The organism is Cellulomonas sp. P24 (genome assembly GCF_024704385.1).
Lineage (GTDB): Bacteria > Actinomycetota > Actinomycetes > Actinomycetales > Cellulomonadaceae > JAJDFX01.
The window spans coordinates 1,205,510-1,434,602 of sequence record NZ_JAJDFX010000002.1; the positions used below are offsets into that span (position 1 = coordinate 1,205,510).

207 protein-coding genes, 1 tRNA gene, 8 pseudogenes and 1 riboswitch (2 of these 217 cut by a window edge) are annotated in these 229,093 nt (G+C 70.3%); of the genes and pseudogenes, 92 read left to right on the forward strand and 124 right to left on the reverse strand.

All coding sequences use genetic code 11. From position 1 onward, the window contains the following. Positions 1–48 carry the start of a ParA family protein gene (locus LJB74_RS05635; protein ID WP_259307609.1) on the reverse strand. 708 nt of this gene lie to the left of the window's left edge, so only the first 48 of its 756 coding nucleotides appear in the window; its start codon is at positions 46–48; its stop codon lies beyond the left edge, outside the window. A 125-nt stretch (positions 49–173) separates the two neighbouring features. Here LJB74_RS05635 and LJB74_RS05640 point away from each other — a divergent pair, with 125 nt between their 5' ends. The 3 genes from LJB74_RS05640 to LJB74_RS05650 are packed head-to-tail and all read left to right on the forward strand — an operon-like array spanning position 174 to position 3,744. Next, complete coding sequence (locus LJB74_RS05640; protein ID WP_259307610.1) at positions 174–1,691, forward strand: MmgE/PrpD family protein; 1,518 nt, start codon at positions 174–176, stop codon at positions 1,689–1,691. Next, positions 1,691–2,599 (forward strand): methylisocitrate lyase, encoded by a 909-nt coding sequence (gene prpB / locus LJB74_RS05645; protein WP_259307611.1) that lies wholly within the window; start codon positions 1,691–1,693, stop codon positions 2,597–2,599. The genes LJB74_RS05640 and prpB overlap by 1 nt, the downstream gene beginning before the upstream one ends. Then, complete coding sequence (locus LJB74_RS05650; RefSeq protein WP_259307612.1) at positions 2,596–3,744, forward strand: bifunctional 2-methylcitrate synthase/citrate synthase; 1,149 nt, start codon at positions 2,596–2,598, stop codon at positions 3,742–3,744. Before prpB ends, LJB74_RS05650 begins: the two co-directional genes overlap by 4 nt. A gap of 17 nt (positions 3,745–3,761) precedes the next feature. Here the strand turns inward: LJB74_RS05650 and LJB74_RS05655 are convergent, their stop codons facing one another. Further along, positions 3,762–4,193: an Lrp/AsnC family transcriptional regulator gene (locus LJB74_RS05655; RefSeq protein WP_259307613.1), complete on the reverse strand. Its 432-nt coding sequence runs from the start codon at positions 4,191–4,193 to the stop codon at positions 3,762–3,764. A gap of 125 nt (positions 4,194–4,318) precedes the next feature. Between LJB74_RS05655 and LJB74_RS05660 the strand changes: the two genes are divergently transcribed. Both LJB74_RS05660 and LJB74_RS05665 read left to right on the forward strand, forming a co-directional pair. Further along, entirely contained in the window at positions 4,319–5,371 is a 1,053-nt protein-coding gene (locus tag LJB74_RS05660; RefSeq protein ID WP_259307614.1) for an ornithine cyclodeaminase, read from the forward strand. Then, positions 5,368–6,618, forward strand: a complete 1,251-nt coding sequence (locus LJB74_RS05665) for an arginine deiminase (protein ID WP_259307615.1) — start codon at positions 5,368–5,370, stop codon at positions 6,616–6,618. Before LJB74_RS05660 ends, LJB74_RS05665 begins: the two co-directional genes overlap by 4 nt. A 41-nt stretch (positions 6,619–6,659) precedes the next feature. Here the strand turns inward: LJB74_RS05665 and gtfA are convergent, their stop codons facing one another. The 6 genes from gtfA to LJB74_RS05695 form a co-directional block, all read right to left on the reverse strand. Further along, positions 6,660–8,150, reverse strand: a complete 1,491-nt coding sequence (gtfA, locus tag LJB74_RS05670) for a sucrose phosphorylase (protein ID WP_259307616.1) — start codon at positions 8,148–8,150, stop codon at positions 6,660–6,662. A gap of 147 nt (positions 8,151–8,297) precedes the next feature. Continuing rightward, the gene (locus tag LJB74_RS05675) at positions 8,298–9,113 is read right to left on the reverse strand and encodes an alpha/beta hydrolase (RefSeq protein WP_259307617.1); all 816 of its coding nucleotides are present in this window, start codon (positions 9,111–9,113) and stop codon (positions 8,298–8,300) included. Continuing rightward, positions 9,110–9,322, reverse strand: a complete 213-nt coding sequence (locus LJB74_RS05680; RefSeq protein WP_259307618.1) for a hypothetical protein — start codon at positions 9,320–9,322, stop codon at positions 9,110–9,112. Before LJB74_RS05680 ends, LJB74_RS05675 begins: the two co-directional genes overlap by 4 nt. Beyond that, positions 9,319–10,143, reverse strand: a complete 825-nt coding sequence (locus tag LJB74_RS05685; protein ID WP_259307619.1) for a carbohydrate ABC transporter permease — start codon at positions 10,141–10,143, stop codon at positions 9,319–9,321. The genes LJB74_RS05680 and LJB74_RS05685 overlap by 4 nt, the downstream gene beginning before the upstream one ends. Next, positions 10,140–11,105 (reverse strand): carbohydrate ABC transporter permease, encoded by a 966-nt coding sequence (locus LJB74_RS05690; RefSeq protein ID WP_259307620.1) that lies wholly within the window; start codon positions 11,103–11,105, stop codon positions 10,140–10,142. The genes LJB74_RS05685 and LJB74_RS05690 overlap by 4 nt, the downstream gene beginning before the upstream one ends. A gap of 9 nt (positions 11,106–11,114) precedes the next feature. Further along, the gene (locus LJB74_RS05695) at positions 11,115–12,485 is read right to left on the reverse strand and encodes an ABC transporter substrate-binding protein (RefSeq protein WP_259307621.1); all 1,371 of its coding nucleotides are present in this window, start codon (positions 12,483–12,485) and stop codon (positions 11,115–11,117) included. A gap of 232 nt (positions 12,486–12,717) precedes the next feature. Here LJB74_RS05695 and LJB74_RS05700 point away from each other — a divergent pair, with 232 nt between their 5' ends. Next, entirely contained in the window at positions 12,718–13,776 is a 1,059-nt protein-coding gene (locus LJB74_RS05700) for a LacI family DNA-binding transcriptional regulator (protein ID WP_259307622.1), read from the forward strand. A gap of 483 nt (positions 13,777–14,259) precedes the next feature. Here the strand turns inward: LJB74_RS05700 and LJB74_RS05705 are convergent, their stop codons facing one another. The 12 genes and pseudogenes from LJB74_RS05705 to LJB74_RS05760 form a co-directional block, all read right to left on the reverse strand. Then, on the reverse strand, positions 14,260–14,793 hold the full coding sequence (locus LJB74_RS05705) for an oleate hydratase (protein ID WP_259307623.1): 534 nt from the start codon (positions 14,791–14,793) through the stop codon (positions 14,260–14,262). A gap of 51 nt (positions 14,794–14,844) precedes the next feature. Next, positions 14,845–15,519, reverse strand: a complete 675-nt coding sequence (locus LJB74_RS05710) for an SDR family oxidoreductase (protein WP_259307624.1) — start codon at positions 15,517–15,519, stop codon at positions 14,845–14,847. A gap of 145 nt (positions 15,520–15,664) precedes the next feature. Next, a complete protein-coding gene (locus LJB74_RS05715; protein WP_259307625.1) occupies positions 15,665–16,321 on the reverse strand; it encodes a response regulator transcription factor in 657 nt (218 codons plus the stop codon). 16 nt (positions 16,322–16,337) lie between these two features. Next, the gene (locus tag LJB74_RS05720) at positions 16,338–17,666 is read right to left on the reverse strand and encodes a sensor histidine kinase (RefSeq protein WP_259307626.1); all 1,329 of its coding nucleotides are present in this window, start codon (positions 17,664–17,666) and stop codon (positions 16,338–16,340) included. A gap of 380 nt (positions 17,667–18,046) precedes the next feature. Continuing rightward, on the reverse strand, positions 18,047–21,556 hold the full coding sequence (locus LJB74_RS05725) for a GH36-type glycosyl hydrolase domain-containing protein (RefSeq protein ID WP_259307627.1): 3,510 nt from the start codon (positions 21,554–21,556) through the stop codon (positions 18,047–18,049). Then, a complete protein-coding gene (locus LJB74_RS05730) occupies positions 21,553–22,737 on the reverse strand; it encodes a glycoside hydrolase family 1 protein (protein WP_259310291.1) in 1,185 nt (394 codons plus the stop codon). The genes LJB74_RS05725 and LJB74_RS05730 overlap by 4 nt, the downstream gene beginning before the upstream one ends. Beyond that, positions 22,737–24,423: pseudogene (locus LJB74_RS05735) on the reverse strand (ABC transporter ATP-binding protein). The gene LJB74_RS05730 and the pseudogene LJB74_RS05735 overlap by 1 nt, the downstream one beginning before the upstream one ends. Continuing rightward, positions 24,420–25,373, reverse strand: coding sequence for an ABC transporter permease (locus LJB74_RS05740; RefSeq protein ID WP_259307628.1), 954 nt, complete (start codon positions 25,371–25,373; stop codon positions 24,420–24,422). The pseudogene LJB74_RS05735 and the gene LJB74_RS05740 overlap by 4 nt, the downstream one beginning before the upstream one ends. Further along, a complete protein-coding gene (locus LJB74_RS05745) occupies positions 25,370–26,350 on the reverse strand; it encodes an ABC transporter permease (RefSeq protein WP_259307629.1) in 981 nt (326 codons plus the stop codon). Before LJB74_RS05745 ends, LJB74_RS05740 begins: the two co-directional genes overlap by 4 nt. 119 nt (positions 26,351–26,469) lie before the next feature. After that, the gene (locus LJB74_RS05750) at positions 26,470–28,104 is read right to left on the reverse strand and encodes an ABC transporter substrate-binding protein (RefSeq protein WP_259307630.1); all 1,635 of its coding nucleotides are present in this window, start codon (positions 28,102–28,104) and stop codon (positions 26,470–26,472) included. 216 nt (positions 28,105–28,320) lie between these two features. Continuing rightward, positions 28,321–29,421: a LacI family DNA-binding transcriptional regulator gene (locus LJB74_RS05755; RefSeq protein WP_259307631.1), complete on the reverse strand. Its 1,101-nt coding sequence runs from the start codon at positions 29,419–29,421 to the stop codon at positions 28,321–28,323. 160 nt (positions 29,422–29,581) lie between these two features. Beyond that, positions 29,582–31,114 carry a glucoamylase family protein gene (locus LJB74_RS05760; RefSeq protein ID WP_259307632.1) on the reverse strand — a complete coding sequence of 511 codons (1,533 nt, stop codon included), beginning with the start codon at positions 31,112–31,114 and terminating at the stop codon, positions 29,582–29,584. Positions 31,115–31,517: 403 nt separating this feature from the next. Between LJB74_RS05760 and LJB74_RS05765 the strand changes: the two genes are divergently transcribed. The 3 genes from LJB74_RS05765 (at position 31,518) to LJB74_RS05775 (ending at position 32,622) form a co-directional block, all read left to right on the forward strand. Then, the gene (locus LJB74_RS05765; RefSeq protein ID WP_259307633.1) at positions 31,518–31,763 is read left to right on the forward strand and encodes a hypothetical protein; all 246 of its coding nucleotides are present in this window, start codon (positions 31,518–31,520) and stop codon (positions 31,761–31,763) included. Positions 31,764–31,828: 65 nt separating this feature from the next. Then, positions 31,829–32,062 carry a hypothetical protein gene (locus LJB74_RS05770; protein WP_259307634.1) on the forward strand — a complete coding sequence of 78 codons (234 nt, stop codon included), beginning with the start codon at positions 31,829–31,831 and terminating at the stop codon, positions 32,060–32,062. A gap of 2 nt (positions 32,063–32,064) precedes the next feature. Beyond that, entirely contained in the window at positions 32,065–32,622 is a 558-nt protein-coding gene (locus LJB74_RS05775; protein ID WP_259307635.1) for a Clp protease N-terminal domain-containing protein, read from the forward strand. Between the two features lie 127 nt (positions 32,623–32,749). On the opposite strand, the gene LJB74_RS05780 is transcribed toward LJB74_RS05775, so the two are convergent. The 7 genes from LJB74_RS05780 to LJB74_RS05810 all read right to left on the reverse strand — a co-directional run bounded on the left by LJB74_RS05780 (position 32,750) and on the right by LJB74_RS05810 (position 40,448). Further along, positions 32,750–33,583, reverse strand: coding sequence for a class II fructose-bisphosphate aldolase (locus LJB74_RS05780; RefSeq protein WP_259307636.1), 834 nt, complete (start codon positions 33,581–33,583; stop codon positions 32,750–32,752). 76 nt (positions 33,584–33,659) lie between these two features. Next, a complete protein-coding gene (locus LJB74_RS05785; protein ID WP_259307637.1) occupies positions 33,660–34,700 on the reverse strand; it encodes an N-acetylglucosamine kinase in 1,041 nt (346 codons plus the stop codon). Positions 34,701–34,702: 2 nt separating this feature from the next. Further along, on the reverse strand, positions 34,703–35,896 hold the full coding sequence (locus LJB74_RS05790; RefSeq protein WP_259307638.1) for an SIS domain-containing protein: 1,194 nt from the start codon (positions 35,894–35,896) through the stop codon (positions 34,703–34,705). Next, positions 35,893–37,191: a D-tagatose-bisphosphate aldolase, class II, non-catalytic subunit gene (locus tag LJB74_RS05795; RefSeq protein ID WP_259307639.1), complete on the reverse strand. Its 1,299-nt coding sequence runs from the start codon at positions 37,189–37,191 to the stop codon at positions 35,893–35,895. Before LJB74_RS05795 ends, LJB74_RS05790 begins: the two co-directional genes overlap by 4 nt. 91 nt (positions 37,192–37,282) lie before the next feature. Continuing rightward, complete coding sequence (locus tag LJB74_RS05800) at positions 37,283–38,119, reverse strand: carbohydrate ABC transporter permease (RefSeq protein WP_259307640.1); 837 nt, start codon at positions 38,117–38,119, stop codon at positions 37,283–37,285. Then, the gene (locus LJB74_RS05805) at positions 38,116–39,012 is read right to left on the reverse strand and encodes a carbohydrate ABC transporter permease (RefSeq protein ID WP_259307641.1); all 897 of its coding nucleotides are present in this window, start codon (positions 39,010–39,012) and stop codon (positions 38,116–38,118) included. Before LJB74_RS05805 ends, LJB74_RS05800 begins: the two co-directional genes overlap by 4 nt. A gap of 86 nt (positions 39,013–39,098) precedes the next feature. Next, positions 39,099–40,448: an extracellular solute-binding protein gene (locus LJB74_RS05810; protein ID WP_259307642.1), complete on the reverse strand. Its 1,350-nt coding sequence runs from the start codon at positions 40,446–40,448 to the stop codon at positions 39,099–39,101. 245 nt (positions 40,449–40,693) lie between these two features. Between LJB74_RS05810 and LJB74_RS05815 the strand changes: the two genes are divergently transcribed. The 4 genes from LJB74_RS05815 (at position 40,694) to LJB74_RS05830 (ending at position 44,807) form a co-directional block, all read left to right on the forward strand. Further along, positions 40,694–41,431 (forward strand): DeoR/GlpR family DNA-binding transcription regulator, encoded by a 738-nt coding sequence (locus LJB74_RS05815; RefSeq protein ID WP_259307643.1) that lies wholly within the window; start codon positions 40,694–40,696, stop codon positions 41,429–41,431. A gap of 78 nt (positions 41,432–41,509) precedes the next feature. Beyond that, positions 41,510–42,820, forward strand: a complete 1,311-nt coding sequence (locus LJB74_RS05820) for an alpha-glucosidase/alpha-galactosidase (RefSeq protein ID WP_259307644.1) — start codon at positions 41,510–41,512, stop codon at positions 42,818–42,820. Between the two features lie 9 nt (positions 42,821–42,829). Beyond that, entirely contained in the window at positions 42,830–43,777 is a 948-nt protein-coding gene (locus LJB74_RS05825; protein ID WP_259307645.1) for a sugar kinase, read from the forward strand. Between the two features lie 196 nt (positions 43,778–43,973). Then, positions 43,974–44,807: a universal stress protein gene (locus LJB74_RS05830; protein ID WP_259307646.1), complete on the forward strand. Its 834-nt coding sequence runs from the start codon at positions 43,974–43,976 to the stop codon at positions 44,805–44,807. Between the two features lie 132 nt (positions 44,808–44,939). On the opposite strand, the gene LJB74_RS05835 is transcribed toward LJB74_RS05830, so the two are convergent. After that, positions 44,940–45,350 carry an Hsp20/alpha crystallin family protein gene (locus LJB74_RS05835; RefSeq protein WP_259307647.1) on the reverse strand — a complete coding sequence of 137 codons (411 nt, stop codon included), beginning with the start codon at positions 45,348–45,350 and terminating at the stop codon, positions 44,940–44,942. Between the two features lie 216 nt (positions 45,351–45,566). Between LJB74_RS05835 and heR the strand changes: the two genes are divergently transcribed. Then, entirely contained in the window at positions 45,567–46,364 is a 798-nt protein-coding gene (heR, locus tag LJB74_RS05840) for a heliorhodopsin HeR (protein WP_259307648.1), read from the forward strand. A gap of 196 nt (positions 46,365–46,560) precedes the next feature. Here heR and LJB74_RS05845 read toward each other — a convergent pair whose 3' ends face one another. Continuing rightward, positions 46,561–47,388, reverse strand: coding sequence for a hypothetical protein (locus tag LJB74_RS05845; RefSeq protein WP_259307649.1), 828 nt, complete (start codon positions 47,386–47,388; stop codon positions 46,561–46,563). Further along, entirely contained in the window at positions 47,385–47,912 is a 528-nt protein-coding gene (locus LJB74_RS05850) for an RNA polymerase sigma factor (protein ID WP_259307650.1), read from the reverse strand. The genes LJB74_RS05845 and LJB74_RS05850 overlap by 4 nt, the downstream gene beginning before the upstream one ends. A 273-nt stretch (positions 47,913–48,185) precedes the next feature. Between LJB74_RS05850 and LJB74_RS05855 the strand changes: the two genes are divergently transcribed. The 5 genes from LJB74_RS05855 (at position 48,186) to LJB74_RS05875 (ending at position 53,903) form a co-directional block, all read left to right on the forward strand. After that, entirely contained in the window at positions 48,186–49,364 is a 1,179-nt protein-coding gene (locus LJB74_RS05855; RefSeq protein WP_259307651.1) for a sensor histidine kinase, read from the forward strand. A gap of 17 nt (positions 49,365–49,381) precedes the next feature. Beyond that, positions 49,382–50,056: a response regulator transcription factor gene (locus LJB74_RS05860; protein WP_259307652.1), complete on the forward strand. Its 675-nt coding sequence runs from the start codon at positions 49,382–49,384 to the stop codon at positions 50,054–50,056. 224 nt (positions 50,057–50,280) lie between these two features. Continuing rightward, positions 50,281–51,765, forward strand: coding sequence for an FAD-dependent oxidoreductase (locus LJB74_RS05865; RefSeq protein WP_259307653.1), 1,485 nt, complete (start codon positions 50,281–50,283; stop codon positions 51,763–51,765). Between the two features lie 187 nt (positions 51,766–51,952). Further along, a complete protein-coding gene (locus LJB74_RS05870) occupies positions 51,953–53,260 on the forward strand; it encodes a NucA/NucB deoxyribonuclease domain-containing protein (protein ID WP_259307654.1) in 1,308 nt (435 codons plus the stop codon). Positions 53,261–53,273: 13 nt separating this feature from the next. Further along, a complete protein-coding gene (locus LJB74_RS05875) occupies positions 53,274–53,903 on the forward strand; it encodes a hypothetical protein (RefSeq protein ID WP_259307655.1) in 630 nt (209 codons plus the stop codon). Between the two features lie 181 nt (positions 53,904–54,084). Here LJB74_RS05875 and LJB74_RS05880 read toward each other — a convergent pair whose 3' ends face one another. From LJB74_RS05880 to LJB74_RS05915, 9 genes and pseudogenes are all read right to left on the reverse strand, one after another. Continuing rightward, complete coding sequence (locus LJB74_RS05880; protein ID WP_259307656.1) at positions 54,085–54,639, reverse strand: TetR/AcrR family transcriptional regulator; 555 nt, start codon at positions 54,637–54,639, stop codon at positions 54,085–54,087. Continuing rightward, on the reverse strand, positions 54,636–55,025 hold the full coding sequence (locus LJB74_RS05885) for a hypothetical protein (RefSeq protein ID WP_259307657.1): 390 nt from the start codon (positions 55,023–55,025) through the stop codon (positions 54,636–54,638). The genes LJB74_RS05880 and LJB74_RS05885 overlap by 4 nt, the downstream gene beginning before the upstream one ends. A gap of 171 nt (positions 55,026–55,196) precedes the next feature. After that, positions 55,197–55,586 (reverse strand): annotated as a pseudogene (locus LJB74_RS20815) (hypothetical protein); the annotation flags it as partial. A gap of 305 nt (positions 55,587–55,891) precedes the next feature. Next, the gene (locus LJB74_RS05890) at positions 55,892–56,284 is read right to left on the reverse strand and encodes a hypothetical protein (RefSeq protein WP_259307658.1); all 393 of its coding nucleotides are present in this window, start codon (positions 56,282–56,284) and stop codon (positions 55,892–55,894) included. A 170-nt stretch (positions 56,285–56,454) separates the two neighbouring features. Then, entirely contained in the window at positions 56,455–56,763 is a 309-nt protein-coding gene (locus LJB74_RS05895; protein ID WP_259307659.1) for a LysR family transcriptional regulator, read from the reverse strand. A gap of 43 nt (positions 56,764–56,806) precedes the next feature. Continuing rightward, positions 56,807–58,048 (reverse strand): ABC transporter permease, encoded by a 1,242-nt coding sequence (locus LJB74_RS05900; RefSeq protein WP_259307660.1) that lies wholly within the window; start codon positions 58,046–58,048, stop codon positions 56,807–56,809. Then, entirely contained in the window at positions 58,045–58,674 is a 630-nt protein-coding gene (locus LJB74_RS05905; RefSeq protein WP_259307661.1) for an ABC transporter ATP-binding protein, read from the reverse strand. Before LJB74_RS05905 ends, LJB74_RS05900 begins: the two co-directional genes overlap by 4 nt. 80 nt (positions 58,675–58,754) lie before the next feature. Then, the gene (locus tag LJB74_RS05910) at positions 58,755–59,687 is read right to left on the reverse strand and encodes a hypothetical protein (protein ID WP_259307662.1); all 933 of its coding nucleotides are present in this window, start codon (positions 59,685–59,687) and stop codon (positions 58,755–58,757) included. A 152-nt stretch (positions 59,688–59,839) separates the two neighbouring features. Next, positions 59,840–60,247: a hypothetical protein gene (locus tag LJB74_RS05915; RefSeq protein ID WP_259307663.1), complete on the reverse strand. Its 408-nt coding sequence runs from the start codon at positions 60,245–60,247 to the stop codon at positions 59,840–59,842. A 73-nt stretch (positions 60,248–60,320) separates the two neighbouring features. Here LJB74_RS05915 and LJB74_RS05920 point away from each other — a divergent pair, with 73 nt between their 5' ends. Continuing rightward, positions 60,321–60,659 (forward strand): PadR family transcriptional regulator, encoded by a 339-nt coding sequence (locus LJB74_RS05920; protein WP_259307664.1) that lies wholly within the window; start codon positions 60,321–60,323, stop codon positions 60,657–60,659. After that, on the forward strand, positions 60,656–61,237 hold the full coding sequence (locus tag LJB74_RS05925; RefSeq protein WP_259307665.1) for a hypothetical protein: 582 nt from the start codon (positions 60,656–60,658) through the stop codon (positions 61,235–61,237). The genes LJB74_RS05920 and LJB74_RS05925 overlap by 4 nt, the downstream gene beginning before the upstream one ends. Positions 61,238–61,460: 223 nt before the next feature. Here LJB74_RS05925 and LJB74_RS05930 read toward each other — a convergent pair whose 3' ends face one another. The 12 genes from LJB74_RS05930 to LJB74_RS05985 form a co-directional block, all read right to left on the reverse strand. After that, a complete protein-coding gene (locus LJB74_RS05930; protein WP_259307666.1) occupies positions 61,461–61,982 on the reverse strand; it encodes a hypothetical protein in 522 nt (173 codons plus the stop codon). A 556-nt stretch (positions 61,983–62,538) separates the two neighbouring features. Then, entirely contained in the window at positions 62,539–62,967 is a 429-nt protein-coding gene (locus tag LJB74_RS05935; protein WP_259307667.1) for a hypothetical protein, read from the reverse strand. Between the two features lie 407 nt (positions 62,968–63,374). Beyond that, positions 63,375–64,484 carry a DUF6544 family protein gene (locus LJB74_RS05940; protein ID WP_259307668.1) on the reverse strand — a complete coding sequence of 370 codons (1,110 nt, stop codon included), beginning with the start codon at positions 64,482–64,484 and terminating at the stop codon, positions 63,375–63,377. A gap of 29 nt (positions 64,485–64,513) precedes the next feature. Beyond that, a complete protein-coding gene (locus LJB74_RS05945; protein ID WP_259307669.1) occupies positions 64,514–64,738 on the reverse strand; it encodes a hypothetical protein in 225 nt (74 codons plus the stop codon). 321 nt (positions 64,739–65,059) lie between these two features. Further along, a complete protein-coding gene (locus LJB74_RS05950; protein ID WP_259307670.1) occupies positions 65,060–65,962 on the reverse strand; it encodes an NAD(P)-dependent oxidoreductase in 903 nt (300 codons plus the stop codon). Further along, positions 65,959–66,576: a DAK2 domain-containing protein gene (locus LJB74_RS05955; RefSeq protein ID WP_259307671.1), complete on the reverse strand. Its 618-nt coding sequence runs from the start codon at positions 66,574–66,576 to the stop codon at positions 65,959–65,961. Before LJB74_RS05955 ends, LJB74_RS05950 begins: the two co-directional genes overlap by 4 nt. A 12-nt stretch (positions 66,577–66,588) precedes the next feature. After that, positions 66,589–67,590 (reverse strand): dihydroxyacetone kinase subunit DhaK, encoded by a 1,002-nt coding sequence (locus LJB74_RS05960; protein WP_259307672.1) that lies wholly within the window; start codon positions 67,588–67,590, stop codon positions 66,589–66,591. A 113-nt stretch (positions 67,591–67,703) separates the two neighbouring features. Then, a complete protein-coding gene (locus LJB74_RS05965) occupies positions 67,704–68,387 on the reverse strand; it encodes a class II aldolase/adducin family protein (RefSeq protein ID WP_259307673.1) in 684 nt (227 codons plus the stop codon). 1 nt (position 68,388) lies between these two features. Next, on the reverse strand, positions 68,389–69,273 hold the full coding sequence (gene lsrF, locus LJB74_RS05970; protein ID WP_259307674.1) for a 3-hydroxy-5-phosphonooxypentane-2,4-dione thiolase: 885 nt from the start codon (positions 69,271–69,273) through the stop codon (positions 68,389–68,391). Between the two features lie 27 nt (positions 69,274–69,300). After that, a complete protein-coding gene (locus LJB74_RS05975) occupies positions 69,301–69,687 on the reverse strand; it encodes a cupin domain-containing protein (RefSeq protein WP_259307675.1) in 387 nt (128 codons plus the stop codon). Between the two features lie 14 nt (positions 69,688–69,701). Further along, on the reverse strand, positions 69,702–71,660 hold the full coding sequence (locus LJB74_RS05980) for a bifunctional aldolase/short-chain dehydrogenase (protein WP_259307676.1): 1,959 nt from the start codon (positions 71,658–71,660) through the stop codon (positions 69,702–69,704). A gap of 197 nt (positions 71,661–71,857) precedes the next feature. Beyond that, positions 71,858–72,574, reverse strand: coding sequence for a GntR family transcriptional regulator (locus LJB74_RS05985; protein ID WP_259307677.1), 717 nt, complete (start codon positions 72,572–72,574; stop codon positions 71,858–71,860). A 166-nt stretch (positions 72,575–72,740) separates the two neighbouring features. Between LJB74_RS05985 and mtnA the strand changes: the two genes are divergently transcribed. From mtnA to LJB74_RS06015, 6 genes are all read left to right on the forward strand, one after another. Beyond that, positions 72,741–73,778: an S-methyl-5-thioribose-1-phosphate isomerase gene (gene mtnA, locus LJB74_RS05990; protein WP_259307678.1), complete on the forward strand. Its 1,038-nt coding sequence runs from the start codon at positions 72,741–72,743 to the stop codon at positions 73,776–73,778. A gap of 46 nt (positions 73,779–73,824) precedes the next feature. After that, positions 73,825–74,934, forward strand: a complete 1,110-nt coding sequence (locus LJB74_RS05995; RefSeq protein WP_259307679.1) for a substrate-binding domain-containing protein — start codon at positions 73,825–73,827, stop codon at positions 74,932–74,934. Positions 74,935–75,014: 80 nt separating this feature from the next. Then, entirely contained in the window at positions 75,015–76,586 is a 1,572-nt protein-coding gene (locus LJB74_RS06000) for a sugar ABC transporter ATP-binding protein (protein WP_259307680.1), read from the forward strand. Beyond that, positions 76,587–77,615: an ABC transporter permease gene (locus LJB74_RS06005; protein ID WP_259307681.1), complete on the forward strand. Its 1,029-nt coding sequence runs from the start codon at positions 76,587–76,589 to the stop codon at positions 77,613–77,615. It begins immediately after the preceding gene. Positions 77,616–77,639: 24 nt separating this feature from the next. Continuing rightward, positions 77,640–78,869: an S-methyl-5-thioribose kinase gene (gene mtnK / locus LJB74_RS06010; RefSeq protein WP_259307682.1), complete on the forward strand. Its 1,230-nt coding sequence runs from the start codon at positions 77,640–77,642 to the stop codon at positions 78,867–78,869. Between the two features lie 15 nt (positions 78,870–78,884). Beyond that, the gene (locus LJB74_RS06015) at positions 78,885–79,307 is read left to right on the forward strand and encodes an RbsD/FucU family protein (protein WP_259307683.1); all 423 of its coding nucleotides are present in this window, start codon (positions 78,885–78,887) and stop codon (positions 79,305–79,307) included. A 752-nt stretch (positions 79,308–80,059) separates the two neighbouring features. On the opposite strand, the gene LJB74_RS06020 is transcribed toward LJB74_RS06015, so the two are convergent. Further along, positions 80,060–81,472, reverse strand: coding sequence for a bifunctional diguanylate cyclase/phosphodiesterase (locus LJB74_RS06020; RefSeq protein ID WP_259307684.1), 1,413 nt, complete (start codon positions 81,470–81,472; stop codon positions 80,060–80,062). Between the two features lie 536 nt (positions 81,473–82,008). On the opposite strand from LJB74_RS06020, the gene LJB74_RS06025 reads away from it, so the two are divergent. From LJB74_RS06025 to LJB74_RS06050, 6 genes and pseudogenes are all read left to right on the forward strand, one after another. Further along, positions 82,009–82,518, forward strand: coding sequence for a hypothetical protein (locus LJB74_RS06025; protein ID WP_259307685.1), 510 nt, complete (start codon positions 82,009–82,011; stop codon positions 82,516–82,518). After that, positions 82,502–82,576, reverse strand: a riboswitch (cyclic di-GMP riboswitch). It overlaps the preceding gene by 17 nt. Positions 82,577–82,850: 274 nt before the next feature. Beyond that, positions 82,851–84,278 carry a DUF3375 domain-containing protein gene (locus tag LJB74_RS06030; protein ID WP_259307686.1) on the forward strand — a complete coding sequence of 476 codons (1,428 nt, stop codon included), beginning with the start codon at positions 82,851–82,853 and terminating at the stop codon, positions 84,276–84,278. Positions 84,279–84,298: 20 nt separating this feature from the next. Then, positions 84,299–84,865, forward strand: coding sequence for a DUF4194 domain-containing protein (locus LJB74_RS06035; RefSeq protein WP_259307687.1), 567 nt, complete (start codon positions 84,299–84,301; stop codon positions 84,863–84,865). Further along, on the forward strand, positions 84,858–88,256 hold the full coding sequence (locus tag LJB74_RS06040) for an ATP-binding protein (protein ID WP_259307688.1): 3,399 nt from the start codon (positions 84,858–84,860) through the stop codon (positions 88,254–88,256). The genes LJB74_RS06035 and LJB74_RS06040 overlap by 8 nt, the downstream gene beginning before the upstream one ends. Further along, positions 88,253–89,467 (forward strand): Wadjet anti-phage system protein JetD domain-containing protein, encoded by a 1,215-nt coding sequence (locus LJB74_RS06045; protein WP_259307689.1) that lies wholly within the window; start codon positions 88,253–88,255, stop codon positions 89,465–89,467. The genes LJB74_RS06040 and LJB74_RS06045 overlap by 4 nt, the downstream gene beginning before the upstream one ends. 259 nt (positions 89,468–89,726) lie before the next feature. Next, positions 89,727–90,898, forward strand: a pseudogene (locus LJB74_RS06050) (IS3 family transposase). Here the strand turns inward: LJB74_RS06050 and LJB74_RS06055 are convergent. Together LJB74_RS06055 and LJB74_RS06060 are read right to left on the reverse strand one after the other, a co-directional pair. Next, on the reverse strand, positions 90,871–92,208 hold the full coding sequence (locus tag LJB74_RS06055; protein WP_259307690.1) for a hypothetical protein: 1,338 nt from the start codon (positions 92,206–92,208) through the stop codon (positions 90,871–90,873). The pseudogene LJB74_RS06050 and the gene LJB74_RS06055 overlap by 28 nt on opposite strands. 1 nt (position 92,209) lies before the next feature. Further along, positions 92,210–92,614 (reverse strand): hypothetical protein, encoded by a 405-nt coding sequence (locus LJB74_RS06060; protein WP_259307691.1) that lies wholly within the window; start codon positions 92,612–92,614, stop codon positions 92,210–92,212. 674 nt (positions 92,615–93,288) lie between these two features. Here LJB74_RS06060 and LJB74_RS06065 point away from each other — a divergent pair. Continuing rightward, positions 93,289–94,413 (forward strand): site-specific integrase, encoded by a 1,125-nt coding sequence (locus tag LJB74_RS06065; protein WP_259307692.1) that lies wholly within the window; start codon positions 93,289–93,291, stop codon positions 94,411–94,413. A 491-nt stretch (positions 94,414–94,904) separates the two neighbouring features. Here the strand turns inward: LJB74_RS06065 and LJB74_RS06070 are convergent, their stop codons facing one another. After that, the gene (locus LJB74_RS06070) at positions 94,905–95,411 is read right to left on the reverse strand and encodes a phosphatase PAP2 family protein (RefSeq protein WP_259307693.1); all 507 of its coding nucleotides are present in this window, start codon (positions 95,409–95,411) and stop codon (positions 94,905–94,907) included. A 253-nt stretch (positions 95,412–95,664) separates the two neighbouring features. Here LJB74_RS06070 and LJB74_RS06075 point away from each other — a divergent pair, with 253 nt between their 5' ends. The 6 genes from LJB74_RS06075 to LJB74_RS06100 all read left to right on the forward strand — a co-directional run bounded on the left by LJB74_RS06075 (position 95,665) and on the right by LJB74_RS06100 (position 101,083). Further along, positions 95,665–96,054 (forward strand): BlaI/MecI/CopY family transcriptional regulator, encoded by a 390-nt coding sequence (locus tag LJB74_RS06075; protein ID WP_259307694.1) that lies wholly within the window; start codon positions 95,665–95,667, stop codon positions 96,052–96,054. Then, entirely contained in the window at positions 96,051–96,992 is a 942-nt protein-coding gene (locus tag LJB74_RS06080) for a M56 family metallopeptidase (RefSeq protein ID WP_259307695.1), read from the forward strand. Before LJB74_RS06075 ends, LJB74_RS06080 begins: the two co-directional genes overlap by 4 nt. 338 nt (positions 96,993–97,330) lie before the next feature. Beyond that, positions 97,331–97,546: a heavy-metal-associated domain-containing protein gene (locus LJB74_RS06085; RefSeq protein WP_259307696.1), complete on the forward strand. Its 216-nt coding sequence runs from the start codon at positions 97,331–97,333 to the stop codon at positions 97,544–97,546. Between the two features lie 108 nt (positions 97,547–97,654). Next, a complete protein-coding gene (locus tag LJB74_RS06090; RefSeq protein WP_259307697.1) occupies positions 97,655–100,009 on the forward strand; it encodes a cation-translocating P-type ATPase in 2,355 nt (784 codons plus the stop codon). Between the two features lie 124 nt (positions 100,010–100,133). Continuing rightward, positions 100,134–100,787, forward strand: coding sequence for a C40 family peptidase (locus LJB74_RS20610; protein WP_310650818.1), 654 nt, complete (start codon positions 100,134–100,136; stop codon positions 100,785–100,787). A 125-nt stretch (positions 100,788–100,912) separates the two neighbouring features. Next, positions 100,913–101,083, forward strand: coding sequence for a hypothetical protein (locus LJB74_RS06100; RefSeq protein ID WP_310650819.1), 171 nt, complete (start codon positions 100,913–100,915; stop codon positions 101,081–101,083). Positions 101,084–101,209: 126 nt separating this feature from the next. Here the strand turns inward: LJB74_RS06100 and LJB74_RS06105 are convergent, their stop codons facing one another. Then, positions 101,210–103,435: a (Fe-S)-binding protein gene (locus tag LJB74_RS06105; RefSeq protein WP_259307698.1), complete on the reverse strand. Its 2,226-nt coding sequence runs from the start codon at positions 103,433–103,435 to the stop codon at positions 101,210–101,212. Positions 103,436–103,539: 104 nt separating this feature from the next. Further along, on the reverse strand, positions 103,540–105,108 hold the full coding sequence (locus LJB74_RS06110; RefSeq protein WP_259307699.1) for a multicopper oxidase family protein: 1,569 nt from the start codon (positions 105,106–105,108) through the stop codon (positions 103,540–103,542). A gap of 289 nt (positions 105,109–105,397) precedes the next feature. Here LJB74_RS06110 and LJB74_RS06115 point away from each other — a divergent pair, with 289 nt between their 5' ends. The 3 genes from LJB74_RS06115 (at position 105,398) to LJB74_RS06125 (ending at position 108,472) form a co-directional block, all read left to right on the forward strand. Further along, positions 105,398–106,843 (forward strand): hypothetical protein, encoded by a 1,446-nt coding sequence (locus tag LJB74_RS06115; protein ID WP_259307700.1) that lies wholly within the window; start codon positions 105,398–105,400, stop codon positions 106,841–106,843. Positions 106,844–106,916: 73 nt separating this feature from the next. Beyond that, positions 106,917–107,636, forward strand: a complete 720-nt coding sequence (locus tag LJB74_RS06120; RefSeq protein WP_259307701.1) for a PspA/IM30 family protein — start codon at positions 106,917–106,919, stop codon at positions 107,634–107,636. Positions 107,637–107,779: 143 nt separating this feature from the next. Next, entirely contained in the window at positions 107,780–108,472 is a 693-nt protein-coding gene (locus tag LJB74_RS06125; protein ID WP_310650820.1) for a response regulator transcription factor, read from the forward strand. Between the two features lie 30 nt (positions 108,473–108,502). On the opposite strand, the gene LJB74_RS06130 is transcribed toward LJB74_RS06125, so the two are convergent. Together LJB74_RS06130 and LJB74_RS06135 are read right to left on the reverse strand one after the other, a co-directional pair. Then, on the reverse strand, positions 108,503–109,582 hold the full coding sequence (locus tag LJB74_RS06130) for a cell wall metabolism sensor histidine kinase WalK (RefSeq protein ID WP_259307703.1): 1,080 nt from the start codon (positions 109,580–109,582) through the stop codon (positions 108,503–108,505). A 53-nt stretch (positions 109,583–109,635) separates the two neighbouring features. Beyond that, the gene (locus LJB74_RS06135) at positions 109,636–110,367 is read right to left on the reverse strand and encodes a response regulator transcription factor (RefSeq protein WP_259307704.1); all 732 of its coding nucleotides are present in this window, start codon (positions 110,365–110,367) and stop codon (positions 109,636–109,638) included. A 167-nt stretch (positions 110,368–110,534) separates the two neighbouring features. Here LJB74_RS06135 and LJB74_RS06140 point away from each other — a divergent pair, with 167 nt between their 5' ends. The 9 genes from LJB74_RS06140 (at position 110,535) to LJB74_RS06175 (ending at position 118,892) form a co-directional block, all read left to right on the forward strand. Next, entirely contained in the window at positions 110,535–110,879 is a 345-nt protein-coding gene (locus tag LJB74_RS06140) for a glutaredoxin (protein WP_259307705.1), read from the forward strand. 14 nt (positions 110,880–110,893) lie between these two features. Then, positions 110,894–111,853, forward strand: coding sequence for a cytochrome c biogenesis CcdA family protein (locus tag LJB74_RS06145; protein WP_259307706.1), 960 nt, complete (start codon positions 110,894–110,896; stop codon positions 111,851–111,853). Then, positions 111,850–113,091: a redoxin domain-containing protein gene (locus LJB74_RS06150; RefSeq protein ID WP_259307707.1), complete on the forward strand. Its 1,242-nt coding sequence runs from the start codon at positions 111,850–111,852 to the stop codon at positions 113,089–113,091. The genes LJB74_RS06145 and LJB74_RS06150 overlap by 4 nt, the downstream gene beginning before the upstream one ends. After that, positions 113,007–113,297, forward strand: coding sequence for a M15 family metallopeptidase (locus tag LJB74_RS20820; protein ID WP_396125124.1), 291 nt, complete (start codon positions 113,007–113,009; stop codon positions 113,295–113,297). Before LJB74_RS06150 ends, LJB74_RS20820 begins: the two co-directional genes overlap by 85 nt. Before the next feature lie 1,390 nt (positions 113,298–114,687). Then, positions 114,688–115,272, forward strand: a complete 585-nt coding sequence (locus LJB74_RS06155; RefSeq protein WP_259307708.1) for a DoxX family protein — start codon at positions 114,688–114,690, stop codon at positions 115,270–115,272. 34 nt (positions 115,273–115,306) lie between these two features. Beyond that, positions 115,307–115,525: a hypothetical protein gene (locus LJB74_RS06160; protein WP_259307709.1), complete on the forward strand. Its 219-nt coding sequence runs from the start codon at positions 115,307–115,309 to the stop codon at positions 115,523–115,525. Beyond that, a complete protein-coding gene (locus tag LJB74_RS06165) occupies positions 115,522–116,214 on the forward strand; it encodes an isoprenylcysteine carboxylmethyltransferase family protein (protein ID WP_259307710.1) in 693 nt (230 codons plus the stop codon). Before LJB74_RS06160 ends, LJB74_RS06165 begins: the two co-directional genes overlap by 4 nt. Before the next feature lie 462 nt (positions 116,215–116,676). After that, complete coding sequence (locus LJB74_RS06170; RefSeq protein WP_259307711.1) at positions 116,677–117,372, forward strand: ATP-binding cassette domain-containing protein; 696 nt, start codon at positions 116,677–116,679, stop codon at positions 117,370–117,372. Continuing rightward, positions 117,369–118,892 (forward strand): ABC transporter permease, encoded by a 1,524-nt coding sequence (locus tag LJB74_RS06175; RefSeq protein WP_259307712.1) that lies wholly within the window; start codon positions 117,369–117,371, stop codon positions 118,890–118,892. The genes LJB74_RS06170 and LJB74_RS06175 overlap by 4 nt, the downstream gene beginning before the upstream one ends. A 158-nt stretch (positions 118,893–119,050) precedes the next feature. On the opposite strand, the gene LJB74_RS06180 is transcribed toward LJB74_RS06175, so the two are convergent. The 10 genes from LJB74_RS06180 to LJB74_RS06220 all read right to left on the reverse strand — a co-directional run bounded on the left by LJB74_RS06180 (position 119,051) and on the right by LJB74_RS06220 (position 130,810). After that, positions 119,051–120,184 (reverse strand): prolipoprotein diacylglyceryl transferase, encoded by a 1,134-nt coding sequence (locus LJB74_RS06180; RefSeq protein WP_259307713.1) that lies wholly within the window; start codon positions 120,182–120,184, stop codon positions 119,051–119,053. A gap of 520 nt (positions 120,185–120,704) precedes the next feature. Continuing rightward, on the reverse strand, positions 120,705–121,634 hold the full coding sequence (locus tag LJB74_RS06185; RefSeq protein WP_259307714.1) for a DMT family transporter: 930 nt from the start codon (positions 121,632–121,634) through the stop codon (positions 120,705–120,707). A 13-nt stretch (positions 121,635–121,647) separates the two neighbouring features. Continuing rightward, positions 121,648–124,047 (reverse strand): cation-translocating P-type ATPase, encoded by a 2,400-nt coding sequence (locus LJB74_RS06190; RefSeq protein ID WP_259307715.1) that lies wholly within the window; start codon positions 124,045–124,047, stop codon positions 121,648–121,650. 85 nt (positions 124,048–124,132) lie between these two features. Further along, complete coding sequence (locus LJB74_RS06195; RefSeq protein ID WP_259307716.1) at positions 124,133–124,414, reverse strand: metal-sensitive transcriptional regulator; 282 nt, start codon at positions 124,412–124,414, stop codon at positions 124,133–124,135. An 89-nt stretch (positions 124,415–124,503) separates the two neighbouring features. After that, positions 124,504–127,329 (reverse strand): heavy metal translocating P-type ATPase, encoded by a 2,826-nt coding sequence (locus LJB74_RS06200; protein WP_259307717.1) that lies wholly within the window; start codon positions 127,327–127,329, stop codon positions 124,504–124,506. Next, positions 127,326–127,661, reverse strand: coding sequence for a heavy-metal-associated domain-containing protein (locus LJB74_RS20825; RefSeq protein WP_396125125.1), 336 nt, complete (start codon positions 127,659–127,661; stop codon positions 127,326–127,328). Before LJB74_RS20825 ends, LJB74_RS06200 begins: the two co-directional genes overlap by 4 nt. A gap of 182 nt (positions 127,662–127,843) precedes the next feature. Beyond that, positions 127,844–128,998 (reverse strand): cell wall metabolism sensor histidine kinase WalK, encoded by a 1,155-nt coding sequence (locus LJB74_RS06205; protein ID WP_259307718.1) that lies wholly within the window; start codon positions 128,996–128,998, stop codon positions 127,844–127,846. A gap of 76 nt (positions 128,999–129,074) precedes the next feature. After that, entirely contained in the window at positions 129,075–129,788 is a 714-nt protein-coding gene (locus tag LJB74_RS06210; RefSeq protein ID WP_310650821.1) for a response regulator transcription factor, read from the reverse strand. Positions 129,789–129,926: 138 nt separating this feature from the next. Continuing rightward, positions 129,927–130,538: a sulfocyanin-like copper-binding protein gene (locus LJB74_RS06215; protein WP_259307719.1), complete on the reverse strand. Its 612-nt coding sequence runs from the start codon at positions 130,536–130,538 to the stop codon at positions 129,927–129,929. Further along, the gene (locus LJB74_RS06220; protein ID WP_259307720.1) at positions 130,538–130,810 is read right to left on the reverse strand and encodes a hypothetical protein; all 273 of its coding nucleotides are present in this window, start codon (positions 130,808–130,810) and stop codon (positions 130,538–130,540) included. The genes LJB74_RS06215 and LJB74_RS06220 overlap by 1 nt, the downstream gene beginning before the upstream one ends. A 428-nt stretch (positions 130,811–131,238) precedes the next feature. On the opposite strand from LJB74_RS06220, the gene LJB74_RS06225 reads away from it, so the two are divergent. Beyond that, entirely contained in the window at positions 131,239–131,643 is a 405-nt protein-coding gene (locus LJB74_RS06225) for a DUF302 domain-containing protein (protein ID WP_259307721.1), read from the forward strand. A 71-nt stretch (positions 131,644–131,714) separates the two neighbouring features. Next, positions 131,715–131,978 carry a metal-sensitive transcriptional regulator gene (locus tag LJB74_RS06230; protein ID WP_259307722.1) on the forward strand — a complete coding sequence of 88 codons (264 nt, stop codon included), beginning with the start codon at positions 131,715–131,717 and terminating at the stop codon, positions 131,976–131,978. A 585-nt stretch (positions 131,979–132,563) separates the two neighbouring features. Here the strand turns inward: LJB74_RS06230 and LJB74_RS06235 are convergent. From LJB74_RS06235 to LJB74_RS06245, 3 genes are all read right to left on the reverse strand, one after another. Next, entirely contained in the window at positions 132,564–133,310 is a 747-nt protein-coding gene (locus LJB74_RS06235; protein ID WP_259307723.1) for an SGNH/GDSL hydrolase family protein, read from the reverse strand. A gap of 326 nt (positions 133,311–133,636) precedes the next feature. Continuing rightward, positions 133,637–133,765 (reverse strand): hypothetical protein, encoded by a 129-nt coding sequence (locus tag LJB74_RS06240; RefSeq protein WP_259307724.1) that lies wholly within the window; start codon positions 133,763–133,765, stop codon positions 133,637–133,639. Between the two features lie 179 nt (positions 133,766–133,944). Continuing rightward, positions 133,945–134,187 carry a DUF2892 domain-containing protein gene (locus LJB74_RS06245; protein WP_259307725.1) on the reverse strand — a complete coding sequence of 81 codons (243 nt, stop codon included), beginning with the start codon at positions 134,185–134,187 and terminating at the stop codon, positions 133,945–133,947. A 574-nt stretch (positions 134,188–134,761) separates the two neighbouring features. On the opposite strand from LJB74_RS06245, the gene LJB74_RS06250 reads away from it, so the two are divergent. The 4 genes from LJB74_RS06250 to LJB74_RS06265 all read left to right on the forward strand — a co-directional run bounded on the left by LJB74_RS06250 (position 134,762) and on the right by LJB74_RS06265 (position 137,696). After that, a complete protein-coding gene (locus LJB74_RS06250) occupies positions 134,762–135,592 on the forward strand; it encodes an amino acid ABC transporter substrate-binding protein (protein ID WP_259307726.1) in 831 nt (276 codons plus the stop codon). Between the two features lie 36 nt (positions 135,593–135,628). Beyond that, on the forward strand, positions 135,629–136,303 hold the full coding sequence (locus LJB74_RS06255; protein WP_259307727.1) for an amino acid ABC transporter permease: 675 nt from the start codon (positions 135,629–135,631) through the stop codon (positions 136,301–136,303). A gap of 13 nt (positions 136,304–136,316) precedes the next feature. After that, positions 136,317–137,075 carry an amino acid ABC transporter ATP-binding protein gene (locus tag LJB74_RS06260; protein WP_310650822.1) on the forward strand — a complete coding sequence of 253 codons (759 nt, stop codon included), beginning with the start codon at positions 136,317–136,319 and terminating at the stop codon, positions 137,073–137,075. Positions 137,076–137,279: 204 nt separating this feature from the next. Further along, on the forward strand, positions 137,280–137,696 hold the full coding sequence (locus LJB74_RS06265; protein WP_259307728.1) for a hypothetical protein: 417 nt from the start codon (positions 137,280–137,282) through the stop codon (positions 137,694–137,696). Positions 137,697–137,818: 122 nt separating this feature from the next. Here the strand turns inward: LJB74_RS06265 and LJB74_RS06270 are convergent, their stop codons facing one another. Both LJB74_RS06270 and LJB74_RS06275 read right to left on the reverse strand, forming a co-directional pair. Beyond that, the gene (locus LJB74_RS06270) at positions 137,819–138,043 is read right to left on the reverse strand and encodes a heavy-metal-associated domain-containing protein (protein WP_259307729.1); all 225 of its coding nucleotides are present in this window, start codon (positions 138,041–138,043) and stop codon (positions 137,819–137,821) included. A 131-nt stretch (positions 138,044–138,174) separates the two neighbouring features. Further along, positions 138,175–138,543 carry an antibiotic biosynthesis monooxygenase gene (locus LJB74_RS06275; RefSeq protein ID WP_259307730.1) on the reverse strand — a complete coding sequence of 123 codons (369 nt, stop codon included), beginning with the start codon at positions 138,541–138,543 and terminating at the stop codon, positions 138,175–138,177. 306 nt (positions 138,544–138,849) lie between these two features. Here LJB74_RS06275 and LJB74_RS06280 point away from each other — a divergent pair, with 306 nt between their 5' ends. The 3 genes from LJB74_RS06280 (at position 138,850) to LJB74_RS06290 (ending at position 140,235) form a co-directional block, all read left to right on the forward strand. Then, positions 138,850–139,644: a prolipoprotein diacylglyceryl transferase gene (locus tag LJB74_RS06280; protein ID WP_259307731.1), complete on the forward strand. Its 795-nt coding sequence runs from the start codon at positions 138,850–138,852 to the stop codon at positions 139,642–139,644. Positions 139,645–139,744: 100 nt separating this feature from the next. Continuing rightward, the gene (locus LJB74_RS06285) at positions 139,745–139,906 is read left to right on the forward strand and encodes a hypothetical protein (protein WP_259307732.1); all 162 of its coding nucleotides are present in this window, start codon (positions 139,745–139,747) and stop codon (positions 139,904–139,906) included. Beyond that, on the forward strand, positions 139,903–140,235 hold the full coding sequence (locus tag LJB74_RS06290) for a DUF2933 domain-containing protein (RefSeq protein WP_259307733.1): 333 nt from the start codon (positions 139,903–139,905) through the stop codon (positions 140,233–140,235). Before LJB74_RS06285 ends, LJB74_RS06290 begins: the two co-directional genes overlap by 4 nt. Before the next feature lie 604 nt (positions 140,236–140,839). On the opposite strand, the gene LJB74_RS06295 is transcribed toward LJB74_RS06290, so the two are convergent. Next, a protein-coding gene (locus LJB74_RS06295; protein ID WP_259306689.1) for an IS3 family transposase occupies positions 140,840–142,032 on the reverse strand; the annotation gives its coding sequence in 2 pieces (ribosomal slippage) (positions 140,840–141,751 and positions 141,754–142,032; 1,191 coding nt in all). Positions 142,033–142,158: 126 nt separating this feature from the next. On the opposite strand from LJB74_RS06295, the gene LJB74_RS06300 reads away from it, so the two are divergent. After that, positions 142,159–142,686: a BRCT domain-containing protein gene (locus LJB74_RS06300; protein ID WP_259307734.1), complete on the forward strand. Its 528-nt coding sequence runs from the start codon at positions 142,159–142,161 to the stop codon at positions 142,684–142,686. A 147-nt stretch (positions 142,687–142,833) separates the two neighbouring features. Here the strand turns inward: LJB74_RS06300 and LJB74_RS06305 are convergent, their stop codons facing one another. The 3 genes from LJB74_RS06305 to LJB74_RS06315 all read right to left on the reverse strand — a co-directional run bounded on the left by LJB74_RS06305 (position 142,834) and on the right by LJB74_RS06315 (position 144,778). Further along, positions 142,834–143,544: a hypothetical protein gene (locus LJB74_RS06305; RefSeq protein WP_259307735.1), complete on the reverse strand. Its 711-nt coding sequence runs from the start codon at positions 143,542–143,544 to the stop codon at positions 142,834–142,836. A gap of 219 nt (positions 143,545–143,763) precedes the next feature. Beyond that, the gene (locus LJB74_RS06310; protein ID WP_259307736.1) at positions 143,764–144,105 is read right to left on the reverse strand and encodes a hypothetical protein; all 342 of its coding nucleotides are present in this window, start codon (positions 144,103–144,105) and stop codon (positions 143,764–143,766) included. Then, positions 144,062–144,778: a hypothetical protein gene (locus LJB74_RS06315; protein ID WP_259307737.1), complete on the reverse strand. Its 717-nt coding sequence runs from the start codon at positions 144,776–144,778 to the stop codon at positions 144,062–144,064. The genes LJB74_RS06310 and LJB74_RS06315 overlap by 44 nt, the downstream gene beginning before the upstream one ends. A 298-nt stretch (positions 144,779–145,076) precedes the next feature. Between LJB74_RS06315 and LJB74_RS06320 the strand changes: the two are divergent. Next, positions 145,077–146,090, forward strand: a pseudogene (locus tag LJB74_RS06320) (IS256 family transposase); the annotation flags it as partial. A 106-nt stretch (positions 146,091–146,196) separates the two neighbouring features. Further along, complete coding sequence (locus LJB74_RS06325) at positions 146,197–147,255, forward strand: tyrosine-type recombinase/integrase (RefSeq protein WP_259307738.1); 1,059 nt, start codon at positions 146,197–146,199, stop codon at positions 147,253–147,255. Positions 147,256–148,172: 917 nt separating this feature from the next. On the opposite strand, the gene LJB74_RS06330 is transcribed toward LJB74_RS06325, so the two are convergent. Continuing rightward, positions 148,173–148,502 (reverse strand): hypothetical protein, encoded by a 330-nt coding sequence (locus LJB74_RS06330; protein WP_259307739.1) that lies wholly within the window; start codon positions 148,500–148,502, stop codon positions 148,173–148,175. 214 nt (positions 148,503–148,716) lie between these two features. On the opposite strand from LJB74_RS06330, the gene LJB74_RS06335 reads away from it, so the two are divergent. Continuing rightward, positions 148,717–149,247: a tyrosine-type recombinase/integrase gene (locus tag LJB74_RS06335; protein ID WP_259310294.1), complete on the forward strand. Its 531-nt coding sequence runs from the start codon at positions 148,717–148,719 to the stop codon at positions 149,245–149,247. After that, positions 149,247–149,480: pseudogene (locus LJB74_RS06340) on the forward strand (transposase); the annotation flags it as partial. The gene LJB74_RS06335 and the pseudogene LJB74_RS06340, both read left to right, overlap by 1 nt. Before the next feature lie 352 nt (positions 149,481–149,832). Here the strand turns inward: LJB74_RS06340 and LJB74_RS20830 are convergent. Beyond that, the gene (locus LJB74_RS20830) at positions 149,833–150,555 is read right to left on the reverse strand and encodes a hypothetical protein (protein WP_396125126.1); all 723 of its coding nucleotides are present in this window, start codon (positions 150,553–150,555) and stop codon (positions 149,833–149,835) included. On the opposite strand from LJB74_RS20830, the gene LJB74_RS20835 reads away from it, so the two are divergent. Genes LJB74_RS20835 through LJB74_RS06365 form a run of 4 tightly spaced genes read left to right on the forward strand, consistent with a single transcriptional unit; the run spans position 150,502 to position 154,443 of the window. After that, a complete protein-coding gene (locus tag LJB74_RS20835) occupies positions 150,502–151,704 on the forward strand; it encodes a tyrosine-type recombinase/integrase (RefSeq protein ID WP_396125127.1) in 1,203 nt (400 codons plus the stop codon). The two genes, LJB74_RS20830 and LJB74_RS20835, sit on opposite strands and share 54 nt — an antisense overlap. Next, a complete protein-coding gene (locus tag LJB74_RS06355; protein ID WP_259307740.1) occupies positions 151,701–152,210 on the forward strand; it encodes a hypothetical protein in 510 nt (169 codons plus the stop codon). The genes LJB74_RS20835 and LJB74_RS06355 overlap by 4 nt, the downstream gene beginning before the upstream one ends. Beyond that, positions 152,161–153,909 (forward strand): site-specific integrase, encoded by a 1,749-nt coding sequence (locus LJB74_RS06360; RefSeq protein WP_259307741.1) that lies wholly within the window; start codon positions 152,161–152,163, stop codon positions 153,907–153,909. Before LJB74_RS06355 ends, LJB74_RS06360 begins: the two co-directional genes overlap by 50 nt. A 12-nt stretch (positions 153,910–153,921) precedes the next feature. Further along, positions 153,922–154,443 (forward strand): plasmid pRiA4b ORF-3 family protein, encoded by a 522-nt coding sequence (locus LJB74_RS06365; protein ID WP_259307742.1) that lies wholly within the window; start codon positions 153,922–153,924, stop codon positions 154,441–154,443. Positions 154,444–154,653: 210 nt separating this feature from the next. On the opposite strand, the gene LJB74_RS06370 is transcribed toward LJB74_RS06365, so the two are convergent. The 22 genes from LJB74_RS06370 to LJB74_RS06475 all read right to left on the reverse strand — a co-directional run bounded on the left by LJB74_RS06370 (position 154,654) and on the right by LJB74_RS06475 (position 179,064). After that, positions 154,654–155,832: a S1 family peptidase gene (locus LJB74_RS06370; protein ID WP_259307743.1), complete on the reverse strand. Its 1,179-nt coding sequence runs from the start codon at positions 155,830–155,832 to the stop codon at positions 154,654–154,656. A 1,037-nt stretch (positions 155,833–156,869) separates the two neighbouring features. After that, a complete protein-coding gene (locus tag LJB74_RS06375) occupies positions 156,870–158,030 on the reverse strand; it encodes an ArdC family protein (protein WP_259307744.1) in 1,161 nt (386 codons plus the stop codon). A gap of 6 nt (positions 158,031–158,036) precedes the next feature. Continuing rightward, positions 158,037–159,281: a lytic transglycosylase domain-containing protein gene (locus tag LJB74_RS06380; protein ID WP_259307745.1), complete on the reverse strand. Its 1,245-nt coding sequence runs from the start codon at positions 159,279–159,281 to the stop codon at positions 158,037–158,039. Beyond that, complete coding sequence (locus tag LJB74_RS06385) at positions 159,281–161,137, reverse strand: type IV secretory system conjugative DNA transfer family protein (protein WP_259307746.1); 1,857 nt, start codon at positions 161,135–161,137, stop codon at positions 159,281–159,283. Before LJB74_RS06385 ends, LJB74_RS06380 begins: the two co-directional genes overlap by 1 nt. Beyond that, positions 161,134–162,276, reverse strand: a complete 1,143-nt coding sequence (locus tag LJB74_RS06390) for a DnaB-like helicase N-terminal domain-containing protein (RefSeq protein WP_259307747.1) — start codon at positions 162,274–162,276, stop codon at positions 161,134–161,136. Before LJB74_RS06390 ends, LJB74_RS06385 begins: the two co-directional genes overlap by 4 nt. Next, positions 162,273–163,517, reverse strand: coding sequence for an ATP-binding protein (locus tag LJB74_RS06395; RefSeq protein ID WP_259307748.1), 1,245 nt, complete (start codon positions 163,515–163,517; stop codon positions 162,273–162,275). The genes LJB74_RS06390 and LJB74_RS06395 overlap by 4 nt, the downstream gene beginning before the upstream one ends. A gap of 122 nt (positions 163,518–163,639) precedes the next feature. Continuing rightward, the gene (locus tag LJB74_RS06400; protein WP_259307749.1) at positions 163,640–165,067 is read right to left on the reverse strand and encodes an SCO6880 family protein; all 1,428 of its coding nucleotides are present in this window, start codon (positions 165,065–165,067) and stop codon (positions 163,640–163,642) included. Further along, the gene (locus tag LJB74_RS06405; protein WP_259307750.1) at positions 165,064–166,221 is read right to left on the reverse strand and encodes a hypothetical protein; all 1,158 of its coding nucleotides are present in this window, start codon (positions 166,219–166,221) and stop codon (positions 165,064–165,066) included. Before LJB74_RS06405 ends, LJB74_RS06400 begins: the two co-directional genes overlap by 4 nt. A 1-nt stretch (position 166,222) precedes the next feature. Next, positions 166,223–166,531, reverse strand: a complete 309-nt coding sequence (locus LJB74_RS06410) for a DUF6112 family protein (RefSeq protein ID WP_259307751.1) — start codon at positions 166,529–166,531, stop codon at positions 166,223–166,225. Between the two features lie 244 nt (positions 166,532–166,775). Next, positions 166,776–169,886 carry a LysM peptidoglycan-binding domain-containing protein gene (locus LJB74_RS06415; protein WP_259307752.1) on the reverse strand — a complete coding sequence of 1,037 codons (3,111 nt, stop codon included), beginning with the start codon at positions 169,884–169,886 and terminating at the stop codon, positions 166,776–166,778. Beyond that, complete coding sequence (locus LJB74_RS06420; RefSeq protein ID WP_259307753.1) at positions 169,883–170,338, reverse strand: pilus assembly protein TadG-related protein; 456 nt, start codon at positions 170,336–170,338, stop codon at positions 169,883–169,885. Before LJB74_RS06420 ends, LJB74_RS06415 begins: the two co-directional genes overlap by 4 nt. Then, positions 170,335–170,775 carry a TadE/TadG family type IV pilus assembly protein gene (locus LJB74_RS06425; RefSeq protein WP_259307754.1) on the reverse strand — a complete coding sequence of 147 codons (441 nt, stop codon included), beginning with the start codon at positions 170,773–170,775 and terminating at the stop codon, positions 170,335–170,337. Before LJB74_RS06425 ends, LJB74_RS06420 begins: the two co-directional genes overlap by 4 nt. Next, a complete protein-coding gene (locus tag LJB74_RS06430) occupies positions 170,772–171,131 on the reverse strand; it encodes a TadE/TadG family type IV pilus assembly protein (protein ID WP_259307755.1) in 360 nt (119 codons plus the stop codon). The genes LJB74_RS06425 and LJB74_RS06430 overlap by 4 nt, the downstream gene beginning before the upstream one ends. A gap of 105 nt (positions 171,132–171,236) precedes the next feature. Continuing rightward, a complete protein-coding gene (locus LJB74_RS06435; protein ID WP_259307756.1) occupies positions 171,237–171,452 on the reverse strand; it encodes a hypothetical protein in 216 nt (71 codons plus the stop codon). A 22-nt stretch (positions 171,453–171,474) separates the two neighbouring features. After that, complete coding sequence (locus LJB74_RS06440; RefSeq protein WP_259307757.1) at positions 171,475–172,383, reverse strand: type II secretion system F family protein; 909 nt, start codon at positions 172,381–172,383, stop codon at positions 171,475–171,477. After that, complete coding sequence (locus tag LJB74_RS06445; protein ID WP_259307758.1) at positions 172,380–173,294, reverse strand: type II secretion system F family protein; 915 nt, start codon at positions 173,292–173,294, stop codon at positions 172,380–172,382. Before LJB74_RS06445 ends, LJB74_RS06440 begins: the two co-directional genes overlap by 4 nt. Then, complete coding sequence (locus LJB74_RS06450) at positions 173,291–174,865, reverse strand: CpaF family protein (RefSeq protein WP_259307759.1); 1,575 nt, start codon at positions 174,863–174,865, stop codon at positions 173,291–173,293. Before LJB74_RS06450 ends, LJB74_RS06445 begins: the two co-directional genes overlap by 4 nt. Next, positions 174,862–175,635, reverse strand: a complete 774-nt coding sequence (locus LJB74_RS06455; protein WP_259307760.1) for a hypothetical protein — start codon at positions 175,633–175,635, stop codon at positions 174,862–174,864. The genes LJB74_RS06450 and LJB74_RS06455 overlap by 4 nt, the downstream gene beginning before the upstream one ends. Then, positions 175,632–176,318: an SAF domain-containing protein gene (locus LJB74_RS06460; RefSeq protein ID WP_259307761.1), complete on the reverse strand. Its 687-nt coding sequence runs from the start codon at positions 176,316–176,318 to the stop codon at positions 175,632–175,634. Before LJB74_RS06460 ends, LJB74_RS06455 begins: the two co-directional genes overlap by 4 nt. A gap of 29 nt (positions 176,319–176,347) precedes the next feature. Next, positions 176,348–176,785, reverse strand: coding sequence for a hypothetical protein (locus LJB74_RS06465; RefSeq protein WP_259307762.1), 438 nt, complete (start codon positions 176,783–176,785; stop codon positions 176,348–176,350). Positions 176,786–177,267: 482 nt separating this feature from the next. Then, complete coding sequence (locus tag LJB74_RS06470) at positions 177,268–177,861, reverse strand: hypothetical protein (protein ID WP_259307763.1); 594 nt, start codon at positions 177,859–177,861, stop codon at positions 177,268–177,270. A 342-nt stretch (positions 177,862–178,203) separates the two neighbouring features. Next, complete coding sequence (locus LJB74_RS06475; protein ID WP_259307764.1) at positions 178,204–179,064, reverse strand: hypothetical protein; 861 nt, start codon at positions 179,062–179,064, stop codon at positions 178,204–178,206. A 238-nt stretch (positions 179,065–179,302) separates the two neighbouring features. On the opposite strand from LJB74_RS06475, the gene LJB74_RS06480 reads away from it, so the two are divergent. The 3 genes from LJB74_RS06480 to LJB74_RS06490 all read left to right on the forward strand — a co-directional run bounded on the left by LJB74_RS06480 (position 179,303) and on the right by LJB74_RS06490 (position 180,459). Continuing rightward, positions 179,303–179,647: a helix-turn-helix domain-containing protein gene (locus LJB74_RS06480; RefSeq protein WP_259307765.1), complete on the forward strand. Its 345-nt coding sequence runs from the start codon at positions 179,303–179,305 to the stop codon at positions 179,645–179,647. Positions 179,648–179,836: 189 nt separating this feature from the next. Continuing rightward, positions 179,837–180,076 carry a type II toxin-antitoxin system Phd/YefM family antitoxin gene (locus LJB74_RS06485; protein ID WP_259307766.1) on the forward strand — a complete coding sequence of 80 codons (240 nt, stop codon included), beginning with the start codon at positions 179,837–179,839 and terminating at the stop codon, positions 180,074–180,076. 2 nt (positions 180,077–180,078) lie between these two features. Further along, positions 180,079–180,459 carry a PIN domain-containing protein gene (locus LJB74_RS06490; RefSeq protein WP_259307767.1) on the forward strand — a complete coding sequence of 127 codons (381 nt, stop codon included), beginning with the start codon at positions 180,079–180,081 and terminating at the stop codon, positions 180,457–180,459. On the opposite strand, the gene LJB74_RS06495 is transcribed toward LJB74_RS06490, so the two are convergent. Further along, complete coding sequence (locus LJB74_RS06495) at positions 180,398–180,865, reverse strand: helix-turn-helix domain-containing protein (protein ID WP_310650823.1); 468 nt, start codon at positions 180,863–180,865, stop codon at positions 180,398–180,400. The genes LJB74_RS06490 and LJB74_RS06495 overlap by 62 nt on opposite strands. Before the next feature lie 307 nt (positions 180,866–181,172). On the opposite strand from LJB74_RS06495, the gene LJB74_RS06500 reads away from it, so the two are divergent. From LJB74_RS06500 to LJB74_RS06510, 3 genes are read left to right on the forward strand one after another with little or no spacing between them, the layout of a single operon-like run. After that, positions 181,173–182,294 carry a three-Cys-motif partner protein TcmP gene (locus LJB74_RS06500; protein ID WP_259307768.1) on the forward strand — a complete coding sequence of 374 codons (1,122 nt, stop codon included), beginning with the start codon at positions 181,173–181,175 and terminating at the stop codon, positions 182,292–182,294. Beyond that, a complete protein-coding gene (locus tag LJB74_RS06505) occupies positions 182,291–184,807 on the forward strand; it encodes a helicase C-terminal domain-containing protein (protein ID WP_259307769.1) in 2,517 nt (838 codons plus the stop codon). Before LJB74_RS06500 ends, LJB74_RS06505 begins: the two co-directional genes overlap by 4 nt. Positions 184,808–184,850: 43 nt before the next feature. Beyond that, a complete protein-coding gene (locus LJB74_RS06510; protein ID WP_259307770.1) occupies positions 184,851–185,621 on the forward strand; it encodes a DUF5131 family protein in 771 nt (256 codons plus the stop codon). Positions 185,622–185,898: 277 nt separating this feature from the next. On the opposite strand, the gene LJB74_RS06515 is transcribed toward LJB74_RS06510, so the two are convergent. Further along, a tRNA-Met gene (locus tag LJB74_RS06515) sits at positions 185,899–185,972 on the reverse strand. A gap of 65 nt (positions 185,973–186,037) precedes the next feature. After that, entirely contained in the window at positions 186,038–189,016 is a 2,979-nt protein-coding gene (locus tag LJB74_RS06520; protein WP_259307771.1) for a UPF0182 family protein, read from the reverse strand. A gap of 102 nt (positions 189,017–189,118) precedes the next feature. Here LJB74_RS06520 and LJB74_RS06525 point away from each other — a divergent pair, with 102 nt between their 5' ends. After that, complete coding sequence (locus LJB74_RS06525; protein ID WP_259307772.1) at positions 189,119–189,703, forward strand: PPA1309 family protein; 585 nt, start codon at positions 189,119–189,121, stop codon at positions 189,701–189,703. Here LJB74_RS06525 and LJB74_RS06530 read toward each other — a convergent pair. Next, the gene (locus tag LJB74_RS06530) at positions 189,696–190,841 is read right to left on the reverse strand and encodes a PDZ domain-containing protein (RefSeq protein ID WP_259307773.1); all 1,146 of its coding nucleotides are present in this window, start codon (positions 190,839–190,841) and stop codon (positions 189,696–189,698) included. The genes LJB74_RS06525 and LJB74_RS06530 overlap by 8 nt on opposite strands. A gap of 69 nt (positions 190,842–190,910) precedes the next feature. Beyond that, a complete protein-coding gene (locus tag LJB74_RS06535; RefSeq protein ID WP_259307774.1) occupies positions 190,911–191,930 on the reverse strand; it encodes an NAD-dependent epimerase/dehydratase family protein in 1,020 nt (339 codons plus the stop codon). A gap of 250 nt (positions 191,931–192,180) precedes the next feature. On the opposite strand from LJB74_RS06535, the gene LJB74_RS06540 reads away from it, so the two are divergent. Further along, positions 192,181–193,575: a zinc-dependent metalloprotease gene (locus LJB74_RS06540; protein ID WP_259307775.1), complete on the forward strand. Its 1,395-nt coding sequence runs from the start codon at positions 192,181–192,183 to the stop codon at positions 193,573–193,575. A gap of 66 nt (positions 193,576–193,641) precedes the next feature. On the opposite strand, the gene LJB74_RS06545 is transcribed toward LJB74_RS06540, so the two are convergent. Next, positions 193,642–194,265, reverse strand: a complete 624-nt coding sequence (locus LJB74_RS06545; protein WP_259307776.1) for a YgjP-like metallopeptidase domain-containing protein — start codon at positions 194,263–194,265, stop codon at positions 193,642–193,644. Between the two features lie 237 nt (positions 194,266–194,502). Here LJB74_RS06545 and LJB74_RS06550 point away from each other — a divergent pair, with 237 nt between their 5' ends. Then, positions 194,503–195,576 (forward strand): ThiF family adenylyltransferase, encoded by a 1,074-nt coding sequence (locus LJB74_RS06550; protein WP_259307777.1) that lies wholly within the window; start codon positions 194,503–194,505, stop codon positions 195,574–195,576. On the opposite strand, the gene LJB74_RS06555 is transcribed toward LJB74_RS06550, so the two are convergent. The 3 genes from LJB74_RS06555 to LJB74_RS06565 all read right to left on the reverse strand — a co-directional run bounded on the left by LJB74_RS06555 (position 195,527) and on the right by LJB74_RS06565 (position 198,395). Beyond that, positions 195,527–195,886, reverse strand: coding sequence for a WhiB family transcriptional regulator (locus LJB74_RS06555; protein WP_310650824.1), 360 nt, complete (start codon positions 195,884–195,886; stop codon positions 195,527–195,529). The genes LJB74_RS06550 and LJB74_RS06555 overlap by 50 nt on opposite strands. Positions 195,887–196,121: 235 nt before the next feature. Next, entirely contained in the window at positions 196,122–196,250 is a 129-nt protein-coding gene (locus LJB74_RS06560) for a hypothetical protein (protein WP_259307778.1), read from the reverse strand. 96 nt (positions 196,251–196,346) lie between these two features. Further along, positions 196,347–198,395, reverse strand: a complete 2,049-nt coding sequence (locus LJB74_RS06565; RefSeq protein WP_259307779.1) for an ATP-dependent DNA helicase UvrD2 — start codon at positions 198,393–198,395, stop codon at positions 196,347–196,349. Positions 198,396–198,530: 135 nt separating this feature from the next. Here LJB74_RS06565 and LJB74_RS06570 point away from each other — a divergent pair, with 135 nt between their 5' ends. After that, positions 198,531–198,791, forward strand: coding sequence for a mycoredoxin (locus tag LJB74_RS06570; protein ID WP_259307780.1), 261 nt, complete (start codon positions 198,531–198,533; stop codon positions 198,789–198,791). 105 nt (positions 198,792–198,896) lie between these two features. Next, on the forward strand, positions 198,897–200,510 hold the full coding sequence (locus tag LJB74_RS06575) for a cation:proton antiporter family protein (protein ID WP_259307781.1): 1,614 nt from the start codon (positions 198,897–198,899) through the stop codon (positions 200,508–200,510). Positions 200,511–200,625: 115 nt separating this feature from the next. Here the strand turns inward: LJB74_RS06575 and nudC are convergent, their stop codons facing one another. Then, positions 200,626–201,621 (reverse strand): NAD(+) diphosphatase, encoded by a 996-nt coding sequence (nudC, locus tag LJB74_RS06580; protein ID WP_259307782.1) that lies wholly within the window; start codon positions 201,619–201,621, stop codon positions 200,626–200,628. Between the two features lie 156 nt (positions 201,622–201,777). Here nudC and LJB74_RS06585 point away from each other — a divergent pair, with 156 nt between their 5' ends. Beyond that, positions 201,778–202,794, forward strand: coding sequence for a phosphotransferase (locus LJB74_RS06585; protein ID WP_259307783.1), 1,017 nt, complete (start codon positions 201,778–201,780; stop codon positions 202,792–202,794). Positions 202,795–202,871: 77 nt separating this feature from the next. Here the strand turns inward: LJB74_RS06585 and LJB74_RS06590 are convergent, their stop codons facing one another. The 4 genes and pseudogenes from LJB74_RS06590 to LJB74_RS06605 all read right to left on the reverse strand — a co-directional run bounded on the left by LJB74_RS06590 (position 202,872) and on the right by LJB74_RS06605 (position 210,556). After that, a complete protein-coding gene (locus tag LJB74_RS06590; protein ID WP_259307784.1) occupies positions 202,872–206,249 on the reverse strand; it encodes an ATP-dependent DNA helicase in 3,378 nt (1,125 codons plus the stop codon). Then, positions 206,246–208,267, reverse strand: a complete 2,022-nt coding sequence (locus LJB74_RS20615; protein WP_310650887.1) for a PD-(D/E)XK nuclease family protein — start codon at positions 208,265–208,267, stop codon at positions 206,246–206,248. Before LJB74_RS20615 ends, LJB74_RS06590 begins: the two co-directional genes overlap by 4 nt. Before the next feature lie 341 nt (positions 208,268–208,608). After that, positions 208,609–209,652, reverse strand: a pseudogene (locus LJB74_RS06600) (UvrD-helicase domain-containing protein); the annotation flags it as partial. A 49-nt stretch (positions 209,653–209,701) separates the two neighbouring features. Continuing rightward, a complete protein-coding gene (locus tag LJB74_RS06605; RefSeq protein WP_259307786.1) occupies positions 209,702–210,556 on the reverse strand; it encodes a DUF3152 domain-containing protein in 855 nt (284 codons plus the stop codon). Between the two features lie 48 nt (positions 210,557–210,604). On the opposite strand from LJB74_RS06605, the gene LJB74_RS06610 reads away from it, so the two are divergent. Continuing rightward, positions 210,605–211,324 (forward strand): TetR/AcrR family transcriptional regulator, encoded by a 720-nt coding sequence (locus LJB74_RS06610; protein WP_259307787.1) that lies wholly within the window; start codon positions 210,605–210,607, stop codon positions 211,322–211,324. A 59-nt stretch (positions 211,325–211,383) separates the two neighbouring features. Then, a complete protein-coding gene (locus LJB74_RS06615; protein WP_396125130.1) occupies positions 211,384–211,614 on the forward strand; it encodes a DUF3107 domain-containing protein in 231 nt (76 codons plus the stop codon). Positions 211,615–211,683: 69 nt separating this feature from the next. Here the strand turns inward: LJB74_RS06615 and LJB74_RS20840 are convergent. Next, positions 211,684–212,381: pseudogene (locus LJB74_RS20840) on the reverse strand (ferritin-like fold-containing protein). A 318-nt stretch (positions 212,382–212,699) separates the two neighbouring features. On the opposite strand from LJB74_RS20840, the gene LJB74_RS06630 reads away from it, so the two are divergent. After that, positions 212,700–214,355: a DEAD/DEAH box helicase gene (locus LJB74_RS06630; protein WP_259307790.1), complete on the forward strand. Its 1,656-nt coding sequence runs from the start codon at positions 212,700–212,702 to the stop codon at positions 214,353–214,355. 152 nt (positions 214,356–214,507) lie between these two features. Here the strand turns inward: LJB74_RS06630 and LJB74_RS06635 are convergent, their stop codons facing one another. After that, positions 214,508–215,131: a MarC family protein gene (locus LJB74_RS06635; RefSeq protein ID WP_259307791.1), complete on the reverse strand. Its 624-nt coding sequence runs from the start codon at positions 215,129–215,131 to the stop codon at positions 214,508–214,510. Further along, entirely contained in the window at positions 215,128–215,970 is an 843-nt protein-coding gene (locus LJB74_RS06640; protein WP_259307792.1) for a PHP domain-containing protein, read from the reverse strand. Before LJB74_RS06640 ends, LJB74_RS06635 begins: the two co-directional genes overlap by 4 nt. A gap of 67 nt (positions 215,971–216,037) precedes the next feature. On the opposite strand from LJB74_RS06640, the gene LJB74_RS06645 reads away from it, so the two are divergent. After that, positions 216,038–217,585, forward strand: a complete 1,548-nt coding sequence (locus tag LJB74_RS06645; protein WP_259307793.1) for an aminopeptidase P family protein — start codon at positions 216,038–216,040, stop codon at positions 217,583–217,585. 125 nt (positions 217,586–217,710) lie between these two features. Here the strand turns inward: LJB74_RS06645 and LJB74_RS06650 are convergent, their stop codons facing one another. Continuing rightward, positions 217,711–218,409: a general stress protein gene (locus tag LJB74_RS06650; protein ID WP_259307794.1), complete on the reverse strand. Its 699-nt coding sequence runs from the start codon at positions 218,407–218,409 to the stop codon at positions 217,711–217,713. 114 nt (positions 218,410–218,523) lie between these two features. Here LJB74_RS06650 and LJB74_RS06655 point away from each other — a divergent pair. The 3 genes and pseudogenes from LJB74_RS06655 (at position 218,524) to LJB74_RS06665 (ending at position 221,537) form a co-directional block, all read left to right on the forward strand. Continuing rightward, positions 218,524–219,843: pseudogene (locus LJB74_RS06655) on the forward strand (magnesium transporter MgtE N-terminal domain-containing protein). Next, complete coding sequence (locus LJB74_RS06660; RefSeq protein ID WP_259307795.1) at positions 219,836–220,348, forward strand: DUF1003 domain-containing protein; 513 nt, start codon at positions 219,836–219,838, stop codon at positions 220,346–220,348. The pseudogene LJB74_RS06655 and the gene LJB74_RS06660 overlap by 8 nt, the downstream one beginning before the upstream one ends. A gap of 40 nt (positions 220,349–220,388) precedes the next feature. Then, positions 220,389–221,537, forward strand: coding sequence for an Mrp/NBP35 family ATP-binding protein (locus LJB74_RS06665; RefSeq protein WP_259307796.1), 1,149 nt, complete (start codon positions 220,389–220,391; stop codon positions 221,535–221,537). Between the two features lie 4 nt (positions 221,538–221,541). On the opposite strand, the gene LJB74_RS06670 is transcribed toward LJB74_RS06665, so the two are convergent. Together LJB74_RS06670 and LJB74_RS06675 are read right to left on the reverse strand one after the other, a co-directional pair. Further along, a complete protein-coding gene (locus LJB74_RS06670) occupies positions 221,542–221,859 on the reverse strand; it encodes a hypothetical protein (protein ID WP_259307797.1) in 318 nt (105 codons plus the stop codon). Between the two features lie 7 nt (positions 221,860–221,866). After that, positions 221,867–224,542 carry a phosphoenolpyruvate carboxylase gene (locus LJB74_RS06675; RefSeq protein ID WP_259307798.1) on the reverse strand — a complete coding sequence of 892 codons (2,676 nt, stop codon included), beginning with the start codon at positions 224,540–224,542 and terminating at the stop codon, positions 221,867–221,869. Positions 224,543–224,592: 50 nt separating this feature from the next. Between LJB74_RS06675 and LJB74_RS06680 the strand changes: the two genes are divergently transcribed. Genes LJB74_RS06680 through galK form a run of 3 tightly spaced genes read left to right on the forward strand, consistent with a single transcriptional unit; the run spans position 224,593 to position 228,058 of the window. Beyond that, a complete protein-coding gene (locus tag LJB74_RS06680) occupies positions 224,593–225,555 on the forward strand; it encodes a DeoR/GlpR family DNA-binding transcription regulator (RefSeq protein WP_310650825.1) in 963 nt (320 codons plus the stop codon). Beyond that, a complete protein-coding gene (gene galT, locus LJB74_RS06685) occupies positions 225,549–226,745 on the forward strand; it encodes a galactose-1-phosphate uridylyltransferase (RefSeq protein ID WP_396125218.1) in 1,197 nt (398 codons plus the stop codon). Before LJB74_RS06680 ends, galT begins: the two co-directional genes overlap by 7 nt. Then, positions 226,742–228,058, forward strand: a complete 1,317-nt coding sequence (galK, locus tag LJB74_RS06690) for a galactokinase (protein WP_259307800.1) — start codon at positions 226,742–226,744, stop codon at positions 228,056–228,058. Before galT ends, galK begins: the two co-directional genes overlap by 4 nt. 145 nt (positions 228,059–228,203) lie before the next feature. On the opposite strand, the gene LJB74_RS06695 is transcribed toward galK, so the two are convergent. Continuing rightward, positions 228,204–229,016: an exodeoxyribonuclease III gene (locus tag LJB74_RS06695; RefSeq protein ID WP_259307801.1), complete on the reverse strand. Its 813-nt coding sequence runs from the start codon at positions 229,014–229,016 to the stop codon at positions 228,204–228,206. A gap of 53 nt (positions 229,017–229,069) precedes the next feature. Next, positions 229,070–229,093 carry the 3' portion of a hypothetical protein gene (locus LJB74_RS06700; RefSeq protein ID WP_259307802.1) on the reverse strand. Its footprint extends 150 nt past the window's final position, so the window shows 24 of its 174 coding nt (coding positions 151–174); its start codon lies off the right edge, out of view; the stop codon is at positions 229,070–229,072.

Genomic DNA, 229,093 nt, shown 5'->3' on the forward strand with positions numbered 1-229,093 from the left:
CGTCTTTCCCACCCCGCCCTTGATGGTGTAGGTCGCGACGACCTTCATCGGACTCCTCCCCGCGCTGCCGGCTGCCGTCCCCCGCCATCATCCTCGGCATCGGCACCGATGCGTCGCCTGCCCGGCACCTGGATGCGTACTCTGCGATGAGCCAACCACGCTGGAGGCCGCCGATGATGTCGCACGCCGTACGCACCCGTCCGTCTGCCGACCGGCTCCCGCGCGAGGAGCAGCTTGCCTGGCTGCTCGCGACCGTCGCGGTCGACCCCGTCGAGGTCGAGCCGGCCGTCGCCGAGATGATCGGCAACCGGATCATCGACAACGCCGCCGTCGCGGCGGCGTCCGTCGCACGGCACCCGGCGGTCGTCGCCCGGGCGCAGGCCGTTGCCCACCCGCCGGCACCGGGAGCCGTCGGCGCTCCTGTCGTCGGTCTGGACCCCGGTCGCCGGTTCTCCCCCGAGTGGGCGGCGTGGGCGAACGGCGTCGCCGTCCGGGAGCTCGACTTCCACGACACGTTCCTGGCCGCGGAGTACTCCCACCCGGGCGACAACATCCCGCCGGTGCTCGCGGTCGCCCAGCACCTGCGGCGCAGCGGCCGCGACCTCGTCCGGGGCGTCGCCACGGCCTACGAGGTCCAGGTCGACCTCGCCACGGGCATGTGCCTGCACGAGCACAAGATCGACCACATCGCCCACCTCGGCGTGTCCGCAGCCGCGGGGATCGGCACGACGCTCGGCCTGGCGCCCGACGTGGTCTTCCACGCGATCGGCCAGGCCCTGCACACGACCACGACGACCCGGCAGTCCCGCAAGGGCGAGATCTCGTCGTGGAAGGCCTTCGCGCCGGCCTTCGCCGGGAAGGCGGCGATCGAGGCGGTCGACCGGGCCATGCGCGGTGAGACGTCGCCGACGCCGATCTACGAGGGCGAGGACGGCGTCATCGCCTGGCTGCTGTCCGGGCCGGACCACGTCTACCAGGTCCCGCTCCCCGAGCCGGGCGAGCCCAAGCGGGCGATCCTCCAGACGTACACCAAGGAGCACTCGGCCGAGTACCAGTCCCAGGCGCTGATCGACCTCGCCCGGCGGATGGCGCCCCGCGTCGGGGACACCGCACGGGTGGCGAGCATCGTCATCCACACGAGCCACCACACGCACACCGTCATCGGCACCGGCGCCAACGACCCGCAGAAGTCCGACCCGCGGGCGTCCCGGGAGACCCTCGACCACTCGATCACGTACGTCTTCGCGGTCGCGCTCCAGGACCGTACGTGGCACCACGTCCGGTCCTACGCCCCGGACCGCGCCTCCCGCCCCGACACCGTCGCGCTGTGGCACAGGATCACGACGGTCGAGGACCCGGAGTGGACGCGCCGCTACCACGCCACCGACCCGGCCGAGAGGGCGTTCGGGGGTCGCGTCGTCGTGACGCTCGACGACGGCACCGTGATCGAGGACGAGATCGCCGTGGCCGACGCGCACCCGCTCGGTGCGCGCCCGTTCGCCCGCCCGCAGTACGTCGAGAAGTTCCGCACCCTGGCCGCCGGGGTGATCGAGGACGACGAGCAGGACCGGTTCCTGCAGGCCGTCGACGAGCTGCCGGACCTTCCCGCCGGTGAGCTGCACCGGTTGACGTTCACCGTCCCCGCCGACCGGCTCGGGGACGGACCGCAGACGAGCAGGGGGATCTTCTGATGCTGGGCTCGACCGTCACCGCCGCGGCCAAGCGCGCGAGGTTCCGTGCCGACCTCGCCTCGGGCCGGCTGCTGCGCCTGCCGGGTGCGTTCTCCCCGCTGGTCGCCCGCCTGGTCCAGGAGACCGGCTTCGACGGCGTCTACGTCTCCGGCGCCGCACTGTCCGCCGACCTGGCGCTGCCCGACATCGGCCTGACGACCCTCACCGAGGTCGCCGAGCGAGGCGGGGCGATCGCGCAGGCGACCGACCTCCCTGCGCTCATCGACGCCGACACCGGGTTCGGGGAGCCGCTCAACGCGGCCCGCACGACCCGGGTCCTCGAGCAGGCCGGTCTCGCCGGTCTGCACCTCGAGGACCAGGTCAACCCGAAGCGGTGCGGGCACCTCGACCACAAGTCCGTCGTGAGCGTCGCGGAGATGACCGGTCGCCTCCGTGCGGCCGTCGACGCCCGCACGGATCCCGACTTCGTCATCTGCGCCCGCACGGACGCCCGCACCGTCGAGGGGCTGCGCGCGTCGATCGACCGGGCGAAGGCCTACGTCGACGCGGGCGCGGACATGATCTTCGCCGAGGCCCTCGCGGACGAGTCCGAGTTCGAGGCGTTCCGCGCCGGGGTCGACGTCCCGCTGCTCGCCAACATGACCGAGTTCGGCAAGAGCAGGCTGCTCGACGCCGCGACGCTCGAGCGGCTCGGCGTCAACGTGGTCATCTACCCGGTCACCACGCTGCGCCTCGCGATGGGCGCGGTCGAGGCTGGGCTGCGCACGATCGCCACCGAGGGGACGCAGGCCTCGCTCGTCCCGGCGATGCAGACCCGCGCCCGCCTGTACGAGCTGCTCGACTACGCCGCCTACACCCAGTTCGACGCGTCCGTCTTCAACTTCACCGTGGGAGGTGCTGAGCAATGACGCCGGCAGCAGACGTACCCGAGGTCCACCGCGGGCTCGCGGGGGTGGTCGCGGACTCGACGAGCATCTCGAACGTCGTGCCGGAGACGAACTCGCTGACCTACCGGGGCTACGCGGTCCAGGACCTCGCCGCCCACTGCAGCATCGAGCAGGTGGCGCACCTGCTGTGGCGGGGCGAGCTCCCGACACCGGCCGGGCTCACCGCGTTCGAGTCCGCCCTGCGGCCTCGCCGGGTGCTCTCGCCGGGGCTGGTCGAGGCGCTGTGGTCGCTCCCGACGACGTGCCACCCGATGGACACGATGCGCACCGCCGTGAGCTGGATGGGCGCGGAGGACCCCGACGCGTGGTCGACCGACCCGGCCACGAACCTCGTCCAGGCGGAGACCCTCTTCGCGCAGCTCGCGACCGTCGTGGCGATCGACTTCCGGCGGCGTCGCGACCTGCCCGTGATCGCCCCGGACCTGTCGCTCGGGTACGTGCAGAACTTCTTCCAGATGTGCTTCGGCGCCGTGCCCGAGCCGGAGATCGCGCGCGCGTTCGAGATCTCGCTGATCCTGTACGCCGAGCACTCCTTCAACGCGTCGACCTTCACCGCGCGCGTGGTCGCCTCGACGATGGCGGACCAGTACAGCGCCGTCACCGCCGCGATCGGCGCGCTCAAGGGGCCGTTGCACGGCGGTGCGAACGAGGCCGTCATGCAGGCGATGCTCGAGATCGGGGACCCGGCCGCGGCCGCCGACTGGGTGCGGGCGAGGCTCGCGGCCCACGAGAAGGTGATGGGGTTCGGTCACCGCGTCTACAAGAACCAGGACTCGCGCGTGCCGACCATGAAGGACGCGCTGTGGCGCACGGCCGCGAGCGTGGCCGGCGGCGAACGCTGGACGGCGATGTACGAGGAGATGGAGCGGACCATGCTCGCCGAGCGGGGGATCTGGCCGAACCTCGACTTCCCCGCCGGGCCGGCGTACTACCTCATGGGCTTCGACACCGCGATGTTCACCCCGATCTTCGTGATGGCCCGCGTCATCGGCTGGACGGCGCACATCGCGGAGCAGGCGGCGGACAACGCCCTGATCCGACCGCTGAGCCGGTACGTGGGAGTGCCGCAGCGCCCGGTCCCGACGGAGCTCGCGACCCGCGGGTGAGCCGAAGGTGAGCGGCGTCAGTCGATGACCGAGCTCAGCAGCAGGCTGGTCTCGCTGTTGACCACGCCGTCGATCGAACGGATCTGCGCGAGCAGCCGGTCGAAGTGGCTCAGCGTGTCGGTGCGGAGCTCGGCCACGAGGTCCCAGCCGCCGTTCGTCGTGTGCAGGGCCCTGACCTCGGGCAGTCCACGCAGCTGGCTGATGGCCTGGTCGGTCGAGCGACCTTCGACCTCGATGAGCGTGATCGCCCGGATCGAGTCGGGGTCCTGCTCCTCGTGGACCCGGACGGAGAACCCGAGGATCGTCCCGTCGACCTGGAGCCGGGCGAGGCGGGCGGTGACGGTGGCACGGGTCACCCCGAGCTGCCGCGCGAGCGCCGTCACGGGGGCGCGGCCGTCGGCCCGGAGCGCGGAGATCAGCCGGCGATCGAGGTCGTCCAGGGGCAGCATGCCTCACAGTGTCAATCGAACTCCTCCATGTTGTCCAGATCGTTAGGCAGATTGACGCCCCCTGACCATTGCATGTGCACATTGCTCATCCGTAGGGTCTCTCGTAACGAGAGAAGGAGCCGTCGATGGTGAGCTTCGTCAACGTCCGGAACGTCACCCGCTGGGTCGCCTCGCGGGGTGTGGAGTCGATCGTCTCCGGCATGATCGACTACCTGGAGCACGACTTCCGCCGCTGGCCGAGCTTCGAGACGTCGCCACGCGTGGCCAGCCACTCGCGGCTCGGCGTGATCGAGCTGATGCCCACGAGCGACGGTGAGACGTACGGCTTCAAGTACGTGAACGGCCACCCTGCGAACCCCCGCACCGGGCACCAGACGGTCACCGCCTTCGGCGTGCTCGCCGACGTCGACACCGGGTACCCGACGTTCTGGTCCGAGATGACCATCCTCACGGCGCTGCGGACGGCCGCGACCTCGGCCATGGCCGCCAAGGCGCTCGCACGCCCGGACTCGCGCACGATGGCGCTGATCGGCACCGGCAGCCAGTCGGAGTTCCAGGCACTGGGGTTCCGTGCTGCGCTGGGCATCGACCGGCTGCGCATCTGGGACACCGACCCCGCGGCGATGGACAAGTTCGTCCGCAACACGGCTCCGCTCGGGTTCGACGTCGTCGTCGCCACCGACGCCCACGACGCCGTGCGGGGTGCGGACATCGTCACGACCTGCACGGCCGACAAGACCAACGCGACGGTGCTCACGAGCCGCATGGTCGGACCCGGCGTGCACCTCAACGCCATCGGCGGCGACTGCCCCGGCAAGACCGAGCTCGAGGCGGAGATCCTGCGCCGTGGCAACGTGTTCGTCGAGCTCCCCGAGCAGACCAGGGTCGAGGGCGAGATCCAGCAGCTCGCGCCGGACTTCCCGGTCACCGAGCTCTGGCGGGTCCTGGCCGGCCTCGCCCCGGGGCGCACCTCGCCGGCACAGATCACGATCTTCGACTCGGTCGGCTTCGCGATCGAGGACTTCTCGGCGCTGCGCTACCTGCGTGACACGGTCGCCGGGACGGACTTCGTCGAGGACGTCGACCTGATCGCCGAGCCGGCCGATCCCAAGGACCTCTTCGGCCTCGTGAGCGACGCCGTCCCCGTCGCCGTCGGCAGCGTGCTCGGGACGCCGTGACCGCCGCGTCGGGCACCTCGCCGTTCCACGTCGACTCCGAGGTCGGCGCGCTGCGTCAGGTGATCGTCCACCGTCCCGGCCTCGAGCTGACCCGGCTCACCCCGGACAACGTCACCGACCTCCTGTTCGACGACGTGATGTGGGCGGACCGGGCACGCGAGGAGCACGACGCGTTCGTCGGACAGCTGCGCGAGCGCGACGTGACGGTCCACCACTTCCACGACCTGCTCACCACGGCGCTCGACGCACCCGGCGCCCGGCAGTTCCTGCAGGAACGGCTGACCACGACGACCCGGTTCGGGCCCGGTCTCGACGAGCCGCTCGAGCGGCTCGTCTCCCTGACCCCTGCCGAGACGCTCGCGTCGCTGCTGGTCGGCGGCGTGCTCAAGCGCGACGTCCTCCCGTGGATCCGCACCCCGAGCCTGCTGCTCGAGTCGCTCGCACCCGACGACTTCCTGCTGCCGCCGCTCCCGAACCACCTCTACCAGCGCGACAACTCGGCCTGGATCCACCGCGCCCTGAGCATCAACCCGATGGCCAAGCCGGCCCGCACGCGCGAGACGATCAACTCCCAGCTCGTCTACAACTTCCACCCCATGTTCCGCGACGCCGGGCTGGACATCGTCTACGGCAACGACGCGCTCGCGCACGAGCCCGCGACCGTCGAGGGCGGTGACGTGCTGGTGATCGGCAACGGCGTCGTCATGATCGGCATGGGCGAGCGCACCTCGCCGCAGGGCGTCGAGATGCTGACCCGGCTGCTCTTCTCGGGGGGTCACGCCCGGCAGGTGATCGTCGTCGAGCTGCCGAAGGCGCGCGCGTTCATGCACCTGGACACCGCCATGACGATGGTCGACCGCGACGCGTTCTCGGTGTACCCGTACCTGCCCGAGTCGCTGCGGTCGTTCACCCTTGACGCCACCGGGGACGACGGCAACTACTCCATCCGCGAGAACTCGGACCTGTTCGGCGTCGTGGCCGAGGGCCTCGGGGTGGACACGCTGCGGGTGCTGCGCGCACCGATCGACCGGATGGGTGCGCAGCGCGAGCAGTGGGACGACGGCAACAACTACCTCGCGGTCTCCCCCGGCGTGGTCCTCGGCTACGAGCGCAACACGATCGCCAACCAGTACCTGGCCGACCAGGGCATCGAGGTCGTGCCCGTCGTCGGCTCCGAGCTCGGACGCGGCCGGGGCGGGCCACGGTGCATGACCTGCCCGATCGAGAGGGGCGCGGTGACCCCGTGAACTCCCCGACGCCAGCTGCTGGCCGCCCCGGCCGCCAGCCGCTAGACGGAACGGTCGGTGAGGATGACGTCGGTGCCCGTCCGGTCGGTCGCAGTCAGCTCGAACGTCGCGTCGCGCACGTCGAGCACGAGGGCGACGTGGTTCTCGCCGTTGCTCCACCTCAGCTCGGCACAGGCGCCGTTGAGGCGTGACGTGAACTGCCCGCCGAACGCGGGGTGCTCGCGGCGAAGACGGCATGCCGCGAGCTGCGCGCGCACGACGGGCCGGGTGAGCTCACGGTCGACCTCGTCGGGCGTGTAGCGGTGGCGGTTCACGTCGCGTCCGACGCCCGTGTCCGCGAGCAGGTCCATGTCGTTGCCGCCCGCCAGCAGACCGACGTAGTACACCTGGGGCGTCCCGGGGAGGACGAGCTGGATCAGCCGCGCGAGGAGGTAGCGCCGGTCGTCCCGGGCCAGCGCGTCGTAGAACGTGCAGTTCACCTGGTAGAGGTCGAGGTTCGACGCGGCCGCGCCGGTCGCCTGACGGCTGGTGCCTCGGCTGCCGGCGTGGATCGCCTCGACCAGGGCGTCGATCTGCTCGGGCGCCATCAGCCCCGGCACGCCGGGGACGAGGTCGCTCGAGCCGACGTCGACCACGCCGATGCCGTCGTGCGTGTCGAGGACCGTGAGGCAGTTGCGCGGTCGCACCTCCAGCCAGCGCCCCAACGGCTCCAGGTCGGCAGCGGTCAGGGCGTGCAGGACCAGCGGGGGCAGCGCGAAGTCGTAGACGAGGTCGACGTGCTGGGCGATCTCGAGCTGCTGCCGGTAGTGCCCGTGGACCTCCACGAGCACCTGCGCCCCACGGGCGTGCGCGTACGCGCTGATCCGTTCGGTGAGGGCGTGCGCGGAGGCCGTCATGAAGCAGTCCGTGCCCGGCTCCTTGCCGGTGTACCCGACGGCGTCGAGCCGCAGCATCCGGACCCCCGCCGAGGTGAGCGCGTCGATGACGGACGTCAGGTACTCCCACCCGACCGCCGACCGGACGTCGAGGTCGACCTGGTCCGCGGTGAACGTCGTCCACACCAGGCGCCGCTGCCCGCCGAGCGTCATGGCGGTGAACGGCAGACCGGGTCGCGGCCGGTAGATGCGCGCGAGGTCGGCCTCGGTGGCGCCGTCGGGGAACACCGAGGACAGGGTGAGGAACATGCCCGCCCAGGGGGACTCCTCGCCGCGCGCCCGGACGTCGGCGAACCGTGCGGAGTCGACGGACACGTGGTTGACGATGACGTCGGCCATGACGGTCCGGCCCTCGCTCAGGGCGCGGACGTCGTCCCAGGTGCCCAGGCGCGGGTCGACCGCGGCGTGGTCGCGGGGGTCGAACCCGGCGTCGGCACCGTCGAACGGGTCGTAGAACGGCAGCACGTGCACGCCGTCGAACGCACCGGAGAGCGGTCCGTCGAGCAACGCCCCGAGGGCGGCGATGTCACCGCCGAGACGATCGGCGTAGGCGATCAGCTGGGGACCGGGAGACGACTCCGGTGCGGCCTGGGGCATGAGGGGACCTCCGATGCAGGTGGTGCGTGGGTACGGGTGGTGCGTGGGTACGGGTGGTGCGTGGGTGCAGGTGGTGCGTGGGTGCAGGCGGTGCGTGGGTGCAGGCGGTGCGTGGGCACAGCCCGGTGGCGTCCGGTCTGAGCGACGTCAGGGGCTCACGGTGGACGCGACCGCCGACGCGTCGTCGTCCCGAGGGCGCCCGGCCGTCCGGGCGAGCAACCGGGTCAACCAGTGCACCCGGGCGGCGCGCGCGTCCGTCGACACCCTTGCCTCGGGGGCCAGGAGGTCGAACGCGTGGCAGCCCCCGGGCCAGACGTGCAGCTCCGCGTCCGCGCCGCACTGCCACAGCCGCGAGGCGTAGGCGATGTCCTCGTCACGGAACGTCTCGGCCGACCCGACGTCGAGGAACGTCGGGGGCAGCCCGCTGAGGTCGTCGGCCCGCGCCGGCGCCGCGTACCCGGGGACGTCCGGGCCTCCGGCGCGGTCACCGAGGTAGGCGCTCCATCCGGTCGCGTTCGCCGTGCGGTCCCACGACCCCACGCCGGCCATCTGCACGGCCGACGCGGAGTCGTTGCGGTCGTCGAGCATCGGGTAGACGAGCAGCTGGCCCAGGAGGGCAGGTCCCCCGCGGTCACGCGCCAGGAGGGCCGTGGCGGCGGCGATCCCTCCGCCGGCGCTCACGCCGGAGATGACGACGCGCGCGGGGTCGACCCCGTGCTCCGCGCCGTGCTCGACGAGCCACCCGAGTCCGGCGAAGGCGTCCTCGACGGCGGCGGGGTACCGATGCTCGGGTGCGAGCCGGTACTCGACCGCCGCGACGGCGGCGCCGACCTGTGCCGCGATCTCGAGCAGCCAGGGGAGGTCGTCGAGCGCGGAGCCGGTCACCAGGCCGCCGCCGTGCAGGTGGTACAGCACCGGCACCGGGTCGCGGTGCGCGGACGGCCGGGCCAGGACGAGCGTCACCTCGGCCTGGTCCCACGGGACCGTGACACGGTGGACGGTGACGTCGTGCGTGCCGCCGAGGGTGAGCGCCGCCGGGTCCGGGGGTGGACCCGGCGACGCAGCTCATGGATGCCCTCCGGTGCGAGGCTCGTGACGACCTCGTCGCCCAGCGCCGTCAGCACCTCCTCGATCTCGGGGTCGAACGGGGGTCGCAGTGGTGTGGCCGTCATCCCTTGAGCGATCCCTGCAGGAGAGCCGAGACGAACCGGCGCTGGAAGACCAGGAAGATGATCAGCGTCGGGGTGAGGATCAGCAGCGACCCCGCGCACAGCAGCGGGATGTCCGTGCCCCACTGGCCCTGGAACGCGCCGAGCGCCCCGGCCATCGTGCGCTGCAGCGGGTCGGACACGAGGACGACGGCGAGCAGGAACTGGTTCCAGGTCCAGAGGAACAGCAGGATCGCCAGGGACGACAGCGCGGGCATCGACAGCGGCACGTGGATGCGCCAGAACAGCTGCCAGGTGGTCGCGCCGTCGATGCGCGCGGCCTCCGAGATGTCGTCCGGCATGTTGATGAAGTGCGCGCGCATCCAGAACACCGCGAAGGGCATGTACAGCCCGATGAGCGGAAGGATGATGGCCCAGCGGGTGTTGAGCAGCCCGAAGTCGCGCATCTGGTAGTAGAGCGGGATCACGATGCCCTCGAACGGCAGTGTCAGCCCGAGCAGGAAGCCGATGAACACCGCGCGCCCCCCGGGTGGCCGCAGGTGGCCGAGAGCGAACCCGGCCAGGGTGCTGATCAGCATCGAGACCGGCACCACGCCGATCTCGATCAGCACGCTGGACCACAGCAGATGCCCCATGTCGGCGGCCTTGAAGGCCTCGACGAAGTTTGACCAGTGGGGCGTCGCGGGCCACGACAGGCCCGACGGGTAGGTCCCGGACTGGTGCAGCGCGGTGACGAACAGGCTGACGAACGGCATGACCGTCACGAGCATGAGCAGGACGAGCAGGATGCGGCCGAGCCACTCCTCTCGGCGGGAGACGATCACGACGTACCTTCCCGGTTGATCCACTGCAGCGGCAGGACGACCGCCAGGACGAGCACCATCAGGGCCACGGCGAGCGCCGACGCCATGCCGACCTCCCGCTGGAAGAACGCGAGGTAGTAGATCTCCAGCCCGGGGACGAGCGTGCTGTTGCCCGGACCGCCCTGCGTCGCGATGTAGACGATGTCGAAGCTGGCCAGCGCCGAGATCACGGTCACGGTCAGGCACACGACGATCTCCTGCCGCAGGCTCGGCAGCGTGATGGCGAAGAACTCCCGGAACGGACCGGCCCCGTCGACGCGCGCCGCCTCGTAGAGCGACGGGTCGATCTTCGTCATCCCCGCCAGAAGGAGGAGCATGCACAGCCCGAACAGCACCCAGGCGCCGATCACCCCGACGGCGGGCAGAGCGGTGGAGAAGTCGCCGAGCCATGCGCGGGCGACCCCGCCGAGCCCGACGAGCCGCAACAGCTGGTTGACCATGCCGTCGGTGGACAGCTGCCAGCTCCACATGATGCCGGCCGCGACGAGCGGGATGATCTGCGGCAGGAACAGCACCGTGCGGGAGACCACGGCGAGCTTGCTCGTCGCGAAGCCCCGGATCGCGTTCGCGGTGAACAGGCCGAGCGCCACCGGGAAGAGGCTGAAGAAGACGATGAGCTCGAAGGCGTTGATGATCGAGCCGGAGAGCTCCGGGTTGTGGAAGATCTCCACGTAGTTGGACAGTCCCACCCAGGTGGACGGGGTGATGCCGTCCCACTTGTAGAACGAGTACTGCACCGTCATGGCGATGGGGCGGATCACGAAGATCACGTACGCCAGGACCGCCGGCGCCACGAGGGCCAGTGCCAGCCCGCCACGGCGCAGGCGCCGCGCGCTGAGTGCGCGGCGCCTGCTCTCCGTGGTGAATCGAGCAACGACGTCTTCCTCGCGGCGACCCCGGATCAGTGTCGACCGCTTCTGCATGAGGGTTCCTCAGCCACCGATCTCGCTCGTGTAGTCCGCCTGGACCGCTGACAGCAGCCCCTTGGCGTCGAGCTGGCCGGCGACCATCTTCTGCAGGTTGGGGGTCCAGCTCTTGGCGTAGATCGCGCCGGTGGCGTTGGCGATGAAGTCCATCGCCCCGTTGTCCGCGCCGATCTGGGCGCCGGCGGCGAGGGTCTGCGCCGTCACGGTGTTGGCGTCGACGCTCGGCATGAACGCGTCAGCCGGGCCCATCGGGTGCGAGCCGCCGATCTTGACGTCGATCGTCCGGGCCTTGTCGTTCGTCGCGACCCAGTTGAGGAAGAACGCCGCGCAGTCCGGGTGCTTGGCCTTGGCCGAGATCCCGTAGGTGAGCGGCGCCGACATCGCGCCGTACTTGCCACCGGCGGTGGCCGGTGGCATCAGGAAGAAGCCCACGTTGCCGGCCATCTTCGAGTCGAGGTTCCCCGACTCCCAGTCGCCGTCGAAGATGAACACGCTCTTGCCGTCGATGAACCGGCTCATCATCGTCGCGTAGTCGATCGAGTTGATGTCGTTCGCGAAGTAGCCCGCGTCGATCCACGACTTCAGGTGCTCGGCGGCCTGGAGGTTGGTCGGCGTGTCGATCGTGGCGCCCGGCTTCTGGTAGATCCAGGCGTTGATCGCCGCCGGGTCCCCGTAGGAGGCCATGAGGCCCTGCAGCGGGAACGCGAGCCCGCCGGTCGCGCCACCGTTGAACTGCGCGACGGGCGTGAGGCCGGCGGCCTTGGCCTTCTTGAGGTCGTCGTCGAGCTCGGCCAGCGTCGTCGGGGCGGTCGTCATGCCGAACTTCGCGGCGAGCGCCTTGTTGTAGAACACGCCGGTCATCGAGAAGTTGAGGCCCATCGCGTAGAGCGGGCCATCACCCCGACGGCCGCTCGAGTCGACCCGCATCTGCTCGAGCTGCGAGGCAGGCCACTTGTCCCAGCCGAACGCCTTCGCGTACGGGTCGAGGTTGAGCAGCAGGCCGTCCTTCACGAGTCCGGAGACCTGGGGAAGCCGCATGAGGTCCGGCGGGTCGTCCACGAGGACCCGCGGCGCGTTCTGGGTGATCACCGCGAACTGGTCCTCGCGGATGTTGAACGTGACGTTCGGGTACTGCTTGGTGAACTCGTCGGTGAGATCCTTCGGGAGCGGGAAGCCCGTCTCGATGTACGTGCTCAGGGTCACGGGTGCCGTGCCGCACGTCGGCGCGCCTCCTGCGAACGTCGCCGAGGTGGTCGAGGCGGGGGTCGAGGTGGCCGCGACGCCGCCGGGGCTGCTGCAGGCGGCGAGGGCCAGCACACTCCCCACGAGCACGGTCGCGGTGAGGGCCGTGCGTTGAGCGAATCCAGGTCGAGACACCGGTGTCTCCCTTCGTCGAGCGAGTCAAGGTCGTCGGGCGTCGCGCGCCGGACGGGTGCTAAATCGGCTTAGCACGGCTAAACTGCCGTACGGACGCACCGCTGTCAAGGTCCTGCACCGCCGAAGGGCACTCCGCCGACGGTGCGCTGCCGGCTGCGCTGCGAGCGACGAGCGCACGGCGAGCGACCGGATCGACCCGGCCACTACGATGCGCGTGACACGAGGAGCTGAGTTGGGTCGAACGAGAGTGACTCTCGCGGACGTCGCGCGAGCCGCCGGGGTCTCGCCGACCACGGCCTCGCTGGTGCTGTCCGGGCGCGGCGACGAGCTGCGCATCTCCTCGACGGTCCAGCAACGGGTCCGCGAGGCCTCCGACACCCTCGGCTACCGGCCCAACATCGTCTCGATCGGGCTGCGGAACGGGTCGAGCCGCACCCTGGGCTTCGTCTCCGACACGGTGGCCACGTCCCAGCTCGCCGGCGACATGATCCGCGGCGCCCTCGAGACCGCACGCGCCCATGGGTTCATGCTCTTCATCGGTGAGACCGAGGGAGACCCGAAGCTCGAACGGCGCCTCCTCGACGCGATGCTCGACCGTCAGGTGGACGGCATCATCCTGGCCTCGATGTTCACCCGGACCCGGCCCGTGCCGTCGGGCCTCGACCAGGTCCCTGCGATCCTGCTCAACGCCCTGCCGCAGCAGCGCAACGCGTCGATCTGCGCCGTCATCCCGGACGAGCTCGCCGCCGGGCGCGCAGCGGCGCAGCTCCTCCTCGACGCCGGGCACCGCTCGATCCACCTCGTCGGCGCCGGGCCGGGTGCCGACGACGTCCCGCCCGGGACCGTCGCGGGCGTCGAGCGCCTTGCCGGGATCCGCGAGACGCTCCACGGCGCCGGGCTCGAGCTGGCGAGCGGTCACCTGCTCACCGAGTGGTTGCCACCGGACGGCTGGCGCGCCACCCGGCGCATCATCGACGAGTGGGGGGCGGGCCACGCGATCATCACGCTCAACGACCGCCTCGCCTTCGGCGCCTACCAGGCGCTCCAGGAGGCGGGGCTCTCGGTGCCCGGCGACGCGTCGATCGTCTCGTTCGACGACAACACGCTCGCCGACTGGCTGCGCCCGGGTCTGACCACGTTCGCGATACCCCACCACGATCTCGGTCGGCGGGCCGTCGAGCTGCTCGTCGGGAGCATCACGGCCGATGACGCGTCGCCGGCGTGCGAGTCCGCCGTGCACCGCGTGAGCATGCCGCTGCGCCTGCGGGGGTCCGTCCTGGCGCGGTCGTAGCGGTTGCGGCGGACGGGCTGGCGGACCCGGGCATCGAACGGGATCCGTCGCCGTCACTGCCGCCGGAGCACAGTCCGTCAGGGGCGACCTCCACGATGCGCCGCGTCGCGCGTGAGCGCATGACCGGACACCATGACGTCGGCGGCGGGCACGAGACCTGCGAACCTCTCTCCCATCTCCTCGCCGATCGACCCGTCCGCGCGGAGGCCATCGGGCAGCGGCGATCGAGCAGCGCCATCCGGTCCGCAGAGCTCGGGCCCGGGATGTCCTCGTTGTCGGCCCTCAGGATGACCGAGGACCGCACGATCGGTGTGTCGAGGCGACCCGCACGAATGCGGTCGAGGAAGCCGTGCACAGATGGGGCGAACGTATGCCGATCCATCGCCCGGGCCCCGACGATGCTGAAGCCGACTCTGAGCGAGATGACGTCGGACTCGGCCGCGGCGGCGCGCCGTCGGCCCCCTCGACGACGCGCCGGTCCCGTCAGGACATCAGGCCGTACTCCGTGAGCAGCTCGCTGATCTCGGTGTCCGTGATCCGCTTCTTCAGGAGGTGGCGGACCAGGGCCGAACCACGCCGCTCGATCTCCGTGCCGTCATGCAGCCGGGCCAGGGCGGCCAGGATCGTGCGCACGTCGTAGGTGGAGCTGACGACCTCCGGCACGCCACGGTCGACGCCGAGCAGCTGGTAGGCGGCCTCCATCCCGGTGCTGACCGAGTGCTCGATGGTGAGGATCGTGTCCCGGGTGGACTCGGCGAACGGCCCGAGGAACGCGAGAATGACGGCACCGGCCGGGACGACGTCGGGCCGGTCGCCCACCTTCCGGGGCACGAAGAACGACGTGACGTGCGGCATCATCACGGGCACGCACCGGGCGCCGTTCGCAGCCAGCTCGGGGATGTCGGCCACGGGGACACCGAGGCGGTGGAGCCACTCCTGGGTGATCTCCTCGCCGGCGCGCTCCCGCATCGGCTTCTTCACGTAGTCGCCGGGGACGTCGACGAGCAGCGAGTTCACGCAGGCGACGATTCAGCACGCCGCTGAGGTAGCGCGGACGGCTCCCGAGCCTTACTCCCGGCCGTCCTCCAGCGGGATGAGCATCGTCCGGAACGGGCCCCGCGCACCGTGGAGCTCCCAGATGCGCTCAGCCACGTCGTCGATGCCGTTCTCGAGGCGGAGCTTCGGGATGCCGCCCGGGATGACGAGCTGGACGACGCGGATGCCCTCGCCCTCGAGTGCGTCGTGGAGCATCTCGCCGTACGCGCTCTCGGCAGGGAACGCGATCGACGTTCCCGCGAAGTCGCTCCGTGCCTTCACGGACGTGCCGCCGTTGACGAGGATGATGCTGCCGTCGCCCGCCGTGCGCATCGCCGGCAGCACCGAACGAACCGCGTGGACGAGACCCAGGGCCGAGAAGCGCAGCGCCTCCAGCGCCAGCTCGGGCGTCATCTCGAGCACCGGCCTGAGGTACTCCCGCGAGGGCAACGGGCTGTACTGCAGCACGGCGACGGGCCCGAGCTCGTCCGCGGCACGCGCGAGGGCGGCCTCGAGAGAGGCAGGGTCCAGGACGTCCGCCGCGTAGCCGCGGGCGAGCACACCACCCTCTCGGAGCTCGGCCGCCAGTCCGTCCAGCTTCACCTGGTCCCGAGAGATCAGTGCGATCGAGAAGCCCTCGGCGCCGAACCTGCGCGCGACGGCAGCCCCGAGGCCCGGTCCCGCTCCGACGATCGCGATGGTGGGCATGACCGGTTCCTTCCGTTCGGGGGTGACGGATCGACCATAGTCGGAGCCTCAGGGGGCAGGCCCGGTCGGCCGCACACCGGAGGGAGGAGCACGAGCTCGACCTTGCCGACGACGGACCTCGTGCAGCAGGTGGCCTCGCCGCCGCTCACGCGTCGAGCCAGGCGAGGACGGCCAGCACCCGGCGGTGGTCCTCCTCCGCCGGCGGCAGGTCGAGCTTCATCAGGACGCTCCGGATGTGCTTCTCGACCGCGCCGGCGCTCACCACGAGCTGGCGGGCGATCCCCGCGTTGGACCGACCCTCAGCCATGAGTGCGAGGACCGCCCGCTCGCGCGGGGTCAGCGACTCGATCGGATCGGCGGTGCGACGCCGCGCGAAGAGCTGCGCGACCACCTCCGGGTCGATCACGGAGCCGCCGCTCGCCACACGATCGAGGGCGTCCTCGAGCGCCTCGAGATCCTGGATCCGGTCCTTCAGCAGATACCCCACGCCGCCTCGGCCGTCCGCGAGAAGGTCGCGCGCGTAGGACTCCTCGACGTACTGGGAGAGGACGAGGACGCCCAGGCCACCCAGGACGCTGCGGGCCTCGACCGCAGCCCGGAGTCCGTCGTCGGTGAAGGTCGGCGGCATCCGCACGTCCACCACCGCGACGTCGGGCCGGTGCTCCAGGACGGCCGGCACCAGGGCGAGGGCGTCGTCGACCGCTGCGACGACGGAGTGTCCGGCCTCCTCCAGGAGACGGACCAGCCCTTCGCGCAGCAAGACGGAGTCTTCAGCCAGGACGATCCGCAGCGGGCGGCTCATCGTCGTCGCGCGCGTCTCAGCACGGAAGCTCCGCGACGACGCGCGTCGGGCCACCCACCGGGCTGTGGACCGTCAGGGTGCCGTCGAGACCGGACACCCGGTCGGACAGACCGGCGAGCCCGTGGCCTTTCGCGAGGTCCGCACCGCCCACGCCGTCGTCCTCGATCTCCACGCGCAGCATCCTCGCACCATCGCCGTCCGGGCGAGCGCTCAGCCGGATGACGATCGACGACGCGGCGGCGTGCTTCGCCGTGTTCGTCAGGGCCTCGCAGACCACGAAGTACGCGGCGTTCTCGACCGCGGCCGTCGGACGCCCACCCTCACCGAGGTCGATCTCCAGGATGGTCGGCGCCGAGGAACGGGCCGCGATCGCCGCCAGCGCGGCCTCGAGCCCGCGATCCGCCAGGATCGGCGGGGCGATGCCGCGGGACAACGCCCTGAGCTCGGCGAGGGCCTCCGCCGCCTGGGCACGCGCCTGGCCGAGGAGCTCGCGCGCCGCCGCAGGGTCGTCGTCCAGACGACGTTCGGCGACTGACAGGTCCATCCCCAACCTGACGAGCCGCTGCTGGGGTCCGTCATGGATGTCGCGCTCGAACCGGCGCAGCGACTGCGCCTCGGCGGACGCGGCCGCGTCCCGCCGCACGGTCAGGTCCTCGACGCGCTCCGCGAGCGCTCGGCGGGACGTCCCGGAGAGCAGGGTCCGGGCCCACGCCTCGTGCAGGTTCGCGCAACCACGCACCACCGGGACGAGCGTCGCGGCGAAGACGACGCCGACCAAGAGGTTGAACACCGAGTCGGAGACCGGCAGGTTCAGCAGCTCAGGGAGAGTCGTGTCGGCCGCGTTCGTCGAGACCGGGAGCAGCGGCGACCACGCCCAGTACGTCAGCCCCGCGAGCGCGCCGACCCACCAGACGACCACGACGGACCACGTCACGATCGCCAGCGGGAGCACCGAGATGCCGTGCAGGACCTCGGCCCACCGGTCCCGCTCGGCCAGCGGCGAGATCATCCCCCGCAACCCGCGCTCGCGCTCGGCGCGCCCGCGCCGCGACACCGGCGCCAGCGGCGTGCCACGGACCGCGAGGCGCCACCGCTCACCTGCGGCGAGTCCCCCGGCAGCCGCGAGCGTCGCCACCGCGACGGGAACGCCGATCAGCGTGATGAGCAGTCCCACGGCCAGTGACAACCCCGTGACCAGGACCGTGAACGAGACGATCGCCCAGGGCAGGGACACCAGCACGTAGGCCGTGTCGCGAAGGAGACGTGCCACCACGTCCGACGCCCGGCCCGCGATGGGCTGGTCCGCACCGACAAGCGAGGCAGGCATTGCCAGGTTCTCTCTCATGTCAGCAATCCTCGGGCCCCGGCCGACTCCGATCGATCCGGTCAGCGGGCCTTCTCAGGGTAGTGCCAGCCCCCCGCTCGTCGACTCGGTCGAGGTCGCCCGCCGCCTCCTCGACGCCTACCGCGAGAACACCCCGGAGCTCCTCCGCGTCGGTGCGACCGCGGCCCGATGACGGGGTCCCGCAGGGCAGCTGCCCCGGGGCCGTGTGGTCGCCCTCAGGATGCACCACGACCACGGCACCGTTCTCCGCCACGATCACGTCGACGTCAGGGTGGGCGCCTCCTCCTGCCACGTGACCGGACGAACGGCATCCAGTCGTGCTCGCGGGGCGGCGCGGCGCGCCTACCCGTGGGCCGGGAGCCGACGAGCACCCCTGTCGGTCACCCGTGGAGCGTGCTGCGATCGTCGCCCACGTAGACCTCGATGACACCTGACGCCCCGTCACCCGAGCCCCGAAGGTCGACGGCAGCCACCCGGAGCCCTCCGCGCCGGTACACGGCGGCGACCTCGACGCCCGGGACCGGAACGCCGTCGACCTCGACGCGCACCGGGGCGTTGCCGGCCTCGATGTGGTAGCGAATGGTCCGGCGGACCCCGCCGAGATCGATGCGGATCGTCGTGCCGTCGTCCTCGCGCGAGAGCACGGGGTCGAAGAGGACCGCACCCGGACTCTCGACGATCCCGAACGCACCCTGGACGACCTGCCGGAGGTAGATGCCGGGGCCGCTCGAGTACACGCGCCAGCCGCCCCTGACCGCGACGGTCCCGTCCCGCAGCCGGTCGAAGTGAGCCGCGGCGTCGTAGCGGTCGGCGAAGGCCGCGTCCGACGACGAGAAGTAGCAGTTGCGCTGGCGCGGCGCGCTCGTCGCGAGCCGGTCGTGCTGCCCGACCGGGCTGATCCTCAGCAGCTCGGCGACGAGCCGATCCCGACCGAGTGTCGCGAGCGCCTGCGTGTAGCGGACGTGCGCGTGCGTGTACATGAGCCCGACCTCGCGGCCGAAGCTCGCCGCCTGTTCCCCGCGCCGGAAGAACCGCGTGATCCCGTCGTGGAACGGTGCGGGTCGGTCCATCAGCCGGACGCCGTCCGGGAAGTGCAGGTGCTCCTCGACGAGCTGCTCGTGACGCAGCGCCTGGTCGGGAGTGAACAGGCCGGCGATGATCGACCGCGTCATGGGGATGAGTCGGTAGTGCAACCCGGTGCGGTCGTCCCTCGGGTGGATGACCGGCCACGGACCCTCGGGCGCGAACACCACGTAGCCCGCGAGCACGTCGTCGATCACGAGCCGGTCGGTGAACTCCGCCACGATCGTGTCCGCCTCGGCGCCCAGCTCGGCGGCGAGGTCGGCGTGCGCCGTGCCGCGAAGCAGGTCCCCGAGCGTCCGCGTCGCCTGGTAGAGCAGCGCGACCGTCCACGCCGAGGCCATCTCCTCCTTCATCGAGGACTGCGCCGGCTGCAGCGTGTCGTCCCAGTCGCCCTCGCCGTACGAGAGCAGCCCGGTGCCCGGTGCGCGGTGGGTGCGGATGTGGTCGAGCGACCGACGCACGTGCTCGGCGACCGGGACCGGGACGGTTCCCGCACACCGATGGGCACCGTCCCAGAACGGGATCGCGACGTCGAGGACTGCGGTGTCGCCCGTTGCCGCGAGGTACTCCCCCAGCGCGACGAGGGGCCACACGACGACGTCGCCGTGCGCATCGTCCTGGTAGCGCTCGGCGTAGGAGTCGAGCATGAACCACTGGGGCAGGGTGCCGTCGTCGACCTGGTGGGCGAAGACGCGCAGCACGATGTCCCGCACCGTGTCGTGGTGCCCGAACGCCAGGTTGAGCTCGAGCGGGCCCTGGCACACGTCGCGCGTCCCCCACGCCGCACCGGAGTACTGCTCGAGCCCGTGCGGGACGAGGAAGTGCACGAGCGCGTTCTGGGTGAACCAGGGCAGCAGGAGGTTGAGCTCGGCGAGCCTGCCGTCGCCGTCGACGTGCAGATGACGCGTGACTGCGGCGACGTAGGCGCGGTGCGCGGCGAGCTCGGCCTCGACGGCGACGGGGTGGTCAAGGCACTCGCGGGCGACCTGGAGCGCAGCCGGTGTGCCGTCGAGATCTCCGGTCAGGACGACCGATGCGCGCGACGCCGCGTCGAACCGCACGGTGACCACCGGGGTCTCGCGCGAACGGCCATCGGAGAACAGCACGGCGTCGTCGCCGAGCCGGCCCGTGGCGGTCGCGATCACGTAGGCCAGGTCGGGGCAGTGCTCGGCGACGTCGGTCCCCGCGTCGGCCGTGAACGCGAGTGCGCGGCCGTCGAGCTCGCTCGTCGCGGACCAGCGGCCGGCGCCGAGCTCGACGTCGACGGTCACCAGCAGGTCGAGCGCCTGCTCGGTCTCGACGCGCAGCTCGAGGCCCCGCGCGTCGGACAGCACGATCGTCCGCACGTCGATGCGACCTGCCTCGGTCGCGTAGACCCAGTGCAGGCCGCCGAGGTCCATGACCAGGGCGGACGGGACGCCGAGCAGCCGCCACTCGCCGTCGATGCGGGCGAGCACGCGCACCCCGCTCGACCGCAGCAGGTTGAGGTGGTTGCGCTGCACCGACACGAACCGGTTGGCGGAGGTGTTCCCGACCACGACGTGCGACGCGAAGACGCCGTACGCGTACGCCGTCGCCGACAGCACGTTGGCGTTCGGGGTCACGTCGGCGCCGGCCTTGAGCACGTGACCGTGCGCGCGCTCGACGAGGAGCTCCTTGGCCCGGCTCACGACGTGGGTCGCCTCGGGCGTGAAGTAGGAGAGCAACGTTCCGTCGGACGCGGTCTCGGGACGCAGCACGCGCGCGGTTCTCGGATCCGCCGCCGTCGTCTCCGTCGTCTCCGTCATCTCCGTCATCACGGGCGTCGCTGGCGTCGCCGTGAGACCGACGAGCTCGTCGTCGGTCAGGTCCCGACCGGCGAGCAGTCGGGCCGAGACGAGCAGTGACCGTACCGAGCGTGCCGACGGGACCGAGTCTGCCGGCTCTGCCGAATCTGCCGTCGGTGCGGTCGTGGCGGCGAGCGCGACGGCGCGGTCGAACAGGTGCGGCACGGCGTCCAGCGCGTCGTCGAGCTCGCCGCGGTAGTCCGGCACGAACGCCGTCACGGCGTGCACGGTGCGCGGCGCACTCAGGTCGAGACGCGGCCCGAGCAGGGTCGGCATCGCGAACTCGTACTGGTAGACCAGCGACTCCCAGGGCGCGGAGTCGAGCGCCGCCGCGTGGCCGTCGGCCTTCGCACCGAGACCGTAGAACGAGAACCCGTCGGTGAGGTAGGCCTGCGCGCCCTCGACCACGGCTGTCAGCGCGAGCGGGAGGTCGGGGGCGGTCGCCATCGTCTGGCGGCTGGCGATGACCGGCCCGGCCTGCTCGGCGTCGATCACGTGGTGCACGACGTACTGGCTCACGTACGGCTCGTTGCTCATGGACATCGCCTCGGGGGCGAGTGCGACGTCCTGCGCGAGGACGACGTCGTACGTCGAGCCGTCGTCGGGTCCGGGAGCTGCTCCGGTGGGCGCGGCGGAGAGGTCGACACGCCACACCCAGAACACTCCGTCGGGGTCGAGGGTGAGCGTCACGGAGTACTGCGCGCCGAGCGCGCGACCCGCCCATCGAGCGCACCGGTCGTCGAGCGTGAACGTGCCGTCTGCGCGTCCGCCCACCAGGACGACGGACGCGACCGTCCCGTCCGCCTCATGGCGACGCAGGAACACCCCACCCACCATCGCGTCGTGCGGCGTGGGGACGTACTGGTTCACCAGGGTCGAGGAGCCGTGGTGGATCGCCTGGACGTCTCCTGCGGCGGAGAGCTCGATGCGCGTGCTCGCGCCGAGGAGGGTGCCCGCGAGCCGGACCGTCGTGACGCTCACGCGGAGCTCTCGAGCGCATTGGCGCGCGCGACCTCGCCGAGCCAGCGGCTGCTCGGCTTCGCCGTACGCAGGAAGGTCCGACGGTCGACCGCCACGAGCCCGAAGGTCGGCGCGAACGAGCCCCACTCGTAGTTGTCGAGCAGGCTCCAGTAGAGGTATCCCTCGACCTGGATCCCGTCGGCCATCGCCGCGTGCAGGCCGGTGAGCGCACCGCGCGTGTAGGCGATCCGGCGGGAGTCGTCGGCGGTCGCGATGCCGTTCTCGGTGACGAAGACCGGGACACCGGGCGCCATCGCGTGGGCGAGCCGGACACCGTCCTCGAGCGCACGCGGGTAGTACTCCCACCCGGTGAGCGTCTTCTCCGCGTCGGCCGGGATGGGCAGCGGACCGTCGGGTCCGATCTTGGTCCGCGTGTAGGCCTGCACACCGACCCAGTCGTCGCCGCGGGCGGCCTCGAGGAACCACGCGTCGCGCGGGTAGCCGTAGGCGCGGGTGAGCTCCTCACAGCCGGGCTCCGGCTGGAAGTCCTGCGTCGCGACGGTCCAGCCTGAGCGGAACGGGCCCGCGGCGGCGAGCACCTCGCGCGCGGACCGGTGGGCGGCGAGCAGCACGTCGGCGACGCGAGGGTTCGGCGCGGGCTGGCCGAATGCCTGCAGCGTCGCCGGCTCGGTGGGCGCGGAGTCGTCGCCCGCGAACATCGCGACCATGTTGGGCTCGTTGATCGTGCAGATCAGCTCGACGCCGTCGAGCACGGGCAGCACGGACTCGGTGAAGCGTGTGAACCTGTCGACCGCGTCGGGCGCGAACCAGCCACCCTCGGCATCGAACCAGCGCGGGATCGTGAAGTGGTGCAGCGTGACCATCGGCTCGATGCCGAGCTCACGCGCGGTGTCGACCATCCGCCGGTAGTGGTCGAGCTCGGCGCGGGACACGAAGCCCTTCTCGGGCTCGATCCGCGCCCACTCGAGTGAGAACCGGTACGTGCCGAGTCCGACGTCGGCCAGGATCTGCATGTCCTCACGGAAGCGGTGGTAGCTGTCGCACGCGTCGCCGCTCGGCTCCGCGATCGTCGTGCCGGGGGCGTGCTCACGCGCCCACCAGTCGGTGTTGACGTTGTTGCCCTCGATCTGGTGGGCCGCTGTCGCGGACCCCCACCGGAACCCCTCGGGGAAGTGCAGCATCATGCGGCACCTCCGGCCCGGGCCGGCTGCGGGATCGCGTCGAGCAGCTCGACCGTGTACGCGTCCTGCGGGAACCGCAGCACCTGCGCGGTCACGCCCGACTCCACGACGCGCCCGCGGTTGAGCACCATGATCTGGTCGGTCACGAGGCGCGCAGAGAGCAGGTCGTGCGTGATGTACAGCATCGAGACCCCGAACTGCAGGCGAAGGTCGTCGAGCAGCGCGAGCACCCCGGCCCGGAGCGAGACGTCGAGCATCGAGACGGGCTCGTCGGCGATGAGGACCTGCGGGTCGCACGCGAGCGCCCGGGCGATGACGACGCGCTGCCGCTGGCCCCCCGAGAGCTGGTGCGGGAGCTTCGCGGCGAACTGCTCGACGGGGGTCAGCCCGACGGTGTCGAGCAGCTCGAGCACCCGGCGCCGTGCGTCGACGCCGCGCAGCGCGGTGTAGTTCACCACGGGTCGCGTGAGCGTGTACTCGACGGTGTGCAGCGGGTTGAGCGCGGAGTACGGGTCCTGGAAGACCATCTGCATCTCGCGGCGCAGGTCACGCAGGCCGCGGCGACCGAGCGTCTCGACCCGCGCGTCGCCGAACTGCACGCTGCCCGACGTGGGCCGCTCGACCCCGGTGATGAGCTTCGCGATCGTGCTCTTGCCCGATCCGCTCGCCCCCACGAGCGCCATCGCCTGGCCGGGTTCGAGCGTGAACGACACGTGGTCGACCGCTGTCACCGGGTCCTGGCCGCGGCGCGGCGGCGGGTACACCTTGCTGACGTCGTCGACGACGATCGGCGAGTGGGCCAGTCGCGGGGCCGAGGTACCGCCGGACGGAGCCGCGACGGACCGGCCCGAGGTCTCGATCGTCCCTCCGCGAACCGCCAGGCCGGGCAGCTCGACGACCTCGGCGCGGGGGTCGGCGTAGTGACTGAGCAGCATGCGCGTGTACTCGTGCTGCGGTGCGTGCAGGATCTGCGCGGCGGGGGCGTCCTCGACGATCACGCCGTCGTGCATGACCATGACGCGCGACGTCGACTCGAGCACGACGCCGAGGTCGTGGCTCACGAGCAGCGCCGTGAAGTTCTCCGAGCGCTGCAGCTCGCGAATGGTGTTCATGACGGCGTGCTGGACGAGCACGTCGAGCGCGGTCGTCGGCTCGTCGAACACCATGAGCTGCGGTTCGAGCGAGAGCGCGAGCGCGATCGAGACGCGCTGGCGCATCCCGCCCGAGAGCTCCCCGGGGTAACGGTCCAGCACCGATGCGGGCAGCTCGACCTTGTCGACGAGCTCGCGAGCCCGGGCGAGCCGACTCTCACGTGGCACATGGCCGTGCGCCGCGAAGATGTCGCCGAAGTGGTGGCGGATCGAGCGCACCGGGTTGAGGGCGTTCATACCCGACTGCAGCACCATCGCGAACCCGCCTTGGCGCTGACGTCGGAGCTCCTCGTGCTCGAGGCCGGCGATGTCCCGGCCGTCGAACAGGATGCGCCCCGCCGAGATGCGGGCGGGGGGGCTTGGACAGGCGCGTGATCGCGAAGCCGAGGGTGGACTTCCCGGATCCCGACTCCCCCACCAGGCCGACGAACTCGCCCCGCTCGAGCGCGAACGTGGCGCCGGAGACGGCGTAGGTGGGCTCGGCTCCGCGCGGCTCGTACACGACCGACAGGTCGGTGACCTCCAGCAGGCTCATCGACCCGCTCCTTCCCGCAGTCGAGGGTTCGACAGTCCGTCGACCCCGAAGTTGATGAGGGTGAGTGAGGTCGCGAGCAGCGCGATGCACAGCCCGGGCGCGAAGAGCAGCACCCACTGACCGGTCAGGATCGCGTTGGAGTTCTGGGCCCAGAAGAGCATCGAGCCCCAGCTCACCATCGTGGTGTCCCCGATCCCGAGGAACGACAGCCCGGCCTCGGCGAGGATCGCGGCGGTCGCGGCACCGAAGAAGCTCCCGGCGATGAGGGAGGTCATGTTCGGCAGGATCTCGCGGAAGACGATCCGCCAGGAGCCCTCACCGGCGAACTGCGCGGCGGTCACGAAGTCACGTCCGCGCAGCGACTGGGTCTGCGAGCGCAGGACGCGCGCACCCCAGGCCCAGCCGGTGATGACGACGACGAAGATGATCATCGCCAACCCGCCGCCTTGCAGGTAGGCCGCGACGACGATCATGAGCGGCAGCCCCGGGATCACCAGGAAGAGGTTGACGACGAAGTTGATGACATCGGCGAGCGGCCCGCGGACGTAGCCCCACGAGAGCCCGACGAGCACCGCGACGAGGGTCGACAGCGCTCCCGCGAGGAAGCCGACGACCACCGAGATCCGCGCGCCGAAGATGACCTGGGACAGCACGTCCTCGCCCGCCGCGGTCGTCCCGAACCAGTGCGCAGCGCTGCCTGGCTCGTTGCGCCCGAAGCCGTTCTGGGACGCACCGTAGGGGGCGATGAGCGGCGCGAACACCGCGAGCAGGACGAAGACGCCGAGGACCACGACCCCGAGGCGAGCCTTCTTGTTGCTCCAGATGGTCGCGACGGCCCGGGTGAGGACGCGCCACGGGGACGCCGGGCCCTTCAGCGCAGGGACGTCGGTCGATCCGATGTCGCGTCGGGGGCCACCGGTCGGTTCGGGAAGCATCGCTTGCGTCGTCATCGCCGTGTCCTCGGGTCCAGGAAGCCGTACAGGATGTCGACGATGAAGTTCGCCATCAGGACGCTGATGGTGATCATCAGGAACAGGGCTTGCATCAAGGGGTAGTCCTGGTTGGTCACGGCGTTGTAGAGCAGGTAGCCCACCCCGGGGTAGTTGAAGACCCGCTCGACGAGCAGCGACCCGCCCACGACGCCACCGAGCGCGAGGCCGAAGCCGGTCAGGCTCGGCAGGATCGCGTTGCGCGCGGCGTACCGCAGGGCGACGGTGCGGCTTCGCAGGCCGTTGGCCTCCGCGAACGTCACGTAGTCGTCACCGAGCGTGTTGATCATGGTGTTGCGCATCCCGAGGATCCAGCCCCCGAGCGACGTGATGAGGATCGTCAGCGCCGGCAGGATCGCGTGGTAGGCCGCGTCGAGGAAGAACGAGCCGCTGAGGTTCGGCGAGGCCGACGCGCCGTAGGCGCCGGACGTCGGGAACCACCTCAGCACGTAGCCGAGGAAGAACACGAGCAGCAGCGCGGTCCAGAAGTACGGGAACGCCGAGGTGAACGTCCCACTGAGGGTGGGCAGCGCATCGAGCCACGTGCCGCGCTTCCAGGCGGCGAGCACCCCGACGAGCGTCCCGATGACGAACGCGAGGATCGTGACGAGGCCGACCATGACGAGCGTCCAGGGCAGCGCCGAGGTCACGAGTGACGAGACGCTCTGGGGGAAGAACGTGTAGGAGACCCCGAAGTCGAGGTGAACGACGTTGCCCAGGTACTGCATGTACTGGGACCAGATGTTGCCGGTCGGCACGCCGAGCTGGGCCTCGATCGCGGCCCTCGTCGCGGGGCTCACGGGCCCTGCCTGGGAGAGCTTCGCGAGGGCCGCGTCGGCCGGCGAACCCGGCATGAGTCGAGGGAGCAGGAAGTTCAGGGTGATCGCGGCCCACGCCGTGAGGACCAGCAGACCGAGCTTGCGCAGGATGTACCGCACGATCTGCTCGCCTTCGTCGGAGGTGGGGTACGGGGACCGGGGTGGCGGCCCGGGCAGGAGGGCGACCGACTCGCGGGTGGGACCGCACGTGCGGTCCCACCCGCGAACGGGCCAGGAGATCAGCTACCGGCGCGCTTGATGTTCGTCAGGACGAGCAGCGGGTTGTTGCCCCAGGTCGCCGGCGTTGCGTAGGGGTTGTCCTTGCTCGGCCAGTTGGTGAAGCTCTTGTCGGAGAACAGGCCCCACAAGCCGCCGTAGAACATGGAGATCACGGGCACCTGGTCGTACATCGTCTGCTCGAGCTGGTGTGCGATGTCCTTCTGCTTGGCAGGGTCGATCGTCACCTTGAGCTCGGCGAGCAGAGCGTCGACCTTCGGGTCGGAGAACCGCTGGAAGTTCGCGGTCGTGCTCGTGCCGACGGGCTTGAGGAACTCGCTGCTCAGCAGGTTGTTGAAGTCCTGGTAGACCGAGCCGGTCCCACCGAACGACCCCATGGCGAGGTCGAAGTCACCGTTCTGGATCGCCTGCTGGTAGGCCGCGGGTTGCGGCTGGTTGATCGTCACCGCGATGCCGACAGCCTGGAGCTCCTTCTGCACCTCCTGGACGCCGCGCAGCCAGTCGGTCCACCCGTTGGCCGTCGTGATCGTGACCGCGAGCTGCTTTCCGCTCGAGTCGACGAGCTTGTCACCCGACTTGGTGTACCCGGCCTTCGCGAAGAAGCTGACCGCGGTCGCGGTGTCCTGCGTGATCGCTCCGCCGTTCGGAAGGGCGGGGTTGAGCCAGGCCTTCTGGTTCGGCAGGAGCAGGCCCGACTGGCCGGCGGCCTGCACGTACCCCTCTTCGGCGACGTTGGCGATCGCGCTCCGGTCGAGCGCCGCTGACAGACCCTTGCGGAAGTTCACGTCGTTGTACGGCGCCTTGGTCAGGTTCGGCAGCAGGCTGATCGTGCCGCCCGGCGGGAACCAGTACGTGTTGCCCTTGCCGGCCTTGACCCACGTGTTCTGGACGTCCGACATGAAGGCGTACGCCCAGTCGTAGCCGTTGTTCACGACGTCGAGCTGCGTGTTCGACGCGGGCAGGACGAGCTCGGTCGCGGCGACCTTGTCGGCCTGCCAGTAGGTGGGGTTCTTCTCGAGCTTGTACTCGTTCGGTCCGAACGTGCCGAGCGTGTACGGGCCCGTGCCGACCGGCTTCTCGTCCGTCGCGGTGACCGGGTCGGCCACGTCCTTCCACAGGTGCTGGGAGACGATCGGGATCTCCAGGACGATGCCGGTGGCCGGGACGTCGTCGGCCGTGAGGTGCATCGTGACCTTCGAGCCGCTGGCCTCGATGCTCGCGAGGTGCTGCCACACACCGGTCGTGTCGAGCGCGGGGAACTTCTTGAGCAGCTCGTAGGTGAACACGACGTCGGCGGCACTGAAGGCCTGACCGTCGGACCACTTCACGCCCTGGCGGATGTCGACGACGATCGTCTTCGCGTCCGGCTGCGTGTAGCCGGTCCCCAAGAAGGGGACGAGCTTGCCGTCGAGCGAGTTCATCACGAACAGCGGTTCGTAGATGATGTTCGCCGTCGTGCGCTTGCTCGGTGAGAACGGGTTGAAGTTGCGCGTGAACGTGGGTGAGCCGTTGTCGGCGGCGAGCAGCAGCGACCCGGTACCGCTCGCGGCGGCGCCCGTCGGCTGGACGGAGGCCGAGCATCCACTGATCACGAGGGCGGCCGCAAGGCCTGCCCCGATGATCGTGGCCAGGCGCATTGGCGCCCGCCTGGAGCCATGTGTCATGGCGTCCTTCTCCTTTGTGTCGTCTTCGTCACGGGAGTCGCGCGAGGCGCCGCTCCGGCGCACGAGCTGCAGTGCTCCGCGCTTCGGCCCAATGTATGCGCATACATTCGAGATGCGCAACTTCGAGGGGGACGCGTGTGCCCGACGGACCGCCGGCGCACGAGCCTCAGGGGCCCGCTGACGTCGGCCTCAGGATGCGGCAGGAAGACACCCGCAGCTCTCGCGGAGCAGGATCTGCACCGGCAACGTGCGCGACTCGGGAGGCAGCCCGGGTTCGCCCAGCCGGCGCAGCAGGGTGTCCACCGCGGCGCGCCCCAGCTCGAGCATCGGCTGTCGCACCGTCGTCACGCGCGGGATGGAGAGCTGCGTCGCGTCGATCCCGTCGAAACCCGTGAGCACGACGTCCTCGGGAACCCGCACGCCCGCCTGGGAGAGCGCGTCGAGGACGCCCAGCGCCGTCTGGTCGTTCGCGCACACGAGCGCACGCGGCAGGCGCCCCTCGGCGAGCAGGGCGCGGCCGATCGCGCGGCCCTGCGACCGGGTGAAGTCACCCCGCATCTTCGGTGCCCGCGGTACGCGCAGACCGGCGGAGCGCAGCGCCTCGCGGTGCCCGTCGAAGCGGTCCTTGGCATCGGGCGAGTCCGACGGCCCACCGATGAAGGCCAGGTCGGTGATGCCGTGCACAGTGATCACGTGCTCGGTCATGGCCCGCATCCCGGCGCTTCCGTCGGTGCTGATGTGGTCGTACTCGTCGCCCGCGCGCGGCCCTGCGATCACGACGACCGGGATCCGCCGCGCGATCCGCGCGAGCAGGTCGTCGGGGATCGTGCGCGCGAGCGTCACGATCCCGTCAACCCGGCCCGCGAGGTTCTCGAAGATCGCCGGCCCACGCGAGCCGCGCGCGACTGCGATCGTCACGGCCACGCCATGTCGCCAGGCCTCGATCTCGGTACCGCGCATCACCTCGCTCGTGTACAGGTCGCCGGTCGGTTCGAAGTCGGCAGCGGGGTCGAGCGAAACGGAGACGGGCCCCGTCGAGAACTGCAGCGGGTCGAACTCGTCGATCCCGTCGAAGTCCGGGAAGCACAGCCCGATGGCCCCGGAACGGCGCGCCGCGAGTGCGCGCGCGCTCGCGCTCGGTACGTACCCGAGCTCGCGCACGGCGGACTGGACGACGTTCTTGGTCGCCTCGGTCACCTCGTCAGGTCGTCTGAAGACGCGCGACACCGTGGCGATCGAGACCCCCGCACGTGCAGCGACGTCGTAGACGGTGGGCAGCCCCTTGGTCATCAGCCCCGCTTCCGTGTCACGTCGGGATCCTATGCCCGGGCGACCGACGACCACCTGCAACACCCTCCGCCCCGCCGCGCCGAGGGACCACGGTCACCACTCCGCGATCGGGATCGGCGCCGACCGCCGGCGCCGTCGATTCGGCGGCGCCGGCGGTCGATCAACGAAGCGACATCGTCTCCGCGCCGAGGTAGACGCGAGCCGCCCACGAGGCGGGGTCGGCGGCGAAGTGCCTGCGGAGCGCGTTGTTCTCGAGTGCGTTGTCGAGCGACATCATGATCATCGACTGGTCGAGCACGAGCCGCCGGTGACCGACCGCGCCCGTCGTCGGGTTGACCGCGTCGTAGAACCCGCCGTCAGCGCTGTACACGTCCGGGTAGAGGGTGCGCAGCCTCTCGATGTTCGCGTACGCCTCGTGCGGGATCACGCCAAGGGCGAGGAAGGAGGCGTGCGGCGTCACCGTCGTCTCGGTTGCACTGTTCGCACAGCCTGCACCGCACTGCGACAGCGCGTTGCCCGGGCCGAAGGCCTGGCCGACGGCGCCGAAGATGCCGTAGTCGCCGGTGTCGTCCGCGGTGCTCGAGGGCGACATCCCCCACACCGGCAACTTGAGCTGCTCGGTCGCGTACCTCATCTGAACCTGAGCGAGCCGGACATCGGCCAGACCGAACCCGCGAGGTCCCCACGTGGTCTCGGGCACGATCTCATTCGCCATGAGGCCCTCGAACATGCCGCCACCCCAGGTCGGGATGAACCTGAGGGTCGTGCCCGGGTACGTGTAGTGCCCCTCCCAGACTCGGAACGGCTTGCCGGTCTGTGGATCGCTGATCGTCGTCCAGTACCCGGCGGGAATCTGGCCCTGCCAGGAGAAGTCCGGATCGGTGGCGCATTGTTTCGGCGGAAGCGTGCGCCAGGTGCGCCACCAGACGTCACCCGGCATCTGGTGCAGGCCCATGCCCACGTACATCGCGATGCGCGGATCGCTGTACAACGCACCATTGTGGTAACCGGCCGGGCCCTGGCCCGTGTAATAGCCTCCGTACATCTGGCCCGTCGGCTGGTTCCCCGGGACGTCCGGGTTGGTGTTGCAGCTCGTCTGCGCCCGGTCGTCATAGAAGATGGAGAAATCCATCGGTGCGATCAGCGCGTTCACCATGGGCCTCAGCTCCGGCAGCGCCGACCGAACGACCAGGAGGCCTGCGGCGTACCATCCGTTGTCCACGGCGGAGAGGAAGGAACAGTTGTCCTGAGCGGGAGTGGTCTGCGTCGAGCAGTCGACGTCGCCCGGGTTGAGAATCGCGTGCCCGGTGGCGGTGCTGTACCACTGGTGAAGGAACCCGTGATCCCGCTGCATCGTGCCGACCGTCGTGAGAGTCGCCGATATCAGCGAACGCGCCTCGGACCGACTGATGAGCTTGAGGTCGTTCGCCGCCACCACCGACTCGAGGTAGACGCCGATGTTGGCGGCGGAGGTGTAGGCACCCCGCGTCGGACCCGGCCCGATGTTGTCGAGCGGCAGGTGAGTGACCGGGTCGACGTCATTCTCGAAGAACGTCCACGTGTCCTTCGCGATGCCGAGCAGGGTCGCTCTCTGCTCATCAGTCAGCCGCGAGTGGGATGCGTCATTCACGTACCTCGCACTCGCGACGTTCGGCAGCGCCAGCCCCCCGACCACCATCGCTCCCGCGCCCACGACGGACGCTATTGTCCTCCTGAATCGACGTCGCCGGCGTGGCTGAGAATGTTTGTCGATGACGCGCGGCTTCGCATGTCGCTGATTCTTCATGGTTCAGATGATCCTTCGTGTCGTCGTCGACAGTTCCGGACATGCCGGCGCGGTGATATCTGACGTCATCGTCGACCGAGTGTATGCGCATACAGTGTCGAACGCAATGCCCTGGGCAATCGTTGGTCGGCAATCGTGAAGCGGCAAGCGACGGTTCGATCCGCGCGATCTGCTCACTGCGTCGTCCGTAGCCGTCCAGCCCGGTTGACACCACGCCGTGGTGGATGCGGAGTCCCATCCGGACCTGGCCACGGTGGACCGTCGCGACATCACCTCCACGGGGTCACCCGACCGTCAGGAGACGACACCGATGGGAACTCCGCAGACGCTCAGCGAGGCCGATCCACGGCGCATCGCCGCGTCGTCGGCCGACTGCGCGGAGCGGGTTCTCGGAGCATTCGACGCCGCCCTGCGATCCCTGCCTCCCGTCGGCGAGAACGCGTCGGACCCGCTCGGCCCCGGCCTGCTCGCATCGGGTCCAGGGCTCACGATCATCCGGGAGCTGCACGCCCGCATGGCCCACGCCCCCTCGCAGCGGCACCCGCGGGCCCTGTAGATGGCCCGTTCCACTGACCGTCAATTTTTCTTGACGGTGATTGCTCGTCAAGCTAGCCTGCCGTCATGACGTCAGACGCTCTCGCGCACAGCGCCGCTAGCGGCGACCCTGCCATCGGACTCCGTGCCGTCGCCTCGCTGCGGCAGCTCGCCGAGCAGCTGGAATCGCTGCAGGTCGACCGCGCGCGGGACCAGGGGTGGTCGTGGGCGCAGATCGCCGCCGAGCTCGGCGTCTCCAAACAGGCCGTCCACCAGAAGCACGGCGTCCGCGCCGTCGTCGACACCTCGAAAGGCCACTGACCATGTTCGAGCACTTCACCGAACCGTCCCGCGCCGTCCTCGCCGAGGCCCAAGAGGTGGCCGTCGAGCTCGGCTCGCGACATCTCGACGTCGGTCACCTGCTGTATGGCTGCGCCGACGCGCGCGAGGAGACGGCCGGACGGCCGCTCCGCGATGCCGGCATCACCAGCACCTTCATCAGGCAGGCCCTGCCGCACGGCGAGGAACCGCACCCCGGGCAGATCGACCCTGCCGCGCTGCGCGCCCTCGGCATCGACTACGACGGAGTCCGCGAGGCCGTCGAGCAGACATTCGGGCCCGGCGCGCTCGAGTCCGCGCCGGATCGTCGTGCCTCGTCGGGCCGCGGACGCGGACCTCGGTTCACGCCGGACGCGAAGCGGTCGCTCGAGCAGGCGCTGCGCGTCGCCCGCGAGCTCCACCACAAACGCATCGAGCCAGGTCATCTGTTGCTCGGACTGCTACGCCTGGACGACGCATTCGTGTCCGCGACCGTCGAACGTTCCGGCACCACCGTTGCCGCGCTGTCCGCTGCGGTCCTCGCCCGCCTCTCGGCGGCCTAGGACCGCGGCGTGGAACCTGGACCTCCGTCGAGGGCCATCACCGACACCGTGATCCTGATGACCGTCGCCGTGGTGCTCACCCGCACCACCCGCACAGCGGTGCGCGTCCGCGGGCACCGTCGACCCGTCAGTCGTTCGCGAGGAGCCGCAGGATTCGCTCGACCTCAGCCGCAACCGCCTCGCGACCCGCTGCGACGTACCGCCGGGGGTCGACCGGTGGTCGCGGTGCCTCGAGCACCTCGCGCACCGCGTCGGTGAACAGCACGTTGAGGTGCGTCGAGATGTTGATCTTGGTCATGCCCGCGGTCACTGCGCGGCGCAGCTCGGCGTCCGAGAGTCCGGACGACCCGTGCAGGACCAGAGGAACGTCGAGCGCATCCGCGAGCGACGCGATGAGGTCCACGTCCACACGTGCGACGCGTTCGGTCATCGCATGCGAGGTGCCGACGGCGACCGCGAGGGAGTCCACGCCGGTGGCGGCGACGAACGCCGCCGCCTCGACGGGGTCCGTGCGGACGCCGGGAGCGTGCACGCCGTCCTTGCCTCCCACCTCGCCCAGCTCGGCCTCCACCACGACGCCGCGCTCGTGGCAGTGCTCGACGACGGCTCGCGTGACCGCGACGTTCTCGTCGTAGGGAAGGCGCGAGCCGTCGTACATGACGCTGTGCGCCCCCGCGGCCACGGCCTCGTGCACGAGGGCGACGTCCTCCGCATGATCGAGGTGGACCGCGACCGGGACGGTGGCGCGCCGCGCGATGCTCAACGTGGCCAGCCCGATCGGCTCGAACGCGCCGTGGTAGGCGACGCAGTTCTGACTGATCTGCAGGATCACCGGCCGACCGGCGCGTTCCGCACCGGCGACGATCGCCTCCGCGTGCTCGAGCAGCACCACGTTGAACGCGCCGATCCCCCGTCCGGCGTCGCGGGCCTGGCGCACGACGTCGACCGCCGCTCGGTTCATCACGTCTCCACTCTCCCAGGCCCGGCGGGCGGGGTACCGCCACGACCGTCCGACGGTCGGTAGAGCCACACCGGTCTCACGAGGCGACACCGGCCGATCCGCGTCGCCGAACGCCGCCGGTCGCCGTCGGCGCGTCGGAGCCGGTGGCCGCGAGCTGCTCCCGGAGACGTGCCAGTGCGGCCGGCGTGAGCGGCGCGCCAGAGAGCCTGGCCGCATACAGGGCCGCGCCCACGACGGGCGGGTAGAGGGGTTCACGGAACTCCCAGTCCACGCTGGCCCGCGCGAGGAGCCGGACGAACGTGTCCTTCACCACCGGTGCGGAGAACACCCCGCCCGAGGAGGAGACCGGAACCGGCTCCGACTCCGTGAAGCCGAGCCGACGCCTGGCGGTGTCGACGAGGGACACCAGCTCCGCTGCCGCCTCCTCGAGGATCGTGCGTGCCTGCTCGTCCCCGCGGTCCGCCGCCTCCGCGACCAGCGTGGACAGTGCGGCGACGCGACGGCGATCACGCCGCCACCGCAGGAGGGTCACCGCGACGAGGTCGAGGTCGGCGGCCAGCCCGAGGCGCTCACGCATGAGCTCGAGGAGCGGACCCGCGTCCAGGCGCCCGTCGCTCATCTGGGAGAACGCCTGGAGGCCCCGCATGCCGATCCAGTGCCCGGAGCCCTCGTCGCCGAACAGCTCGCCCCAACCCCCGACCCTCACCCGCTCCCCGGCGCGCTCTCCGTAGCAGATCGACCCGGTGCCGCTGACGACGTTGATGCCGTCGAGGGCCCCGAGCGACCCGGCCCACCCGGCCACCATGTCGTTGCCGCAATCGACGCGGTCGTGCCCGAGCGCGGCGCGCGCAGCGGCGTCGAGGGCGGGGAGGTCGGCGCTCACCTCGCCGTAGGCGGGAAGACCGAAGAAGCCGTGCGCGACCTCGGCGGGGGTGATCCCGGCGCGTTCGCACACCTCGGCCACGCCGTCGCGCAGCACCCGCGCGGTCAGCGCCAGTCCCTCGCGCTTGCCGAGGTAGTAGCAGCTCGGCGCCTCGATCCTCGCCGCGACGAGACCCTCCTCCGTCACGACGCACAGGGCGGTCTTGGTCCCCCCGCCGTCGACCCCGAGGAACACGGCTATCTCCCGTCGTAGGGGTGCACCGTCACGCCCTTGACCACGCGGTTGACCTGCCCCGACGGCGACGGGGTGTCCGGGGTGAGCCCGAGCGCCAGGGACGCGCCGAGCGCGAACAGCTGCGCCACCAGCACGAACGGCAGTGCCACGAGGACGTCCGGGGCGTCCTCGACCCCGGGGAGCGTCCACACGGAGTCGAGGCGCTCGCTCGGCCTCGACCCGAGGACGATCACGTTCTCCTTGCCCATCTGGTCGCCCAGCTCGACGGCGATGTCCTCGTCGTACTGACGGGTGTACGGATCGGTCGACAGGTAGACGATCGCGAGGCTCGCCCCGTCGACCACGGACTTCGGCCCGTGCCGGAACCCCAGCGAGGAGTCGAAGTAGCTGACGACGTCCCCGGCACTGAGCTCGAGGACCTTGAGCGCAGACTCGCGCGCCAGGCCGGTGAGTGATCCGCTCCCGAGGTAGACGACCCGCTTGTAGCCGCGCGACGCGAGCTCGGCCACGGTGTCGGCACGCTCCCGCAGCACCGTCGCGCCGGCCTCCGCCACGCGTTCGACCATCGCGACGTCCTGCTCGCCGGCGTTCAGCACCAGCCAGGTCGCCAGCACCATCGAGGTGAAGCTCGAGGTCATCGCGAAGCCTTCGTCGTTGGTCTCCGGGGGCATGAGAAGGACGAGCGAACGCTCGTCCGTCCCGTGGACCCGCGCGAGCTCGCCCTCAGGGTTGCACGTGACGATGAGGTGGTGGACCGAGTCCAGCGACCTGTCGGCGAGGACCGTCGCCGCGACGCTCTCCGGGCTGTCCCCCGAACGGGCGAACGAGACAAGCAGCGTCGGGAGGTTCTCCGCGAAGACCTCCTGGGGGTTGGAGACGATGTCGGTCGTCGGGACCGCGTCCACCCGGCGACGCAGCTGGCGGGTCAGCGCCGGCGCGAGGATCTCGCCGACGAAGGCGGACGTGCCTGCGCCCGTCAGCACGATGCGCAGGTCGTCGAGAGCGAGCAGCGGCCCGAGGAACCTCTGCACCTCGTCCTGCCGCGCGGTGACGTCGGCGGCGACCCGCCGCCACATCGTCGGCTGGTGGGCGATCTCGCGACCCGTCGCCCCGGCCCGGGGGTCGGTGAGGTGGGCCGACCGCTCGACGGCGACGCGGTCGCCCTCGGATGCGGTGGTGCGCGAGGTCGTGGTCATGACTGGCTCCTTGACGGTTCGGGTGTGCAGGCGGTCGAGTAGGCGCGAAGGACGTCACGGACGTGGTCCAGCGCCAGGGCGGTCGGCTCGGGGGCGAGGACGCCGGAGCGGACACGCTCGTACTGAGCGGGCAGGTGCGCGCTGATCAGCGGCAACGGCGGCGGGACAGCGCGCAGGTTGCTCATCAGCCGCTCGACGGCGGCCTCCACCCGGGGGTCCGGCCAGTAGTAGCGCAGCCGGTCGGAGTAGCTGTACCTCCGCGCGACGCGCTGAGCGGTCTCGTCGCCCTCGTAGTAGCCCTGCCACCACTCGGGCCGGTGCACCATGACGTCGTCGACGACCTCCGGGAGCCGCGAGCACTCACCCGCGGGCACGATCTCGGCCTCGATGGCCGCGAGCGCGAAGAGCGCCTCCCGCAGCGCGAACGTCAGGCCCGGGCCGACCTTGAGGATCGCCCAGTGGTCCTGGACGAGAGCCGCGAGGTTGGTCGTCGTCTGGTAGTCGGTGGAATGGGCCTCGAAGACCAGCGGCCGGCCCTCGATCGTCCGGCTCAGCGCCTGGGCGCGCGGGCGGTCGTAGTCGATCACCCGGAGCGCGTCGAACTCCACGCCGGGCTGGACGACCAGGGCGGCGATGCGGGACCACGCCTCGTCGATCCCCGCGGCGGCGAACGCGACGCGGTGCGCCTCGACGGTGGCCTGCGCGGCGTCCGGTGAGGTGGGTGTGAGCGCGGTGATCTCCTCGTGGGCGCCGCCGGGCACCGGTACCTCGGTGCCGATGACGTACTGCAGCGTGCTGCGGCCGAACGTGCGTACCGCCGCCTCCTCGGCTGCCCGTGCGAGGCGTGCGGCGCGCTGGGCGACCACCTCGTCGGTCAGGGGGAGCTGGTCGTCGACGCAGGCCATGCTGCAGTCCAGGTGGATCTTCGTGAAGCCGGCCTCGACGTACTCCCGGACGAGGTCCTCCGCGTGGCTCATCGCCTGGTCGGCGGGCATCGATCGCCACACGTTGGGGCCCAGGTGGTCCCCGCCGAGGACGACACGTTCCCGCGGCAGACCGGCGTCCGCGGCGATGCCGTGGACCAGGTCCCGGAAGTCCGCGGGACGCATCCCGGTGTACCCGCCGAACTGGTCGACCTGGTTGCTCGTCGCCTCGATGAGGACCGCGGCGTCGTCGGCGACGGCGTGGTCGCACGCGGCCCGGATCACGAGCGGGTTGGCGGAGCAGACCGAGGTGATTCCGACGCCCTGGCCCGCGCGGTGCCGGGCCAGGACGTCCTCGAGAGCGTCCCTCATGCTGCTTCTCCTTCCATGGCTGCCCCGGCGGGCTGTCGGTCGCCGGTGCGGTCGATCGAGCGGGTTCTGAGGCCTCGAAGGCCGAGGGCCGTCACTTGGTGCTCCCCGCCAGGAGCCCGTTCACGATGTACCGGTTGAAGCTCAGGGCGATCACGGCCGGCACCGCGATGGCCAGGAGCCCGGCTGCGCTCATGAGCGTCGAGGGAACGGTGTGCTTGCCCTGGAGCGCCGCGATGATGACCGTGAGCGGCTGGGTCGACAGGTCGGTCGAGAGCACCAGGGGGAAGAGGAACTGGGCCCACCCGAACAGGAACGTGATGAGGGCGACCGAGATGATCCCGGGGACGGCCAGCGGCAGCACCAGGTGCCAGAACACCTGCATGCGGCTGGCGCCGTCGATGCGACCGGCTTCTTCGATGCTCGTCGGGATGCTGGCGAAGTAGTTGTGGAGCACCCAGACGGCCAGGGGCAGGAAGCCCGAGACGTACACCAGGACGATGCCCGTGTAGGTGTTGACCAGGCTGAACGCGCTCATGATCCGGTACAGCGGGATGAGCGTCGTGTACGGCGGGAACGCCAGCGTGGCGAGGACGGCGTAGAAGAGGACGTTGCGCCCACGGAAGGTGAACCTCGCGAAGGCGTAGGCCGCGAGAGCAGCGAGCGTCACCGTGACGCCCGTCGCCGCGGCGCACTCGATGACGATGTTGATCATCGAGTGACGTATACCGACGGCCACGCCGCCGTCCCCGGAGAGCAGGGTCCGGAAGTTGTCGAGGGTGGGGTGCAGCGGGACGTACTCGACGGGGCGTGAACGTGCGGCGCTCTCGGTCTGGAGGGCCGACTTGGTCGCCCAGTAGATCGGCACGATCGACCAGAGGATGACGAGACCGAGTGCGACTGGTCGCAGCGGGTGACGGCGGGCGCTCACAGTTCGACCTTCCGGTAGACGAATCGGACGACGACGACGGAGAGGGCGACGGTCACCAGGGCCACGAGCAGCGAGAGGGCATACCCCTGGCCGAAGTTGAGGTTCTGGAAGCTGACGAAGTAGGTCTCCATCGTCACCGAGGCCCCGGTGGAGGCCGCGCCGTTCAGCACGTACGGCTGATCGAAGATGTTCACGGTCGCGATGACCGCCTCGACCATGGCCACGGCGATCCCCGGTCGAGCCAGGGGCAGCGTGATCGAGGTGAAGCTGCGCCACTGGTTCGCACCGTCGACCACGGCGGCCTCGTAGATCTCCCCCGGGATCAGCTGGAGCGACGCGAAGATCAGCACCGTCGACAGCGGCGTGATCTGCCAGACCTGGACGAGCTCGATGAGCGCAAGCGTCAGCAGCCGGTTCTGACCGAGCAGCACGCCGTTGCCGGCACCGAGGTGGAACGTGGCGACGAGGCCGTTGATGAGGCCGGAGTTCGGGTCGAAGATGCCCGACCACAGGATGCCCTCGACCACGCCGGGCAGTGCCCACGGCAGGATGAGGATCGCGATGACCACCCCGCGTCCGCGGAAGGGGTGCTGCAGGAGCACCGCCATCGCGATGCCGAGGATCGTCGAGAGCGTGACGCCGATGACGACGTAGAACGCCGTGTTGCCGAGGCTGTTCACCACCGCGTGGTTGTGGAAGAGCTCGACGAAGTTCCCGAACCCGGCGAAGCGGGTGGGCGGGTCGAGCGCGTCGACGGTGAAGAACGACTCGATGATCGTGAACGCGGCCGGGACGAGGGCAAGGCCCACGATGAAGATCGCCACCGGGGCGACGAGCACGTAGGGCAGCGCATCGAAGCGCCGCCGAGGCGGGCGTGGGGCCGAGGTCGTCACGCCGGAGCGATCGACCTCGACCACCACGCCACGCCTGGCGTCGTCCGCCCGCGGTGCCGGCCGTGCCGACCTCCGCGGGGCGGACATCAGCCGTTGCTCGCTTGCTGGTTCGCGACTGCAGCGATGGCGCTGATGGCGTCAGCGACACTCATCGACCCGGTCGCCGCGGCGTGCAGGTTGGTGTACACGGCGTTGGAGAAGGTCGGGTACCAGGTGGGTGCACCCTGCGGGAACACCGGCGAGGCGGTCTTGAGCATCGCGGCCAGGTGTTCGCCGTCGGCGAGGCTCCCCGCCTGGGCCAGCTTCTCGACGACGCTGACACGCGAGGGGATGAAGGACGAGCCCCACACCTTGTCCTGGCCGTTGAGTCCGGCGAAGTCCTCCTGCGTCGAGGCGGAGTTGAACCACTCGATGAACTTCGCGGCCGCCGCCGGGTACTTCGCCTGCGTCGGGATGCCCATCCCGTCCGGGTTGGACAGGTTGCCGGCCGGACCGTCGACGCCCGGTGTGGGCAGGTACTGGATCTTGCCGACGACCTTGGAGCTGTCCGTGACGTTGTAGAGGCTGTTGATCAGACCGGAGTAGTCGGACAGCGTGCTGGCGGCCATCCCCTGCGCCATGAGCGTCTGCTCGCCCTGACCGTCGTTGACGTTGATGTTCCCGGGCGGCACGAGGCCGTTCTTGATCGCGTCGACCATCCACTGGGCCGCCTTGTAGCCGGGCGAGCTGGGATCGGTGAACTGCGGCTTGCCCTTGGCGTCGAGCACCGTGCCGCCGAACGCGTTGGTCGTCTCGTACCAGTACGTCGACAGGCCCTCGGCCGCCGCGAACGGGATGTTGAGCGGGAACTCGACGACGCCCTTGGCCTTGATCTGCTTCAGGTCGTTCGTGTACTCGTCCATCGTGGTGGGCATCGTGGTGATGCCTGCCTTGGCGAACAGCTCGGTGTTGACCGTGGTGACCATGTAGGACGAGTCGTACGGCACGCCGATGAGGTGCCCGTCCAGGGTGAACGAGCCGAGCTGCGGCATGTCCGCCTTGAGCGCGTTGACGTCGAGGTACTTCTCGAGGGGCTGGAACCACTTGAGCTTGCCCAGCTGGCCCACCCGGGACCAGTCGACGTTCGTCACGTCGGCGAAGTACGTGTTCGCGGTCGCGGCGGCGGAGATCTTCGTCTGGAGGCTGTCCCAGTCCGAGATGACCCAGTCGACCTTGATGCCGGTCTGATCCGTGAACGCGGTCAGAGCGGCGGCCGGGGGCGCAGTGTCCGCCGGGAGCGCCACGGTGATCGTGACCCCTGACGTGGCGGTCGAGCCCCCGGATGGGGTGGTGCTTCCACCACCGGAGCTGCAGCCGGTGGCGAGAAGGGCGATGGCCGTGAGCCCGGCAAGTCCGGCGACCCCGTGCCGGGTCATGCGTGGTGGCGTTCTCTTCATGGTCCTTGGCCCTCCTATGGGCTGGTCCATACGCGCCAGGTCGGCGCGCATCTGATCACTTGCGCAGAAGCCGGTCATCGACGATGACAACCTGCGCACTTTCGGCAGACGCTAGAGCCAGTGCGGCTGAGCGTCAATGCTGAGGGCCAATCTGGCCGCGAAGTGATCAGAAAGGCGCGGCGCGCCGTTCATTTGCGCACTCCGGATGCGTGCCATACGATCACATCGTGCGCAGAGCAGACCGAATGGCAGCCATCCTCGAACGAGCGGCGGAGACGGGCAGTGTCGACGTCGCGCAGCTGGCGGCATCCCTGGGGGTGTCCGGCGCGACGATCCGCCGCGACCTGCAGTCCCTGAGCGCCAGTCACCTGCTGCTCCGGACGCACGGCGGTGCCGTCGTCGGGGACGTCGGCCAGGAGCTCTCGGTCGGGATCAAGGCGACGCGCAACCAGGCCGAGAAGCAGCGCATCGGCCGGGCGGCCGCGTCCCTCGTCGAGGACGGCGCCGTCGTCGGCCTGACCGGCGGGTCCACCGCCACGGAGGTCGCCCGTGCGCTGGCCGACCGGCGAGGCATCACGGTGGTCACCAACGCCATCAACATCGCTGCTGAACTGGCCACTCGCCCGCAGATCACGCTGGTCGTCATCGGCGGCGTCGCCCGGCCCTCCTACGAGATGGTCGGTCCTGCGGCGGAGATGATGCTCGACAACTACCACCTCGACATCGCGTTCATCGGTGTCGACGGCCTCTCGGCGCAGGAGGGGTGCACCACGTACCACGAGATGGAGGCCCAGACGGACCGGAACTTCCTCGAGCGGTCCCGCCGCAGCGTCGTCATCGCCGACAGCTCCAAGATCGGGAAGGTGACCTTCGCGCGCATCGTGGCGCTGTCGCAGATCAACGACATCGTCACCGACACGGGCGCCGACCCCGAGCACCTGCGCGAGCTGGGCGAGAGCGGGGTCCGGATCCACGTGGTGTAGCCGGCCCCCTCACCCAGGCAGAGTGAGCAGTTCTGCGCGACTCTTGCAGAACTGCGCACTCTCGGGCAGCATGAGCGCATGACCACGATCACGTTCCTCGGTGCCGGAAGTGTTGTCTTCACCCGCGACCTGCTCGCGGACCTCTTGGCCTTCGGCGACATCCCGGACCTGACGATCCGCCTGCACGACATCGACGCCGACCGGCTGGCCACGGCCGAGGGCATCGCCCGCAGCACCGCCGACCACCAGGGGGCGGCACCCGTGATCACGTCGCACCTCGACCGGCGGCAGGCCCTCGAGGGCGCCGACTTCGTCATCAACTCGATCCAGGTCGGCGGGTACCCCGCGACGGAGGTCGACTTCGAGGTCCCCGCCCGCTTCGGTCTCCGCCAGACCATCGGCGACACCGTGGGCATCGGCGGCATCTTCCGCGCGCTGCGCACCTTCCCCGTCCTGGCCGCGATCGCGCAGGACATGCTCGAGATCTGCCCCGACGCGTGGCTCCTCAACTACACGAACCCGATGGCGATGAACGTCGCCTACCTGCACGCCGTCGCGCCGCAGCTGAAGGTCGTCGGTCTGTGCCACTCGGTCTACTGGACCGTGCGCGGCCTGTGCGACATCGTCGGCGTGTCCTTCGACGAGGTCAGCTACCTGAGCGCCGGGGTCAACCACCAGGCGTGGATCCTCCGCTGGGAGCACGAGGGTGTCGACCTGTACCCGCGTCTGGACGAGCGCATCGCGGCGGACCCCGAGCTCCGCCGCCGGGTGCGCGTCGACATGTACCGCCGCCTCGGGTACTTCCCGACGGAGTCCAGCGAGCACTCCGCCGAGTACCTCCCCTGGTACATGCACTCCGACTCCGAGATCGAGCGGCTGCGGATCCCGGTCGGCGACTACCTCGGGATCTCCCGTGAGAACGTCGCGGAGTACGAGGAGACGCGACGCAAGGTGCAGGCAGGCGAGGACATCGGCGAGCGGGAGCACGACGCTCAGGAGTACGCGCCGCAGATCATCCACAGCATCGTCACCGGGACCCCTCGCACGATCGTCGCGAACGTGCCCAACGCCGGGCTGATCGACGGGCTGCCGGAGACGTTCACCGCTGAGGTCCCCGCCGTGGTGGACGCCGACGGCATCCACCCGCAGGCCGTCGGTGCGCTGCCCCTCCAGCTCTCCGCCCTCAACGCCGCGTACGTCGGCACGGGCATGCTGACGGTCGCCGCGGCCGTCCGCGGGGAGCCGCGCCTCCTGCGACAGGCGGCGATGATCGACGCGAACACGTCGGCGAGCCTCACCGTCGAGCAGATCTGGGACCTGTGCAACGCGATGGTCGAGGCGCACGGCGACCTGCTGCCCCCTGCCCTCCGGGTGCAGATCTCGGCATAGGGTGACGCCGTGGCGACGCTGCTGTGCATCGGCGAGATCCTCGTGGAGATGGTCGCCGAGCAGGTCGACCAGTCGAGACGCGAGCCGGGCCACTGGATCGGGCCATTCCCGTCAGGGGCGCCCGCGATCCTGGCCGATCAGGCGGCCCTGTGCGGGGCTGACGTGTCGATCGTCGGCACGGTCGGCGCCGACGAGTTCGGCGAGGCCTGCCTCGCGCGCCTGCGTGCGAGCGGGGTAGGCCTCGACCACGTGCGCGTCGACGAGGACGGGACGACCGGCGTCGCGTTCGTGCGGTACTCGAGCACCGGGTCCCGGTCGTTCATCTTCCACGTCGCCGAGACGGCGTCGGGCAGGTTCCGTCTGGACGACCTCGACGCCGGTCTCGACGGTGTGGACTGCGTCCACGTCATGGGCAGCAGCGCCTTCAGCGCGGCAGCCGTCGACGCCATCGCCGAGGTCGTCGACGGCGCCGCCGCCCGTGGCATCCGGGTCTCGTTCGACCCGAACCTCCGACGCGAGATGCTCACCCACGAGGAGTACGTCACGGCTCTGCGGCGGTTCCTCGGAGCCGCCCAGATCGTCCTGGCCAGCGAGGGCGAGCTGCAGGCCCTCCTCGGCGAGGAGAGCGACGCCGCGTGCGCGGCCCGGCTGACGGCCGGTGCGGCCGAGGTCGTCGTCCTCAAGCGCGGTGCGAACGGGGCGAGCCTCTTCCTCCCCGGCCACGGCGAGTCGAGCGTGCCGGGCCTCCTGGTCGACACGGTCGACCCGACCGGGGCCGGGGACTGCTTCGGCGGGACGTTCCTCGCCCTCTACCTCGGGGGGACGGACGCGTCCGAGGCGCTGCGCTACGCCAACGTCGCCGGCGCGCTGGCCGTGGGGCAGCGCGGTCCGATGTCGGGGAACCGGTCACTCGCAGAGCTCCGGGCCGCAGCGCCTCGGCTCAGGTCGAGAACCTGAGCCGACACTCCGGGAGTCAAGTCCCCCGCGGGGCGGGTGGGGCGCCACCGGTCGCCGTCGATCTCCGCTGGCCGGTGAGCCCTCCTCGGTGGACAGTGGCAGACACAGCACACCTGCACGGTGTTCGCCGAGGTCAACGCCGACAGCGGCCCCAGGTGCAGACGGTCTCGGGCAGACGCACGGAGAGGACGAGGTCATGACACGCACTGTTGTCGTCGGGGTCGAGGGAACGGACTCGAGCCGCGACGCTCTGGTCTGGGCAGCCGAGGCGGCCTCGGCCCGACGCGACGAGCTGGAGGTCGTCCACGCGACCGGGGTGCCGGACGACCAGTACGACGACGCGGTCAATCAGGACGCCGAGGCCCTTCTGCGGGGCGAGATCGACCGCGCGCTGGCGGTCGCGCCCGATCTCACCGTGCGCGGGACGCTGTCCCGACACACTCCGGGCAGAGCGGTGACCGAGGCGTCGGAGCACGCGGCGCTTGTCGTCGTGGGGTCCCATCCGCTCGGCACGATCGAGGAGGTCTTCGCCGGGTCGCTCAGCTACCAGATCGTCGCCGGGTCGCACTGCCCGGTTCTCGTGGTGCCTCAGGGTCACGGGCACCACGGAGCGGGTGTGGTCGTCGGAGCCGATGGCTCGCCCGACTCGGTCGCGGCCGTCGCCGAGGCAGCGGCCGAGGCCGACCGGCTCGGTCAGGAGCTCACCGTGGTGCACGCCTGGCACGTCCCGATGTCCTACCCGTCGTCGACCGCCCTCCCGGGCTCCTACGACGAGCGGATCGAGCAGGCCGAACGGGTCGTGCTGGCCGAGTCGCTCGCCGGGCTCGGCGACCGCTACCCGGATCTCGTCGTCAACCGGCACCTGGTCCAGGACCAGCCCGCGCGGGCGCTCCTCCACGCGGCGCAGGACGCCCGGCTCCTGGTCGTGGGAAGCCGCGGACTGCACGGGGTCGCCCGCATGCTGCTCGGGTCGGTCAGCCACACCGTCATCCTCCACGCGCCGTGCCCGGTGCTCGTCGTCCGCACCTGACGCACGCCGGCCCTCTCGGGTTGACCTGCGAGGCCGCGAGCGTGGGCGGCTGCCCGTCGCCCGTGGTGCCCAGCGTGAGCTGCCACCGGCGCGGGGGCGACAAACAGCGGACGCCCACCGCGCCCCTCACCGTCAGCCGCGCTGGACGGGGATCTTCACCGCCTCGGACGCCGGCGCCTGCGCCATCGGCACCCGGATCTCCAGGACACCGTCCCGATAGGTGGCCGTCACGTCCTTCTCGGACGAGCCCGCCGGGAGCGGGACGTCCCGGGAGAACGAGCCGTACCGGAACTCCGACCGGTAGGAGTCCTTCCCCTTGTGCTCGGACTTCTCCTCGCGTTCCGCCCGGATGTGCAGGACGCCGTCCACCACCGAGAGCTCGACATCCTTGTCCGGGTCGATGTCAGGCAGCTCGGCCCGCACGACCAGCGCCTCGTCCTCGACGAACTCCTCGACCCGGAGCCACGGCTTGTCCCAGTCGGTGTCGAAGAAGCGCCGGAACGCGTCCGGCAAATCGGTCCTCTCACGCCGCACGATCGACATGGTCAACCTCCCGTCCGATGCGGGGCGACGGTTGTTACCCCGCCAGTGACGACGCTAGCCCCGACTCCCCCGGCTGTCGCCGCGGGCACTGCTCCGTGAGGCTGCACCGCCGCATCTGCTCGGATGCGCGGGACGAATGCAGGCGCCCGCCCCGGCGTCGGCGCGACAGGACCAGCGAAACCCGGTTCACTGGGATCCTGCCGGAAGGAGGCCCCGGTGTCCTCACCGAGCCAAACCGCGCCGCTCCCCGTCGTCCCCGTCTCCGCCGACCGTGCTCGCGCGCTGCATCGGGCCAACCTGCTCGCCGCCCTGGTGCACGCGGCGAGCGCCGCAGCCGTGCTGGCGCTGGCCAACGGGTTCACGCTGCCCGTGACGGGGAGCTACCTGGTGGGGCCGCCCGGCTCAACCGGTGAGACGGTCACCGTGCTCGACCTGCCGGTAGCCGGTGCCGTGGCAGGGTTCCTGCTGCTCTCGGCCCTGTTCCACCTGCTGGTCAGCGCACCGGGCATGTTTGAGCGTTACCTCGATGGCTTGGCCCACCAGCGCAACGTCTTCCGGTGGGTCGAGTACTCGCTGTCGAGCTCGCTGATGATCGTCGTGATCGCCCAGCTGTGCGGGATCACGGACATCGCGGCCCTGCTGGCCATCGCCGGCGTGAACGCGTCGATGATCCTGTTCGGCTGGCTGCAGGAGACCTACCACCAGCCCGGGGACGGCGGGTGGCTGCCGTTCATCTTCGGGTGCATCGCCGGGGTGGTCCCGTGGGCGGCGATCGTCATCTACGTCGCCGCACCCGGGTCGACGTCCGCCGCGCAGCCACCGGGGTTCGTCTACGCCATCATCGTGTCGCTGTTCGTGTTCTTCAACGTCTTCGCGCTGGTGCAGTGGCTGCAGTACCGCCCGGTCCGACGGTTCGCGGACTACCTGGTCGGCGAGCGCGCCTACATCGTGCTGAGCTTCCTGGCCAAGTCCGCCCTGGCCTGGCAGGTCTTCGCCGGCACCCTGGCGGCGTGAGCCCGAGCGCCCCGGTGGACGCGCCGGCCGGGGTCGGATGCTCGCGCCCGGTGGCGACGACCGGGCGCGCGCGTCAGCTCTCCTTGTTCGCCTTGCGGACGAGCGTCTCGACGACCTTCTCGTCGGCCGATGAGGCTGTAGGTGCCGAGCCACTCTCAGATGCCAGCGAACGTGACCTCGGCACCAGGCCCCACGATCACGACGACCCCACCGATCGTGCGCTCAGCTCGCTCAGTTCCCCCAGATCACGACTGGTGCCGTCCCCCAGCACCAGGCGGACCCGGGCGTCCGGCAGGCCCCGCCCGGTGGACGGCCACCACGCCGACCAGTAGCCCTGGCTGACCGTCGCATGAACGACCGGTCCCGAGCTGAGGATCACGTCCACCGCTGCCACGTTCGCGCCCGCCCGCCCGTAGGCCAACGCCGCCGAGTTCCCTGCGTTGTCGCCCTCGTCAGACGCCCCCAAGAGATCGATCTGGTCATCGGCCGGGGCCGCCGGCTGCGACGACCTCTCGACCGTGTTCGCCTCGGTCAGCACCCCGGAGACAGTCGGGGCAGCCAGGCATCCGACCAGCCAGCTGGCGTTCGCGCTCAGGACGAAGGTGAAGGCCCCCCGCTGCTCGGACAGCACCGGGAATCTTCGCGCCAGCACCGCCATCGACGACGGCGCGTTCGGCTGGCGCACCCCCGACCAGCGCTGACTCTCGCCGATCTGCGCGGTGGAGCCCACCAGGGCCCCGTCGCACTGGGCCTGCGCTGCGTCGACCTGCGGTTGTGTCGCCGGCACCGGCGTCGGGACCCAGGATGCGAACGCATCCGGCGCACCGTTCGGCCAAGCCACCAGGACAACGGACGCCGCAGCGGCGACACCGGCCGTCGCGAGCCACCGTCGCCGGTGCACTTTCCGCACGGGGATGCCGATGCGCCTGTCGAGGTCGGCGCGAGCACGCCGAAGCTCCGGCGCGTCGATCCCCACCTCCGGGGCCATCGCCTCGAGGACAGCCCATCCATCGATGCCACTCATCGCACGCTCCTGATCCTCGGCTCACTGTCGTCGTCTTCGTCGCTCTGTACGCTCAACCGCGCCCGTGCCCGGGACAGTCGCTTCGCGAACGCGTCCACCGAGCAGCCCGCGACCTGGGCCCCCGCGGCGGCGTCCAGCCCGTCCCACGCGGTCAGGAACACCGCCTCGCGCTCGGTCGTCGTCAGCGTCCCCAGCGCGCGCAGCACCTCCGCGCGAGCCACCGCCGGGACATCCGCTCCATCTGCGGGGCGAGCCACACGCGCCAATCGGGCCATCTCCAGCTCGACGACCCGCGCCCGATACAACGACCGCCGGCGGTTGCTGATCGTGTTGCGGGCCACGACCAGCAACCACGGCAGCGGGTCACCCGGGACGTCGGCGAGTCGACGCCAGGCAACCAGGAACGTCTCGGAGACGACGTCCTGCACGCTGTCGGGATCGACGTGCCGCGACGCGTACGCCATCACCCGGTGGGCGTACAGGTCCCACAGCCCGGAGAAGCGCGCACCCTCTGCCGTCGTCATCTCTCATCCCTCACACCCCAGTAATGTCCGAGCGACCCCCGTCCTGACCGTTCCCCCTCGACTCTCTCCGCGGCGAGCGCGCGACCCCGACCTCACTTCGAGGCACACTCCGGCCGGACGTGACCACGACCCGTGCCCGACGTCAGGCCGGGCGCGCCCACCCGGGTCGAGGTCGACTCGGAGCCGACGCCCCTGCGACCGGAACTCATCGCCTCCGCGACCGCCCGCTCCATACCCCCGACCGCGACGACGTCCGCGGACTATGCTCCGGCCATGGACGAGGGTTGCTCGTACCTCTCGGAGCTCGTGCGGATCAATGACACGCTGAACTGGTCCGACGCACGCCGAGAGTCCTATCTCGCTGCGGTCGAGATCCTCCGCACGACGCTCGGCGCCCGGCTCGCGCCGACCTACCTGCTCGAGTCGACGGGGACGCGCCTCGAGCTCGTCGCGGACGACGACGACGAGGCGTTCCTGTCGGAGGAGTACGCGACGCTGTCGGCGGCGGGCCACGTGCGCTCGCCCTGGGTCAACCCGCAGGAGTGGCCCGTCTCAGCGGCCGACCACCTCGACGACGAGTCGTGGATCGCTCAGCCCGACAGCTTCAAGGAGTGGTTCGGCGAGTGGGGTGTCGTGGTGCCGCTGCACGCGGACGGACGTCACCTGGGCGCGGTCCTGCTGTGCTTCGACTCGGAGTTCGTGCTCCGGAGCCCGGAGGACGAGTTCCTGGCTGCGGCCGGCCGCATCCTCGGCAGTGCGCTGTACCGCTGGCAGGTGCTGGACCGCGAGCGCGAGCTGGGTGCTCTCGAGGAGCGACGGCGACTCAGTGACGAGCTGCACGACGACCTGTCGCAGCGCGCCGCGGGGATCGGCCTGAACGTGGCGGCGATCCGTCTGGATGCCGAGAAGGGTGTGGAGATCGGCGGAGCGTTGGCGCGTCTGGACGACGCGGTCACGGATCTCCGCCGCAGCCTGAGGCACGAGATGCTCGGTCTGCGGGCCGACGCCCAGCTGGTCGACGGCTCGTTCGCCGCGCAGGTCCGCACCCATCTGGAGCACTTCGAGCAGGAGCTGGGGATCCCGACGGCCTTCGAGTGCCCGGACCCGGACGGTGTGGACGCCGTCCCTCTCCCCCTGGCGGCCCAGCTCCTGCGGGTGCTCCAGGAGTCGTTGTCCAACGCCCACCTGCACGCTGCGGCGTCCCACGTCACGGTTCGGCTGCTGTCCGCCCGGACCAGGATCCGGCTGGAGGTCGAGGACGACGGCAACGGGTTCGACCCGGAGACCGTGCCCGACTCACGCCTCGGACTGAGCATCATGCGGGAGCGGATGGAGCAGGTCGACGGGTCGCTGCTGATCGGCCGCTCCGACGGCGGGGGCACCGTCGTCGTGGCCGATGCGCCCCTGACGGGCGAGTGGCTCGGCGCCTTCCCGGTCGGCAGGGGGGCGTGAGCATGTCCGACACCAGCATGCCCGACACCAGCATGCCCGGCACGGCGCCCACGTCGGTGCTCGTCGTCGACGACCACGCCCTGTTCCGGGAGGGGATGGGGGCCCTCATCGAGCGCTGGGACGAGTTCACGGTGGCGGGTCTCGCCTGCGACGGCGAGGACGCGGTCCGGCTCGCGCGGCGGTTGAGACCCGACCTCGTGCTCCTGGACGTACGGATGCCGGGCATCGGCGGGGTCGAGGCGGCCCGCCGCATCACCGCGGAGGACGCGGGCGTCCGCGTCGTGATGCTGACCATGTCGAACCTCGGCGAGGACGTGTTCCTCGCCCTGCGGTCCGGCGCCCACGGCTACCTGAGCAAGAACGAACCTCCTGAGCGGCTGCGCGACTACCTCGCCGGTGTCATGCGCGGCGAGACGGCTCTGTCGAGCGCCATCGCGGCGAAGGTCCTGGCCGAGTTCGGCATGGCACCGGTCGTCGGAGTGCCGTCTCGGGACGCCGACCATCTCTGCCCCCGCGAGCGCGACGTCCTGCGGCTCCTGGTCGAGGGGTTGTCGAACGACGAGATCGCCGCCGAGCTGGGCCTCAGCGAGGGGACGGTCAAGAAGCACCTCGGCCGAGTCATGACGAAGCTGCACATGAAGAACCGCGTCCAGGTCGCCGTCTACAGCGTCCGCTCGGGCATCGTCGACTGACGCGGACCGCGCACCGGCTCCACGGCCGGGGCGAGTCGGACCGGGCCGGAAAGCCACGCCGAGGTGGCCGTTCGGCCATCCCGATGTAGCCGCACGGTGCTACCGGACCGTTCGCGCACGTCGCAAGACTGGCGGTGACGGAGCGCGCGACGACGACGACGTCCCCGCTCTCGTCGAGGCTCTCGACGGGCGTGCGTCCCGTCACCACGAGACAGGAGTCAGTCATGTCCGACCTCACCGCTTCGCTCGTCCCCGACGCGCTCGATGCCAGCTACGACGTCGTGGTCGTCGGTGGGGGTGGCTCCGGGCTGTCGGCCGCCGTGCAGGCGGCGCGGAACGGCCTGAGCGTCGCGCTGATCGAGAAGATGCCCATTCTCGGCGGATGCTCGGCCTTCGCCGAGGGGCACGCGGCCTTCGGGTCCGACGAGCAGGCCAAGCGCGGCATCAACGTCACGAAGCAGGACGGCTTCGACGCCCTCGTCGACTACTCGCACTGGCGGGCCGACCCGGCCGTCGTCTCGCGGTACGTCGACAACGCCGACAAGACGGTCGAGATGCTCCGCGACATGGGAATCGTGTACGAGGCGGTCAAGGTGGTCGCCGTCGACGCACCGAACGAGATCTACACCTGGCACATCCCCGAGGGGCAGATCGCCCGCGTGATCGAGGTCCTCACCGCGCAAGCCCGCCAGCTCGGTGTCGACATCTTCCTCCAGACCGCCGTCGAGAGCATCGTCATGGCCGAAGGGCGCGTCGCGGGTGTCACTGCGAAGGACGCCGACGGTCAACCGGTCCGGCTCGGGGCCGGCGCGGTGGTCGTGGGGACCGGTGGGTTCGCGGGCAACCCGGAGATGTTCGCCCACTACACGGGATACGCCACGGCACGCACGATGGCGTGCATCGGGAGCCCCGGCAACACCGGCGACGGGCTCACGATGATGTTCGGCGTCGGCGCCCAGGCGTTCCGCTCGATCGGCACGTCGTTGATCATCCCGCTGATGCGAGGCAAGACGATCGTGTCCCACACGACGTGCGCCGGGGTGCAGCCCTACCTGTGGCTCGACTCCGCGGGGCGCCGCTTCACCGACGAGATCGTCGGCCTGAACTCCGGAGATGCCGGTGACGTGCTGGCCGGCCTGCCGGACGGCTACGCGTGGACGATCCTCGACTCGGCGCAGATCGATCACCTCGTCACCGACGGCTGCGAGGTCGGCCTCGGTGAGTTCATCGTCACGGGCACACCGCTGACGAACCTGCCCACCGAGCTGGCCGGCGACGTCGAGGCAGGCGAGCAGGTGTTCCGCGGCGACACGCTCGACGAGCTCGCGCGTGCGATGGGCGTCGACCCGGATGTGCTGACGGTCGAGGTGGCCGAGTACAACACGCTGTGCCACACCGGACGCGACACGAAGTTCTACAAGCCCAAGTTCCTCTTCCCCGTCGAGAAGGCCCCGTTCTACGCACTCAGGATGGAGCCCGCCGTCATCATCACGATGGGTGGCATCAGGATCAACGACAACATGCAGGTCATCGGCGCGGACGAGCAGCCGATCCCCGGCCTGTACTCGGTCGGTTGCGACGCCGGCGGACTGTTCGGCGAGTCGTACACCCTCACCGTTCCCGGCGCCGGCTGCGGCTTCGCGCTGACGTCGGGCTGGCTGGCCGCAGACCACATCGCCGAGACGCTGAAGGCCCCGGCTCCGCTCTGAGCGGGACGGTCCGGGGTCGCGACCAGTGACCGCGGACGTCGCGCGCAAGCTAGGCCGTTCGAGGGAGTTCGGCTGGAGTTGGCCTGTGCGTTGCCTGTGCGCGGTAGCGTCGGCGCAGTCGGCGACCGGCGGGGGCGAGAGTCGCTGACCGCCGGACCTGCTCGCCCCGGGTGTCAGGGGGCATTCCATGAGATTCAGGTCGATCGTTGGCGCGATTGGCGGCGCGGCGATGATGTTGCTCGGGGCTGCGGTCCCGGCGTCGGCGTTCTCGCCGTACGACAGTGTGACCGCGTCGAGCATGCGGAACCTGGTCACCGCGATGGAGTCCTACGCGGCCTTCGACGGTGACGGGCTGTACACGAACATCACCGCGAGCGCGTTGGCGGACTGGGGGTGGCAGCCGGGGTCGTCTACCGCGGTGCAGATCGTCATCGAGGGTGATGGTGAGGCGTGGTGGGCCGTGGGCCAGGACACTCACTCCGGGGCCCGTGAGTACACCTACACGTCTGGCGAGGCGATCGGCGGTGTGAGCCCGGGGTCGGTGGGTGTCTCAACGCCTCAACCACCGGTCGCCGCGAGTGCGGCGGGGGTGGTCATCAGGGATGTGGGCCAGCAGATCGACATCGAGGCACTGGCACAGGCGCTGGTCAGTGGTGGGGTGTTGACCCAGGACGTGTGTGCCGCGTCGGTCTTCATGCCGGGCAGCCACCAGGCGGAATCGACAGCGACTGACGAGACCTTGGCGTGCGACGCGGCGGCCTCGATGACGGGAGCCACGATGCGCACCGTGCTCGCAGCCATGCTGAAGGCCGGTGGTCAGGCCGTGGTGGCGATGATCGCCCTGGAGTTCGTCGGCGATGGTTCCCAGCCGGCGTCCACCCCGACGTGGGTGGGCACCCCGGAAGGCCCAACCACGCCGCGACCTGTGCCGCCAACGGTCCCCGACGAGGTCTGGAAGGTGGTCAGAGCATCGCAACGGATCATGGCCGAGAACCAGGTCGACGCCCAGACCGCAGCGATCGCCACCCGGCAGTGCCTGGAGGCTGTCGCGAATGCGATGAGCGGGGCGGACCCCTACCAGGAGTGCTCCACCAAGCCCGTGTTCCTGTCCGGTCAGGCCGACGTCAAGGAAGCCACCGATCACGACATCGAAGCACTCACCATCAACCCGGCGTGGGTTCAGCAGAACTACCGGGCACGTGCCAACAACCCGTCGACCCCAGGTTGGAAGGACACCGACGCGATCTGCCAGGCCAAGGTGACCGGACAGGCTTGTGACGAGTTCCCGCTCTACAGCACGCTCCAAGGTGGCGGGCTCGCGGTCCCTCGACCGTCGCTGAAGGCAATCGACTCAGTCCAGAACTCGGCACAGGGAACGAAATACAGCATGTTCCTCCAGGCTTGCCACATCACCGAGGGCAAGGCGTTCTTGTGGGTCCCGGTACCGAAGGAAGCACCATCGGTCTCGACGCTGGCGATCTGCAACGGGAACTGAGGAGGATGTCGGAATGACGGCGGTCGAGGTCACGCAGGCGCTGACGGGTTTCGAAGAGCGTCTGCGTGGCCTCGGCGTGCCGGTCGTCGACCGGCTGCGACCCGGGCTCACCCAGCAGCAGGTCGACCAGATCAGCGCCGAGTTCGGGGTCCGCCTCAGCCAGGACGCCGCCGCGCTGTGGATGTGGCACGACGGGGACCGGCTCAACTACGAGGACGACTGGCGCGTGCCCAGCCTGACGCCGTACAAGGCGTTCTGCGGGCTGCGGTCCTCGCTGCAACGCTCCGCCCACCAGCACGAGCTGACGTGGGACGAGGAGGCGTTCGACGACCCGGTCCTGGGCGGCGCGGACTCGATCTACCTCACCTCCATGTTCGACCGGCAGTACGTGATGCTGTTCCACAACGACTCACCGGTGGTCATGGACTGCAGGGACCCCGACGCCCCGAACTCACCGACCGGAAGCTATGGCGTCGTCGGAGGCCTCGGCGCCACCATCTCCCTGACCGAACGCATCGGCTGGTGGCACTGGGCCCTGGACAACGGCTACTGGATCCCCACCGCCGACGGAGCATGGGACGTCGACCACACCCGCGCCCCCGGCCAGCTCATCGGTCTGCACGTGCGCGACAACGCCGAGTGACGCGGCACGAACCCGCGGCGCCCGCTCGGCCCGACCGCCCCGTCGCTGGTACCCCGCTGTACGCCCCGCGGCGGGGTCACCGTCGCCCTGACCTAGCACCCGCAGGTTCCGGCCACCAGCTACCGAGCCGCAGTCATCCTCGCCGCCTTCCTCACCCGGACACGCAGATGAGAGACATGGCCTAGCTCAGCAGCCTGCTGAGGCCGGCGATGAGCGGTCCGGGCTCGAGCGTCGGATCGAGCGATCGCTGAAGGAGGTACCCGTCGATCGCGGCCGTCATCGTCACCGCGGTCGCCTCCGGGTCGGTCACCGCCCGGTCGGTCAGCCATGCGGCCAGCAGCTGCCGGAGCTCGGCGAGCGGGGCCGCGATCTCGGCGCGCAGCGCGTCATCGCGGCTGGCCGCGACGAGCGACTCGTAGAGCAGGAGGAGCCGGGAGTCGCGGGGTTCGGCAGGGGACAGCGCGTCGAGCAGTGCGGCGATCGCGACGCTGGGCTCGGCATGCCCCAGCGCCTCCTCGATCGGCCCCTGGAAGAACTCGCGGACCCCGCGGATCGCCGCCACCCGCCGGAGCTCGTCGATGCCGGCGAAGTGGTAGTGGACGAGTCCCGGGTTCAGCCCCGCCCGTTCGGCGACCCGACGGGTGCTGACACTCCCCCAGCCGATCTCGCCAATCAGCTCGCCGGCTGCGGCGATGAGCTTGTCGCGGGGCGCCGGGCGCTCGGGCCCGCCGGTCACAAGCGGGCGCCCGTGATCGCGACGACCACCAACACGCCTGCCGAGGCCAGCGAGATCGCCTCGAGCACGAGCAGCTGAACCGGGATCGGGTCGGGAACGACAGGGAAGACCTCCCCGAGGTCGGCGGCGAAGACGGCGACGTAGAGCAGACCCAGCACGATCGCCGCGACGAACGTCCACCGCGCCCCTGCCATCGCGAACCCGGCTGCCGCAAGGCTCACGAGCCCCAGGGAGGTCAGGAAGACGTTGAATCCGTTGTACTGCCACCGCGGGAGCGGGGCGAAGTCGCGCGTGTCGATCAGCTTGCCGGGAACCATCGGGATCAGGAGCAGCGTCTCCCAGACCAGCAGGGCAGCGGTCAGGGTGGTCAGGACAGGCAGGGTCATCGTGCGTCTCTTCTCGCGTCGGCGGTTCCGTACGAACCCCTTGGACGATAGCCCTGGGCGATCGCCCAAACAAGTCGGAGGACACGCTGACCTCGCTGGACGCCCCGGCACTGCGCGGTCAGCGTGGTGAGCGGCGCCGTCGGGATCGACCCGATGCGGCCGGAGGATCGCGTGCGCAGCGCCGTCGCCCGCACGCGCACAGTCCTGCACCACGCGCGAGAGGTCCGCGAGCACCCCCGTACGGTCGGCGCGCTGGTAGATCGCCGCAGGCCACCCGATGGGCGGCCCGAGTCGCGCCGCCAGGGCGTCACGCAGAGCGGCGCCGGCGGGGTCGCGTCCGTCGGCGGCTGCTGCCCCGACCTGCAGCCCACGCGCCCCGACCTGCAGCCCACGCGCCCCGATCCAGGCACCCGACCCGAGGTCCCCGATGAGGTGGCCCCAGCCGTCGACCCGGTGCCAGCGGGACGCAAGATCGGTGCCGAGGGCGATCGAGCCGGTCCCGGCGGCCAGCTCGTCGTGCGACGCCACGGACAAGTCGCAGCGGAAGGCGTTGGCGGCCACGGGAGATCGGATGACTCCGAAGCGCGATAGGACCTCTGACCTGCTGTCTTTCTAGTAGTGGGGGATCATCGAGGGTGGCGCTCGCCATCTTCGGCGTGGAGCATCTCCGCAACTCAGCGGCCCGTACCTGGGCATCTGCATACCCCGCGCGCTTGTCACTGGATGAACGGACCGCACCGGTCGGGCACGACGTGACCGGCGATCAGTCGATCCACGTCCCGCGGCCCGGACGTCCACCAGAACCAGGGGCAGCTCGCCGTCGTGTCTGGGGCGCGGTCGCATCCCAAACACGACGGCGACCCACGTCACCAGACGACTGATCCGGCGATGTCGGTGACTCCGTTGCCGGGGAGCCAACCGTTCGTGTCTGCACCGTTCCATCGGTGAATCTGGTGTCGGAAGCACTTGTTTGCGCTGTTGGAGTAGGTCTTGTAGGAGCCGCCGGCGGTGTGCCGCTGGTCGGCGCTGATCGTCGTGATGTTGGTGCAGCCGACGAGTGCGATGCCGACATCCCCAGGGGCGGTCGTCGCCTTCTCCTGGACGAGCTGGCTCGACGTGCGCTGGGTGTCGAAGACCTTCGTGGTCCCGCCACTGTCAACGGTGCCGGACCAGGAAGCCGTGGCCGCAAAGGCGGTCCCGCCTGCGAAGGTCGCTGTCGCAACGACAGCGGTGCCGACGATGGCAATCATGCGCTTCATCTCTCGTTCTCCTTCTGCTCGATCGTCTGTTGGTGACACGCGCGGCCGAGAGTGCCGGTCCGTACGCATCACCTTCGGCTCTGCGCCCCCGATGCTGCCGACTCTCGGTCGCGGCCCAAGGCAACCGCCGTGAGTGCCTGGGGTGTTCCTCCGTGGAACGCGCGTCACTGCTACGATCCCTGGCCGCCAGCGGTCCGACGATGGAGCGGGTTGACACGACAGCTGCGAGCGATGTCCTGCAAGACCTCAATCGAGAGCAGACTCAACCGCGCCGGCACCACGAGCCGCTGACCTGCGGTGGTGAGGTCCAGCGTCCGGCCACTACGCTCGAGGAGCCGGAGATCCAGATCTCTCTCAAGGGCTTGAACGTGCAGGATGATCGTCGACGGAGAGTAGTTGAGTACTGCTCCCGCCTCTGCGATCGTGCCGGTCTCGGCGACCGCGACGAATGACATCAGGTGCTGAACCGAGGAGATCATCCGGACCGCCGGGATCGCAGGTACTGCTCCGGGCCTGGGCAGGTCATAGTCGCAGCGCCTCAATGACGGGGAGCCGACGAGCCTTCCACGCGGGCAGCAGTCCCGCGCCGACGCCGACCAAGATGGAGGCAGCCTCGGCGATCGCGGCCGTGGAGAGGGACAGCGGCGCAATGGTGAACCCGCCCAGGCTCGGAGCCCACGGTGCGTTGGCGAGAGCGGCGAGCGCGGCAGCCGTGACAACACCGAAGACGCCGCCGAGCGTCAGCACAGCCATGTTCTCGGCAAGCACGAGTGCGAAGAGCATTCCCGGGCGGGCTCCTGTGGCCCGCCGCAGTGCCAGCTCCTTCGTACGTTCTCGAACAGACATCAGACTGACAGTGGTCACCCCGGTTGCTCCGACAATCAGACAGATCCCGCCGATCACAGTCAGGATCAGCGCAAGCGCTCGTGTCGCCCCAGTGAAGCTGTCGGCGGTGTCGATCCGTTCGGCCTCGACCGTGGGGCGGGGTGCCCCCATGGATTGAAGCCGAGTCGCGACGGTGGTCCTCGCAGATGACTGGGCAGCGTCGGGGTCGCTCGGCGCGGATAGGTACATCTGCACGTGTGTGGGAACACTCCGAGCGGCAATGTCCGACGCGATGCTCAGCGCAGCGCCGGGCTGGCTCGGTTGGAAGGGAACGAACACGGTGTTGGGGCTGGACTGGAATCGTTGTAGCGGGCAGTCATCGAGCACGCCGACGACGTGAACGATCACTGGCTGAGGTCCTTCGACGGTGATGTCGCGGCCGAGCAGTGCCGCTTCAGGCAGGTGGGCATGCGAGGACAGATCGCGAGCCGTCGTCGATGTCAGCACCGCGACCAGCGCGAGCAGCTGGCCGTCTTCTGGCGTAAGCCACCTCCCGTACTTCATCCGGATTGGCAGGACGTCACTCACGCCGGGGTCCGCGGCGGCGAGCCTCGCCGTTGTGGGAGCTCCGCCCACGCCAAGATCTGCGTCGAAGAGGCCCATGATCCGCCCCGACGACGGTCCACCAGGGATGGGCGATGTGGCAGCGAGGATGGCGTGGCCGGCCGCTCCCGAGGCGGTGACGCGGATCGTTCCGAGGCTCCCTTGGGTGCGCTCGACAGTATCCGCGACCCCTTCGCGCGCAGTCATGGACAGCTGGACCACCAACGTGAAGGTGGTCACCGCGATGGCGATGCAGGCGACCATGCCGGCGGTCCGGGTTCTGTTCGCTCGGATCTCGGCCCAGACGAGACCGAGCAGGCGCAGTGGAGGGATCACGGGCGTCGTTCCACACTCACGGGGCGCGGTCCGACGGCGCAGCCGTCCTCGATGCGCGCGACTCGGTCCATGCGAGAGGCGATCTGAGGGTCGTGCGTGACGACCAGGAGGGTCACTCCTTCGGTTCGAGCAGCCTGCAGGAGGGTCTGGATCACCACGTCGGCCGTGGCCGGGTCCAGTGAGCCGGTTGGCTCGTCGGCCAGGACGACGCGAGGACGGTGCGCGAGGGACCGGGCGATGGCGACGCGTTGTTGTTCCCCTCCGGAGAGCATGTTCGGCCGGACACCATCCAACCCGCCGAGTCCGACTTGCTCGAGGAGCTGATCGACCCGCGCCCGGCGGTCACGCCATAGGTCCGTGCCACGCGTCGTCAGTGGCAGTTCGATGTTGGTGCGAACACTGTGGCGAGCCATGAGCAGGAAGTCCTGGAAGATGAAGCCGAAAGTCTCAGATCGGAGGTTCGCGAGTGCCGCCTCGGAGAAGTCCCGGGTGTCCTCGCCGTCGACGAGGTACGAGCCTGCTTGGATCGGTCGGAGCAGCCCGAGGATGGTCAGAAGCGTGGACTTTCCCGAGCCGGACCGACCAATGATCGCGACGGACTCACCCGGGTCAACCTCGAGGGACATGTCTCGCAGCACTGTCTTGAACGTGCCGTCAGGTTGAGGGAACGCGTGGGCGCAATGGTCGAGGCAGAGAGCGGCACCGGTCATTTCTGCAGCTGCCCGCCGCTCGACGCCTGCACGCCGGTCTGATCCAGGACGCGGTCTCCGGCTGTGAGGCCGTCGAGCACCTGAACGACCAGTCCGTCAGTTGCTCCGAGAGCGACCGTGCGGCTGGTCTCCTGGCCGTTCGCGCCTTCGAGCATGACCACACCTCTGCCGTTGACGCTGGTCCTCACCGTGGTCACCGGGATGAGGAGCGCGTCCGTGAGGTCGACGACGGTCACGGCCATCGTCACGGGAGTCTGCGCATAGACCGTCGTGGTCGCGGGAACATCGCAGACCAGGGACATCGTGGGTCCCGCGTCGTTCGAACTACCGGCGGATGTCTGCGAGTGCAGTTGCGAGCATGCGAAGTCCAGACCGCGGCTGCTGATGGTGACCTGCGCTGACGGCGACCCGGCAGCGAGGACGCCAGCCAGGTCGTACATCAGCAGAGGATCGACCGTGGCGGCGACCTGGTAGCCCGGTGGCTGAACGGAAGCAGTCCCGTCCGGCGCGTTCGGCAGGATGAGAGTCCCGTCTGCGGGTGCCACGACGACGCCTTCCCCAGCTGCGGCCTGGTTCTGCAGGCGCGCCACCTGTGCTTCACCATCTCGGATGGTCCGCTCGGTCGTGATCTGCACCCGCTGATACGCGATCTGGAGTTGTGCGCGCTGCTCCGGTACCGCAGCGGCAAGCGCGTTCCTGGCTTCAGCGACATCCAGCGCGGCCAGCTCCTTGGCGGTCTTGAGATCGGCACGTGCTTGGGCGACCTGATCTGCAAGGTCTGATGCCGAGCCATTGCCTGCGCCACCGGGCGCGGCGCCGATGGCCTCTCCCTTGGTGACGGGCGCACCAGCCTCCTTCGACCAGACGGTGCCGACGGCAGCCTGCACCGTGACAGCTGGTCGGGTTCGTATGCTGCCGGCCAGGGTCACGACCTTGGTGAAGTGCCGAACCTCGGCCGTCGACACCGTGCGGGCTCCGGGCGCGGGCGTGGCGCCGGTGTGCGACCTGGCTGTGGCGATCGCGACGATCGCCGCAGCGAGAGCCACGGCCACCCCGACTCGCAGCAAGCCCGCACGCCGCATCACTTCACGTCCGCACAGTTGTTCGCCAGGTACTCCTGAAGGTTCGAGCTGTCGCCGAGGGTGAGCTCGTCAATCACCTGCTCGTAGTAGTCCGCCTGATCTGCCTGTCCCCGCGACCGGTTCCCGCTCACAAGGACTCGCAGAGATGTCGCTACCTCCGCGGGAGCGACCCCCTGGGCCAGAGAGGTGAGGCCCTTGCGAATGGTCCGGCAGTCATCGCGATTCCGCAGGGTGCTCAAGATGAGCTTGTCGTCGGCGGCAATCCCCGCGACCTTGGCCTGATCCCTGAGCATCTGTACCTCTGCCGGGTCGTAGTGGCTGATCTGGCTTGCCACGCCGTCGTCACCACAGGCGGTCAAGGTGAGGCACGCCCCCGCTATCAGCAGGGCGACCATCTTCTGGTTCATGTGCTCTCGCTCCCCAGGTACTCTGTCTGAGATAGATCGATGTGCTGGAGAGTACAGCATGTAAGATATGTGCATGGCAAGTGTCGAGCTGATGCGCGGAGCGTTGGAGCTCGCCGTCCTGGAGGTCGTCTCCCACGAGACGACCTACGGCTTCGAGCTGCTCGCCACACTTCGATCGTCGGGCTTCCCGGACGTCGCCGACCCGTCCGTGTACGGAGTTCTGCGGCGTCTCGAAGCGGGCGGAAAGCTCACATCGGAACTGATCGCGTCTCCCTCCGGTGCCGCACGGAGGTACTACCGACTCACCGACAGCGGCCGCACGGCGTTGGAGCACGCGACCGTCGAGTGGGACGCACTCGTTCGCGCCATGGCGGGGATCCGGATCGACAGGACGAAGGATGAGCAGCGATGATCGGGAATCTGCGCCCAAGCAGCACGGAGCGCTACCTCTCGGAGGTGGACACGCGCCTCCTTGACCTGCCGTGGCGGGAACGTCGCCAGATCCGACGGGACCTGCGAGAACACCTCGACGAGATCGGAATCGATCCCCCCAGCGTCGACCCCGCTGAGTACGCGCGCGAGATCCGCGCCTCGCGGCAGCCCGGGGTGCACGAGGGTCGACCGAGCGGGGTCCGACGCCTCTGGCCCACCCCGACCGAATGGCTGCTCAACGGAATCTCTGGGATCGCGTTCCTCTTCAGCGTCTTCATCGCCTGGCACGCGACAGGCACCATGGCGACATCGTCGGACGCGGTCGGACTCGTGGACGCCTACAGGTCAGCGCTCCAAGCGGACTTGCCAGCTCCGGAACTCATGGGACTGAACACTCTCGGTCTCGTGATCTACCCGGCCGGTTGGCTCCTCGGTCAGGCAGTCGCCTCGCGAGCCCTGCGCGACGCCAGTCCGAGGCGCCGCGCATGGACGATGGGTGTTGCAGTCCTCCTGACTCTCGGCCTGCTCATCCACCTGACGATCTGGTTCCGAGCGTGACCTGACCGGTCCGCGGAGCATTCCGGCTCGCACCGTGGGGAGCCGGTCGGCGCCGGATCGCGGCGCCGCCCGCGGGCCCAAGCACGTGGCACGTCGGAGTGTCACCTTCTCGCGAAGCTGACCCCGGCGCCACCGATCAGGGGTCACCTACCCGTGCAGCAGACCACGAGGCACTTCTTGAGGTTCGCCGTCTCGACCGCCGCGTGAAACGGGGTCCGTCCGCCTACGTTCCCCCGCCCGTCGCCGAAGCAGTGTCCGGGATCTCAAGGTCCGAGAGTGGCACCACGTCGGTGGGGAAGAGCTGCTTGAGCACGGACTCTCTACAAGTGATGTCGGCATAGTCCTCGAGCGCGCCCGCCCCCGAGTCGATCGTGACCTGCCAGCAGGTCACCAGCTGGACGCGGGCCTCGGTTACCCCCACCTTGGCCACTCCGCTGCCTTGTGAGACGACTCCCAGCGTGACGCGTTCGCCTGCGATCGTCCCGGACACGATGATGCTCCCGTCCCCGATGCCGAACTCGACCTGGTCGGACCAGATGAACGCGTCATCCTTGTTGAGGACGTCGACATCGCCGCAGGGCGCCAACACGTTCGGCAACACGTCCGGCCCGAGGGCCGGATCGACCTGAGGTGCCACCGACGTCAGGCAACCGACCGCCTCGGTGAGGTTCGTTTGCAGCCGATCGAGTGCACCTTCGCGCGCCACGGTCTCGACGCGGTCGGCACCGCACGCGGCCAGAGTCACGCACAGGACCGGGACACCGAGCGCTCGCCACCGGTGCCTATGGATGTCGCGCAAGGGACTGCTCCGCGGCACCGGCCCTCTCCTCTTCCCTGTGTGCGATCGACTCCACACGTCGATCCCAGGACATCGCGGCGGCGGCGGTGTGGACCGCCTCGCGGGATGCCCTCCAGCTCTGGATCCAGTCCTGAGTGTCGGCAGCGTGCCTGCGGCACTCGGAGACGGCGCCGAGGTACGCGTTGGCGGTGTCCAACGGCCGGAGTTGGAGGGCTTCCTGTCGCCGTCGCGCAGCCGCCACGCGACCGAGTCGCGTGCTGACGAGGTACGTGACTCCGCAACGGTAGAGGAGACTCCGGGTTCCTGGAGCGCCCTTCCCGTGAGCGCTGTCGACGTCGACTGACCTGCTGGTGTCGTGACGCCATGGGGTTCACTCTCGCCCGACGTTGACAGCGACCGACACCGTGCGCCAACCAGGCATCGACGCCGGCTGCGACACCAGCGTCGCCTCGGCGGTCCAGTCCGCGACCTCCGAGGAGAGCCCGGCACTCAGTCATCAACGTCAGCTGTCCGCGCTGAGGAGTGCCTCCTCGCTCCGGCGCAGGGTGGTGCGCCTGCGGGCCCTGACGCCCAAGAGCACGAGCTCGACGACGAGGGTCAGGAGCCCGAGGGCCACCGCAACGGCGAAGGCCAGCACCGAGTTGATCATGATCAACACGCCGAGGTCCATCACGGCGCCATCGTTGCCAACCCCCAGCTCCCTGCCGTTGGCGCACACACCACCGCCGTGGCACGGCACCGCAACACCGTTCCGTCCCCACGTGACCAACAGGCCGCCGAGGAAGAACGCGGCGACTGCCCCGAGCGGCGTGAGCCCGGCGCACCACAACCGGATCCGGCGGCTGCCCCGCCACCACAGCAGCGGCCACGCCACGACGAGCAGAACCGGCAGGAGATAGCACTCCCATGACCATCCGGTGATCAGGTCCATGACAACGACCTTCCGGGCACGGTGCGGCCCGACGAGTCCACCAGCGCCGATCCTGTCGCCGGCTTGACCAGTTCCCTGCTGAAGCCACGGACGACGATCATTCAGCCCCCCAGTCCATCGATGGCCATGAAGAGTCGTTCGAGCATCCGCCCAGATCCGGCCCCGTCCACCACCGTCGTCTGCCCATACTCCGCCCACAGTGACGAAAGAGACCCCCCCTCCCCGAAGGGAGAAGGGGCCTCTGACCTGCGGTCTTATCGACCAGCTGGTAGGGCTGTTGCTCGGTCACGTGCATGACGGAGCGCGAGCTCGGGCCGGTCTTCGGGACTGCTGTGGGTGTGCGCGGGTCCGTGGCGGCGCCCTGGTCGGTTGCCGACGGAGTCATTGGCTGCTGGCGACGCCCGGAGTCACGTCGGCCGGTGTGTCTCGGGGTTGCACGTGATCGTGTCGAGGTTGTACTCGAGGTAGGCGTACTGGCCTTGCGAGTCGGTGTTGTGCCAGCGGCCCTCCCCGCGGGTGGCCAGTCGTCGTGAACCCAGGATGCGGTAGTCGCGCACGGGCGTCGACCAGCGCTGCGCGGTGAAGGTGGAGCCGTCACGGGAAGCACTCAGCCGGTCGTCGGAGACGAAGTCGACGAGGTCGCCGTCTTCGAACGTCAGGTCGGCCGTCACCGTCTGCGGGCCGTTGGTGAACTCACCACGGACGCGGTTGTCATCCAGGGAGTGCCAGGCGATTGGTGCGTCGATCAGCGCCGCGGGGGCCAGGATGCAAAGGTCGTTGAACAAGGTCACAGTCTCGGCCCGATCCATGTCGGGTCCCATGGAGTTGACCATCGGTAGCAGCGAGCACAGCTTGACGCGCATGGTGGCCGACGGGCCGACGAAGACGTGCAGGACGTCGACCGGCAGACCGAACATCGTGGCATCCATGAAGAAGAACCGGCTGGGCGAGGGCCCGAAGGTATTGACCTGATCGCCGCGGTACGTCATCCACCGAGCCGTCGAACCTGAGCGGATCCGGCCATGGAACCGAGCGGCCACGGACCAGACCCGCGGCTGACCGATGGCACCGGATCGGCGAACGTACTCCGCGACGAGGCCCGGGAGGTGAGCCAGATCGGCCTCAGTCACCATCGAGGCCGCGCCCGGGGCGGCCTCGCGCAATGCGGTCGCGGTGCGATGCTGGTACTCGGCGCGGTAGCTCGCCGGGCCGCGCGAGGCGAAACCGTATCCCAGGGTGGCGAGCAGCAGGATGTTGGCCGCCGTGCCGATCTTGGCGTCGTTCCACGCCGTGAAGATCACGGCCTGGGAAACGACCACGCCGAAGATGCCGACGACCCACCACCTGCGGCTGCGAAACGCCAGCAGTACCCCTGTCGCCACGACCGCCAATGCGGCGGTCAACCAGGCGACGCCCATCGCAGGGCTGATCGGTTCGGGCAGTGTGGCCACCTTGGCCCAGCCCAGTCCCTTGGCTGCGCCAAGCAGGTGGATCAGGCCGTGCACGACGATGAGCACTGTGACGATCCACCGCAGGACCGTCCTCATCAGAGGACATCCTGGTGGCCGCGGGACCGGACAGCAGTTCGGGGCTCTGGGAAGGGCGTTCCCGTCCGGGACAGTTGGATCGATACGGCCGCGACGATCGCCCCGGTCACGAGAGATAGCCACTTCACCAGGCTGAAGCTCTCCACCGGCCGCATTTGCCCGAGGATCCCGCCGGCCACGACGAGGGCGCCCACGGGGAACAGGTAGAAGCGGCGAAGTGACACACCAACCACTGAGGCTCCTGCGACCGTCCGCGTGGCGGGCTCTCGAGCCGGCCGGACGTTCGTCGGCATCACGATCTCCCCGTCCAGTGGTTCAGATCCACGGCAGAACATATGAGTCACACGGGCAGATGTCGTGAGCCGAACGTCCTGAAGTAGCACACGCTGCCTCTGGGGGTAGCGCCCGTCGCGCCCGCCCGGAGTTGCAGCGCTGCGAACCCCGCGCGCTCGGAACGAGATGTCCGCCCCTGTGAGGTGTGTCATGCTCACGCGGAGGTGGCGCGGTCCGGCGATCAGCTCGAATCGATCCGTGAACCGTCGCCGTCACGGCCGCTCAGGACCGTCAGCGTCAGCGGTCGACCGCACGGTCCGGATGACCGCCATGACGTCCTCGTCCTGGTGGCCTGCGCGGGCTGCGGTGACGAAGTCCTCTTCGACCCCGGCGACTGCCCGCAGGTCGAGCCCGGTCGCAAGGCCGACGGCGCGGGCGAGGCGGACGTCCTTGAGAGCGTGCCGCAGCGGGAATCGAGGGGCGTAGTCCTCCGCGACGACCAGTGATCCTTTGCCTTTCCACAGCGGGGACGTGAAGTCGATCGCGTCCAGGACGTCGAGCATTACGCCCGGTTCGAGTCCTCCGATCTTCCCGAGCGTCAGGCTCTCCGCGAGCAGGGCGATCATCCCGGTGACGACGAGGTTCCCGGCGACCTTCATGAGGGATCCGGAACCGACTGGGCCCATCTCGAACACGGTTGCGCACATGGCGTCGAGCTGGGGACGCACTCGGGTGAGGTCGTCCGGGGATGCGCCGACCACGGCCCACAGGTCCCCGGAGAGTGCGGGTTCGGTCGAGCCGAAGACCGGCGAGTCGACGAGGTGGATGTCCGTGTCGGCGAGCCGGGACGCGACCCGGTGCATGCATGACGGGCTCGTCGTCGACATGTCGATGACCACGCTTCCCGGACTCATCGCCTGGGCGACGCCGCCCGCGCCGAAGAGGAGGTCCTCGAGTGCGTCGTCGTCGGAGACCATCGTGATGAGCACGGTGCTGACGGCGCCGACCTCCGCGGCGGAATCGGCGACGCGCGCCCCGAGGTCTCGTAGGGGTTCTGCCTTCGCCGGAGTCCGGTTCCAGACCGTGAGCGGGAAGCCTGCGCGGGCGAGGTTGGCGGCCATCGGGCCGCCCATGAGTCCGAGTCCGATGAAGCCGGTGGGTGCCGTGATGGTCATGATGCGCTCCGTCGTGCAAGGTCGAGGCCTTCGAGGAACCTGAGGAATGTGGTGGCGCCGGGGTCTTGGAGTCCCTTGCTCCTTTCGCCGAGCCACGATGCCCGTCCGCGCATCGACTGCAGGGAGCGCGTTCGCTCGACACCCTCGCGAGCGGCCTGGATGCCTGCAGCGAGGGGGGCGTCGGGGGTGGACTCCATGGCCGCGAGGGCTGGGACGATCGCGTCGAGGATGGTCTTCTCGCCGACGTGTGATCTGCCCCGGGTCGCGATGCTCTGCGCGGCGGCCGTGCCGATCGTCAACCCGGCCCGGAGGTCGATGTCCTGGACCTCGCCGATCGCCCGTGCCGCGGCGAGCAGCGCCCCGCCGACAAGTGCAGCCATCGTGGACGGGTTCGCGTCGGCGAAAGCCGCCGCCGCTGTCCTGAGAACCGCGGCCGGGGTCGCGTCCTCCGCCAGGTGCCCGCAGGCGGCGATCACGGCGGCGCTGCCCGTCGACACGGTGATGCCCAGATCGCCGTCACCCAGGGCTGCGTCGAGGTCGCGCAGCTCATCGGAGCACGTCGCGAGGTGCTTCAGGGCGACGTCGATGGTCCGGATGAGTTCGGGTGTCCGCATCGGGGCATCCTCTCAGCGCTGTTCGAAGAAGGGAGACCGGGCCGGTGCGGCCAGGAGCTCGGCGGTCGAGGCGTCGAGTCGCATGAGGCTGATCGACGCGCCCGCCATCTCCAGGCTCGTCGCGTACTCCCCGACGTAGCACCGTGCGCTCTGCACGCCGAGTGCTGTGAGTCGGGCGTGCACGTGCCGGTACATGACGTAGAGCTCTTCGAGTGGCGTCGCCCCCATGCCGTTGACCAGGACGGCGACCTGCTCACCTGCTCTCAGGTCGAGGTCAGCGATGATCGGGTCGAGCAGCCGGTCGACGATCGCGTCGGCGGTCTCGAGCGGACCACGGTGGACACCAGGTTCACCGTGGATGCCGATCCCGATCTCCATCTCGCCGTCGTCCAGCTCGAAGGTCGGTCTGCCCACGGTCGGCAGGATCGTCGGTGAGAGCCCGATCCCCATCGTGCGGGTGGAGTCGACGGCCGCCCGCGCGGCCGCAGCCACCGAGTCGAGGTCATCCCCGCGCTCGGCCGCGGCCCCGGCGCACTTGTATGCGAAGAACAGTCCGGCGACGCCGCGCCGGTCGGCCAGGCGCTCGACGGGTTGGCTCGCCACGTCGTCCGTGACCAGGACGGTCCTGGTCTCGATGCCCTCGAGCTCGGCCAGGTCCGCGGCGAGGTCGAAGTTCAGGACGTCGCCGCCGTAGTTGCCGTACAGGTACAGGACCCCGGCGCCGCCGTGACTGGCGCGCGTGGCATCCAGGCACTGCTGCGCCGACGGTGGGGAGAAGACGTTCCCGACGGCGACCCCGCTGCACAACCCCTCTCCGACGTACCCGAGGAAGGTGGGGAGGTGACCGGAGCCGCCACCGGTGACGATGCCCACGTGGCCCGTCTTCGGGGAGTCGGCGCGCACGATGGCCCGGCAGTCCGCGGACGCGGCACGCAGTTGGTCCGGGTGGGCGAGCAGCAGCCCGTCGAGCATCTCGTCGACGAACCGTTTCGGGTCGTTGATGATCTTCTTCACGGGCAGCCTCCGGTGGTGCGACGGGGTGATCGAGACGATGGGGGCATCGGCCCGTGCGGGGGCGTTGGCGCCCGACCGGCGGGAGATCTGCGAGCTCCCGCCGGTCGGGCGTCTCAGCGCGCGATGATCCCGAACCTGCGCTGCACGGCCGCGATCCGCCCGGGGCTCAGCTGGCGTTCGCCGTCGATCTGGCGCACCAGGTAGGTCATGTGCGCGGAGTACTCCAGACGCTCCATCGCCAGGTACGCGGTCATGAGGTCGCCGGCCCAGGTGATCGCCCCGTGGTGCTCGAGCAGACAGCCCGGATGGCTCCGGACGTACGGTTCGATCGAGTCCGGGACCTCGTCGGTGGACGGCGTCGCGTACGGCGCCAGCGGGATCTCCGGCATCGCGACGATGCTTTCCGGCATCAGCTTGCCCACGAGCACCTCGCCCTTGATCGCGAATGCGGTGGCGTAGGGCGGATGGGCATGCACGACGGCACCGACCTCGGCGGAAGTCTGGTAGGCCCGCAGGTGCATGAGAATCTCTGTCGACGGCTGCCTGGCGCCGGCCCCGAGCGCCACGACGGCGCCGTCGAGGTCGACGACCGGCAGCATCGCGGGGGTCAGGTACCCCTTGCTGACGCCGGTCGGGGTGCACACGATCGTGCCGTCGGGCAGCTGCGCGGAGATGTTGCCGTCGTTGGCGGCCACCATCCCCCGGGTCCAGAGGTTGCGCCCGATGTCGCAGATCTGGCGTCGGAGCTCCGCCTCGAGGTCCGCCGGTGACGGGTCCTGGCCGGTCTGGGTCGTCATGTCAGTCCTGCGCCCCGCCGGACAAGTCGCGGTACGTCTCGGTGGCCGCAGCTGGGGTCGCGCCCTCGTGGACCACGGCGCGAACGGCCTTGATCATCGCTTCGGGGTGCTGGCGCTGGAAGATGTTCCGGCCCATGTCCACGCCCGAGGCACCCTGGTCGACCGCCTGGTAGGCCATCGTCAGCGCGTCGGCCACCGGTAGCTTCTTGCCGCCGGCCATGATGATCGGTACCGGGCACGCCGCCGTGACGTGGGCGAAGTCCTGCTCGCAGTAGTAGGTCTTGACGACCTGGGCGCCGAGCTCGGCGATCATCCGTGTGGCCAGTCCGAGGTACCGGGCGTCGCGCACCATCTCGCGTCCGACCGCGGTGACCCCGACGACGGGGATGCCGTACTGCAGGCCGGCGTCGACCAGCTGGGTCATGTTGTGGACCGATTGCGTCTCCTGCTCGCCACCGATGAACACCTGGACGGCGACCGCGGCTGCGTCGATGCGGACGGCGTCCACCATGTCCATGGCGATGCGCTCGTCGGAGAGGTCCTTGAGGATCGACGGTCCCCCGGAGGCGCGCAGCACGAGGGCGTTGTCGCAGCCGGCAGGGATCACGGTGCGCATGATCCCGCGGGTCGCCATGAGCGCGTCGGCGTACGGCGCGAGCGGCACGATGGTCAGGTCGACCCGCTCCAGGCCGCTCGTCGGGCCCTGGAAGTAGCCGTGGTCGAACGCGAGCATCACGGTGCGCCCGTCGGACCGGAAGAAGCGGCCCAACCGGTGCCGCATCCCGAAGTCGAGCTGACCTGCGCCCTTGACGTTGGTGCCCTCGACGACCTGGGGGCGGTCCAGCCCGTAGTCCTTGGCGACGACGTTGCCCTCGAGATCAGCCACGGTGGTACTCCATTTCTTGCGCGGCCATCAGGCCGGCTCTTCGGTGTGGACAGGTACCGGCTCGCCCGGCGCCCAGGGGATCGTGACGGTGTCGCCCGGACTTGCAGGCGACTTGATGAACAGGCAACGGAACGGCGCGTTGCTCTCGTTGACCAGGTAGTGCATCTCTCCCGGGTTCGCCCGGAAGACCTCGTGGGCCGTCATGGTGTGGCGCACGGCGCCGTCCATCCACAGCGTGCAGGTGCCGTCGAGCACGACGAACGACTCGTCGCAGTGCCGGTGCAGGTGGTTGGGCATCGAGTCGCCCGGGTTGAGCAGCAGCACGCCCATGTCACTGCTGGGGCCTTGGATCAGGTAGGCGGGTCCCCACGTGCCGTTGCGGTAGGCGGGGTCGTCCAGAGATGCCTTCTGCATGTGCCTTCCTCCTGTCAGATGACGCGCTCGTTGCCGCCGTCGATGGGAACCTGGGCGCCGGTCGTGCACGCGAAGGTGTCGTCCGCCATCGCCAGGACCAGGCGCCCGACGGCGGCGCTGGTGACTTCGGTGCGCATGAGGTTGCGGCGCTTGTACTCCGCGACGGACATGCCGTACTTCTCGGCGCGTGCGGCGAGCAGCTCCGGGGTCCACAGACCGGTGTCGAAGACCGCGTCGGGGTGGACCATGTTCACGCGGATGCCCTCGGGCGCCCACTCGAGCGCGGCCACCCGGGAGAGCTGGGTGAGGGCCGCCTTGGAGGCCGAGTAGGCGGCCGCGCCCGGGCCCGGCGCCCGGACGTTCTTGGATGCCACGACGACGACGCGACCGTTCGTGGGAGCGAGCCGCAGCAGCGGGTACGCGTACCCGTACAGCGCGGCGACCGCGTCGAGGTTGACCGCCATCGTCCGGCGCCAGGTGGCCATCGGCATCTCGCCGAGCGGCTGGCTGGTCGGGAAGATCCCGGCGGCGACGACCAGGACGTCCAGACCGCCGAAGCGCTCGACCCCCGTGCGCAACGCGTGCTGCATCGCGTCGTCGTCGGTCACGTCGACCTGCAGCCCAAGCCACTCCGGGGAGTCGAACGCGTCCACGACGCTGGCGGCGAGGTCCCAGCCCACGACCGAGGCACCGGCCTCGAGCAGCGCATCCGCGCACGCCTTCCCGATGCCTGACGCGGCCCCGGTGACGAGGGCGACCTGGCCCGCGAGGGGGCGATGCGTGTCGCGTCGCGCGATCTTCTGCTGCTGCAGCGCCCAGTACTCGAGGTCGAAGACGTGTCCAGGCGACGCCGGCCGGTACCCGCCGAGGCGTTCGGCCGCCGCGATCGCAATCATCGTGTGGCGGTAGATGTCTTCGGCGATGAGCGCCTCGTGGGCGTTGCGACCGGCGGTCAGCATGCCCAGTCGCTCGTCCAGGACCACGCGTGGCGCAGGGTCGAGCATGGTGAGCGGGACGCTGCGGCGGTGCTCGTGCTGCGCGAAGTACGCGCGGTAGCCCTCCGCGTAGCGCGAGACCTCGGAGCCGACCAGCGGGACCCGCTTGGTCCAGATGACGTGGTCCGGGGTCAGGGGCCCGTGACCTGTTGCCTCGAGCAGCGCCCGGTCGCGGACGAACCGTGCGACGTCGGGGTCGGTGCTGCGCCGGACCACCATCGGTCTTCCGGCGAGGGCGCTCAGCTCCGCACGGAACGTGGCGAGCTCGACCGGGTCGATGTCCGGCAGCGGCGCCTGCGCCGGGGTGACGATTGCCGCCTCGTGCTCGTGGAGGTGGGCCTCGGCCGCGCCGATGAGGCGGTCGTGGTTCGCGAGTGCCTGGTGCGGGGAGTCGCCCAGTGCGAAGACGCCGTGCCGGAGCACGACGATCCCGATGGTCGTCTCGTGGCCCTGCTCGTCCCAAGCTGCCTGGCACGCCGCCGCAAGATCCGGGCCGGGCATGGCGTAGGGGACGACCACCACGTCGTTCCCGAACACGCGGCGTACCCGCGCCTCGCCGTCCTCGGTGTTGGTCAGCGCGAGGATCGCGTCGGCGTGCGAGTGCAGTACCGCGGTGCTCGGGAGCAGGGCGTGCACCAGGGTCTCCACCGACGGGTCGGGGGCGTCGGCGACAATCAGCGCGCAGCGCAGCTCGTTGAGAAGAGCGAGGTCTCCGATCCGCGTGGGTGGCAGCAGCTCGTGGAGCCGGTCGAGGCGGAGCGGGGCGAACCCTTCGGGGCCGATCGTGGCGAGGTCGTGGCCGCTGCCCTTGACGAGCAGGACCGCCACGTCCCGGCCGGTGACATCGCGTCGCACCGTCTTGACCGAGGTGTTGCCGCCGCCGTGCAGCACGAGCCACGGGTCCCGTCCCAGGATCCTGGAGACCTCGACGAGCTCGCCCATCGGATCGACCACAGCGTCGTCCTCGCGATCTTGCACGTCCACATCCTCACCTCGAACGGCTAGTTGTCGGACAACCTAGCAGCAGGTGGGAAGTTGTCAAGATGTGCACCGTCGGATGCGCCAGGCGTGTGCACGGTCCGCGGGGGCATGGCACACAGGCCTTCGCGGGCCCCGGCTGCGCCGGGGCCCGCGAAGGCAGCACGCGTCTGGTGGACCGCGCTCGAGACCTGCGGTCAGCTCTGCCGCATGATCGTGAAGGAGTACCGGCCTTCGATGAAGTACGTACGCGAGTACAGGACCAGGCGCCCGTCGGACGCGTAGTGGAGCTGGTTGAGCAGCACGAACAGGTTGTGGGTGGCGGCCTCGTTGCCCCAGCCGACGTGGTTGGACGCGACCGCGTGGACCTCCGCGATGCCGCGGTCCGGGATGATCCCCAGTCGCATCCGCAGGAACTCGAAGATCGACCCGTCGAGATCGGGCGGGTCGAAGTCGGGCGGCAGGATCGCTCGTGGCATCAGGTCGTAGGAGTACGCCATGACCTCGCCGTCCGCGAGGATCGTGCGCCGCAGCTCGAGAACCTCGGTATCGCCGGGAACGCCCATCCGTGCGGCTTCTTCGGGGAGTACGGGCCGGAACAGCCTGCTCGCGTAGACCATGCCGGGCTCGCGCCCGGTCGCCCGGATCGACTCGGTGATCGAGTCCATCCGCTCCAGGCCGGCCTGGATCGCGGGCTTGTCCACGACGAAGGTGCCCACACCGTGCTGGGTCCGCACCAGACCGAGCGCTTCGAGCTCGCGCAGCGCCGCGCGGATCGTCGGGCGGGACACCCCGAAGGCGCCGCCCAGAGCGCTCTCGGTGGGCAACCGCGCCCCGGGCAGGTACTGGCCCGCCGCCAGCTGGCTGCGCAGGTCTTCGGAGACCTGCGACACGAGTGTCCCGTTGCGCGCCATCTCCACCTCCCCGTCATGCCGTCGGCGCTTCCTGCCGCTCGGGGGCCGATCCTACCCAGCCGCCAGCCCCCGATGTAACAACTTGGGGACGGTTCGTTGACAATCCTCGTCTTCCGACCTAACGTTCCAGCCAAGTTGTCGGACAACGTGGTTCGAAGGGTTTGGCATGGTTCTCGCGATCGAATGGCGCGACGTCGATCAGCCGGTGATCCGGTTGATTGACCAGACGGCCCTCCCGCACCAGACGCGGTACCTGGACGTGGCGACGGTCGATGACCTGGTGCTGGCAATCGGCGATCTGGCCGTCCGTGGGGCCCCGGCCCTCGGCGCGGCGGGAGCGCTCGGCGTCGCCATGGCGATGAACCAGGCCCGGAGAGAAGGCTGGGACGACACCCGGCTCCAGTCGGAGATCCAGCGGATCCGGGACGCACGACCCACCGCGATCAACCTCGCGTGGGGAGTGGACCGGGTCCGCGGAGCGATGCCGCAGGGCGTGCACGAGGTCCTGCGTCAGGCTCAGGCGCTCGTGGCGGAGGACACGGCGGCCAACCGCACCCTGTCCCGGCTCGGCGCGGACTGGATCCTCGCACGGACCGGCCTCGACCAGGTACGCGTGGTCACCCACTGCAACACGGGTGCTCTCGCCACGACAGCCTGGGGCACGGCGTACGGCATCATCCACGAGCTGCACGACCGTGGCCGTCTGGGTCTCGTCTACGCCGATGAGACCAGACCGTTGCTGCAAGGGGCCCGGCTCACCAGCTGGGAGCTGCAGCAGGACGGGATCGCGCACGTCGTCCAGGCGGACGGCGCGGCGTCGAGCACCATCCTGCGGGGCCTGGTCGACGTCGCGATCATCGGCGCCGACCGGATCACCGCCAACGGCGACGCTGCGAACAAGATCGGTTCGGTTGCGCTCGCTCTGGCCTGTGCCCGTGCGGGCATCCCGTTCATCGTCGCGGCGCCGACGTCCACCGTGGACCTGTCCACCAAGCGTGGCGACGACATCGTCATCGAGGAGCGAGCGTCCGACGAGGTCGTCAGCTTCTACGGCCACCGCACCGCGCCGGAGGGCGTCATGGGGTTCAACCCCGCCTTCGACGTCACACCGCACGACCTCATCACCGCCATCGTCACCGAGCGTGGCGTTGTCGAACCCGCAACACACCCCGACCCCGAGCTGCTCGCGTCCATCGCGCGCTGACACGAGTCGCGCAGCCAACGACGGCTGCACTACCGAGAGGAACACCGTGAGGAACACAAAGACCCTCGTCGCAGGGATCGCTGGGGTGTCCATGCTGCTCCTGGCTGGATGCAGCCAGGGCGGCACCAGCGGCGCCTCCACCACCCCCGCCGCCGCGCCTGCCACCAGCACGACGCCAGTCGCGGCCGCCCCCGCGCCGTTCGACAAGCCCGGCGTGAAGATCGCCATCGTTCAGCAGAGCGGGCAGGGCGACTACTTCCAGCAGTACCTCAACGGCACCAAGAAGCAGGCCGCGGCACTCGGCGTCGACCTGTCCGTGTACGACGCCCAAGGTGACAACGCGACCCAGGCCACGCAGCTCGACCAGGCGATCGCCTCGGGCGTCTCCGGCATCATCGTCCGGCACGGCTTCCCCGACACCCTCTGCCCGGGGGTGAACAAGGCGCTCAAGGCGGGCATCAAGGTCGTCATCTACGACATCGAGATCCAGAAGTGCGCGCCCGATGCGGTGCAGACGCAGCAGTCCGACGCCAAGATGGCGAGCCTCGTGCTCGACCAGATGGTCTCCGACATCGGCACGGGGAAGAACGTCGGCTACGTCAACGTCGCCGGCATCGCTCCTCTGGACCGTCGCGACAAGGTCTGGCGCGACTACGTGCAGAAAGAGAACTGGAAGCAGCTCTTCTACACCGGGACGTTCACCAACTCCACGGCCACCGACACGGCGCCGATGGTCAGCAACGCGCTCCGGGCGAACCCCGACGTCGCCGCGATCTACGCACCGTACGACGAGCTCTCGAAGGCGACCCTCTCGGCCCTCGAGCAGAACCCCAACCTCAAGGGGAAGGTGAAGGTCTACGGTGCCGACATCTCCACGGCCGACATCGAGCTCATGACGGCAGCCGACAGCCCCTGGGTCGCGACCGGCGCGACCGACCCCAACGCGATCGGCGCGGCGGTCATGCGTACTCTCGCGCTCGACATGGCCGGCACGATCACCAAGGGCGCCACCGTCGACTTCCCACCGATCCTCATCACCCAGGACTTCCTGCGGAGCAAGAACATCCGCAACATGGTCGACCTGCGGGCAGCCGAGCCCTCGCTCAACATCTCGGACATCTCGTCCGCCGACTGGATCCCCGTCGTCACGTTCTGACAGCGCGGACCATAGGACCACGCCCCGGGGTGGTGGCGAGACGCTTGCCACCACCCCGGTCCTGGACCAACACGTGAGGAGTGAGCGCATTGCAGGACATCGACTCCCCCGAGGAGCAAGGGAACGTCGGCTCAGGTGCCGCAGAGCCCGACGCGGTGCTGGAGCTCGACGACATCACGATGTCGTTCGGCCCCAACCAGGTGCTCAAGGGAGTCACCCTGCAGCTGCGGCCCGGCCGGGTGACCGCACTGCTGGGGGCCAACGGCGCCGGGAAGTCCACCCTGATCAAGATCCTGTCCGGCGTGTACGCCGACCACGGCGGCCGCATCCGGATCAGCGGGCGCCCGGTCGTGATGGACACCCCGCTGGCGGCCGCCCGGCATGGGATCCAGACGGTGCACCAACGCATCGACGAGACGATCGTCCCCGGCCTGACGGTTGCGGAGAACCTCGTGTTCGAGGAGATCGTCCGCGGTGAGATCCCCCCGGTCCGTTCGCTCAGGCGCCTGCTGCCGCGCGCTCGCCAGATCGCCGCGACGCTCGAGCTCGGGTGGTCGGACGCGATCCTCACCAAGGACGTCTTCGAGCTGGGCAACGCAGACAGCCAGCTGCTCCTGCTGGCTCGCGCGCTGAGCCAGCGCCCCAAGGTGCTCGTGCTCGACGAACCGACCTCAACGCTGTCTGCGAGCGAGGTCGAGCGACTGTTCACGCTGATCCGCCGACTCTGCTCGGAGGGCGTGGCGATCCTCTACGTGACCCACCGGCTGAGCGAGGTCCACGAGATCGCCGACGACCTCGTGGTGCTCCGCGACGGACAGGTGAAGAGCCGGCAGCGGACGCCGTTCGACATGCCCGACGCCGTGCGCTCGATGCTCGGCGAGTCGACCCTGGTCCAGTCCAGCCAGCTGGTCGAGCAGCGCGGCACGCAGGTCGCCCTGCACCTGGAGCATGTCCAGCTCCTGCGGCGCTCGGACCCGATCGACCTCGACCTCCGCTACGGCGAGGTCACCGGGATCATCGGGCTCATCGGTGCCGGCAAGTCGGAGCTCGCCCGCGGTATCTTCGGTGCCGACCGCTGGCAGCAGGGCACCATGCGCCTCGACGGAGAGGCGTACGCCCCCCGCCACACGAAGGACGCCGTCCGCCAGCGGATCTACCTCGTCCCCGAGGACCGAACGGCCGAGGCCATGCTGCCCGGGTGGTCGGTCGCCTGGACCAAGTCCCTGCCGTTCCTCCGCGCCGTGAGCCGCACGGGGGTCCTGAACTTCGGGCGCGAGCGCGCCGACGGCGGCAGGCTCATCAGCGACTTCGGCGTCGTGTCCACCGGACCCGACCAGGCCATGGACGCGTTGTCCGGCGGCAACCAGCAGAAGGTCGTCGTCGGACGCTGGATGCAGGCTGAGCCGCGCGTGCTGCTGCTCGACGAACCGTTCCGTGGCGTCGACATCGGCGCTCGTGGGGACATCTCCCACCGGGCACGGGAGCAGGCGCACGCGGGAGCCTGCGTCGTCGTCCTCACGAGCGACGTCGACGAGATCCGCGCGATCGCCGACCGCATCATCGTCCTGGTCGAGGGACAGATCCGCCTCGACTCCTACACCACAGAGATCGACAACGACGCGATCGTCACAAGCATGTCGGAGGTGGCCTAAGTGCCCGAAACGCCCAGCACCACAGGTACGGTGGCCCGCATCCAGGACGCGGTGGTCAAGTACGGCTTCATCGCCATCACCGTGATCCTGTTCCTATACTTCTCCCTCACCGAACCGTCCTTCGCGTCGACGTCGTCGCTGTTCCTCCTGCTGAAGTTCGCCTCCGTGACCGCCATCCTCGGGCTCGGGGTGACGTTCACGATGGTGGTCGGCGGCCTCGACCTGTCGATCGGTGCCACGGCCGGTCTTGCCGTGCAGCTGGCCGCGATGGCGATGGTCTTCTACAACCTCACCGGGACGACGGCGGTGGTGGTCGTGCTGGTCGGAGGTGTTCTCGTCGGGCTCCTCAACGCCTTCCTCATCGTGATCTGCAAGATCCCCGACCTCCTGGCCACGCTGGGCATGATGTTCGTGATCCAGGGCGCCAAGCTGATCCCGGTCAGCGGCCAGTCGGTCTCCAGCGGCATGGTGCTGAGGGACGGCTCGGTGGCCCCGGGCAGCTTCACCCCGGGCTTCCTCAAGATCGACCGCGGGTTCGTCGGCCCGATCCCTCTTCCCGTGGTCATCATGATGATCCTGGTCGTGGCCTCCTGGTTCTTCCTGAGCCGCACCACCTGGGGCCGGGTCATGTATGCGATCGGCGCGAACCCCGAGGCTGCGCGACTCTCCGGCGTGCGCGTCGGTCTTTACCACGGCCTGGCCTACGTGGTCTCGGGTCTGTTCGCCTCGATCGGCGGACTCATCCTCGTCTCGCGCATCGGGCAGGGCGACGTCAACGCGGGTGCGTCGAGCCTGCTCGAGGCGGTCGCGGTCGCGCTGGTGGGAACCTCGGTGCTCGGACTGGCCAAGCCGAACGCGTGGGGGACGTTCCTCGGTGCGCTGCTGATCGGGATCGTCCTGACAGGCCTCACGATGAAGGGCCTGCAGTACTACCACCAGGACACCGCGAAGGGCCTTGTCCTGATCACCGCTCTGCTCTTCTCGTTCACGATCTCCCGCCGCAAGGTCCGCTACACCCCGGCCACCTGAGCCGGGCACGTGAGGAGTGCTCCCATGACGTCCGACTACGAGTTCCTGACCGTCGACACGGTCGCCGACCACGTGCGCTCCGTACCCGCGCTCGCGCAGCGGATCGACCCCGACCACCTGGTGTCCGTGCGTGAGATCGGTGACGGGAACCTCAACCTGGTGTTCCTGCTGCACGACGCCTCGGGTCGAGGTCTGATCCTCAAGCAGGCGCTCCCGTACGTGCGCATGACGGGCGAGGGCTGGCCGATGACACCGACCCGCGCGCGCTTCGAGGTCGACTCCCTGCGCGCGCACCACGCCCTGCTGCCCGAGCACGTCGTCGAGGTGTTCCACTACGACCCCGACCGGTTCATCATCGCGATGGAGGACCTGAGCGACCACTGGGTGTGGCGAGCGGCGCTCAACGAGGGCCTCACCCACGACGGTGCCGCCGCGGCGATGGGCCGGTACGTCGGTGCGGTCGCGTTCGGCACCTCGGCGCTGACGCTGGAGCGCACCGCCCTCGCGCAGGCGGTCGCTGCGGCCGTGAACCCGGAGCTGTGCCTCATCACCGAGGACCTCGTCTTCTCCGAGCCGAGCGTGGACGCCGGACGCAACAGCGTGCTCGAGCAGAACAAGCCCGACGCCGACGACCTCGCAGCTGACGAGGAGTTCGTCACCGCGATGGGCCGCGCCAAGTGGCTGTTCATGACCAAGAGCGAGGCGCTCATCCACGGGGATCTGCACACCGGCTCAGTCATGGTGCACGCACCCGAGGGCAGCACCACGTGCGACAGCGTCAAGGCGTTCGACTCCGAGTTCGCGTTCTACGGACCGGTGGCGTTCGACCTCGGCGCCCTGTGGGCCAACTACGTGATCGCCGCCGCCCGCGCCTACGCACTCGGCAACGCGGCCCGCGCCATCTGGGCGCTAGGGATGATCCAGCAGACCTGGGACGGGTTCGAGTCCGAGTTCCGCACCCGCTGGGCCGATCGACGCGACCCCCGGGTGTGGCGCGAGCCGTTCCTGGAGCAGCTGCTCGCCACCTGGAGCGAGGAGAGCCGTCTGTTCGCGGCGGCAGAGATGTCCCGGCGCATCGTGGGCGCAGCCAAGACGAAGGACATCGAGACGCTGCCCGAGAACGTGCGTGAGGGGGCCGCACGCGGCGTCCTGCTCGCCGCCCGCAGATTCGTCCGGATCCAGGGTGCTGACGGCACCCCGCCGTACCTTGCCGGCCTCGCCGCGGACACGCTGCGCGAGTCGCGGACATCCTGACGGCCCGGACCGACGATGCTCAAGACCATCGACCCACTTCTGGTCCCGGCGCTGCTCACCGCGCTCGCCGAGATGGGCCACGGTGACCTGCTCGCGGTCGTCGACCGCAACTTCCCCGCCCACTCCTGCAGCCGCCGGGTGGTCGAGCTGCCCGGAGCAGACGCCACCCAGGTCCTGCATGCCGTGCTGACGCTCCTGCCGGTCGACGCGTACCAAGACCCTGCGGCGTGGCACATGCAGCAGGACGACGGCAACGACGGACCGGCCGCCTCCGGAGTGCGCACCGTCCTCGACGACGCGGAACGCCGGCCCGTGGGGTTCGCCGGTATCACCCGCCCGAACTTCTATGACGAGGCTCGGACCGCCTACTGCACGGTCCGTACGGGCGACGACCGACCGTACGCGTGCTTCCTGGTCGCCAAGGGCGTCGTGTCATAAGCACGCCGCGTCCATCAAAGCGTGGGAGCTTCATGCTGCGCCACCTACCGGGATTGGCCACGCGTAGGGAGGTCAACCACTTCGCCGAACTGGCCGCTTGGCGCCGCTGAGTCCGCCCAGAACCACGCAGGTTCGCCCCGGCCCACCACCGACGTCTGCCCACATTGACAAGAGAGACCCTCCCTCCCCGAAGGGAGAAAGGGCCTCTGACCTGCTGTCCTACTAGTAGCGGGGGGATCATCCAGCTCTGCGACTGCGATCTTCGGTGTCGAGCATCACCGCAGGTCAGCGGCCCGTGCATAGGCATCTGCACACCCCTCGCGTTCGTCACCAGATGATCGAAGCACACGGCTCGGACACGGTGCGATCGTCGATCGCTTGGTCCGCGTCCCCATGCTCCACCAGACACCGGGCGGACCGGACTATGGGGCGGGGGACCAAGCTCACCGTTCCGTCACCTGCAGGCTCGGCCTGTGGGACACGTGGATTCGTAGTCCCGCGGGCGTGCGCGGTGAACCCGCCAGCCTCTGCTGGGTCCACTGGCACAGCATCCAGCGCCCGCACGGCCACCTCGGCGACGTCCACCACCGAGTACGAAGAGACGTTCTACGCCACCCGCGGCCCCCGACCAGACCCTGGCCGCACTCCCACAGCCTGAGCCGCCCATCAGACCCTTGGCGATTCACCCGTGAGGCCCTGACTCCAGGCCGCTCCACCCCGCGCTTCGCCCGATCACCATACGCGGGCCACTGTCAAAGGGCGCGGCGTGGGATGAACGGGATCACGGTGTAAGCGTCGGGTTCGTCGGTTGCGGCATGGTGGTCGGTCAGCCAGGCCAGGAGCTCGGCGGCCGGTTGCGGGGACAGGTACAAGAACCCCTGGGCTTCGTGCACGCCGATCGACATGAGCAGGTCGCGTTGCTCGGGGCGCTCGACGCCTTCGGCGATCGCGCGTAGTCCCATGCGCGTCACCATGGTGGAGATGCCCTCGGTGACGGCGCGATCCTCGACGTTCGTCGTGGACCCGGAAATGAACGACTTGTCGATCTTGACGATCTGCACAGGCAAGGAACGCAACGTCGTCAACGACGCGTACCCCGTCCCGAAGTCATCGATCGCGATCTGCACCCCGCTCGCCGACAACCCCCTCAACCGGCCGATCGCCGCCGGTGAGCTGATCACCACGGTCTCGGTGAACTCCAGCACGAGCCGGTCCGCCGGCCAGTCGAACTCCCGCAAACACTCCGCGACCGCGATTGTGAACGCATCGTCGTCGAGCTGCAGCGCCGAGACGTTCACATGCACCGACAACCCCGGCCCCGGGAGAGAGTCCCGCCACCGGGCAACATCCGCCACCGCCTGACGCAGAACCGCCGCACCGATCGACCCGATCGCACCGATCCGCTCAGCAACCCCGATGAACTCATCCGGCGCCAATAGCCCCCGCTCGGGATGCTGCCAGCGCACCAACGCCTCCACCGCCGCACACCGCCCGTCGTCGAGCGTCACCACCGGCTGGTAGTGCACGACGAGCTGACCGTTGGCGGCCGCCGTCGCCAGGTCGCGCTCGAACGCCACCCGAGTCGGGTCCCCGCGGAGCAGCCCAGCCTCGAACACCTGCACCCGGGCCTTGCCCTGCGCCTTGGCCGAGTACATCGCCACATCCGCCCGGTGCACCAACGTTTCCGCGTCATCACCCCCCACCACCGACGCGACCCCCACGCTCGCCCCCACGTGCACCACCGCATCCTCCAGGGCCGCCGGCGCGGACACCGCCTCCACGACGCGCTGGGCAATTTCCGCGGAAGCGGCCTCGCCGGTGCGGCGCAGCAGCACCGCGAACTCATCACCACCGATCCGCGCACACAGGTCACTCGGACGCGTCACCTCACGCAACCGCGCCGCGACGACTTGCAGCAGCTCATCACCCGCGTGGTGCCCGTACGCGTCGTTGACATACTTGAAGTCGTCCAGGTCCACGAACAGGACCGTCGTCTCACGATCGGCCACTCCTTCCAGGTCCCGAGACAACGCCGCGTTGAACGCCGCCCGGTTCGCCAACCCCGTCAGGTTGTCCACCTCGGCAAGAACCGTCAGATCTCGATGCACCGCACTGTTCCGCAACGCCAACGTCACCTGATTCGCCAGGTTCTCCAACGCGGCCATGGCCTCGGGGGGGGACCCGCACCGGCGCCCCCACCAGCAACCACACCCGTCCAACCTGGTCGTGAACTTCCGGCAGCGGCACACAAGCCCACGCGCACACCAACCCAGCCGCCGCATCCAGCGCCGCGCGCCCGTCGATCGCGCCCTGGCACACTCCGTCCTCGTCCACCAGCGCCGACAGCATCTCCGCGGGCAGCACCTGCGGTGCGCGGGTGAACGCCTCCGTCACCCGTGCCACCCTGAGCTCCTCATGCTGGGCGACCGCCCTCATCACCCGCAGGCCGGGCGTGACCTCACAGATCCGGGTGATCGCGACCCACGCGATCTCCCTGATCTCCCCGGAGTCCGTCGTGCCCAGCAGCTGGGACCCCACTGACCCGTGCACCTGCTCCAGTAGCGCGATGTACTCACGTCCACGCACTGCCCCCGCCAGGTGCTGTCCCACGACGACCGTCAACACCATCGTCGGGAGCGACACGATCAACGGCGCGAGTGGCATGACCCCGAGGTGACCAGGCACCACCATCCACAATGACATGGTCGTTGCCAACCCGGAGACGAACAACCCCACCCGCACCAGGCTGCGGCGCATCGACCCGTACTGGGACCGGAACCACAACGCCGCAAACACCAACGGGAGCACCGCTCCCATCTCCGCGCTGGTCAAGGACAGGCCCACGATCCCCAACGTGTCGACCACGTCCATCACCACCGTCGCGCGCCGGGTCCGGTACCCCGACGTCCAGGACACCCCGAGCACCACGCTGCTCACCGCTGCGATGACCCACAGCACCCCGCGACTGCTGCCAAGAGACAGGGGCGCTGTCAGGACGAGGGACACCACGACCAAGACCGCGAACAACCATCGCGTCCTGTCGACGATGCCGACCGGCGGGCGAGCCCACCCTGGCAGCCGGGCCGCCAACCTCGACCTGCGGGTCCGTATGGGGCCCGCATGCTCACCCAGCACGGTGCCCCGCACACCGGTCGTACGACTCCCCGACACGACGACCACGACAACTCTCCTTGTTCGGCGACCCGGCTGACCTCATGGGCCCCGTGGCTTTGCGTCCCCACCTCGCGGCGGGTTTGCTCTTTCGTCACTCAGATAGCCCATCGACACAGCCCGGTCTCATGGTGAGCAGCGAAGCCCCACGACCCGTTCCGTACACCCTTTCGGCCCAACTGGGACAGCTGACGCTCCGGCTGCAAGGCCGGTGTGGCGGGAGGCCCCAGCAGACAGGGGGCGCCTGTGTGGCGCGCGATACGCAGTGCATCGCGCACACGACCTGACCGGGTTCGGATCACGCATGACTCCACGTGAACGTCAGCGTCCGCCCGTAGGCTCCGGTAGGAATAGGGGGCGGGGAGGCGGGCTGTGGACTACGAGAGCATCGAGCGGCTACGGGACAAGCACCCGTCGTGGCGCCTGCTGCGCGCGGTCAACGCGCCGCTCGCGCTCGCATTTCTCGGTCGGTTCTTCGTCGAGGACAACCGCGGCGCCGCCTCCGCGGCGGCCCTCGCGTCCGCGCTCGATGACGAGTTGTACGCGCTCAACGCGACTGATCCCGACCTGCCTCGCTACCCGCGCTCGGCGCCGGAGTACCTCAGCGACTGGTCGGCCAACGATTCCGGCTGGTTGCGGCGCTTCTACCCGCTGGGTTCCGACGAGGTCCACTATGACGCGACGCCGGCCTTCGAGCGCGCCTACGCGTGGGTGAGCGGGCTGGCGATCAGGCCTTTCATTGGGACCGAGTCGCGCCTGCACACGGTCGTGGACTTGCTTCGCCAGATCGTCCACGGGGTGGAGACGGATCCCGATACCCGTCTCGCCGAGCTCCATCGTCGCCGGCAGGAGATCGACCGGCAGATCGCTGAGGTTGAGGCGGGGACAGTCACGGTGCTCGACCCGACAGCTGTCCGTGAGCGCTACCAGCAGCTGGCTGGCACTGCGCGCGAGCTGCTGTCGGACTTCCGTGAGGTGGAGGAGAACTTTCGTTCCCTCGACCGGGCGGCGCGCGAGCGGATCGCGTCCTGGGAAGGGAGCAAGGGTGAGCTTCTCGCTGAGCTCGTCGGGAGTCGTTCGGACATCAACGGCTCCGACCAGGGGCGCAGTTTCCAGGCGTTCTATGACTTCCTGCTCTCGCAGGCCCGTCAGGATGAGCTGACCGAGTTGCTGGCCCGGGTGCTGGCCCTCGAGGAGGTGGACGGCGATCGTCGTCTTCGCACGATTCACCATGACTGGTCTGCGGCGGCGGAGCGGACCCAGCAGACGGTGCGACAGATCTCCGAGCAGCTCCGACGCTTTCTCGACGATCAAGCGTGGCTGGAGAACCGCCGTGTGCTGGACCTGATCAAGTCGGTGGAGGCCGCGGCGCTGACGTGCCGGCAGGCGCCGCCATCGGTCGGTCTGGAGGTGGACGAGCCCGGGATCGCCATTGCGTTGCCGTTCGAACGTCCGCTGTACGACACCAGTCCCGCCTCGCGGGTGGACAGCTTGCTCGCCCCGGGCGCCGGTGAGTCTGTGAACGTCGCGGCGCTGCTCGACCAGCGGTTCGTCGACCAGGTCAGGTTGGCCGCGCAGGTCCGATCGGTGCTGCCCGCGCGCGGCCATGCGTTGCTGAGCGACATCGTCGCCCTGTTCCCGGTCGAGCAGGGTGTGGCTGAGGTCCTCGGCTACCTCACTCTCGCCGATGAGGACATCGCCGTCACGATGGACGAGGGCGAGGAGACTCTCATCGACTACACCGTTGAGGATGAGCGGCGACGGGTCCGGCTGCCCCAGGTGATCGTGACACGGCGATGAGGACACCTGAGGAGCACGCTGTGGCGGCGACCATCATCGCGTTGATGCGCGGGGTCGTGTATCGCGAGAGCGATGAGGAGATCTGGTCGACCCTCGGGCGACACGGTGCGCCTGTGCGCGATCACTTCTCCACTCTCGGCGTCGACGTGGTCGTCGATGAGACCGAGGGCTACGCGTTCTTGCGAAGCCACGAGGAGGACCCTGACGACGAGCCGCTGCCTCGGCTCGTCCGGCGTCGGAGCCTGACGTACAACGTGAGCCTGCTTCTGGTCCTGCTTCGCAAGCGTCTCCTGGAGTTCGAGACCAGCGCGGCTGAGGGCAAGCTTGTGCTCAGCCGGGATCAGCTCGTCGACATGCTCCAGCTGTTCCTCGCAGAGTCCACCAACGAAGCTCGGGTCATCGACCAGGTGGACTCAACGATCAAGAAGGCTGCCGAGCTTGGTTTCCTGCGTCAACTGCGCGGTCAACCCGACCTGTGGGAGGTGCGTCGCATCCTCAAGGCCTACGTGGATGCCCAGACCCTGTCGGGTTTCTCGGGCAAGCTGGCCGAGTACGCGCGGACGTCGTCTGGAGACAGTAATGAGTGACGGCCTGTTCTCCCCCGCTGTGCTCGGCACGGGCCGTTCGGCTGGGTACCGGTTGCACAACCTGGAGGTCTTCAACTGGGGGACGTTTGACAAGCGGGTTTGGCGGCTGACGACAGCCGGCCAGACTTCCCTGCTCACAGGGGACATCGGCAGCGGCAAGTCCACGCTGGTCGACGCGTTGACGACGTTGCTGCTGCCTGCCAACAAGATCTCCTACAACAAGGCCGCCGGAGCTGAGGCCAAGGAGCGAACCCTGCGTTCCTACGTTGAGGGCCACTACAAGTCGGAGCGGATCGAGGCCTCCGGCATGATGCGTCCGATCGGGCTGCGCGACCACCGGTCGTACTCGGTTGTCCTCGGCGTGTTCACCAACGAGGGCTTCGACGAGACGGTCTCACTCGCCCAGGTGTTTCACCAGAAGGACAAGGCCGGTCAGCCGGACCGGTTCTTCGTCACGTCCACCAAGATGTTGTCGATCGAGGCCGATTTCACCGCCTTCGGTGAGGATCTGAAGGACCTCAAGCGCCGGCTTCGCGCCTCCGGCGCTGAGCTTCACGACGTGTTCCCCGACTACTCGCGTCAGGCGAGACGGCTGTTGGGGATCCGTTCCGAGCAGGCCATGGAACTGTTCCACCAGACCGTCTCGATGAAGTCGGTGGGCAATCTCAACGAGTTCGTCCGCCAGCACATGCTCGAACCGGTCGACGCCTCGGCGAAGGTGCAGGGCATCGTCGCCCACTTCGAGGACCTGACCAAGGCGCACGAGGCGGTCCGCCGGGCCCGCGACCAGCTCGCAGCCCTGGCACCGCTGGTCGCGACGAGCGAACGGTACGACGACGCATACGCGCGCCGCGCCGACGCTGAGCGCCAACGGGACGCGGTTCGGTTGTTCTTCGCCGAGCTGCGATCGGAGTTGCTCGACGCCGAGATCCAGGCCACCAGCACTGAGCGCGACGCCCGGTCGGACGAAGCCGAACAGACCGAGCTGGACCGAGCCGCCGCGGCCGTGGTCCGTGAAGGGTTGGTGGCCGAGCGCGCCGGGGTCGGCGGTGACCGCGTCGCAGCCCTCGAGCGCAAGGCGGCGATGGACCGAGAGGTCGCCCAGAAGCGACGCGAGCGGCGTGCGAGGTTCGATGATCGCCTCGTCGCGGCCCGGATCGAGCCTGTGGCGGACGAGGTCGGGTTCGCCCGCCTTCCCGCCCTGGTCCAGTCACATACTCAGGTGCTGACCGGTGAGCTCGCGACCGTGGGCGGCACGATCACTGAGTTTGCCGCTCGCCACGGCGAGCTGTTCCGACTGGGTACGGAGACGCTCATCGAGCTGGACAGCCACAAGAGCCGGACGAGCAACGTGCCGGCGAGTCAGCTCGACGTGCGCGCCCAGCTCTGCCAGGACCTCGGGTTGGACGAGGCGGAGCTTCCGTTCGCCGGGGAGCTGTTGGACCTCGCAGAGGCGCACACGGAGTGGCGTGGGGCGGCCGAGCGGGTGCTCCGCGGCTTCGCGCTCTCGCTCCTGGTTCCGCCCGAGCTCTACGCCGAGGTGGCGCGCTGGGTCGATGGGCGCCGGCTGACCCATCGCCGCCACGATGGCACCCGCGCCGGTAGCAGGTTGGTGTATGAGCGAGTGAGCGCGCGACGGGTGCCGCTGCGTCACCAGTCGGACGGCGGCGGTCTCCAGCTTGTCGACTGCATGCAGATCAAGGAGGGGCGCTTCGCCGACTACCTGCGCGACGAGCTGCTCCGCAGAGCAGACCACCGGTGCGTCGACTCGGTCGAGCAGTTCGCTAACGAGCAGCGGGCGGTGACCCGTCAGGGCCAGGTGAAGGCCGGGGACCGGCATGAGAAGGACGACCGGTCTCGGGTCGACGACCCTCGCAACTGGACGCTCGGCTGGGTCAACGAACGCAAGGTGGCTGCTCTCACCGTTGAGTTGGCCAGCCAGCAGCGTGAACTCGACGCCGTGGCTAAGCAGCTCGCCGATGCACAGGAGCTCCAGCGGGACCTGAACGACCGCAAGGTGGCGCTGGCGCAGCTCGCCGAGTACACCTCGTGGGAGGAGGTGGACTGGCAGGAGGCCGAGGCTCAGGCGTCACTCGCCGACGCCGAACGCGAGCGACTGGTCGCGGGGTCGTCCGCGCTGCGGGAGCTGGAGCGGCGGCTGGCGGAGAATGCCCAGCAGGCCAAGGACCTCGACGGTCGTCTGAAGCACCTGACTCTGGACATCGGCAACCTCGACGGGACGATCAGGCGCGCCAAGGCCGAGAATGACGAGGTTCGGCGCCTCATCGCGTCCCACTCAGGGCAAGCCCTGTCTGTCGCGCGCGCCTCCTACCCGGACCTGGAGGTCCGACTCAAGGACAGGCTGCCCAGGACTGCGGCGACTTGTGCGCCTGCGTCGGACGGGCTGACCGACGAGCTCCAGAGCGGCATCGACAGGACCAGTCGGGAGCTGGGTGGCTACAGCCAGAGCCTGCTGCAGTACATGAACGACGTGCGTCGCCGTTGGCCGGAGGCGACGACGGAGATGGACGCCAGCGTCGAGGCGCGGGGCGAGTTTCGTGCGTTCCACGACCGCGTGGCGACCGACGACCTGCCTCGGTTCGAGTCGGAGTTCAAGCGTCAGCTGAACACGAACGCGATCCGCGAGCTGGCTGCGTTCACGAACTGGCTCAGCCGCCAGTCGCAGGAGATCGGGGCCCGCGTCGGCAAGATCAACGACGCTCTTGGCGCGATCGACTACAGCCCCGGCCGGTACATCACGCTGCTGGCCGAACGCACGCCGAACCGTGAGGTTCAGGACTTCCGCTCGGAGCTGCGCGCCGTTACCGACGACGCGCTCACCCCCGACGACGACCAGTACTCCGAGCAGCGGTTCGCCGACGTCCAGCGGATCATCGAGCGCTTCCGCGGCCGCGACGGCCACGCCGAGACCGACAAGGCGTGGACCCGTCGGGTCACTGACGTCCGCAACTGGTTCATCTTCTCCGCGTCCGAGCGTGATCGGGCCACCGACGCCGAGTGGGAGCACTACCGCGACTCCGACGGCAAGTCCGGTGGGCAGAAGGAGAAGCTCGCCTACACGATCCTTGCGGCTTCGTTGGCCTACCAGTTCGGGCTTGAGTGGGGGGTGGAGCGTTCCCGGGACTTCCGCTTCGCCGTCATCGACGAGGCCTTCGGGCGCGGGTCGGACGCCTCGACCCGGTACGCGCTTGAGCTGTTCGCCAAGCTTGGTCTTCAGCTCTTGATCGTCACCCCGCTGCAGAAGGTGCATGTCATCGAGCCCTTCGTGCACGCGATCGGCTTCGTCGACAACCCTGACGGCATGAGCTCGAGGCTGCAGACCCTCACGATCGAGGAGTACCAGCAACGCCGTCAGGGGTTGTCCGGGTGAGCGGTGCTTGGACGACGGTTGCCGACATCCGTTCGCGTGCGCGCAGGTGCTGGGACGACGGGACCCTGTTGCGCTCTTTCGTCACCGGCGCACCGTTCCCGGTCATCGACACTCCGCTGCGGGGTCCGCGCCCGTCCGAGATCGGCGATGACCTTGCCGCCGCCCAGGGATGGGTCGCAGCGCTCGACGCCGGTCGACACGGCGACACGCACTTCACGCTGGATTACGTCCCGGTCGGCGGGCGCTCCATCGGTCGCAACAGCCTGCCGAGTCGAGCGCTGGTGACGCGCTACGAGCAGGCCTGGGCACTGCTCGGCGTGACCCGGGAGGTACGCGCCTTCCGTGAGATCGTCGACCTGACGAGCACCGAACCGGCAGTCCATGCCTGGGTCGTCGACCATCCGGTTCAAGCCCTCCAGCTCGGATCGTCCTGGCGATCGCTGCTCAGTGCTTACCGCTGGCTCGCCGCTGAGCGGGGCTCGGACCAGTACCTGCGACAGATCAGCGCGCCCGGGGTCGACACCAAGTTCGTTGAGCGCCATCGCGCCGTCCTCGCCCAGATCCTCGCCGTGCCGAGCACGTCGAGTGGCTTTGTCAGCGCTCTCGGCCTGAGGTCCAAGCCCGAGATGGCGCGGCTCCGCGCGGCACCGGAGGTGGTGCTCTTCCAGCCGTTCTCCGAAGCAACGCTCAGGCTCGACGAGCTCGCGGCCGCGGACGTCTCCGTCCGCACGGCGGTGATCGTAGAGAACGAGATCACTTACCTTTCGATCCCCGTCCCGGCAGGCGGAGTGGTGCTGTGGGGCAAGGGCTTCGACGTGAGCCGCTCCGGCTCGCTGCCGTGGTTGCGCGACGTTGAGGTGCAGTACTGGGGCGACCTTGATACCCACGGATTTGCGATCTTGCACCGGTTGCGAGCGTGGCTTCCGCAGACTGAATCGTTCCTGATGGATCGCGACACACTGCTCGCCCATCGCGACCGCTGGGGCCGTGAGCCGACTCCGACGGCTGCGCGATTGGACCTGCTCACCTTCGAAGAAGCGGGGCTGTACGGGGAGCTGGTGGAGGACCGGCACGGCGAGAGCGTCCGCCTCGAGCAGGAACGTCTCGACTGGCGCTGGGTGCTCGAGCGACTGCCATACGAAAGCACCGGGAGTCACGCACCCGATCAGGGGCCAACGGACGTGGGGCAGCGTTCGTCGCGGCCGTCGTGAGTGCCGGACCGGGTGCGCGGTACCCCTCCCACGTCATCGAGGGCGGCATCGAGGCGAGTCTGGCGGTTCAGCAACTGGTCGAGATGCCGATCCCACTCCCCCTCCACTAGGACTTCGGCGCCGCTGAGGTCGCCTCAACCAGGTACGGCAACCAGGTCGAGGGCGTGTAGATCAAGCGCCTCGCCACGACGGGACTGCTGAGGGTTTGGTTGACACCTGACTTGTGGGGGCGGGTGCCCTCGCTGGAAGGATGTCGATCGTGTCCAGAGTTCATCCCAAGGAGTTCCGCGCGGACGTGGTGGCTGTGGCCCGTCGCGGTGATGCTCCGATCTCCCAGATCGCCAAGGACTTCGGGGTCTCCGACTCGTGCCTGCGTAACTGGCTGCATGCCGCGGACGTCGAGGACGGTCACCGTCCCGGCCTGAGCGCGGCGGAGTCTGCTGAGCTGCGTGAGCTGAAGCGGCGTAACCGGTTGCTCGAGCAGGAGAACGAGGTCCTGCGCCGGGCGGCTGCCTACTTGTCGCAGGCGTCGCTCCCAAAATGATCTTCCCGCTGGTCCGTGAGCTGGCCGCGACCGGTGCCCTGGTGAGGGTGCCGGTCGCGGTGACCTGCCGGGTGCTGGGGTTCTCCCGGCAGGCCTACTACTCCTAGCTCGCCGACCCGGTCAGCGAACGGGACCCGGTCGACGCCTATGCGACCAACGCCGCGATCGACGCCCACCACGACGACCCGGAGTTCGGCTACCGGTTCATCGCCGACGAGCTGGCCGAGGCCGGCCACCACCTGTCCGAGCGGCGGGTCTGGCGGCTGTGCTCGGCCCAGGGCCTGTTCTCGGTGCACTCGGTCAAGCGCGGCAAGGGCCGCCGGCCCGGCCCGCCCGTCCATGACGACCTCGTCGAACGCAACTTCACCGCCACGGCCCCGAACCAGTTATGGCTCACCGACATCACCGAGCACGCCACCAGTGAAGGCAAGGTCTACTGCTGTGCGGTCAAGGACGTGTTCTCCAACCGGATCGTCGGCTGCTCGATCGCCGACCGGATGAAGTCCCAGCTGGCCGTGGACGCCCTGAACTCCGCGGTGGCCCGCCGCGGCGGTCGAGCAGCGGTCGCCGGATGCGTGGTCCATTCCGACCGAGGATCGCAATTTCGATCACGGAAGTTCGTGCGGGCCCTGGCCGTCAACCACCTGGTCGGATCGATGGGCCGCGTCGGGGCCGCCGGAGACAACGCCGCCATGGAGTCCTTCTTCGCCCTACTGCAGAAGAACGTCCTGAACCGGCACCGCTGGGAGACCCGCGAGGACCTACGCCTGGCGATCATCACCTGGATCGAACGGACCTACCACCGCCACCGACGCCAACGCGTCCTCGGCAGACTCACCCCGACCGAGTACGAGATGATCTACAACACCACCGCACACGCGGCCTGAGAATCACTCACCGAAAGTGTCAACCAGACCGACAGCAGTCCCGGCCGGTTCACCCTCGCCGCCGCAACAGCGCCTTCGAGCATGCTTCGAAAGCCTGCCGCGCCGCCCCGGTCGTCATCGCGCAGTCCCGGGATCAGACGGCTCTCGGTGCGCACGGTTCCGTCCGGGTCGGTGTGGAAGATCTTCACGACCAGCACCAGCAGTTCGGCCAGCACGGTGGGCACACGAATCGTTCGCGGCTCCCCGTTCTTCGTCCCTGGCTTCTCGTCCTTGCGGTGGAACGTGCCGTCGCGCTTGGAACGCACGACGACCGAGGACCCGCCCTGCTTGTTGATCGCCAAGGACCACGCACCGTCCGCCCTCTGCACGAAGTCGGCGACCAGCAGGCCGTACGCCTCGCCGATTCGCATGCCCGTCAGCCGCAGCATCCACAGCACGATCTGGTGAACGACGCTCAGGTGAGCTGCGATGGCCCGCACGGTGTGCAGGTCGACGTAGCCGGCGTCTTCGCGCGGTTCTCGCAGGCGATCGTCGAGCAGCGGTTCGATCGAGAACAGCCGCCGGTAGTCGCCCCGCACATCGGCGCCGTGGTCGTGGGCGCGCAGCATGGCCTGCTTGAGGGGGGACAAGATGTTGTCTGCCGTGCCCTTGGCTACGCCGTGGCTCCCCTGCGGTTCGATGAGCAGGCCCAGACGGCGCAGCTCGGCCGCCCGGACCAGTACGTGATTGGACCTGTCACGGGACGTGGTCAGTTCTCGGGCCGAGACCTTGTCCTGGACCGCGGCCAGGCCGCCGCGGCTGACCGCGCCCGCGTCGGGCAGCGTCAGCCAGACGCAGGCCGCCGCGCGCCGATCGAGCAGGTCACCAGCAACTGTCGCGGCGGGCAGTGGCTGCTGGCCGGCAAGGACCTCCGCCAGGTAGGTCCCCCGCCCGAAGGTGAAGTCGCCGACCGTGCTGGAGCCTGGCCCGCGGTCCAGCGCCCACTCCACGAGGTAGGGCAGCACGTAACGGGTCAGTGCACCGGCGAGGTGCACGGCCCTGGCTCCGTCGGTCTTGCCGTACTTGCCGACGTACTCGGCGAACCAGTCCAGGCTCAGCTGGGCGGGGCTCGCGTCGCGAGGGTCAGCGTCGGGACCCAGGACGGTCGGGCGGGCGTTGACCCAGTCAATCAGGTCAGTGTCCGCGTGGGTGAGGTACACCGGACGGCAGGAGACCAGGTCGACCAGCAGGTCACCGGTGGGCGCGGCGGGCCCGGTGCGGCGGCCTTCCGGCTCGACGACCAAGGCCAGGTGCGAGGCGCTCGTGGTCATCTCAGGCCGCCTGTCCGGTGCGAACGGCCCGAAGGTCGGCGATGAAGGCGCTCTGTGTCGCCAGATGGGCGCGCAGCAGGTCGACGGTCTCCTGATGTGCGCCCAGCTTGCCGAGCAGCATCGCATGCTCGCGGCGTAGCTCTTCCAGCTCCTTGCGCAGCGCGATCGCGTCGGCGACGTCTCTCGCGGCGATCTCGGGATCCAGGACCGAGGCTGGGATGCGGCCCAGATCGATCAGGTCGCCCAGGCGCAGCAGCGTCGTGTTGTTCGGGCCGGTGTGGGTCGGCAGGTCGTTTTCGCGCTGAACGCGACGGACGGTGGCCTCGTCGCGATGCATGAGCGTGGCGACGGTCTTGCGGTCGATCCACTGGTCGCGGTCAAGTCGGCCGACGGGTGCGGTAGCCATGGTGGTGCTCCTTGCGTCTGCAGCCTGGTTGGCCGCGTTCGCAGAGCGACCGTCAGCCGTGGGCCGCCCGGCGCAATCCCCGCACGGGATTCCGCGAACTGCCTGACCGGTGACGCCGGGACGGCCGGCGGTGCGCCCTTTCGCCGTAGCAGCGACGTGGCGCACCGGAGGCGGCGGGACAGGGAGACGAGTCGTGCGCGTGCACACTCCGCGCCCACCCCGGCTACCAGCGCACAGGGACATTTGCGCAGGCCAGCGCAGGGGTGGCACCAGGTGTGCACCGTTCGGCTGGGTGTGCATCTGGTGGGCACCAGGCACGCGGTCAGGCAGTCCACCTGACGCCAGAGCACGTCCTCGACGGCCGGGAAATAGCAGCCACAGGTTCGTCAAAGACCGCAAATACGACAAAAACCCCCGGAATGATCCGGGGGCTTTCGCGGAAACCTACTTTCGCAGGTTCCAATCGTAGCGGGGGTAGGATTTGAACCTACGACCTCTGGGTTATGAGCCGGGAACACGTTGCGATTCGCCACGCTCCTGCTAGCGTAGATGCATGCATTTGCGCAGGTCAAGCGACATATCGGGTCCATGGGCATCCGCCCCGATCCACCTCGTTCCAGGCCTGTCTGCGTACATTCTGCGTACACGGTTCGGAGCTGTAGGGAGGTGACGCGATGGGGTGGGTGATCCAGCGGACGGCCCATGACGGCAAGATTCGCCACACCGCCATGTTCCGTGACCCGTACGGGCGGACCCGTTCGGCGGGCACCTTCGCGACGAGCCGCGAGGCGGAGCGCGCTGCCGGCCGCCAGGACGACTCGGTTGCCAACGGCACCTGGATCGACCCGGCCGCCGGCCGGATCACGTTCCAGGAGTACGCCGAAGAGATCTGGCTACCGTCCCGACACCTGGAAGTCACCACCCGCGCGGGCTACCAGTCCTACCTGCGCAACCACTTCGTGCCCTACTTCGGGCACATGCGCCTGGCCCGGATCATGCCCTCGACCGTTCAGGCCTGGGTCACCCAGGCGGTCGGTCTCGGCCTGTCTCCGCGGTCGATCGCGAAGTACCACGTGATGCTGCACTCGGTATTCGCCCGCGCCGTCCGTGACCGGATGATCGCGTTCAACCCGTGCGAGAACACCGAATTACCCAAGGTGGTGCTGGCCAAGACCCGGATCCTGACCCCCGCTGAGTTTGAGTCGGTCCTGGCCGCCATACCCGCGCGGTTCCAGGCGCTCCTGCTCACCGACATCGAGACCGGGTTGCGCTGGGGCGAGCTGGTCGCGCTGCGCCCGCGGCATGTGGACTTCCTACGCCGCACCATCACGGTTCAAGAGACGATCGTCGAGGTCTCCAAGAAGGACTCCCCCACCGGGCAGCGCATGATCGTCAAGCCCTACCCCAAGAACGACCAGCCCCGCACCCTGCACGTCTCCCAGGCGCTGATCGACATCCTGGCCGCTCGGATCGCCGAGCTCGGGCTCGGCCGTGACGACCTCCTCTTCCCCTCCCGTGAGATCGCCGACGGCGACCCGCTGTCCAGGGGCACGTTCAACACCCGCTTCTGGAGACCCGCGATCACCAAGGCCGGCATCGACTTCCCCCTGCGCATGCACGATCTCCGCCACGCACATGCCTCCTGGCTCCTCGCCGGCGGCGCCGACCTGAAGTCCGTCATGGAACGCATGGGCCACGCCCAGATCATGACCACCCAGAAATACCTGCACGCCCTGCCCGACGCAGACCAGAAAGCACTCGCCGCATTCGAATCCGTGCGGCGACGGGGCGGCTCGTAGCCATCTCCCGAGTCGGGGAGCCCGCGAGGCTTCACTCACTTGCCCGACACACCGAGGAGAATGCTTCTGATGACTCGTGAGCGGAACCGCGTCTCACTAAAGCGGATGCCGGTCACTGCCATCGCGATCAAGTCGCCCAGACGTGGGTCGAACATATCTCCCCGGCGGGCTCCTCGACGTCGGTGGCCCGACCGTCGAACTCATGACCAGTGAGGCCGCCCTGACCCCACGACTGGCCCCACCTCGCCGCCGACTGGATCAGCCGGTAGGCCCTCGCGGACATCGGCAGGCTCCACCACGTCGACCTGGATCGACAAGCCAGATGCAGCATCTGCACCTGTCAACGACTGTTGCCTGCGCACCTGTGGTTGACCGCCACGACGTCGTCGCGGAACTCCTTGTGCCGGCGGAGATCGCCTCCAGCGCCGCCGATCCGGGGCCTCGGTCGGGGTCGGCGCCGGCGCCACCCGAGAGCGAACCGGCGGTTCACGTCACGCACGCCGTCCGCGATCGCCCTCGCCCAGCAGGTTGCCGGGCAGTCGCGGGCCGACCCAGCGCCACGCGATGGCCGCCGCTGCGACGGCGAGTGCGGCGAGGAGCACACCCGCAGCGATGTCCTGGGTGTGGTGGACGTGCGCGATCACGCGTGCGGCTCCCCCGATGATGCTCGCGGCCAGCAGGACCGTACCGACGCGTGTGCGGTACCGCATCACGAGGAACGCGACCGTGGCGGCCAGTGCGGTGTGGTCCGACGGGAAGCCGTTGTCGGCTGGGTGGGCGAAGTACGGCGTGAGCGCCGGGTCGACGGCGAACGGTCGCGGGTCGCTTTGCAGCCCGGCGGCGACCTGGATCAGGGCGAGCACGACGACCAGCGCGATGACGGCCTGGACTGCGAGTGCGACCTTGGACGCCCGCGGCATGGTGAGCCACGCAAGTGCTGCGACCGCCGGGACGAGCAGCGGCAGGACCTGGGCTAAAAGCACGACGAGCGTCTTCATGAGCACACGCGGCGTCTGGGACGCTGACGCGGTCCACGGGCGACGATCACGGACATAGGAACTCCTCGAGTGGTGCGGTGACATCGCCAGGGCCGGCGGGATGCGCTCCGTCCTGTTCGGTGCCCAGGAGCTCGATCCGGCAGTGCGGACAGTGCGGGCGCGCCGGGCGTGGGTGTGGCACTCTGGTCCCCACGATCAACTATCACGACTGTCGTACTACAGGTGATCGTAGTACATGCGAAGGGGTGTGTGGATGTCGACCACGGGGCCTCGCCCGCGCGGCGCGCTCGAGCGTCAGGTGCTCGCCTGCCTCGCGGTCGCCGACCACCCGCTCACCGTCGCCGAGGTCCTCACCGATCTCGGCGGCGACCTGGCCTACACCACGGTCATGACGACCCTGACCCGGTTGCACAGCAAGGGAGCACTCGTCCGCGAGCAGGTCGGGCGCGCGTACACCTACGCGGTGGCAGGAGACGCCCAGGCCATGGGGTCCTCGGTGACCGCGCAACGTATGCGCCGGCTGCTGGAGGCCGGAGACGACCGCACCGGGGTCCTCACCCGGTTTGTCGCAGGGCTGCGACCGGAGGACGAGCAGCTCCTGGCGGAGCTGCTCGCCGCGACCGAGCACCCGGAGCCGCAATGAGCCTCAACGCTCTGCTGGCGTGGCCGTTGATTGCCGGCGCGGCGTTGGGACTGGCCGGTCCACGCCTAGGACGCGCGCTCCCTCCGGCGGTCGCGGTGCGGCTGCTGACGACCGCCGCCCTGGTCAGCGCCCTGGCAACCGGCTTCGCCCTTGCGGTCGCAGCGTTCGCCGCGCTCGCCCAGGTCCCGTTCGTCAGCGCCCTGGGTCACTGGTCGGTCACCGTCCTGGACACCGGGCCGCACGTCCCCGCGACCGCTGGCGTGCTCGCGGGAGCGACGGTGACCGCCCTGGCCCTCGCGGCCGCGATGCGCGCCCTACGCGGCGGGCGCGAGCTCGTCACCGCCGCACTCATCTGCCGAGACCTGGACGACGCGGGAGGCGGGCTCGTGGTCCTCGACGACGAGCACCCCGACGCCTACGCCCTTCCCGGCGTCCGCGGACGCATCGTGGTCTCCACCGCCATGCTGCACGCCCTTTCGGCCGACGAGCGACGGGTCCTGCTCGCCCACGAAGCCGCTCACCTGGCCCACGGCCACCACCTCTACATCCAGGTCGCCGAGCTCGCGGCAGCCGCGAACCCCCTGCTGCGACCCGTCGCCCGCGCGATCGCCGCCGCGGTCGAACGCGACGCGGACGAGATTGCCGCTACCGAGGTCGCCGACCGCCGACTGGCAGCACGCGCCCTGGCGCGCGCTGGCATGGCGCGCGCATCGGTCCCCACCCACCCCCGCACCCTGGCCGGAGCACTTGGCGCCACCGACGCGGACGTCGTCACCCGCGCCCGAGCCCTGCTCGCACCACCTCCCCCACACCGGCGCATCCTCGCGGCGCTCGTGACCGCCATGATCCTGGCCACCAGCGCAGTCTCCCTGGCCACCGCCAAGCAGACCGAACGACGATTCGAAACCGCCCAGGCCAGCTACACCCGGCACACCTGACACCCACCGCACACCCCCGCAGGCGAGAACCGTGATGCCTCGTTGACGCACGACACATCACGGGCGCGGTCTGCCGGGCATCGCGAGGGGGCGGCGGGACTCATACGGCGCGCGCGAGCCTGCGCAGTGAAGTCGACAGGTCCCTACGCGCCTCGAGCGGTCCAAACCGTTGCCAACAGCCTCGAGACCATGAAGATTCCCTGAAGTTCTCCGCCGCTCGTCGCTCTTCGCTCGATCGGTGCCGCGCCGGGGCCTAACGTCGTGCGAGTCGCGGCGCCGAGGGGACACGAGGTCGCCGAGGTGTCAGGATCCACGATCGTCGACCTGGGAGACTCGCCTTGAACACCACCACCTATGACGTCGCCGGGATGACCTGTGGCCACTGCATCCACGCGGTGACCGGCGAGCTCACCGCACTGGGGGGTGTGCGCGACGTGAGGGTTGACGTCCCCGCGGGCAAGGTAACCGTGCGATCCGATCGTCCACTGGACCTGGGCGTGCTGCGGACAGCGATCGACGCGGCGGGCTATGAGCTGACGGGCGTGAGCGCATGACACGCGGCGCAGTTGGCCGCCTCACCGCGTACGTCGCCGCTCTGGCCGTCCTGTTCGCCGCCGTCTACGCGCTCGCACGTGCGCTCCACGCCTGAAGGACCACCCCCGATGACCAGTACCGACGCGACCGATGGCACTCCCTTCTCCGTGATCGAGCTCGTCATCGGCGGGATGACCTGCGCGTCGTGCGCGGCGCGCATCGAGAAGTCGCTCAACAGGATCGACGGCGTCAGCGCGAGCGTGAACTACGCACTGGAGTCGGCGACGGTGCGCTACTCCGAACCGGTGAGCGTCGAGAAGCTCATCACCACGATCCAGGACGCTGGCTACACCGCCACGCGTCCGGCACTCTCCGGTGAGGCTGCCGAACCGGTCTCGGCAGCCTCACCGGGCGCGGAGGACGCCACCGACGCCCTGCGACGGCGTCTGGTGATCTCGGCTGTCCTGACCGCTCCGGTGCTGCTGCTGGCGATGGTGCCGATCGCCCAGTTCGACAACTGGCAGTGGCTGTCCTTGACCTTGGCCGCACCCGTGGTCGTGTGGGGTGCACTGCCGTTCCATCTGACGACGTGGAAGAACCTTCGCCATGCCACCGCGACCATGGACACCCTGATCTCGATGGGTGTGCTCGCAGCGTTCGGGTGGTCACTGTGGGCGCTGTTCCTCGGTGACGCCGGCGGGCCGAGCATGCGGATGGGCTTCACGTTCTTCCCCGAGCCCGGTGCAGGACGTGGTCAGATCTACCTGGAGATCGCCTCTGCGCTGACGGTGTTCATTCTGCTGGGTCGGTACTTCGAGGCCCACGCCAAGCGTCGCTCGGGGGCGGCACTGCACGCCCTTCTCGAGCTGGGCGCCAAGGACGTCGGGGTCCTGCGCCCGGGCCCGACCGGGGAGGTGGAGTCCCGGATACCGATCGACCAGCTCGGCGTCGGGATGAGGTTCGTGGTTCGCCCCGGGGAGAAGATCGCCACCGACGGCGTTGTCGTGGAGGGCACGTCGGCGATCGACTCAGCGCTGCTGACCGGAGAGTCCATTCCGGTCGAGGTCGGACCCGGTGACCTGGTCACCGGCGCCACCATCAATGCCGGCGGTCGCCTCGTGGTCAGGGCCACCCGCATCGGGGCCGACACCAAGCTCGCCCAGATCGCCAGGCTGGTGGTCGAGGCCCAATCCGGCAAGGCCGCCGTCCAGCGCCTCGCGGACCGGGTCTCAGGAATCTTCGTGCCCGTCGTCATCGCCCTGTCCGTCGCGACGCTCGCATTCTGGCTCGGCCACTCCGGCGACAGCGTCGCAGCGTTCACAGCCGCGGTTGCCGTGCTGATCGTCGCGTGCCCGTGCGCACTGGGACTCGCCACGCCCACGGCGCTGCTGGTCGGGACCGGACGGGGCGCACAGCTCGGTGTCCTGATCAAGGGTCCAGAAGTGCTGGAGTCCACGCGCAAGGTCGACACGATCGTGCTCGACAAGACGGGCACGGTGACCACCGGGCGCATGTCCCTCGTCGGCGTGGTCGCCGCCGCTGGCGTCGATCCGACGCAGGCACTCGGTCTTGCCGCCACGCTCGAGAACGCCTCCGAGCACCCGATTGCCGCAGCGATCGCCGCTGGGGCCAGGGACCGGGGGATCCACCTTGCGGCGGTCGATGGCTTCCAGAACGTGCCTGGCCGGGGCGTGCGCGGCACGGTGGGAAATCTCGACGTCTGCGCGGGACGCGCCGGCTGGCTCGACGACCAGGGCATGGTTCTTCCCGCCGAGCTCACTGCCGCGCTGAACGACGCAGAAGCTGCAGGCAGGACCGCGGTCGCTGTCGGCTGGGACGGCGCCGCTCGGGCGCTTCTCGTCGTGGCCGACACGATCAAGGCGACGTCCGTAGAGGCCATCACTCAGCTGCGCAGCCTCGGGCTGACCCCGATCCTGCTCACCGGAGACAACTCCCGGGCTGCCGCGGCCGTCGCCGCCCAGGTCGGCATCACCGACGTCATCGCCGAGGTCCTTCCCGAGGAGAAGGTCGCGACCATCACCCGTCTCCAGCGTGAAGGTCACGTCGTGGCCATGGTCGGTGACGGTGTGAACGACGCTGCAGCCCTCGCACAGGCCGACCTCGGACTCTCCATGGGCACCGGGACCGACGCCGCGATCGAGGCCTCGGACCTGACGCTCGTGCGCGGCGACCTTCGGGCAGCGGCTGACGCCATCCGCCTGGCGCGGCGCACTCTGGCCACCATCAAAGGGAACCTCTTCTGGGCGTTCGCCTACAACGTCGCAGCCCTCCCGTTGGCCGCCTCGGGCCGCCTCAACCCCTTGCTTGCGGGTGCCGCCATGGCGTTCTCGAGCATCTTCGTCGTGTCCAACTCGTTGCGGCTACGCCGCTTCACAGCGTGGTCCCAGCCCGCCATCGCAGCCCTCGAGGGATCGTCGCCCGCAGCGGTAGGACGTGACGTCCTGCTTCCTGCCCGCAGCTGAGGGCCCACCCCGCACTCGTACCGGAGAGGCACAACGTGACCGTCAGCACCACAGGGGCCCGCCATCGTGCGGCGCGCCGTCCCATCACCCCCTGACCGACTTCGCGAACGCGGCCACGGGAAACATGGCGACGGTCGGACGTCGAACCGCCGTGGTCGCCGCCTCGTCGGGACTCGTGGTCTCGATGTTCGCATCGCCCGCCGCCGCAGCCCCGTCGGGCGAGGCCGCATCGGCCTCGGTCCCGTCGGTCGACACCGCCGCACTGACCGGCGCCGCGCGAGCGGTCCTGGAGACGTCCCCGGTCGTCTCGGTCGCCGACTCGACCCAGTGGTCGTTCGACGTCCCCGAGGTCACGGCCGTCGCGCCCCCCGTCAAGCAGCGCACGGTGCGGACCGTCTCGCGGTCGAGCGTGCGCACCGTCAACGCCCCGATCCCGCAGTCGGCGTCGGGCAACGCGGTGCTCGAGATCGCGGCCCGCTACGTCGGCGTCCCCTACCGCTGGGGTGGCACCACGCCGGCCGGCTTCGACTGCTCCGGCTTCACCCAGTACGTCTACGCGCAGCTCGGGATCCACCTCCCGCGCACATCCGAATCGCAAAAGTATGCCGGCATCGTCGTCGCGCGCGCCGACGCACGACCGGGCGACCTGATCTGGACGCCGGACCACGTGGCGATCTACGCCGGCGGGAACCTGCAGATCGACGAACCTCGAACCGGCGGCAGTGCCCAGTTCCGGAGCATCTGGCAGAGCAACCCGGTCTTCATCCGGGTGATCTGATCTTCTACGACTCTCCTGAAGTCACGCGAGACGGCTGCAGTGGTGTCGGTCGGGGTGGTTCACGGTGGCCCAGCAGGCGCCGCCTCGCCGGTGGCTCAGCCCTCGACGGTGGCCCGCACCTGGTGATGTTCCTGCACGACGAGGTGATGGTGCATGCCCCGGCGGAGGTCGCCGACGAGGTCGCGTCAGCCATACGCGAATCGGCGATCGAAGCGGGACGGCTGCTGTTCGGCGACATGGGTGTCGAGCTCGCGTTGGACGTGTCGATCGTGGACAGCTACGCCGACGCGGCGTGAGGGCGACCCGGCCCGGCGACAGCCGCGGGGCCCTGACGTCGCTCCCCGTCGCGCCGTCGCAGCGAAGCCGGCGCCGCGTTCGGCTGCCGTCCGTTCGGTTGAGGCGGCCCGGTCGGTGGCCCTGGCTCAGTCGGGCGAACTCGCTCGGACCCGGTCGAGCAGCAGTGTGGCGACGTCCACGACCTGCGGGAGGCGGGCGGGTGACTCCCCGGCGGGCGAGGCGTCGCCGGCGTGCGCGGCGACACCGTCCGAGAGCATGACCGAGCAGAACGGGCACGCGGTCGCGATCACGTCGGCGCCGGTCGCGATCGCCTCCCCGGCGCGGTCCGTGCTGATGCGCGTGCCGATGGACTCCTCCATCCAGACGCGCGCGCCGCCCGCGCCGCAGCAGAACGAGCGGTCGCGGTTTCGCGGCATCTCCGCGAGCGCGACGCCGGGCAGTGCGCCGAGCAGCTCCCGCGGCGGCGTGTAGATCTCGTTGTGGCGGCCCAGGTAGCACGGGTCGTGGTACGTCACCGAGGACACCGATGCCTCCGGGCCGGGATCCGCCACCGGCACGAGCCGTCCTGCCGTGACCAGCTCGTCGAGAAGCTCGGTGTGGTGGACGACGTCGTACCGGCCACCGAGCTGCGGGTACTCCCGCGCGATCGTGTTGAAGCAGTGCGCGCACGTGACGACGATCTTGCGGGCGCCGACCTCGTTGAGCGTCTCGACGTTGGCCGAGGCGAGCATCTGGAACAGCAGCTCGTTGCCGGCCCGCCGCGCCGGGTCGCCGGTGCACGACTCCCCGTCGCCGAGCACCGCGAACGAGACCCCGGCGGTGTGCAGCAGCTCGGCGACGGCCCGGGTCGTCTTCTTCGCGCGATCCTCGTAGGCACCTGCGCAGCCGACCCAGAACAGGTAGTCGACCTCGGCCGCCGAGTCCACGTCGGCCCCGACGACGGGTACGTCGAACTCCAGGCCCTTGGCCCAGTCAAGCCGGGCGCGCGATGCCATGCCCCACGGGTTGCCCTGACGCTCGAGCTTGGTGAACATGCCGCCGAGCTCCTTCGGGAACGCCGACTCCATCAGCACCTGGTAGCGGCGCAGGTCCATGATCGTGTCCACGTGCTCGATGTCGACAGGGCACTGCTGGACGCAGGCGCCGCACGTCGTGCAGGCCCACAGCGCGTCGGCGTCGATCACGCCGCTCGCGAGGAGGTCGACGCCCGCGTAGGGGTTCGGCTCCGCCGCGGCCGGACGGGTTCCATCCGCGCCGACCGTCGTGGCGGCGCCGGCGGCAGCCGTGCGCGCGGCCTGCAGGTACGGTGCGGTGGCCGCGGCGTGGTCGCGCAGCGCCAGCGTCAGGAGCTTCGGGGAGAGCGGCTTGCCGGTCGCCCACGCCGGGCACTGGTCCTGGCAGCGGCCGCACTCGGTGCAGGTCGAGAAGTCCAGCAGGCCCTTCCAGGTGAACTCCTCGATCGCCCCGACCCCGAGGCGGGCGTCGTCCGGCAGGTCCTCGAGCGTCGCGACGTCGACGTCCGAGCCACCGACCCGGAGCGGCTGCAGGGGGCCGAGCGCCGGGCGGCCGCTGAGCTCGCGCCGTGCGTAGACGTTGACGACCGCGAGGAACCGGTGCCAGGCGACGCCCATCGTCGGCTGGCGCCCGACCACGACGAACCAGCTCATCGACACCAGGATCTTGACGGTGGCGGTCACGACCGTCGCCGCGTCCAGGACCGACGCGGACGCACCCGCCCATGCCGATCCGTACCAGGAGGTCAGCGGGAAGTGCCACGCCGACGCGAGGTGGACGGTCGCGACCGACTGGGCCGCGAGCGCGTACTCCAGCCCGCGCAGCACGAGCACCGCGAGGACGACGACCAGCACCGTCACCTCGACGAAGTACGCGGCCGCGGCGTCGGACCCGAAGAACCGCGACGTGCGCCCCGGCGACCGGCGCGACGTGCGCACCCGGATCGCGATGAGCGCCAGGATGCCGAGCAGCCCCGCCCACGCGAACGCCTCGATCACCCACTCGACGGGCGGAAGGTGCCCGATCACCGGCAGCGAGTACGTCGGGTCGACGACCTGCCCGTACCCGCTCACGAGCGTGAGGAACAGCACCGGGAAGGACACCATCACGACCCAGTGCGACGCCCGCACCACGGGCCTGTGCTGGAACCGCCCGTGCCCCACCATCTCCCGGACAACGAGCCATGCCCGGCGCGCGACCGGCCGCGTGCGATCAGGCGCGGGTCGACCGATCCGCACGGTCCGGACGATCGCCGCCGCACCGCGCGCGAACACCGCGACCCCGACGAGGGTCGCGACCACGACGACGGCCAGGCAGACCAGCTGGAGGGTGTCCACCGGAGCACGGTAGTCCGCCGCCGACGCCACTGACCACGAACGGGCTGGGCCAACCAGACTGCGTCAGCTCGCTGGCGCGCCATGGCTTCGACCTGTCGTAGCGCTCAGGCGAGGTAGGACAGCACGCTCATCATGCCGAGCTCGGCGTGGTAGGTGTTGTGGCAGTGGACGGCCCACTGGCCCGGGTTGTCCGCCTGGAGGTCCACGGCGACGGTTTGCATCGGGAGCACGTTGACCGTGTCCTTGCGTATCCCGGGTCCAGTCGCGCCGATGAGGGCGAAGGTGTGGCCGTGGATGTGCATGGGGTGGAACATCATCGACTCGTTGCGCATGAGGAGTCTGACCCGCTCGCCGGCGCGGATGTCCAGGGGGCGGTGGTTGCCGTATCCGGCGCCGTTGATGAACCACTTGCGGCCGCCATCGACCATCTGCAGGGCGAGCTCGAGGGTTCGGTCAGGCGTTCGTGGCGCCATCGCCGATGCGTCGGTGGGGGCGAGATCGGAGTAGGCAAGGAGGCGACCGCTCAGCTCGGTCGGGCGCGCGTCCGCGGGCGGGACCGCCCCAGAGGCGGTTCGCAGGACCGCTGACCCGGCGGCTGTCGCTTTCCCCTCAGCGACCGCCACGACGGGGAAGGCGCCGTCTCCTGCGGTGACGACGACGTCGTAGCGCTCACCCATCCCAACGATGAGCGTGTCGACTTGGATCGGGACCACCGAATACCCGTCCGCGTGGGTCACCGTCAGGCGGTGGCCCCCGATGGCGAACCGGTAGGCGGTGTCGCTGCCGGCGTTGATGAGCCGCAGCCGGATCCGCCGGCCGGGAGCGGTGCTGATGACGAAGGGGTCCTGCGGTGGTCGCCCGTTGATCAGATGCGCGGGGTAGACGACGTCGCCGGTGTCCGTGCCGAGGGGATGGTCACCCGAGGGCATGGTCTGGGCCATGGACATCCCCCCGCCATCTGTGCTGCCCATCGACATTCCTGCCATCGGGGCCCCACCGGTCATGCCATCACGCGTCATGCGCGCAAGGATCGCGTCCGGGGAGTCGCCCCAGCCGTCGGTCCAGTCGTCCAGCACGAGGACGACCTCCTCGTCGTAGGTGCCTGCCTCGGCGGGGTCTTCGACGATGAGAGCTCCCTGCAGACCCGTGTCGAGCTGGACGCCGACATGGGGGTGGAACCAGTAGGTGCCCGGGTGGGAAGCGATGAACGCGTACTCGAAGGATCCTGCGGGTGCGACCGCGGCTTGGGTCAGGCCAGGGACACCGTCCATGTCGTTGCGCAGGGCGATGCCGTGCCAGTGGACGCTCGTCGGCGCGGGCAGGTCGTTGACCAGGCGGACCCGCAGCTCGTCGCCGGCCTGCACACGGATCTCAGGTCCCGGCACGGTGTCGTTGTACGCCCACGTGTGCACGGTCCTTCCCGCGAGGTCGATGGTCGCGGGTGCGGCACGCAGCTCTCGGCGAACGACGTTTCCCGTCGTGCGCCGGGCTGCTTCGGCGGCAATGACCGCACCTGAGCGTGAGCCGATCAGGTCGGGTGGGGCGAAGATCCTGCTGCCGGCGAAGGCACCGGCACCCACCACGACGATGCCGGCTGCGCCGAGCTGTAGGAAGCGGCGACGACCGAGGGTCGCCGCCGGTCGGAGATCGGACGGGCGCGGGGACAAGGGCATGTATGGGCTCCAAGGGAAAGGTGAAGACTTGTGTCAGGCGAGCGCGCGCACATGGACCGGGCGCGGGGTCGGGCGAGACGAGCCTGACCCGCTAGGACGAAGGTCCTACGTGCAATTGATGAAGGTTCTCTGAAGAGGCGCCCCGGACCGGAGCACCGCGGTCATTGGCGCGGGCGTGGGGCCTGGATCTTCGTCGGATCTTCGTCGTTCCTCGCTGTGAACCTCGCACAGGTGGGCGAGCGTTGAGCGTGATGGCAGCGCACCTTCACGGACAGGGACGAACACACGCATGAACAGCGGAACCGGTGCACCCGGCCTCACGGCGGTCTTGCTCGTCGTGGTCGCCGTCATCGCGGTCACCCTGGCCTGGACCGGTCTGCGCGCGGCCGCTCGGCGTCGTAGCCCTGATCGCGAAGGTGCCCGTGGGGTGCCTCCCGACGAGTTCGCGGGAGAAACGACGGCCGCACTGAACACCCGAGCAAGCGCGTCTTTGGTCGCGATCGATGACGCGATCACGACCTCGGGTCAGGAGCTGGGGTTCGCCCAGGCACAGTTCGGGGCAGAGGCGACGGCCACGTTCGAGGTTGCGCTCACGGCCGCCAGGACATCGGTCGCGCGCGCGTTCGCGCTGCGCCAGCAGCTCGACGACGCCTTCCCCGAGACCGAGCAGCAGGCTCGTGCGATGGCCTCCGAGATCATCCGGATCTGTTCGCAGGTCAGTGCCGATCTGGACTCCCACACCCACGAGTTCGAGGCGCTGCGGGACCTGCAGGCACACGCCCCTGACCTCCTGGACGACGTCGCGCGACAGGCGACCGAGGCCGGTGCACGGGTGTCTGCGGCGCGCGTGACCCTGGCGGGGCTGTCCGCGTCGTACCCCGCGACGGCGTTGGCGTCCATCAGCGCCAACCCGGACCAGGTCGAGCGACTCGTCGCGGGGATCACGTCGACCGTGACCGCCGGGCGGGCGGCGCTGGCCACCGGGGACCGCGCCGCGGCGGTGGCCGCTGCACGCTCCGGGCAGGCGGCTCTCGCGCAGGCGATGAGCCTGCTCGACGCGGTCGGCCAGGCCGGGGCGAACCTGGCCGCGGCCGGTCGCAGGCTCACGAGCAGTATCGCCGTGTTGAACCAGGACGTGATCGACGCCGCGCGGCTGGCGCCGTCGGACCCCGAGGTCGTGGCGCAGGTCGCCGTGGCCACGGCCGCGATCGCCGAGGCCCAACGGGCAGCGGCCGGCGCCGACCCGCTGGAGGCCCTGCGCGCGGTGACCCGCACACAGGGCGAGCTGGGTGCGCGCCTGGCGCCCTACCGTGAGCAGGCCGAGCATGCGGAGGCAGCCCGCAAGCAGCTCACCGATCTGCTCGGACACGCCACCGCCCAGATCGGCGCGGTCAGCGACTACATCGACACCCGGCGCGGCGCCGTGGGCCCCGAGGCGCGCACCCGACTGGCCGAGGCCGCCCGCCATGCTCGCCAGGCCCAGGACCTGGCGGGCACCGACCCTGTCCAGGCCCTGTCCGAGGCGACCCAGGCCAACCAGCTCGTCAACTCGGCCCAGACCCTGGCCCAGCAGGACGTCGCCGACTTCGAAGCCCAGCAGCGTCGCGATGCGGGTGGCCCCACGGGTGGGTCGATGGGCGGTCCGGGCGGGATGGTGCTCGGCGGCATCCTGATCGACCAGCTTCTGCGCGGCGGCGGTCGCGGCTTCGGCGGCGGCTTCGGCGGCGGGTGCTGACCTGACCGCATCGGCCCTCCCCCACCATCTGCACCATCAGTGTCCGACAGCTCGACCGATGAGAGGAACCACCGTGGCAGACAAGCAGACCGTCCTTGGCCGCATCACCCAGCTCGCGAAAGCCAACATCAACTCCCTCCTGGACCACGCCGAGGACCCAGGCAAGATGATCGACCAGCTCATCCGCGACTACACGAACAACATCGCCCAGGCCGAGGACGCCGTCGCCCAGACCATCGGCAACCTGCGCCTGGCCGAACAGGACCACGCCGCTGACCTCGCCGCGGCCACGGACTGGGGCCAGAAGGCCGCCGCGGCCTCCACCCGCGCCGACCAGATGCGCGCAGCGGGCAACACGGCCGATGCCCAGAAGTTCGACAACCTCGCCAAACTCGCGCTCGGCAAGCAGATCACCGCCGAACACAACGCCACCGAGGCCGAGCCGCTGATCGCCTCGCAGTCCGTGGTCGTCGAGAAGCTCAAGGCCGGGCTGATCGCGATGAAGGACAAGCTCGCCGACCTCAAGACCCGGCGCGACTCCCTGGTGGCCCGGCAGAAGACCGCGGAGGCCCAGTCCCGCGTCCAGGGGGCCATGTCCTCCATCAATGTGCTCGACCCGACGAGTGAGATCTCACGGTTCGAGGAGACGGTGCGCCGCGAGGAGGCCCACGCCGCCGGGCAAGCCGAGATCGCGGGATCCTCCCTGGACGCGCAGTTCGCCGAGCTCGACGCGTCGAGCGAGAACATCGAGATCGAAGCCCGACTGGCGGCGCTCAAGGCAGGGTCCAACTGAACCTGAACCACTCACCTGGCGCGGGCGGTGCGAACGGGTCCCTCGCCCACGCGCCAGGTGGGCCGAACGCCGCACGCCGGCCCGTCTCCGCCGTGGACACCGCCCAGACTCGGGCGACGACCGCACCACGGGCACGAGTGCTCGTGGTCGACAATGAGCCCACCAGCCGCGCCCTGCTCGCGGCTGCGCTGCCGCTCGCCGGATTCGAGGTGCACACCGTCACCGACGGCGCAGGCGCCCTGCGGGTCATGCGCCAGCTCGACCCGGACCTGGTGATCATGGACGTCGTGCTCCCGGGCATGGACGGCTTTGCTGTGACCAGGCAGTGGCGCCGGATGGGACAGGTCGTCCCTGTGGTCTTCCTCACCGCCCGCGACACGACCGAAGACAAGGTCACGGGCCTGTCGGCCGGGGGCGACGACTACCTCACCAAGCCGTTCAGTCTCGAAGAACTGGTCGCGCGCATGCGTGCGATCCTGCGCCGGACGTGCGATGCGGGGAGTGCGGACGCGGGCGTACTCGCCTACGCCGATCTCGAGCTCGACCAGGATAGTCGTGAGGCCACCCGCGCGGGGCACCGGGTTGACCTGTCCTGCACCGAGTTCACACTCCTGCAGTACCTCATGCACAACCAGGGTCGGGTGGTGTCCAAGTCGCAGATCCTCGAGGACGTCTGGCAGGGTGAATGGGACCGCAGCCCCAACGTCGTGGAGACCTACATCTCCTACCTGAGGCGCAAGGTCGACGGCATCACGGCTGAGGACGGGTCCACCGTCGCACCGTTGATCCACACGCGGCGCGGTGTCGGATACCTGCTCCGGCAGGCGTCGCCGTGACCGCCGCCGATCACCCGACCGGCGACCGGTTCACCCCCGCACTGACGCAGCGACGGGCAGCATGATCGTGAACGCCGCACCCCGGCCCGGTCCGTCGCTGTGGACCGTGATCGTCCCACCGTGTGCCTCGGTGATCGCCCTGGCGATCGACAGACCCACCCCAGAACCGCCGTGAGCCCGGTCACGGGCACTGTCGACCCGGTAGAACCGGTCGAACACGTGGGCCAGATGCTCCGAGGGGATGCCCTGGCCATCGTCGGCCACCACGATCCGCACGCGGGCCCCGACACGGTCGACCATCACGCGAACCGCGCCCCCAGACAGGGTGTGGCGAACGGCGTTGTCCAGCAGATTCGTCAGGACCTGCCCGAGCCGGTCGGCGTCCGCGTCGACCATCACGCCCGAGGTGATCGGCGCCATGCGAACGTCGAGGTCGATGCCACGCTCCGCGCACCGGGTCGCGGCCTGAGCGGCCGCGTCGGTGACGATCTTCGTGATCGCGGTGGGAGTGCGCCTCATCGTCAGGCGGCCTTCGTCGACGGTGGTGACCAGAGCGACGTCCTCGCTCAGACGCAGCAAGCGCCCGACCTGGTCGCGGAGCATGCCCAGGGTGGGCGGGTCGGCATGCTCGACTCCCTCGGCGATCGCCTGGAGGTAGGCGCCCAGGGTGGCGATCGGGGTGCGCATCTCGTGGGCAAGGTCACCGAGCATCTGCGTTCGGGTCGCTTCGATCCGGCCGAGGTCGGTGGCCATGGAGTTGAAGGCGTCCGCGAGCTCGTCGAACTCGGCGCCCATCCCGACCGGCGGGACCCGCGCGGTGTAGTCGCGCCTTGCCACCCTCCGGGCCGCGGCGATCACCGGGCTCAGCGAGAGGGTGATGCGCCGGGTCAAGAAGATGCTGACCACCACAGACGTGAGCGTGGCAGCGGCCAGAGCGAGCGCCAGGGACAGAGCGGAGGCGGTGCGGAATGCGCGCTCGGCGTGCACGGTGACCTCCGGGCTCACCGCACCGGCGCGAGCCATGTGGGCGTGGAAGATCGCCGGCCCGACACCGGCGGCCACGACCCAGGCAGTCGCAGCCCCGACGAACACCACGACGACGATCGCCACGAGCAGGCGGGTCCCTAGGTCGCGTCGCCTGGAGGGGCGTGGCGAACCGTCGGTCACTGCCCCGGGCCCATCCGGTACCCCACACCCCGCACGGTGCGGATGAACGTCGGCGCCGTTGAGTCGTCACCCAGCTTGCGGCGCACGTGAGCGATGTGGACGTCCACCAGGTGCTCGTCACCGACCCACGTGGCTCCCCACACCGCCTCGATGAGCTGGACCCGGGAGAAGACCATGCGCGGATGGGTCGCCAACACCGCCAGGACGTCGAACTCGGTGCGGGTCAGATCGACCAGCTCCCCGGCGAGGCGCACCTCCCGGGCGAGCAGGTCGATCGTCAACGATCCGACGGTCATGTCGGCTGTCTCGGCGCCGGTGTCGTCCTGGCGGGGCCGGCGCAGCATGGCCTTGACCCGGGCGACGAGCTCGCGCGGGCTGAACGGCTTGGTGAGATAGTCGTCCGCACCCACGGACAGGCCGATGAGCTTGTCTATCTCCTCCACGCGCGCCGTGAGCATGATGATGTAGCAGTCGGAGAAGGTCCGCACGACCCGGCACACCTCGATGCCGTCGACCCCCGGCAGCCCCAGGTCCAGCACGATCACGCCAGGGTCCCATTCGCGCGCTTGCGCGATCGCCTCATGGCCGTCCGTCGCGGTGGCGACGTCGAACCCGTCTCGCTCCAGGTAGCCGGAGACCAGTCGGGCCAGGGGCACCTCGTCATCCACCACGAGCACCCGGGTCCTGAGGGCTGGAGCAGACGTCGACGCAGTACCCGGATTGGCCATGCCCCCATCGTGATGCCTCCGGCAGGCCCGCAGGTCAACACCAGCGGCGCCGGGCGGGGACTTCATCGAATCTTCATCAAGACTCCGGAGGCCGTGCCGGACTGTCATCCGAGGCTGGATACCGGCGGCGCACCTGGCGCCACGCCCAACACACACTCGGAGGACCCATGACCGGCGCGTCGCCTCAACCTGCGAGCGAACCACCGCTCGCGGCGACACGTGTGGACATCACCGTCGTGAGCACACCCGCGTGCCACTACTGCGCCGATGCCGAGCTCGCGCTCACGGTGATCGCCGACCGGTACCCGATCCGCGTGCGCATCGTGGAGCTGGAGTCGCCCGAAGGCCTGCGTCTGACGGCCCGGCACCGCCCGGCGATGAGCCCGCTGGTCTTGGTGAACGGCCAGTTCTTCAGCGCCGGGCGACTGCCGCGCAAGAAGCTCCTCGCCGTTCTCAGCACTGCTGCCGCCGAGGACGCCTCCTCCGGCGACGGTTCGTGGGTCGCGAGCTGACGATGGGAAGCCTGTTGACCACCGGTAGCGTGCTGGCTGCCTTCTTCGCCGGGGGCGTGGCGTTGTTCGCGCCCTGTTGCATCGTGTTCCTCGCCCCGAGCTACCTGGCGGTGGCGGTCAAGAACCGCCGCTGGCGGCTCTTGCCGTTCACGTTCGTGTTCGCGGCGGGCCTGGCCCTGGTCCTGGTGCCGATCACCCTGGGCGTGGGACTGCTCGCCGGGGCGATCGCGCACTACCACGGCGCACTGTACTTCGCCGGTGGGGTCCTGATGATCGTCCTGGCGATCCTGTCGCTGTCGGGTCGGATGTGGTCGCTGCCCTCGTTCATCGCCGCCCCCGACACCGCCCGCGGTGACACCGGGAGCTTCTTCGCGCTCGGTGTCTTCTCGGGGATCGCCTCGAGCTGCTGCGCGCCGGTCCTCGCCGGAGTCATGACGCTCTCAGCGCTGTCGGGCTCGGCCGCCGGCGGCCTGCTGCTGGGTTTGGCGTTCGTGTTCGGGATGGTGTTCCCCCTGTTCGTGATGGCGCTGGTCTGGGACAAGGCGCACCTGGCCGAGCGGCGGTGGATGCGCCCGCGCCCGGTTCGGCTGCGGGCCGCCGGGCGCGTGCTGGTGACCAACACGCTGAACCTCGGAGTCGCCGCGGCGTTCACCGTCATGGGCGTGGTCGTGTTCTACCTGGCCGCAACCGGTGGAATGTCCGGTGGGTCGGGTGTGCAGGGTGCCATTGGTCGCGGGCTCGCTGGGGGGTTCGAACGCATCCAGGTGTGGTTGGCGCCCGTCCCCGAGGCGGTCCTCGGTCTGGGGCTGCTCGCGCTCGCCGCGGTCTTCGTCGTGGCGACCCTGCGGCGCCGCCCACCGGCCGGTCGCGACGACCCCGACCCCGATGACCCGGCGGACCACCACACCGATTCGCTCCCCGACCGGTCCTCGCCGGCGCAGACCCCAGCCGCATCCAAGGAGAACCGGTCATGACCTCGCGCAGCGCGCAGCGCCGCAACCTCACCGACCGCGCCTCGATCGTGCATGCACAGGCGCTCGCCCGGGCCAAGGCCGAACGCGGCCGGCGCCGGCGCCGGCTCCTGTCGTGGACCGGGGCGCTGGTCGTCATCGCCGCCCTGGTGACCTTCGGCATGCTGACCTCACGTTCGGCGGCGTCCGACGCGCAACGGGTGGCGCCCGACTTCACCCTGCCCACCACCACGGGCACCACCGTGAGCCTGAGCAGCTTCCGTGGGCGCCCGGTGATCTTGTACTTCAGCGAGGGTGCCGGCTGCGCTCCCTGCAGCGCCCAGATCGCCGCGATCGAGAAGGACAAGGCCGCGTTCGACGCGGCACACCTGACCGTGCTGCCGATCGTCATGAACACCCGGGCCGAGATTCAGCCCGATCTGGACGCCGCCGGGGTCACCACCCCCGTCCTGCTCGACAACGGGACCGTCTCCCAGGAGTACGACGCCCTCGGCAAGGGCATGCACCCAGGCCTGCCCGGGCACTCGTTCGTCCTCATCGGCCCCACCGGCACCCAGCTGTGGAGCGCGGAGTACCCCTCGATGTGGCTCGACCCCCCAACAGCTCCTCAGCGAGGCGACCTCGCGACTGAAGGCATGAGCCGCCTCCCGCGCCACCGGCACGCGTCCCCCCAGACCAGGCGGCGCGGTGATCCCACCGCCGCGCCGCCTGCCCCATGCCCGCCACGCCCCCGGCGGCGCCCACGCGCCAAGAGACACCGGATCGCCCTCACGCTCGTGCGGACCGCGCTGGCAGGGACGCTCGTGGCTTCGATCACGGCCTTCGCGGTCGGCTCGACCGGACGCGCCGAAGCGGGCTCACCGACACCGTCCTGGCCGACAACCCTCGAAGCCCTGACCGCGTCGACGCCCGCTCCGCCTGTCCCCACCGCCATGGTCGAGCGCCCCTTGTCGAATCTGGAGCGCGCGTCGCGTTCCGAGGCCCGTAACGCCGTTCCCGGGTGCAGTGGCATCGTGATCGGAGGAGATCGCAACGGGCAGCTGCCGCCGTCCGAGCTGTGCGACCTGTGGCAGCGCCCCTACCAGGACCGCGCAGACGCGGTCGTGACCCTCTACGCCCTCGACGACGCCTACCGGGCCCGGTTCGGGACCGACATGTGCCTGACCTCGGGATACCGGGACCTGGAGAAGCAGGCCGCCCTGCGCGCCAGCCTGGGGTCGAAGGCGGCCCCCCGGGCCTGAGCAACCACGGATGGGGCCTGGCGATCGACTTCTGCGCCGCGACCTACACCGGGACGTCCGGTGCGTGGCTCGACGAGAACGGTCCCGCCTTCGGCTGGGCGAACCCGCCCTGGGCCCACCGCGGCGGGGCCGGACCCTACGAACCCTGGCACTGGGAGTACACCTCCGCAGTGGCACGAATGACCGCCAGCGCGCCCACACGGTGACCCCGCCGGGTCCTCGCGCCGTGCAGGCTCTCCGCCCATGCACGGGCAGCCGTCGAGCCCGATTCGAGGTCCATGGTTGCGCGACGCCCGCACCGCCGACGGGTGCTCACCGCCCATGTCGAGCGCCCCGATGTGGACGCCACAGATCCGTACCGGCGCCCGCGTGAGACCGGGCGGGTCACTTCGAGGATGTCGTGGTGGGCGCGGTCTGCGCGCGGGACGGATGAAACTTCGCGTCGCGACCAGCAGCGCCCCGCCCGCGCCCCCTGCCTGCCGTCGCCAGCCCACCACCCGGGGGTTGGCGCCGGTCGCCCTCGACCGGTGGCCGCGGCCATCACCGTCCCCCCTGGCGTCGTCCGCGATGCCGTGCGGTCGCTCCGTCCATCACCGCGCAGTGGTGCAACAGGTGGACGCGTCTGCGCGGTCTCGTCCGCGCAGTTGCGTGGCCCCTGGGCAACGACGGCGCGAAGCTCTCGGACCTGCTCGCTTGGCACGGGGATCTCCTCGTGTGCGAACCGTCCGACGGTGCCGAGCGTCTGCGCCCAGGACGTTGCCGTCGAAGTCACGAGCTGCGACACGGGCGAACAGCGCGGTCGGCTTGCGGCGCGCGCTCTCCGGGTGCGAACGTCGGGCCGGCGAACGTGAGTGGGCCGGGGTGGCGGGCAGCGTCGGCCGGTCAGGAATGGCGGTTCGTGTGGCCCTCGCGACAACTGCTCGCGGTCAGAACGAAATCGGTGCGCGACCCCGGCGGGCGCGGGAACGACGTCGCCGGACTTCAGGGCTTCTTCGTCAATTCTGCACCCATTTGCACGGGTCTGACGATCATCCTCGAGGTGAGAGCAACCGAACCTACAGGCGCCCGACGAGCAAGCGGTGCTCCTTGCCGATGATGTCAGCGTCAACACCACGATCAGACCGTTCGCGATATTGCGGGCTTTCCCGAAGGTCGCGACTTCGCACCGCAGGCAAGAGTCACGACAGGGAGGCAGGCCATGGGCAGGGCCAGTCATGGTCACCGGGTCGATGACGAAAGCACGCCCGCGCGATGGTGTTCTGCGCATCCGGGCCAGGATTCCACCCGACCACCGGCTCGTCCATTGGATGCGCGCTGTTCCCGGGCCACGCGGCGCGCCCCGACGTTGCGGGCGATGCGCGCACTGGCCGCCTGGTGCCCATCGTGACGGGCATCGATCGTCCGCGTCGAGCACGCCCGCCGACGTCGCGCTCCGCGCTCGGCGCAGACCACAGGCAGCACACCTCCGCCGGAAGGACCGGCGGGGAAAATCGAAATGGATCGAGGGTGATCGACATGAAGGGTTCGTCGGCTCTACCACCGCGTACGCACTTGCCCAAGATCGGGCTACGGGTCGGGTTTGGTCTCATCTGGCTCGTGGATGCCGTCCTGAAGTGGCTTCCGGGTTTCAGGGGTGACTACATGGACACGATCATGGGAGAGGCCAACGGGCAGCCGGGTTGGACGAAGCCGTGGTTCGACTTCTGGACCAACGTGCAACATCCGTACACAACATTCTTCGCCTATCTCGTCGCCGTCCTGGAGACCCTCATCGCGGTGGCGCTGATCATCGGGTTCGCCCGCAAGATCACCTACGTCGGTGCGATTGTCCTGAGCATGCTGATCTGGGGAACCGCCGAAGGTTTCGGTGGTCCGTACACGTCAGGTTCCAGTGACATCGGCACCGCGATCATCTACGTCCTGGTGTTCGTCGCCCTGCTCAGCTTCAGCTACGACGAGGGACCGAGCCGGTACGCCGTCGACACGTGGCTGGAGCGACGGATCAGCTGGTGGCACTGGCTCGCCGAGGTCGGCGCCCACAACCACCACCCCGACTCTGCGGCGCGCCCTGACACCGCCGCACACACCGACACCGCCGCGCACCCCGGGCCCGTCCCCGCAGGCCCGGTGCCGGACACCTCGCGATCCGACTCGCTCGCCACCTCCCACCATTCCCACTGACACCCGCGCCCGTCGACGTCTCACGGAGGCCGTCATGCTCACCTTTCTGGCAACGAACTGGCTGTGGGTCGTGCTGATCGGCGCCATGGCCGTGATGCACCTGGGCCACCGCACGCACGGCGCGGGCGGCCACGGCGGTGGCTGCGGTCACGCGGGAGCCGGGCAGCACCATGGCGGCGAACACGGCGACCACGAGCTGCCCTCGCCGGGTGACCAGGGGCCGGACACGAACCGGACCGCGGGTCCGCGGTGAGCAGCGGATACGGCCTGTGGCCGCTCGTGCTGATCAGCACCGCGATCTTCGTGGTGTTCGCGGCCAGCTTCTTTCACCCGCGCAGCGGGCGCGACTGGCGCGCGATGGGCGCCTACACGGGGTTCCTGGTGGCGCTGTTCACCGAGATGTACGGCTTCCCGCTGACCGTCTACGTGCTGGCCGGCCCGTTGGGGACCCGGTTCCCGCTGCTACGCGCCGACCACGCCGGCGGGCACCTGTGGAACGACCTGATCGGGTGGACTGGCGACCCGCACGCAAGCCCCTTCCACCTGGCGTCCTACGCGATGATCGGTGGCGGGTTCTGGTTGATCGCCGTCGCGTGGCGCCACCTGTTCGCCGCCGCCCGCGACCACCAGCTCGCCACGGCCGGACCCTACGGTTGGCTCCGCCATCCTCAGTACGCAGGCTTTCTGCTCGTCATGCTCGGCCTACTCGTCCAATGGCCGACCATCCCGACCCTGGTCATGTTCCCGGTCCTCGCCGTGGTTTACCGGCGCTTGGCGCGCAACGAAGAACGTGAGGTCGCCGCAGCCTTCGGCCAGGCCTGGACCGCGTACGCGGCCACGGTCAACCCGTTCATCCCCAGGCGCCCCCGCCCTATCGCACCCGCAAAATCCGCACGACCCGTGGCTGTCTCAGCCGCTCCCCCAGCGACGAGACCGAACTGACGCCACACGGTGCCGCATCGCGATCAGAGCGAGGTCCACCGCCAGGACGTGCAGGCCGCGAACTCACTGCACCGACCCGGCTCAGTCTGACGACGACCGTGTGCGCCATGCCAACCACGGCCTGGCGCATCTCCGGTTCGAGCCCGGCCAGCAGCTCCGTGGCCCACGATTGCCGCCGGCAGCGGACCTACCGCGGTTTGTGACGATGCCGGGGTCGGTCGACCGGTGATTCAGATCCTGCCCCGGCGCGGCGGCGATTCTCCGTGGTCGCCGATGCGGCTACGCCGGCCACGAGCCGGCCAGCGCCGATCTTGACCAGATTTTCGTGGTTTCGAGGTCGGGACGACATGATCGCCGCCCTACTCTGCATATACCCCGGTGGGGTACCTGCCGGGTATCGAGCCGCACCTTGCCCCGGACACGCGGTGCGTGCGCCAGCGCCTGGCGTCGAAAGGTTACGCGATGACGACAACCCGCTTCGCGGTCACTGGAGTGACCGCTTCGAAGGCCGGCGGCGAATCACCGTCTGAGCTGCTCGTCGCAACTGGGATTGAGAAGGCGTACGGGCGCGGTATGTGGCCGCTGCGGCACCGTCAGGAGGTGTTGCGCGGGGCCAGTCTCAGCCTGCTTGCCGGCGAGGTAGTGGGCCTGGTCGGGGAGAACGGGTCCGGCAAGAGCACCTTGATGAGAATCCTCGTCGGTGCGCAGGCCTCCGACGCCGGGACGGTGGTCCGCACCGGCACGCTGGGGTACTGCCCGCAACAGCCCCTTGTCTACCCCCGCCTCACGCCAGATGAGCATTTCGAGCTCTTCGCGCGCGCCTATCAGATGACCGACGAACAGGCCCGCGTGTCCCGCCAGGGCATCTACGACCGGCTCGGCTTCGCCCGCTACGCCCATACCCGAGTCGAGCGTCTGTCGGGCGGAACCTTGGCCAAGGTCAACCTCGGGCTCGCGCTGCTCGCGGACCCTGATCTGCTGTTGCTCGACGAGCCGTACGCCGGGTTCGACTGGGACACATACCAGAAGTTCTGGGGCTTGGTCGCCGACCGCCGTCAGGCCGGTCGCGCAGTTCTCGTCGTCAGCCACTTCGTGGTCGACGAAGACCGGTTCGACCGCATCGTCGACCTCAAGGACGGACGGGCCGTGGCGCGATGACCGTGCTGGTGTTTGTCCGGCGCTTCCTCACCGACTACGCCCGCAACCCGGTCAACGTGTTGCTGCTCGTCGTGGTCCCCGTCGTGTTCGTCGTGGTCGTGGCCGCAAGCCTGGCCGACTTCGCGAAGCTGCTTGGCGGCAGCGGATCGGCTGTGCAGACCGTCACGGCCGCCTGGGCGGCCGCGTTCCTGGCCGGCATCGCGATGTACTTCCAGATCGCCGCCACCCGGGACACCGACCGGCGCGTGGTCATCGCCGGGTTCCCGGCCTCCCGCCTGGTGCTCGCTCGGCTCCTGACAGGCCTGGCCCTGGCAGTACTCGCCAGCGCAACCGCCCTGGTCGCGCTGGCCGCCCGTACCGGCATCGAGGACCCGGTCCCGGTCATCGCCGGCACCGTGATGTCCGCGATCATCTACCTCGCGATTGGCGCCACCGTCGGCACTGTGGTCCGCAACCCGGTCAACGGCACCGTCATCGTGCTGTTCGTCTGGATACTGGACGTGTTCTTCGGACCCGCCATCGGTGCGACTGACCGGGTCGCCACGCGCGGCCTACCGACTCACTTCGTCACGCTGTGGATGGTGGGCCTCCCGTCCGGACACAGCAGCCATGGAGGAGATCTCGCCTGGGCCCTGGCGTGGACGCTCACCGCCGTGCTTGCCTCGTGGGCGATCGTCTCGGCGCGTACCGGTCGCGCCCGCGGACACGCCCGACGCCAGTCCCGGGCACGAACCGGGCAGCTCGTAGCCGCGTCCCAGATGGCCCGGCGCGACGCGCGACGCAACCCGGCCCAGTGGGCGCTGTTCGTCCTCGTGCCGGTCGTGTTCATCCTCGGCTCCGTGGCGGTCACCCCACACAAGCCCATCACCGTGACGCTCGAGGAGCACGGCCGTCGAATCGCGCACTCCTTGCCGATGCCCGATGTGCACGCAGCCACCATGGCCCCCCTCGCGATCGCCTCACTGGCAGCGCTGATCGGGTTGTTCTTCCTGTTCGACAGCCGCGAAAGTGATCGACGCGTCGCCCTCGCCGGGCTGAGGCCGAACGCGCTGCTGGGAGCCCGCCTGGGCGTGCTCACCCTGACGGTGCTGGCCGCGACCGCCGTGTCCGTCGCGACCGTTGCACAGGTCTTCAACGCCACCCGGTGGCTCACCTACGTCGCAGCGAGCGTTCTCATCGCAATGACCTACGCCCTCGTCGGCGCCCTGCTCGCCCGGGTCTTCGGGCGAGTCGGCGGCGTCTTCATGGCGTTCGTGCTCCCCTTCCTCGACGTTGGCATCGTGCAGAGCCCGATGCTCCACCCCACCCCCACGACGCTGGCCACCTGGCTACCCGGCTACGGCGCGTCGCGGGTCCTGCTCGACGGAGCGTTCACCAGCGGCTTCGAGGAGACTGTGCCCCTGCTCATCGGTCTGGGTTGGCTCCTCGTCCTTGGCGTCGGGGTCGCGCTGGCCTACCGCCACGCGATAGCACCCGCCGCGCCGGCGGCCTGTGCGGGTAGCCGACGCGCCCGTCGTTGACCACAAGCGGGCCGATCTGGTCCCGTCGGGACCCGGACCGGACCCTCGCGGGCGGGCACCTGATCGCCGCAACCTGCCGCGCTCCCCGCCACCGCGGTCGGGTTCTCGCCGGCCGCGCGTGGTGCTGCCCGCCTGCGGACCGTACCGCGCGGGTTCGGTCAGCCGACCAGCCCGACGGTCAGCGCGGCGAGGAACGTGATCCCGGCGAGCACCAGGGTGATCTGGCGTCCGTGGGTCGTCTTGCGCGGTAGGCCGCGCAGCGGGAACAGGAGCTGGCGTCCCACCACGTACAGTGCGAAGCCGGCGAGGAAGACCGCGCCGTCCACGTGCGGGCGCCCCACCAGGACGGCCACGAGCGTTGCCGAGGCCAGCACGGCGGCCAGGGTGGACTCCATCAGCTGGACCGGGATGCGGCGCACACCGATCTGACGGTCCGAGGACCACAGCCCCCATCGCGAGGCGGTCGGCAGGCCGGCGCAGCAGCCGCCGAAGAAGCACCCGAGGCGTCCGATCGCCTGACCGAGCAGAAGACTCGGAACAGTCAGATCCAGCAGCACGCCAACGGGGATCCCACTCAGCGCGGCCCCGAGAGCAAAGGTCCCGATCGCCGCCAGGACGAACCCCTGGATGCTCATCCCGACACTCAGAAGCCGGCGCTTCTCCTCCAGGTGGGTAACCCGGTAGTAGACCTTCGCCCCGAGGAACCCCATCAGGCAGGCGACCAGCGCGACCAGCAGGACCCGGGTGACGGGCAGTCCGCGCCCGGCCGCGAGCACCGACTCCATGATCAGCGCGGCGAGCACCCCGGTACCTACCAGGGCCGGCCACGCACCCAAGACAACCCCGGGCGCACGCAGCTGTGTCATGGGGGCGTAGGACGAAACCCCGACGTTCGTCGCGCTCGCCAGGGGTACCGGCTGCGTCCGGGCCGCGCCACCGTCCTGCGGGGCGCCGGCAATCGCGTGCGCGGTGACCTGCCACCGGCCGGGCGTCTTGTCGAGCACGCGGTGGGTCAGTGCGACCCGTCCGCTGCCCGGTTGCACGTGGAGCATCGTGGCGAGCTCCTGGAACGTGTCCTTCGGTCCCCGGTTGCCCTTCACGTCCAGGCGGACCCCGATGAACCGCACGGTCACTGGATAGGGGTCCCCGCTCGGGGCCGCGTCGAACCAGTACGTCAGGCCGATCGCCTGGGGCTCTTGCGAGGACAGGGACTCGAAGCCCGGCGTGATGAACTGTAGGGGCCAACCCGCACCGGACCCGCCGGCGATGGCTGCCAACCGCGGAACAGCCACGTCGAGCGCGGTGCGCTCGATCGCGGTGGCAGTCTCCGCCGAGTCGGGGCCGCTGGGCCGCGGGCTGGACTCCCCGGGCCTGAGCGCGTGGCGTCTGAGCGGAATAGGGGTGTCAACGCGCGTGCCCTGTGGTCGCGCGCCCGTTCGCAGGCGGGCGGTCCCGGTCGGGTGCGAAGCTGCCTCAGCCGGGATGTTCCCCGTCAGGAGGGAGCCACCGCGGCGCTCGGCGACAGGTTCGGGCCCGAGCAGGCCGGCGCCGGGTCGGGCGATCTTCGGTGAGGGACGAGGTGACGTCGCGGGCATCGGAACCCTCCAGGGGTCGTGGTGGACCGGGCCACGCGGTGCGGACGGCCGACCGCTGCGGCGAGTTCCAGGTTCGTCCGCGCACGCAGCACATCCGACCGAGGCGCGGTCAAGATTCCCTGAAGGTTCGCCCAGGGCCACCCCTGCGGTTGCACGATCACACGACTATCGCCAGTCCACCGGCGCACTCTCGATCAGGCGCGTGCACCAGCGCCGCTCACGGCGTCGGACCCGGTGCGGGTCGGTGCCGGCCGGGCGCGAGCACGATCCCCATCGCGACGAGCACTGCGACCAGGCCGACCCCGGTCCACCCCGACGTCCGCTCGCTCAGCACGACAGCGCCCAGCACGATCCCCACGACCGGGGTCAGGAACGTCCATGCGCTCAGGGCGTCCAGCCGTGCACGCCTGGTCTCGGTGAACCATGCGACGAACGCCGCGGCGCTTCCCACCAGAGACAAGAACGCGAGCACGGCGATGAACCGCGGCGTCCAGGCGATCACGGGCGCCCCCTCGACGGCTTCGGCGACCACTGCCAGGACAGCTCCGCCGATCACGAAGTGCCATCCGCTGGCCCCGATCACGTCGAGGGACCCCAGCCGGCGCGACAGCAGGGTGCCGGCGGTGATGGCTGAGGCGGCCAGCAACGACAGTGCCGCCCCGCGTCCGCCTCCCCCAGGCACGGCGACCAGCACCAGGCCGGTGAACCCGACGACGAGCGCCCCGGCCGTGCGGCGCGAGACGGCCTCGCCGTAAAGCCACCACGCCGGCAACAGGATCAGCAACGGCTGGGCGTTGGCAAGGACCGCGGCCGTCCCGGTGGCCAGACCGCCCGCCGCGGCGAACATGGCCCCGAAGCCAACGGTGACATTGACCAGACCCAGCACCGCGATCAGGCCCCACGCGCGTACACCCACCGGTCCCGGGCGGTGCTGGCTTCTGCCGACAGCCAGCAGGGCCGCCCCGGCCACCAGCGCGCGCAGGGCCGCGAACCACAGGACCGGGGCATCGCGCAGTCCCCACTGGATGGCCACGAAACACGCCCCCCAGACGGCCGTGACCCACAGCATCCGTAGCGGGCGGGGGCGCCCGAGTGCCGGAGCCGGGCTCGCAGCATCAGTGCCAGGTGTCACGGTGGTCGCGGTCACGGCACGGTGTCCGTTACCGGAGCCCGGCCGGCGCGGGCACGGCCGTGGTGGCCGATGTCGGGCCCGTGGGTGTTGCTGGTGTGGGCAGGCGTAGACGCTTGAGCAGCAGGGCGTTGACGGCAACGATCAGTGAGGAACCGGACATCGACAACGCGGCGATCTCCGGTCGCAGGACGAGCCCGAATGCGGGTTCGAAGACCCCGGCGGCAATCGGCAGGGCGATCGCGTTGTACCCCACGGCCCAGCCGAGGTTCTGGTGCATCTTGCGCACCGTGGCACGCCCGACGCGCAACGCGACGGACACGTCCAGCGGGTCCGAGCGCATCAGCACGATGTCCGCGGTCTCGATGGCGACGTCCGTCCCGGCGCCGATGGCGATGCCCACGTCTGCCGTGGCCAGGGCCGGGGCGTCGTTGACGCCGTCGCCGACCATTGCCACCCGTTTGCCGGACCGCTGCAGCTCGGCGATCTTGGCGGCCTTGTCCCCGGGCAGGACCTCGGCGATCACGGTGTCGATACCGAGCTGGTCGGCGATGCGCGTGGCGGTCGCCTCGTTGTCCCCGGTGAGCATGACCACGTCGATCCCGGACTCGTGAAGGGCAGCCACCGCGGCGGAAGCGGTGTCCCGCGGCGCATCGGCCAGCGCGATGGCTCCCGTGGCACGGCCGTCCACAGCGACCAGGACCGCAGTGCGCCCAGAGGCTGCCAGCTCGTCACGACGCTGCGCCAGGTCGCCCAGGTCGACATCGTCGGCCGCCATGAGCCGGGCGTTGCCGACCAGCACGCGACGTCCGTCCACCTGTGCGCTGGCACCCTGGCCGGGAACGTTGCGGAAATCGGTCATCGTCAATGTCTCAAGGCCTCGGCTGGCGGCCAGGTCGGCAAAGGCCCGGGCCAACGGATGCTCGGACTCGCGTTCAACCGCCGCTACCAGGGCCAGCATCTCGTCCTGGCTCATGTCCTGGGCGATCACGTCGGTGACCTCGGGTGCACCCTTGGTCAGGGTGCCGGTCTTGTCCATCACGACGGTGTCGATCCGGGCCGAGGTCTCCAGGGCTGTGGCGTCCTTGAACAGCACCCCGCGCCTCGCACCCAGACCGGTACCCACCATGATCGCCGTCGGGGTCGCCAGACCCAGTGCGTCGGGGCATGTGATCACCACGACGGTGATCGCGAACAGCATCGCTGTCTGCACGCTCGCACCGGCAGCCAGCCAGACCCCGAACGTCGCCCCGCCACCGATCAGCGCCACCAGGACGAGCCAGAATGCGGCCCGGTCGGCCAGTCGTTGCCCGGGGGCCTTGGAGTTCTGCGCCTGCTGGACCATGGCCACGATCTGCGCCAGTGCGGTGTCCGCGCCGACCTTCGTGGCCCGAACCCGCAACGTCCCGGTGGTGTTGATCGAGGCGCCGATCACCGGCAGCCCGGGTGTCTTGGCGACCGGCATGGACTCCCCAGTGACCATCGACTCGTCGACCTCAGACTCACCGTCTTCGACCACCCCGTCCACGGGGATCTTCGCCCCGGGCCGGATCAGCAGCAGGTCACCGACCTGAACCTCCGCGGTGGGCACCTCGACGAACTGCCCGCCGCGGACGACGACGGCCTTCGCCGGGGCGAGCTCGAGCAGGGTTCGCACCGCGTCGCTCGCCCCTCCCCGGGCGCGCATCTCGAACCAGTGCCCCAGCAGCACGAACGACGTCAGCACGGTGGCGGCCTCGTAGAAGACGTCACCGCCACCGGTCAGGGTCACCACCAGGGAGTAAAGCCAACCGGCACCCACCCCCACCGCCACCAGGACCATCATGTCCAGCGTCTTGGCGCGCAAGGCCCGGAACGCGCCGTCGAAGAAGATCCACGCCGAGTAGAAGACCACCGGCACCGACAGGCCCAAGGAGAACACGTCGTCGCGCAGACCGAACGGCGCGGCGACGCTGAAACCCAGAACCTGGCGCCCGATCGGAGACCACAGCACGATCACCACCGAGAGCACGGCCGCGACCACCAACCGGTTGCGCATGTCGCGGACCATGTCCGCCATCGTCATCGCGCCGTGCCCGCCGCCATGCCCCATCGCCTCATGCACAGAACCGACCGGGGCGTCGTGCCCGCCGTGGGCGTCGTGCGCGTCGTGGCCCGCGTGGCTGGCTGGCGTGGGCGGCTCGGCCATCGGGTCGCACGAGTGCTCGGGCACCGACTGCCCGGCGCAGTGCAGTCCGCAGTCTCGGACCCAACCGGACAGCTCGGCGACATCGGTGCGGTCAGGGTCGTAGGTGACGTTCGCCGTCTGCGATACGGCGTTCGCCTCCACGGCGAGGACCCCGGGGCGACGGCGCAAGGTGCGCTCCACCACGGCGGCGGAGGTGGCCCCGTGCAATCCGCCCACCTGCAAGACGACGGTGCGTGCTGACATGTCCAGCGTCCCTTCAGGACTTCGGTTCCGGCCAACGTGCCGGGACGGTCGTGGTGCCTGGCGGCCGCTGGTCGATGTGCACGGTTCAGCTGCGCACGAGCCGGGCGATCGCGGCCGAGGCCTCTTTGAGCTTGGCGTCCTGCTCGGGCCCCCCGGTCCGGGCGGCGTCCACCAGACAGTGACTCATGTGGTCCTCCAGCAGCACCAGGGCCACCGACTGCAGTGCTCGGGAGGCTGCCGAGACCTGCGTCAAGACCTCGATGCAGTAGGTGTCCTTCTCGACCATGCGGGCGATCCCGCGCACCTGACCCTCGATGCGACTCAGCCGGTTCAGCAGGTCGCTCGTCGGGCATCGGTCCACCGTCATCACGGTCCTCCTTCCCTAGCTAGCTGAGGCGTCCTGGCGTGGCGGGCACCCGCCGGGGGTGGATGTCTCCTCCCCCGGCGGGTCGGGGTTCAGGATGTCGCGGCGCCGGCGTACGTGTGCGGATCCGAGTTGAAGGTCGCGGCGCAGGCCGTGGAGCAGAAGTAGTAGGTGGTGCCGTGGTGCTCGGCGCTGGCGGCGGCCGTGGCCGGGTCCACGCCCATGCCGCAGACCGGATCGGTGGTCTTGCTCGACTTTCCGAACATGGTGTCCTCCTGGTGTTCATCGCGCCCGATCTCCACCACCGGGTCGGTGGTGGGCACCCGGACGTCGTCATCGATGGCCCGCGGCGTGAACCTGCGGAGCCGGTTGGCGTTGGCCACCACGGACAGTGACGACAACGCCATCGCACCTGCGGCGATCATCGGGCTCAACCGAAGGCCGAAGGCGGGGTAGAGCGCGCCGGCGGCGATCGGGATGCCGATCCCGTTGTAGACGAACGCGAACACCAGGTTCTGGCGGATGTTGCGCATCGTGGCCCGTGACAGGTCGATCGCGGTGACCAACCCGGACAGGGCCCCGGAGATCAACGTGATGTCCGAGGCCTCGATGGCCACGTCGGTGCCGGTGCCGATCGCCGAGCCCACGTCGGCCTGCGCCAGCGCCGGGGCGTCGTTCACGCCGTCGCCGACCATGCCCACCACGCGCCCCTCGCCCTGCAGTCGGCGCACCTCGGCAGCCTTGTGCTCCGGCATCACCTCGGCCAGGACCCGGCGGATGCCGACCTGGCGGGCGATGGCGGCGGCGGTGGCCCGGTTGTCACCGGTCATCATCACGACCTCGATCCCCAGGGCGTGCAACGCCGCCACGGCTGCGGCCGAGCCGGTCTTGATGGTGTCGGCCACCGCGACGACGGCGGCGGGGCGCCCGTCGACGGCCACGAGCATGGGGCTCTTGCCGTCGGCGGCCAGGCGCGCGGACTCCGACTCGAGGACGCCGGCGTCGATGCCGGCTCCGGATAGCAGGCGCCGGTTGCCCACCAGCACCTCCCTGCCTGCGACGAGGGCCCGCACGCCCTGGCCGGTGATCGAGTCGAATGCCGTCGCCGGTGTCAGGGCCAGGCCACGTTCCTTGGCGCCGGCGACGATTGCGGTGGCCAACGGGTGTTCGGAGGAGACCTCGACGGCCGCGACCAGCGCCAGAACCTCCTCGGAGGTGAAACCGGGTGCGGGCAGGACATCGGTCAGGACCGGGGTGCCGTTGGTGATCGTGCCGGTCTTGTCCAACACGATGGTGTCGAGCTTGTGCGCGGTCTCCAGGGCCTCGGCCGACCGGATGAGGATCCCGGCGGTGGCGCCCTTGCCGGTGCCGACCGTGATCGACAAGGGTGTCGCCAGACCAAGCGCGCACGGGCAGGCGATGACCAGCACCGAGACCCCCGCCACCAGGGCGAAGACGAATGCGGGCGGCGGACCCACCAGCGCCCAGACGACGAAGGTCCAGATCGCCAACGCGATCACCGCCGGCACGAAGTAGCCGGAGACCTTGTCCGCCAGTCGCTGGATCGGGGCCTTGGAACCCTGAGCCTGGCGGACCAGCTTGATGATTTGCGCGAGCATGGTGTCCGCGCCGATCTTCATCGCCTGGTAGGTGAAGGTCCCGGTCTGGTTGATCGTGGCGCCGATGACGGTGTCACCTGCCGCTTTGACGACCGGGATCGGTTCACCGGTGACCATCGACTCGTCCACGGGCGACCGACCCTCGACGACCACTCCATCCACGGGAAGCTTCTCTCCTGGGCGCACCACGACGACGTCACCCAGCACCACCGCGTCGATGTCGATCTCGGTCTCGACCCCGCCGCGGACGACGCGGGCGGTGCGTGGCTGCAGCCCGATCAAGGTCCGGATCGCCTCGCCGGTGCCCGCCTTGGCTCGCGTCTCGAACAGTCGCCCGAGGAGGATCAGGGTGACGATCACCCCGACAGCCTCGTAGTAGACCGACCGGACGTCGGCGGGCAGCACGCCGGGGACGATCGTGACGACGAGGCTGTAGCTGTAGGCCGCGATCGTGCCCAGGGTGATCAGGGAGTTCATGTCCGCGGTGCGGTGAGACAGCGCAAGCCACCCGGTGCGGTGGATCGGCCACCCGGTCCACACCATCACCGGGGTGATGAGCGCGAGCTGGAACCACCTGTTCATCAACAGCATAGGGACCCAGGTGACTCCGGCCAGGTCGGTGAGCATCACCGCGAACAGCACGGGCGCGGTGAGCACCGCGCCGAGGATCACCCGCCGCTTGAGGTCGGCAATTTCTGCGTCTCGCTCCCGCTCCTCGGCATCGGCAGCCTCCGCCGCTGCCGCTGCACCCAACGGGTCACCTCCACCGCCCACGACGGAGGCGGTGACCGGATCGATCGCACCGTCCAGGGCCTGGACCCGTGACCCGCCCATCACCTCGTCCGGGCTGTCGTCGTGCAGCTCGCCCAGTGCCGCGATGAGTGCCTCCACACCACCGGGCGCCGCGACCTCCGGCGACGGGGCGTCGCCGACCACCCGCAGGGTGCCGTGCAGCATGCTCATCCCGCACGCGAACCCGTACTCACCGGGAACCTCGGGGGTGAACTCGACCGCCGTGGTCTCGAACGCGGGAAGGGTCTGGTTGACCTTGAAGTCCGCGAAGACCACCCGCGAGGAGCAGTCGCCGGACTCCTGGCGGTCGAACAACAACCTGACGGGCACCCCGGGGACCACCTGGATGACGTCCGGGCTGTACCCGCCCTTGACCGTCACCGTGACGACCTGCACCCCGTTGTCGAGCTGCGCCCGGCGCGAGGTCTTGGGTCCGAAGAAGTACCAGGCCATCAGCCCCGTGAGGGCCGCGGCCACGACGATGATCACCACGTCGCCGATGTTCATGACCGTGCACCTCCACCTTCGCTGTGACCAGACGAACCGTGCCTGACCTCGTGATCGCCGACGGGCGGCGCCGGGGTGCGCTCCCGGATTCGGGTCCTGGCCCCGGTGAGGGCGAACCCCGCCTCACCGACCGCGTCGCGGACCTGCCCGAGGCCGACATGCGGCCTGGAGGTGACTGTCACTGAGGACGACCCGTCACGAACGAGGTCGACCTTGACCTGGGTCACCCCCGCCACGTCGTGCACGTGCTCCAACACCTGCGCGAGGCAGTCCCCGCAGGTCAGCCCTTCGACGTCATACCGCGTGGTCGTCACGATCGATCCCCCGTCCATCTCTCGCAGGTTTGCGCTCGGCGTCGTCCCGGTCGCCCCTGGATACCCCGTTGGGGTATCTGGTGCCAGTCAAGACCGGGCAGGTGTCCGTTGGACGCCGGATCCCTGAAGATTCGATGAAGACACCGGCGGCCTGGCGCGGACGGGCCGCGGCGGGCCGCCGACGCGTGAAGGCCCGGGGATCACCCCGAAAGGTTGTGCGCACGCACGTGCTGGTGCGCGGGCAGGTGGATCCGGAACCTTGCCCCCGTGCGGGGTCCCTCGCTTGCCGCGGTCAGCGTGCCCCCGTGGGCCTGGACGATTGCCCGGGCGATGGTCAGACCGATCCCGCTGCCTGCCGAGGACCGGGTGCGGGAGGCATCGGCCCGGTAGAAGCGCTCGAAGAGCCGCTCGGCGTCGACCGGATCGAACCCGGACCCGGTGTCGACGACTTCCAGGACGGCGCCACGCGGATCGGTGGCGACAACCACGTGGACCGCGCCCCCTGCGGGGGTGTGTCGCAGTGCGTTGTCGAGCAGGTTGGCGACGGCTTCGGTGATCCGGTGCGGGTCCACCCGTACGACAGCTGCCCGATCAGTGATCCGCAGGTCCAGCTGCACCCCTGCCGCGACGTAGCGGGCTCGGGCCGCGGCGACCGCGTCGGTCGCCAGTCCGCCCAGCTCGACCGGTTCGGCGTGCAGGTCCAGCTGTCGCTCCTCGGCCCGCGAGACGGCAGACATGTCGGCCACGAGATGGCGAAGGCGATCGGCCTGGTCGATCAAGGTCGCCCGCGTGACCGCATCCAGTGGCAGGACACCGTCGACCACGGCCTCCACCGTGGCCTCCAGCGACGCGATCGGGGTGCGCATCTCGTGGGCCAGGTCTCCGATCAAGCGCCGGCGAATGGTCTCGGTGTCTGCCAACCGGGCCGCCATGGCGTTGAACGCGTCGGCGAGCTGGGTGAACTCCGGGCCGATGGCCGGGGCCTGGACGCGCACGCGCAGGTTGCCCCGGGCGATGCGATCGGCCGCGTCGGCCACAACGGCGACCGAGCGCCCCAGACGCCTGGCCACGATCCACGTCACGGCGAACGCGGTGATCATCGCCACCGGTACGGCCACCCCCAAAGAGGTGAGGATCGTGTTCGCGAACGCGTCCTGCACCTGCATCAGCAGGGTCGGGTCGAGAGGTCCGCCCACCGCCATCCGCAGGTGGTACCGGAACGCTGTGGGCGCGACGCCCAGGGCGACACCGAGCACGGTCACTCCGCCGGCGAGCACCACGAGCCCGAGCGAGACCATCAACCGCCACACGAACCCCAACGGGGTGCGGCCCCTGCCCCGACGACGCGTTCTCACCGATACCCACCCGGCCGACCCACGGGCCCCACGTTCACCCCAGGCGCCGCGGCGAGTCGGACCGCGGCCAGTGACGTCATCCGGCGCCCATCCGGTAACCGACTCCCCGCACCGTGCGGATGTAGCGCGGGGCGCCCGGGTCGTCGCGGAGCTTGCGCCGCACGTGCCCCAGGTGGATGTCCACGATCCTCTCGTCGCCGAACCATGCGGGTCCCCACACCTGCTGGACAAGCCGGGTGCGGCTGAACGCGGTCCCCGGACGCGAGGAGAGCGTGCTCAGCAGGTCGAACTCGATGGGGGTCAGGACGACCATCTGCTCGCCCAACCACACCTCGCGCGCCTCCGGGTCGATGCTCAGCTCACCGAACCGGCGCACGGGGGCGGCCTCCGGGGATCCCGCGCCGTCAGATTGCGCGGCGTCCGCGCGTGGGCGGCGCATCATGGTGCGGATACGAGCGACCAGGACCCGCGAGGAGAACGGCTTGGTCATGTAGTCGTCGGCACCCACCGACAGGCCGACCAGGGTGTCGATCTCCTCGGCCCGCGCGGTGAGCATGATCACGTAGGCGTCGCTGAACGTCCGCAACTGACGGCAGACTTCAGTCCCGTCGATCCCGGGCATCATCACGTCCAGCACGACGACGTCCGGGTGGACCTGACGAGCCACACGCAACGCCTCGTGCCCATCACCGGCGGTCGTGACGTCGAACCCCTCACGCCGGAGATAGGCCGCAACGACCCGCACCAACGACGGCTCGTCGTCGACCACCAGTGCCCGGATGCGGGGCACACCCGAAGGGCCCGCATCCGTCGTCGGCCCCTCGGGTGCCATCATTCCCAGTCCCTCTCCGTGCATGTGTGAGCCATTCCTCGTGGTCGCGCACGGTCAGCTCGCACCGAACCGCGGCGCCTGCGCACGAACGCGGGGCTAGGAGACGGTGAGTTCGGTGTACATCCCGGCGCCGTAGTGCCCGGGCAGGTTGCAGACCAGCTCGTAGTGCCCCGGCGTGAGGGTGAGGGTGACCCACCCCGAGGCGCCTGGGCGGATCCCCTGACCGGCGCCTTGGCCCCCGGTGTTGGACGCTTCCCCGAGGCTGCCGGCCTCGTCGACCTTCCCGTCCGGACCGATCGGGCGCGCACCGACCTGCTGGTTGTCCGCCAGGGGCAAGATGACCAGCTCGTGATCGATGCTGCCGACGTTGGTCACCGCGAACGACACGGTGCCCGCCGGGGCGCTCGCGCGGTCAGCACTCAACCGCATGGACCCGCCCATCATCGTGCGCTGACCCATCATGGATCCGCCCATGTTCACCAGGGACACGTTCACGACAGTCCCCGGGAGGGCCGGAACCCCGCGCGACGAACCGCTGGACAGTCCCGCAGGACCTGACCCGATCCCCCACCTGGCCGCGGTGCCCGACCCGAAGGCCCCAGCCCACGCCGAGGCCACCAGCACCGAGCCGAGCAGCGCCGCGACTGCGGCGGCGAGGGCCGCGATCAGCCATCCCCGCCCTCCCCTGGCCGTGGCAGTGCGTGCCATTACCGGCCGCCTCGGGCCGCGATCAGGGCTGCGCGCTGCTGCTGGTAGGTCTCCAGGTCCACCTCGCCCGACGCGAGCCTGCGGTCCAGGATGTCCACGGGCGACTCCTGACCCGGGACCGGTTGCGACACCTCGCCCGCGTGGCCGGGGTGCGCGTTCGACGGGAGCAGGCGAACCACCAACCAGATGATCGCCGCGATCAGAACCACCCAGAACAGCCCCATGAAGATCCACGCGCTGCCACCGGCACCCCCGCCATACCAACCCATCATGTCCGTCTGCCTCTCTCGTATGTTCGTCTTCGGTAGGACTTCAGCCTCCCGCTCCGATGCGACGAACCCACCGAGGAACGACAAAGATCCGACGAAGGTGCTCAACGTGTCGTCTCTGTCGAATCTCTGTCGTTTCCTCACCATGATCCACGGGTCGGCGCGAAAGGCTGGAGTCGTGCCGGAATCGGGGCGCGAACAATCGAGGGGGGTGCTCCGCATGGCCGAGATCGGCCACATTTCCACCGCGACCCAGGTCGACCACACCGTGCGGGCAGTCGCTGCCAGCGCCACACGTCCGTTCCGGACGCCCGCGACAGCCGTTGATGGCGGGGCGGGCACGCGCTCGTCTTCGCTCAGCCGGGCGGTCCGATACGGACCGCCCGCCTGAGCCGCACACCCATCGCCCAACCGATCGAGAGGATCACGTCATGAGCTATGCCATCACCACCACCTTGGACCAGGCGTTTGAGACGACCTTGGCGGCGGTGCGCGCCGCGTTGACCGCGCAAGGTTTCGGGATCCTGACCGAGATCGACATGGCGGGCACGATGAAGGCGAAGCTCGACGTCGACATCGACCCCCAGGTCATCCTCGGCGCGTGCAATCCACCGCTGGCTCACCGCGCGTTGCAGGTCGAGGAGTCGATCGGACTGCTCCTACCGTGCAACGTGGTCGTGCGCGCTGCAGGCGCGGGCCGCACCACGGTCGAGGCCCTGGACCCGACTGTCATGGTCACCGTGACCGGCAACGACGACCTTCGACCAGTCGCCGCCGACGCCGCCTCACGGCTGGTCGCCGCCCTTCGCAGTCTCGCTCCGTCGCCAACTTCGTGAACGCTCGGGCATCCCAACCCAGTGGTCGCACCGATACCCAAGTCTGAGAACCCGAGACGGAGACAGTGGTCATGGAGATGGACCCGGAAGAAATGGCCAGAGTCGTCAACCGGCTCAGGCGGACCCAGGGGCAGGTGGGGGGCGTCGTGCGGATGCTCGAGGAGGGTCGGACCTGCGAGGACATCATCACCCAGCTCGCCGCAGTCAGCCGGGCCCTGGACCGGACGGGATTCGCCCTCACCGCATCGGGACTCAGGCAGTGCCTGGCCGACTCCGGCGGCACGGAGACGACGGACACGCTCAAGCTGGAGAAGGTGTTCCTCTCACTCGCCTGAGCGGTAGCCGCAACGACCGGGGTACCGGCAGCCTTACGCTCTTCACCGCCGACAGACTCGAACCATCGCGAACTTAGCCGCCCCGGGCTTGGCGCATGGCGTCAACGACTACCGCACCAACTCCAGGGCCGTCGAGCGACGCCCGGTGCGGCACGACCGGTGCGCATCACGGACATCGTTCGAACCAGGGCGATCGTCCCGATGGCCCGGCCAGGCGCCTCGGCTGCCCACGGAACCCCCGTCAGCACACCGAGACCAAGGTCAAGCCCGTCTGTCGCCCGCGGCCGGCAGCTCGCGCCAAGCCCAGTTCGCCCCGCGCCAACACGATCGGCGCAACGCGATGGGCGAGTGGATCTCGCCAGTCGCGACTGCGTCCGACGCGCCGCCACGGCCGGCGTTGTGCGCCCGGATCCCCTGCCACGTCGTCGTCGCTAAGGAATGCGGCGACAGATGTCAACGACGGGCTGGGATTGACCCCCTTACACTCGGGCGGATTCTGGGGGGAGGGTCAGTCTCAGGGCGTCGACAACAGAACGTACGCGCCATGCCCCACTCGTTGACGAGGTCCGGCACAGGGACCCTTCCCTACGGTTCAGATGCGCCCAGGACTGCCAGCACGGTCGGTGCCAGGGCATCCGCGATCCGCCCATAGCCGGTCGCTGACGGATGAAAAGCGTCCGCGCTCATCGTGCTCGGGTCGTGAACGAACTGGCGACCGACGTCCCGGCTCACGTCGACCAGGCGCACCGACGCGCGCTGGGAGGCAGCATGCCGCTGCGCGACCCCCATCAACCTGCCGTAGCCGTGCACCGCACCCCGCAGGGGGTAAGGCACGGCCCGCATCGCACGGAACTCCGGCAGGCCCGACATCACCACAGGGGCACCCAGGCCCACGAGGGCGTCAAGGAGTTCACCCGAGTGACGGGCAAGGCGGGCGGGCGGGGTCCGGTTGGTGACGTCATTGGTGCCCACCAAGAGCACCGAGACGTCCGTGTCACCCAAGGCCAGCGGCAGCTGGAGGTTGAGGACGTCGCGCGTCAGAGCACCCGAGCGCGCGTAACCCACGACATGCACCGCACGACCCGCACCGTCAGCCACCCGTTGCGCGAGCTGCACGGGCAAGGAATCGCTCACATTACAGACCCCGACCCCCGCCATCGCGGAGTCACCGAACGCCGTCATCTCCACCGGTGGCAGACCCCGCAGGACTCCCCGGGTCGGCACGACGGTCACGTCGATGTCGCCCACGCATTGCGGTGAACTCCCTTGGCGCTTGCGCATGCCCGCAGCCTGGCCGCGGGTGATCACGGCAAGAGCGACCAAAAATGCCATCAGCACTCCCTGCGACCGATGTCGTCGCGTCATCCGTGTTGCCCTTCCGCGCGGCGGTCTCCGACGAGCGCTCGTACCACTTATCTGCCACCAAGGAGAACGGCGAACCCTGCCACGGTGCACGGGCCCGGCGCAGGCTCGGGCAGCCCGCTCGTCGCCGCTACCCGCTGAGCCTGTGGCCTATCTGCTACCTCGCCTGGCGCTCGGGGCCGACTGCCAGCGACGTCTGCGGACCGGCCCCGAGCACCTCACGCGCCCAGCGGGCTGTCACCTCGGTCGATGCCGACTGCACTGGGCGCGAGCGCTGCCGCCCTGTGCGCGGCGCGTCAATGGTCGTGCCGGCCCGGCATCGCGAACATCATCGCTGCCATCACTGCGAGACAGATCACCGCGAACACGATCGCCCCCGTACCCGCCACACCCGTGGCGACGAGGATCCCCACGATGACCAGCATCGGGATGCAGCATGCGATCATCATCAACCGGTGTCCGCCATGCCCGCGGTGACCGGTCGCGGCGTCCTCGTCGGGATGCTGGTGGCCATCGTGGTGGTGCACCGGCTCGCCACTCGCATGGTTCGACGACGATGGCTGTGGTCGACCCGTCGGACCGCTGTCCGACGGCCCGTTGCGCATCACTTCGCCGACCTCAGCGAAGCGGGCACATGCCCCAGTCTCTGGTAAAGCGGGCAGTGACCTGTGGCCCCGGTCACGATCAGATCGAGCCCGACCAGAATCAGGAGCACCTCCAGGACCCTCGCGATCACCGACTCGGCCCCGACCAGCAGGAGCACGCCGCCGGTGACAGCGAGCACCCCCACAACGATCCGGGCATCGCGTTCGATCGAGGTGAGATTGACAGACAGCTTCGTACGCATCGCATCTCCTCAGTGGACTCCCGAGCCGTTGAGCTACGAGAGGGCCTCACCTGTCAGCGTGGCCGGCGTAGGTGAAGGCTCGCGTGTCCTTCGATGAAGATGCCCTGAAGAACCCGGACGGTTCGGCCCCTCCCCGCCGTGACCCGTGGCTGCGTGCCGGTGTGCCCGCTACGCGCGGCCGGGCGGCAGACCAGGGGCGGGCGACCGGGGACCGACGCGACCGGGCGGCGGCGGCCGCCCAGGACCAACAGCCACCAGCACCCCCTGAGCCGTGTGATTGAATGCCGCCATGGCCGGACCCCATGTGACCCTCGCGACTGCGGTTGACCCCGCGGTGCGGGAGTGTTGTCCGCCCACCTGCGCCAGCTGTTGAGCTGAGCGCGCAGCGACGCCCCGCGGGCGTCGACGACCAGGCGTCGCCGTCCTGGCGGCCCCTGGCCCATGAGCCGGCTCGGCTCACCCGTTTGTGCGCAGCATTCTCTGCGCCCCTGGTCGTCGGCACGCCCGCCGATCGATACTCCCACGCGCCGCCATGGGCTCCGGGCCGGTCGACACCCCATCTGAAAGGACTGTCATGAAGCACATCGCGAGCACACTTCGAGGGATCGCTCTCATCACGGCAATCGGGTTCGCGTTGGCGGGGTGCTCGAGCGCTGCGGGGTCCTCGGGGGGCACGGCGAGCGGGCACGCCGCTGCGGACACCTCTCTGGCGGCGGTGCAGAAGGCGGGGGTCATCACGGTCGGCACGGAGGGCACCTACCGGCCGTTCTCCTACCACGCGGGTGGATCTGGCGCCCTGACCGGGTACGACATCGAGGTGATCAAGGCCGTCGCGTCCCAGCTGGGCGTGACCGCGAAGTTCGAAGAGACCCAGTGGGACGCGATCTTCGCCGGTCTGCAGGCCGGCCGGTTCAACGTCATCGCGAACCAGGTGTCGATCACCCCCGAGCGTGCCTCCACATACCTGTTCTCCACGCCGTACACCTACTCGACCGGGGTGATCGTCGTGCGCTCGTCGAACACCTCGATCACCTCCTTCGCGTCCCTCGCTGGCAAGACCACCGCGCAGTCGTTGACGAGCAACTGGTACGCCCTCGCCCAGCAGAACGGTGCCACCATCCAGGGCGTCGAGGGTTGGGCCCAGTCCGTGGCACTGGTCCAGCAGGGGCGGGTGGACGCCACGATCAACGACAAGCTGACGTATCTGGACTACCAGAAGCAGAACGCTGACACCGGGCTGAAGATCGCGGCCGAGACCGCCGAGAAGTCCACGAGCGCCTTCGCGTTCACCAAGGGCAGCACAACCCTCGCCCATGCGGTCGACGACGCACTCAAGAAGCTCACCGACGACGGGACACTCGCTGCCATCTCGAGGAAGTACTTCGGGCAAGATGTCTCGCGGTAGGACGCCGCACGGCCGGCATGGCGCAGGCGGCAGGCGATGACCGCGGACCCTTCGCGCTGGGCTCTGTTTGTCTCAGCGCTGTGGCCCATCGTGCACGGGGCGATCGCGAGCACGATCCCCCTGGCTGTGGTGTCGTTCGCGATCGGGCTACTGCTCGCACTTGCCCTGGCCCTGATGCGCCTGTCGGGTAACCGACTCGCGTCGGGCACCGCTCGCGTGTACATCTCGCTCGTGCGCGGCACACCGCTGCTGGTCCAGCTGTTCGTGATCTTCTACGGACTGCCCTCCATCGGCATCGTCCTGCAACCGTGGCCCAGTGCCGTCGCCGCATTCTCCCTGAACGTGGGCGGGTACGGGGCCGAGGTCATCAGGGCCGCGATCCTCTCGGTCCCCCACGGGCAGTGGGAAGCGGCCTACATGATCGGCATGTCCCACCGGCGCACCTTGAGCCGCATCATCTTGCCGCAGGCCGCACGGGTCTCGGTGCCGCCGTTGTCCAACACCTTCATCGCCCTGGTCAAGGACACCTCGCTGGCCTCACTGATCCTGGTCACCGAGCTGTTCAGACAGGCCCAGAAGGTCGCGGCCTTCAGCCAGCAGTTCATGCTGCTGTACCTGGAGGCCGCCCTCGTGTACTGGGTTGTGTGCCTGGTCCTGTCGAGCGCCCAGGGATCTCTCGAGAACCGATTGGATCGTCATGTCGCCCGCTGAAGAGCCGCCGCCCATGGGCGAGGTTCTGCTGAGCGTGCACGGGCTGAGCAAGAGCTTCGGGGCGAACCCCGTCCTGCGGTCAATCGACCTCACCATCGAGCGCGGGCGCGTGCTCGCCCTCATCGGCCCCTCCGGGTCCGGCAAGACAACTCTCCTGCGGTGCCTGAACGGTCTGGAGCTCGCCGACGGCGGGACGATCAACACCCCCGGTGAGCTGACGCTCGACTTCACGACACCGCCCACCAGGAGCCAGCTCAGCGCACTCCGGGACCGTTCGGGGATGGTGTTCCAGCACTACAACCTGTTCCCGCACAAGACAGTGCTGCAGAACGTGCTCGAAGGCCCCCTGGTCGTCCAACGCCGACCACGGGCCGAGGCGACGGCCAGCGCCCTCGAGCTGCTCGCTCGGGTCGGCCTGAGCGAGAAGACGCACACCTACCCCTTCCAGCTCTCCGGCGGCCAACAGCAACGCGTCGGCATCGTGCGAGCGCTCGCACTGCAACCCCAGCTCCTGCTCTTCGACGAACCGACCTCGGCACTGGACCCCGAACTGGTCGGGGACGTCCTGCGCCTGATCAAAGAGCTCGCAGCCGACGGCTGGACAATGGTCATCGCCACCCATGAGCTGGAGTTCGCCCGCGAAGTCGCCCACGAGATCGCCTTCCTGGACGCCGGCACGATCCTCGAGCGCGGCCACCCCTCGCAGCTCCTGCGCGACCCCCAGCACGAGCGAACACGCCAGTTCCTGCACCGCGTCCTGCACCCGTTCTGACCAGCCAACATCTGCGCATCCGGCGGGCGCCCGAGCAGGATCTCGTTCACCCGCGCGGGCAGATCGCGGCGGTGCGGACCCGACGCCGCTCCCATACCGCCGTGGGCGATGGAGCCCTGTCGAGGCCGCGCGGTCCGGGCTCCTTGATCAAGCCTTCATCGTTTCTGCACCGCGAACCCTGCAATGAATCGACACGGTAGAGGGATGGACGCGACAAGCACCCGAGCGCAACCGACACAGGTCAGCGCACACGCCGCTGGGGCGCCGAAGACCGGGCGCCCCCGGCGCACGGTCTGGACCGCCCTGAACGGCGCCCTGGGCGCAATCGTCGGGGTGGCCCCGCACGTGCTGCACCACATCGGACCCCTCGTGGGGACCGCACTGGTGGCAGGTGCGGGAGGGACTGCGCTGTTCGGCGGCCTGGGTCTGGTCGCCTCCGTGCCGATGCTCGTCAAGCTGCATCGCAGGTTCTCGAGCTGGTGGGCACCGGCCATCGCGTTGGCCGCCTTCACCGCGATGTTCCTCGTCTCCTCGCTCGTCATCGGGCCTCTGATCAGCGGCACCACCCAGCCCGCGACACCGGGTACGACCGCCATCGACCACGCCGCCCACCACTCCTGAGCCGGCCGGGTCACCGTGCCCGCGACGGGCCTCGTGCGGTACCGGAAGGTTGGCGTGGCAACCCCGGACCGGTGATGCCCGGGCCCGTCCTCGATGGCGCCGTCAGCCCTCACCCGTTTGTTTCACGCCGATGAGCCCGCCAGCTCGCAGCCCGCCGCAGTGAGCGCCGCGCGAACGGACTCCTCACTGAGGATCGCCGAGCTGGTGACCGTGACCCACGACCGCCCACCGGTGATCCGCTCGATCTGCACGCCCGTGACACCGGCGATGGTCGTGACCTTGACCGCGACCGATGACACGCACTGGTCGCACATCATCCCGTCAACGACATAGGTGGCGGTACTCATGGGTCCCCCCTTCACAACGACGGTGCGGTACGCGCGGAGCAGTCGCCGTGGCCTGGTGTCACCTCGTCCCACGGGATGTTGGGCACGCGACGGCACGGAGGCGGTGTCACACTCCCTCGACGGCGTCCGGCTCAGACGGTCGCATCAGCGCGTACCCCGGCACCGCCATGGTGGTGACCTCCGTGCCCACCGCAGCACGACCGGGACTCAGCGGCGTCCACGACGACCTCGTACGCCGTGTGCCGGGGCCTCTCGTGAAGAATCTCCTCTAAGCGGGCATGAACCTCCGCAGCCACCGCGGTGCCCTGCATCGCGGCGAACGCCTCCGCGCTGGTGTGCTCGACCAGCGCAACGTACGTGCCGTCCGCGGCTAGCATCAGGCGCCGACCGCTCAGCCCCTCGACCTGGCCCAGCCGGTTGTTTGACCACGCGAACCAGGCCCGGAACTCCCCGTCCCGATCGGTGGGTACCTCAGGGAAGGTGGCGATCACGACGAACATGGGTTCCTCCAACAGGTGAGGTCAAGGGTCGGTAGCACCACGCCCCCGGGCCATCCGAGCCGCGCCCGGGCGGGTGCTGTGCCCAGGCTCCTGCACCCGGGCGCATCAACGCCCGATATTCGATGAAGATGCGATGAAGACCGACGAGACCGGGCTCACGCCCGAGCTGCCGCAGGGGATCTTCATCGAACGTTGACCGATCCGCCGGGACAACCTTCGTCGCACCCCCACATGGTGGGGTCCGGCGCCGAGCTGCCGGGATGAGCCCACAACCCACCTCCGCGTCCGTGAACGACGGAGTGACGCGTGCGCCCGATCCTCTTTTCAGTCTTTGGCTACAACGTCCAGTCCTACGGGCTCAGCAAGGCGTTGGCGGCACTGGTGGCTGCGTTCCTGCTCGCTCGCGCGTTCGACCGGGTGGGCCTCAAACGCGACTCCGCCTACTCCTTGGTGATCTGGGCGACCGTCTGGGGCTTCGTCGGAGCCAAGATCTACTACCTTTTCGAGCACGCCCCGAACCTGACACTGCACAGCTTCGGCGGCATGGGCTTCACCTGGTACGGCGGCCTCATCGGCGGCGCGGCCGCGACGCTGGTCATCGTGCGCCGCCACCGTCTGCCTCTCGGCGTCGTCGCCGGCGCGATGGCGATCCCGCTCACCGTGGCCTACGGCATCGGTCGCCTCGGGTGCCTTCTCGCAGGCGACGGCACCTACGGGAAACCCACCTCCCTTCCGTGGGGCATGACGTTCCCTCACGGGGTAGTGCCCACCGACGTACCCGTGCACCCCACCCCGCTGTACGAGGCACTCGCCGCAATCGTGATCACCGCGATCCTGTGGGGGATCGCCAAGACCTGGAACCCGCCAGGGGTCTTTGGCGCCTACCTCGTGCTGAGCGGGATCTCCCGGTTCCTCGTGGAGTTCCTTCGCATCAACTCCCCAGCACTGCTCGGGCTGACCCAGCCGCAACTGTGGGCCCTCGCCAGCGTGGGCGCCGGTCTGGTGCTGATCGGGTGCACCCGGCACCGGACCGCACCGCAACCGGTCCCAACCGACACCACGGATCAGCGCGCGCCGACACAGTCCTCGCCGAGAGCCTGAACCGGCGCACATCTTCATCGGTTCTTCGTCAACCGTGCTCCACGACGAACAGGTTCACCCCCGACGCTGAACATGACACGGACCGGGCAGGAGGAACGCGATGGCGATCAGCGGATGGCTCATCCTCGCCGGAGTCCTCCTTCTCTACGTCGCCCTGGGCCTGTGGGCGGTCTCCCAGATCTTTCCCACCAACAACCCGAACCCGCACAGCTCACGACGCGTTCGCGAACCAGACCGACAACAGGAGGACTCCCAGCCATGAACAGCCCGATGCAAGGACACAACCACGGCGGCAAGAACCACCTGCTCGCGATGCTCGGCATCTTCGCCGTCATCCTGGTCGTCCTGCTCGCCGCCGGACGATCCTTTGGCGAGGCCCTACCACTGGCCGCGGTGCTCGCCTGCCCGGTCATGATGATCGGGATGATGTTCATGATGCGCGGCGACAACGGCCACCAGCACGGCGACGACTCCACAACCGGCCACGATCACGACCACGGGACGCGAGCTGCCTCCGAAGGGAGCGTCTCTGACCCCGCGACCACGAGCGCGAATCACGCGAACGCCCCCACCCAGCGACAGCACCCCTGAAGGTCGTTCTCGCCCCTGGTTCGGCTCGTGGAGACCGGAGCCAACCGACCGACAGGCGCACCTGGTCGAGCCGGAAGTGCCCACATGATGTCGGACCGCACGTGCGTCGTCTTCATCCCCGCGACCGCCGGGATCCGAGGTCTGGGCCTGACCGGGGTCACGAGCACCGTGATCGTCCACGAGCGTCGGAAGAACGCGAGCATCCAGGTCGCAGCGAGACCACCCACCGCAGTTGTCAAGGCCGGCACCGGCCAGTCGCGGAACCGGGGTGCAAGCAGGGCCCGAGCCAATGGGGGCGATCAGTTGCCCGCGAGCAGCACGACTCCGAGAACCGGGACATCGTCCCGCGTGTGCTCGAAGGTGGTGCTGACTGACCCGGGGTGGACGGTGGTGATCCACCATTCACGGCGGCGGTCTGGTCGGCATGGTGGCAGAGAATGCGACCTGGGGAGTCGATGGTGCGCGGGGTCGGACATCCGGGACCTGCCGCGACGCACATCGAATCTTCATCGAATCTGCAGGATGGGTGCAAGGTTCACCAGAACCATGGAGCCCGACCGCTGGGACTGCCCCCGGTCTGGTTGACACTCGGGGTTGATGGTTCTCAGGCCGCGTCTGCGGCTGCGTAGATCATCTCAAACTCGACGGGGGTGAGCTTGCCCAGGGCGCGCTGTCGGCGGCGACGGTTGTACTTGGTCTCGATCCAGGTCACCATCGCCAGCCGGAGCTCCTGGCGGGTGTCCCAGCGGCGGGTGTCCAGGACGTTCTTCTGGAGCAGGGAGAAGAAGCTCTCCATGCTGGCGTTGTCGCCGGCTCCGTATGAGCGGCCCATCGAACCGACCAGGCCGTTGTTCGCGAGCAGGCGCTGGGTCTTCTTGGCGCGAAATTGACCGCCCCTGTCCGAGTGACAGATCGTTCTCACCGGTGAGCGCAGGGCGATCGCGTTCCGCATCGCTGAGACCGCCAGCGACGCCTTCATCCGCGAGTCGATGGAGTAGCCCACGATCTTGTTGGAGTACAGGTCCTTGATCGCGCAGATGTAGAGCTTGCCCTCGCGCGTGGGGTGCTCGGAGATATCCCACAACCAGACCTTGTTGGGAGCCTCGGCGACGAACTCGTGACGGACCACGCCGTGCTCGTCAACCACCGCGAGGAGGTCGTCATGCGGAGCGGGGCCGGTGGCACCTGGCTTGCTGGTCTTCTTCTTCGCATGAGAGGCGTAGATGCCGGCGATGCCACACAGCCGGTGCACGCGGTTCTCGCCCACGACGATGCCGTGCTCGTCGGCCAGCTCGTCGGTGAGGAACCTGTAGCCCAGCGTCGCATCGTCCTGATGGATCTCGTAAAGGACGTCGATGAGGTGGGCGTCGTCCCAGTCCCGTTGGGACACGGGGTTCTTGAGCCACTTGTAGTACCCCTGCGTCGTCAGACCCAGGACCCTGCACGCCACCGCGACCGGCACCCTGATGCGGGCGCCGGCCGCGGCCATCTCACGGACGAGAGGGAAGACTATTTTCCCGGCAAGTTGGCCTGCGACAGGTAGGCAGCAGCGCGCCGTAGGACCTCGTTCTCCTGCTCGAGCAGGCGGATCCTCTTGTTCGCCTCACGCAACTGCTTGCGCTCGTCTTCGCTCAGACCGGGACGCTTGCCGTCCTCGACATCGGCCTGCTTCATCCAGTTCGCCAGCGAGCCTTCGGAGACGCCGAAGTCCTTCGCGATCTGAGACAGCGGTGCCTGGCCCTTGCGGGCCACGGCCACGACGTCGTTGCGGAACTCCTGAGGATAGGGCTTTGCCACGGGGACATCCTTCCAGCGAGGACCAGATCCTCACAGATCAGGTGTCAACCAGACCCGGGGCAGTCCCGCTGCACCCTGGTGCTGTCCCGACGCATCCTGAACCTTCTCTCCTACCGACTCCCCATCGTGTGCGACGAACTGGGCATCTCGCTGCTCGACCACCACCACGCCGCCACTGATGCGAACGCTGCCGCCCTCATCGCGCTCGAGCTAGCACGCCGCCAGCAGGCCAGCAGCTTGGAGGAACTCGCGTCCGGCGTTCAGGTGCGACTGGGCCACGTCTACGGCGGCAACTGGCATGGGTGCGTAGGCACAAGCTTTGGGGAGACCCCTGGAACGAACCCCGACGCTGACCCCCAACACCCGTTCTACGGGCAGGTCATGGTGTTCACTGGCGGACTGACAATGCGCCGGGAGGACGCGTGGGCTGCTGTCGCATCACTCGGCGCCACGCCCGAGAAGGGCGTGAACAAGCGCACCACCATCCTCGTCGTCGGCGATGGGTTCACGGGCAACTCCGTGGAGGAGTTCCACACTGGCAAGGCCGTCAAAGCCGTTCACTGGCAAGCCAAGGGCCACACTATTGAAGTCCTGACCGAAGGTGACTTCCTCGAGATGCTGGAAGAGAAGGCATCATCTGGCGCACGCAGTTGACGTGTCGCCCCTGCGGGACGGTTCGACACCAAGCCCTGTCCGAGGAAATGCCCCCGCCGCCCCGAGGTCGTACCGACAGCCTCGGGTACAGCACCGAGCGAGCACCTGTGACCGCCGCGCGCACGCCGCCGCGCACTCCCACGCGCGCTAGTCTGCGGCCGCTGCCCCGTCGAACGGCGAGTCAAGGAAGGCGAGGAACGCGAGGCCCCGCGGGTCAACGCCGTGATAGATCGTGGGCTTGACGACCGACTGCTTCTTGGGCGACGAACCCACCCATTCGTCGGTGACTCGCCCGTCATTGATCTCCCAAACCAGGCCATCGCCAACTAAGTCGCGAAGCAGAGGCCAAACCGCGTTCTCAGCGAGTGAGCCCGATAGTGCCCGAGCTATGAGCATCTGGGCGTTATCCACGCGCTCCGTGCGACCCGCCTCGATCGTCATTAGTGTTCGAAGAACGACTACATGCGACGGCTCGTAGGCGCCGATCAGGGCAAGGAATCGATCTCGCTGATCCACTTCCCCGGCCACGTATCCGTTGACCAGGCCGTTTCGTAGGTACTGGCGCTTGGTTTCGTCCGCTGTCTCCAGCGACTCCCGAACGACCCTCATGGTCGCAGCATTGAACTCCTCAGATTCCAGGACGCCGAGCTGGAGCCCGTCGAGCTCTTCAAAAGCGCGCGTTACGTCGCACCGGAGTTCCTCGAGAATGCGTGCGACTCGCTGCTGAGCGGGGATGCTTCCGAAGTATTGAGCCACAACTGCGGCCGGTCCGCCGAAGATGGGGATTGCTGAGACTGCTGTGGCCACGGTCAAGCCCGCGAGCTCAGCGCCTTTGGCGTTAGCCGCATCTCTGTCCACTCGCCAAGACTAGCCATGGCCTACCCGAGTGCACAGGCCTGCATGGAGTTGCCGGCCTGGGTCGAGCCGGCGACCAGGATGTCGAAACCTGCGGCGACGGCTGTGCCCAGGAACCTGGCCCCGTGGTGATCACGGCGGCGGTTCCCTTCGGTGGTGGGTTCGGAGCGCCGGGAGGCTCTGGGAACACAAAGGGACGCTGCGCCACAGTCGGTTCGGGTACTACCGCCCCGCGCCCGCGAGGTACTTCACGAGTTCTTCGGCGAACATGCAGGCGTCGCCCTTCAAGTCCTGGCGCTCTTCTCGGTCCGCGTCGGACCACTCGTCCACGAGCTGGTCCAGGAGTTCCGACACGATCTGCACCTCGTCGATGAGGTTCGAGATCGCACTCGATGTCGCGACGGTCGGTGAGGCGAACGTGATGCCAAACTCGGCGCACCTGGCGGTGAGGAGTCGGCCTGCGGCTTCGTCGCCGATGATCGGGACGTCGGAACGAAGGTTCTCGAGCCGGGAGACGAGCTCATCGAGGCAGGCCCCGAGGGACCGGGCGCTGGCAACGGTCAACTTTCCAGCTGCGACGATAACCAGCCGATCGCCAGTCTTCGCGATCGTCGAGCGTCCAGGCGCTGTCGGTGTCCGGATTCTGGCGGGCTTTGTCTGCCAGTACCTCCCCGGACGCCAGCCACGCGCGTACCTGGTCTCCCTCGACCTCGATCAACGTCGCGTACGCGAACCCTTCGGCGAGAGAGGTGTCGACCGCCTTGCACATCTCGGTTCCGTCCTCGTTCCACACGCTTCCGACGTACCCGGTAGGCCCAATGACAGCGAGCGGTCGGACATCGCCATTGCCCTCGCTCGGGTCAGGCATGAGGATGCCTGGGTAGCCGCGCCGCCCGATGATCTCTGGCGCGATCAAGGGCATTTGCGCGAGCGCGCCGATCCGGCGCCGGTTCTCGTCGTAGTTGGTTCCGTAGAGAACCGCACTCGTGATCGGCCTCGCGGCCGAAGCACCGGGTGGGCGGACCCGCCCTACGGGGGTATTGGTCATGAGTGTCTGCGCCGCCGCGGCGATGTCCTCACTGGTGAGCGCATACGGAAGAGCACTGACCATCCACGGCGCAGGCCCCGAGCCCAGTGCGGCTCGCCCCTGGGGCGTTGAGGGACCGAAGAGCTTTCGTCTGAGGCTCACCTGGTCCGCCCTTCCGGAGGCGATGACGAACGGTCCGCTGCCGCCCACTTCGGAGAGTCTGATGCGATCCCCAACACTCTGCACCCGGGCGCTTCGCCCAGGGGTGCTCCCCCGGTCGTCCCGGCCTACTGAACGTACCTGACCTGGTCAAAGGACAGCAGCGACTGGCATGATCCTGCGCCTCCCCGCCTACGCTCCACCGGTCAGATGCCTGGTCCTGCGTCGGTGGCGTCCCGTGAGGTGGTGTAGTTCCCGTCCTGCTTCGTCGTGGTGATCGCGACGTGGAAGGCCATCGTGCGATGGTCGGTGAGACCGGACTAGGGAACTCACGGAAGGACATCGCACGATGGCTATGGACCAGTCTGCCCTGCTCGACCTGCTGACCGCATTGAAGGACACCGACGTCAGCGACCGGATCAGGGTCGCGACCGAGCACCTGTATCAAGAGCTGATCGACGCCGAGGTGACCGCGGTGATCGGCGCGGGCCCCTGGCAGCGCACCACCGAGCGCACGACCCAGCGCAACGGGTCGCGGGACCGCGTGTTGACGACCACGGCCGGGGATCTGGAGCTGCGGATCCCCAAGCTGCGCACCGGGTCGTTCTTCCCGAGCTTGTTGGAGCGGCGCCGCCGGGTTGACCAGGCGCTGTTCGCGGTGGTCATGGAGGCCTACCTGCACGGGGTCAGCACCCGTAAGGTCGACGACCTGGTCAAGGCGTTGGGTGCGGACACCGGGATCTCCAAGAGTGAGGTCTCCCGGATCTGCGCCGGTCTGGACGAGGAGGTCTCGGCGTTCCGCGACCGTTCCTTGGACCAGACCGCGTTCCCCTACGTCTACCTGGACGCGACCTACTGCAAGGCCAGGGTCGGACGCCGGGTGGTGTCCCAGGCCGTGGTCATCGCCACCGGGGTGCGGGCCGACGGTCACCGTGAGGTCCTCGGGTTCGACGTCGGAGACTCCGAGAACGGTGCGTTCTGGACCGCGTTCCTGCGATCGCTCAAGGCCCGCGGCCTGACGGGGGTGCAACTGGTGATCTCCGACGCCCACGAGGGGCTGAAGACCGCGATCAGCTCGGTCCTGCTCGGATCCTCCTGGCAACGGTGCCGGGTCCACTTCACCCGCAACGTGCTGGACGCGGTGTCCAAGACCAACGCCGAGATGGTCGCCGCGGCGATCCGCACGATCTTCGCCCAACCCGACGCCGACCACGTGGTCGAGCAGTTCGAGGTCATCGCCACGATGCTGGGCCGGTCCCACCCCAAGGTCGCGGGCATGCTCACAGGCGCCCGCGAGGACCTGCTCGCGTTCACCGGGTTCCCCGCCAGCCACTGGAAGAAGATCTGGTCGACCAACCCCCTATCTGTTAACCGGTTCTCGGGCGACACGTTGGCGCTGGCGGCGTGAGGCTGCCCGGGCTCGGGTCGGGGCGGGCGGATCCTGCGGGGAGCTGGCGAGGGGAGGGGTCATGGAATTGCGGGTGCGACGTACTGACGGCGGGCACGAGTTGAGCGGTGGCTGGGTTGGCGTCGGGGAGGTGAACGCGTTCCTGGGGCACCTGGCCGGCAGGGGCTTCTCGCCTGCGACGGTGCGGGCCTACGCCTACGACCTGTTGAACTTCGCTCGGTTCATCGGTGGGCGGGACCTGTTGGTGGCGGACGTGGGCCCGACGGACATCTTCGAGTGGATCGACGTCCAAGGGGTGCGCCGACCGGGCCAGGCCGGCGGCGTCGTGGCGTTGCGGCGCCCGGGCGCGGCGCCGTCCTCGGTGAACCGGCGTGTCGCAGCGGTCCGCGCGTTCTTCGAGTATCAGGTGATGACGGGGGCCCGGGCGCAGAACCCGGTCCCGACGCCGCGGCGGGGCGCCGGAGCCAGGCCAGCACCTGGGGGTTTGCTCGGCCATCTCGGGTCTGGACGTGCCCGTGGTGGTGGTCGCTTGGTGCGTCAACCGCGCCAGTTGCCTGAGTCCCTGCCGATGGATCAGGTCCAGGAGTTCCTGGGGAGCTTGCGCACTCACCGGGACCGGGCGATGGTGCTCGCGATGCTGCTCGGCGGACTGCGTTCGGCCGAGGTCCGCGGGCTGCTCCTGGAAAGCATCGATACTGGCCGACGGCGCCTGCGGGTGGTCGGCAAGGGCGCCAAGGAACGCGTCGTCCCTATCGATGCGGCTTTCTTCACCGAGTTCGGCGCCTATCTTCGCCTGGAGCGGCCCCTCGGTCTGGCCACCCCGGAAGCCTTCGTCGTCCTGCGGGGCCCGGGCGCCGGGCGCCCGATGGGTGAGGCGGCGCTGCGAAGTCTGTTCCGCCGCCACCGGGCGTCCTCCGGTGCGATCCGGGTTCGCCCCCACAGGTTGCGGCACACCTACGGCACCGAGCTCGCCGCAGCGGGGATCGACCTGCTCGCGCTGCGGGACCTGATGGGCCACGTCAGCCCGCAGACCACCGCCGCCTACGTGCACCTGTCGATCGAGCACCTGGCGGCCGAGTACGCCGCCGCCCGGGCCGTGATGAGCGGGGCACGGTCATGAGCGCCGCCGTCGCGCGCATCGCGACCGCTGGCGACCACGATCTTCTCGGGGACTACGTCGATCACCTGGATACCCTCGAGCTGTCCGACCGGGCCCGACGCGACCGGCTGCGCGCCGCCCGCACGTTCCTGACCACCGCGGGCGACCTGACCGCCTGGATGGATCTGCCTACCGGCGTCCGGGTGCAGGACCTGCGCCGGACCGGGGCATGGCCTTTCCTCGTCCACGCCATCGGCGCTGGGCTCGTGCGCCTGGACCTGGACCTGGCCGGGGCGAAGAACCTCACCGGCCTCGCTGCCACGATCGAAGCCCGAGACCCGGGCGGCTTCACCGCCGCCCGGACGGGCGGCGCGACACTGGGCTGGACCCAGACATGGGTCCAGACCGTGCTGGGTGAGTGCCTCGCGGTGATCCTCGCCTGGCACGGGGGCGCCGTCAGCCAGGTCACGAGCGCGGTGATCGACGACTTCGACGCTGCACTCCACTCGAGCGTGACGATCCCAGCCTCGACGAAGAAGGCCTACCGGTGCCGACTGGCCAGCCTGCGTCAGATCCTGTTCCAGGCCCACATCGTGAACGACCCACCCAGACGACGGCCCTGGGCCCGCAGCCTCGAGCAGCGTCTGGACGCCGTCGCCATGGCCGAACCGATCCGCGAGGTGATCGGGCGCTACGTGCGCACGCGCGCCACCGTGCTACGCCCGAAGTCAGTCGAGTCCCTGGTCAACGACCTCCTGCCGGTCGCGGAATACCTCACCACCCACCACCGCGACCTGCGAACCTTCGCCGACCTGCGCCGTGAGCACGTCGAGGGTTTCCTGGCCTGGAACCAGACCCGAGGCTGGCGAGGGCAACGAGCCGCCGCCGGCACCGGACGCACCATCTCCCGGTCCGTGGCCGCCTCCACCGTCCTGACCCTACGCAACCTCCTGGACGACATCACCGCCTGGGGCTGGGACCAGGCACCGGCCCGCCGACTCGTCTTCGCCGCCGACATCCCCAAGCTCGACCGTCCCCTGCCCCGCGCCCTCGCACCCGACATCGACGCCGCACTGATGAGCGCCGTTGCCCAACTGGACGACCCGTTCGCCCGCACCGGGCTGACCGTGCTGCGCGGCGCGGGCCTGCGCATCGGGGAACTGCTCGACCTCGAGCTCGACGCCGTCGTCGACTACGCCGCTGCCGGGACCTGGCTGCGTGTCCCGCTCGGCAAGCTCGCCACCGAACGCATGGTCCCCCTGGACCACGACACGCTCACCGCTCTGGACCAATGGGCCGCGACCCGCGGGCAGCACCGACCCGTGCCCCATCCGCGGACCGGCGCACCGACCGACTTCTTCTTCACCGAGCACGGCCACCGGCTCGGCGCCACGAGGCTGCGCAACGGGCTGCTGACCGCCGCCCGCGACGCCCAGTTGCACGGCCCCGGCGCACAGGTGCTGGTCGTGACCCCCCCACCAGCTGCGCCACACCTACGCGACTGCCCTTGCCAACGCCGGCATGTCGCTGCAAGCCCTCATGGCGCTGCTCGGGCACGTGACCCCCGAGATGACGATCCGCTACGCCACCCTGGCCTCCCCGACCCTGCGCGCCGCCTACGACGAGTCGATCGGCAAGCTCCGACGCCAGCTCACCTTGACCCCCGTCGGACGCCCGATCGTGCCCGACAAGATCGCCTGGCTCGGCACCGAGATGCTCAAGACCCGGCTCGGGAACGGGTACTGCTCGCGCCACCAGGCCCAGGGCGCCTGCCCCTACGCCAACATCTGCGAGACCTGCGACCACTTCACCCCAGCCGCCGAGTTCACCGCAGCGTTGACCGACCAGGTCGCCGACATCCGCGCCCTGCAGACCGACGCCGAAGCCCGAGGATGGGCCTCCGAAGCAGCCCGCCACGACCGCGCCGCGACCGCCATCGAGCACCACCTCGACCGGCTCCGCCCACGCACCGAGAACCCCCCAGCCCTTGCCCCGCCCACGAGAGCCGGTTAATGGAACGACTGAACAAGGAGGTCAAGCGCCGCACCGATGTCGTGGGCGTCTTCCCCAACCCCGCCGCGCTGCTGCGACTGGCCGGCGCCGTCCTGGTCGAAGCCCACGACGAATGGGCCGCCACCGACCGCCGCTACCTCTCCGAACACTCCATGGCCCAGCTCGCCGCCATGACCACCCTCGCCACCCTCGCCGAACAGGAGGTGGACGCCCCCGAACTCCTCACGGCATGATCTGAGCACTGACCCGCACGGTGTCGAGAAACTCCACCACTCAGCGGGACGTCACCCCTGCGTCTGGCGTGTGCGAGAGTTTCAGTACCGAACGGGTACCGACTTGCTATGACGGCTGAGTGTCAGTGCAGGTCAGAACGGTGAAGTGCGCAGTCTTCCAAATTGGCTACGGGAGCCCGCTCCGCGTTGCGCGCACCGGGCGACTCTTCCAGGGGCCCCGGGTATGCAGACCGTCCACCGCAGGAGCACCGCTCCAGGCGATCAGCGGTTGCCCCGCAGAGATGATCGGCTACCCAGGACATTTCGAGTTCGGCGCCGCAGGCCGGCGTACGAGAATTCATCGCAGCTGCACTCATCTCGTCAGTGCGACGGCATCAGAGTCCGCGGGAGCGCCGGGGATCGGCTCCGACTTGATGGGGCCGCTGTGCGGCTGGTCGAGCGTGTAATCTCCTTGCTCCGCGCCCGACTCGATGATCCGGCCCGCAGCGGCGATCGCGCGGGAGGCTGCTTCGCGCAGTCGGCTGGCGTCGCCGTCTGCCCATCCGGTGACGTACGGCACGGAGTACGCGGCGCTCTCCAGGCTTGCGGAGGCGGTGACGAGGTAGGCGATGGATTCGGCCTCAACCTCGGCTTGCCCGCGGCACTGGTGGTTGATGGCGTAGTCGGGGAAGCGGTGTTCGTGGTCGGCGCGGATGTGCCCGAGTTCGTGGGCGAGGGTCTTGACGGCCTGCGCGGGGTCGACGTCGTCGCGGACCCGCACGACGCGTTGACCGTAGGAGGTGTAGCCGTTCGCGCCGCCGCACGGTCCACGTTCGAGGCGGAACCCGTCGGCGTCGACGAGCCTGGAGAGGTGGTCCCACAGGTGCTCCGGCGCGGGGCCGCGCAAGAGTTCGGGGGCGACGTCGGGTAGGGGGTGGCCGTCGGTCTGGGTGAGGTCTTCTCTCGAGATTTCGTGGTCTTGGTCTGAGGTTCCCGTGGACGCGGGGTTGTTCGTAGCGTCCGGCGTCGAGTAGGAACGGTCATGACCATCGAGTTCGGTGTACCGGCACAGGTTGTCGAGGAGTTCTTGGAGCATCTGGCCCGCCGGGGCCGCGGGTCGTACACGACCCGCGCGTACCGACTGGGCGTGCAGGACTTCGGTTGCTGGCTCGCTGAGCGTGAGCAGTCGCTGGAGGGTGTCTCCCGTGCAGATGTGGAGGTCTACGTCGATGCGTTCGCCCGCGGCTACCGCACCGGCGGGCGACCGCCACGCGAGCAGCGCACGTCGGTCGTCGAGCTGACGTCCAAGCAGCCCAGGGGTTCCGATGGACGGCGCGCGCCCCGCACGGTGAACCATCGGCTGAGCGTGTTGGGGTCGTTCTTCGGCTACCTGATCGACCGCGACACCGAGGCGGGTGAGGGCACCTGGGCTGACAGGGTCAGCCCGGTGCCGCAGGCCCCGGCTGTCGGTCCACGGCACGGGCGCCCGGGTGGCGGCGATGCACCGGTACGTGGTCGCGCTGAGCTGCGTCGGCGCGAGCCCCGCAAGTTGCCACGCGATCTGGACCCGGCGGACGTGCAACGACTGATCGACGCGGCGCCATCCGCGCGTGACCGGGCGTTGTTGATCCTGTTGTCGCGCACCGGTCAGCGGATCGGTGACTGGAGCCCCGAGCACGGCCGGCACGGCGTGCTCGGGATGACCCTGGCCGATCTGGACCGGCGCACCTCGACCGTGACCGTGCTGTTGAAGGGTGCGCGCGATGAGCATCGCGTTCCGGTCACCGCACCGTTCTGGGTCGCGTTCGACCGTTACCTGAGCGACGAGCGCGGCGATCCGCCCACTCAGGCGGTGTGGGTCGGTGCGCGACGTGGCCGTGGCCGGCCGTTGTCGTATGGGGCGTTCGAGGCCGGGCTGCGGCACCTGGCCGGCAAGGTCGGGATCCCGGTGACAGCGCACATGTTCCGTCACACCGTCGCGACTGCTCTGGTGGAGCATTCCGGTGTCGCGGTCGCCCAAGCCGTCCTGGGACATCGTCACGTCGGGACCACTGTCGATGTCTATGCCCACGTCGACCGCCACAGTCTCGTCGAGGCCGTGTCGGCGTTCGAGCAGCGGCCGGTGATCGATCGCGCGAGAACCCACGCAGGCCGCGAGAAGTACGCGTTCCATTACGACCTCCGCACGATTGAGGAACTCGACGCACTCGCCCATCCGCGACTGGTCAACAAGGAGCAGCGATGACCGGGCGCGCCGCGCAGCTGGCCGCCGCCCGGCAACTCGCGGTGGCTCCCTACGACCGCGCTGGCGTGCTCGCGCACCTGGGTGCGGAGGTCGCCGGCTACCGGTTTCGTCATCGGTCTCAGGGGCAGCGGATGCTGCGCGCGACCGGGTTCACCCTGGACGCGCTCGACCGGCTGCCCGGCGAGCGGCTGGCCGATCGCTGGGAGGCGTTCGAGGCGCAGGTTTGGCCGCGGTGGCTCACCGGTGACGGGAGGCCACCGGTGCACGACACCTGGACGTGGGGGATGTGGGCGTTGGTGACCTCGCGGCTGGTCCGACCGTCGTGGCCGTTCCTCACCTGGACCCGCACCACGCAGTGGGTCGCACGTCTTCCTTTCGACGACCCCATGACCAGCGCGCATGCGCAACTGGGTGACCGCAACGGCGGCGTTGCCGTTCGGGACACCGATGTTCGCGATGAACGCGGTCAATCGCGGACTGCGGGCGCTGCTCCACTGCGGTGTTGATGAGCTGTCGGGGCTGAGCGAGGCGGATCTGCGCGCCGCCGGTCGGGGCAAAGGCGCCGACGTCCTGGACGCTGCGCTCTGCCAGCTCGGGGTGTTCACCCGGACCCCGCAGCGCGGCACCTTGCGCTGGAGAAGCGTTGGACGGCGCGAGCCAGCAGACCTTGCTGGTGTCGCGGGCGTCCCGGAGATGTTCCGGCAGGTCGCTGGTCTGTACTTGGAGCACTACTCCCGGCGACTGTCGGACAACTACGCGACGTTGCAGCACAAGGCCCGGGCCTTGGCGCACTTCTTCACATACCTGCAGGCCACCCATCCGCAGGTGACGTCGTGCGCGCAGATCACCCCGGCACACGCGCGTGGCTTCGTCGGCCATGCGGTGGAGCAGGCCAGGACCGTGCAACGCGGACGGCACAAGGGCAGCGGGGACACCACCAGCGCCCACGCCTGGCTGGTGGATGTCCGGTGCTTCTTCGCCGACCTGTGCACCTGGGCAACTGAAGCTGACTCGCCGTTCGCCGCGCACTGCCCGAGCGTGGTCCCGCTGACCCGCCACGACCTGCTCGACAGCGGCTTCACCGACGCCCGCAAGCGCACCGAAGCCCGCCTGACCAGGACCGTGCTGGACCTGGAACGGGAGATCCCGAACATCCGGGCGTTCGCACTGCGTCGCTGGCATGAGACCCAGCAGGCCCTGAGGATCGACGAGAGCGGCGAGGGGTTGCAGCGTGCGGAACGGATCGCGTTCTGGGACTGGGCGCTGCTGGAGTTGCTGCTGACCAGCGGGCTGCGGATCGAGGAGGCCTGCGAGCTGACCACCTTCGACATCCTCAAGCGGGCGTTGCCCGACGGCAGGTTGTACTACCTGCTGCACGTCAAACCCTCGAAGTTCGACCGGGCCCGGGTGATCCCGATCGGAGACCAGCTCGGCCGGGTGATCGCCGAGATCATCCGGCACGTGCGTGGCTTCTACGGCAGCGACCACGTCCCGGCCTGCGACCGCAGGGATGAGCACGAGAAGCGGGCACTGCCGTGCGCGCCCTACCTGCTGCAGGGCCGAACCCACCCGAGCACGCTGAACAGCCAGACCATCCGGGGCCGGTTGAGCGCCCTGTCGCTGGCCGCCGGCGCCACCCACAGCGACGGTCGGCCGCTGGCCCTGACCCCACACGACTGCCGGCGGGTGTTCGCCTCCGAACACCTCAATAGCAACACCCCGGTACACGTCATCCAGGCGCTGCTCGGACACGCCACGGTGAACACCGTGATGATCTACGCCAAGCTCTACCCGACCCAGCTCGTCGAGGAGTACCGCCGCGCGATGCGGGGCCTGTACGGCGATGTCTACGGACCTGCGGCCAACCGTGCGCCGACAGACCAGGAGTGGGCGGTGTTCACTGCGAACTGCTCGATGCGTGACATGGGCACCCACATGTGTGCGCTGCCGACCGGTGAGCACTGCCCCCGCGGGCTGGTCTGCCTAGGTTGCGGGCACGCCCAGCCCAAAAAGAGCGCCACCCCGATCTTCCGGCGGATGCTCCTGTCCCACACGCGCGCGCTCGAGCGGGCCCGCGAGGCCGGTGAACCCGCCGGACAGCTCGCTGCCCGCGAACTGGAGGTCGAGCGGATCAGCAGTGCGCTCCAGCGCGCCCAGGAGCTCACCGCAGACGCGGCTGCGGCGTTGGAAGCCGCCGCGGTCTGACACGATCAGAGCGTGAGCAGCACCTGGTTGTCGATCCGCGTCGACCTCGTATCCGGTCGCGCCGATGAGTTGTGGCCCCGACCGGGACGGATCTTCGCTGCCGCCCGCAGCCACACGTTCAACCAGCTCGCCACGGCGATCGATGACGCGTTCGCCCGCTGGGACCGCTCGCATCTGCACCAGTTCTACCTCGCCGACGGTCCCCGGATTGGTGACCCGGAGTGGGCTGACGACGTCGACGACGAGGTCCTCGACGGGGCACGGCTGACCCTCGGTCGGCTCAAGGCGGGCGATCAGTTCGTCTACGAGTTCGACCTCGGTGACAGCTGGCTGCACCTGTGCACCGTCGCCCCGCGGCGCATCGACCCGGCCGAGCAGCTCGGCATCGTCCCGACCCGGCCGTTGCCCTACTGGGGCTGGGGATCCATCCCCGACCAGTACGGCCGAGCCTGGGACGGGGACGACGGCGAAGACCCCACGCCCAAGAACACCAAGGGTGTCGACCTACCCAGCATCGGACCATGGCAGCGGTGAGAATTGAGCGGGGGTTACCTCCACGCACGCGGTGTGCTTCTTGTCGGCATCGCAGACGGCCAAATCGCTGCCGAGAGTGCCCTAGTCGCGCGTCAGACCTTGTGGGACCCAACCGGACCTCGGTAACACCTATCGTCCCAAGTCAGGAGGGCATTCACGACCGGCCGATGGTCACGACGGCATAAGCGGCCCAGGGGGTCATCGACGTGATCACGACGTCTTCACGGTGAGCCCGAAGACGCTATCAACGGTTCGCGCAGGCATGTACCAGCCACGCGAAGCATCGGACGTGAGCCTCGCCTCGACCATCCCAACAGCGATGGTCGATGAACTGCCGCTCGTTGCTTCCACAGGCCCTCCGCTGTCGCCAGCGCTGAATGCCGCCTGTGACCACGTCTGAAACGCGGACACGAGGCCAGTAATCGTCTGCCCGTCGTATGACACGCTCTGCCCGGTCGCCGAGATCCTGACACTACAGACCTCACGGTCAGTTGCGCCATCGGTACACAAGAGTGTTCCAACGGTGTCGGTGGAGGACACACCGGTCACGTGCCGCTGGGTTGAAGTCGGGTCGGACCACACGTAGCCCGAGGACGACGCGAAGATGAGTTCGCCGTCCATGTTCCCGCTGAACTGACGCACACCCACGCTTCCGACGGAGTTGCCGCCGTTTGTCCATGCGCCCGCTCCGCAGTGGCCGGCAGTCGGAACCACCGACGATCCCGCTCGGCTTGCGGAAAACCATGAAGTACAAGAACCAGACCCTTGATCAATCTTGTCGCCACCGAACCATGGGGCGGAGTCATTTGTGCGGCCAGCGCTTCCAGACGCATTTTGACTGCTCGCGTCCACCGTCACTGCGTCTCCGTAGCGAGCCGTGATAAGTGCGGCGTTGGCTGGGGAGTAGTTCGACAAGTGGACGACAACGGTGTTTGACGTGATGTCCGGCCCCCAACTTGACAGCACGATTCCTTCGGTCTTGAGTCGTGATTGATCCGTGTCAATCTGTCCCGTGATGCTGGCCATTTGGGCGAGGGTTCGCTTCACGAGGCGAACAACCACTGGAACTCGTCCGTCTGCTGGAGCGCCAGGAGCGGAAGTGAGCAGATTCGCCGCGACACCAGCCGATGCTGCTATGGCCTCGCTTACCTGTGTCGTCGGCGGGCCCACATGGTCAAGCTCGACACCGGTGTTTGTGATCTGAATTCCGGCAAACCCGGCCTCGCCCTGAACCTTCTCTGTGAGCGCCTCCGCGACGGCGCGCGCAGCGAAATTCAAGGAGTCACTTGTTGAGTAGTCCGGGCTGATCGACATGGCGTCCGCTGGCGCAACCCAAAGTCCGGAGCCAACGACCACGCCGAGCGCGGCGATCGATCCCCAAGAGCCCATCCACCTGCGCGTCATCCTTGGTCGCAACACTGTGCCCCCCTCAATGTGGCGGCGCCAGTCCACGAAGCAGGCGTCACCGTGGCGCGCCACCACGCGAGGTTGTCGATCGGCGGCTTCCCACGCTGGACCGCTGGTGGTGCTTGTCGTCAACGCTAGCGCCAGGTAACGTCGACCCGCAAGAGCCAATTCGGGACTCGACGTTGTCGCCATCTCGCGCGATGGGCGGCTGGGTATTGACGGCGAGGCCGGGCGTTCGCTCGCAGCCGTTCAGCTGTTTCGTAGACGGGCGGGGGTACATGGGGCGCTCATGGGGCCGAACGGCCATAGTCTTCTCAGTTGTGTTGGTCTTCCTCGCCGCGGGGATTGCGATCTATCGTCAGGTGAGCGAGAACAGCACGATCGCACGTTTCCCGCAAGGCGCGGTGATCGACCCGCAGAAAGCGGGCGATGTCCCAGAATGGGCATCGAGGCTCCCCGCGCCCACCGCTGTGCGGATCATAAGTCCCGGAAAGCGATCCGACCTGATAAGCATGCCATGGCGATTTGTTTCTATCGACAGTGGCGCAACGTCTCTGAATGTTCTGTACGTCGCCGGAGATGGAAGCTGCATTACACCGGTGGGATTTGAAGTCGAGGAGACCGCGTCGTACGTCGAGGTTTGGGCATGGAGTAGGTCAAATGGGGCACTCGCGTGCGGCGGCGGCGCGGTGCGTGCGGCGGGTATCGTGAATTTGCCGGAGCCAATTGGCACTCGAGCCCTGATTCATGCGCAAGTAGATCCAGCATGGAGAAGCCCCGGTTTTCTCGCAGACTAGTCTGGCGCACCCGAGATGACCTGCGGTGTTCGGCCTAAAGCGTGGCGAACACAGAATGATGAGGCTCGCCTGGCGGAACGACCGCGCCCTGACAGCACTGGGCAAGGCCCTCCGCGAACTGGAAGGAAGTGTCTCACCAACTCCGTGCGGCAGCGTCGCCGATAGTCGCTGTTATCGTCACAGCGCCGGGGATTCTTGGGGGAGACTTGTCGGGCGCCGCGCTTACGTCGCCCGGGCACGTACCGGCAGACGCACTCCGGCTGCGTCCATGAGATGAACCGCGTTCCGTAAGCCGTTGGGTTGCCCGGGAGGACGGGGTATGGCTGAGTGCTGATCGCCCCTGGCGGATTGGCCGCCCGGTCTTGCGGGGCGCCTCGGCGGCTGATTGAGATGCGCGGTTCGGTCGCTGTTGACAGATCTGTCGGCGGCGAGCCCTTCGGGCCACGAAGTTGATACCAGGGCGGATGAGCAGGAGATGCACCAGCGGCAAGGCCCGCGCGGGAGGGCGGGTGTCGATGTCGGAAGGGGGCACAGCTGAGTGTGCCTGATCAACGAGGCGGGCACGAAAGTGTGGTCGTCCAGGGTCGTCCAGGGTCGTCCAGGGTCGTCAGCGACGAGAGCGCCATTCTCGAACTGATCGGTGGGGTGCTCGCCCGCGCCCAACTTCGCCCGGCCGAGGCGCCCTGGTGCTGCTGGCCGGGTAGTAGACCCCGGCACGTACCGGAAACCCGTGCCCGCAAACTCGGCCACGCCTATCTGGACCTGGACATAGGCCACCGCGAGACAGCGCCTCTGGCCCTCGACCGGGTCGAAGGCAGGCGCCGGACTGGAACCGGCGAACCCGCCGGCCTGCCAATCCCGTTCTTCCGCAAGCCCCGTGCTCCTGAGACAATCGAGAGCACACTCGCCGATCCGATGGACGACAGACCTGGTCGGGCAATCTCGGGATAACGGGTCGAACACGTGGACAACCTTGAAGCCGCGCAATTCGCGCCGTGTGACGGACTCCTGGTCGCCTGTCGGTGACGGCTCGAGCCGTTGCGACTCGGTCGCCGGTGGAGGTGGAGTCTGACTGTCGGCGGTGTTGCCGGGTGCGGGGCGGTAGACGCAGGGGGCGAGGATGGCGATGCCGTGCTCGCCCTTCAGGACGCGCCGCCCGAGAGCATTCCAGGTGCGGATTCCTGCGACGCGGGTGGCGTCAGGTCGCTGGACGGCGATGAGCAGGACGTTCGACGGTGAGTAGTCCGGGAACCGTGCGGCGACCTGAAGCATTCGCATCCACGCCTCGGAGGATGCGAGGTCCTCCACCGCGCTGACGAGCTTGTCGTGCAGGGCAGCGAGCCGTTCCTCCGGTGTGGGCCAGTCTGTGCGTGTGGTGGTCATGGTCGTTCACCGGCCGTTCGTGGTGGGTGGGGTGACGGCGGAGGCTTGGAGGGTGCCGCGGCAGATGGGGTCGGACCAGCCGAGGTACCCGGCGCCGCGCACGAATCCGGCGTTGATCTGGGCGAGGGAGATCAGGTAGACCCCGCCGTGGTTGCCGGTGGCGGAGTCGAAGACCTCGTTGGAGGTGACCAGGGTCTTGGCCGGGTCACAGCCCGGATCGGCCTGCACGACGACTGAGGTGTGCCCGAAGGGGCGCCCGGTGGCCCAGAACACGAACGACCCCAGGGGCGGGCAGGTGTCGCCGGGGTGGGCGTGGCCGGTCAGGAGCATGGCGTCCCAGTGCGCCGCGGCGGAGGTGTACCCGGAGTTGGTGTACCCGTAGGCGCGGCAGGCGAGCTTGTCGCACAACCCGGCCCACCCGGAGGTGACTCCAACGTAAGACAGCGCGGTCTGCACCGCGGTGGCCGTCTCGGCGGGTGTGCCGGGTGGGATGACGATGTCCCCGCTGGTGCCCAGGCCCGGCAGGCACCCTGGTCCCGCGGCTGATGGCGATGGGCCCGGGTCGGCCGCGGGGCTCGCGGCAGGCCAGCTCGTCGCGACCGGGCCCAGGGGTTCGCTCTGGGCGCCGGTCTGGTCGGGGGCCGACCACGCGGCCACGCGCTGATCGACGGCGGTGATGAACCGGGCGGTGACGTCGGGGATCGCCGGGTAGGTGGCCAGCCGGGATTCCCCGGCGTTGTGGGCGATGATCAGCGCGTCCAGGACCGGAAGCCGGGAGGACGCCCAGTCGGGGTGGGTGGTACGGATCGCCCTGACGGTGTTCAGCCGGTTGCACAGGTACTGTCCGGCGACGTGGGCGTGGATGTCGGGGTCTTTGACGTCCCAGATGCCGTTGTTGTTCAGGTCCGCCGACCACGGGTGAGCGTAGGTGGCGGCCCAGATGCTGGCGTTGAGCTGGAACAGCCCCCAGGTGCCACCGTTGGTGTCGTTGGCATATGCGTCGGGGCGGAATCCGGACTCTTGGGCCATGACGGCGGCGATCCACGTCTCGGGCAGGTCCGGGCACGCGGCCTTCGTCTCGCCCACCCACACCCGTGCGGCCGCGGGCACCGGTGCGGCCTGGGACAGGGCCCCGCCTGCGGAGGACTCGATGCAGGCCACCGCGGGGCCGCCCACGTTCAGGGCCGCCAGGACCGCGATGACCGGCACCGCCAGGAACCCGAGCCCGCTCGCGGCCAGGAGTGCCTTCATCATCGAAGCCCACCGCCGGTCGCCATATCGCTTGGCGCGGCACCCCTGGCGGCGGCTGCGGTGGCCGCCTCGACGGCCGCCTGCCCGGCGATCAGGGCTTGGGCGTCGGGTCGGTCGGGCCAGGGGCGCAGGTCGATGACCACGGGTCGGGTCTGGCGCAGCAGCAGGACCGCGGTACCGAACGGAAGGGTCCGCAGCACCGAGGGCGGCATGACCGGGACCATGCGTATCGAGGTGGACGTGGACTTCTCGCCGCCGCGCCCGCGGTTGCGGGTTTCGGTGAGCTCGTCGATCTCCCCGAGCAGTCGGGCGACGTCGTCCAGGTCCCGGTACTTCGCCAGACCACCCAGGATGATCTTGACGGTGGCGGCGTCCCAGATGGCGTCGGCGGCGTGCTCTCCCCACCGGTTGCGGGCCTGTGCCAGAGACTGCAGCACCGCCAGGGTGGTGATCCCGGTGCCCCCTCCTTCGGCCATCAGCTGCGGCAGGGACGGTAGCGGGGTGAGGTTGGCGATCTCGTCGAGCGCCAGCAGCAACGGCGGGTCCAACCGGGCGCCGGGGGAGCGGGCGGCCAGGGCCCGGGCGGTCTCGGTGATGTCCTCGACGAACGCGGCCACCAGCGGGGCACACGACCCGGACGTGACGGCCGCGGCGAGCAGGTACAGGGTCCCGGACTCACGCAAGAACCGTGCCGGGTCGAACGTGTCGCGCGGTCCGGGGTCCACGGAGTCCAGGACGTCGGGGTCGGCAAGGGCCGCCAGGGACTGGCGGACCCCTAGCCACACGGAGTCCCGGGTCCGCGGGTCGGCGTGGACCGCAGCCTCCAACGCATCCGCCCACCCCGACGCGGCACGCGAGTCCCGGTTCAGGATGGTCACGGCGTCTTCGGCGAGCACCGGGTTCAACGACCACCGGTACAGGTCCACCGCACCTCGCCCGTCCAGGGCGGCGGCGTGCAGCAGGCACCGCAGGGCAGTCTCGGTCTGCCCGGCCCAGAAGTCCGAGTCCGACACGGTCCGCCCGAACCCGACCCCCGCGGCCAGGCCCCTGGCCCGGACCAGGGCGGTGCGCGGGGTCTCACACCCGCGCACCGGGGACCAGCGCAACCCGCCGGGCAGCCCGGCCAGTCGTTGGGGGTCGAAGATCGCCACCGGGCCGTGAACCTGCCGGGCGGCCATGGTCACCGCGAGGGTGTCGGGGCGCGTGGAGGTGGCCACGACGGGGCCGGGGGCGTCCAGGACCCAGGGGATCACCACGTGCAGGCCCTTGCCCATCCGGGGCGGGCCAACCAGCAGGACGGAGTCCTCCACCGAGCACCACAACTCGCGGCCACCGGCACGCCCGAGCAAGAACCCAACATCACCCGCCGCAGCGCCACCACCAGCGGAGGGCCGCACGACGTCGGCGCGGTGTAGCAGTGCCTTGCGTCCGGCGGCTTTCTGCGCCTCCGCCGGGGACGCCAGGCCCGGCAGGGACCGCAGCCGGCTGCTCGTGGATGTCCCATCCCCGGTGAGCGTGGACTTCAGGTGAAGCGCGAGGACGACGACACCGACCACCGCGGCGATCACCACCACCGTCGCGGCCCAGTAGGCGACGGGTCCCGGGAGCTGGCTGGGTACGGGCCACGCCGCCGCGGGGTCGGAGACCGCGCCGAGTGCCCGCAGTGCGGCCAGCGGCCCGCCGTCGGGCACACCCCGGCCGGTGACCAGGCACGCGAGTGCGGCACCGCACCACAGCACGATCCCGAACCCGATCACGGCGCCGCCGGCGATCAGTGCCCAATCGGTCAGATCGGGTGCTGGCGAGGATCCCGGGCCGGGGCCCTGGCGGGAGGGTCGCCGTGGTGCGGGGCTCATTCGGCCACCGGCCCGTCGCGCCGGCCGCCCTGCGGGGTGGAGGGGTCGATGGCGGGGTTGCGCATGATTGACAGGTTCGAGCGGGGTGGTTGGCCGATCTGGTCGGGCAGTGCGGTGGCAGTTTGGGACATCGACTGGATGAGGGCTGTGGCGGTGTCGAGCAACTCGAGGACGTGGGTGGCCGGGTTCGCTGCTCCGGTTCGCAGCACCTGGGCGCCGTTGTGGGCGAGCAGGCGTAGGTGGTCGGCTGCGACGACCTGTCGCAGGTGCCCGGGGACGGAGCAGACCTCCGCTTCGATCGCTGTGCGCATGGCGTCCAGGGAGGGTGCGGTGTGGGTCCGGGCGGCGACCAGCAGTACCGAGGTGGCCAGCGAGACGTCGTCGATGGCGCCCCCGCGGCCTGCGATCTCGCCCAGGGCGGTGTAGACGGTGGCCCAGGCCCGGTTGGTCAGCTGGCCGGGTCTGAGCCACCCCAGGGTGGGGGCGATGGCGGTGGGGTGGGAGGCCAGGCACGCGACCAGGCGGGCCTCGTTGGCTCGGGCGCCCTCGGTGTCAGGCGCGGGTGCGTGGGCCAGGGACTTGTCTGCGGCGCGGCGTAGTTCCAGGTCGCAGGCGCCGGCCTTGAGCTGGGTGGGCAGGTGGTCGGTCAGGTGAGCGTTGGGGTGACCGTTGGCGTCGGCCCACCGCTCGCCGGCGATCAGGAACCCTGCACCGGCGATGCGCAGAAGTGCCCGAAGGGGGCGGGCCTCCAGGTGGGTGGCGGCGCCCACTGCGGCGGCTTCGATCAGGACGCCTTGTCCGGCGATCTCGCGGCGGATGCCGAACTCGGCGACGGTGCGTGCGTGGGGTCGGGGGTCGGGGTCCTTCGGGACGGCCTGGAGCAGGTCGTGGATGCGGGGGATGTCGGCCAGGCGTGGTTCGTAGCGGCGCAGCATGTGGTCGGCAAGCTCGATCGGGCCCAGGACGACGCCGTGGGTGTGGGCCTCGCGCAGGGTGACCCAGACCTGGCGGTGCCAGGGGTCGGCGAAGTCGGGTCCGCGGACCCAGGCGTTGACGTCGGGGAAGTGGGCGGGTTCCAGCAGCAGTCCGCCGAGGGTGGCTTGCTCGGCCAGGTGTGCGACGTCATCGGTGCGGATCATGACTGGACCTCCCCAGGGTGTCCGGTGGTGGGATTGGTGCGCATGGCGGTGTCGGTGTCGAAGACGTCGGCCTCGTCGGGGTGAAGGCGGTGGTGCACGACGTGGGATCGTCCCGGCAGTTTCCACAGGCCGGTGCCGCGTGGCAGGGCGGTCAGCAGGCTGCGTTCGGTGGAGGTCAGACCCAGGGCGGTGGCGGTGGCAGTGAGCTGGTCGGGTTCTTGGCGGTAGATGACCCGGGTGGAGCAGTCGGCCAGCAGTCCTTGGGCCAGGGCGCGCGCCTCAGAGCCGGTGGCGCCGACGGCGTCCAGGTCACTCAAGCGGTGCAGGATCAGGAGGTTCGCGGTGCCGTAGGCGCGGGAGAGCTTCCACTGGGCTTGCATGCGCCGCACCAGTGGCGCCGAGCGCAGCACCCGCCATGCCTCGTCGTAGATGATCCAGCGCGGCCCTGCCTCGGGCGTGGACTCGGTCGCGGCGGTCTCGAGCCACGCCGACGCGCAGGTCATCGCCAGGGTCAGGGCATCGTCGCTGGCACCCAACCGGGACAGGTCCAGGACCACCATGGGTGCGCCCGGGTCCAGGTGCTGGGTGGAGGGGCCGTCGAACATCCCGGCCAGGTCACCGCGGATCAGCCGGCGCAGCCCGTGGATCAGGTCGCCACCATCTGCGGCCCGGGCGCTCGCCGTGGCACCGTCACGCATCGACAATCCCGGATCGGGTGCCAGCAGTGCGTCGACGACGGCGGGGATGGTCGGTAGGGCGCCGCGGGTGCCGGTCTCGGCGGTGGTCAGGGCCGCGTCCAGGGCGCTGTGCTCGGCGGGCCGCAGTCCGCGCCCCAGGGTGGTCTCGGCCAGGGACGTCAGCAGTCGCAGCCGGTCGCCGTGGGCCACGGCCGGGTTCGTGCCGGTCGAATCGAGCGGGTTGATCCGGGCTGGAAGGCCGGGGCCAAGGCGCACGACGACCCCGCCGACCGCGTCGGCGACCGGGGCCCACTCCCCCTTGGGGTCTCCCGGGACGTACACGCGGCGCCCGGCGGCGATGGACCGCACGGCCAGTGACTTGGCCAGGGCGGACTTGCCCTGGCCGATGACCCCGGCCAGGACCATGTTCGGGTTCGTCACGATGCCCGCGGCGTACAGGGCCCATGGGTCGAAGCTGAACGGCTCCCCGGTCAGGGCATCGGTCCCGACGTAGGTGCCGACCTCGAGTGCGGGTGGGGTCAAGAACGGGTACGCACCGGCCAAGGTGGCCGACGATGCCTGATGCGCTGGCAGGCGCAGCGGCGCCCACGAAGTGAACCGGCCCGGCGTGCCGCGAAACCGCGTTCGCGGGCCGCCGCCGGGCACTCCCGGGTCGTGGGGCCGGTTCACAGCAGTCCCCGCGCGAGTGGCAGCGCCCCGGTGGCGTGGGCCAGGCCCTGTTGACCGACCAGGCGCCGGATCTCGCACATGGCCTGCGCGGCAGCGGCCTCGGTGGCGGCGCACGCCGCGGCGAGGTCGTCGGTGTTGGTTGCGGTGACAGTCACCAGCCCCGTGAAGCGCAGGTCCCCGTGCCCGGCGATGAGGTCCTGCTCGCGGCGGGCCAGCTCGGCGTCCTCGGCGCGAGCGGCCTCGTCCTGGACCTGGCCGATGCGGGCACGTTGTGCGGCATCGGCGGCGTGCTCGGCCTTGGTACGGCGGATCTCGAGCAGCGCCTTCGCCGTGGGCAGGGGCTCGGCGATCAGGGTGAAGGTGCGCCGGGTCCCAGGCGCCAGGAGCAGGGGTTGCAGGAACGCGGGGTGCACGTCGCTGCGCGGCCACTGGGTGATCCAGTACACGGCGTGCACGGCGCTATCGGTGCGCACATGGTCCCAGTGCTCGCTCACACCCATCGGCCCCAGAAGCGAACCGGTCCCGCCCAGGTCGCCGGCCCGGGCGGCGCCGCCCGGGTCATAGCTGGCGCGCAGCACCGAACCCAAACGGTCCGGAGTGACCCAGCCGTCGACGTGCAGCTCAGCGGCTTTGAGCCCATCGACCAGGGCGCCCAGGTGCTGCTCGATCGCCGCGCCCCCCGCCGGGCCCAGTGCTCGGCCGCGCCCGTGTGGGGGGCGAAGGGCGACCGCGAGCAGGGTTTGCTGGTGGTCGCCGGTCGATTCGGCGTCGGCGACGAGGTCGGCCAGGACCCGGGCCGCCCACGGGGCACCGGCCATCGCGTTGTTCGCCCACCAGCCCCGGACCGAGCCTCCACCGGGCAGCGACCGGTGCACCACTTGCAGGCGCACGATGGCCGATTGTTGGCACAGCGACCCCAGGACCCTGCCCCAGGATGCGACCTGGCCGTTCTGCGCGGCGGCGTCCTGCAGCACGAACCCCGCACCGGACACCCGCAGCACGGCGCACACGACCCCAGTTCGCCGATCGTGGATCAGGGCTGCACCCAAGGACGGGGCTTCGGTCACGGTCAGTTGTCCCGCGATCCCCGGTATTCGCAGGACTCCGGGGTCTGGCAGGGCCCGGGTGCTGGTCACGGCCGTGGTCTGCCCGAGCAGGCGGCGCGCCCGCCACTGTCCGACCAGCGGCAGCCACTGGATGACCGGTCTTCCTCGGACGCTGGCTGTGGCCGCAACGGCCAGGGGCACCCACAGGCCGGCGCCGGCGACCAGGCCGCCCATCCCGGCCGAGTAGACGCCTGCGACAGCAATCACCATGGCGATGGTCAACACCGCGAGCTGGGCGGCGCCCAGGCCCAGCAGGATCCCGCGGCGCTCCAGTTGCCCGAACCGGGCGGTCGCGGTCTCCACGGTCGGGGTGGTCATGACCGGCCACCCGCACCAGGGCGCGGCGCTGTCACGCGAGCCGGAGCCGGGCGCAGCGCCGGTGCACCGGCGCCGGAACCAGTGGCCTTGGTGCCTGCCGTAGTTGCGGTCTTGCCCGCAGCGGCGGCCGCACCGGCCCCGCCCAGGATCGTGGAGGTGACGGCCTGCTGGGCGGCGTAGCGGGTCTGGGTCCCGGCACCGCGGGCCCCGCGCAGGATCGGGTTGGCGGCAACCGCGGAGTTCATCACCGTGGCGGCTTCCATCCCGGACCAGTGCACGAAACGCCACGTCAACCACGGGGCGAACACCGCGATGGTCAACAGCAGCAACCCGACCAGGGCGTTGGACAAGGTTTCGGTGATCCCCGGAGTGGAACCTGCGGTGGGCTGGGCGGTGACGGGTCCGGTCCCGGTGAACGCGGAGGCGCCCACGACGAACACCACCACGATGACGACCTTGCAGAACACCAACGCGGCCACGATCTCCAGCCACCGCCGGGTCCACACGCGGGTCTGGTCCCACGCCGACCCGGCGAACGCGACCGGTGCGAACACCGCGATCAGCACCAGGGCGGCCTTGCGGAACAGCAGCACCCCCCACAGCAGCAAGAACCCCGCCGTCAGGGCCAGACCGATCAGGATCTGCAACGCCGGGGACAGCCCGGACAACAGGGCGGCGAACGCGAAGAACTCCCCGGCCGCCACGACGACCGGGACCCCGGCGGCCGCGGCGATGTAGGCGCAGACCTCGTCCACCGCGGTCAACGCCAGCTGGGTCAGGGCCAGAGCCACCCCCGCACCCAGCAGGGCCTTGGCGACCCCGACCACCGCGCGCACCAGGCCGCCCGGCTCGCGGCGCAGCACCGAGCCGATCACCTGCACCACGAACAACCCGACCAGCACCGGCAGGGTGATCGCGGCAATCACCGCGACGTTCGCCCGAAACCACGACGCCGTCAGGTCGATCGACGTCGTGGAGTCCAGGGCGCCCACGGCCATCTGCCCAACCTGGGCGGCGGCCCTGATGAACGCCGCACCGAGGCCGCCCAGCACGTAGTCCGAGGCCGTGGCCGACGCGGACCCGGCGGCGTTGCTCGTCAGGTCACAGACGAACGAAACCGGCCCCGGGCACGCTGCGAGCACGAGGGTGCCCATGTCAGATCCCCGCACCCAGACCGGAGAAGAACGCCACGATCGCGTTCGCCCCACCGATCAACAGCGCCCCACCGGCCGCCACCATGACGCCCGTCTTGCCCGACGCCGCGTACTGGTAGTTCCCCTGGTGATGGCCCAGCGCCCACACGATGACCGAGACCACCAGGCCCGCCACGCACGCAACCAGGCCCCACGTCAGCAACGCCCCCACGATCGACCTCACGACCGGCAGACCCGGCAGACCGGTCTGGTTCGGACTGATCCCCGGATCGGCCGCTGGAATCACTGTCCATATCCGTGAGACGAACATGTGCCGCACCTCCCCACTGGTAGGTGGGAGGTCGCCCTCTTAGCGACTTCCTCTACCAGCAGGTGTGCAGCGCACGGGCAGAACATCGGGTTCGATGGCGAACAGATTTTGGGATCCGTCGCCGCGGCAGGACCACACGACCGGCCGCTCCCGGGCAACGCCCGGCACGCGCACAGGAGCTGAGGCATCGGCGCAGTCGACGTCGGGCACCGTCACCGCACCGGATCCCGCCGGCTGTGCCAGTTCAGGTGCGTTGGAGGGTCTCGAGCAGCTCGACGGTGTCGTCTTCGAGGTCGCAGCCGGGGTCGATGGCGTCGATGCGGGCTTGCAGCTTGTCGATGAGTCGCTCGACCTCGTCGTGGTCTCCGGCATTGTGGGCGGCGGTGATGGCGTCGCGGAAGAGCTGCTCGTTGCAGGGGTCGACGGCCAGGCCGACGGCGGTGGCGTGTCGCGCACTGCGGAAGTTGCGGGCGTCGATCTCGACCAGCGCCAGGGCGTGGGCGACATCGGTGATGGTGTCGATCATCTCGTGGGTCAGGACGTCAGCCCATTCGTAGGCGCCGCGAGCAGCGCCGGTGAAAGGTCGCCCGCGCACCAGCGCCAGTGCGGCGCGCAGGTCCGTCGCGCCGTCCGGTCCGCGGCCCAGGCCTCGTGTGGACAGGTCCAGGAACTCCTCCCAGTCGGTGTGGACGGCCGGGTCCAGCCGGTAGTGGTCGTGGTTGGCGACCTTCAGCAGGTACGGATGGCCGTCGGTGGAGGTTCCGAGCCACGTACGCGCCCGGGAGATGTGGGCGTTACGGTTCGGGGGCTCGATCCGCTTGCCGTGTCCGAGGACTTCGTCCACCTGTTCCGCCGACGCCCCGGGCTGCAAAGCGAGAAACGCGATCAGCTCGACGTTTCGCCGGCTCCGGTCAGACGTCGTGGAGGTGTCAAGACCGGTGACCGTCACCGGCCCCAGGACCAGGACGCGCGGATGCTCGCGCCCGCCGGTCGCTCGCTGGGGCGGATCCCCGTCCATGTCACCGGGGTCCTGCGCGGGCGGGCCGGGTTGGGGTAGGGCGGTGAGAACCTCGACGAGCTGGGACTCCACGGTCGCCGGTGGCGCGAATGGCGTACGGGCCGGTTCCTCGGCGGCCTCCCCGAGGGCCCGGATGAGCTGGTGGTAGTGGTCCTCGGGGAGCCGCTGGGCCCGAAACGCGCATCCGAGAGCGTCGAGCCGCGCCTCGCCGTCGATGTCGACCTCCAGCTGCCACGGTGAGCTGCGGTTGGTCGTCAGGACCGCATGACCAGACCACGGGGTCGTCGTTGCTGCCTGATTCGCGCCGAGAGAGATCGTGGGCGCCCAGGTGTCGGCGCCGGTGAGCGCAGCTCGTGCCGCCAGGGCATCGGCCACCCGGGCATGGTCCAGGACGCCACGGTTGTCCTCATCGGCCGCCACGCTGCGCTTCTCCAGGTCGCGTGTGCTTTCGACGCTCCGGGTTCGCGCCGGGTCGCTGACGGCGGCCAGGTCCGCGAACTCCGGTCCCAGGACGAGGTGTGCTCCGGCGCTCAGCGGGGATGTTGCCAGCTCGCAGGCCAGGGCACGCATGGCGGCCGTGACGGCCTCAGGTGGTCCGTTGACAGACAGGACACCGGCGGCCTCGAGGTTGATCACCATGATCGCCCCCTCCCTCGTGATCCCGACTGTCACGAGCGCCGGGAACGGGTGCGGGAACAGTTCGACGCCCGCAGCGCCCTCCTGATCGGCGAAGTCCGCATGGGTTGCCCGCCAGGTGCGCGCGTCAACACGTGCGAACGGGGCCACAGGATCCTCGTCGTCCTCGACGAGGACCAGGTCGATGGTCTCTTCGGTGAGGAGGATGCCCCCGACGCGCGGCAGGCTTCGTCCCGCTGCCCTGCACGCTGGACCGAGCAGGTGCAGTCCCCGGCGCAGCGAGTCCAGGGTCAAGCCCACCTCGGCCCGGCGAAGGGATCGCTCGGCCGTTTCGGCCGGCGAGCCCAGTTCGGGCAGCGGGATCCGCTCCCCCGCCCGGCGCAGGCGATGCTGACGGCGACGGCGACGCGCCAGCTCGGCGGCCACACCGCTCGCCGCCAACGCTGTCAGACCCAAGACCAGGGTCCGGGTGAACGGGGCGCTGCCGGTGGCGTCGCCCGGTTGGGTCGCGGCGTCGGACGGCGCCGAGACGGTCAGCGCCGGAACCGGCAGCTGAACGCCAGGCCCGACCGCGCCGCCGTCGCCGCCTGGATTCGCAACCACGACGGGGGCCGGGCTCCCGCGCCCGCTGACCGAGGGCCCCTGGGCCGAAGTGGCGTCCAAGGTCGGCGCAGCGCTCGGCGTCGCGGATGGGACCGCGGGTGGGGCCGGCAAGGGGATCGTCAGGTGCCAGCCGGGGCGGATGAGGTCGGGGTCAGTCAGGGTTTGTCCGTCGGGTTGGGGTGTGTGGGTGCTCAGGTCGTAGATCTCTCGGTAGCGGGCACCGTCGCCGAGTTGCTGAGCGGCGATGTCCCACAGGGACTCACCCGCGGTCACGTCGTAGCTTCTGGTTTCCGTCGGTGCGGGGGTCGCCGTGCTGTTGGCGGCGGCTACGGGTGCGGGTAGCGCGGTTGCATCGACGGGCAGTCGCAGCTGCCAGCCGGGATAGACCCAGTGGTCGTCGGTCAGGGTGCGCCCGTCGGGTTGGGGTTGACCGAGGTTGAGGTCACGGATCTCGGTGTAGCGGGCGCCGTCGCCGAGGTGTCGTTCGGCCAGAGACCACAGGGTGTCACCGCGCGCGACGGTGATAACCGGATGGCGGTCGACCGGCCCGGTCGTCGAGGACCTCGCCGCCGCCGACGTCCCCGCCGGGGCCGTCGCCGCACCTCTCGCTGTAGCCGTCGTTGACTTCCTGGCATCAGTGAGGGGGTGTTGGGGTGCGGTGTCGACCAGGACCGCGGCGTGGGCGGTCGGGGCTCCAAGAAGCGGGGTGGAGGTGACGACAAGGAGCCCCGCGGCGGTGACAAGGATGGCGGCGGCGCGTTGGGTCACCCCGAGCAGCGGGATCGAGGGGACGGTGATGTGCCGGGCGGCGGCGGCCAGCTCGGTCAGGACGCTGAGGGTGAAGGCGGCCCAGGCGCCCCAGGCGACCAAGGTGACGGCGCCCAGGAACAGGGTGCCGTCGTCGGGTCGACTCAGCGTGGTGAGAACGGTGTCCCACGTGGGCCAGGTGCGCGACCACCCCAGGGGCGCCACCACCACCAGGGCTGCGGGCACACCCAGGACGAAGCCGACCAGCGCGAGGATGGCCGCCAGGGCGCGGGCGACATCGCCCGTGGTGCGGGTGCGCCGGGTGATTGTGGGTGCGTGGGTGGGGTTCATGTGCCGCCTCCGGTGACGCCGTGAACGAGAGTGACCCGGGCGTGGCCGGTCACGGTCAACGTGGTGATGCCGATCAGGCCCAGGAACACCGTCGGTGCGCTTGTGGTCACGGCGACCTGCAGGCTTTGCCCGTTCGGGGTGATGGTCACGGTCCCGGTCGCACCCGCGGCGGTGAGGTACGCGTTGGCCGCGGCCACGGCGGCTTGCCGGTCGACGCGGATGTCGCTGGAGGAGACGGCGGTGGGCAGGTCGATCACTTGACCGGCGGTGCGGGCGGCTTCAGCGGCGATGGCATCGGCGCGTTGGACCGCGCGCAGCTTCGCCCCGCCGTCGGCGACCAACCCGACCAGGACCAGCAGGCCGACCATCGTGATCGCCACGAACACCGTGACCGACCCGGTTTCCCGGTCGTTTGCGGCGGTCAGGCGCAGACGTGCGCGCAGGGTGGTCATCGGGTGCGCCACGAATCGAGGGGCGAGGTGGCGTGGGCGGTGAGGGTGCGTGCTCCTGGCAGACCGGGTAGGGCCAGGTCCGCGAAGGACACCGTGCAGGCGATCGTCGCGGTGACGGTGGCGGGTTGCCCGACCGGGGCGGCGAACCCTGAGGTGTCGATGACGACGGTGACCGGTGCACAGCGCAGGTTCTGGGCGGTCAGCTCCCGATCAACGGCGACGGTGCCGGTGGCCTGGGCGGCAGCTGGGGTGCGGGCCAGGGACGCGTCGCGGGCCGCGACGGCCGCGGCGTGCTCCACGGCCCCGGCGGCGACCTGCACACGCCCGGCCAGGACCACCAGCCCGAGAAGGAGCAGCAGGGCCGGGGCCAGGATCGCCAACTCCAGGGTCGCTGAGCCCCGCTGGCGGTCGGTGGTCAGGCGCACGAGGTGGTTCATGGTGCACCTGGCGTGGTGAAGCGTTCTCGGGGTCCGGAGGCGGACTGGGTGACGACCAGCCCGGGAACGCCGGGCACGATTGACAGGGACCGACCGGTGACCTGCACCCCGACCTGCCCGGCGCCGGGTGTGGTGGCCGCCACGGTCACGTCGGTCAGGGTGCCCGCGCCGTGGGCGGCGAGGAACTCCCGGGCTCGGGCGGGTCCAGAACCGGGGTCGGTCGAATACGCACGGGCGGCGCTGACGCCTTCTTGGGCGGCGGTCAGGGCCAGGGAGCGGGCGTGGAACCACAGCCCGTACTGCACGATCGCGACGATCAGGGCCAGCAGCACCGGGAACAGGATTGCGATCTCCACGCTGACCGAGCCCGCGTCCCGCCGCGCCGACCGCGCGCGCCGGCGGGCCCGGGCGCTAAGGGTTCGGGAACGGGCTGTCGTCGTTGTCATGGGTGGCGCGTCGGGTTAGTTGATCTGGTTGACGCGGCGGGTGACGGCGGCGGTGATCGCCACGACCAGCAAGGTGGCGACCGCGATCAGGCCCAGGACGATGATGACCAGCTCCAACGTGTTGGACCCCGCGTCGCCGGCACCGGTGTGGATGCGGCGCGCGCGGTCGCCGATGAGGCGGCGGGTGGTGGCCAGGTACCCGGTCAGCAGGATCCAGGCGGTGGTGGGCATGGCGTGCTCCGATCTGGTGGGGTTAGCCGAACAGGATGCGGGTGAAGGCGGGGTAGGCGATCAGGGCCATGAACGCGACCCCGAGCAGGGCGACGGGCACGACCATGTGCTCAGAGGCGGCGTTGGCCTTGGCGGTGGTGGCGGTCAACAGCTGGGTGCGCAGCGACGTGGCGCGGGCCCGCAGGGTCGCATAGACCGCGGCGCCGTCCTGGCCGGACAGGGCCATGATGTCCGCCAGGTCGCCGAGCTCGGGAACCCCGGTGGCCTCGGCGAGGTCGCTCAGGCCTTGCCAGGGTGGGAGCCCGGCGAGTTCGGCGCGCAGCAGGGCGTCGCGGATGCGGTCGAACTCCCGCGACCCGCCGATGGCCGCGGCGCGGTCCAGGGCCTCGGTGGTGCCCGCGTCGGCCGCGCGTTCCAGGGCGACGAGCTCGAGGAACACGCACGCGGCCCGGCGCATGGACTCCCGGGCGAGGCCGGCCCGTCGTCGCAGGTCGACGTCGGGCACCACGAACCCCGCCCCGGCCAGTACGATGGCGCCCGCGGCCGGGATCGCGACTGGCGTGCCCACACCCGCCGCAGCCGCAACCAAGGCGAGCAGGGTGGGGGCGGCCAGGCCGAGCAGGGCGAACGTGGTCTTGCGGGCGGCAAGGTCTTCTGGGACCTGGTCGACCATGTGCAGGTCGGCTGTGTACCGGGCCAGGCCCAGGGACTCCACGAGCTGTGGGAGCACCCGGCGCCGGACACTCGCCCACAGCTGTGGTCCAGGCGCCGTGGTGGGCGGGTCGGTGCGCAGACCTGGGTCGCCGGCGTGGGGGTCCAGGCGTGTCAGGGCGGCGTGCAGGTTCGGGCGGGTCGGCACCAGGCCGGCCACCAGGATGCTCAGGCCGGCGCCGACCAGGGCGCCGGCGAGCAGGATCTGCCAGGTGATCACCGCTCCCACCCTCTCGAGTTCGCGACCCCATCGCCTTCGGTATTGGTGAACCGATGGGAAACGGTGAGGAAGCGGGGTTCGGGTGGGGACAGGGTCAGGGCCCGCATCCACGCCAGGCAGCCGATGAACCCGCCCGCAATCAGGGCTAGGACGAGCTGGCCGATCGGGTCGCCGTACGGGGCGAGGTAGGTGCCGTTCAGGGCACCGGCGCCTACGACGCCCAGGGTGATCAGGGTGACGGCGCGGGCTGTGGTGCGGGGTTTGGCGCGTTCGGCCTCGACCTTGCGGCGTACGGCGACGTCGTCGGCGACCGAGTCCGCGACCGCGGTCAGCACCCGGGCCAGGCCCGGTCCGCGGCGCCGGGAAGCCAGCACCAGTGCGGCAACGACCAGGTCGGCTGCGGCGTCGTTCAGGTCGTCGGCGAAGGCCCGCAACGCCTGTTCGGTAGTCCACCTGGCCGAAAGCCGGGCGACCAGGGCGGTGACCTCGGGCGCGATTGGGGGTGGGCAGGTGCGCAGGCTGGTGGTGATCCCTTGTTCCAGGCCGACCCCGGCCAGCAGGATGTCCGCCAGTCGCCTCGTCCATTCCTCGATGGCCTCGATCCGGTCGATGCCCCGGGCTGCGACCTGGGTGGTGCTCAGCAGGACCGGCAGCCCTATCAGCGTCGCGGACACGATCGCCCCGGCGACCGGCCACCGTGAGAGCAGCCACACCAGTGCGCCCGCACCCAGTGCGACCGGCCAACGCCAGCGCGCCCACCCCGTGCGCAGTGCGACCGGTGTCGGCCTGGCGGGCCGCCGCCTCCGACGCCGCCTCAGGGGCGAAGCCGTGGTGCGCCGCGCGCCGACCAGGATCGCCAGGCCGCCGGCAGTGAGGAGTGCGCCGGCAACTCCGGCCAGCAGCGCGCTCACCGGAAGCCGCCCGTGTTCCGGTGGGCGGGGGCGGTGCGGGGAGCGGGTGGGTTCAGTCGGGTGGTCCAGGTTCCGCCCGGGTGGTCCAGGAATGCGGCGTCGAACCCGGCGCGCACCAGGTCGGGCAGGCACTGCGGGCGGTGCAGGGGGACACCTCGACCGTCTGGTCCCGGGCCGAAGACGGTTGTGGTGGTGGGGCGGGAGCCTTCACCGAGGCCGTTGATCTCCACGACCTGGGACACGAACCGGTGCTTGGGTCCACCGGTGGCGGACTCGTCCACCAACGTCAGGTGCACCAGCAGGTCCACCGATCCGGCCAGGAGCCGGTAGGCGAACGTGTCGGTCATCCCCAGCCCGGTCGACAGGCACAAGGTCACGATGCGGTCGATCGCGTGCTGGGCGGTGCGGGCGTGGATCGTGCACAAGGATCCGTCCCCGGTGGACATCGCCTCGAGCATCGGTAGGACCTCACCGCCGCGGACCTCCCCGACGATGATCCGGCGCAGGTTCATCCGCAGCGCGTCGGTGACCAGGTCGGTCAGGGTGATCTCCCCGGCGCGGTGCCCGCCGGGACCGGTCTCCGCGGAGCCCTCGCGGGCTTCCATGGCCACCACTCGCGGGTGGCGTTCGGGCAGGTCGTGCAGGTGCAGCTCGTACTCCTTCTCGATCGTGGCGAAGCGCTCCAGGGGGGCGAACTCATTGGCCAGGGCGCGGATCAGGGTGGTTTTGCCGGCGTTCTGCAGACCGGTGACCACGATGTTCTTGCCCGCGCCGATCGCCGCCCGCAGAAACCCGGCCAACGCCGTGTCCAGGGTGCCCAGATTCACCAGGTCGTTCAGGTCCACGTCGCGGACCCGGTGGCGGCGGATCACGACGTGGGGTTTGGGGGTGGTCCAGGCCATCGCGGCCAGGCGCGAGCCGTCGTCCAGGCGCAGGTGCAACGCCGGGTGGGCGGAGGAGAACATTCGCTCCGATGTCCCGGTGCGCGCGGCCAACAGCTGCAGGATCTCGATGAGCTCCTCGTCGGAGTCCGCGACCGGTGGGCCCTGGCGGTCGTGGCCGTCGGCGTAGGAGATCCACACCCGGTCGTGCCCGTCGACCTCGATGTTCTCCACACCCGGGTCATCGACCAACGGCTGCAACCGGCCCAACCCGAACAGGGCCGCCATCACCGCCCCGGCGAGGGCCATCTCGTGCTCGACCGGCCACGGGTCCAACCCGGCCCGCACCCGCGCACCGGAACGGTCCGCGAGCTCTTGTGCCACCAGGGCCCGGGCCAGCTCCCGGCGGGCCGCCGAGCCGGTGACTTGGGCGCCCTGCAGCCGGGTCGCTAAGTGCGCGGCCACCACCTTGCGCACCTCGCGCACCAGCGACGGGTCCACCACCGCCGGACCAGGCAAGACCTCCACGCCAGGCGAGGCCGCAGTCAGTGTCTCGGGCACTTCAGCCGGGAAGCGGCCGCCGGAACGGTCGAGGTGCACGGCCGGAGCCGGCGCCAGAAAGGTCTGCCCGTTTGCCGTGTGCCCGTCGGAGAGGTGCAGCGATGCGAGGGTCGGGTCGGCGGCGTTCATGAACCCGCCCCCGGGACCAGGACGTCCACACCTGCCATGAGGCCGGTCGCCAGCGCGCGGGCGCTGCGCAGCAGCGCGGAGCGTTCGAACCGCCACCCCAGACCCCCACCGGTGGACAGCACACCGGCCGCCCAGGTGTCATGCGCCACGACCGGCAGATGCTGAAGACTTAGCTCGCGGGCGATCTCACCCGGGGTGTACGGGTCGGATCGGCCCACCACGACCGCGCCTGTCGAGGGACCGGGCCCGCGGGTGTCCCTCAACGCCCGCAACCCCGAGACTGCCCCGGAGACCGACGCCAAGGTTGAGCCCAGCACGACGGCGACCACGTCGGCCTGCTCCACCAGCAGGGTGGGCTCGTGGCGGTGACCCAGGCGTCCAAGGTCGACCAGCACATCCACACCGGACGCCCCCAGGTCGCGGGCGGCCTCCACAAGACCGGACCACACCGGCCACAACGCCCGCGCCTGCGCAGGGTCCGTGATCCCCGTTAGAACCAGCCGGTCCTCGCTGGGGTCCAGGGCGACACAGTGCTCGAGCACGGCGTCGGGGGTGATCGGGGCCCGCTCGGCCGCCAACCCCAGCACGCCCATACCCGCGGGCACACCCGCCTGCAGATACCCGGGCAGGATGCCCGACCCGGCGACGTCGGCGTCCACCACCAGCACCCGCCGGTCCGGAAAGACCAACGGCCACACCCACCCCAGCGCCAGGGTTGTCGTCGTGACCCCGGGGGCGCCGGTCGCTGAGCACAACACGATCAGGCTCACGACGTCCCCCCGTGCCCCTGGACGACCAGGGCGAAGCGCCCGGTCGCCGCCCGCGCCGCCACGCCCGGCCCATCACCCTCCCGGGCGATGACGTCGATGACGACGACCCCGTTCAGGTCCGGTGCGCCCACGCGCGCCACCGTCACACCGATCGTGTGTAAGGCACCCGTGGACGGATCCGCATCCGCGGGTGGGGTGTCCACGATCAACAACCGGTCACCGGCCACCAACCCACCGGCGGGGACCTTCTTGGCAGCCACCGCAAGGGGGACGAGCACCTCGCCGGGACCGGGCGGCCCCGCGGTCGTCACCTGGCCGGGCGCGAGCAGCGACCCGGCCACCAGGTCGGTGGCCGCGACCTTCCCCACCAGACCCGCCGCGTCCCCGGCCGGCACCGTGGCCACCGACGAGTCAACCGACACGTCCGCCCGGGTCAGATCCGCGGCCGTGATGACCGTCCCATAGGGGACGTCATGGGCCACGGCCACCACGGGGGTCCGGTTGCCCGCGGCGGTCACCAGCCACACCGCGACCAGCGCCCCGAGCATCACCAACCCGACACCCGCGGTGATCAGACCCGGACGGCGCCGGCCCCGCGGCGCCACGAGCGGCGGCGCCGTCAGCGCCCCGCGGGCGCGGTCACTCTCGGCGGAGGTGCGGGTGATGTTGTGCGTCGTCGTCATGGCGGTTCTCCACCCACGCTCGAGGTCGATCAGCCGGTCACGAGCACCTGCAGCTCGCCGATGCGCACGGTCGTCGACGAGGACCTGGTGACCGTCAACGTCCCCGAGGTCCCACCCCCGGTCCAGGTCACCTCCCACGTCGCCGTCGCCGTCACGCGGTACGCGTCATTCGGCTGACCCGCCGAGGACGCCACATAGACGTGCTCACAGGTAGGCGAATGGACCCCGCCCGTGAAATACGCAGTCCCAGGTCCCTTGCAGACCTTGACGGTCCCATCGCCCATGTCCCACGCGATCTGCGTGGCCCGCGCGGTCGCCGTCACAGACAACCCCGGGACCGACGCCGTCGCCGTGTTCGGGCCCCACGTCGTCGGGCTCACCGCCGTCCACAACCACACCGGCACACCCACCAGACCCGTCTTGCCCGGGGTGACCGTGATCCCAATCGCCGGACCAACCAGCGCCATCTGATCCACCGCCCGCGCCGCCACCTCACCCGGCGTCGTCGCCGCCGCCCCAAAACCCTCCGGCGGGGACGGTAACCACGTCCAGCCGCCGCTCGTGCCTGGACCCGCCGAGGGATCTGCACACGTCACGTCGTAGACCGTGCCGCTCGGGTAGTGGCCGTTCCACACGGAATCGGTGGCCGACGGCTGGGGGTCTCGGATCCGGTAGTAGCACCCATCGAGGTTGTTGAACCATCCGAAGGCCGCACTGAAGCAGTCAACAACTTGGTGGTAACCCGGTGTGATGCACACGCGGCTCCCTCCGCTGGCAGGCGTCGCGCCTTGGGGGGCTTGAACCGCTGGATCGGCTGGTCTCGCGACCGTGACGGTGCAGGTCGTCACGGTCGGTGGGCACGTCAGCGTCGGGTCAACCGCTGTGTCGAGCGCGCCTGGGGGGATCACTGCGAGTCCGGCGGCGATCGCGAGGTCGAAGAACCGACGGGCTAGCACGGCTGGTCCCGGTGAATGAGCGTCTCGCGGATGACCCAATGGGCGTCGTAGATGATCGCCCACGACTCCACGACGAGTCGCGGTGACTGGCCCGGGGCTGCGGCCGGCTTCCGAGAGTCACGGAAGATCGGCACCCAGTTGCTGGAGTCGACGCAGTCTGTGATGTGGGCGCTGGCGTTCCCGCCGAGCGTGACGTTGTCAACGGTGGGGTCGAGAACAGGCTCGCCAGTCACGATGATGCCTTGCCGCTGGTAGGTGAGCAGCGCCTCTCCGACGCCCGCGAAGGCCTTGTCAACGGCGAACTCGCTGAGCTCGGCCGGAGGGGCAACGCTAGGGTCGACGAGCGCGCGGACCTGCGCGGCCCAAAAGCCGCGATACGCCTCCAGGATCGCCACCTTGGCCAGCGCGACCTCCGGGTCGACGCTCGGTGTTGGGGCTGGCGTGGAAGTCGTAGGGAGCGACGTCGAGGTGGGTCTCGGTGATGGCGGCGAGGTGTAGTTGGACGGCGTGCAGGCAGAAAGGCCCGTTCCGAGTGCGACACAGAACGCGAGCGCCATCACTCGGGCGGAGAAGTATCGAGTTCTCATCGGCGATCACCCGTCCCCCAACGGTTCTCGCGCCACCCCTGACCACCGCCGCAAGACGGCAAGTGGACCCATTGGACACCAAAGGGGCGAATCGCGACAACAGCTGGAAGGCGCGGATTCCCGCGCTCGCGAAGTTGCCTGTCGGGCTCCGGGACGCAAATTGGGCTCATGTCGACAGGTATGGGCACCCGAGGCGCCACACGCCAGAGACCACCAGTGCCGCTGTGGACAGTGCGGCGATTCTCCGGGTTGTGGACGACGGCGAACCCCTCCGTGCCTGATGGTGTGCAGACGGCGGCCAAGGGGCCGAGTCGGGAGCAAACGTTCACCGCCGTGTCCTCTTCACGCCGCCCGCTGACTGCGGCGATGGTCGGACCTTGCCTCAGCGGTTCGCGCCGCACCGCGCGGTGGACGCATCCACTGGGTCAGAGTCGACATTGCGGCGGCCCTGGCCCCGGCGTCATTCAGCACCGCGCATCCGCCGTCCATGACGCGCTCGATGAGCCCGGGCCAACCCGGTTCGCCGAGCAGTGCCACCATGAGCCGGCGCACCCGCCAGGCTTCAATCCCGAGCTCCTCGGCGATCGGTCGCCACCCGGCCTTCGCCACTGTCTGCGTCGCTCCTGGCTCTGCGGTGGCGGCGATCCGCTCGACGAGTTCGGCGACGACTGCGGGTTCCCATCCCGCCTGGACCAGGGCGTCGAGAACCGGAGCCAGAACGACACCGAACTCCGGGCTCATCGACTCGGCGCCCCACGCCGAGTCGATACTGCCGGCGTTCAGCCCGTCGATCTCGACGAGCTGCGGCGCTGACTCGGCGGGCACCTCCCCGGACCAGATCCGCCAAGCCTTGCGGGCGCTCGTGCAGTACCGGGCCGCGACGATCTCCCCGAGCACCGCCCGACGAACCGCTGTCCAGACCACACCCCACGGGGAGACTGCAGACCGCAGACCCGGTTCACACAGCACCTCCCAAGCCACGCCCCATCCCGTGGCTTCTGCCTGTGATGCCGCTGCACCCCGCAGCCCAAGGTCGATGACCAAGGGGCGAACCAGGTCCACGCGGACGAACGAAAGCAACGCGGTCGCGGAGCTGCCCGACCAGCCCTCATGGTCGACGCCGGCCAACGCCTCACGCAGCCGCTGATGGTCCCGCAGCGTGACGTGGGCTCGGATCGTACGGAGTTCTTCGGTCGTGTCCATGAGGATTCTCCCGGTGTCGAAATGAACACCGGTCACGCTGCCCGCAACCCATTGCCGAAACCCTGACCGCCCGCATATGCGCAGTTCAGCGGCCACAGGCCCCGCGTCTCGCGCTGTCCCTGTCAGGGTTCTGGCAATCGGATGCGAAGACGACTGCCGCAGCCGCGCGCACGACTGTCAGGGTTTCGGCAACGCCTCGGTGCGACCGTGGGCCTCTCATGACCGAAGGAGGCTTCCGATGAGCACCACCGCCCCGACCTTGCGGCTAGTGACCACTGCGTCAGCCCGCCGAGGACGCCGCGAGCCCGCACCGCAAGAGCACGTTGTCGCCGTCACTCTCCAGCCGGACGAAAAGCTGCTCCTGTCCGTGCCTGAAGCCGCGCGCCGACTCGGGATCTCCCGAAGCCTCTTCTACGAGTTCATCGCAGCCGACAAAATCCAGACAGTCCACGTCGGGCGCCTGCGCAAAGTTTCCCCCGCTGCACTCGACCAGTTCGTTGATTCACTGCCAACCCCCCACGCGGTGACGGGGCGACAGGAACGCCCTAATCACACACTCCACGTGCTCGAGAGGAGCTGGTAGCTGTGAATCTCAATGCCCCGTATGCGCGACGTACCAGCAACCCCCGGAGCCGGGCACCGCAACCTGGCACGCGGCCGGGTCGATGCGCTCAGCGCACGCCGGCGATGTGGTCGCGGTCGAGCGGCACGTCCAAGCCCGGGCGAGCAATTCATGTAGCACAAGTGCTACACTGAGGCTGTGACGAGGAGTGTGGGACTGCGCGAACTGCGCCAGAGCGCGTCCGAGGTGATGCACGCGGTCGAGGCAGGCGAGCATGTCATGGTGACGGTCGCCGGTCGGGTGGTCGCCGAGATCGCTCCGCCGGCCACCCGCGTGTGGCAGCACAGCCCGGCCCTAGCCGGCGTCTGGGTTGGCGGCCCCTATGGCCAGCTCGAGCGTGATGTGTTCGACGACACGCTGCGGGACCCGTTCGCGCGAACGCAGGTGTGAGCATGCGCGTCATCCTCGACACGTCCGTGCTCATCGCGGACACGTTCGACGCCGCCAGCGACGACGAGTACGCGATCAGCGCCGTCAGCCTCGCCGAACTCCACTACGGCGTACTCGTCGCCAACGAGGAGCACCGGCCCGAGCGGCTACGGCGGCTGACCGCCATCGAGCGGGCGTTCAACGCACTGCCGGTCGACGCCGCGGTGGCCGCCAGCTACGGAACCCTGGCGACCGCGGTCCGGGCATCAGGTCGCCAGCCCCGAGCCCGGCAGATGGACCTGCTCATCGCAGCGACCGCCCACGCGCACCGCGCGCGGCTGCTCACACACAACCTCGCCGACTTCGCCGGCATCGCCGCACTCCTGGACGTGCGCGAACCCTGAGGAGGACAACCTCCAACCGCGCGCCGGCGCCCCGGTCGAGGTCGAGCAGCACGTCCAAGCCCGGGTGCTTCACAGGCGCCGACGGTGCCACGCCGGTGAACCGCTCCTCGCTCGGTGCACCGGTAGCGCCCAGGTGCCGGTAGGCGGTCGCGCGCGAGATCCCCAGGGCCTTGGCGATCTGGGTATGGCTCTGGCAGGCGGCCCGCCGTGCTCTTGCGGCGGCGACCTCGTCGTCCATCACGCTCGGGCGACCACCGATCCGTCCCTGGCGGCGCGAAGCAGCCAGGCCGGCCATAGTGCGTTCATGGATCATGTCTCGCTCCAGCTCGCCGAACGCGGCCACCATCGTGAAGCTATCTCCTGGGCGGCAAGCGCCGGTGACGCCGCGGGGTCGCGCACCCACCATCCGGCCAGGCGGTTCAGGGTCTTCGCGGCCGAGTAGTCCATGGCAATCCCAGGGACCTCAAGGGCGGCCCGGGCGACAGTGGTCCGGTGTTCACTCCCCCTCCCGACACCTGTCGTGCACACCACCTTCTCGGCTGCGACTTGTGGAGCAGGACGGCGCCGGGCGCCGGGCTGTGACTGTCAGCGGACTGGCACGGTCGGGCTAGCGACCTGCGAAGACATCGCCTCCCACGGTTAGCCAACCTCGGCGTTCGCGAGCACGGGGCTCGCTAGGGTAGCCGCAGGCCGGACAAGTGCTGGAGGCGTGGATGACCGACAAGGCTGTCGAAAAGGACCCCGTCGTGTGGCCGGCGGCCCCCCACACCTTGGCCAAGCACAGCGTGTACCGGCAGTACCTCAGCAAGTGGATGCCGATCATGATCCACAGCTGGAAGGGCGACGTCACCTACGCGGAGGGATTCGCCGGTCCCGGGATCTACACGGGCGGAGAGCCCGGCTCACCTGTCATCGCCCTCGAGACCTTGATCCACGACCCGTTCCTGCGACTGAAAGCCCGCGACCTGCGCTTCTTGTTTGTCGAGCAGGACGAGCGTCGAGTCGCGCACCTGCGCGAGCAGCTCGCGATCGCGGCTCGCCCGGTGGCACTGGAGGACCTAGACCGCTACGGGATCGACCTGGCCGTGGAGGCCGGCGACTACGACCCGACGCTGATCGAGGTGCTCTCGAAGCACGACGCGTGGGGTCGCCCCATGCTCGTGGTCCTCGACACGTTCGGCGGTGGCGTCAAGCTCGACATCGTCCGGCGCATCGCGAACAACCCATCGAGCGAGGTGATCATTACCTTCGAGCCGCACCACTTCGCCCGGTTCCCGACAAGCCACCACGGCGACGCCGTGTTCGGCGACCCAGAGTGGCGGCGAGTCGCCGACCTGCCTAGCGAGGCCAAGGCCGAGTGGGTCGTGAACAAGTACCGCGACGTCCTGCACGAAGCAGGCTTCCCGTTCGTCCTGACCTTCGAACTCGTCGGCGGCAACGGGCACTCCCTGTTCCTCGCGTTCGGAACCACCCACGTGCGGGGCCTGCAGAAGATGAAGGAAGCGATGTGGGAGGTCGACCCCATCCAGGGTGTCCGGTACCGCGACCCCGCCGACCCCGACCAGCAGCTCCTCGACATCCAGATCGAACCCCACACCGAGCCGTTGCGACGCGAGCTCCTGCAGTACCTGCGCGACGCTCCCGGGCACACCGCGAGCGTCGGCGACCTGCGTCGGTTCGCGCTCTACCAGACGGTCTACAAGGAGAGCCAGGTCATGCCGGTTCTCGACAAGCTCGTCGAGAAGGGCTCGGCCGTCGGCGACGGCGGCGACGGACATGTGCGACTCGGCGGCAACGTGCGGCTCACCGCCGCCGCTCTCAACAACGGGGGATGAGCATGGACATCGACTGGGACGCCGTCTCGAGCGGCACCGACCTGGGCACGATCCACGAACCGGCCGCGTTGTTTGATGCCCTGCCGAGCAAGCAGACCGGCCTGGGGTACCTGCGCCAAGTCCAGGCCACCGTCCTAGAACGTTGGTCCCCGCGGCGCGACGAGCCCGACCTCGTCATCAAGATGAACACGGGCACCGGCAAGACCATCGTCGGGCTGCTCATCTTGCAGACAGGCCTCCACGACGGGGCGGGGCCCGCACTCTTCCTGGCCCCGACTCCTCACCTCGCCGACAGGGCCGCCGAAGAAGGACGACGTCTCGGGCTGGCCATCGTCACCGACCCGACCAGCGCGAAGTTCGGCTCCGGCCAGGCCATCTGCGTCACGACGCTGCAGAAGATGTTCAACGGCAGGACGAAGTTCGGGCTCGCCGAGCACGGTGCGGCGATTCAGGTTGGCACGATCATCATCGACGATGCGCACTCGGCGATCACCCGCCTCGAGGAGTACAGCCGCGCCCTGATCCCCAAGGAGGACCCCGCCTACGCTGCGTTGCTCGCCTTGTTCGAGACCGACCTGAACGCGCAGGGCGCCGCGAAGCTCCTCGATATCAAGGACGGCGACCGCGGTGCCGTGATGCGGATTCCGTTCTGGGCCTGGCAGGACAAGGCCGCCGACGTCCTCAAGATCCTGCACCCGCAGCGCAACACCCCGATGCTGGAGTGGGAGTGGCCCCTAATCAAGGACCACCTGCCCTTCTGCGAGGCGACGTTGACCAGCAGCGGCCTCGAGATCGCCCCGCCGCTGCCCCCCGTGCAGAAGTTCCCGAGCTTCGCCGACGCGAAGCGCCGCGTCTACATGACAGCCACGCTCGCGAGTGACTCCGCTCTCGTAACGCACTTCGCGGCGGACGCGACGACGGTGGCCGAGGCGATCGTCCCCGACTCCGCGGCGGACCTTGGCGACCGCCTGGTGCTCGTCCCGCAAGACCTCGTGCCGGACCTGTCGGACGCAGAGCTACGCACGGCCGTCGCATCGATTGCGGTCACGGACAACGTCGTCGTACTCGTTCCGAGCTGGCTGCGTGCGCAGGAGTGGTCCGAAGTCGCGAACGAGATGGTCGCAGACTCCAAGCAGATCGCCGCCGTCGTTGCCCGGCTGCAGGCCGGTCCGGTCGGCCTCGTCGTCATCGTGAACCAGTACGACGGCATCGACCTGCCCGACAACGCGTGCCGCGTGCTCGTCATCGACGGGCTACCGCAAGCCGCCTCCGGATCCGAACGGAGAGAGTCGACGGCCCTGCGCGACAGCAACACCATCACGACCCGGCAGGTGCAGCGTTTCGAGCAAGGCATGGGGCGCGGCGTTCGGTCGCGTGAAGACCGGTGCGCTGTCCTCGTGATGGACCGCCGGCTTGTCGAGCTGATCTCCCGCCCGGACACCGCGGCTCGGCTCTCCCCCGGCACACGCGCCCAGCTCGAACTGTCACGGCGGGTCGCACGTAGCATCGATGGCCGCAAGGACGTCACGATGGACGGCGTGGTCGACTTGATCCGCAAGGTCATCGACGGTGCCGAGGACTTCCGCTCGGCCGCCCGCAAGGCACTCGTTGACGTCGTCTACGAGACCGTCCCGCCCGTGCCGACGGCGCTGCCGATGCGCCAGGCGTACGACGCGGCCGTGCGTGGAGACCACGAAGCCGCGGCCAAGGCTGCGGACAACGCGGTGAACGCTGCACGGCAGGAGATGAAGGACGAGCGGCTGGCCGGCTGGTTGAGCGAGAAGGGGGCGGCCTACCGGCACGCCACCGACCCCGCCCGTGCGCAGGCGCAGCTGGCGGGAGCCTCGGCGTCGAACGCTTCGATCTTGCGGCCGATGTCGGGCTTGACGTTCCAGCCGTCTCGGCCGACCCGCCGGCAGGCCGAAGCGGCGGTTGCCTACCTCACCGACCGGTACACCGATGGCGGTCGCCTACGCGTCGAGGTGGAAGCTCTCATCGCCGACCTGGCCTGGGACCCCGACCGGACCGAGCAAGCTGAGCAGGCATGGGCTGACCTCGCCAACCACCTCGGCTTTTCGGGCCAGCGGCCCGAGAAGGACATCGGTGCGGGCCCAGACGTGCTGTGGTCGGACTCCGAGGGCAACCACGTGGTCATCGAGGTTAAGAGCGGAGCCGAGGCCGCTCTCATCTCCAAGCGCGACATCAACCAGCTCGGCGGCTCCGTACGCTGGGCCGCGCAGACCCTGACCGGCACATCGAGCATCGCGCCGGTGATCGCACACCCGAGCCACATCGCGGAGCACACCGGTACCCCACCGACCGACGCACGCAGCATCGACACCGACGCGCACGCCAAGTTGATGGCGGCGATCCGCCAGTACGCCACCGCGCTGGCCATCGACAACCGCTACCGCGACGTGGCGGCGATCCAGCAGCAGCTCGTCAGCCTGCACTTCAACGGGCGGCAGTTCGTCGCCTTCTACGGAGCAGTTGTGCGGGTAGAGGCGTCGTGAGGAAGACTCCGGCCGTGACCACTCAACTACTTGCGACCCTGCGATGAGCGACCGATCGCGGATCGAGTGGACCGAAGCGACGTGGAACCCCGTCACCGGTTGCGACCGCGTCTCGGCCGGGTGCGACAACTGCTACGCACTCACGCTGGCGAAACGGCTCAAAGCCATGGGCGCCGAGAAGTACCAGCAGGACGGTGACCCCCGCACCTCCGGACCCGGCTTCGCCGTCACGACCCACCCAGCGTCGCTGACACAGCCGCGCAAGTGGCGCACGCCCAGGACGGTCTTCGTCAACTCGATGAGCGACCTATTCCACGCGAAGGTGCCCGCAAGCTTCGTCCGCGACGTTTTCGACGTCATGGTCGACACCCCGCAGCACACCTACCAGGTGCTCACCAAGCGCCCCCTACGCGCCGCGCGCATGGCCGATCGGCTGCCCTGGCCACCGAACGTGTGGCTCGGCGTCTCCATTGAGGACATGGCCGTCGCGCACCGCGTGGACCACCTGCGGCGTGTGCCTGCGGCAGTCCGGTTCCTGTCGTGCGAACCGCTGCTCGGTCCTCTCGACGGGCTGAACCTCGAAGGAATCGACTGGGTCATCGCTGGCGGAGAGTCAGGCAACAACTACCGCCCAATGGACATCCGCTGGGCACGCGGCATCCGCGACACCTGTCTGGAGGCTGACGTCCCCTTCTTCTTCAAGCAGTGGGGCGGACGCACCCCCAAGACCCTGGGCCGAGACCTCGACGGGCAGACCTGGGACCAGATGCCCTCAACCTCTGACTCTCACGTCGTTCGACGTCTCGCCACCTGAGGTAGGTCGCAGCGACCCCGTCGGCTCTCCTCCCACGTCCACCGACGCGTCCTGCCGAGCGCGACGTGGGCGGGACGTGCGGTTTCGCCAGCCCCGGCGCCGGGCAAACAAGTGAACCTCGGGCGTCACCGACACGCTCCCCGAGGCGACAACCGCCCCAATCCACCGAAGTCCGCGACCATCCGGCGAGGTCGCCTGCGTACGAATTGCGTACAAGAACGCAAGAGGCCCTCCCTCCCCGAAGGGAGAAAGGGCCTCTGACCTGCTGTCTTACTAGTAGCGGGGGTAGGATTTGAACCTACGACCTCTGGGTTATGAGCCCAGCGAGCTACCGAGCTGCTCCACCCCGCGTCGGTGTCTCCACTGTACGTGACAGTCTGGGACCAGCCAAATCGCTGGTCCCAGACCGCCCGAGGTCACCCCGTGGTGCTGAGGTTGGCCTCCGCAGCGATGGCGGCCTCGATGGCCTTCTGCAGCGCCGTCTGCGCCGCACCGTACGCCGCGAAGTCTCCGGCGGCGAGCGCCTTCTGACCGTCGGCAATCGCGGTGTTCGCCTCGGCGAGCGCCTTCGCGAGCGCGGCCCGCGCCGTGTCGTTCACGGCGCCGCCGGTGGTGCCACCCGTGGTGTCGCCACTCGGGGTGGGCGTCGGCGTCACGGTCGTGCCGTCCGTCGTGGTCGCCCCGGAGTCGCCGCCGAACACCTGGTCGAGGGCCCCGGACAACGTGTTGGCGAAGCCGACCTGGTCACCGAAGGACACCAGGACCTTCTGCAGCAGCGGGAACTTGGTGCCGGTCGAGGACTGCACGTAGACGGGCTGCACGTAGAGCAGTCCCCCACCGACGGGCAATGTCAGGAGGTTCCCGCGGATCACCGTGGAGCTGTCGGTGTTGAGCAGGTTGAGGGTCGTCGACGCCGTCGGGTCGGACGTGAACTTGTTCGCGACCTGGCCGGGGCCGGGCACGGTCGAGTTCCGTGGGAGCTCGATGAGTCTGAGCTTCCCGTACTCGGGACTCTTCACACCCGCGACGTCACCGGCCTCGGCGTCGGCCGCGAGGAACCCGGTGAGGATGCTGCGTTCGACGCTCCCGGTGTTCTGCGGGATGAACGTCGAGGTGAGCGAGAACGCCGGTGTGCTCTGGCTCGGCATCTGCAGCGTCAGGTAGTACGGCGGCTGCGGCTCCTTGGCGGCCGTCCCGGTCTGGGTCGGGTCGTTCGGGACCGCCCAGAAGTCCTGCCCGGTGAAGAAGTCCGACGCGGACGTCACGTGGTACTCGGCGAGCAGGGTCCGCTGGACCTTGAACAGGTCCTCCGGGTACCGCATGTGGCTCATGAGCTGCCCGGAGATCGCCGAGATCGGCTTGAGGGAGGACGGGAACACCTTGTTCCAGGCCTGCAGGACGGGGTCCGTCGGGTCCCACGCGTAGAGCGTGACCTCACCGCTGTACGCGTCGACCGTGGCCTTCACCGAGTTGCGGATGTAGTTGACCTTGGCCGGCAGCAGCGCCTGCACGGTCGACGACGTCGCGGTCAGCGAGTCCGTCGTCGCGTCCTGCAGCGACATCGACGCCGAGTACGGGTAGGCGTCGCTGGTCGTGTAGCCGTCCACGATCCACTTCACGCGGCCGTCGACCACGGCCGGGTACACGCGCCCGTCGAGGGTCAGGTACGGGGCGACCTTGGCGACGCGCTGGCTCGGGTCGCGGTCGTACAGGATCTGCGAGTCGGCCGTCACCCGGTCGGAGAACATGATCTGCTCCGACCCGAACTTGAGCGAGTACAGCAGCTTGTTCCAGAAGCTCCCGATGCTCGGCCCGGCCTTGACGGTCGCGGTCGGGAAGGTGTTGTTGACCTGGCCGCCGGCCTTGTCGTCCGGGTAGTCGAGCTCCCACGGCTTGGTGCCGGAAGGAGCACCGACGATCGAGTAGTCGGGCGAGTCCTGGCCGAAGTAGATCCGCGGCTCGTACGTGCCGAGCCCGCCGTTGGAGGGGATGTCGCCCTCGTAGAACGCCGGCCGACCGTCCGCGCCGGTCGTGTTGCCGTACGCGGCGACGACACCGTAGCCGTGCGTGAAGACGGTGTGGTCGTTGACCCAGTTCTGCTGGTTGGCGCCGAGCCCGGCGAGGTTGAGCTCACGCACCGCGATCACGGTGTCGCGACTCTGTCCATCGATCTTGTAGCGGTCGACGGAGAGCGTGTTGGCGAACTTGTAGTACTGCTTGTTCTGCTGGAGCTGGCTGAACGACGGGCTCACGATCTGCGGGTCCAGCAACCGGATCGACGCCGTCGTCTCGGCGTCGGCGCGCAGCGCCCCCGGCGTGGCCTTCGTGGTCGCGTCGTACGAGCTGACCTGGACGTCGTTCAGTCCGTAGGCGGTCTTCGTCGCGTCGATGTTGCGCTGGATGTACGGCGCCTCGAACTGCTGCTCGTTCGGGGCGACCTGGAAGCGCTGCACGAGTGCCGGGTAGACGCCACCGACCGCGATCGCCGAGACCACCATGACGCCGAGACCGATCGCGGGCAGCCGCCAGTCGCCGCGGAAGGCCGTCACGACGAACACGATCGCCACGAGGATCGCGATCCCCGTGAGGATCTGCTTCGCCGGGATCACGGCGCTGACGTCCGCGTAGGACGCCCCGTCGAACCTGTCCCCCGCACGCGTGAGCAGCGAGTAGCGGTCGAGCCAGTAGTTGCCGGCGATCAGAAGCATCAGCACGGCACCCGTCACGGCGAGCTGGACCCGGGCGGCCTTCGTGGTGCGCGGCGGCTCCCCACCGATCCGGATCCCGCCGTACAGGTACTGCGTCGCGATCCCGGCGATCCCGGCGAGCACGGCCGTCGTCATCAGGAACGACACGATGAAGCGCAACCCGGGCAGCTCGAAGATGTAGAACGACAGGTCGAGACCGAACTGCGGGTCCTTCTGGTGGAACGGCACCCGGTTCGCCCACAGCTGGATCGTCGACCACTGCTGCGACGCCGCGATCCCGGCGAAGATCCCGAGCAGCGCCGGCCCGGCGATGCTCACGAGCCGACGCAGCGGCTCGATCGCCTCGCGGTACTGGTCCAGGCTGACCTGCTCCTGGTTCGACGGCGCGTAGATCGGGCGCGACCTGTACGCGACGGTCAGGCTGACCGCCACGGCGCCACCCATGACGATGAGGCCGGCGAGGAACAGCAGCCCGCGCGTCACCCACTCGACCTGGAGCACCTGCAGGTAGCCGATCTGGCTGAACCACAGCACCTCGGTCCACAGCTGCGCCGTGATGAACAGGGCGATGACCAGGCCCACGAGGATCGCGATCGTCGGTCCGAGAGCACCGCGGCGACCTCGGGCCGACGGTGGGCGCGGCGCTCGGGGCGGGCGCGGGGTGCGGGGCGTGCTGGCAGACGTCACGTCGGGTGTACTTCCTGATCGAGTGCTCGCGGCTGTGCAGCCGTCATGGGTTGAACGCGACGGCAGGTCCCCAGGTTCCCACACGGGTGACACCATGAGGGCATGACCGAGGCCCCGGACCCCGCTGACTCCACCGCCCCTCGTCTGGTGCTTCCCCCCGAGGAGCAGGCGCTCGCGGACGCCGTCCGGGAGATCGAACGCCACGTCGCGACCGGCGGCTGGGACGGTCCGGTGCGCGTCTTCGCCCTCGTGGAGACCGCGCGGGCGCTCGAGACCGACCCGTCGCTCGCGTCACAGCTGCCCGCCGAGGTCGTCGCCGCGGCACGCCGCGACCCCCGGCACCTGACGTCCGTCGAGCAGGAGGACCTGCCGCCCGCGGACGACATCGAGTCCCTGCTCGGCGCCCTGACCTGGCCGCCGACCGTCGACGGCGCGGCGATCGTGCTCGAGCGGGTCGTGCTGCCGCCCGCCGCCGAGGCCACCATGCCCGCGGACCCGGACGCCGCGCTCGCCTACCTGCTCGGCCACCCCGACCGTCAGGACGTCCGCATGGCCGTCGCCGCGATGCGCGACGGCCGCGCGTGGTGCGCGGTCCGCACCCGTGCGAACGACGCGGACGACGCCGTCGGGCAGGGGCGCGACGTCGTCCCCGGCCTGATCGATGCGGTGCGCGCGACGCTCAGCTGACGTCGGCCGCCGTGCACGTCGGCAGCGTGGCGCCCTTGCCTGCGGCGATGGTCTGAACCGCGTTCTCCGCCTCGCGCAGGGTCGAGACCTTCACGACGTGCAGGCCGGCCGGCACGGCCCCGATGACGTCGGCGCAGTTCGACGCCGGCGCGAGGAACCACGTGGCCCCGTCACGCAGCGCACCGTGGAACTTCTGCCGGATGTCGCCGATCGGGCCGACCGTGCCGTCGATGTCGATCGTCCCTGTGCCGGCGATCACGTCACCCTTCGCATCGTCCGCCGGGGTGAGCTTGTCGATGATCCCGAGGGCGAACATCATCCCGGCGCTGGGCCCGCCGATGTCGTTGATCTTGATCTTCACGTCCACCGGCAGGGTGAACGTCGGGTCGATCAGCACGCCGAGCTGGGCTCCGCCGGACTTCTTCGTCCCGGTCACGACCGACAGGTCGAGCGGTGAACCGTTCCGCTTCACCCCGAGGGTGACCGTGTCACCGGGGGTGGTCGCCTTGAGGTCGTCCACGAGGTCCTGGTAGGACACGACCGCCTTGCCGTCGAACGACGTGATCACGTCACCCTTCTCGACGACGCCGCTCGCCCCTGTCCCGGCCGCGTCGCCCGCGATCGTCAACGTCGCCGGCACGGTGTAGCCCAGCTGGGTGAGCGCGGCGACGGTGGCGTTCTCCTGCGAGGACGCCATCTGCTGCTCGCCGGCCTTCGCGACCTCCGCCGAGGTGGCCCCCGTCGGGTACACGGTCTCGACCGGCTGCACCGTGCTGCCGCTCGAGAACCACCCCTCGATCACGTGGAAGACGTCGACCGGGTAGCCGGGGCCGCCCTGCACCGACGCCGTCGTGAGCAGCAGCTTGCCCGTCGTCGGGTACGTCGTGGCGCCCGAGATCGAGATCAGCGGCGAGCCGTCCAGCTCACCGAGGGTGTTGCGGGTCGGCCCGGGAGAGTTGACCACGTACGGCACCGGCAGGAACGCGAGGACCGCGACCAGCACCGCGGTCGCCAGCATCCCGAGACTGAGGGTCACCGACCGGGGTGACGGTGGCGCGACGACGGCAGTCGGTCGCTCGTCGACCGTCTGCTGGGGCTCGGACGGGCCCGGCTGACCGGGCGCGGGGGGCTGAGTCACCGGTCGATCATCCCTCACGTCCCTGGCAGCGACCTCCACACCCCCGCGGGCCGGCCGACGGGACGCCGCTCAGCGGTGCCGGCGGCTGCGCGCCTGCCGCCAGACGGCCGCCGTCCCGATCAGGGCGACCGCCGCACCCGCCGCACCGAGCGCCGTCGCGTCCCGCGCCCCGACGCGACGACCCGCGAGCGCATGACGGCCACGGACCGTCTCCAGCAGGACCAGCAGGCACTCCTCGTTCGACCGCTCCGCCTGCCAACCGGCGGCGGTCAGTCGCGTCGAGGCGACCGTCCACGAGTAGACCGCGTAGGCGAGCTCGGAGGCGGGCGCCGGGAGCACCCCGACGCGGTGCAGCCGCTCCGCCGTGCCGAACGCCGTCACCGGCGGCAGCTCGACGCGCTCCATCCCGGCGGCGAGAGCGACCTGTGCGGACGTCAGCGCACCCGGCGCCCCCACGGTCACCGCCCCGGCAAGACCGTGGACGACGCACGCGACGACCGCGGAGGCGACGTCGTCGACGTGCACGAACTGCCACTCGCGCGCGCTCCCCCGCACCGTCAGCAGGCGCGGCGCCTCGAAGTGCCGGGTGATCAACGTGTCGATGCGCGGCCCGACGACCGCCGCCGGGCGCAGCACGGTGACCAGCGGGCGTCGGCGCCCGACGGCCCGGGCCACCACGGACTCCACCGCGAGCAGGTCGCCGACGATCCCGTCCGTCTCGCCCTGCCCGCCGGGTGCGAGGTCGTCGTCGTCCTCGATCGGGTCGCGGTCCGGCACCGCTCCGTGCACCATCGCCGACGTCACGACGACGACGTGCTGCACCCCTGCTGCGGCCGCCGCCGCGAGGCACCGCTGGGTGTGCGCGACGGCCTCGGACCGCCGGTGCTCCGCGGTGTCCGACCACGAGACCGCCAGGTCACCGGTGTCGGCGACGAGCACCACCACGTCGGTGCCGGTGAGCGCCGTCTGCGGGTCCTCCGGCGGCACCTGCTCGAGCGTCCGCACGTCGGCGGGCGTCGCGGGGCCCAGACCGTGCCGGGAGATCCACGTGGCGACCCCGCCGGCGACGGGACCGACCCCGACGACCACGACCGCAGCCGTCCCGTCCGAGCCACCTCGAGGTGGCTCGCCGGTCCCCTGAGCACTGCGCCCAGAGCGAAAGACACCTCCCGCCATGCGTCCGATGCCTTCCTTCGTGACCGATCCTCGTTACCGTGGTTGCCTGTCGCGTGTGCGGGTCCCCGCCACGCACATCGACAGCGTGCTGACGCATGACGACGCAGTGTCGACCCCCACCGCCTGGTGGTTGCAGTCCTATCGTCCCAGGAGGCGACCCGCGATGAGCACACCCGGTCCGAGCGACGACGCCGAGGTCCCCCAGGAGTGGGAGCAGATGCTCCGCGCGATGTTCGGCGCGGACACCGAGGAGGCCCTGCGGGAGCTCCGCGCCCGGGGGATGGACCCGGCGGCGATGGCCGCGGCCTCCGGCCTCCCGAACGACCCGGCGCTGCTGGGGCAGGTCCTGGCGCAGGTGCGCCGGCTGCTCGCGGCGACCGGCGAGGGCCCGGTGAACTGGGACGTCGCCCACGACGTCGCACGGCAGGTCGCGTCGGCGGAGGGCGACCCGTCCCTCACGACGTCCCAGATCCGGGCGGCCACCGAGGCGATGTCCGTGGCCGAGCTGTGGCTGGACGCCGTCACGGACCTCCCGCCGGCCGGCGGACCGGCACGCGTGTGGAGCCGCTCCGAGTGGGTCGAGCAGACGCTCCCGAGCTGGCGCACCCTGACCGAGCCCGTCGCGTCCTCGCTGTCCGTCGCGTTGTCGTCGGTGCTGGTCGACCACCTCCCGCCCGAGCTGTCCGCCGGCCCTGTCATCCCCGGGACGGCCTCGGACCCGAACCACCTCATGCGCCAGCTCGGGTCGGTCGTGTTCGGGATGCAGGTGGGTCAGGCCGCCGGGACCCTCTCACGAGAGGTGTTCGGCGCCACCGACATCGGGATCCCCCTCGTGCGCGAGCCGTCCACGGTGCTCGTGCCGTCGAACATCGCGACGTTCGCCGACGGGCTCGACGCCCCCGCCGACGAGGTCACGCTGTACCTCGCCCTGCGCGAAGCCGCCCATGCGCGGCTGTTCACGCACGTCACGTGGCTGCGGACGCACCTGCTGGAGATCGTGGCGACCTACGCGCGCGGCATCACGATCGACGCGTCGACGCTCGAGGAGGCCGTCGCCGAGATCGACCCGACGAACCCCGAAGCATTGCAGCAGGCGCTGTCGCGCGGGATCTTCTCGCCGAGCACCACCCCCGAGCAGGACGCCGCGCTCGCACGCCTCGAGACGGCCCTCGCGCTCGTCGAGGGCTGGGTCGACGAGGTGAGCGCTGCCGCGGCGCTCCCGCACCTTCCGCACGCGGTGGCGCTGCGCGAGATGCTGCGGCGTCGCCGCGCCGCGGGCGGGCCGGCCGAGGAGACGTTCGCGACCCTCGTCGGCCTCGAGCTCCGGCCACGGCGGTCCCGTGACGCCGCCGCGCTGTGGGCGCACATCGCCACGAGCGGAGGCACCACCGCGCGGGATGCCGTCTGGGACCACCCGGACCTGATGCCGACGGCCGAGGACCTCGACGACCCGACGGGCTTCGAGCGGCGGCGCGACGAGTCGGCGGAGGCGCACGCCGACCTCGACCGTGCGCTCGCGGAGATCTTCGGGGAGGAGCCCCCGGACCCCACCGAGTAGGGGCCCGTCCCGCCCGACGGCGCGTACTCACGACCGGTGGGGCGTACTCACGACCGGTGAGTGCGTCTACCGGTTCACGCGAGGATCGTCGTCGAGGTCGTCGACGTCCTCCTCCTCGACCTCGGAGCTCTCACCCTGCTCGTCGGCGGCCCGCTGCAGGGCTTCCTGGGCGAACGTCACCCCGTCGAGGAACCCCCGCGCACGCTCGGTCCGCGGATAGGCCCGGACCAGGGCCCAGAAGTCGGGCCCGTGCCCGGCGTGCAGCAGGTGCGTGAGCTCGTGCAGCAGCACGTAGTCCAGCACCCATCGCGGCATGCCCTGGACGCGGTCGGAGATCCGGATGCTCCCGTCCGTCGGCGTGCACGACCCCCACCGGCGGCCCTGGTTCCCGGACCAGGCGACGCTCGTCGGCACCGCGCGACCGCCGAGGTACCGGGCGCTCAGCTCGGTCGCGCGCTGCGAGAGCTGCTCGTCGGACGGGCGTCGACGCCGTTCCTGGTCCCCGAGCCGCCGCAGCATCCGCTGCACCCACTCCCGCTCCTGGGCGCGCGTGAACCTCGCGGGGATCGCGACCACGGTGTGGTCGCCCTCGCGGTAGGCCGTCACGGTCCGCAGGCGACGCCGGCTCCGGCGCACCTCGACAGGACCGTGCTCGCTGTTCGCGTGCACGCCTGCACCGTAGCGGGTCATACCGCGTGATGACCTGTTGTTCACCTTCTGGTCATCTTTTCCCCAGTTTCCGGGGACTTGTCCACACCCCGATCCACATCCCGTGGACGACGCGTCGCACAACGACGGGCTTCACGCACCGCTGCCTGTGGACAACTCTCGGAGCGCCATGCCCCCGTGCCAGAGTGGGCCCGGCCCGCCGAGACCCCGGCACCGGACCTCCGGCACCTGCGAGCCGGCACGAGAGAGGAGGCCACGATGCGACTTCGACCCGGGCTCGACCTGCTCTGGCGCTCCCCCGGCGAGGTGCAGATCGGGACCGACCCCCGGTGGGCCGTGCGGCTCTCCGGGCTCACCGATCCCGAGGTCGATCTCCTGACCGGCGCCGAACCCGGCTCGACGGTCGAGGCGCTCCGCACGTCCGCCACGCGCCACGGGATCCCGGCGGACCGCGTCGGGGCCCTCCTGCAGGCGCTCGACCAGGCACGTGTCCTGTGCCCGATCCCCGCCCGCCCACCGGCGACCGGCACCGCGACACTGCTCTCCGGCGCCGCAGCCGACGCGAGCGCCTGGTCCACCGTGCTGGAGGACGGCGACGGCGCCGCGCACGTGCGAGACCGCTCGGCACGCACGGTGGGGATCGTCGGCCTGGGGCGGCTCGGGCTCCAGACCGCGGTGGTCCTCGCAGCGGCCGGGATCGGCACGGTCCTCCTCCAGGACGACGGCCTCGTCACGAGCGCCGACCTCGGCGTCGGCGGCTACCTGCCACGCGACGTCGGCTCACCCCGCGTCGAGGCAGCGCACCGCATCGTGCACGACGCGAACGCCGCCGTCCGCACGCAGGCACCCGCCCGCACGGAGCCCGACCTGCTGGTCCTGATCGAGCACGGCGCCGCCGACCCGGCCCGGTCCCGCCTGTCGATGTCCGCCGGCGTCGCCCACCTGTCGGTCGTCGTCCAGGAGGCCGGCGTCCTCGTCGGGCCCCTGGTCGTCCCGGGTGTGACGCCGTGCCTGCGGTGCGTCGACCTGTGGCGCGCGGACGTGGACGACCGGTGGGGCGTCGTCGTCGCCCAGCTCGCGGCGGCCGCGCGACCGCACGGCCCCGAGGAGAGTGCGCTCGCGGCGGTGGCAGGTTCGCTCGCCGCCGCTCAGGCCCTCGCGCACCTGGACGGCAGGACGCCGACGGTACGCGGGGCCGGTCTCGAGGTGTCGCTCCCCGAGGCCGTGCCCCGCGTGCGGTCGTGGGCGGTGCACCCGGACTGCGGGTGCGGGGCGATCCCCGTCACGCCGCCGGTGACTGCGTCTTGCGCGGGCGACCGCGTCCTCGCTTGACCGGGACGACCACACCGTCGACGAAGACCTCGCCGCCCCAGACGCCCCAGGGCTCGGCGCGATCGATCGCGCCGGCGAGGCACCCTTCCATGAGCGGGCACTGGCGGCACAGCGCCTTGGCCCGCTCGACCTGGTCGGTCTGCTCCGCGAACCAGAGCTCGGGGTCGCCGGCCCGGCACGGGATGAGGTCCGCGATCACGCGGTCGAACTGCCGTCGTTCCTCGTCGGCAGTGGTGGTCGGCGACGTGTCGGGGGGCCAGGGTCCTGATCCGCCGTTGTTCACCGTGTCGAGCAGCGTCGTGAGCCGCACGATGTCCTCCTGATGTCCTTGCGATGATCTGCTGTGAGGTGGGGACACCAGGCCGGCGGTCCACCGCTCACGGACGGAGCAGGAAAGACGAAGGCCGTGGATCCCGAGAGGGACTCCACGGCCTGGGAGATCAGGGTCCGGTCAGACCGTCATGATCCCGAGGGGTGGAGTCGCGGAGAGGGGAAAGCGCCGCGGAGCGCCGCGAGGAACGCAGCATCGCGAAGGCGGTTGAGCGTCATCCGACGCTCCCGGCGACGGGCGCAGCGATCCCCTGGAACCGCGTCGAGGTGGGCGCGAGGGAACGCGGGACGACGATCGCAGCGCAGTACGCCACGCCGATCTCCGCAATCCTGGTTGTCTTCAATGCACCCACCTCCTTCTCTTTCGGGCATCGCAGGCGACGCCGCACGTTCGAGGACGTTGCTCACCCTAGGCTCGCCCGTCCGGACGGCACAACTGATTAATCGACCCAACTTCCGGAAGGTGCCGCGGAGCGCTCCGGTACCCCGGCGGTCCCGGCAGTCCCGGCGACGATCGCGAGGATCGTCGCCCCGTACTGCGCGAGCTTGGCCGGTCCCATCCCCTTGATCGCGGCGAGCTCGGGCAACGTCGCCGGGCGGAGCTCGGCGATGGCCTCGAGGGTGCGGTCGACCAGGACGGTGAATGCCGGGAGCCCCGCATCGACGGCGACACCGGACCGCCAGCTCGCCAGTCGGTCGTACAGCCCGGCGTCGAACTCACCGGTCAACGGACCGCCCCGCGCCACCCGACCGCGACCGCGCGAGGACGCCGCCGCGGGCTCGGGCCACAGCCCGTCGAGGAACCGGCTGCGACGCCGGGTCGCCCGGCCACCCGGGGTGCGCGACCGCGCGAACGAGAGCTCCAGGTGCTCGCGCGCACGCGTGATGCCCACGTACAGCAACCGCCGTTCCTCGGCGACAGCCGCGTCGGTCTCCGCGAGCGAGATCGGCATCAGCCCCTCGCTCAGGCCGGCGAGGAACACCGCATCCCACTCAAGTCCCTTGGCGGCGTGCAACGACGCGAGCGTGACGCCCTCGACGGTCGGGGCGTGCTGCGCCGACGCGCGCTCGTCGAGCTCGGTGAGGAAGTCCGCGTACGACGCCTGGAACCGGGCCGCGAGATCGTCGGCAAGACCCACCAGCGCCTGCATCGACTCCCACCGCTCACGGACCGCACCACGGGCCGCCGGCGGCTCGGGCGACCACCCGGCGGAGAGCAGGACGTCGCGGACCGTCTCGACCATCGGCGTCTCCGCATCGGCGGACCGGCCGGCGCCACGCAGGAGCACCATCGCGTCCCGGACCTCGCGGCGGGCGAAGAACCGCTCGCCACCGCGTACGAGGTAGCCGATGCCGGCCGCTGCGAGCGCCTGCTCGAAGGGTTCGGACTGTGCGTTCGTGCGGTACAGCACCGCGATCTCGCTCGGACGCGTGCCCGCAGCCACGAGCCGCGCGACCCGTTGCGCCACCCCGGTGGCCTCGACGTCGTCGTCGTCGTAGACGGTGAAACCGATCGGAGGACCGTCGGGCCGCTGCGCGACCAGCTCGAGGGGAGCCGCTCCCCTGCCTCGCGCGTCGCGTCGCGCCAGCAGCCGGTTGGCGAGCGACACGACCTGCGGCGTCGAGCGGTAGTCCCGGACCAGCCGGATCACCTGCGCGGTGGGGTGCTGCGACCGGAAGGTCAGGAGGTGGTGCGGGGTCGCACCCGTGAACGAGTAGATCGTCTGGCTCGGGTCTCCCACCACGCACAGCTCCTGGCGACCCCCGAGCCACTGGTCGAGCAGGAACTGCTGCAGCGGGGAGACGTCCTGGTACTCGTCCACCACGAAGTGCCGGTACTGCGCGCGCACCTCCTCGGCGACGTCGCGACGTGAGTGGAGCATGTCCCCGAGCATGAGCAGGACGTCCTCGAAGTCGATCACGCCACGTTCGGTCTTGACGTCCTCGTAGGCCGTGATCAGCCGCGCGACCGCCTGGTGGTCGTAACCGGAGGGCGCCGGCCGGTCGATCGCCGCGGTCGCCCGGACGTAGTCGTCCGCCGTGACGAGGCTGACCTTCGACCACTCGACCTCCGACGCGAGGTCCCGCACCGCCAACCGGTCCACGTCCAGCCCGAGCCGACTCGCGGCCTCCGCGATCGCGGTGGCCTTGTGCTCGAGGATCCGGGGCGGGGCGCCACCGATGACCTTCGGCCAGAAGAAGCCGAGCTGCCGCAGCGCCGCGGCGTGGAAGGTCCGCGCCTGCACCCCTCCGACGCCGAGCTCCCGCAGGCGGGTCCGCATCTCACCGGCGGCCCGCGCGGTGAACGTGACCGCCAGCACCGCGGACGGACGATAGACCCCCGTCCGCACCCCGTAGGCGATCCGGTGCGTGATCGCCCGCGTCTTCCCGGTCCCGGCCCCCGCGAGCACGCACACCGGTCCCGCCAGGGCGAGGGCGACCTCACGCTGGTCGGGGTCGAGGGCGTCGAGAAGGTCGTCGGCTGACATCGGGTCGATCCTCCCAGGTCCGACCGACATCAGCGGCGCCGAGGGTCCGGCGGACGGATCTGCGGCACACGGGAAGGACAACCGCCACGGCGGTGTTCAGTACCGTGACGAACCACCGACGCGCGACGAGGAACCATGACGACGCAGACCCTCCCCGAAGACGGCACCATCACGATGTACTCGACCGCATGGTGCGGTTACTGCCGACGCCTGAAGTCGCAGCTCGACACCGCCGGGATCGGCTACGTCGAGGTCAACATCGAGGAGGTCCCCGGCGCCGCGGCGTTCGTCGAGCAGGTCAACGGCGGCAACCAGACCGTGCCGACCATCCTCTTCCCGGACGGCAGCGCAGCCACCAACCCGTCCCTCGCCGAGGTCCGCGCCCGGCTCTCCTGAGCAGGCGACCCGGCGTCCGGACTGGGCCGATCCGGTCCGATCAGACGCCCGGGCTGGGCCGGGACCCGTCCGGTGCCCGACAATGGGCCCGGCGGGAGGAGGCCGATGACGGTAGCAGCGCTGTACCTGGCGGCCGCGTTCGCGGGCGGGCTCGTCGCGGTGCTGCTGCGCCTGCCGCCGCTGGTCGGGTTCCTCGTCGCCGGGTTCGCCCTCGGAGCGGCCGGCGCACCCGACCTGCCCTACCTGTCCACGATCTCCAACCTCGGCGTCGTGCTCCTGCTGTTCGCGATCGGGCTCAAGCTCGACGCGCGCTTCCTGCTGCGCCGTGAGGTCTGGCTGACGACCACCGTGCACCTCGTGCTCAGCGTCGCTCTTGGGGTGGGATTCCTCGGCCTCCTGTCGGTGCTCGGCGCCACCCTCGTCGCGGACGAGTCCGTCGGCGCGCTGGCGCTGATCGGCTTCGCGCTGTCGTTCTCGTCGACCGTCTTCGTCGTCAAGATGCTCGAGGAGCGCTCGGACGCGCGGAGCCTGTACGGACGGATCGCCGTCGGGGTGCTCGTCGTGCAGGACATCGCGGCCGTGGCCTTCATGAGCGTCGCCGGTGGCTCCGCACCGAGCCCGTGGGCGTTCGCGCTGGTGCTGCTGATCCCGGGCACCTGGGTGCTGCACCGGATCTGGAACCTGGTCGGGCACGGCGAGCTGCAGGCCCTGTTCGGCGTGATGGTCGGCGTGGGCCTGGGCTACGCGCTGTTCGAGGCCGTGGGCATCTCCGGCGACGTCGGCGCGCTGGTCGTCGGCATCCTGCTGGCCCGCCACCCGCACGCCGGCGACCTGTCCCGATCCCTGATGACCTTCAAGGACCTCATGCTCGTGGGGTTCTTCCTCGAGATCGGCCTGCACGGCGGCCCCACCGCGTCCGAGCTGGTGATCGCCGTGCTGCTGCTGATCCTGCTCCCGCTGCAGGTCGCCGCCTATGCGGTGCTGCTGTGGATGATGCGGATGCGGCGCCGCACGGCGTTCCTGGCCGGGCTCGCGCTCGCCAACTACTCCGAGTTCGGCATCATCGTCGTGGTCGTGGGCGCGAGCAACGGCCTGCTCCGTGAGGAGTGGGTCGTGGTGATCGCGCTCGCCGTGGCGCTCAGCTTCGTGCTGGCCGCGATCGTCAACCGGCGCGGGGTCGAGCTCGCGACCAGGCTCGTGCCGCTGCTCCCGCACCACGGCAACGCCGTCCTGCACCCGGACGACCGGCTCGTCGACATCGGGGAGGCCGACGCGGTGGTGCTCGGGCTGGGCCGGATCGGCGCGGCCACGTACACGCGGCTCCGTGACGACTACGGCCTCCGGGTCGTCGGGGTCGAGCACGACGAGGTGCGGATCGCCGAGCTGCACGACCTCGGCTTCGACCTGTTCCGCGCCGACGCGACCGACCTGGAGTTCTGGAACCGGGTCGAGCGCGCTGGGAGCGTCCGGGTCGCGGTCCTCGCGATGCCGTTCCACAAGGCGAACCTCATCGCCCTGGCCCGGCTGAAGACCGCAGGCTTCACCGGTCGCGTCGCCGCGGTGGCGCGCTACGACGACGACGTCGCCGAGCTGCGGCGGCACGGCGCCCACGCCGTCTTCCACCTCTACGGCTCCGCCGGTGCGGCGCTCGCGGACCACGCCGCCGAGTTCCTGGTGGACGAGCTGCCGTCACCCGGACCAGATCCCGCGCCACGCTAGGTTCGCACGGTCGTCAGGTCGGTGACAGCCCGGTCATGGGGGCGACGTGGACGCCGCGTCACGGAGGCGACATGGACGCCGGGTCCCGGGGGCAGGTGGACGCCGCGCAGCGACGCTAGCGACCCTCGGACCAGCCCGGTCCTTCGACAGGTCCCGTGAGCGGCCCGCCGAACCAGTCCTCGATCAGCGCACGGGCGATCGACGTGCGCGACGGCAGCACCACCTCCGCCGCCCGCACGGCGTCGTCGAGCTCGCGCCGCGTGAACCACCTCGCTTGCGTGACCTCGACCCCGTCGACCGTCACCTCGGTCGTGAGCGCCCGCCCTCGGAAGCCGAGCATCAACGACGCCGGGAACGGCCACGGCTGGCTGGACACGTACTCGACGTCGCCGACCAGGACACCGACCTCCTCGCGCACCTCCCGTCGGACCGCCTGCTCGAGCGGCTCCCCCGGCTCGACGTAGCCCGCCAGCGTGGAGAACCGGCCCGGCGACCACGTCGCCGCATGGCCGAGGAGCAGCCGGTCGTCCACGTCGGTCACCGCCATGATCACCGCCGGGTCGGTCCGCGGGTAGTGCAGGCTGCCGTCCTGGGTGCAGCGGCGGACCCAGCCGGACTCCTCCACCACGGTCGCCGACCCGCACCGGGGACACCGCGGATGGCTGGCGTGCCAGGCGGCGAGAGCGACGGCTGTGGTCGCGAGCCCGACGTCCTGCGGCGAGAGATCCGTCCCGATCTCACGCAACGGCGACCACCTCAGGTGCGGTGCCACGACGGCGAACGGTTCCTCGTCCGGGATGCCCTCGAGGTCGGCGTGCGCCTCTGGCTCCGGCACGTGCAGCCCGAGGTAGGCCGTGCCGTCGTCCGCCACCCCGAGGAGGAGCCACTCGGCGGCAGGTCCGACGACAGGGACGACCTTCGCCGGAGGCAGCACGGCGAGCATCACCTGATCGGCGACGGGGCCGGGAACGGTGGCGACGAGACCACGCCGGACCAGCACCACCCGGGCCTGGGGGTCGTCGACGAGACGGTCCAGGAGACCTGGCTCGGTGCGGCGCACCCCGGCGCGGTCGATCGCGGACCGGGACAGCGGGAGATCTGACCACTCCATCTGCCCACGGTACGTCGCACCGGCGGCACACCCGAACCCCGTCCACGGGATCCACCGCGGACGCGCGGCGCGTGGGGCGAGGTCGGGTCCACCCGGGTGGGGACACGCCTGCGCGGTACCGGGGCTACCGGCGCCCGCCGACCTACGCTGGATGACGTGCCACGCTCACCCCTCGCTCTCGCCGCACTCGCGACCGTCGCCATCCCCGGTCTCGACGCGTTCGACGTGCGTCGGCCTCGCGACTCGGGGGGTGAGGTCGACACGGCCGTCGTGATCGACGCGACGCGCCAACGCTGGGTGGTCCGTGCGCCGATCGGCCCGGCGGCCGGTGCCGCGCTCGAGGCCGAGGTCGGACTCCTCGAGCTGCTCGTCGAGCAGGTCGACGCGGACCGGTTGCCGTTCGCCGTGCCGCGGATCGCCGGCTTCGCCCACCTGCCCGAGGGCGGACGCGCCGTCGTCCACGCGGAGCTGCCCGGGCGACCGCTGCGGCTCGAGACGCTCCAGCCGGGGCCCGGGCTCGCCGCATCGCTCGGCCGGGCCCTCGCGGCGCTGCACGAGCTCCCGACGTCGGTCGTCGAGAACGCCGGCCTGCCCGCGTACGACGCCGAGGCCTACCGGCAGCGACGGATGGCCGAGGTCGACGAGGCGGCACGCACCGGCAAGGTCCCCGTGCGCCTGCTTCGCCGCTGGGAGGCGGCACTGGAGAACGTGGCGGTCTGGCGCTTCCAGCCGACCGTCGTCCACGGGGACCTCACGGTCGAGAACGTCCTGGTCGCGGAGGGCGACGTCAGCGCGATCCTCGGCTGGGGCGAGACCAAGGTCGCGGACCCCGCCGACGACCTCGCCTGGCTCATGGTCGCCGCGCCGCACGACGCTGCGGAGTCGGTCATGGAGGCCTACCAGCTCCGGCGCACCGAGCTCCTCGACCCGCACCTGTCCGAACGCGCGTACCTCGCGGGTGAGCTCGCCCTGGCGCGGTGGCTCCTGTACGGCGTGCGGTCGAACGACGCGGAGATCGTCGCGGATGCCGTGCAGATGCTCGAGGACCTCGATGCCTCGACGGCCCCGGAGGACCTGCTCGAGGATGACGGCCTCGACCTGGTGCCGGCGAGTGCACCGGCGCAGGAGGACGGCGGGGACGTCGCCCGCTTCTCGTTCCGCGACACGTTCTGACCGCGCGGCCGCACCGCCGGCACATCGGCGCGGACCTGCCTGCCGCTGTGAGGTCGGCGAGCACGGCCCGGACGCCGCTACCGCGGTACCGGTAGCCCGGGCGCCGTCACGTCGGTGAGGAACGCCTCGATCTCCTGCTCACCGAGCAGCCGTTCCGGGTAGACGGTCTCGCCGGTGGTGACGTAGAAGAAGGCGGCCCGCACGTCGTCGAGGGGCGTCCCCGTCCAGCGCGACCACGCCAGTCGGTACACCGCGAGCTGGAGCTCGCGCGAGCGCGCGGAGTCGGCGTCCGTGGGCGGGCGACCCGTCTTCCAGTCGACGACGACGACCGGGCGGGTCGTCCGGTCGGTCCCTGACGCCGACCCGGACCTGTCGGGGTCGGGGAAGACCGCGTCGATCCGCGAGCGCAGCACGTAGCCCGCCACGGGGGTCTCGATGTCGACCTCCACGGCGACCGGCACCCGGTCGGCCCATGGGCTCCGCAGGAAGCTCTCCCGCAGCACGTGCTCGTCCGGGGTCGTCCGGTCGGCGTCGTCGTCGGGTCCGGGGAGGTCCTCGAGGTCGACCAGGGCGGGTGCGGCGTAGTGGGACTCGACCCACGCGTGGAATCGCGTGCCGCGGCGCGCCTGGGGCGACGGTTCGAGCGGGACGGGCCGACGCAGCGCCCCGGCGAACGCTTCCGGGTCGGCGGACAGCCGGACGACAGCGGACGCCGAGAGGTGCGCCGGCAGCTCGACGCCCGGGTCGGGCGCCGTCTGCCGGTGCCGCTCGGCGAGCAGCAGCTCGACGTCGCGGGTGCGTTGGTTCGTGCCGGTCGCGACTGGCGTGACCGGCGTGACTGTCACACCGCTCGTGCCGGTCGTGGCTGGTGTCCCGGGCGTGCCGGTCGTGCCCGTCGTGTCCTTGGGTTCCGACGGGTCCACGAGGTGGCGGCGCACGGCGTCCGCCGCCCGTTCGAGTGCCGCGCGGCGGCCGTCGGGAGCGTCCGGCCGTGGCCAGACAGGCAGGTCGGCACCGCTCGGCGGCTCGGGTCGCGCCTCGGTGGGACCCTCCAGGCTGCCGTCGACGGTGAGGAGGCCGGCCTCGACGAGCTCGGACAGGAACACCGCAGGCGGGTGTGCCGTCGTCGCCTCCCGCCAGTACGACCCCGTCAGGAGCAGGTGGCGCCGCGCGCGGGTCACCGCGACGTACGCGAGCCGCCGCTCCTCCCGCAACTGGTGCGCGCCCGAGTCGACGACGAACTGCTCACGGCGGAGATCGAGCTCCTTGGGGCTGCCGGCCCCCTGGTAGGCGAAGGCCGGCAGGTCACCGGCGTCGCCGCGCAACGGGTAGGGCAGCGTGCCGAGCCCGGTCAACCACCCGGAGTCACGCGGACCGTTCGGTCCGAGGACACGGATCGCGGGGAAGACGCCGTCGCTCAGGCCGGCGACGGCGACCACGTCCCATTCGAGCCCCTTGGCCCCGTGCACGGTGATGAGCTGCACCGCGTCCGGGTCGGGGTCGGCGACGGGGCGGTCCAGACCTCGCTCCTCGCGCTCGGCGGCCTCGAGCCAGGCGAGGAAGGCCCCGAGCGTCGGCAGCGGCGAGTCGCCGGCGAAGTCCGCCGCGACCCCGCGGAACGCGTCCAGGTTCGAGCGTCCTCGCCCGGCACCGAGCCCCGGCCGTGCACTCACCTCGATGTCGAGGCGCAGGAGGCGTTCGGCCTCGGCCACGAGCTCGGGCAACGAGAGGTAGGTGTGCTCGCGCAGCAGCCGCAGGGCCGTGGCGAGGTCGGCGAGACGGTCCTGGGCGGCCGTGCTGAACACCCGTCCATGGCGGCTCGTCCATCCGGCTCGTGGGAGCTCCTCGAGGGCGTCGACGATGCTGCGGTCGTCGACCACATCGCCCTCGAGCTCGACCTGGGTCGGTCGCGCGCCGACGAGCTCGGACGACCAGTCGGCGAGGGCGTGCAGGTCGGCGGCCCCGAGCCTCAGTCGGGGACCCGTCAGCAGCCGCATCAGGGCGTCCCCACGTGACGGGTCGTGGGCCGCCTGCAGCGCCGCGACCAGGTCGGTCACCTCGGGTGAGGTCAGCAGCCCGCCGAGCCCGACGACCTCGACCGGGATGCCCCGGTTGCGCAGCGCCTCGCGGATCGCGGGGAACTGGGCCCGCTTGCGGCACAGCACCGCCGCGGTGACCGGTGGCGCGACCCGGCCGCCGCGACGTGACGTCGGTCGCCAGCGTCCGGCGACGAACTCGGCGATCGCGGCGGACTCGGCGGCCTCGTTCTCGGCGTAGTGCGCGCGGACCTCGCCCGGCCCCGCGCCGGGGCGGGCGCGCAGCGGCGGGTCGCTCACGTCACGTCCGGCGGTACGGAGCTCGGCGGACACCGCGTTCGCGACGTCGAGGACGGCCTGGTCGTTGCGCCACGAGACGCTCAGGCTCAGCCGCTGCGCACGCTCACGTGCCCCGTCCGGGGTGGTGCGGGAGAACTGGTCCCGGAACCGCTCGAGCCCACCGGCGCTCGCCCCGCGCCATCCGTAGATGGACTGCTGCGGGTCCCCGACGGCCATGACGGGGTGCCCGTCGCCGAACAGCTGGTGCAGGAGCCGAGCCTGCACCACCGAGGTGTCCTGGTACTCGTCGAGCAGCACCGCTCGGAACCGCGCGCGTTCGCCCTCGCGAACCGCCGGGACGTCGCGGGCGAGCTGTTCGGCCAACGCCACCTGGTCCCCGAAGTCGAGGGCCTCGTCCGCGCGCTTGCGGCGGCGATAGGCGTCCACGACGTCCAGCACCCGCAGCCGCTCCTCGAGGGACGCCACGAGAGCGAGCACCTTGGCGTACGGCGCACGGGGGCGGTCGCCTGCGGGCGTCGCGACGATCGTGTCGATGAGGTCGCGGATCCGTCTGCGTGCCTCGTCGGGCGTCAGGACGTGCTCGTTGAGCGCACCGTCGAGGGACCGGACCGCGGCCACGACCGTCGAGACGGCGGCGTCCGTCGCGAGGTCCTCGCCCCAGTGCTCGACGACGTCGCTCGCGAGCTGCCACTGCGCCGCCTCACCGAGCACCCGGGCTCCGGGTTCGATCCCGATCCGGAGCACGTGGTCGCCCACGAGGGAGGCGGCGTACGAGTTGTAGGTCGAGATCGTCGGGCGGACGAGGTCGAGCGCACCCTGTGCCGTGACCGAGCCGGGGAGAGCGCGGTCGAGGTGCCGCAGCCGCACCGTCACCCGCTCGCGCAGCTCCCCCGCGGCCTTGCGCGTGAACGTCAGCCCAAGGACCTGGTCCGGCTCGACCAGCCCGTTGGCAACCAGGTAGACGACCCGCGCAGCCATGGTCTCGGTCTTCCCGGACCCGGCACCGGCGACCACGAGCACCGGCTCGAGCGGCGCCTCGATGATCGCCTGCTGCTCCTCGGTGGGCTGGTGCGGCTGCCGCAGCAGCCGCGAGATCTCGATGGCACTGAACCGGGTCATCCGCCGACCTGCTCGCCGTCGTCCTGCGCGGGACAGCTGCGCCGCACCGGGCACATCGGGCACAGGTCGTTGACGGTCGCCGTGAAGCACGACGCCGCCATCGCGTCGACGGCCTCGGCGATCGCTCGGTGCCCATGGGTGAGGCCCGTCTCGTCGGGCTCGAGCGCGGGCTGACTGCGCTCGGCGTACCCCTTGTTGACGTCCCCGACGAACACGAGCCGGGCGCCTGCGCTACGGGTCCCCTCCGGAAGGCCCTCGAACGCTCCCGAGTCGACGGCGAGCTGGTAGCTGCCGAGCTGGGGGTTCTCCTCGCTCTCCTCCTGCTTCGGGGCTCGCCGGCCCGTCTTCAGATCGACCACCTCGACCTCGCCGTCGCCGTGGCGTTCGAGCCGGTCGGCCGTGCCGCGCACCCGCGCCCGGCCGACGTCGAGCGTGAACGGGGCCTCCAGCAGCACCGGCTCCCCCGCCTGCGCGAGGTAGTCGGCGAGCCGGTGGATCATCCGGTCGGCCCGTCGCCTCTCGGCGGTCGCGGTCCAGCCGTCGCCGAGGCCGAGCTCGCCCCACCGCCGGTCGAGCTCGGTCGACAGCTCGGCGTACGTCCCGCGCGGAAGGTCGTGCGCGAGCGCGTGCACGAGGGTCCCGAGCGACTGGCTCGTGGCTCCCGGCGCCGTGCCGCCCGCGCTCTCGAGCGCCCATCGCAGGGCGCACGTCCGGACGAGCTCCACCTTCGAGGGCGACACCGGGACGATCGCGTCCGCGTCCCACAACGGCTCCTCGCTGGACAGAGGCGCGAGCCCGTACCACTGCCTCGGGTCAGCGCCGTCGACCCCCTCGCGCGCGAGCACCGCCAGCAGCCGCGCCGCCTCGTCGTCCGGCACGGCGTCCGTCGCCGCCCCCGTCCCGACACTCTCCTCGAGGTCTGCTCGCAGGCCGGCCACGATCCCGCTGAGATCGAGAGGGCGACCGGCGACCGTCCGACGAGGGTCCCGGCCGTCCTCCTGCTCGTCCTCCCCCACCTGCACGAGGTCGACGAACGAGGACGGGACGAGATCCTCCCCGTCGACCGCCGTGACCAGGAGCGACACCCTGGCGCGCGACGTCGCGACGAGGAACGACCGCAGCTCGTCGGCGAGGACCGCCCGACGCGCCTGGGCCGTCGACTCCCCGGGTCCGGCGTCGCGCCCGTCGCAGATCTCGACGAGCCGACCGGCCCCGAGCAACGAGTCCCGGAGCCGGAGATCGGGCCAGACCCCGTCCTGCACCCCGGCGACCACGACGTGGTCCCACTCGCGCCCGGCCGCCCCGGCGGGGTCAGGACGGCCACCGCCCCACGCGCGCTGGCCCGCGCCGCGAGGGTGTCGGCCGGGAGGTCCTGGGACTGGAGGTACTCGAGGAACGCACGGGGCGGGGCCTGCGGGAGGCGGTCGACGAACGTCTCGGCCGCGCGGAACAGCGCGAGGACCGCGTCCAGGTCGCGGTCCGCCCGGGCGCCCATCGCCCCGCCCGCGAGCGCCGTACGACGCCAGCTCTCGGCCACGTCCGCACCGGCCCACAACGCCCACAGCACGGTCTGCACGTCCGCTCCGGGTCGTTCCACCGCGGCGCGTCCGGCGGCGAGCGACCTCGCCACCCGCCCGGCTCCGCGTCGGACGGTGACCGGGAGCGACTCGACGCGCGCCGGGTCGGCCAGCACCTCGACGATCAGGGCATCGCTCGCGCGCCCGCCGCCGCCGGCGATCTCCTCGGCGCGCAGGGCCCGTCGCAGCCGTCGCAGCCCGATGCTGTCGAGCCCACCGAGCGGAGAGGCGAGCAGGGTGACCGCAGCCTCCGCGGCGAGCTCCGTCGCCTCGCCCTCGAGCACGCACTCCAACGCCACGAGCAGCGGACGGACCGCCGGCTCCTGGCGCAGGGCGAGGTCGCTCCCGATCACGGCGACCGGGACCGATGCCGCCGCGAGCGCACGACGGAGCGCGGCGACCTGCCCACCGGTGCGCGCGACGACCGCCATCGACTCCCACGGAGCGTCATGGTGCAGGTGGGCACGCCGCAGGTGCTGCGCGATGAAGGCCGCCTCCTGGGCGGTGCTCGGCAGCAGGGCGACCCGCACCGGGTCACCTGGCGGCCGCGGCTCCGCGGCACGACCTGCCTCGACGGACCGGTGTGCAGCGACGCCGCTCGTGGGGAGAGCCTCCGTCACCCGCCGCACCGCGTCACGCACCTCGCTGCCGTGCCGCCACACCGTCGGGAGCACGACCCGCGCCGCCCCGAACCGACCCGAGCCGGTGCCGACCGCCTCGGCCGCGGCGACCTGCTGCGGACTGGCACCCCGGAAGGTCTGCACGGCCGCGTCGGGGTCGGCGAGCAGCAGCAGCCGTGCCCCGTCAGCGGCGAGCACGGTCAGCAGGCGACTCATCGCTGCGGTGCTCTCCTGGTGGTCGTCGACCACCACGAGCCGCCACCGGGGCCGAGGGGCTCCCGGGACCTCGTCCTCCCAGGCCTGGAGGGCTTCTGCGGCCTCGTCGACGACGGTGGCCGCGTCGAACCGCTCACCGGCGTCCGGCGTCTGCTGCCGGAGCCGGGTGACTGCCAGGTACTCGCGGTAGAACGCTGCGGCGGCCACCCATTCCGGGCGCCCGTGCTCGGCGCCGAGGCGCGCGAGGTCGACGTCGCCGAGCCCGCGCTCGGCCGCACGCATGAGCAGGTCGCGCAGCTCGTCGCGGAAGCCGCGCAGCCCGAGCACCTCGACCGGCACCGACGTCGGCCAGCCCAGCGGCACCCCCTCGCCGGCGGCGTGGCCCGCGAGGAGGTCGCCGATCACGAGGTCCTGCTCGGGACCGGTGATGAGGGTCGGGAGAGGCTCCCGCAGCAGCGCCGAGCGGGACCTGAGCACCGCGAAGGCCGCCGACGCCGCGGTCCGCACGACGGGGCTCGTCGTGGTGCGCCGCAGCCGCGCCGAGAGTCGGTCCCGCAGGTCCGCCGCACCTCGTCGGGTCGCCGCGAGGACGAGCACGTCCTGCGGGGCGACACCGTGGTCGACGGCAGCCAGCACGGCCTCGACCGCCACCGCCGTCTTGCCCGTCCCCGGGGCACCGAGCACGAGCAGGGCCCCGGCGGCACGCGCGTCGTCCCTGTCGGGTCCGGCAGCACGCCGGGGACCTCCGGCGTCCAGCGCCCCCCACCCCTGCGAGCACCAGGACACGACGGCGCTCTGACCGGCGTCGAGGACCAGGGCGGGCGCGCCCTCGTCGGCGAGCGCGGGGCGCCGGAGCCGCACCGTGGAGACCGCGGACGCCGGACGGGGTGGACCCGCAGCGCGGAGGCGCGACGACGCGCGGGGAGGATGGGCGCCGGTCGTCACGGGACCGATCCCATCACAGGCCACCGACAGGCGTTGCCCCGGCACGGTCGGGCTTCGGCCAGAGGTTCGGCCAGGAGTCCAGCCAGGGCGTCGGTCAGGGGTTCGGCCAGGAGTTCGGCAGGCAGGGTGCCGCCGCGTAGGTCTGCTGCTGCATGACCGGTGCGAGCTCGCCCGCCGCGGGACACGTCACGTGCCCGTGGCCGAGCAGGTGACCGACCTCGTGGTTGACGACGTACTGGCGGTACGTCCGGACGATCCCGCTGAACTCGGGGGTCGCCGTCACCCACCGCGCGTAGTTGATGGTCGCGTGGCCGTTGGTCGCGCACGAGACCTGACTGTTCGTCCGCAGCGGTGCGCACAGCTGGTCGACGGTGGTCGGGGACGCGAGCACCACCCGGTAGTCCGCGTCGTCGTCCGTGCGCGCGAACGAGAACGCGCCACCGGCACCCCAGCCCCGCGGGTCGTTCAGCGTCTCCATCACGTAGGCGGCGAACAACGCTCCGTCGACGTCGAGCCCGTCCTCGACCTCGACCCGCACGGACTTCACCGCACCCGGTCGCGGCGCCGGATCGCTCCCCGGCACGACGACGAGCCGCCCGCTCGCGCTCGTCGGGACGTCCAGCGAGAGCAGCCCCGCGGCGACGTCGTCCGCGGTGCGCGGGTCGGGCGGCACCTGCGTCGTGGGAGCCGCCTGCGTCGACGTGGGGACGGAGGAGGGCGTGGCCGAGGTCACCGGGGTGCTCGGGGCGGTCGACCCGGGGGTCTCGCCGTCGCTCGAGGTGGTCGCGGCGACGTCACTGGTCTGCCCGCGTCCGACGGCGCTCGACCACAGCGCTGCACCGCCGGCACCCACGCTCAGCCCGACGAGGACCACCAGGACAGCCAGGGCGGGGACGGCCGCGCCTCGCGGACCACGGGCCCTCGTACGATGCCGAGGCCTGGACTCCATCCCCCCATGCTCGCACCACCGCGAGGTGGCCACGCATAGTCTTCCCCCATGACCGCCCCCGGTGACAGCGCCGCACGCGGACCACGGATGCCCCGGGACGAGCGTCGGACCCAGATCCTCGCCCTGGCACGCGACCTGTTCGCGACCGAGGGGTACCACCACGTCTCGATGGACGACATCGCCCTGCAGGCCGAGGTCACGAAGCCGGTCCTCTACCGTCACTTCCCGTCCAAGCTCGACCTCTACATGGCCGTGATCGACCAGCGCGGCGAAGACCTCGTGACCGCGGTCGAGGCCGCTCTCGCCCCGGTCGACCGTGACGCCGGTCAGCAGGAGTCCGGGCGGGCCGTCGTCAAGGCCGTCGTCCGTGCGTACTTCGACTTCGTCGCCGGCGCCGGGGAGGCGTCGTCGCTGCTGTTCGAGTCGGACCTCCTGAAGGACCCGGCGATGCGCGAGCAGATCGACGTCGCCTCGTCCTCCGGCTCCGCGCACATCAGCCGGGTGCTCCAGGAGGTCTCCGGCCTGCCCGCCGCGCAGACGGAGCTCCTGGTCACCGGGCTCACCGCGATGGCGCGCACGGCGGCGACGCACCACTTCCGCAGCGCCGAGCCGGGCGACCTCGAGGCGGCCGCGGATCTCGTCGGTCAGCTGGCGTGGGGCGGCATCGCCGCGCTCGTGCGGGCGAACCGACCGGACGACGGCGGTGCGCGGCACGACGGTCCGGCAGCGCCGCCGCCGTCGACCGGCACGCCGTCGGCAACGGCCTAGGATGGTGCAGCGGTGGCCCGGACAAGGGCTGCCGGACACCAGATCGAGGGAGAGTACCCATGGCCGTGGAGATCACGATCGGCGTGCAGAACCAGGCACGTGAGCTCGTGGTGGAGAGCGACCAGGCGCCCGACGAGATCGCTGCCGCCGTCGCCGCCGCCCTCGACGGCGGACCGACACTCACGCTGGTCGACGTCCGTGGTCGTCGGGTCATCGTCCCGACCGCCGTGCTCGGCTACGTGGAGATCGGCACCGACGTCCAGCGCAAGGTCGGCTTCAGCAGCCTCTGAGATACAGCGTCAGCGGCCCCTCAGGCGCAGCGTCAGCAGCCTCTGGGGTGCACCGGGTCGACGCCGCCGTCAGGCGGTGAGGCCCAGCCGCGCCATCCGTCGGGTGTGCTCCGCCGTGAGCTGACCGAACAGCTTCGGCGAGCGGTCGCCGTCGCCGGACGCGTCCACGAGCTCGAGCGTCGCGAGGCGCAGCAGCTCGGGGTGCGTCGCGAGGAGCGTCTGCACCACGCCCAGGGCCTCGCCGACCAGCCGTCGCCCCCACAGGGCGAGCCGCGACACGAGGACGTCGTCGGCGCTTCCCGCCGCGACGAGCTCCGACGCGGCGATGTCCGCGTACGCGACGTCGTCGAGCACCGACAGCACGACCGACCGGGTCTGCTCGTCCAGCCCGCGGGCGAGGTGCCGGCAGAAGTCGTCCGCGACCCCGTAGCCCACGACGGCCTTCAGCAGCCGCTCCCACCACGTGCTGGGGGGGTCCGCGCGTCGAAGTCGTCCAGGACACCGGCGAACGGTGCGACGGCCGTGAGCGGGTCCGCACCCAGCGCGGTCAGCCGGGCGAACAGCCTGCCCTGGCGGGTCATCGCCGCGGCGGACGCCCGAGCCAGCTGGATCTTGTCCTCCAGGGTCGGCGCCTGCGCCGCGTCGGCCGCGAGCCGCTCGAAGGTCGCCAGCTCGAGGGCCGCGACGAGCCCGAGCACGGTCACCTCGTCGGCGACGCTCGCGAGGGAGGGGGTGGACGCCTCAGGGGACGGGGTGGACGAGGTCATCCCTGCAGCCTAGTCCGGACCACCCGACGCGCGGGCTGCCCATCGGGACCTGCCCGCGGCGCCATCCGATAGCATGGCCGTCGTACATCGGTTGCCCGGTCGTCTCGACCTTCTCGCTCCGTCACGTCCACGTCTGTTGACCACCCTGCCGGTCCTGGCAACCCGGTCGGTCCGGACGCGCACGTCACGCGGGCGGCGTACTTCCACGATCGGCTGCCGGCCAACCTCTGGCGGCGACGGACCTCACGGCCCGCGCGCCGAGTCACGCGAGCACGTCACGCGCGGCGCTCCGCCAGCCGAATGCTGTGAGGCATCCGCATGACCTATGACACCGAGACCGAGACACCCGCTCCTGGCGACCTGAGCACGTCCACCGACGCGGCGAGCCAGCCGCACAGCTCCATCCACGTCGCCGACAAGTCGTTCGCCGACTTCGACATCCGCCGCGAGATCGTCGACGCGCTCGCCGACGTCGGCATCGTGTCCCCCTTCGCGATCCAGGCGATGACGCTCCCGGTGGCTCTCGCCGGCGGCGACATCATCGGCCAGGCGAAGACGGGCACCGGCAAGACCCTGGGGTTCGGCATCCCGCTGCTGAACCGTGCCGTGGCGCCGGGCGAGGAGGGCTACGACGCACTCCCGGCCCCCGGGAAGCCCCAGGCCCTCGTGGTCGTCCCGACCCGTGAGCTCGCGGTGCAGGTCGCCGGCGACCTCAGCACGGCGTCCGCGCGCCGGTCGGTCCGCGTCGTCCAGCTCTACGGAGGCCGCGCCTACGAGCCCCAGGTCGCATCGCTGTCCGCCGGCGTCGAGGTCGTGGTCGGGACGCCCGGCCGCATGATCGACCTGATGAACCAGGGCTACCTGGACCTGTCGCACGTGCGCACCGTCGTGCTCGACGAGGCCGACGAGATGCTCGACCTCGGGTTCCTCCCGGACGTCGAGAAGCTGCTGTCCCGCACGCCCGCCACCCGGCACACGATGCTCTTCTCGGCGACCATGCCGGGTGCGGTCGTCGCCATGGCCCGCCGCTACATGACGCAGCCCACCCACATCCGCGCGAGCGAGCCGGACGACCCGGGCGTCACGCTCAAGACCATCAAGCAGGTCGTCTACCGCGCGCACGCCCTCGACAAGGTCGAGGTCCTCGCCCGGATCCTGCAGGCCCAGGGCCGCGGTCTGACGATCGTGTTCGCGCGCACCAAGCGCACCGCGGCGAAGGTCTCCGACGAGCTCGTCGAGCGCGGCTTCGCCGCCGGTGCGATCCACGGCGACCTCGGCCAGGGGGCACGCGAGCAGGCGCTGCGGGCGTTCCGTCACGGCAAGGTCGACGTGCTCGTCGCGACGGACGTCGCCGCGCGGGGCATCGACGTCGACGACGTCACGCACGTCGTGAACTATCAGTGCCCCGAGGACGAGAAGACCTACCTGCACCGCACCGGTCGCACGGGCCGGGCGGGGAAGACCGGGACGGCCGTCACGTTCGTCGACTGGGACGACGTCCCGCGCTGGGGCCTGATCGACAAGGCTCTCGGCCTCGGCATCCCGGAGCCGGTCGAGACCTACTCGAGCTCACCCCACCTGTACACCGAGCTCGACATCCCGGCCGGCACCAAGGGTCGGCTGCCCAAGTCGGCGCAGGTGCGTGCCGGTCTCGACGCCGAGGTGCTCGAGGACCTCGGGGAGACGGGCAAGCGTCACACCTCGGCGGCGCCGCGCTCCGGCGGGCGCGACTCCGGCCCGCGTGGCGGTCGCGACTCCGGCCCGCGTGGCGGTCGGGGCTCGGGCCCGCGCGAGAACCGTGAGGGCGGCCGCGGGCACAACGACGCCGCAGCGAAGCCGACGACCGACTCCTCCACCCAGCCTGCTGCTCGTGCGGGCGAGGAGGGCACCGGTCGTCCGAAGCGCAACCGCAACCGCCGCCGTACACGCGGTGGCCGCCCCTCCGAGCAGGCCGGCGGCGACGCCCAGGCCTGACCGCTCGACCTCATGGAACGCCGCCGGGCAGGGCTGCCCGGCGGCGTTCCTCTGCCGTTCCCGTGGCTGCCGCGGCCGTCCGGCGGCCGTCCCGTGCGGCGCGGAGTGCGGTCCAGCATGCGGTCCGGCGTGCGGTCCGGCCCCTGCCCGGGCTACCCCGCGGCGATGAAGGCCTTGACCGCGTCCGCGACGAGCTGCACGGCGATCGCCGCGAGCAGCAGACCGGCGATGCGGCTCACGAGCGTCGTCCCGCTGTCCTTGAGGATGCGGTGCACGACGTTGGCGAACCGCATCGCGAGGAAGAGGCAGATGTGCACCGCCACGACGCCGAGCGCGATTGCGACGACGTCCTGCACGGACCCGGTGCTGCGCTGGACGAACACCATCGTCGCGACGATCGCCCCGGGGCCGGCGAGCAGCGGCGTGCCCAGCGGCACCATCGCGACGTTCACCCCGGCGTTCCCGGACGGTGTGGGCTCCTCCATCTTGCCGGTCAGGAGCTCCATCGCGACGAACAGCAGGAGCAGCCCGCCCGAGGCCTGGAGCGCCGGGAGCGAGATGTGCATGTAGGTCAGGAGCTGCTGACCGAACACCGCGAACGAGACGATCACCCCGAACGCCACGACGATCGCCTGCCGTGCGGCGTGCTTCCGTTGCCGCGACGTCATCGCCCCGGTCAGGCTCAGGAAGATCGGCACGGTCCCGGGCGGGTCCATGATGACGAACAACGTGATGAAGACCTCGGTGAACAGCCGGAGGTCGATGACCGCACTCATGCGCGCACCACCGCGGCCGCGGCACGGCCCTCGATGCGGGCCAGCGTCGTGGGGTCGGTGAGGTTCTCCCCGAGGACGTTCGGCTTGCCGGCCCCGTGGTAGTCGCTCGCACCCGTGACGAGCAGACCGAGCCGGGCCGCGAGCGCGGTGAGCCGCTCGACCTGCGCCGGCGGGTTGTCCCGGTGGTGCACCTCCAGGCCCACGAGCCCGGCCACCGTCAGCTCCTCGATCGCCGCGTCGTCGATCACCCGTCCGCGCTGCTCGGCACCCGGGTGCGCGAGGACCGGGACCCCGCCGGCGGTCAGCACGAGCTCGATCACCTCGAGGGCCGTCGGCGCGTGGTGGCGCACGTAGTAGCGCGAGCTGGGGAGCAGCATCGCGGTGAACGCAGCGCTCCTGTCCGTGACGATGCCCTTCGCGACGAGGGCGTCGGCGATGTGGGGCCGCCCGACCGTCGCGCCGATCGCGGTCTGCGCGACGACGTCCTCCCAGGTCAGGTCGTAGTCCTCGGAGAGCCGGTCGACCATGGTCCGTGCCCGGGTGACCCGCGCGGTCTTCGTCGCCCGCATCGCGTCGGCGAGCGGCGCGGACGTCGGGTCCTGGAGGTAGCTGAGGACGTGCACGCTGACGCCGGCCGCCGTCGCCGTCACCTCGCTCCCGAGGACGAGCGCGATGCCCTGCTCCCGGGCCGCTGCGGTGGCCTCGGCCCAGCCGTCCGTGGTGTCGTGGTCGGTGAGCGCGACGACGTCGAGACCGGCGGTCACCGCCTGGGCGATCACCTGCGACGGGGAGTCGGTCCCGTCGGACGCGGTGGAGTGGGTATGCAGGTCGATGCGCACCCCGCCAGCCTAGGGGGCCACAGACCCGGTGTCGGACCCTCCGCGGCGGGGTGGGACGATGGGTGCCATGAGTGCGGACCAGACCTCCCAGCAGCCCGACGGTACCCACCAGCCCCTCGACAGCCGCGGCAGCAACCGGTCCCAGCGACCGACGTCCGCGGCGTTCCTCGAGTTCGTGACCTCCGGGTGGGGTGACCGGCCGACATCCACCGCACGTCCGGGACCCGCGGCGGACTTCACGGCCGCCCGCCGCGCGCGGCTGTCCGCGATGTTCCCGGGCGAGCGGCTCGTCGTCCCGGCCGGCACGTTCCGGGTTCGTTCCAACGACACCGACTACCGGTTCCGCCCGCACTCGGCGTTCGCCCACCTGACCGGGCTCGGCGCCGAGCACGAGCCCGACGCGGTCCTCGTGCTCCACCCGCGCCCCGAGCAGGACGGCGACGACGGCGCGGACACCGGGCACGACGCGGTCCTGTACCTGCGTCCGCTCGCGGGACGCGACACCGAGGAGTTCTTCGCCGACTCGCGCTACGGCGAGTTCTGGGTCGGGGCGCGTCCGACGCTCGAGGACGTCGGCGTCGAGACCGGCATCACGACGGCCCACCTGGACGACCTGCGCGACGCGATCTCGAAGGACGCCGGTCCCGACGGGGTCCAGGTGCTCGTCGTGCCCGGAGCCGACGAGGCCGTCGAGGCGCTGGTCGAGGAGATCCGCGCTGGGCACCAGGTCGGTGAGCGCGACGAGAAGCTCGCCGAGGCGCTCTCCGAGCTGCGACTGCTGAAGGACGCCTACGAGGTCGAGCAGCTGCGGGCGGCCGTGGCCGCGACCGCCGAGGGCTTCGACAAGGTGCTGCGCAACCTCCCGCGCGCGGTCGCGCACCGCCGCGGCGAGCGCGTGATCGAGGGGACGTTCGACGCCCACGCCCGCGAGGAGGGCAACGCCGTCGGGTACGACACGATCGCCGCCGCGGGCGAGCACGCGACCACCCTGCACTGGACCGACAACGACGGCGTCGTGCGACCCGGTGAGCTCGTGCTGATCGACGCCGGTGTCGAGGTCGACTCGCTGTACACCGCGGACGTCACCCGCACGATCCCGGTCGACGGGACCTTCACCGAGGTCCAGCGCCGCATCTACCAGGCCGTGCTCGACGCCGCCGACGCCGCCTTCGCGGTCGCGGTCCCGGGCGCCAAGTTCCGGGACGTGCACGCTGCGGCGATGGAGGTCATCGCCGCCCGCCTCGCCGAGTGGGGCCTGCTCCCGGTGACCGCCGAGGAGTCGCTCTCCCCAGACGGCCAGCAGCACCGCCGCTGGATGGTGCACGGCACGAGCCACCACCTGGGGCTGGACGTGCACGACTGCGCGCAGGCCCGCCGTGAGATGTACCTGGACGCCACGATCGAGCCCGGCATGGTGTTCACGATCGAGCCCGGGCTGTACTTCAAGTCCGACGACCTGCGGGTCCCGCCGGAGTACCGCGGGATCGGTGTGCGGATCGAGGACGACGTGCTCGTGACCGCGGACGGGAACGAGAACCTCTCGGCGGCGCTGCCGCGTCGACCGGACGACGTCGAGGCGTGGATGGCGCGTCTGGCGGCTTCGCCGGCGGAGTGACCGACGCCGCGCGGGCACGACTCCGGTGCCCGCGCGGACCACGTCGGCGCGTCAGGTCGGGACTGGGCCGTGGTTCAGGACTGCGCGCGGGTCAGGACGAGGCGCGGGCGAAGGCGAGGCGCGGGTCAGGACGACGCAGCGCCGTCACCCGTGTGTGACGAGTCAGCCGGCGGCTGGGTCACAGGTGGCGGCGTCACGGGCGGCTGCGTCGAGGGTGACGGCGTCGAAGGCGGCTGGGTGCCGACCGGCTGCTCGGCACCGGACGGTGGGACCACGGGCTGCCCGACGGGCGCGCCGGCCTGGCCCACCGGAGTCTGGGCCATCCAGCCGCTGCGCACACCGCCGATCTTCTGCAGGAGGTTGCGGGCCTTGTTCGCCTCGGACGCGGCGCAGAGCACCGCGTAGCTGCTCGCGACGATCTGGCTGGCGGACGTGAAGTCCCGCTTGCCGCCCGTGAACGAGAAGCTGATCACCGAGAACAGCATCCCGAACGCGGCACCGATGAAGATGGCCGCCATCAGGGTCGAGCTCGATCCCCCGCTCGAGGACGTGAACCACAGCAGGAGCAGGCCCACGAACGTGCCGAACCAGGCACCCGAGGCAGCGCCCGCCATGGCGACCCGCGGGTAGGAGAGCCGACCGGTCACCCGCTCGACCATCCGCAGGTCCGTCCCGACGATCGTCACGAGCTGCACCGGGAACTGCGAGTCGGAGAGGTGGTCGACGGCGCGCTGCGCCTCGAGATACGTGCCGTAGGACGCCACGAGCTCGCCCTGCGGCAGGGTGGGGGTGGACGGGACACGCGTCGGACGGGTGAAAGACATGCCGCCATCATCCCGCAGGCCCCGGACGGTCGCCATGCCCGCGCCACATCCTGGTGGCATCCCGGCTGCCGTGGCGCCGGTCGCCCGTCACTCTGCGGCGCTAGGCTGACCGCCGTGAGCAGCACGGGAACTCGGGTGTTCGTCGCGCGTCTCGCCGGTACCTCCGTCTTCGACCCCGTCGGCGACCTGGTCGGGCGGGTCCGCGACGTCGTCGTGCTGCTCCGACCGAAGCTCGCACCGCGTGCGGTCGGCCTGGTCGTCGAGGTGCCGGGACGCCGTCGCGTGTTCCTCCCGTTGACCCGGGTGACCAGCATCGACGTCGGTCAGGTGATCTCCACCGGGCTGGTGAACATGCGCCGGTTCGAGCAGCGCGCGGCCGAGACCCTGGCCGTCGGCGAGCTCTTCGACCGGACGGTCGAGTTCGTCGACGGGACGGGAAGCGCCTCGGTCGAGGACCTCGCGATCGAGAAGCAGCGCAACGGTGACTGGCTGCTCACCCAGATCTTCGTGCGCCGCCACGTGCCGTCCGGCAAGGGCGGGCTGCTGCGCCGCCGGGGCGAGACCCTCGTCGTCGACTGGAACGCCGTCGCGAGCCTCGCCGGCGGGACGGAGGGGCAGGGCGCCGCGCTGCTGCTGGCCGCCTACGAGGACCTGAAGCCGGCCGACCTGGCCGACGTGCTGCACGACCTCGGCGCGACCCGCCAGCTCGAGGTCGCGAACGCGCTCGACAACGAGCGCCTGGCCGACGTCCTCGAGGAGCTGCCGGAGGACGACCAGGTCGCGATCCTGTCGGGGCTCGACCGCGACCGCGCGGCCGACGTCCTCGAGGCCATGCAGCCCGATGACGCCGCCGACCTCCTCGGTGACCTCCCGCAGGACGAGGCCGCCGAGCTCCTCGAGCTGATGGAGCCCTAGGAGGCGCGCGACGTCCGGCGTCTGCTCGCGTACGAGGACCGCACCGCCGGTGGTCTCATGACCACGGAACCGGTCGTGCTCGGCCCCGAGACCCCGATCGCCGCGGCGCTCGCTCACGTCCGCCGCCAGGACCTCACCCCTGCCCTCGCGTCGATGGTGTTCGTCGTGCGGCCGCCGCTCGAGACGCCGACAGGAAGGTTCCTCGGCGTCGTGCACCTGCAGCGGATGCTCCGCGAGGCACCGCACGAGCCGCTCGGTGCGATCCTCGACTCGGACATCGAGGCCGTCGCCCCGCACGCCCCTCTGCTCAAGGTGACGCGACTGCTCGCGACCTACAACCTGCTCGCGCTCCCGGTGCTCGACAAGGAGAAGCGGCTGCTCGGCGTCGTGAGCGTGGACGACGTCCTCGACCACCTGCTGCCCGAGGACTGGCGCGAGGGCGAGGAGGCCGACGAGGCGCTTCCGACCGCCGACGGTTCCGGCACGTCGACCCCGACGGAGGTGACCCGCCATGGCTGAGCGCCTGGACACGCCCAAGGAGATCCGCCGGTCGTTCCTGCCCCGGGTCCAGCGGAACCCGGACACCGTCGGTCGGATCGCCGAGCGGTTCGCCCGCTTCATGGGGACCGGCAGGTTCCTGCTCTACATGTCCGGCTTCGTGGTGCTGTGGGTCACGCTCAACGTCGTCGGCGCCAAGAGCGCGCACTGGGACGCCTACCCGTTCATCCTGCTCAACCTGTTCTTCTCGGTCCAGGCGTCCTACGCGGCGCCGCTGATCCTGCTCGCGCAGAACCGTCAGGACGACCGCGACCGGGTCGCGATCGAGCAGGACCGGCTCCGTGCCGACCGCGCGCTGGCGGACACCGAGTACCTGGCCCGCGAGATGGCGGCGCTCCGCATCGCCCTGAGCGAGGTCGCGACGCGCGACTTCGTGCGGTCCGAGCTGCGCAACCTGCTCGAGGACATCGGTGACGAGCGCGACACCGCCGCGGAGGCCGCGACGCGTGACCCGTCCGGACGCTGACGCGTCGGGGCGAGCCGCTCGGCGACCTACGATGGACCCCATGCCGGAGACCTCCACCCTCGAAGACGCCGTTCGTGCCGCCATGGCCACCGTGATCGACCCGGAGATCCGGCGTCCGATCACCGAGCTCGGGATGCTGCGATCGGTCACCGTGCAGGACGGACCGGCGGGCGCGAACGTGGTCGTCGGCGTCGACCTCACCGTGGCCGGGTGCCCGATGAAGGACACCTTGACCAAGGACATCCGGTCGGTCGGGATGTCCGTCGAGGGTGTCGCGTCGGTCCGGGTCGACCTGGGGGTCATGAGCGCCGAGCAGCGCGCCGAGCTCCGGTCGCAGCTGCGCGGCGGTGTCGCGGAGCCCGAGATCCCGTTCTCGAAGCCGGGATCGCTCACACGCGTCTACGCGATCGCCTCCGGGAAGGGCGGGGTCGGCAAGTCGTCGGTCACCGCGAACCTCGCGGTCGCGATGGCGGCGGACGGGCTGCGGGTCGGCGTGGTCGACGCGGACATCTACGGCTTCTCGATCCCCCGCATGCTCGGCGTGAGCCAGCCGCCGACCCGGGTCGACGACATGCTGCTCCCCCCGGTCGCGCACAACGTCAAGGTCATCTCGATCGGGATGTTCGTCACCGCGGGCCAGCCGGTCGTGTGGCGCGGCCCGATGCTGCACCGCGCGCTCCAGCAGTTCCTCGCCGACGTGTTCTGGGGCGACCTCGACGTCCTCCTGCTCGACCTCCCGCCCGGAACCGGTGACATCGCGATCTCGGTCGCCCAGCTCCTGCCGAGCTCCGAGCTCGTGGTGGTGACCACCCCGCAGCTCGCCGCGGCCGAGGTCGCCGAGCGCGCCGGTTCGATCGCGACCCAGACGCGGCAGAACATCGTCGGCGTGGTGGAGAACATGTCGTGGCTCGAGCAGCCCGACGGCACGCGCCTCGAGGTGTTCGGCACCGGTGGCGGCGCACGGGTCGCGGAGAACCTCGCGAGCCTCACGGGTGCATCCGTCCCGCTCCTCGGCCAGGTCCCGCTCGACCTCCGGCTGCGTGAGGCGGGCGACGACGGCGTCCCCGTCGTGCTGACGTCCCCCGAGTCTCCCGCGGCCATCGCCCTGCGCGAGGTCGCCCGGACGCTCGCGACCCGGTCCCGCGGTCTCGCGGGTCGGCCGCTCGGGCTCACCCCGACGACGCCCTGACCCGTCAGGACGTCGTCGACCGCCCGGCGCCGGTCCGTACGGGCTCCCAGCGGGAGCCCCAGCGCCGGGTGACCCGCGGGTCCCGGACCTCGGCGAGCCGGGCGACGGTCGCGCGCACCCGCGCACCGACACCGAGCGCCTCGGCGTCGTCCGCTGCGGTGAAGCGCACGGTGACGCGCGCCTGACCGTGCACGATGCCCACGTCGTAGGCCTCGACGGTCACGACGTCGCGTGCGGCCTGCGCAGCCGCGGGCAGCACGTCCTGCGGTGCCACGCCCGGCGCGAGCACACCCACGCCGAGCGTGACCCGGAACGACGGCACGGGACGCTCAGCCGGTGTTCTGCAGCCCGGCGGCCACACCGTTGACGCTGAGCAGCAGCAGCTGACGCAGCCCCTCGACCTCGTCGGGCTCGACCCCGGACCGCAGCCGCTTGAGCGCGCGGAGCTGGAGCAGAGACAGGGCGTCGACGTACGGGCTGCGCAGCTGGACGGCCCGGCCGAGCACCCGGCGCCGCGACAGGACCTCGTCGCTGCCGGTGATCGCCAGGACCCAGCGCCGGGTCAGCGCCATCTCCTCGAGCACGAGGTCCGCGAGGTCCTGACGCTCGCCGAGGGCCAGGTACCGGCTCGCGATGCGCCGGTCGGTCTTCGCGAGGGACATCTCCACGTTGTCGATGACGGTCGTGAACAACGGCCAGCCCGCGTACGCGGCACGCAGCTCGTCGAGGTCGCCGACGGCGTCGAGCGCGGTGCCGAGCCCGAACCAGCCGGCGAGGTTCGTCCGGGCCTGGGACCACGAGAACACCCACGGGATCGCGCGCAGGTCGTCGAGGGACTCGACCGAGAGCCCACGGCGGGCCGGGCGCGACCCGAGCGGGAGCAGCCCGATCTCCTCGAGCGGAGTGACCTCGGCGAACCACTGCGGGAAGCCCTCGGCCCGCACCAACGAGTAGAACCGGTCACGCGACGTCCGGTCGAGGAGCTCCGCGAGCGGGGCGAAACGCGCGGTCGAGGCGGCATTGCGCTGCTCGACGGACGGTGCACCGGCGAGGAGCGTGGCAGCGGCCACCTGCTCGATGTGGCGTGAGGCGATGACCGGGTCGCCGTAGCGCGCGAAGATGACCTCACCCTGCTCGGTGAGCTTGAAACGGCCGTCGACCGACCCGGGCGGCTGCGCGAGCAACGCCCGGTTGGCGGGGCCGCCCCCACGGCCGAGCGCGCCACCACGGCCGTGGAACAACGTCAACGTGATGTGGTGGCGGTGCGCCCAGTCGGCGATCCGGCTCTGCGCGACATCCAGGGCGAGGGTCGCCGAGACGGGTCCGACGTCCTTCGAGGAGTCCGAGTAGCCGAGCATGACCTCGACCCGCCGGCCGTTGGCAGCGAGCCGCTGCTGCACGATCGGCAGCTCGAGCATCGCATCGAGGATGTCGACGCTCGCCTGGAGGTCCGCGAAGGTCTCGAACAGCGGGACGGCGTCGATCACCGGCGCCTGGCTCGGGTCGGGGAAGACGAGCGACGCGAGCTCGTAGACCGCGGCCAGGTGCTCCGGGCGCTGCGTGAACGAGACGATGTAGCGGCGCGCGGCCTCGACGCCGTGACGCCGCTGTACCGCACTGATCGCCCGGAACGTGTCGAGGACCTCCTGCGTGCGCGGCTGCAGCGGGCCGTCGATGCCGTGCTCGGCGATGTCGGCGAGCGCGGCCTCGTGCACCTGGGAGTGCTGACGGATCTCGAGCTCGGCGAGGTGGAAGCCGAAGGTCTGCACCTGCCAGATGAGGCGCTGCAGGTCGCCGTACGCCGCGCGCGCGGCACCGGCCTCGACCAGCGACCGCTGGACGACCGCGAGGTCCGCCTCGAGCTGGTCGGCCCCGGTGTAGGCGAGGTCGGCGTCGCGGAGGCGGGTCGCCGCGATCCGCTCGGCGATCACGATCAGCGCCCGCCGGTGCGGCTGGCCCGGTGCGCCCTCGGTCGCCCGCGCGGTGACGACCTCGGAGAACTCGCGCTGGCGCTGCCAGAGCGCGAGCAGCTCGGCCGAGGGCGGGGTGCCGACGCCGTCGAGCGTGAGGACGTGCGCCGTGCGGCGCGCGGCCGACTCCAGCGCGGTGAGGATGTGCTCGGACGCGATGACGGCGGCCGCACGCGTGACCTCGGAGGTGACGTTCGGGTTGCCGTCGCGGTCGCCACCGATCCACGAGCCGAGGCGGACGAACGGCCGCACGATCGGCTCCCGCGCACCGGCGTGCTCACCCTGGAGCCAGTCGTCGAGGCGCCGGTAGACGGACGGGAACACGTCGAAGAACGTCGAGTCGAACACGGCCATGACGCTGTGGATCTCGTCCAGCACGGTCGGCTTCGACGCGCGCAACGGCGAGGTCCGCCACAGCACGTCGATCTCGGCCAGCAGCCGGCGCTCGTTCTCGGCGAGCGAGATGCCGCCGGCGGTCATCCCGTCCCGCTCGGCGACGAGGTCGGAGATCCGCCGGATCGAGTTGGCGACCGAACGGCGCCGCGCCTCGGTCGGGTGCGCGGTGACGACCGGACGGAACTCGAGGTTGCGCAGCCGCTCGAGGGCTGCGTCCTGACCGATCTCCTTGGCGAGCTCGACGACGGCCGACGGGAGCGAGTCGTCCGGGGCGAGCTCGTGCGGTGCGAGGACGGACTCCCGCTCACGGAGCATGCGGATGCGGTGGTACTCCTCGGCGAGGTTCGCCAGGTGGAAGTAGCACGTGAAGGCCCGTGCGACCTGCTCGGCGCGGTGCTCGGAGAAGCTCTCGACGAGGTCCTCCGCGAGCTCGAGCGCATCGGTCTCGGACTCGTCGTGCGCGCGGATCGTCAGCTCGCGCAGGCGCTCGACGTCGGCGAGGAGGTCGTCGCCGCCGGCCTCGCGGAGCACGGTGCCGAGCAGCCCGCCGAGCAGGCGGACGTCGTTGCGCAGCGGGTCAGGGACCTCATGGCGCGCAAGACCTCGGCGGACGTCCTGGGGAGAGATGTCGGCTGCCACAGGTCGAAGAGTAGGTCACGGATGTGTCAACGCAAGGTCGCGCCCAGTGGATGGGCGCTCGCCGGAGAGCGCGGCGCCAGGCGACGACGGGCGCGGCCGAGCACTGCCGGGTGGTGTCGGCCGAGGGCGCGAGGCGGCAACGGCAGGCGGTCGACCGCGCCCGCGTCGTCAAGCATGTGCGAATTTGTTGGTTCATGGGCAATACTGTTCGCATGCTTGCGGAGCAGCGCCAGGACCAGATCGTCGCGATGGTGCGCGCGCACGGCGCGGTCCGGGTCGCGGACCTGGTCGAGCGCTTCGGCGTCTCGGACATGACGGTCCGCCGGGACATCGGCGAGCTGGCCCAGGCCGGGCTGCTGCGGCGTGTGCACGGTGGCGCGGTGAGCCCGACCGAGAACGCGCGGGCGAGCGACGAGCCCGGCTTCGAGGCCAAGCGCGCCTGGGCCGCCACGGAGAAACAGGCGATCGCGCGCGCCGCCCTCGCCCTCGTCGAGCCGCACGAGGCGATCGCGCTCTCTGCCGGGACCACCACCCACCTGCTCGCTGCACTGATCGCAGAGACCCCGACGCTGCGCCCGCTCACCGTCGTGACGAACTCGCTGCCCGTCGCGGAGACGCTGCACCGCGCGCCGGGCGTCGGCCTCGACGTCGTGCTGACGGGCGGTACCCGCACACCGTCCGACGCCCTCGTCGGCCCGCTCGCGGTCGCGGCGCTCGGCTCTCTGCGCGTCGACCGCCTGTTCCTCGGCGTCCACGGCCTCGACGCCTCGGGCCTGACCACACCGAACCTCCTGGAGTCGGAGACCGACCGCGCGCTCATCGCGAGCGCCGCGGAGGTCGTCGTCCTCGCCGACCACGGCAAGTGGGGCGTCGTCGGTCTCAGCCGCATCGCCCCGCTCGACACCGTCGACGTCCTCGTCACCGACGACGCACTACCCGAGGACGCCCGCGGCGTCCTGCGCAACGACGTCGGCCGCATCGTCCTCGCCCACCCCGAAGGAGCAGCATCGTGACCAGCACCGCCCCACGGGTTCGGCGCACATCGACCACCTTGGCCGACGGGCGTGAGCTCCTGTACTTCGACGACTCCGAGCCGTACGTCTCCGGGGCCGCGACCCGTCGGCTGGACGACCCGCGACCGCTGCCGGACCGGTTCGCGCCGGTCACGGGCCCGGACGGGATCGAACGGCCCGTCAGCGGGCCCGAGATGCGCTACGACGTCCTCACCGGCGAGTGGGTACCGATGGCCGCGCACCGGATGAACCGGACGTTCCTGCCGCCCGCCGACGCGAACCCGCTCGCACCGGCCAAGCCCGGTGCGGCGTACTCCGACGGCGAGATCCCGGCTGAGGACTACGACGTCGTCGTCTTCGAGAACCGCTTCCCGTCGCTGCTGACCGTGCCCGGGGTGACCGACCAGGTCAGCCCGCTGGACGGCGAGGAGCTCTACCCGGTGCGCCCCGCCGTCGGTCGCTGCGAGGTCATCTGCTTCTCGAGCGACTCGACGGCGAGCCTGGCCTCGGTGACGCCGGGCCGCATGCGCACCGTGATCGAGGCCTGGGCCGACCGCACCACTGCGCTCGGTGCCCTCGACGGCGTCGAGCAGGTGTTCTGCTTCGAGAACCGGGGCAAGGAGATCGGTGTCACGTTGCACCACCCGCACGGGCAGATCTACGCCTACCCGTACCTGACGCCGCGCACCGCCACGATGCTGCGCCAGGCCCGGGCGCACCGCGAGCGCACCGGACGCAACCTGCTGCGGGACGTCCTCGACGCCGAGCTTCGCGCCGGGGTGCGGATCGTCCTGGAGTCCGCGCACTGGGTCGCGTACGTGCCGGCGGCCGCACGGTGGCCCGTCGAGGTGCACCTCGCGCCGCGCCGCGACGTCCCGGACCTCCCCGCCCTGACCGACGACGAGCGGGCCGACCTCGCGACCACCTACCTGACGCTGCTGCAGCGGCTCGACCGGTTCTTCGTCGACCCCGACGGCGCCCCGGTGCCCCTCCCCTACATCGCCGCGTGGCACCAGGCACCTGTGCGTGACGGCCGCGACGACCTGCGCCTGCACCTCCAGCTGTTCTCCGTGCTCCGCGCCCCCGGCAAGCTCAAGTACCTCGCAGGATCGGAGTCGGCGATGGGCGCCTGGATCAGCGACACCACCCCGGAACGGATCGCCGCGCGGCTTCAGGAGCTCGCCCGATGACCGGCGAGTGGCTCACCGCGTGGGACCGCTCCGCGGGTGCGCACAGCGCCGCCGAGCTGTTCCGGTCCCGCTTCGGAGCCGAGCCCGACGGTGTGTGGTCGGCACCGGGTCGCGTCAACCTCATCGGTGAGCACACCGACTACAACGGCGGCCTGTGCCTGCCGATCGACCTGCCGCACCGCACCTACGTCGCACTGCGCCGCCGCGACGACGACGTCCTGCGGCTCGTCTCCGAGCGCGAGCACGCCATGTGGACCGGCACGACGGACCAGGTGCACCCCGGCGCCCATCTCGGCTGGGCGGCCTATGCGGCCGGGGTCGCCTGGGCCGTGAACGAGTCCGCGGACCCGGCACCGGCGACCGGTGCGGACGCGACCGGGGACGTCCGCGCGACATCCGACACGCATCCGGCACCCGGCACCCGTCCGACGCCCGGCACCCGCGTCGCAGGCTTCGACGCGGCGGTCGCGTCGTGCGTGCCGTACGGCGCGGGGCTATCGTCGTCGGCCGCCCTGGAGTCTGCGGTCGCGGTCGCGCTCGACGACGTGTGCGACCTCGGTCTCGGCGACTCCGACGCCGGCCGGGCGGTGCTGGCGGCCGCATGTGTGCGGGCGGAGAACGAGATCGCCGGCGCACCCACGGGCGGCATGGACCAGTCCTCGTCGCTCCGGGCGCAGCCCGGTCACGCCCTGCTCCTCGACACGCGCGACGGCACGGTCCGGCACGTGCCGTTCGACCTGTCAGCCCACGGTCTCGCGCTCCTCGTGATCGACACCCGCGCCGAGCACCAGCTCGCCGACGGCCAGTACGCGAACCGACGCGCGACGTGCGAGGCCGCGGCCGCCCGCCTCGGGCACGCGACGCTCCGGGAGGTGGGCGCCGGAGCGGAGCTCGAGGCGGCACTCGCCCTCCTGGCGGAGCCGGGTGACGCCGACGCGGAGACCACCATCAGACGCGTCCGGCACGTCGCCACCGAGATCGCACGGGTGGAGGACTTCGTCGCGCTGCTCGACGCCGGTCGGGTCGCGGAGGTCGGCCCGCTCATGGACGCGTCGCACGCCTCGCTCCGGGACGACTACGAGGTGAGCTGCGCCGAGCTCGACCTCGCCGTCTCCGTCGCACGGGCGAACGGGGCGCTGGGCGCTCGGATGACCGGCGGCGGGTTCGGCGGGTCGGCCATCGCGCTGGTCGAGGCCGACGGCGTCGAGCGCATCGCATCCGCGATCGCCGACGCTTTCGGTGCGGCCGGCTTCACGTCACCGGTGTTCCTCGTGGCGGATGCCTCCGCGCCCGCGGACCGCGACACCGCCTGATCGCGACACCGACCCACCACGTCGCACCAGCGACGGTTCGACGACCCGGCGGCGACCGCCGCCGACCGGGCGTCGGACCAGGTGCGGATGCACGGTCCGGCTCCTGACGCGGCCTGTGCGTCCGCGGCCGAGCGGCGCCCGCGCCTCAGAGGTCGTAGGTCGCGACGAGCGGCGCGTGGTCGCTCCACCGCTCGTCCCACGCCGCGGCGCGGTCGACCTCGATCGACACCGCTGCGTCGGTGAGGTCGGGGGTCGTGAGCTGGTAGTCGATCCGCCAGCCGGCGTCGTTGTCGAAGGCCTGGCCGCGCCACGACCACCAGGTGTACGGACCGGGACCGTCGCCGCCGAGCCGCCGGCCGAGGTCGGTCCAGCCGAGGTCGTCGAACCACCGGTCGAGGTAGGCGCGCTCCTCCGGCAGGAACCCGGCGGACTTCAGGTTGCCCTTCCAGTTCTTGATGTCCACGTTCCGGTGCGCGATGTTCAGGTCACCGGCCACGACGGTCAGCCCGCCGGCCTCCGCGAGCTCACCGAGCCGCGCCGTGACGTGGTCGAGGAACGCGTACTTCTCGTCCATCTTCGGTGTGCCGGCCTGGCCCGAGTGGATGTACGCCGACACGACGGTCAGCGTGCGCGGTGCACCGCCGTCGACCGCCGGGAGCTCGAGATCGGCCTCGACCCATCGACCGGTGTCGACCGGGACACCGGTCGCCAGGCCGATGCGGATCGCCGACATCGGCAGCCGCGACGCGATCGCGACCCCCGCCCGGCCCTTGATCTCGCAGGCTTCGTGCGCGAGGTCCCACTCGCCGGGCGGGAGGAACTCACCGACCATCTCGTCCGGAGCCCGGACCTCCTGGAGCAGCAGGACATCGGGCCTGCGGGACTCGACCCAGGCGCCCATGCCCTTCTTGTACGCGGCCCTGATCCCGTTCACGTTGGCGGTGGCGATCGTCAGCATGGGCCCATCCAACCCCATGCCACCCACGCTCCTCACGAACGCCGCTGCTACCCCTATCTGGGCGGACGCCGGCCCCA

What these genes read in the sequence shown, in the direction of transcription:
- LJB74_RS06385 (WP_259307746.1), bottom strand. Translation starts at nt 161,137, where the DNA reads ATGAGCCCCGCACCACGGCGACCCTCCCGCCAGGGCCCCGGCCCGGGA.
- LJB74_RS06420 (WP_259307753.1), bottom strand. Translation starts at nt 170,338, where the DNA reads ATGACCACCCTGCGCGCACGTCTGCGCCTGACCGCCGCAAACGACCGG.
- LJB74_RS05830 (WP_259307646.1), top strand. Translation starts at nt 43,974, where the DNA reads ATGACACGCACTGTTGTCGTCGGGGTCGAGGGAACGGACTCGAGCCGC.
- LJB74_RS06170 (WP_259307711.1), top strand. Translation starts at nt 116,677, where the DNA reads ATGACGACAACCCGCTTCGCGGTCACTGGAGTGACCGCTTCGAAGGCC.
- LJB74_RS05905 (WP_259307661.1), bottom strand. Translation starts at nt 58,674, where the DNA reads ATGTCCCTCGAGGTTGACCCGGGTGAGTCCGTCGCGATCATTGGTCGG.
- LJB74_RS06355 (WP_259307740.1), top strand. Translation starts at nt 151,701, where the DNA reads ATGACCGGGCGCGCCGCGCAGCTGGCCGCCGCCCGGCAACTCGCGGTG.
- LJB74_RS05835 (WP_259307647.1), bottom strand. Translation starts at nt 45,350, where the DNA reads ATGTCGATCGTGCGGCGTGAGAGGACCGATTTGCCGGACGCGTTCCGG.
- LJB74_RS06090 (WP_259307697.1), top strand. Translation starts at nt 97,655, where the DNA reads ATGACCAGTACCGACGCGACCGATGGCACTCCCTTCTCCGTGATCGAG.
- LJB74_RS06070 (WP_259307693.1), bottom strand. Translation starts at nt 95,411, where the DNA reads ATGAAGACGCTCGTCGTGCTTTTAGCCCAGGTCCTGCCGCTGCTCGTC.
- LJB74_RS06100 (WP_310650819.1), top strand. Translation starts at nt 100,913, where the DNA reads ATGTTCCTGCACGACGAGGTGATGGTGCATGCCCCGGCGGAGGTCGCC.
- LJB74_RS05650 (WP_259307612.1), top strand. Translation starts at nt 2,596, where the DNA reads ATGACGCCGGCAGCAGACGTACCCGAGGTCCACCGCGGGCTCGCGGGG.
- LJB74_RS06200 (WP_259307717.1), bottom strand. Translation starts at nt 127,329, where the DNA reads ATGAACATCGGCGACGTGGTGATCATCGTCGTGGCCGCGGCCCTCACG.
- LJB74_RS06175 (WP_259307712.1), top strand. Translation starts at nt 117,369, where the DNA reads ATGACCGTGCTGGTGTTTGTCCGGCGCTTCCTCACCGACTACGCCCGC.
- LJB74_RS06495 (WP_310650823.1), bottom strand. Translation starts at nt 180,865, where the DNA reads ATGGTGGGTGCGCGACCCCGCGGCGTCACCGGCGCTTGCCGCCCAGGA.
- LJB74_RS05655 (WP_259307613.1), bottom strand. Translation starts at nt 4,193, where the DNA reads ATGCTGCCCCTGGACGACCTCGATCGCCGGCTGATCTCCGCGCTCCGG.
- LJB74_RS06570 (WP_259307780.1), top strand. Translation starts at nt 198,531, where the DNA reads ATGACGACGCAGACCCTCCCCGAAGACGGCACCATCACGATGTACTCG.
- LJB74_RS06635 (WP_259307791.1), bottom strand. Translation starts at nt 215,131, where the DNA reads ATGAGTGCGGTCATCGACCTCCGGCTGTTCACCGAGGTCTTCATCACG.
- LJB74_RS06605 (WP_259307786.1), bottom strand. Translation starts at nt 210,556, where the DNA reads ATGGAGTCCAGGCCTCGGCATCGTACGAGGGCCCGTGGTCCGCGAGGC.
- LJB74_RS06040 (WP_259307688.1), top strand. Translation starts at nt 84,858, where the DNA reads ATGAGTGACGGCCTGTTCTCCCCCGCTGTGCTCGGCACGGGCCGTTCG.
- LJB74_RS06400 (WP_259307749.1), bottom strand. Translation starts at nt 165,067, where the DNA reads ATGACCACCCCGACCGTGGAGACCGCGACCGCCCGGTTCGGGCAACTG.
- LJB74_RS05985 (WP_259307677.1), bottom strand. Translation starts at nt 72,574, where the DNA reads ATGGCGCGCAACGGGACACTCGTGTCGCAGGTCTCCGAAGACCTGCGC.
- LJB74_RS06615 (WP_396125130.1), top strand. Translation starts at nt 211,384, where the DNA reads ATGGCCGTGGAGATCACGATCGGCGTGCAGAACCAGGCACGTGAGCTC.
- LJB74_RS05865 (WP_259307653.1), top strand. Translation starts at nt 50,281, where the DNA reads ATGTCCGACCTCACCGCTTCGCTCGTCCCCGACGCGCTCGATGCCAGC.
- LJB74_RS05955 (WP_259307671.1), bottom strand. Translation starts at nt 66,576, where the DNA reads ATGCGGACACCCGAACTCATCCGGACCATCGACGTCGCCCTGAAGCAC.
- LJB74_RS06490 (WP_259307767.1), top strand. Translation starts at nt 180,079, where the DNA reads ATGCGCGTCATCCTCGACACGTCCGTGCTCATCGCGGACACGTTCGAC.
- LJB74_RS06500 (WP_259307768.1), top strand. Translation starts at nt 181,173, where the DNA reads ATGACCGACAAGGCTGTCGAAAAGGACCCCGTCGTGTGGCCGGCGGCC.
- LJB74_RS06260 (WP_310650822.1), top strand. Translation starts at nt 136,317, where the DNA reads ATGGGCGAGGTTCTGCTGAGCGTGCACGGGCTGAGCAAGAGCTTCGGG.
- LJB74_RS06235 (WP_259307723.1), bottom strand. Translation starts at nt 133,310, where the DNA reads ATGGCATTTTTGGTCGCTCTTGCCGTGATCACCCGCGGCCAGGCTGCG.
- LJB74_RS05950 (WP_259307670.1), bottom strand. Translation starts at nt 65,962, where the DNA reads ATGACCATCACGGCACCCACCGGCTTCATCGGACTCGGACTCATGGGC.
- LJB74_RS05975 (WP_259307675.1), bottom strand. Translation starts at nt 69,687, where the DNA reads ATGCAGAAGGCATCTCTGGACGACCCCGCCTACCGCAACGGCACGTGG.
- LJB74_RS06220 (WP_259307720.1), bottom strand. Translation starts at nt 130,810, where the DNA reads ATGATGGGTTGGTATGGCGGGGGTGCCGGTGGCAGCGCGTGGATCTTC.
- LJB74_RS05660 (WP_259307614.1), top strand. Translation starts at nt 4,319, where the DNA reads ATGGTGAGCTTCGTCAACGTCCGGAACGTCACCCGCTGGGTCGCCTCG.
- LJB74_RS05680 (WP_259307618.1), bottom strand. Translation starts at nt 9,322, where the DNA reads ATGACGGCCACACCACTGCGACCCCCGTTCGACCCCGAGATCGAGGAG.
- LJB74_RS05845 (WP_259307649.1), bottom strand. Translation starts at nt 47,388, where the DNA reads ATGAGTGGCATCGATGGATGGGCTGTCCTCGAGGCGATGGCCCCGGAG.
- LJB74_RS06565 (WP_259307779.1), bottom strand. Translation starts at nt 198,395, where the DNA reads ATGTCAGCCGACGACCTTCTCGACGCCCTCGACCCCGACCAGCGTGAG.
- LJB74_RS20835 (WP_396125127.1), top strand. Translation starts at nt 150,502, where the DNA reads ATGACCATCGAGTTCGGTGTACCGGCACAGGTTGTCGAGGAGTTCTTG.
- LJB74_RS05920 (WP_259307664.1), top strand. Translation starts at nt 60,321, where the DNA reads ATGGCAAGTGTCGAGCTGATGCGCGGAGCGTTGGAGCTCGCCGTCCTG.
- LJB74_RS06380 (WP_259307745.1), bottom strand. Translation starts at nt 159,281, where the DNA reads ATGAAGGCACTCCTGGCCGCGAGCGGGCTCGGGTTCCTGGCGGTGCCG.
- LJB74_RS06015 (WP_259307683.1), top strand. Translation starts at nt 78,885, where the DNA reads ATGCTCAAGACCATCGACCCACTTCTGGTCCCGGCGCTGCTCACCGCG.
- LJB74_RS06360 (WP_259307741.1), top strand. Translation starts at nt 152,161, where the DNA reads ATGAACGCGGTCAATCGCGGACTGCGGGCGCTGCTCCACTGCGGTGTT.
- LJB74_RS05640 (WP_259307610.1), top strand. Translation starts at nt 174, where the DNA reads ATGATGTCGCACGCCGTACGCACCCGTCCGTCTGCCGACCGGCTCCCG.
- LJB74_RS05855 (WP_259307651.1), top strand. Translation starts at nt 48,186, where the DNA reads ATGGACGAGGGTTGCTCGTACCTCTCGGAGCTCGTGCGGATCAATGAC.
- LJB74_RS06405 (WP_259307750.1), bottom strand. Translation starts at nt 166,221, where the DNA reads ATGGGCACCCTCGTGCTCGCAGCGTGCCCGGGGCCGGTTTCGTTCGTC.
- LJB74_RS06475 (WP_259307764.1), bottom strand. Translation starts at nt 179,064, where the DNA reads ATGGACACGACCGAAGAACTCCGTACGATCCGAGCCCACGTCACGCTG.
- LJB74_RS06150 (WP_259307707.1), top strand. Translation starts at nt 111,850, where the DNA reads ATGACCTCGCGCAGCGCGCAGCGCCGCAACCTCACCGACCGCGCCTCG.
- LJB74_RS06465 (WP_259307762.1), bottom strand. Translation starts at nt 176,785, where the DNA reads ATGGCGCTGGTTGGTCCGGCGATTGGGATCACGGTCACCCCGGGCAAG.
- LJB74_RS06020 (WP_259307684.1), bottom strand. Translation starts at nt 81,472, where the DNA reads ATGGCCGCGTTGGAGAACCTGGCGAATCAGGTGACGTTGGCGTTGCGG.
- LJB74_RS06080 (WP_259307695.1), top strand. Translation starts at nt 96,051, where the DNA reads ATGAGCCTCAACGCTCTGCTGGCGTGGCCGTTGATTGCCGGCGCGGCG.
- LJB74_RS06255 (WP_259307727.1), top strand. Translation starts at nt 135,629, where the DNA reads ATGACCGCGGACCCTTCGCGCTGGGCTCTGTTTGTCTCAGCGCTGTGG.
- LJB74_RS06695 (WP_259307801.1), bottom strand. Translation starts at nt 229,016, where the DNA reads ATGCTGACGATCGCCACCGCCAACGTGAACGGGATCAGGGCCGCGTAC.
- LJB74_RS06065 (WP_259307692.1), top strand. Translation starts at nt 93,289, where the DNA reads ATGGGGTGGGTGATCCAGCGGACGGCCCATGACGGCAAGATTCGCCAC.
- LJB74_RS06540 (WP_259307775.1), top strand. Translation starts at nt 192,181, where the DNA reads ATGAGCACACCCGGTCCGAGCGACGACGCCGAGGTCCCCCAGGAGTGG.
- LJB74_RS06190 (WP_259307715.1), bottom strand. Translation starts at nt 124,047, where the DNA reads ATGTCAGCACGCACCGTCGTCTTGCAGGTGGGCGGATTGCACGGGGCC.
- LJB74_RS05915 (WP_259307663.1), bottom strand. Translation starts at nt 60,247, where the DNA reads ATGAACCAGAAGATGGTCGCCCTGCTGATAGCGGGGGCGTGCCTCACC.
- LJB74_RS06650 (WP_259307794.1), bottom strand. Translation starts at nt 218,409, where the DNA reads ATGTCTTTCACCCGTCCGACGCGTGTCCCGTCCACCCCCACCCTGCCG.
- LJB74_RS06415 (WP_259307752.1), bottom strand. Translation starts at nt 169,886, where the DNA reads ATGAACCCCACCCACGCACCCACAATCACCCGGCGCACCCGCACCACG.
- LJB74_RS05710 (WP_259307624.1), bottom strand. Translation starts at nt 15,519, where the DNA reads ATGCCCACCATCGCGATCGTCGGAGCGGGACCGGGCCTCGGGGCTGCC.
- LJB74_RS06435 (WP_259307756.1), bottom strand. Translation starts at nt 171,452, where the DNA reads ATGCCCACCACCGCCTGGATCCTGCTGACCGGGTACCTGGCCACCACC.
- LJB74_RS05810 (WP_259307642.1), bottom strand. Translation starts at nt 40,448, where the DNA reads ATGAAGAGAACGCCACCACGCATGACCCGGCACGGGGTCGCCGGACTT.
- LJB74_RS06390 (WP_259307747.1), bottom strand. Translation starts at nt 162,276, where the DNA reads ATGATCCGCACCGATGACGTCGCACACCTGGCCGAGCAAGCCACCCTC.
- LJB74_RS05740 (WP_259307628.1), bottom strand. Translation starts at nt 25,373, where the DNA reads ATGACGACGCAAGCGATGCTTCCCGAACCGACCGGTGGCCCCCGACGC.
- LJB74_RS06550 (WP_259307777.1), top strand. Translation starts at nt 194,503, where the DNA reads ATGCGACTTCGACCCGGGCTCGACCTGCTCTGGCGCTCCCCCGGCGAG.
- LJB74_RS05790 (WP_259307638.1), bottom strand. Translation starts at nt 35,896, where the DNA reads ATGACCACGACCTCGCGCACCACCGCATCCGAGGGCGACCGCGTCGCC.
- LJB74_RS05965 (WP_259307673.1), bottom strand. Translation starts at nt 68,387, where the DNA reads ATGACGACCCAGACCGGCCAGGACCCGTCACCGGCGGACCTCGAGGCG.
- LJB74_RS05925 (WP_259307665.1), top strand. Translation starts at nt 60,656, where the DNA reads ATGATCGGGAATCTGCGCCCAAGCAGCACGGAGCGCTACCTCTCGGAG.
- LJB74_RS06510 (WP_259307770.1), top strand. Translation starts at nt 184,851, where the DNA reads ATGAGCGACCGATCGCGGATCGAGTGGACCGAAGCGACGTGGAACCCC.
- LJB74_RS05730 (WP_259310291.1), bottom strand. Translation starts at nt 22,737, where the DNA reads ATGCTGCACTTCCCCGAGGGGTTCCGGTGGGGGTCCGCGACAGCGGCC.
- galK (WP_259307800.1), top strand. Translation starts at nt 226,742, where the DNA reads ATGACCGGCGAGTGGCTCACCGCGTGGGACCGCTCCGCGGGTGCGCAC.
- LJB74_RS05765 (WP_259307633.1), top strand. Translation starts at nt 31,518, where the DNA reads ATGGGAACTCCGCAGACGCTCAGCGAGGCCGATCCACGGCGCATCGCC.
- LJB74_RS06610 (WP_259307787.1), top strand. Translation starts at nt 210,605, where the DNA reads ATGACCGCCCCCGGTGACAGCGCCGCACGCGGACCACGGATGCCCCGG.
- LJB74_RS06470 (WP_259307763.1), bottom strand. Translation starts at nt 177,861, where the DNA reads ATGAGAACTCGATACTTCTCCGCCCGAGTGATGGCGCTCGCGTTCTGT.
- LJB74_RS06115 (WP_259307700.1), top strand. Translation starts at nt 105,398, where the DNA reads ATGAACAGCGGAACCGGTGCACCCGGCCTCACGGCGGTCTTGCTCGTC.
- LJB74_RS06230 (WP_259307722.1), top strand. Translation starts at nt 131,715, where the DNA reads ATGGAGATGGACCCGGAAGAAATGGCCAGAGTCGTCAACCGGCTCAGG.
- LJB74_RS06525 (WP_259307772.1), top strand. Translation starts at nt 189,119, where the DNA reads ATGACCGAGGCCCCGGACCCCGCTGACTCCACCGCCCCTCGTCTGGTG.
- LJB74_RS06135 (WP_259307704.1), bottom strand. Translation starts at nt 110,367, where the DNA reads ATGGCCAATCCGGGTACTGCGTCGACGTCTGCTCCAGCCCTCAGGACC.
- LJB74_RS06140 (WP_259307705.1), top strand. Translation starts at nt 110,535, where the DNA reads ATGACCGGCGCGTCGCCTCAACCTGCGAGCGAACCACCGCTCGCGGCG.
- LJB74_RS06215 (WP_259307719.1), bottom strand. Translation starts at nt 130,538, where the DNA reads ATGGCACGCACTGCCACGGCCAGGGGAGGGCGGGGATGGCTGATCGCG.
- LJB74_RS05935 (WP_259307667.1), bottom strand. Translation starts at nt 62,967, where the DNA reads ATGGACCTGATCACCGGATGGTCATGGGAGTGCTATCTCCTGCCGGTT.
- LJB74_RS06545 (WP_259307776.1), bottom strand. Translation starts at nt 194,265, where the DNA reads ATGACCCGCTACGGTGCAGGCGTGCACGCGAACAGCGAGCACGGTCCT.
- LJB74_RS05890 (WP_259307658.1), bottom strand. Translation starts at nt 56,284, where the DNA reads ATGAAGCGCATGATTGCCATCGTCGGCACCGCTGTCGTTGCGACAGCG.
- LJB74_RS05870 (WP_259307654.1), top strand. Translation starts at nt 51,953, where the DNA reads ATGAGATTCAGGTCGATCGTTGGCGCGATTGGCGGCGCGGCGATGATG.
- LJB74_RS06630 (WP_259307790.1), top strand. Translation starts at nt 212,700, where the DNA reads ATGACCTATGACACCGAGACCGAGACACCCGCTCCTGGCGACCTGAGC.
- LJB74_RS05690 (WP_259307620.1), bottom strand. Translation starts at nt 11,105, where the DNA reads ATGCAGAAGCGGTCGACACTGATCCGGGGTCGCCGCGAGGAAGACGTC.
- LJB74_RS06460 (WP_259307761.1), bottom strand. Translation starts at nt 176,318, where the DNA reads ATGACGACGACGCACAACATCACCCGCACCTCCGCCGAGAGTGACCGC.
- mtnK (WP_259307682.1), top strand. Translation starts at nt 77,640, where the DNA reads ATGACGTCCGACTACGAGTTCCTGACCGTCGACACGGTCGCCGACCAC.
- LJB74_RS06275 (WP_259307730.1), bottom strand. Translation starts at nt 138,543, where the DNA reads ATGTTCGTCGTGATCGCCACCTTCCCTGAGGTACCCACCGATCGGGAC.
- LJB74_RS06425 (WP_259307754.1), bottom strand. Translation starts at nt 170,775, where the DNA reads ATGAACCACCTCGTGCGCCTGACCACCGACCGCCAGCGGGGCTCAGCG.
- LJB74_RS06645 (WP_259307793.1), top strand. Translation starts at nt 216,038, where the DNA reads ATGAGTGCGGACCAGACCTCCCAGCAGCCCGACGGTACCCACCAGCCC.
- LJB74_RS06265 (WP_259307728.1), top strand. Translation starts at nt 137,280, where the DNA reads ATGGACGCGACAAGCACCCGAGCGCAACCGACACAGGTCAGCGCACAC.
- LJB74_RS05780 (WP_259307636.1), bottom strand. Translation starts at nt 33,583, where the DNA reads ATGAACCGAGCGGCGGTCGACGTCGTGCGCCAGGCCCGCGACGCCGGA.
- LJB74_RS06590 (WP_259307784.1), bottom strand. Translation starts at nt 206,249, where the DNA reads ATGACCCGGTTCAGTGCCATCGAGATCTCGCGGCTGCTGCGGCAGCCG.
- LJB74_RS05815 (WP_259307643.1), top strand. Translation starts at nt 40,694, where the DNA reads ATGGCAGCCATCCTCGAACGAGCGGCGGAGACGGGCAGTGTCGACGTC.
- LJB74_RS05860 (WP_259307652.1), top strand. Translation starts at nt 49,382, where the DNA reads ATGCCCGACACCAGCATGCCCGGCACGGCGCCCACGTCGGTGCTCGTC.
- LJB74_RS05885 (WP_259307657.1), bottom strand. Translation starts at nt 55,025, where the DNA reads ATGACCCTGCCTGTCCTGACCACCCTGACCGCTGCCCTGCTGGTCTGG.
- LJB74_RS05875 (WP_259307655.1), top strand. Translation starts at nt 53,274, where the DNA reads ATGACGGCGGTCGAGGTCACGCAGGCGCTGACGGGTTTCGAAGAGCGT.
- LJB74_RS05820 (WP_259307644.1), top strand. Translation starts at nt 41,510, where the DNA reads ATGACCACGATCACGTTCCTCGGTGCCGGAAGTGTTGTCTTCACCCGC.
- LJB74_RS20610 (WP_310650818.1), top strand. Translation starts at nt 100,134, where the DNA reads ATGGCGACGGTCGGACGTCGAACCGCCGTGGTCGCCGCCTCGTCGGGA.
- LJB74_RS06505 (WP_259307769.1), top strand. Translation starts at nt 182,291, where the DNA reads ATGAGCATGGACATCGACTGGGACGCCGTCTCGAGCGGCACCGACCTG.
- LJB74_RS05850 (WP_259307650.1), bottom strand. Translation starts at nt 47,912, where the DNA reads ATGACGACGGCAGAGGGTGCGCGCTTCTCCGGGCTGTGGGACCTGTAC.
- LJB74_RS05755 (WP_259307631.1), bottom strand. Translation starts at nt 29,421, where the DNA reads ATGACCAAGGGGCTGCCCACCGTCTACGACGTCGCTGCACGTGCGGGG.
- LJB74_RS05750 (WP_259307630.1), bottom strand. Translation starts at nt 28,104, where the DNA reads ATGCGCCTGGCCACGATCATCGGGGCAGGCCTTGCGGCCGCCCTCGTG.
- LJB74_RS06270 (WP_259307729.1), bottom strand. Translation starts at nt 138,043, where the DNA reads ATGAGTACCGCCACCTATGTCGTTGACGGGATGATGTGCGACCAGTGC.
- LJB74_RS06325 (WP_259307738.1), top strand. Translation starts at nt 146,197, where the DNA reads ATGGAATTGCGGGTGCGACGTACTGACGGCGGGCACGAGTTGAGCGGT.
- LJB74_RS06240 (WP_259307724.1), bottom strand. Translation starts at nt 133,765, where the DNA reads ATGCTGGTCATCGTGGGGATCCTCGTCGCCACGGGTGTGGCGGGTACG.
- LJB74_RS06290 (WP_259307733.1), top strand. Translation starts at nt 139,903, where the DNA reads ATGAACAGCCCGATGCAAGGACACAACCACGGCGGCAAGAACCACCTG.
- LJB74_RS20830 (WP_396125126.1), bottom strand. Translation starts at nt 150,555, where the DNA reads ATGCTCCAAGAACTCCTCGACAACCTGTGCCGGTACACCGAACTCGAT.
- LJB74_RS05775 (WP_259307635.1), top strand. Translation starts at nt 32,065, where the DNA reads ATGTTCGAGCACTTCACCGAACCGTCCCGCGCCGTCCTCGCCGAGGCC.
- LJB74_RS05770 (WP_259307634.1), top strand. Translation starts at nt 31,829, where the DNA reads ATGACGTCAGACGCTCTCGCGCACAGCGCCGCTAGCGGCGACCCTGCC.
- LJB74_RS06660 (WP_259307795.1), top strand. Translation starts at nt 219,836, where the DNA reads ATGGCTGAGCGCCTGGACACGCCCAAGGAGATCCGCCGGTCGTTCCTG.
- LJB74_RS06450 (WP_259307759.1), bottom strand. Translation starts at nt 174,865, where the DNA reads ATGAACGCCGCCGACCCGACCCTCGCATCGCTGCACCTCTCCGACGGG.
- gtfA (WP_259307616.1), bottom strand. Translation starts at nt 8,150, where the DNA reads ATGCCCCAGGCCGCACCGGAGTCGTCTCCCGGTCCCCAGCTGATCGCC.
- mtnA (WP_259307678.1), top strand. Translation starts at nt 72,741, where the DNA reads ATGGTTCTCGCGATCGAATGGCGCGACGTCGATCAGCCGGTGATCCGG.
- LJB74_RS20825 (WP_396125125.1), bottom strand. Translation starts at nt 127,661, where the DNA reads ATGGACGGGGGATCGATCGTGACGACCACGCGGTATGACGTCGAAGGG.
- LJB74_RS06060 (WP_259307691.1), bottom strand. Translation starts at nt 92,614, where the DNA reads ATGGCTACCGCACCCGTCGGCCGACTTGACCGCGACCAGTGGATCGAC.
- prpB (WP_259307611.1), top strand. Translation starts at nt 1,691, where the DNA reads ATGCTGGGCTCGACCGTCACCGCCGCGGCCAAGCGCGCGAGGTTCCGT.
- LJB74_RS06680 (WP_310650825.1), top strand. Translation starts at nt 224,593, where the DNA reads ATGGGCGCTCGCCGGAGAGCGCGGCGCCAGGCGACGACGGGCGCGGCC.
- LJB74_RS06225 (WP_259307721.1), top strand. Translation starts at nt 131,239, where the DNA reads ATGAGCTATGCCATCACCACCACCTTGGACCAGGCGTTTGAGACGACC.
- LJB74_RS05895 (WP_259307659.1), bottom strand. Translation starts at nt 56,763, where the DNA reads ATGATCTCCTCGGTTCAGCACCTGATGTCATTCGTCGCGGTCGCCGAG.
- LJB74_RS06480 (WP_259307765.1), top strand. Translation starts at nt 179,303, where the DNA reads ATGAGCACCACCGCCCCGACCTTGCGGCTAGTGACCACTGCGTCAGCC.
- LJB74_RS06375 (WP_259307744.1), bottom strand. Translation starts at nt 158,030, where the DNA reads ATGACCACCACACGCACAGACTGGCCCACACCGGAGGAACGGCTCGCT.
- LJB74_RS06075 (WP_259307694.1), top strand. Translation starts at nt 95,665, where the DNA reads ATGTCGACCACGGGGCCTCGCCCGCGCGGCGCGCTCGAGCGTCAGGTG.
- nudC (WP_259307782.1), bottom strand. Translation starts at nt 201,621, where the DNA reads ATGGAGTGGTCAGATCTCCCGCTGTCCCGGTCCGCGATCGACCGCGCC.
- LJB74_RS06575 (WP_259307781.1), top strand. Translation starts at nt 198,897, where the DNA reads ATGACGGTAGCAGCGCTGTACCTGGCGGCCGCGTTCGCGGGCGGGCTC.
- LJB74_RS06195 (WP_259307716.1), bottom strand. Translation starts at nt 124,414, where the DNA reads ATGACGGTGGACCGATGCCCGACGAGCGACCTGCTGAACCGGCTGAGT.
- LJB74_RS06370 (WP_259307743.1), bottom strand. Translation starts at nt 155,832, where the DNA reads ATGGGCTCTTGGGGATCGATCGCCGCGCTCGGCGTGGTCGTTGGCTCC.
- LJB74_RS06665 (WP_259307796.1), top strand. Translation starts at nt 220,389, where the DNA reads ATGCCGGAGACCTCCACCCTCGAAGACGCCGTTCGTGCCGCCATGGCC.
- LJB74_RS05720 (WP_259307626.1), bottom strand. Translation starts at nt 17,666, where the DNA reads ATGAGAGAGAACCTGGCAATGCCTGCCTCGCTTGTCGGTGCGGACCAG.
- LJB74_RS06025 (WP_259307685.1), top strand. Translation starts at nt 82,009, where the DNA reads ATGGTCGTTGCCAACCCGGAGACGAACAACCCCACCCGCACCAGGCTG.
- LJB74_RS06285 (WP_259307732.1), top strand. Translation starts at nt 139,745, where the DNA reads ATGGCGATCAGCGGATGGCTCATCCTCGCCGGAGTCCTCCTTCTCTAC.
- LJB74_RS06410 (WP_259307751.1), bottom strand. Translation starts at nt 166,531, where the DNA reads ATGTTCGTCTCACGGATATGGACAGTGATTCCAGCGGCCGATCCGGGG.
- LJB74_RS05715 (WP_259307625.1), bottom strand. Translation starts at nt 16,321, where the DNA reads ATGAGCCGCCCGCTGCGGATCGTCCTGGCTGAAGACTCCGTCTTGCTG.
- LJB74_RS06250 (WP_259307726.1), top strand. Translation starts at nt 134,762, where the DNA reads ATGAAGCACATCGCGAGCACACTTCGAGGGATCGCTCTCATCACGGCA.
- LJB74_RS06160 (WP_259307709.1), top strand. Translation starts at nt 115,307, where the DNA reads ATGCTCACCTTTCTGGCAACGAACTGGCTGTGGGTCGTGCTGATCGGC.
- LJB74_RS06245 (WP_259307725.1), bottom strand. Translation starts at nt 134,187, where the DNA reads ATGCGTACGAAGCTGTCTGTCAATCTCACCTCGATCGAACGCGATGCC.
- LJB74_RS06055 (WP_259307690.1), bottom strand. Translation starts at nt 92,208, where the DNA reads ATGACCACGAGCGCCTCGCACCTGGCCTTGGTCGTCGAGCCGGAAGGC.
- LJB74_RS05795 (WP_259307639.1), bottom strand. Translation starts at nt 37,191, where the DNA reads ATGAGGGACGCTCTCGAGGACGTCCTGGCCCGGCACCGCGCGGGCCAG.
- LJB74_RS06110 (WP_259307699.1), bottom strand. Translation starts at nt 105,108, where the DNA reads ATGCCCTTGTCCCCGCGCCCGTCCGATCTCCGACCGGCGGCGACCCTC.